Here is a 226,219-nt window from a genome sequence, read left to right as displayed (position 1 = left end):
TCTACGCGCTGGAAGGCTCGATCGCCGTCACGGGTTCCGCGGTGCAGTGGCTGCGCGACCAGCTCGGCATCATCAGCGGCGCGGCCCAGAGCGAGAGCCTGGCCCGCCAGGTCGAGGACAACGGCGGCGTCTACTTCGTCCCGGCGTTCTCCGGCCTGTTCGCGCCGTACTGGCGCTCCGACGCCCGCGGCGCGATCGTCGGCCTCACCCGCGCCACGACGAACGCCCACATCGCGCGGGCCACCCTCGAAGCGATCTGCTACCAGACCCGCGACGTCGTCGAGGCCATGCAGAACGACTCGGGCGTCACGCTCGACGTGTTGCGGGTGGACGGTGGCGTCACCGCCAACGAGCTGTGCATGCAGCTGCAGGCGGACATCCTCGGCGTGCCGGTGTCGAAGCCGGTCGTGGCCGAGACCACCGCGCTGGGCGCCGCGTACGCGGCCGGGCTGGCCGTCGGCTTCTGGAAGTCGACCGACGAGCTCGAGCAGAACTGGAACGAGGACAAGCGCTGGACGCCGTCGTGGAGCGACGAACAGCGCGCCGAGGGCTACGCGGGCTGGCAGAAGGCCGTGGGCCGCACGCTCGACTGGGTCGACGTGCAGTGACCATGAGGAGGAACACCGTGACCCCGCTTTCCCCGCAGTACCGCGCGGACACGCTGCGGAAGCTGGTCGACGAAGAGGTCGACGTGCTCGTCGTCGGCGGGGGAGTCACCGGGGCCGGCGTCGCGCTCGACGCCGCGTCCCGGGGGCTGTCGACCGCGCTGGTCGAGGCCCGCGACTTCGCCGCCGGCACGTCGAGCCGGTCGTCCAAGCTGATCCACGGCGGCCTGCGCTACCTGGAGCAGCTGGACTTCAAGCTGGTGCGCGAGGCCCTCAAGGAGCGCGGGCTGCTGCTGCAGACACTGGCCCCGCACCTGGTGCGGCCGGTCAGGTTCCTCGTCCCGCTGCAGCACCGGGTGTGGGAGCGCGGCTACATCGGCGCCGGCGTCACGCTGTACGACACCCTCGGCGGCGCCCGCGCGCTGCCGCGGCACCGGCACCTGTCCAAGAAGGGCGCCTTCAAGGCGGCCCCGGCGCTCGCGGACGACGCGCTGATCGGGGCGATCCAGTACTACGACGCCCAGGTCGACGACGCCCGCCACACGATGACGATCGCCCGGACGGCCGCCGAGCAAGGCGCTTCGGTGCTCACCCGGGCTCGCGTCACTTCGCTGCTTCGCGACGGCGAGCGCGTCGTCGGGGCGAAGGTCGTCGACCGCGAGAGCGGGATCGCATTCGAGATCCGCGCTCGCACGGTGGTCGCCGCGACCGGCGTGTGGAGCGACGACATGGCGGAGGCGGCCGGCATTCCGGCGCCGTTCACCGTCCGCGCGTCGAAGGGCATCCACCTGGTGGTGCCGCGGGAGAAGATCGACCTGGACACCGGGCTGATCCTGCGCACCGAGAAGAGCGTGCTGTTCGTCATCCCGTGGGGGCGCCACTGGATCGTGGGCACCACCGACACCGAGTGGGACCTCGACCGCGAGCACCCGGCGGCGAGCCGGGCGGACGTCGACTACGTGCTCGAGCACCTCAATGCCGTCCTGCGTACCCCCGTGACGCACGACGACATCGAGGGCGTGTACGCCGGGCTCCGCCCGCTGCTGGCGGCGAAGGCGGCCGCGACGACCAAGCTGTCGCGGGAGCACGCGGTGGCGCACCCGGTGCCGGGCCTGGTCATCGTGGCCGGCGGCAAGTACACGACGTACCGGGTGATGGCCGCCGACGCGGTCGACGTCGCGGTGGCGGAGGTGGGCCGCCCGGCCCCGCCGTCGTGGACCGACCGGCTCCCGATCGTCGGCGCCGAGGGCTACCACGAGCTGTGGGAGGACCGGTTCGCCGTGGCCGCGAAGGCGGGGCTGCCGCTGACCCGCGTCGAGCACCTGCTGCAGCGGTACGGGACGCGGATCTGGAACCTCCTCGAGCTGATCGAGGCGGATCCCGCGCTCCGGGAGCCGATCACGGAGAGCTCGGAGTACCTCCGCGTGGAGGCGGTGTACGCGGTCTCCCACGAGGGTGCGCTGCACCTCGAGGACGTCCTGACGCGGCGGACGCGCATCTCGATCGAGGAGCGCGACCGCGGCGTGGCCGCGGCGCCCGTCGTGGCCGCGCTGATGGCCCCGCTGCTGGGCTGGGATTCGCACCGCACGGACCGTGAGGTGGCGAACTACCTGGCCCGCGTCGAAGCGGAGCGCTCGGCACAGGAAGCCCCGGACGACGCGGCGGCGAACGCCACCCGCCTCGCGGCCCCGGCGCTGCTGCCGGGCTAAACCGGTCACCGCCGTCGCGCGTGGACACCCCGGAACCCACCCGAGGGGGAGGAGCAGGGATGTTCAGAGGTGTTCTCGCGACGGCGGTGGTGGCGGTGGTGCTCACCGCGGTCCCGGCCGGTGCGGACGAACCGGTCGCCCCGGTCGACCTGGGCACGCTGCCCGGAGGACTGAACAGCTACGGAAACGTGGTGTCGAACGACGGATCGGTGTTCGGGACGGCGGCCGACAAGGCGAACAACCCGCGCGGGGCCCGGTGGGACGCGGCCGGCCGGATCACCGAGCTGCCGCCGCAGCCGGGCTACCAAACGGTCGACCCGGTCGCGCTCACCGAGGACGGGGTGGCGATCGGGAACTCGATGAAGGCCGACGGGTCCGGCTGGCGGGCGACGCTCTGGGGCGCGTCCGGGGTGCCGGTGGACCTGCCGCCGGTGCCCGGCTACCCGTCTTCCCGGGTGGCCGCGATCAACGCCCACGGCATCGCTGTCGGGTACTCCTACGGCGCTTCGGACCCGGACACGGCGGTGAAGTGGGACACTACCCGGGGCACGGTCACGGCCCTCGGCCCCGGCCGCGGCTTCGCGATCAACGACGCGGGCGCGGTCCTCAGCGCGTACGAGGGCGAGTCGAAGTACTGGGACCCGGCGGGCAACCTCGTTCCGCTGGAAGGCGGCGGCACACCCGCCGACCTCGACAACGCGGGCACGGTCGTCGGCTCGAGCGGCTCCCACGCCGCGAAATGGGACGCGGCGGGACGCCTCACCGTCCTCGACACCACCTGGAAGTTCAGCGCGGCGGACGAGATCGGCGAGGACGGGACGATCTACGGCACCGTCGAGGCGGGGGACGGCACGACGCAACTGGCCCGCTGGAACCCGGCCGGGTGGCTGACCGTGCACCCGAACCCGGACGGCGTGTGGACCCGGTTCGTCACCGCGAACGACACGGGCAGCGCGCTCGTGGCCATCGGCTCCGGCCAGTTCTACGTCTGGGGGCCCGGCGGCGGGTTCACCGCGCTGGGGCGGCTGCCGGACAACCACTGGTGCGGCGCCGAGGACCTCAACGACCGCGGCGCGGTCACGGGTGCCTGCACGGTCCGAGGCCGGGACCTGCACGCCCAGCGGTGGGACCTGCCGGTCATCGGGAACGGGTGAGCACGCCCAGCTCGGCGAGCACGTACCGGGCGTTGGCCGAGATGACCGGGTTCGTGTGCCGGTAGTACGGCAGCTGGATCACGGCCATCGACAGCGCCCGGCCGCGGCCGCGGGCCCAGGTGGCGTCGTCGGTGGCCACGGCGTCGCGGAAGGCGGGCCTGGTGTCCGCGGTGAGCAGGTTCCACGCCGGAATCAGATCGATCGCCGGGTCGCCGAGGCCCGCGGTCGCCCAGTCGAGGACGCCGCTGAGGCGGCCGTCGCGCAGCAGGAGGTTGCTCGGCATCAGGTCGCCGTGCAGCCGGCACGGCGGGCCGGTCCACTGTGGAGCTTCGAGCGCCTCGGTCCAGGCGGCGAGGGCCGCCGTCGCGTCGAACGGCTCGTCGGTGCCGCTCAGCTCTTCGATCGCCTGGCGGGTGGCCGTGTCCACGTCCGACAGCGGCTTCCCGCGGCGGGTCACGCGACCTTCCGCCGGGTGCGCCCGCAGTGCCCGCACGAACTCCGCCAGGTCACGGGCCGGTGCGTCGCGGCCTTCGCGCGCCGGTGTGCCGTCCAGCCAGCCGTGCACCGCCCACGGCAACGGGTAGCCCTCGGCGGGCTCGCCGACCGCGACGACGGCCGGGACCGCGACCGGCAGCTCGCCGAGGATGCCGAGGGCCTGGCGTTCCTTCGCGATGTCGTCGGCGCCGCCCGCGGTCAGCGGGAGCCGGACGGTCAGTTCGTCACCGAGGCGGTACACGGCGTTGACCGTGCCCCCGGAGGCCAGGGGAGTAAGGGGTGCCCCGGCCCACCGGGGGAACTGCCCGTCGACGAGCCGCCGGACCAGGCCGGTGTCGATGGCGTGCTGGTCCGCGTGCATCGGCATGATCCCACCGAACCACGCTGGTCAACCGGGTTTCCGTGAGCCAGGGCACCCCGGATTGCACGACGATGCATAGCCGTGCATAATCATTCGCATGTCCAAGGTGCTCACTTCCCTGCCCGTCGGCGAGCGTGTCGGTATCGCCTTCTCCGGTGGCCTCGACACTTCCGTAGCGGTCGCGTGGATGCGCGACAAAGGCGCGGTCCCCTGCACCTACACCGCCGACATCGGCCAGTACGACGAGCCCGACATCGAGTCGGTGCCCGGGCGAGCCGGCCAGTACGGCGCCGAGATCGCCCGGCTCGTCGACTGCAAGGAAGCCCTGGTCGAAGAGGGGCTCGCGGCGCTGACGTGCGGCGCCTTCCACATCCGCTCCGGCGGCCGCAGCTACTTCAACACCACCCCGCTCGGCCGCGCGGTCACCGGCACGCTGCTGGTGCGCGCCATGCTCGAGGACGACGTCCAGATCTGGGGCGACGGCTCCACCTACAAGGGCAACGACATCGAGCGGTTCTACCGCTACGGCCTGCTGGCCAACCCCTCCCTGCGCGTCTACAAGCCGTGGCTCGACGCGGACTTCGTCACCGAGCTCGGCGGCCGCAAGGAGATGTCCGAGTGGCTGCTCGCGCACGACCTGCCCTACCGCGACAGCACCGAAAAGGCGTACTCGACCGACGCCAACATCTGGGGCGCCACGCACGAGGCGAAGTCCCTGGAACACCTGGACACCGGCATCGAGATCGTCAAGCCGATCATGGGCGTGGCGTTCTGGGACCCCGAGGTCGAGATCCCGGCCGAGGACGTCACGATCGGCTTCGAGCACGGCCGCCCGATGACGATCAACGGCAAGGAGTTCGCCTCCGCCGTCGACCTGGTCCTCGAAGCCAACGCCATCGGCGGCCGGCACGGCCTGGGTATGTCCGACCAGATCGAGAACCGGATCATCGAGGCCAAGAGCCGCGGCATCTACGAGGCGCCCGGCATGGCGCTGCTGCACGCCGCCTACGAACGGCTCGTCAACGCCATCCACAACGAGGACACCCTCGCCAGCTACCACAACGAGGGCCGCCGCCTCGGCCGCCTGATGTACGAGGGCCGCTGGCTGGACCCCCAGGCCATGATGCTGCGCGAGTCGCTGCAGCGCTGGGTCGGCACCGCGATCACCGGCGAGGTGACGCTGCGGCTGCGCCGGGGCGAGGACTACTCGATCCTCGACACGACCGGCCCGGCGTTCAGCTACCACCCGGACAAGCTGTCGATGGAGCGCACCGAGGACTCGGCGTTCGGCCCGGTCGACCGGATCGGCCAGCTGACCATGCGCAACCTCGACATCGCCGACTCGCGCGCGAAGCTGGAGCAGTACGCCAGCCTCGGCATGGTCGGCGGCGCGAACCCGAAGCTGATCGGCGCCGCCCAGGCCGCGTCGACCGGGCTCATCGGCGCGATGCCCGAAGGCGGCGCGGAGGCGATCGCCTCGCGCGGCAAGACCGACGACGTCGAGCTGCTCGACAGCGCCGCGATGGAGTTCGGCACGGACTGATCACCCCCGACCCGAAGGCCACCACGCCCGCCGTGGTGGCCTTCGGTGTGTTCCGGGCACGAGTACGAACAGTTTCAGCATCGCCGGGCGCGCCCGGCGCCCCTCTCCGACAGCGCGTGACCAGCCGGCCGATGCGGCTCGCCGGCCTGCCCGAGCGAGCCTTGGGTGAGCTTCCGCGGCGGCCTGGCGTGGCCGAAGCCGGAATCCGCCCGGCGGCCCCCGCCCCGTGCCGGAATCCGGCTTCCCGGAAAGCGCCGGGATCCGCCGGAATCGTTTCCGGGAAACGCAATCCTCCCTTGGTAGGTACCGGATCACCGTGCCGGGCGCGGAGTATTCCGTGCCACCACGTCGAATCGTCACCGGCTGGAGGAGCACTTCGTGAAAACCACCTCACGAGTCCTTTGTGGACTCGCCGCGCTCGCGGTCGCGGTCGTCGCGCTGCCGGCCCCGGCCGCCGCGGCGGCGGCGCGCACCGACCTCGGGATCACCATGCAGGCGCAACAGAAAGACCAGTGGTGCTGGGACGCCAGCGGCAACACCATCGCCGCGTTCTGGGGATACTCCCTGACCCAGAGCCGGTTCTGCCAGATCGCGCACAACGAGTCCGGCAGCGACTGCGCCGACAACCAGGGCTACCTGTCCGACCAGCAGCGCGTTTTCCGCTACCTCGGCTTCACGAACGTCGGCACGTACAACTCCGGCGGCCAGACGCTTTCCTTCACCGGCGTCAAAAGCCAGATCGACGCCGGAAAGCCGGTCGGCACCCGGATCGGCTGGCGCTCCGGCGGCGGGCACATGCACGTGCTCTACGGCTACGACAATTCCGGTGGCACCACCCGCGTCGAATACGGCGACCCGTGGCCGAACAACAGCCGCTACAACTCGATGAACTACGACACCTACCGCTCGAACAGCCAGTTCCAGTGGACCCACACGCTGTACGGGATCGAGGGATGAGCATGCTGCGGAAAGCGATGGGCGTGGCCGCGCTGGCCGGCGCCGCGATGCTCACCACGACCGGCGCCGCGAACGCGGCGGACGGACCCGCCGGCGCACCGACCGCCGCCGACACCGCCGCCATCGGAAAGATCACCGGCGGCCCCGGCACGCTCGGCCGCCTCGCCAGGACGAAGTTCCCCGGCAGCCACGCGGCGACGGCGGCCCGGCCGGCGGCCGATCCGAAGACCCAGGTCCCGGTCTACGAGCCGACGGCCGCGTTCGTCGCCGGGAAGTCGGACGTCGCGGCCGCGCTCGCCTACGTCGCGGTCCCGGCGCGGACCGGCGACGGCACCGCCGCGACCGTCTGGGCGGAGCGCCAAGGCCCGGCCTGGACCGTCGTCAACGTCGCCTCCGGTGACTACGAGCGGCGGTACGCCCAGGCCGCGGCCGGCGGCTACCTCCTGCACGAACCGCAGGTCAACGCCTGGTACGCGGTGCACGGCGACGCTGTGACGGTGCTGGACGGCTCGGTCACCGGCCTCGTCGCGGGCACGGAACTCTCCCTCGAGGACTACCGCGCGGCGCTGCACGAGCGGTACGCGGACAAGCTGCCCGGCTCGGCCTACGACCGCGACGGCGCGGGCGGCGGCTACGGCGGCCGGGAGCGCGCGGTGCCCGCCGCGGATCCCGGCGACGTCCCCGCGCTGCCGTTCGTGCTCGGCGGTGTGCTCGTGCTGGTGGCCGGGGCGGCCGCGGTGCCGCGGCTGCGGCGGCGGTAGGACGGCAAGGGGGCCGGCGGCGGCCCCCTTGGCAGCCGATCATGACCAGGCCACAATGCGCCATGCCCGTTTCGCCCGGTGCGCCGGAAGCGGCGCGCCCGGGGTTGAGCGCGTCCGACCTCGCGCTGGTGGAGGCGCTCCAGCGTGACCCGCGGGCGCCGTGGACGCGCATCGCCGCCGCGCTCGGCACCGATGCGACCACGGCGGCCCGCCGCTGGGAGCGGCTGCAGGCCGCCGGGCTGGCCTGGCTCACCGCCTATTCCACCCCGCCGACGACCACGGTCGGCTACGTCGACCTCGCCTGCCGCCCCGACGTGCTGAGCGCACTGACCCGCGAACTCTGCGGCTGGCCGTCGGTGTTCAGCGTGGAGCGCACGACCAGCCGGTTCGCGCTGTTCCTCGGCCTGGCCGCCCGCGACCTCGACGCGCTGGACGCGCTGGTCACCGGCCGCATCGGCACCCTGCCCGGGGTGCGGGAGGTCCGGTTCGCCGTCGCGACCCGCGTCTACCGGGAGGGCAGCGGCTGGCTGGTGGACGCGCTCGCCCCGGAGCAGCGGGCGGTGCTGGACGACACCGCCGTGCAGGCCCGGCTGGTCGTGCCGCGGCAGTGGGACGACCGGGACCTGCGCGCCCTCGTGGAGTCCCTCGGCGAGGACGGGCGGCGCAGTTACGCCGTGCTGGCGCGGGACTGCGGGATGAGCGAGTCGGCGGTGCGGCGCACCCTGGCGCGGATGCTGCGCAACCACGAACTCGACTTCCGCTGCGACCTCGCGCACGTCCCGGCCGGCTGGCCGGTGATCGCGGGCTACCGCCTCGACGTGCGCGCGGCGGACCTCGATCGCGCCGGCGCGGCGATCGCGCAGCTGCCGGAGACCCGGCTCTCGGCCGCGGTGGTCGGGGAGGGCAACCTCGTCGTGTCGGCGTGGCTGCGAGTGCCGGCCGACTGCACGGCCTACGAGACGCGGCTGGCGGAAGCCGCGCCCGGTGCGCGGGTCGTCGACCGCGCGATCACGCTGCGGATGCCGAAGCGGATGGGCCGGCTGCTCAGCCCGCACGGCCTCGCCGGCACCCATCAGGCGATCGTCCCGGCCCGCTGAACTAGGGTCGGGACGACCCCTGGGGAGGATCATGGACCTGCGCGAGACCCTGCACCGCTACGTCGACGACGGCACGCTGCCCGGCGCGGTGGCGATCGTGGACCGGGGCGGCACGCGGGAGGTCGTGGCCGTCGGCTCGGTCGACGTCGAGGGCAGCCGCGCGATGGCCGAGGACACGCTGTTCCGCTTCGCGTCCATCACCAAGCCGATCACCGCGGCCGCGGTTCTGGTGCTGGTGGACGACGGCACGCTCGCCCTCGACGACCCCATCGGCCGCTGGCTGCCGGAGCTGGCCGACCCGAAGGTGGTGCGCAGCCCGGCGAGCGCGCTCGACGACGTCGTCCCGGCGAAGCGGCCGATCACGGTGTTCGACGTGCTCACCGGCCAGGCCGGCTGGGGCTTCCCGTCGGACTTCACGCTCCCGGCGGTGCAGGCGCTGTTCCCCGTGCAGGGCGACGGCCGGGAGGTGCAGAGCTTCCCCGAACCGGACGTCTGGCTCGCGCGGCTCGCCGACGTGCCCCTGGCCTACCAGCCTGGCGAATCCTGGCTCTACGACACGTGTTCCACGATCCAGGGGCTGCTCGTCGCCCGCGCGTCCGGGCGGTCCTTCCCGGAGTTCCTCGCCGAACGGATCTTCGCCCCGCTGGGCATGACTGACACCGGCTTCGTGGCCGATCCCGGCCGGGCCACCGCCTTCTACAAGAAGACCAGCGGCGGGCTGGTGCTCGCCGATCCGCCGGACGGCCAGTGGCGCACGATGCCCGCGCTGCCGCTCGGCAACGGCGGCCTCGCCGGGACGGCGGGCGACTGGGTCGCTTTCGGCCGGATGCTGCTGGCCGGGGGCGCCGGCGTGCTCACGCCGGAGGCCGTCCGGCTGATGACCACCGACCACACCACCGCGGCGCACCGCGAGATCGGCGCGCTGTTCCTGGAGGGCCAGGGCTGGGGGATGGGTGGCTCGGTGGACATCGCCGCCATCGAGCCGTGGCACATTCCGGGCCGGTACGGGTGGGTCGGCGGGACCGGCACCACCGCGCACGTCGTGCCCGCCACCAGCACCGTGGCCGTCCTGCTCACCCAGGTGGGCGAGGACAGCCCGGTGCCGCCGAGCTGGATGCGGGACTTCTGGCGCGCCGCGGCCGCGTAGGGTCGTGAGTGGATCTCTCACGGCGGAAGGACACAGCGGGTGGGCGAGTCGAACTGGGCCGGGAACCTCACTTACGGCGCGGACGCGGTGACGACCCCGCGCACCGTCGCCGAGGTCCAGGAAGCCGTCGCCGGCGCGACGCACGTCAAAGCCCTCGGGAGCCGGCACTGCTTCAACACGATCGCGGACTCGCCGGGCGGGCTCCTGCTGGACCTGCGCGCCCTCGACGCCGGAGTCGAGATCGGCGAGGGCACCGTGACAGTCGGCGGATCGGCCCGCTACGGCGACTTCGCGCAGCAGCTGCACGACGCGGGCTTCGCGCTGCCGAACCTGGCGTCCCTGCCGCACATCACGGTGGCCGGCAGCGTGGCCACCGGCACCCACGGCTCCGGACGGCGGCAGCCGGGCCTCGCCGCGGCCGTCTCCGGCATCGAGCTGGTCACCGCCGACGGCTCGCTGCGCACCTACACCCGGGCCGACGCCGAGTTCCCCGGCCTGGTCGTCGGGCTCGGCGCGGTCGGCGTCGTCACCCGCCTGACCCTCGACGTGGTCCCGGCCTTCGACGTGCGGCAGGACGTGTTCGACGACCTGCCTTGGGAAGCCGCGTACGGGCAGTTCGACGAAATCGAAGACGCCGGCTACAGCGTCAGCATGTTCACGAACTGGGCGAACGACCGGATCGACCAGGTGTGGGTCAAGAGCCGCGTCGACGAGTTCACCGAGCGCGCCGGCCTGTTCGGTGCGGTCCCGGCCGACGGCCCGCGGCACCCGGCCCACGCCGCGGGCGTCCCGGCGGACAACTGCACGCCCCAGCTCGGCGTGCCGGGCCCGTGGCACGAGCGGCTCCCGCACTTCGCGCTGGCGTTCACCCCGAGCGTCGGGGACGAACTGCAGTCGGAGTACTTCGTGCCCTACCGCGACGCGGTGGCGGCGATCCGCGCGGTCCGCGAGATGGGCGACCGGGTGGCGCCGCTGCTGCTGGTGTCGGAGATCCGCGCGATCGCGGGCGACGACCTGTGGCTCAGCCCGTGCCACGGCGGCGACCGGGTGGCCCTGCACTTCACCTGGCAGCCGCGGCAGCCGGAGGTCGAGGCGGTGCTGCCGGTGCTCGAGGAGCGCCTGGCGCCGTTCGGTGCCCGCCCGCACTGGGGCAAGCTCTTCCACGGCGTGCCGGGGGAGTACCCGCGGCTGGCGGAGTTCCGGGCGCTGGCGGAGAAGCTGGACCCGCGGGGCAAGTTCCGCAACCCGTTCCTGCGCCGCAACGTCTTCGGGAGCTAACCCGGCGGCGGGGCCGTGGTGGCGCGGACGATCAGGTGGGTGTCCAGCACCTGGGTCGTGCGCTCGTCGGCCTCGCCGTCGAGCAGGCCCAGCAGGATCGTCACCGCCGCGCGGCCCGCCGCCTCCGTCGGCATCGCGATCGTCGTCAGCGGGGGCGCCGAGATCGCCGCGAAGACCAGGTCGTCGAAGCCCACCAGGCTGATCTCGTCCGGCACCGGCACCCCGCGCGCGTTCAGCCGCGCCAGCGCGCCGAAGGCGACCAGGTCGTTGTAGGCCACGATCGCCGTCACGTCCGCCGCCAAGGCCAGGTCCGCGCCCTGCAGGCCGCCCTCGAACACCGGCGGGAACGGGCCGAACTCGACCACGTCCGTGCCGTGCCTCCGCGCGGTCTCCGCCAGGCCCTGCCTGCGCGCGCGGTTCGCCCACGACGTGCGCGGCCCGCCGAGGTAGGCGCACCGGTGGTGGCCCAGCGCGGCCAGGTGCTCGATCGCCTGCCGCATCCCGTCCCCCGCGTCCAGCACGATCGACGGGATCCCGGGCACCTCCCGGTTGAGCAGCACCAGGGTCGTCTGCCCGGCGAGCGCCCGCAGCTGGTCGTCGGTCATGCTCGGGCTGCACAGCACCACGCCGTCGACCTGCTTGGCCATCCGGCGGACGAGGTTCTGCTCCGTCGCGGGGTCTTCGTCGCTGTTGGCGAACAGCACCGCGATGTCGTCCTGCCGCGCGCGGGCCTGGACGCCGTTGAGCACGCCGGTGAAGAACGGGTTGCCCAGGTCGGAGACCACGATCCCGATGTGCCCGGTGCGGACCGCCGGCCCCGGCTGCGGTGCGCCGGCCGCGCGGTAGCCCAGCTCGTGCGCGGCGGCCAGCACCCGGGTGCGGGTCTGCTGCCGGACCAGGTCCGGGGAGGTGAACGCCCGCGAGACGGTCGAGATCGACACGTTGGCCCGGCGGGCGACGTCGTGGATCGTGACGGTCACGGCTACTCCTCGGCAGGCTCTCCCGCACCATCATGGAAACGCCCGAGAACGTTGTCAACAAATCCTGCAAACCGGCGGTCATCGTTTGCAGGCCGAGCTGGTCTATTCCAGTAAGCGCTATCTGAAAAAAAGGCGCTGCCATTCGGCGTATTGCCCGATCGACGATTTCGAAGAGGTGTCCTGATCATTGACACGTTTGTCGCGCACGCCCTACGGTGGCGACCGGAAGTTTCTCCCAGAGCCTGACCCATTCGTCAGTCCCGCGCGGGCGCCCACCGGTCCCGCCGATCGGAGATCCATGTCGGGGAGCCGGAGCCGCACCGTGGCGGACCCGCCGAGGCTGGCGGTCGTCGGCACGTCCGGCTACGCGTTCAGCTACCTGCACCGCGCGCGGATCCTGCACGACGAAGGGCTGGTCCGGTTCGTGGGCATGGCCGACATCCGGCCGCCGTCGGCCGCCGCCGCGGCGCTGCTGCCGCCGGGCGGCACCGCGCACCCGAGCGTCGACGACCTGCTCCGCCGCTGCCGCCCGGACGTCACCGTGGTCGCGACCCCGCCGCACGCGCACGTCCAGGCCGGTGCCGCGGTGCTGCGGGCGGGCAGCGACCTGCTGCTGGAGACCCCGCCGGTGCTCGACCTCGACGGCTTCACCACGCTGTCGCGGCTGGCCGCGGAGACCGGGTCGGCCTGCCAGACCGGGTTCCAGAGCTTCGGCTCCCCGGTGCTGCCGGTTCTCCAGGCGGCGATCGCGGCCGGCCGGCTCGGGAAGGTGGTCGGCGTCGGCGCGGCCGGGGCGTGGATCCGCACGGACGCCTACTACCGCCGCAACCCGTGGGCCGGTCGCCGCTGGCTCGACGGCGAGGCCGTCGTCGACGGCGCCCTGACCAACCCGTTCTCCCACGCCGTGGCCACCGCGCTGCTGGTCGGCGGGGTCGCCGGGCGCGACCCGGCGGAGATCGCCCTCGAGCTCTACGGCACCCGCGACATCGAGGCCGACGACACCGCGTGCCTGCGGATCCGGTTCGGCGACGGGCCCGAAATCGTCGTGGCCGCCTCGCTGTGCGCCGAGCAGGACCACGAGCCCTACGTCGTGGTGCACGGCGAGCGGGCGCGCGCGAAGTTCTGGTACAAGAGCCACCGCCTCGAAATCGACGACGAGCGGTGCCACCTCGGCGCACCGGCCGACCTGCTGCGCAACCTGATCGCCCACCACCGCGACCCGGACGGCGTGCCGCTGCTCGCGCCGCTGTCCGGGACCCGGGCGTTCGCCTCGGTGGTCGAAGCGGTGCGGGACGCGCCCTCGCCGTCGAAGATCCCCGCGGGCTGGATCCGCAGCGTCGGCGAAGGGGCGAGCCGGCACCCGGTCGTGCGGGGGATCGGCGAAGAGGTCGCCGTGGCCGCGGACCGGCTGGCGCTGTTTTCGGAGATCGGCGTCCCGTGGGCGAGCGCCGCGCGACGGCGGCCGGGCTGACCCCCGGTCGCGCACGCGGATCTGGTAAGCGCTTTCTCGTGCTGCCCTGAAAACACTGAAAACGTTGCTGCACAAGGGCTATTGTGCTGATTCGGCCGTTGACAGCGTTGCGCCGCACTGCCTACCGTGAACGCGCTGACAGCGTTTTCAGAAAAGTGCTGACACGCTGAGGACGGAGAGTTCGATGGGGCGGACAACTGAGCGCAGGACCCAGCGGCGGGGTGTCGCCGCGCTGGCCGTGGTGGTCCCGCTGCTGCTGACCGGGGTGGCCGCCTGCGGCTCGGGCTCCGGTGGTGGCGGCGACGTGACGATCAACTTCGTGTGGTGGGGCAGCGAAGGCCGGGCCGGCCTGACGAAAAAGGCCGTCGAGCTCTTCCAGCAGAAGAACCCGAAGATCAAGGTGCAGACGTCGTTCTCGGCGTACGCGGCCTACTGGGAGAAGCTGGCGACGCAGACGGCCGGGGGCAAGCCGCCGGACGTGCTCAACGTCGACAGCCGCTACCTCGCCGAATACGGCGGCCGCAACGTCCTGGCCGACCTGAACTCCGGTGCCGGCAAGGCCATCTCGCTCGCCGACGTCAACCCGGAGCTGGCCGCCACCGGCGTCTACCAGGGCAAGCGGTACGCCGTGCCGTGGGCGCAGAACACGCCGGCGATGATCTACGACCCCGCCGCCTTCACGGCGGCCGGCGCCGACCCGGCCAAGGGGATGACCTGGGACCAGTACGCCGAGGCGGCCCAGAAGGTCGGCACGGCGGGCTCGGCACGCGGGGTGACCGACTTCGGCATCCTCGACACCACCCTGGAGATCTGGCTGCGTCAGCAGGGCAAGCAGTTCTACACCCCCGAGGGCAAGCTCGGCTTCACCGCCGACGACCTGCGCCGCTACTGGCAGCTGGCGAGCAAGTTCCGCGACACGAAGGCCGCTTCGCCCGCCGACGTCACCGCGTCCTACAACACTTCGCCCGAGCAGTCCCCGCTGGGCAAGAAGCTGACCAGCTCGGAGTTCGCCTACGACAACCTGCTGCCGGCGTACCAGAAGGCGAACGGCAAACCGCTCAACGTGGCGCCGTACCCGAGCGGCGCCAACGGCGACACCGGGCAGTACCGGCGGCCGGCGATGTTCCTGGCCGTGTCCGCGCGCAGCCAGCAGCAGGAGGCCGCGGCGAAGCTCGTGGACTTCCTGATCAACGACCCCGAGGTCGGCAGGATCGTCGGCGCCGATCGCGGCCTCGCCCCGAACCTGAAGGTCCGCGCCCAGCTGGCGGCCGAGGCGAAGGGCAACGACAAGACCCTCTACGACTACGAGGCCGCGCTCGAACCGAAGCTCGGGGCCGCGCCGCCGGTGCCGCCCAAGGGCGCGGGCGCGATCCAGAAGCTCCTCCAGCGCACGTACGAAGAGGTCGCGTTCGGCCGGATGAGCATCGACGACGCGGTCAGCCGGTTCATGACCGAAGCCCAGAAGGGACTGTCGTAGCCGATGACGACCCTGCGCACCCCGGACCCGCCGGTCGCGGGGGACACTCCGGTGCGCGTCCGGCACCGGCACCGCCCGGCCGGGCGCCGCCGCAAGAGCCAGCCGGAGGCGTTCGCCTTCCTGACGCCGTGGCTGCTCGGCGCGGTGGCGCTGACCGTCGGCCCGATGGTCGTCTCGCTGTACCTGTCGTTCACCGACTACGACATGTTCACCTCGCCGGAGTGGGTCGGCTTCGGCAACTTCGCGCACATGTTCACCGGCGACGACCGCTACCTGCAGTCGGTCAAGGTGACCCTGATCTACGTACTGGTCTCGGTGCCGCTGAAGCTGACGGTGTCGCTGCTGGTGGCGATGCTGCTCAACACCCGCCGCGGGGCCAACGGCTTCTACCGGGCGGCGTTCTACGCGCCTTCGCTGCTCGGCGCGAGCGTCGCCGCGGCGCTGGTGTGGCGGGCGCTGTTCATGGGCGGCGGCCCGGTGAACGAGGTCCTCGCCTTCTTCGGCTGGCACACGCCGAGCTGGGTCGACGACCCGCAGTTCAGCCTCGCCTCGATCGTGCTGCTGGGCGTCTGGCAGTTCGGCGCGCCGATGGTGATCTTCCTGGCGGGGCTGAAGCAGATCCCGGCGGAGCTGCACGAGGCCGCCGCGATCGACGGCGCGGGCGCGTTGCGCCGGTTCCGGCACATCACGCTGCCGATGCTCTCGCCGGTGATCTTCTTCAACCTGGTGATGGAGGCGATCCACGCTTTCCAGGCGTTCACCCCGGCGTTCGTCATCGGCGGTGGCCGCGGCGGCCCGGCCGACGCGGACCTGTTCTACACGCTGTACCTGTTCGAGGTCGGCTTCCAGGACTTCCGGATGGGGTACGCCTCGGCGATGGCCTGGGTGCTGCTGGTCGTCATCGCGATCGTGACGGCGATCGTGTTCCGCACCGCGAAGCTGTGGGTGTTCTACGACGATGCGGAGGATCGGAAGTGACGGTGCTCCCGCGCAGTGCTCGCTCGTTCGGCTGGCACGTGCTCTGTCTCGTCATCGTCGCCGTGGTGCTCTACCCGCTGGTGTGGCTGGCGTTCGCGTCGGTCAAGCCGCCGGACGAGATCCTGTCCCGGCTGGCGCTGCTGCCCACCCGGTTCGTCTTCGACGGTTACACGAAGGGCTGGGAAGGCGCGGCGGACGTCGGGTTCGGCCGCTTCTTCCTCAACTCGTTCCTGGTGGCCGGCCTGTCGGTGGCGGCGAACGTGCTGTCGTGCTCGCTGGCCGCGTTCGCCTTCGCGCGGCTGAAGTTCCGGTTCCGCGGCGCGCTGTTCGCGTTCATGATCACCACGCTGATGCTGCCCTACCACGTGACGCTGATCCCGCAGTACGTGATCTTCCAGCAGGCCGGGCTGGTCAACACGTTCGTGCCGCTGATCCTGCCGAAGCTGCTGGCCACCGAGGCGTTTTTCGTGTTCCTCATCGTCCAGTTCATGCGGGGCATCCCGCGCGAGCTCGACGAAGCGGCGATCATCGACGGCTGTTCGGTCTACCGCACGTTCTGGCACGTCGTGCTGCCGCTGTCGAAACCGGCGCTGGTGACGACGTCGATCTTCACGTTCATCTGGACGTGGAACGACTTCTTCACCCAGATGGTGTACCTCAACGACACGGAGAAGTTCACCGTGCCACTGGGCCTGCGGCTGTTCGTCGACACGAGCAGCGAGTCGAACTTCGGCGCGATGTTCGCGATGTCCGCGCTCGCGCTGGTCCCGATCGTACTGTTCTTCCTCGCCTTCCAGCGCCTGCTGGTCGAAGGCGTCAGCACCAGCGGCCTGAAGGGGTGATGTGATGCGTACCCAGTGGCGCACCGGGCTCGGCGACTTCTCGGACTGCCTGCTGGCGGGGCTGCTGGTGGCGCTGGCATCGGTGCCGGTGGTGACGGCGGCCCCGGCGTTCGTGGCGGGCTGCCGGGTCCTCGACCGCACCCGGCGGGACGTCGTCCGTCCACTGTGGACGACCTTCTGGTCGGACTTCCGCGAGGCCGCGCGCGGCGGCGTGGTGTTCGGGCTGGCGTGCCTGGCGGCGGTGGTGGTGTTCGCGGTCGACTTGGAGGTGGTGGCGTCGATGCCGGGCGCCGGGCTGTTGCGCCCGGTGTTGTGGGTGCTCGCGGTGACGGGGGTGGTGGTGGCGGTGCGGACGTGTGAAGTGGTGGCCACCGGCGGTCCGGCCTGGCGTCGGGCCATCGTCACCGCGGTGCGGGAAACCGCCGATCCCAAGAGCTGCCTGCTCCTCGCCGCTGCCGTCGGCGTCGCCGTCCTGCTCGTCCGGATGCTGCCGATCCTCGCCCTCGTGGTGGCCGGGCCGCTCGCCCTGGCCGCCGTCGCGACCGGCGTCCGCCGATGAGGCCCAAGGTGGTCGTCTTCGGCACGGCCGGCTACGCGGCCCAGCACCTGCGCCGCGCCCGCGCCCTGCACGACCGCGGCGAAATCCTCCTCGCCGGGGCGTGCGACATCCGCGAACCTCCCCGGGAAGCCCGCGCCCTGCTGCCCGAAGGCGGCGTGATCACCCGGGACGCGGCCGAACTCCTGGCCCGCGCCATCCCGGACATCGCCGTGGTGGCCACCCCGCCGCACACGCACCTGCCCCTGGCGAAGCTCGCGCTCGCCGCCGGCTGCCACCTGCTCGTCGAGAAGCCGCCGGTGCTCGACCTCGCCGCGTTCGGCGAACTCACCGAGCCGGCCCGCGGCCGCGCCTGCCAGACCGGGTTCCAGAGCTTCGGCTCGGCCGCGGTCCCGGTCGTGCGGGCCGCGATCGAGGCCGGCGAGATCGGCACGGTCACCGGGGTCGCCGCCGCCGGGGCGTGGATCCGGCGGGACCGGTACTTCGCCCGCGCCGAGTGGGCCGGCCGCCGCCGGGTCGGCGGGCAGCCGGTCGTGGACGGGTCGCTGACCAACCCCTTCGCCCACGCCGTCGCCACCGCCCTGCTCGTCAACGGCACCGCCGAAGACCTGCCCGAGCGCACCGCCGTCGAGCTGTACCGGGCGCGGGACATCGAATCCGACGACACCGCGTGCGCGCGCCTGAGCTTCGCCGGAGCGCCGGACGTCGTCGTCGCGGCCACGCTCGACGCCGAGGCCGACCACGAGCCGTACGTGCTGGTCCACGGCACGACCGGCCGGATCCGCTGGCACTACAAGACCGACCTGGTCACCGTCCACGACCGGCAGCTCGTGATCGGCCCGCCGCGCGACCTGCTGGCCAACCTCGTCGCGCACCTCCGCGACGGCGAGCCGCTGCTGGCCCCGCTGGCCGCCACCCGCGCGTTCACCGCGCTGGTGGAAGCGGTCCGCGACGCCCCCGAACCGCTGCCGCTGCCCGCCGAATGGGTCCGGGCCGTGGACACCGGGCCCGACCGGCACTTCGTCGTGCCGGGCGTCGACCGGGACGTCGACACCGCGGCCGAGCGGCTCGCGCTCTTCTCCGAACTCGCCCTGCCCTGGACCGGCGCGGCCTCGCGCGCCTGAACGAGAGAGGTGATGGCGGTGCGACGCCACGCGATCGTCGGCCTGGGCTCCCGGGCCCAGCTGTTCGCCCGGACCCTGGCCACGTCGCCGCGGGCCGAACTCGCGGCCTTCTGCGACCACAGCGAAACCCGCATGCGGGTGCACAACGGCTGGCTCGGCACGGAAATCCCCGGCTACCGGCCCGAAGACTTCACCACCATGTTGGCGAAGGAACGCATCGACGTCGTCGTCGTGTGCACCCCGGACCACACGCACGCGGACTACGTCGTCGCCGCGCTGGAGGCCGGCTGCGACGTCGTCACGGAGAAGCCGATGACGACCGACGTGGAGGGCGCGCGGCGGATCCTCGCGGCCCGGCACGAGACCGGCCGCTCGGTGCGGGTCGCCTTCAACTACCGGTACAACCCGGTGCACCGCCGGGTGCGGGAACTCCTGGCAGGCGGCGCGATCGGGGAGATCGGCTCGGTCGAGTTCAGCTGGCTGCTCGACACCGCGCACGGCGCCGACTACTTCCGCCGCTGGCACCGGGACAAGGCGAACTCCGGCGGACTGCTCGTGCACAAGTCCGGCCACCACTTCGACCTCGTCAACTGGTGGCTCGGCCGCGGCCCCGAGACGGTGTTCGCACTCGCCCGGCTGTTCTTCTACGGCGACAAAAGCGGCCACCGCACGGCCGGCGACCGGTTCGCGCTGGACCTCGAAGCTTCCCCGAAGCTGCGCGCGCTCTACCACGACGCCGAGCGGGAAGACGGCTACGTGCGGAACCAGGACGTGTTCGCGCCCGGCGTCACCATCGAAGACGACCTGTCGGTGCTCGTACGCCACCACGGCGGGGCGGTGCTGAACTACCACCTGCACGCGTACTCACCGCGGGAGGGCTACCGCGTCGCCTTCTCCGGCAGCGAAGGGCGGCTGGAGCTGGACGTCCGGGAGAACGAGTACGCGGCCGGCGCCGAGCCGGTGCCGAAGCGGGCGCGTGCCCGGCTGACCGTGCAACGGCACTGGGAACCGCCGGAAGCCGTGTTCGACGGGCTCCTCGGCGAGGGGCACGGCGGCGGCGACGAGCGGATGCTCGCCGAGCTCCTCGGTGACGCCGAGCCGGACGCCCTCGGCTGCGCGGCCGACCACGACGCCGGCCTGCAGGCCCTGCTCACCGGGCTGGCCGCGAACCGGTCGCTGGAGACCGGCCGGCCCGTGTCCGTCGAAGAGCTGCTGGGGGAGATCGGGGAACCGGCGTGAGCCGCGCGGCGGTGGGCACGCCGGAGGTGACCGAGGAGCCCGACGGCCGGGTGCGCGTGCGCCTCGGCGATCTCGTCCTGGCCGAGTACGTCGTCGAGCCGCCGACACCGGCCGGGGACTCGCCCAAGCCGTACCTGCACCCGCTGCGCACCACGGCGGGGGAGCTCGTGACCGCGGTCCGGCCGCACGACCACACCTGGCACAACGGCCTGCAGTTCGCGATGGCCCACCTCTCCGGCGAGAACTTCTGGGGCGGCCGCACCTACGTCCGCGGCCGCGGCTACACCCCGCTCGACAACAAGGGCACCATCGGCCACGTCCGCTGGGAGCGCATCGACGACGCCGGCGGGCACTGCGAGCTGCGCCACGAGCTGGCCTGGCGCACCGCGGCCGGCCGGCGCTGGCTCACCGAACACCGCACGCTGCACTTCGGCGACGTCTCGCCGCGCGGCGGCCACTGGACGCTCACCTGGTCCAGCCGGCTGCGCAACACCAGCGGCCACGAGCTGCGCTGGGGGAGCCCGGTCACCGAAGGACGCGACACCGCCGGCTACGGCGGGCTGTTCTGGCGCGGGCCGAGGTCGTTCGTCGGCGGCACGGTCCGGACGTCGGACGGGAAGTCCGCGGCCGAGGCGATGGGCCATCGGGCGCCCTGGCTCGCCTTCACCGGGCAGCACGACGAGAGCCTGCGCAGCTCGACGCTGCTGTTCGCCGACAGCCCGGAGAACGCCGCCCACCCGACGGCCTGGTACGTCCGCAACGAGCCGTTCCCGGTGGTCAGCTTCGCCGCCACCTACCACCGGCCGTGGCTGCTCGAGCCGGGCGAGGAGCTCACCCTGACCCACCACGTCGTCGTCATCGACGGCGCCCCGGAGCCCGCCCGGCTGTCCGAGCTGGCGGCCCGGGCGGCCGACCTGAGGAGCTGATATGCGCTGGAAGGCTTTCGCGGGGACCCTCGCCCTGCTCGGACTGACGCTCACCGCGGCACCCGCCCAAGCCCACGGCCGCGACCCCGGCCGGGTCGTCCTCGGCGCACGCGACGGCTGGGCCGCGGCGACCACCGGAACCACCGGAGGCGCGGCCGCCGCTCCCGGAGACGTCTTCACGGTGACCAAGCGCTCGGAGCTGGCGGCCGCGCTGGCGGCCCGCCCCGGCACCCCGAAGATCGTCTACGTCCGCGGCACCGTCGAGGGCAATGTGGACGCCGCCGACCGGCCCGCGAGCTGTGAAAGTTTCGCCGATCCGGCCTACAGCCTCCCGGCGTACCTGGCCGCGTACGACCCGGCGACGTGGGGGAGAGTGCCGCCGTCCGGGCCGCTGGAAGAAGCCCGGGAGCGTTCGCAGGCCAACCAGGCGCGGCAGGTCGTCCTCGACGTCGGCCCGAACACGACGATCGTCGGCCTCGGCGGGCACGCCGCACTGCACGGGCTGACCCTGCGCGTCACCGGGGACAACGTGATCGTGCGGAACCTGAACTTCTCCGACGCCCACGACTGCTTCCCGCAGTGGGACCCGCTCGACACCGCCGACGGCAACTGGAACTCCGAATACGACAACCTCGACCTGGTCGGCGCCACGCACGTCTGGGTGGACCACAACGAGTTCAGCGACGGCGGGAACGACGAGCAACCGACGTACTTCGGCCGCAAGTACGAGGTCCACGACGGGCTCCTCGACATCGTGAACGGCTCGGACCTGGTCACGGTGTCCTACAACCGGCTGCACGACCACGACAAGACCATGCTGATCGGCAACACCGACAAGCCCACCTACGACGTCGGCAAGCTGCGGGTCACCCTGCACCACAACCTGTTCTCCGAGATCGGCCAGCGCGCGCCGCGGGTCCGGTACGGCCAGGTGCACGTCTACGACAACCTGTACGTGGTCAAGGATCCGGCCGCCTACACGTATTCGCTCGGCGTCGGCGTCGAGTCGCGGATCTACGCGGAGAACAACTTCTTCCGGATCCCCGCCGGTCTGCCGCTGGGGCAGCTGGTGCACTACTGGAAGGGAACCGTGTTGCACGCGACCGGGACGCTGGTGGCCCAGGGCAACCAGCGGCCGCGTGCGGCCGACCTGCTGGCCGAATACAACGCGGCCAACGACCCCGATCTCGGGGCGGACGTCGGCTGGAAGCCCGCCCTCGTCGAACGCCTCGACCCTGCGTGGGCCGTGCCGGCGCTGGTGCTCGCCGGGGCCGGCCCCGGTCGCTGAAGCTCCGACAGTTTCGGTGTTTTCTGAAAACCGCTGCCGATGGCGACCATCCGGGCGACATGTCCGGCGCTGCGGCGAACGACATTGACACCACGAGGCCACAACCCGAAACTTCGGTACGAGAAAGCGCTTTCACAACCCGGTCGGACGTTTTCCATCAGCGCCGATTGAACGCACGAGACCAGGGAGTGACGAATGGTTCCCCCAGTGATGCCCCGGATCACCCGGGTAGTGGCGGTCGCCGCGCTCGCCGTTTCGGCCGCCGCCGGCACCGGCGCCACCGCGTCGGCCGCGTCGTGGCCGACCCCGAGCAGCAGCGTGCCGGTGGGCGCGACGATCAAGGTGACCAGCGGCACCTACGACGGCGGGCTCAAGCGGTTCTACGGCACCGGCGACCTTGGTTCCGGCGGCCAGGACGAGGGCCAGAGCCCGCTCTTCCAGCTGGCCAACGGCACCACCTTGAAGAACGTCGTCCTGGGCAGCCCCGCCGCCGACGGCGTGCACTGCCTCGGCACCTGCACGCTGCTCAACGTCTGGTGGGAGGACGTCGGCGAAGACGCCGCCACCTTCAAGGGCACCGCTGCCTCCCAGACGATGACCATCGACGGCGGCGGCGCCCGCAAGGCCTCGGACAAGGTGTTCCAGCACAACGGCCCCGGCACGATGTACATCCGCAATTTCCAGGTCAACGACTTCGGCAAGCTGTACCGCTCCTGCGGCAACTGCAAGACGCAGTACAAGCGCAACGTCGTCGTGGACAACGTCACCGCCACCGTGCCCGGAAAGGCGCTGGTCGGCATCAACACCAACTACGGCGACACCGCCAAGCTGACGAGGATCACCATCGTCGGCGACTCGAGCCGCAAGATCGAGCCCTGCCAGAAGTACCAGGGCGTCACCAGCGGCGAGCCGACGAAGACCGGCACCGGCCCGGACTCGACGAACTGCCTCTACACCGCCGCCAACATCACCTACAAATAGGGGCGTCATGTTCAAGACCCTGCTCGTCGCGTCGGTGCTCGCCGGGGCGTCGCTCGCCGCACCGGCGGCCGGCGCGGCGGCGGCGAACGTCGTCGTGGCCAAGGACGGATCCGGGAACTACACCACCGTGCAGGCCGGGATCAACGCGGTTTCGGCCGGTGGCACGATTTCGGTCAAACCCGGGGCCTACCGCGAAGTCGTCTCGGTGCCGTCGGGCAAGACCGGGATCACCCTGCGCGGCACCACCGGGAGAGCCGCCGACGTCGTCGTCGACTTCGACAACGCCAGTGGCACCAAGAAGCCCGACGGCTCGACGTACGGCACCTCGGGCAGCGCCACCGCGACGATCGCCGCGAACGGCTTCACCGCCACCGCGCTCACCTTCCGCAACTCCTTCGACCGCGCCGCCCACCCGGAGATCAAGGACACCCAGGCGGTCGCGGTCAAGACCACCGGCGACCGGATGGTGTTCGACAACGTCACCTTCCTCGGCCACCAGGACACCCTGTACGCCGACACCGCGGCCGTCGGCACGGTCGGCCGCCAGTACTACCGCAACTGCGCCATCAGCGGCGACGTCGACTTCATCTTCGGCCGCGCCACCGCGGTGTTCGACCGGTCGACGATCACCGCGCTCGACCGTGGATCGAGCGCCAACAATGGTTACCTGACCGCGGCGAGCACCCGGCGGTCGAACCCGTACGGCTTCCTGATCGTCGGCAGCAAGGTGGTCAGCTCGGCCGCCGACGCGAGCTTCTACCTGGGCCGCCCGTGGCACCCGGGTGGGGACGTCGACGCCATCGCCCAGGTCCTGATCCGCGAGACGTCCCTGCCGGCGGCGATCAAGCCGGCGCCCTGGACCGACATGTCGGGCTTCTCGTGGAAGGACGCGCGGTTCACCGAGTACCGCAACACCGGCCCGGGTGCGGGGACCGGAGCCGACCGGCCCCAGCTGCCCGCCGCGCAGGCCGGGAACTACACCGCCCAGAAGTACCTCGCGGGCGGCGACGGGTGGAACCCCGTGCACTGACGTCGCCGGGGGCCGGTGCGGGGAGACCCTCCGTCCGGCCCTTGACGCGCCGGACCGCCGCCGCCGACCATTGCTGCCGTCAGCTGTTGTTAGCGTTAACAGCGTCCTGGATCAGCGCCGACCCCGAGGACACCCATGAGCCTGCGCCGCCTCCCGGCCCTTGTCGCCGTCGCCGCCGCCCTGCTGAGCGCGCCCGCCGCGCAAGCCGCGACCTACCCGAACCCCGGTTACGTCACCGGGGACATCGAGGCCGTGCACGACCCGGCGATGATCCGGGCGGCCGACGGCAGCTACCTGCTCTACTCCACCGACCAGTACCTGCAGATCCGCCGCTCGACCGACCGCATCCACTTCACGAAGATCGGCTCGGTCTGGCCGAACGGCGCGCCGTGGACCGCGCCCTTCACCGACCCCGCCAAACCGGGGTACCTCTGGGCGCCGGACATCTCGTTCCACAACGGCAAGTACTACCTGTACTACGCCGCTTCCTCGCTCGGCTCCCGCAACTCGGCGATCTTCCTCGCCACCAGCAAGACCGGCCTGCCGGGCAGCTGGACCAACCAGGGCATCGTGATCCAGACCAGCACGAGCAACGACTACAACGCGATCGACCCGAACCTGTTCGTCGATTCCTCCGGCCGCTGGTGGCTGAGCTTCGGCTCGTGGTGGACCGGGATCAAGATGATCCGGCTCGACCCGGCCACCGGCAAGCGCAGCACGTCCGACACCGCACTGCGCGGCATCGCCCAGCGCACGGGCAGCACGTCGGCCGAGGAAGCGCCGTTCATCATCCAGCACGGCAGCTACTACTACCTGTTCGTCTCCTGGGATCTGTGCTGCCAGGGCACGAAGAGCACGTACCGCGTGATGGTCGGCCGCTCGACCTCGATCACCGGCCCGTACACCGATCGCAACGGCGTCCTGATGACCGCCGGTGGCGGAACCCAGATCCTGGCGAGCCACGACGCGGTCCGCGGCCCCGGCCACGTGGCCGTGGTCCACGACTCCGACGCCGACGTGCTCGTGTACCACTATTACTACTCCGACGCGACGCCGCTGACGGGCAAGCTCGGCATCAACCTCATCGGCTACGACAGCGCCGGCTGGCCCTACGTGTACTGATCTCGTATAACGACCTATACGGCGCCCGTCGAGAAGGTGACACCATGCAGCGGTTCCTGTCGTTCCTGCTCGCTCTGCTCGTGACAACCGGGCTGTGTGCGGCGCCGGCGGCGGCCGTTCCGGTCCGGCACCAGGTCACGTTCGACAAGTACTCGCTGATGCTGGACGGCCGCCGCCAGGTCGTCTGGTCCGGGGAGTTCCACCCGTTCCGGCTGCCGAGCCCGGACCTGTGGCGGGACGTGCTGCAGAAGCTGAAGGCGACCGGCTACACCGCGGTCTCGATCTACTTCGACTGGAACTACCATTCGCCCGCGCCCGGGGTGTACGACTTCACCGGCGTCCGCGACATGGACCGGGTGCTCGACCTGGCCGCCGAGGCGGGGCTGTACGTCATCGCCCGGCCGGGGCCGTACATCAACGCCGAGGTCACCGGTGGCGGCTTCCCGGCCTGGCTGAGCACCCAGGCCGGGAAGGCCCGCAGCGACGCGCCGGACTACCTCGCCGCGGCCGAGGAGTGGCTGACCGCGATCGATCGGATCATCGCCCGCCACCAGTACACCGACGGCCGCGGCCCGGTGATCCTCTACCAGATCGAGAACGAGCTCGCCGCCACCGGGACCGCGCAGAAGAACTACATCGCCCACCTCTACGACAAGGTGAAGGCCGACGGGATCACCGTCCCGGTCTTCCACAACGACAAGGGCCGCAACGGCATCTGGGTGCCACCGGGCTCCGGCGTGCCCGGGACCGTCGAGGGCAAGGTCGACCTCTACGCGTTCGACGGCTACCCCGGCGGCACCTGCCGGACCGACGCGACGCCGGGCAACCCGAACGCCGCCCCGGACTGGGGCACCTACGGCCCGGGCGGGGCGAAGGGCGGCGCGAGCGCGTCCCCGAACACGCCGGGGTTCGTCGCCGAGTTCGGCGGCGGCTGGTTCGACTACTGGGGCAGCAACGGCACCTACCCGTGCACCGCGGTGCGGCAGGGGCCGGGCTACGAGCGCGTCTTCTACGGCACGAACCTGGCGAACGGCCTGACCATCCAGAACTTCTACATGACCTTCGGCGGCACGTCGTGGGGCGGGCTGCCGGCGCCGGTGGTCTACAGCTCCTACGACTACGGCTCGGCGATCGACGAAGGCCGTCAGCTGCGGCCGAAGGCGCTGACGATGAAGGAGATCGGGTCTTTCCTGGCCACCGTCCCGGATCTGGCCAAGATGGACCGTGGGGCGCCGGTGACGCCGTCGTCGGCCGCGGTGAAGGTCTACCACAACGTCAACCCGGACACCGGCGTGCACTTCTACCTGCCGGTGCACTCGCCGTCGAACGCGACGACGGACGACCTCTTCACGTTCCCGGTGTCCACATCGGACGGTGAATACACCGTGCCGCTGCGGCTGGCGGGACAGGACGCCAAGTTCCTGGTCGCGAACTTCGACGTCGCGGGCCAGCACCTGGTGTACTCGACGTCGGAGCTGATGGCCCAGGCCGCCGGCACCGTGCTGCTGCACGGCCGGCCGGGGGAGGACGGCGAGACCGTGCTGCGGTACGCGACGCAGCCGCGCGTGGACGTCCTCGCCGGCGACGTCACGACGACCTGGGCCGGCAACGATCTCAAGCTGGACTACCGCCACGACGGGCTCGCCCGGGTCCGGATCAGCGGCGGCGGCCGCCCGGCCGTCACGCTGCTGCTCGCCGACGACGCCACCGCGGACACGTTCTGGCCGGTCGGCGGCCTGCTCGTGCGCGGACCGGACCTGGTGCGGACCGCCCGGGCGGGAATCGCGCTGACCGGCGACACGAAAGCACCGCGAGACCTCGAGGTGTGGGGTGCCCGCGGTCCGCTGCTGTGGTGGAACGGCGCCCCGGTGCCGGTGCGGCCCACGGCGTCGGGCAGCCTCCTGGCGCTGCGGCCACTGCCCGGACCGGCCGACCCGCGGCTGCCCGAGCTCACCGGCTGGCGCTCGGCACCCGGCTCTCCGGAAGCCGAACCGGGCTACGACGACTCGGGGTGGCCCTCGGCGGACCGGACCACGACGAACAGCACCACCCCGCCGCCGGCCGGGCAGCCGGTGCTCACCGCGGACGACTACGGCTTCGGCGTCGGCGACGTCTGGTACCGAGGCCGGTTCACCGGGACGCCGGGGGAGCAGATCAGCCTCCGCTACGGCGGCGGGGGCGCGGGCATGCTCCAGGCGTGGCTGGACGGGCAATACCTCGGCCAGCACGTCCTGCCGTCCGCGCTGGCCGCCCCGCCGACGACGGGCACCGCGGCCTTCACCGTGCCCGAAGGCCTGCGCGGCGACGGCCCGCACGTGCTGTCGGTGATGGTCCGCAACAACGGTCACAACGAGGACGGCGGCGTCAACGACGCCCACAAGGAAGGCCGGGGGCTGATCTCCTCGTCCCTGGCCGGGGTGGCGTGGAAGCTCCAGGGCGGCACGGCGGACCCGGTGCGCGGCCCGCTGAACAGCGGTGGCCTGGCCGGCGAACGCGCCGGCCGGCACCTGCCCGGCTTCCCGGACCGCGCGTGGGCACCGGCGGTCGTCCCCGCGCCGTCCGCCGACCCGGGGACGACGTGGTACCGCACGACGTTCTCGCTGCGGATCCCGCGCGACCAGGACACCTCGGTGGGCCTGACGATCGGCGACCCGGCCGAGCCCCGCTCCGGCGGGCGGTACCGGGTGCTGGTGTTCCTCAACGGCTGGAACGTCGGCCAGTACGTCGGGGACGTCGGCCCGCAGCACACGTTCGTGCTGCCGACCGGGATCCTCGACCCGCACGGCCGCAACACCCTGGCCCTGGCGGTGACCAGCGACGGCGGCCCGGGCAACGGCCTGGAGCGGGTCACGCTCACCGACCTGGGCACGGCCCGCGGCGGAGTGCCGGTCCGGCCGGTGTCCTCACCGGGGTGGCGGCGGTGAGAGGGCCTTGGTCCGGTGGACGATGTGGCCGGCCTTGACGACGAGGTCGCGCGGCGGGTGCGTCACCACGGCGTGGGCCGGGGTCTCGGCGTCGAGGACCACGAGGTCCGCGGGCGCGCCCACGCTGAGGCCGTAGCCGCTCAGGCCGAGGGCTTTCGCCCCACCGTAGGTGACGGCTTCGAGGGCGAGCTCGATGTCCTCGTCGCGACGGAAGGTGCTGCGGTAGGCCAGGTGCATCGCCCGGTCGAGGAGGTCGCCGCTGCCGTACGGGCTCCACAGGTCGCGGATGTCGTCGTGCCCGCAGGCCACGTTGACCCCGGCCGCGCGCAGCTTCTTCACCGGCGGCACCGGGAAGTCGAAGACGGCGGCCGTGGTGATCGTGATGCCCGCCTCCGCCAGCCCGGCGGCGAGCCGGTCCTGCGTCGCGGCGTCGGCCTGGCCGAGCGCGTAGGCGTGGCTGACCGTCACCCGCCCGGCGAGGCCGGTCGCCCGGGTCCGCTCGATGATCAGCTCCAGCTCGAACACCCCGAGCGAGCCGGGGTCGTGCAGGTGCAGGTCGATCCGCACGCCGTGGCGCTGCGCGAGGCCGAAGACGACGTCGAGGTGGCGGACCGGATCGCGGTCCAGGCCGGCCGGGTCGATGCCGCCGACCGCGTGCACCCCGAGCTTGATCGCCTCCTCCAGCAGCTCGGCGGTGCCGGGGCTGGTGAGGATGCCGCTCTGCGGGAAGGCGACCTGCTCGACGGTGATCCGCCCGGCCAGCCGCGCGGCGGCGTCGCGGACCACCTCGACCCCGTGCAGCCCGGTGCCCGCTGTGACATCCGGGGCTGCGCCCCGGGCCGGGGGCTTCGCCACCCGGACCCCCGGAAAGCCGGCGTAGACATCGGTGTGCGTCCGGACGTGGGTAGTGCCCGCGGCGGCCATGGTCTCGAGCAGCGCGCTGACGCGGGCCGGGTCGGGCAGCCCGAGTTCGGCCCGGCGGAGCCGTTCGTCGGCGATCCGGTCGGCCAGCGCGGGCCCGGCCGAGTGCGGCCGCCACGGCCCGCCGTAAAGCGTCTTGTCGAGGTGGCAGTGGGCTTCGACGAGACCGGGCAGGACGAGCCGGCCGCCGAGCTCGACCACCTCGGCGTCCCCGGCCTCGATGCCGGGCCCGACCTCGGCGAGGACGCCGTCCCGGACCAGGAGATCGGCCGGGCCGCCGGTTCCCCAGGGCCGTCCGTCGCGCAGCAGGAGTCCGGGCATCGTCGCTCCTCACGGTCGGTTTCCGAGCTTTTCAGCCGCGGCCGGTGATGGGAAGGGGTTTCCCGTCCACCGAGGCGGGGTAGAGGGTGATCACTCGTTGCCGACCTCGTGGAAGGACCTCTCGATGAGCGCCCTCGACCCGTCCGCCCTGTTGCTGACCGCGACGACCGCCGAGCCCCGCCCGGGAACGCTGCGGGTGACGGTGACGGGCGAGCTCGACATGGTGACGCAGCCGCGCCTGGACGCCGAACTCGACCGCGCGATCGCGGCCGCACCCCGGCGGCTGGTGGTCGACCTGGTCGGGGTGGGCTTCTGCGGCGTGACGGGCGTGGCCTCGCTGGGCCGCCTGCGGTCCCGCTGCGCGGAGGCGGGGATCGACCTGGTGGTGAAGCCCTCCGGCGTGGTGCGGCGCGCGCTGGACCTCGCCGCGGTCGCCCCGCTGTTCCGGATCGAGGGCCGCCAGGAGCTCATCGCCCAGTAGGGGGCGGTGCATCGAAGGGGTTCTTCGCCCCGCGCAGGCGGTCATCGCCCGGTGACCGGCGGCGGGCTGAAGGTCCGCGCCTCTTCGTCGGCCGCGGCCAGTTCGCGGTCCGCGGCCGCGGCATCGCCGGGCCCGCCGCGGCGGCGCAGGGCCTCGGCGTGGCGGCGTCGCGAGAACACCACCGCGGGCCAGTGCGCCAGGGCCAGGTTGTGCCGGACGGCGGCCCCCAGGTGCGTCACCGCCCGGTCCGGGTCACCGGCGGTCAGGGCCGTCGTGCCGAGCGGGTGGTGGACCGAGCCGAAGCACGCGATGCCCAAGCTCGCCATCGCGGGCAGCTGCGCGAACGGGGCCAGCAGCTCGTGGACCCGCGCCGCCGCGGCGGCGTCGCCCAGCAGGTAGGTCGTTTCCGCGGCGCCGGACAGCGAAGTCAGCCAGGTGCTCGACCGCGGCAGCGCCCCCAGGTCTTCACCGCACAGCCGGGCCAGCGCCCCCGCGGCCGTGCGGCGGTCGCCTGCCGACGCCGCCGCCACCGCGAGCGCCGCGTAGTAGGAGTTGTCGATCGGGCTGAGGGTCGGTGAGTGCATCAGCCCGTCCAGTACCGGCACGAGCTCCCCGAGCCGGCCCTGGAACCACCGGATCGCCACCAGCTGCGCGCCGTACCAGCCGAGCGCGTCGAAGTCGCCCGCGGCCTGGCCGACCTCGGCGCAGGCCTGCGCCCCCGCTTCGGCCTCGCGGAACCGGCCGGCGCGGATGGCCAGCATGACCTTGAGCGCGTCGGCCACGAACCCGGCCGCCAGGTGCTTGCGCTCGGCCAGCAGGTCGTCGAGTTCGCCGAGCCGCCGCTCGGCGTGCGGATCGCCGGCCAGGAACCGGTCGACGGTGTCCCACAGCACGCCCATCACCAGGTCGGTGCGCCGTCCCGACCGGCCGCTCACCCCGACCAGCTCGGTCGCGATGGCCTGCCGCAGCCGGGTGTGGCCGGGGCCGAGCAGGCAGTGGTGGGCCAGGCTCAGCGCCTCCGCGTGCGCCACCGGGTCGCCCGCCGCCCGCGTCCGCTCGACCGCCGCGAGCACCCGGTCGTGCGTGCCGGCCTCGTAGTCCAGCTCCGCCGCGAGCCGGGCCCGGAGGCGGTGGCCCAGCGTCGAGCCGGGGTCGACCCGCTCCAGCGCGTACCTCAGCCGCGTCAGCAGCGACGCCGCCGCGACGGCCGTCCGGTGCTCGTGCACCCACACCCCGCCCAGGCCGAGGGCCGCGCGGGCGAGAGCGGTGGCGTCCCCGGTCTTCTCGGCCCGGACGTAGGCGGTTTCGAAGTGCTCCCGGCTGGTCCGGAGATCGCCGTCCTCGAGCAGCGCGTGCTCGCCGGCGGCGAGGGCGTCGTCCGCCCCGGCCACCACGGCGGTGGCCGGAGTGGCGAGCAGGGCCGGGTGGTGGGCGAGCACCCGGCGGTGCACCTGCGCCAGCAGCGGTGACGGCTCCACCCCGGACGCGGTGATCAGCCCGTGCCTGGCCCGGCGGAACGCTTCCAGCGCGTCGCTCTGCCGCCCGGCGCGGTAGAGCGCCGTCATCAGCTGCGCCCACAGCCGTTCGTGGCCGGGGAACGCGGCGGTCAGCGCCTCCAGCTCGGCGATCAGCCCGGTGTCCTCGCCGGTCGCGAGGTCGGCATCGATCCGGTCCTGGACGGCGTTGTGGCGCAGCCGGTCGAGCCGGACCCCTTCCGCGGCCAGGGTTTCCACGTCACCGAACTCCTCGTAGGCCGCGTGGCCGCGCCACAGCGCCAAGGCGCCGGCCAGGTGCTTCCGGGCCGCGGCGGGTTCCCCGGCGGCCAGTACCCGGCGTCCTTCGGCGGCGAGCCGTTCGAACCGCGCGGCGTCGACGGCCTCCGGCGCCAAGTTCAGCAGGTACCCCGGCGGGCGGGTCAGGATCACCCCCGGCCCGAGCGTGCCGCGCAGCCGCGAGAGGTACGTGCGCACCGTGCGGTCGGCGTGCCCCGGCGCCTCCTCGCCCCACAGCGCCCGGCCCAGCGCGGCCACGCTGACCACCCGGCCCGCCTCCGCCGTCAGCACCGCCAGCATGGTCCGCAGGCGCGGCCCCCCGACGTCGCGCGGCTCGCCGTCCAGCCGCACTTCGAACGGTCCCAGCACCCCGAGGTCCACCCCACCCATACCAGCCCCTCCGCGACGCGGGTAACCCGCGCGCTCCCGCGTACAAGAGCGGGCCGGACGGCTCCGGATACGTCCGACGCCGGAGTAAACCTCCGTCGACGAACTGTCGATGGATTGTCGACGGGCGCTGCGAGGGTCGGCTGGCGCGGACGGGAGAGGTCCGCGGCCACCGGTTCTTCGGGAGGAAGTCCATGAAACGCATGATTCGGGGTCTGGCACCGGTTTTCGCCCTCGCGGCGACGGGAGCGGCGGTGCTGGCGGGCGCCCCGGCGGCGACCGCCGCGCCGGCGCAGGGGGCGGCCGTGCTCGAGGTGAAAAGTGCTACATGGGGCCAGCTGCACGTCGGCGACTGCCAGCAGGACAACGGCACCATCATCATCCGGTCGGACGGCACAGGCGACTGGAGCGCGACCACGCTGACCTACCAGACGCACTCCGGCGACGTCTGGCACTCCAGCTTCGACTTCAAGACCACGGCCGGGACGCAGCTGTTCCACGCGGGCACGTTCGACAGCCCCGTGATGGACGACGGCAACCCGCCGCCGCGCTACCCGTGGAGCAAGCACTTCACCTTCGACGCGTCGCTCTTCAGCGCGGTCAACATCTTCAAGACCATTCAGCACTCGAGCTGCTGACACCGGGGTGAGAACCGCCCTGGGTCACGGTGCGCCGGGGCCCAGGGCGGTGCCCGCGACCGCCCCGCCGGGGCGGGGTTCCTTCAGCTCCACGAACATCGCGTGCGTCGGCGTGCCGCCGACGTTCTCGCCCGCGTGCTCCTGGGCCGCGACCCAGCGCACCGCGCCGGCGGGCAGCTCCACGCCGACCTCGCGGCCGCCGGCGGAGACCCGGCGGCGGAACGCGCTCAGCGTGACCATCACCGTGTCGGGGTGCCGGTGCGGCGCGGTCCGGTCGCCCGGCGTGTCCTGGTACTCCAGGACGCGCACCCGCTCGTTCTCGAAAACCACCCGGTACAGCTCGGGATTCGTTTCGGCCGGGTCACCGGTCATGCCCGCCTCCTTCGTGGGACGTGAGTACCATGATGGCATGGAAGTCCCGTATGAGTCCACGGGCCGGAGCCGGCAGAAGGGCCGGACGCGCGCGGCACTGGTCGCGGCGGCCCACGAACTGCTCGCGAACGGCGGCTCGCCGACGGTCGAGGACGCCGCCGAAGCGGCCGGGATTTCCCGCACCACGGCCTACCGGTACTTCCCGAACCAGCGCGCCCTGCTGCTGGCGGCGTACCCGGAGATCTCCGGCGACGCGGGCCTGCTGCCCCCGGACGCGCCCGCCGACCCGGCCGCCCGCCTCGACCTGGTGCTGGCGGCGTTCATCGGGTTCACGCTGCGCTGGGAGCCTCAGCTGCGTGCGCAGCTGAGGCTGTCCCTGGAGCCCGGCGCCCCGCAGCCGGGGCTGCGGCGCGGCCGGGCGATCCGCTGGATCGAGGAGGCACTGGCCCCGCTCGCGGACACGCACGACACCCACGCCTTGGCCGTGGCCATCCGGTCGGCCACCGGCATCGAGGCGCTGGTCTGGCTGACCGACATCGGCGGCCTCGACCGCCCACAGGCGGCCGAGGTCCTGGCCGGGTCGGGCCGCGCGATCCTGCGCGCGGCCCTCGACCCGGCGGCTAGCTGATCGGCACCGTCGCGGTGCAGGACACCGTCCCGTTGTCGAACGTCGCCGCCGCCGTGCCCGCCGACGTGACCGGCACGGTGGTGGTGGTCGGCATCGAGAAGGTGGTGTTCCCGGTCGTCGGCAACGACTGCGAGTACACCGTGCGCGTCGTCGTTCCGGCGCGGTACGAGATCCGCAAGGAGACCTTGCCGGCGACGTCGCCGATGTACGGCCCCGACGTGGTGTACCCGCCGGTGATGCGGTAGTCGAAGCCGGCGTTCTCGTACCGGAGGGTGAACGTGCCGCCGTAGTCGCCCGCGCGGCAGACGGCCGTCCGCTGGATGATCGTCGTCGCCTGTGCCGGGGCCACCAGCAGCGTCGCGCCGGCCGCCAGCGCCCCCAGCGCCACGAGCCCGGCCTGTACCGCAGTCTTCATCTTCTTCCTCCCACTCGCATCACCGGTCATCCTGCCCGGTACCGCTTCCGTTCCGCTTCCCCTTTACGCGATGGTGCGGACCAGGTGGACGGGGCAGGCGGCGTGGTGCAGCAGGGCCTGCCCGGTCGAGCCGAGCAGCAGGCCGGGGAACCCGCCGCGGCCGCGGTCGCCGAGGACGACCAGCTGAGCCGCGCCGCTGCGCTCGACGAGCTCCTTCCGCGGGTGCGCGCGCACGACGACCTGCTCGACCTCGACGTCGCCGGTGTCGTGGGCCAGCACCCGCTCGCCGAGCAGCCGGCGGCCCGCGTCGGTGACGCACCGCGGGTCCCGGTGCGGCGGCGGGCTGTCCGCCCACGCGTGCAGCACGACCAGCGGCGCGCGGCGGGCACGGGCTTCGGCGAGCGCGGTCGCCAGCACCCGGGCCCCGGCTTCGCTGCCGTCGACGCCGGTGACGACCGGTCGCGCGGTGGCGCCGGGCTCGTCCCAGCTGTCCCCGCGGACGACGACGGTGTCGCAGTGCGCGTGCGTGCCGACGGCCGCGGCGACCGACCCGGCGAGCAGGCTGGTGAGCCTGCCGTGCCCGGCCGACCCGACGACGAGCAACGCGGCGGTCCGGGACGCGTCGACCAGTGCCTGCGCGGCCCGGTCGGGATCGAGCCGGGTGGCCGCACCGGGAACGCCCTGCGCCTCGGCGAGCTCCCGCGCGGTCCGCAGCGCACGCCGTCCCCGGGCCCGCAGGGCGTCGATCATCTCTTCGGGCGGCGGCACGACCCCTCCGGTGAGCAGGGCCGGAACGTCGAGGGCGTGCACGACCTCCAGCGGCGCCGCCCGCAGCCGGGCGGTCCGCGCGGCCCAGCGGACGGCGTCGAGCGACTCGGCCGACCCGTCCACCCCGGCGACGATCTTCGATCCGGCGGCGGTCATCCCCAAGACTGTAGGCCCGCCCACCCCCTCCCGGGACCCCACCGGGCCGACCCGCCGACCCTCCGGGGTACGCGTGTCGTCCGGTCGCGGGCGGGATCCGGGTCCGGCAAGATCTGCGGGTGGTCGGAAGGAGCCCGATGGCGGTGGTCGTGGCGGCGGCGGTGCTCGGCCTGCTCGTCGGGTCGTTCCTCAACGTCGTGATCCACCGGGTGCCGCGGGGCGAGTCGGTCGTCCGGCCGCCGTCGCGCTGCCCGGGCTGCGGGCAGACCATCAAGGCCCGGCACAACGTCCCCGTCTTCGGCTGGCTCGTCCTGCGCGGCCGGTGCGCGGGCTGCGGTGCCCGGATCAGCGTCCGCTACCCGCTGGTCGAGCTGGGCACCGCGGTGCTGTTCGCGCTGCTGGCCCTGCGGCTCGACCCGCCGGACCTGCCCGCGTTCCTGTACTTCGGCGCGATCGGGATCGCACTGGCCCTGATCGACCTCGACTGCCGCCGCCTCCCGGACGCGATCGTGCTCCCGTCGTACCCGGTCCTGGTCGTCCTGCTGACGGCGTCGGCCTGGTGGCGCGGCGACTGGTGGTCGCTCGCCCGCGCCGGCATCGGCGGTGCCGCCCTGTTCGCCTTCTACCTCCTCCTCGCGCTGGCGTACCCGGCGGGAATGGGCTTCGGTGACGTCAAGCTCGCGGGCATCCTCGGCGGGATCCTCGCCTACCTGTCCTGGCCGGCCCTGCTGATCGGCGCGTTCGGCGGGTTCCTGCTCGGCGCGGTCGCCGGCGTCGTGGTGCTGGCCACCGGCAAGGGCGGCCGCAAGACCGCCCTGCCGTTCGGGCCGTTCATGATCGCCGCCGCCCTGGTGGCGGTCTTCGCGGCCGGCCCGCTCGGCGACGCCTACCAGCGGCTGACCGGCCTGGCCTGAGCGGTCAGCGGTTCCCCGACCAGCTCAGCACCGACACCTGCCGCGCCCCCGGCACCGGGTTCGTCGGATCACCGTCCACGTAGGCCACCCGCGCCCGTGCCACCGGGGTGCCACCCGGGGCACAGGTGGACGAGCCCGGGCACACATACGCGGACAGGTAGACGCCGAAGACGAAGCCGGGGGAGTCGTCCGGCACCTCGATGACCGCCCCGGTGAACGTCACGCTCCCGGTTTCCTTCACCCACAACGACCGCGCGATCACGCCGAACCGGAAGATCGGCTCGGTCGCGTTGTTCAGCGTGACGTCCAGGACGGCCTTCGGCGCGTACGTCGTCCCCTGCACGTAGAACCGGTTGCCGGAGTTGTTCACCGCGGTCACCAGAGCGCACGCGGCGCTGCTGGTGTACAGCAGCTGGGTGCACCCGCTTTCCGCGCGCAGGGCGGGCGGGGTGTAGCCGAGCTCCAGCTGGAGCGCATCCACCAGCTCGGTGCCTTCGTGCTTGACGTTCACGCCGTAGCTCAGCTGGCCGCCGGCGAAGGTGCCGTCGTACACGGCCTGGGCCAGCTGGCCGGTGACGTCGGTGACGTCGGTGACGGTCGAGCCGTCATTGGGGTTGGTCAGGCTCAGCGAGATCGGCGAACCGCCCGCCGGGGTGAACTGGGCCGTGCGGTCGTCCTTGCTCGCGCCCTGGTCGTTGCGGTGCACCACCCGCACCTTCGCCGAGGTCAGGATCGTCCCGGCGGGCGGGGCCGTGGCGGGGGAGAAGCCGGTGGCGGTCAGGGTCGCGCTGCCGCCGCTCTTGCCGGGCGAGACCCACGTCGCCCCCGAGCTATCCACTTTGGACAGAGAGGCGGTGGTCCCGCCGGTGAAGTCGCCCGTCACCGAAGCGGGCGCGAGCGTCGTCGTCACCGGTGCGTCCGCGCCGGACGTCAGCCCGTAGACGGCGACCGGCGGCCGTTCCGCGCTGTAGGTCCCGCAGATCTCCACCTGGCCCGCCTTCACCGCCAGCCGGCTGTCGCCGCCGAACACGAACTGGACGCCGAGGGCCTTCGCGTCGTCGATCGGGTTGTCGCACGCCCCCGGGATCTGCGCCGGGACCGGCGGCTTCGCGATGACCCGCCCGCTGCCGTCCACCGGCGTGCCCGCGACCAGGTAGCCGTTGTCGACCGTCCACACGTCCTCGCCACCGGGCAGCGACGGCGGCCGGACCGCGGCGCTGTTGCGGAAGTCGAAGTAGTACGTCCCGGGGGTGAACCAGAACGTGCTGTCCTTGCACTTGCTGCTGCTGGACATCATCGCCGACAGCCCGGCCGCGTCGTCGTAGAACCCGGGCTGGAAGGTGACCAGCGAGCCGGCCTTGGTGCACGGCGGCAGCGCCCGGCGCGGCGGAACGGACGTGAGCGCCGGCGCGTAGCCGGGGTCCGCGCCGAGGCTCGACCCGCCGTAGCCGCACGACGCCGCCGGGGTGCTCCGGATCGTGCCCGCGCAGGCGCCGCGGGCGTACACCGCGGTGTTCGTGTCGAGCGCGCCGTTGACCACGCGGATGTTCGAGTTCGAGTACACGATGCCGTGCACCTTGAACGACGAGCCGGTCGGCTGCTGGATGTTGAGCCCGTCCTCGCCGCCGGTGCCGAGGGTGAGGATCGCGTTGCCCGGCCGGTTGCACACGCTCAGGGACGGGCACTGGATCTGCACCTTCGCCGGATCGGCGGTGCACGACACGGCGGCCGAGCCGGTGCCGCCGAAGTTCGGCAGGGTCAGCGTGTCGGACGCGCCGAAGCAGTGTTCACCGGCCGCGCCGGTGAACGTGCCGTTGCGGATCGCGTTGATCCCCGCCTGCAGCGCGCCGTCGGCCGTGTAGGCGGACGCGGCCTGGTCGCGCAGGTTCACCGTGGTGCGGACGCTGGTGTCGGCGAACGACAGCACCGCGCCGAGCACCACCGCGATCACCGTGACCAGGATCAGCACCAGCGGCAGCGCGGCCCCGGCGTCGTCCTTCCACCGGCGGTTCATGTCTGCCTCCGTTGCCCGAACAGGGTGATGGGGTAGGGGTCGGCGTTGCGCGCGACGGCGGTGAAGGTGAACTTCACCCACAGCGGCACGGCCTTGTCGGTGCACGCGCTGGAACACGTGATCGCGGGCGTGGCGGGGTCGACGTTGTGCGCGACGACCGAGTCGGACACCGGCGCGGAATCCAGGCAGCGCAGCCGGTGCAGCTCGGTCCCGGTCAGGTAGTAGGCGACGATCGCGGTGCGCCGGGTCGCCGCCGGCGTGCTGGTGTCCCAGTCGTCGGACAGCAGCCGCAGCACCGAAACCGGCGTGGTGGCGGTGCCGCACACCTGGCCTTCGCTGTCGTACGCGGCGCCGAGCTGGACCGACGGCGAGTACGGGACCTGGCCGTTCGCCACCGCTCCCGAGTAGTCGCGCAGGCCGACCGCGGCGACGTCCTGGGCGAAGAACGCGGCGCTCTGCTGGGCGTCGTGCGACACCGCCAGCCGGGCGGACGTGGCATCGGTGTTGCGGATCGAGACGATCACCGCGTTGGCGATCGGCGCGACGACCACCCCGAGGATGACGACGACGATCAGCAGCTCGATGAGCGTGAACCCGGCGTCGGACCGGCGGGTCAGCACAGCGCCTCCCCGAGCCCGCACCGCTTGCGCACCACGACTTCCAGGCGTTCGCTCGCCCGGCCGTCGCCGCTGGTGACCTGGAGGGTCACCTGCTGCAGCCCGCTGTCGGTGCCGCAGGTCGCCGACCACGCCGAGCCGGTCCAGTACTTCACCGACGTCACCGAGCTCGTGAACCCGGACGGCACGGTGAACCCGGCCGGCGCGGCGTACTTGGCGGGCGCCGCACACGCGAAGTAGCCGCCCGCCATCACCTGGTTCTCCACCGCCTCGCCGAAGTCGCGCACGCCGGCGCCGGCCGTCGCCTGCTTGCGGTGGATATCGGACATCAACACGCTCACGCCGATCCCCCCGACGATCGCCAGCACCGCGACGCCGAGGATCGCGACCGCGACCAGCAGTTCGAGGAGGCTCTCGCCCCGGTCGTCGGTCTCCATCAGACGTGCACCTGCCCGAAGATGCCGTACATCGCCGAGACGAGCGCGACCGCGACGAACCCGACGACCAGCCCCATCACGACGATCACGGCGGGTTCGAACAGCGCGGTGAGCTTCTTCAGCCGGTAGTCCAGCTCGCTCTCGTAGTACTGGGCGGTGACTTCGAGCTGGGTGTCGAGGGTGCCGGTGTCCTCGCCGACGCGGATCATCTGCGCGGCGGTCACCGGGAACAGGCCGGAGCCGGTCAGCGGGCGGGCCAGGCCCTCGCCGTTGAGCACCGCCTGCCCGACCCGGGCGAGTGCGCGCATGAAGACGCGGTTGCGCAGCGAGTCGGTCGCCACCCGCAGGGCTTCCGGGAGCGGCACCCCGGCGCTCACCATCGACGAGAGGATCCGGCAGAACCGCTCGACCAGCGCGTGCCGCACGGTCGGGCCGATCGCCGGGACGCCGAGCAGTGCGCGGTCGCGGGCGTACCGGCCGCCGGGGGTGCGCACGGCGAGGAGGTACAGCGCGATCGAGGCCAGCAGCCCGGCCAGCAGCGCCCACCACCACTGGCCCAGGAAGTCGGTGACGGCCAGCAGCATCCGGGTCGGCAGCGGCAGCTTCGCGTTGAGACTGGCGAAGAAGCTCTTGAACCGCGGCAGCACGAAGGTGGCGAGCACGACGACGGTGACGACCGACATCAGCGCGATCATCGCCGGGTAGATCAGCGCGGCCTTGATCTTGCGCCGCGCTTCGAGGTCGCGTTCGAGGTAGCCGGCCAGCTGGTCGAGGACCTTGTCGAGCTGCCCGGTGAGCTCCGCCGAGCGCAGGATCTCGCGGTAGAACTCCGGGAAGATCTTCGGGTGCCGGTCGACGCAGTCGGAAAGCCGGTCGCCGCCGCGCAGGCCCTGTTCGACGTCCCGCAGCATCCGGGCCACCGACGAGTTCGCGGCCTCCTCGCCCAGGATCCGGACGGCGTCGATCAGCGGCAGCCCGGCCCGGACGAACGCGCCGAGCTGGCGCGAGAGGTGCATGACGACCTCACGCTTGACCCGGGGTGCGGTCAGCTCCAGGCTCAGCACGCTCTTCTTCTCGGTGACCTCGATGTCGCGCAGTTCGCGCTCGTAGAGCGCGAGCACGGCGGAATCCGCGTCGGCGGCCTTCTGCACCCCGCGGGTGCGCTGCCCGTTCGGGCCGGTGGCGACGTAGGCGTACCGGTTCATCGCGCCCCTCCGGTGAGGTAGATCGACCGCAGCACCTCGGCCGGGGTGGTGACGCCCTCGGCGACCAGGCGCAGCGCCTCGTCCTGCAGCGTCCGCATGCCGTCCTTGCGGGCCAGTTCGTGCACCTCGCGGTGCGGCGCGCTGTCCAGCACCAGCGTGCGGATCCCTTCGCTGACCGGCATCAGCTCGTAGACGCCGGTGCGGTCCAGGAACCCGGTCTGCGCGCAGAAGTTGCAGCCGGCGCCGCGGACGAACCCGCCCGCCGGCTCGTCCGCGCCGAGGGAGTCCATGAAGGACAGTTCCTCGGCGGACGGCGCGTAGTACTCGCGGCAGCGCAGGCAGATCCGCCGCACGAGCCGCTGGGCGAGCACGGCGGTGACCGAGGACGCCACGAGGAAGTTCTCGATCCCCATGTCCAGCAGCCGGTGCAGCGCCGAAGCGGCGTCGGTGGCGTGCAGCGACGACAGCACGAAGTGCCCGGTGAGCGCGGACTGCACGGCGATGCGCGCGGTGTCGACGTCCCGGACCTCGCCGACGAGGATGACGTCCGGGTCCTGCCGCAGGATCGACTTGAGGCCGTCGGCGAAGGTGACGCCGGTCTGCTCGTTGATCTGGATCTGGTTGATCGAGGACATGGTGTACTCGACCGGGTCCTCGATGGTCATGATGTTGCGTTCGCTGCTGTCCAGCTCGCCCAGCGAGCCGTAGAGCGTCGTGGTCTTGCCGCTGCCGGTCGGCCCGGCGCAGATCACCATGCCGTAGGGCGACTGCAGCACGTTCGTGTACCGCGCGGCCATCTCCTCCGGCATGCCGAGCTGGCGCAGCCGGAACAGCGGGCGGCTCTTGTCGAGCAGCCGCAGCACGACCTTCTCGCCGCCGACGACCGGCGTGCTCGCCACCCGGATGTCCACCGGCCGGTCTTCGACGTCCATGCTGATCTGGCCGTCCTGTGGCCGCCGGCGCTCGACGATGTTCATCCCGGCGAGGATCTTGATCCGGCTGGTCACCGCCGGCCCCATCGAGCCGGGCAGGTCGAGGACGTCGTGCAGCACGCCGTCGATGCGGTAGCGGACGCGGATCCGCTCGGCCTGCGGCTCGACGTGGATGTCGGAGGCGCGGTCGCGCAGCGCCTGCTTGATCATCAGGGCGACGACGTGCACCACCGGCGCGTCGTCGTTCGCGGTGGCCGGCGCTTCGGCGCGGGCCGCGTCGCGCCGGACGGCGTCGCGGGCCTCGAACGCCTTGACCTGCTGGTCGACGCCGGTGAGCGCGCGGTAGGTGCGGCCGATGGTGGCCAGGATGTCCGCGCGTTCGGCGACGGCGACGGTCACCGGGCGGCCGAGCGCCTGCTGCAGCGCCGGGGCGGTGGCGGCGTCGGCCACCGCGACCAGCACGGTGTCCTCGCGGACGGTCAACGGGATCGCGCAGAGCTCGCGGGCCTTCGCCTCGCCGAGCAGGTCGGCCGCGGCGCGGTCCGGCGTCACCGTGCGGAGGTCGACGGTGCGGGGCTGGGTGCGGAGTCTCATGCCGGCACGCTCCGGGGCCGCGGCCGCGGGTCGATGTCCTGGGGGTGCAGGCTGCGCGCGGCGGCGTCGGCGGGGGTGACCAGTCCGGCGGCGACGAGCTGGGACAGCGACTGTTCCAGGGTCACCATGCCCTCGCGGCGTCCGGTCACCAGCGCGTTGCGCAGCTGGTGCGGCTTGCCCTCCTTGATGAGGTTCCGGACGGCGGTGTTGGCCACCAGGACCTCGAAGGCGGCGACGAGCCCGCCGCCGACGCGGGGGAGCAGCCGCTGGTAGACGATCCCGGTGAGCGCGGCGGCGAGCTGCACCCGCACCTGTTCCTGCTGCCCGGCCGGGAAGACGTCGATCATCCGCGCGAGGGACTGCGCGGTGTCGTTCGTGTGCAGGGTGGCGAAGACGAGGTGCCCGGTCTCGGCGATGGTGAGGGCGAAGCGGATCGACTCGAGGTCGCGCATTTCGCCGACCAGCAGCACGTCGGGGTCCTCCCGGAGCGCGCTGCGCAGCGCCGCGGGGAAGGACTCGGTGTCGGTGCCGACCTCGCGCTGGTTGACCGCGGACCGCCGGTGTTCGTGGACGTACTCGATCGGGTCCTCGACGGTGAGGATGTGGCAGGCGCGTTCGCTGTTGATCCGGTCGATGACGGCGGCGAGCGTCGTCGACTTCCCGGAGCCGGTCGGCCCGGTGACGAGCACGAGGCCCTGGTGGCGGCGGGCGAAGTCGGCCAGGACGGGCGGCAGGCCGAGGTCGGCCATGCCGGGGATCCGGCGCGGGATCATCCGCAGCGCGACGACGGTCTCGCCGCGCTGGGTGAAGGCGTTCCCGCGGACGCGGGCTTCGTCGCGCCAGCCGAAGGAGAAGTCGAATTCGCGGGCGGTGCGCCAGGCGAGGGCCTGGTCGTCGGTGAGGAGCTCGGCGAGCAGGGCGCGGGTGTCCTCACCGGTGAGGACGGGGTGGCCGGGGACCGCGGAGAGGTCACCGTGCACGCGCAGCTGGGGCGGCAGTCCGGCGGTGAGCAGCAGGTCGGTGCCACGCGCCTGCCACAGCGCCTCGAGCAGGCCGTCGACGCGGCTGCCGATCTGGGTGGGCATGGTTTTCCTCCGGGGCGAGGTGGTCCGTGGGGGTGGGTCGGCCCACCCCCACGGGACGGATCAGTGGGTGCAGGCGCCGGTGGCCGTGACGACCCCGGAAGCGATGCTGATCGTGTAGCCGTTGGCGGTCGACGGTTCGTCCTTCAGGTAGCCCTTGGTCTTGAGCTCCAGCGGGTTGGCGGCGTAGGCGCCGGTCTTGGCGTAGAGCGCCTCGTTGGCGGTCTCGACGGCCTTCCAGTCCGCGTTGCACGCGGCGGCCTTGCCGTCGCCGTTGAACGCCTGCACGGCGAACACGACGACCCCGGCGAGCACGCCGAGGATCACGACGACGATGAGCAGTTCGATGAGGGTGAAGCCATCCTCGTTGGCGCGGGCGGCGCGCAGGTTCTCCAGCATGGTTCTTTCCTTTGCTTTGCAGGGGTTTCAGGGGTGTTCCGGGGTCAATTGCAGATCGCCACCTCCCCGGAGCGGAGCCGCCAGGTCCCGGCGACCGATCGCACACTCAGGTAGGCGGTCTTGTTGTTGCCGGACAGGCCGAAGGTGGCCGACATCGCGGTGGTGGTGGTCGCGACGACGGTCGGGTTCGCGTTGTTCGCGGTGGGCGAGGAGAGCACCTCGAAACCGGGCGGCGGAGGCACGTTCGGGTAGGTCCAGCTGACCGTGACCGTCGGGTCGGTTCCGCCACTGTTGTTGCATTTCAGGTTGGAGGTGGTCGGGGTGTTCGGCGTCCGCAGCGGCAGGGCCGCGGCGTAACCGGTGCCGGGGCCGGACTTCAGCCAGGCCGCCTCGGCCTTCGCCGCGCCCACCGCGACCAGGCCACTGATCACCGTGGTCCACGCGGCCGCCACCAGCGCGGCAGCGAAGACCACCCGGGTCGTGCTCACTGGCTCACCACCGTGACCGTCACCGGGAGCGAATACACCGCGCCCTGGCAGCCGTCGGGAGCGGTCGAAGCCATCGAGACCGCGCCCGCCACCGTGATCGTCGTGGTGGCCCCCGCCGCCAAGACCGTGTTCGGCTGCTTCGCGTTCCACGTCACCGTGTTGCCCGCGCAGGTACCGCTGTTGCCTGAGACGGTGGCGGTGCCGCCGCCCACGATGTCGCTCACCTTGACGGAATACGGGTTGGGGTTGGTGATCCGGATCAGGGCATCGCCGCTGACCCCGGGGTAGAGCAGCCCCGTGGTCATCGCCGAGGTGTCCACCGTCCCGGTCGTTGGGGCGGCCGCCGTTCCCGCTTTCGCGCCGGCCGTGCCCGAACCGGAGCTCGTCCACGCCGCGACGGCGATCCCGCCGCCCAGCGTCGCGCCGACCACCGTGGTGACCACGAGCACGCGGCGCAGGGTCGGGTTCTTCATGGCTTGACCGCCGTTCCTGTGTACGTCAGGGGAAAGGTGACCGACCGGCACGCGTCGGGGGTGCCGGGCAGCATGTGGGTGGTGAGGGCGACGTCGGCGGTGCCGTTGCCGGGCACCGTCACCGGCCGGGCGAGCGCGTCGACCCGGACCGAGGCCGCCGGGCAGGCCGGGACGGCGCGGCCCCGGCTGTCGACGGGCTTGCCGACCGTGGCCGTCACGGTCTGGACGAGGATGGGGAAGTTTTCGGCGTTGGCCAGCCGGATCCACCGGTTCCCGGTCGCGCCGGGCGCCAGCGCGGTGGCCCGGCCGGGGACGTCGGCGATGCCGAACTGCTTGATGCCGTTGCCGTTCGCGGTGTTCGCCACCGGCGCGGGGCCGATCGCGAACCACGTGAGCACGACGGCCGCGAGCGCGCCGACCGGAACACCGATCCGCCACCTGGACATCGGGGTCCTTCCGGGGAAGGGCGGAGCGGCGGTTGGCGCGCCGCCCCGCCGCGGATCAGGAGGCGTTCGAGGAGAGGGCGGCGGTGAGCGGCAGGGTGAACGTCTTGCCCTGGCACGAGTTGTCGGGGTTGGCGATCATGTGCGCCTGGAGGGTGAAGGTCGTGGAGCCGTGGGCCGCGATGGTCCCGGCGTTCGGGGACGCGTCGCTCGTGACGGTTTCGGCGGCGCACGCGGTTTCGGCGATGGCGTTGGATTTCCCGGCGCTGATCGAGTCGACCTTCACGGGGTAGTCGTTCGGGTTGTCGATCGTGACCGTGAACGTGGTGCTGCCGCCCGGGTAGAGGCCGCCGCCCGTGCCCGGCTGGATCACCGAGTTGACCGACGTGGTCGAAGAGACCGAGCCGGTACCGGCGCCGGTGCTCGTCCAGGCCGCGTAGGCGACACCGGCGACGACCACCACACCGGCGGCACCGAGGACGACCGCGGACCGCTTGCTGATCTTGCGCATGAGGTTCTCCTGGAAGCTGTTTCATCGGGAAGGCCGGTGCCCGGTCGCGGTCCGGCTGGTCCGTGAGGACCGTCACGAAGAGTGTGCGAATTCCGAGGCGATCTTCTCCCCGGGCGACCGGCCCGACTGCGAAGGTCCGAGGTCCCTTGTCATCGGCCGTCCGGCGTGTTACGCGCGTGGGATCGAGCCACGACGCCGGTGTTTCACCCGGAAAAAGTTCCGATGCGGGACCGTGACCTGCGGCTTTTCCGACCCGTTCGGCCGAATGGCGGAGACCGTCCCGTGATCTTCCGTGGGGGTCTTCGGTGATCTTGGACCGGCTTCGTAGTGGTGGTGGGGCCGCGCGTTGTGCGATTACTTCTCGTGATAATTGAACGTGTTCAACTCGTGGGGTACGGTGGGATCGGGAGGACCGAGAAGGGGGTTTCATGTTCATGAAGATCGTGATTCCGGGCGGGACCGGGCACCTGGGCCGGGTGCTGAGCCGAGCGCTGGTCGGGCAGGGGCACGAAGTGGTGGTGCTGACCCGGCGGGAGGCGCGGCCGGAGCCGGGGGTGCGCCAGGTCCACTGGGACGGCCGCGGCCCGGGCTCGTGGACGGCGGAGATCGACGGCAGCGACGTCGTGCTCAACCTGGCCGGCCGGTCGGTGAACTGCCGGTACACCCCGGCGAACCTGCGCGAGATGATGAATTCCCGCGTCGACTCGGCCCGGGTGGTCGGCGGCGCGATCGCCCGCGCGGCCCGCCCGCCGAAGGTGTGGCTGCAGATGAGCACGGCGACGATCTACGCGCACACGTTCGACGCGCCGAACGACGAAACCACGGGCGTCCTCGGCGGCGATGAGCCGGACGTGCCGGCCTACTGGTCCTTCAGCGTCGACATCGCGAAGGCGTGGGAGCGCGAGCAGCGGCTGGCGGCCACCCCGGACACGCGCAAGGTGGCCTTGCGCACGGCGATGGTGATGAGCCCGGAGCCGGGCGGAGCGCTGGCGATGCTCCTGCGCCTGACCCGCCTGGGCCTGGGCGGCCCGGTCGCGGGCGGCCGCCAGTACATGTCGTGGATCCACGAGGACGACCTGATCCGCGCGATCGGCTTCCTCGTTTCGCGAGACGACCTGAGCGGGCCGGTGAACCTGGCGGCCCCGGAGCCGTTGCCGCACCGGGAGTTCCTCCGCACACTGCGAGCGGCGGCGGGGGTACCGGTGGGCCTGCCGGCGACGAAGTGGCTGGCCGAGATCGGCGCGTTCGTGCTCCGCAGCGACACGGAGCTGCTGTTGAAGAGCCGCCGCGTGGTGCCGGGAAAGCTGACCGAGGCGGGCTTCGAATTCGGCTACCCGAACTGGCCCACCGCAGCCGAAGACCTGGTGCGGCGATCACGGGAGTCGCTGAAGACGGTCAGCTGAGCGCGGTGTCTCCCCGCCGGTGGGACAGGCGCCGTGGGGGACTGGACCGCGCCGGGTCCGCTCGGGACGGGTCAGCTGAGCTCTGTGCCTCGCCGCCGGTGGCCGAGTGGCCGGGACAGGCGCCGTGGGGGACCGGGCCGCGCCGGGTCCGCTCGGGACGGTCAGCCGGGGTCGGCGTTGTCCCGCAGCCGGCGCAGGACCAGGGCCAGGTGGAGGCGGAACCGGCCCGCCGGTGAGTCCACTTCGAACCCCAGCACCGTCTCCGCGCGGGCGAGCCGGGCCGGCATCGTGCTGTGGTGGCGGTGCAGCGCCGCGGCCGCTTTGCGGGCCGAGCCCGTTGCGCACAGCGCGTCCAGCGCCGCCAACGTGTCCGCGCCGTGGGGCTCGGCCGCCAGGCCGTCGAGCGCCCGGACGTCGGCCAGCTCCGCGAGTTCCGCCGGCGCGAGCCTGTCCGCGAGCACGGCCAGGCCGCCCAGCCGGTCCCACCACACCACCGGCTCCGCCGCCGAGGTGAACCGCAGGGCCGTCCGGGCCGCCGCCCACGAACGGGCCACTTCGATCGCCGGGCCCTCGGGGCCGATGCCCGCGCGGGCGGTGCTCGGCAGCGAAGCCACCTCGCCCGGGAGCAGGACCGCGCGCACCCCGCCCAGCCGGGCCGAGCGGCCGGCGAGCGCGTCGACGCCGGTGCCCGCGAGCACGCGCAGCCGGGTCGCCGGGCCGAAGCCGAGCAGGTGCAGGGCCCGGGACCGCTCGGCCGTGCCGGCGTCCTCGGACAGCACCAGCTCGACCAGCGCCGGGTCCCCGAGTTCGGGCCGCGGCACGCCGGAGTGTTCCAGCAGGATGGCGGCGGCGATCGCGAACCGCTCGAGCAGCATGTCGTCGAGCGGGACGGGCGCGCCCGCCCGCGCCACCCACACGACGACGCCGCCTTCGAGCGTGCGGGTCGCGGCTCCCGCGGGCGCCGTGGCCGGGGTGACGACGCCGGCCCCCGGCTCGCCACGCAGCGACAGGCCCTGACCGGGAGCGTGCACGCCGACGGGGCAGCCGGCCAGTTCCGCGGTGCTGCGCACCAGAGCGTCCAGCCCGGCGCGGCCGGTGATCAGGCGGTCGAAGAACCCGATCACCCGCACGGCGTTCTCGGCGTCGGCGTCGAGTCCGGACAGCCGCAGCAGCAGCCCTTTCATCCCGCCACGATAGGCGCGCCCGCCACCGGATGGCGAGCTTCGGAGCGGCACGGCCCGCGGCGGGGTGGCGCGGATCGGCTCGGCGAACGCGTGTCGCCTGTTGGCGAGGTTGAGTTCGGCGAGGCTCGCCACGGAATGGCGCGGATCGGCTCGGCTGAAGCGTCGCCGGTTGGCGAGGGCCGGCTCGGCAAGGCCAGCCTGCCGGCAAGTCCCGCGAATCGGCAAAGGTGCCCCGCCGCGGGGCGGACGTCACCCCGCCGCGGAGCGGACGTCAGCGCCGCGATACCCGCCGCGTGGCGAGGGTCAGGGCCGCAACGCCCGCCGCGTGGCGGTGGCCCAGGTCACCGCTCACCGCCGATCATCGGAGCATGACCTACGCGATCGATCCCGAGCTGGTGCCCTGGCTGGACATGCTCCCGGCCGTGACCCTCACCGACCACGAATCCCTGCTGGCCGCGCGCGCGTCGATGGCGCAGCTCAGCGAAGTACTGCCCGCCTACGAACCCACGAACCCCGTCGACGTCCGGGACACCGCCGTCCCCGGTCCGTCCGACGCACCCGATGTCCCGGTGCGCGTCTACGCCCCGGCGAACCGTGCCACCGCGGTTCCCGGCCTCCTCTACATCCACGGCGGCGGGTTCGTCATGGGCGACCTCGACACCTTCGACGCGCACGTCCTCCGCCTGGTCGACGAACTCGGCATCGTGATCGTCTCGGTCGACTACCGCCTCGCCCCCGAACACCCGTTCCCCGCCCCGGTCGAGGACTGCTACGCCGCCCTGACCTGGGTGGCGGCCAAGGCCGACGAGCTCGGCATCGACGCCGCCCGGCTCGGCGTGGCCGGCGAAAGCGCCGGTGGCGGCCTCGCGGCCGCGGTGGCGCTGCTGGCCCGCGACCGCGGCGGCCCGCAGCTGTCCTTCCAGTACCTCGGCATCCCGGAACTCGACGACCGCCTGGACACCCCGTCGATGCGCGCCTACACCGACACGCCGATCTGGAACCGGCCCAACGCGGTGCACAGCTGGACGAGCTACCTCGGCGCGGAGCCGGGCGGCCCGGACGTCTCGCCCTACGCCGCCCCGGCGCGCGCCACCGACCTGGCCGGGTTGCCGCCCGCCTTCGTGACGACGTGCCAGTTCGACCCCCTCCGCGACGAAGGGATCGCCTACGCGCAGCGGCTCGCGCACGCGGGCGTGCCCGTCGACCTGCGTCTCTACCCGGGCACCTTCCACGGTTCGAGCCTGGTCGAGACGGCCGGGATCTCCCGCCGGATGTTCGCCGACGAGCTGGACGCGCTCCGGCGAGGGCTCGGCTGAGCGTCAGGCCACGACCTCGGTCACGGTGTCCTTGACGACCTGCCAGCGGCCGTGTTCGCGCACCAGCGTCAGGCTGATGGTGTAGTGGCGGTCGATGCCGTGCGACGGCTCGAGGTAGTGGGCGTCCAGGATCGCGAAGCCCATCTTGCAGTCCTCGACGACGGTGTGCGTCACCGTCCACGGCATCGAATATTCGTAGGGCACCTTGAACTGCTCCAGCACCGGGTTCACGTTCGCGTCGTAGCCGATGTAGAGGTTGCCCCGGCGGCCCACCGTCACCATGTCGCGGTGGATGATCGCGCGGTAGCGGGCGGCATCGCGCTTGTTGTAGCTGTCCATGTCCTCCCAGACGGCGTGGTCGAACGCCTGCCGGCAGTGCTGCTGCCCGCCACCGGCCGGGTCGCCGGCCGCCGCGGCCGGTGTCCCGAGCACGCCCGCCACCAACGCGGTACCCAACGCCGCGTAACCCCACTTGCGCATCTGCATTCCCTCCGCCGGCTCGTGATCGGAGCCCCGACCCTGCCGCGGCGGTGCATCACAGCTGCATCACTTCCGCACCGGCGCCGCCGCGCCGGTCGCTAACCTCGCCCACGGGGTGAGCGATGGAGTTCCGCGTCCTGGGTCCGGTGCGAGTGCTCGGCGGCGGGCGGCCGATCGGGCCGTCGGGGCCGCGCCAGGAACGCATCCTGGCGGCGCTGCTGCTCGGCGCCGGGCGGGTGGTGCCGGTGTCCCGGCTGGTCGACGTCGTGTGGGACGGCGAACCCCCGGCGACGGCGGTGCGGCAGGTCCGCAACCTCACCACGGCCCTGCGGCGCGCGCTCGTCGCGGCCGGCGCCGGCGAAGACGTCCTCGCCGCCGAAGGTCCCGGCTTCACGCTGCGGCCCGGCACCTTCGACCTCGACGCGTTCGAGGACCTGGCCGCCCGCGGCGAGTACCGGGCGGCCCTGGACTGCTGGCGGGGCCCCGCGCTCGCCGGCGTCGACAGCGCCGCGCTGCGCCCGGACGCCGAACGCCTCGAGGAGCGCCGGCTGGCCGTGCTGGAACAGTGCCTGGCCGCCGAGGTAGACGCCGGGGACAGTGACACCGTCGCCGAGCTGACCGCGCTGGTCGCCGAGCACCCGCTGCGGGAAGGCCTGGTCGGGCTGCTCATGCGGGCGCTGCACCGCGCGGGCCGCCAAGCCGACGCCATCGACGTCTACCAGCGCGCGAAGCGGCGCTTGGCCGACGAACTCGGGATCACGCCGGGCGCGTCGCTGCGGGCGTCCTACGAGCGGCTGCTACACGACGAGCCCGCGCCCGGCCGCTGTTTCCTGCCCTACGACGTCCCGGACTTCACCGGTCGCGCGGACGGCGTCGCCGCGGCCCTCGAGGCGCTGCGCTCCGGGCGGCCGGTGGTGGTCGACGGGATGGCCGGGGTCGGGAAGACCGCCTTCGCGGTCCGGGTCGCGCACCGGGCCGCCGGGGACTTCCCGGACGGGCAGCTGTTCGTGGACCTGCACGGCCACACGCCGGGCCGCGACCCGCTGCCGGCCGGAGCCGCGCTTTCCGCCCTGTTGATGCAGACCGGCGTGCCGGCGAGCCGCCAGCCGGACGGGCTCGACGAGCGTGCGGCGCTGTGGCGCTCGCGGGTGGCGGGGCGGCGGCTGCTCGTCGTGCTCGACAACGCCGGCTCGGCAAGCCAGGTGGTGCCGCTGCTGCCGGGCGGCGCCGGGGTGCTGGTGACCGGCCGGCGGCGGCTCGCCGCGGTGGACGGCGCGCTCGCGCTCTCCCTCGACGTCCTGCCGCCGCCGGAAGCCGAGACCCTGTTCGCGGCGGCGGCCGGGGGACGGCCCGGCGCGGCGGTCGCCCGGCTGTGCGGGTACCTGCCGCTGGCGCTGCGGATCGCCGCGGCCCGGCTGCACGCACGTCCACTGTGGACGGTGGACGACCTGGTGGCGCGGCTGGGTTCGGAACGGCTTCGGCTGGGGGAGCTGCGCGCGGGCGGCCGGGACGTCGCGGCGGCGTTCGCGCTGTCCTACCGCGATCTCACACCGTCTCGGCGGCGGATGTTCCGGGTGCTGGGCTGTCACCCGGGTGGCGACTTCGCGGCCGCGGCGGCGGCCGCGCTCTACGGCACGGACGTCACGGAGGCCGAGCGGCTGCTCGAGGACCTGCTCGACGCCCACCTGCTCCGGCAGCCGGCTCCGGACCGCTACGGGTTCCACGACCTGATCGCCGAGCACGCCCGGGCGGTGGCGGACCCGGCCGAGGCCGCCGCGGCGCTGACCCGGCTCCTGGACCACTACCGCGACGGCGAATTCTCCTTCGCCGCCGAGCGCGCCAACCTGGTCGCCGTCACCGCGCTCGAAGGTCACGACGAGCACGCCTGGCGCATCGCCGACCGCGCGGTGGCCGCCCTGCGGGAGCAGGGGCACCGCGACGAGCTGACGGCGCTGGCCCGCGCGGGCGTGGCGGCCGCGGACCGGCTGGGCGACCCGCACGCCCGGCAGCTCGGCCTGGCGAACCTCACGACGGCGCACTGGGAGACCGGGCGGCTGGCCGAGGCGGTCGAAACCACGGCGGAGCGGCTCCGGCTGGTCCGCGAGTCGGGCGACCGCGCGGCCGAGGCGGCGGCGCTCGCCCGGATGGGCGCGGTGCACGGCATGCTCGGCCGGTACGTGGACGCGGACGGCCTCTACCGGCAGGCGCTCGCGCTGGCCGGGGAAACGGGCAGCCACGCGGTGGCGTGCGTGGCCTGGGGCAACCTCAGCAACGCCCAGGAGGTGCTCGGCCGGTACGAGGACGCGCTGACGTCGGCAGCGCGCGCCCGTGCCATCCGCGAGGAACTCGGCGACTCGCGCGGCGCGATCCTGGCGAGTGCCCAGCTGGGCCTGGTGCTGGCCCGCCTCGGGCGCCTCCCGGAGGCCCGGGCGACGGCGGCGAAAGCGGTCCGGGCGGCGGTCGAGGCCGGCTACGGCTTCGGGGAGGCGTGGAGCCGCATCGACTTCGCGGAGGTCCTGCTGGCGGACGGCGCCCCCGCGGAGGCGCACGCGCACGCTGAGCGGGCCTGCGCGATCCTCGGCCGGTTGAACCACCCGCTCCTGCTGACGATGGCGGCGAACAGCCTCGGCGCGGCGGCCCGGGCACAGGGCGACCCGGCCGCGGCGGCCTCGGCCCACCGCCTGGCTCTGACGACGGCGCGCCGGATCGGCTACCGCGCTCAAGAGGCGCGGGCGCTGCTGGGGTTGGGGGCCGCCGAAGGGGCGCTGGGCCGGAACGCGGAGGCGGACCGCCATCTGCGGGCGGGCCGGGCGGTGCAGGAGGAAATCGGGCTGACGGAGGCCGCGTTGTCTTGAGCTGGTGCCCTGAGCGGCTTTCCTGTCCGGCGACAGGAAAGCCGCTCACGCCGGGCGGGGTCGCGCGGACGGGTTGGCTGGAGCAAGCCCGCAAGCGGCCCGATGTGGCCTTCGGGCGTGGGACGCGCCAAAGGCCGCCTTGGGGCGCAGGACGCACCGAAAGCCGCCTTCGGGCGTGGAACGCGCCGAAGGCGGCTTGGGGGCGCAAGACCCCAAGGCCGCCTTGGGGCGCATAGCCCGGCTGGAGCTCAGTCCGCCGGACCGACGTCGATCAGCACCTTCCCGGTGATCCCGTCCTCCGAAGCCGCGTGGGCCTTCGCCGTCTCCTCCAAGGGGAACCGGTGGATCGGCACCCCGCGGTCCTCGCCGACCCGCAACGCGCCGTCGGCCATCGCCGCCGTGATGTCCTCCGCGCCGGCCCGCAGCTTGTCCTCGCCCACCGTGTACAGGACCAGGAACTGGTACCGCGCGTTCAGCCACAGGTTCGGCCCGAAGTCGAGGCTCACCGTCCCGGTGCCCCGGTCGTCGCCGTACGTCGCGACCGTGCCTCGGGGGCGCAACACCTCCGTGTGCAGCTTCGCGTTGACCCCCATCGCGACCTCCACCACCAGATCCACCCCGTCCGGGGCGACCGAACGGATTCGCGTGCCCAGCGAGGGGTCCGGGTAGCGCAGCACGTGGTCGGCGCCGGCCGCCCGGGCGAGCGCCTCCTTCCCGGCACTGCTGACCGTCGCGATCACCGTCGCCCCGGCCCAGCGGGCGAGCTGGATCGCCGCGTTGCCGACCGCGCCCGCCCCGCCGCTGACCAGCACCGTGCGCCCGGCCAGCGCGCCGGGGGCGAGCCGCGACGGGCCGTCCTCGGCGACCGTGAGCGCCCGGTGCGCGGTCAGCGCCGGGATGCCGAGCCCGGCGCCCTCGTCGAAGCCGGCGCCGTCGGGCAGGCGCACCAGCTTCGACGCCGGCAGCACCGTGTACTCCTGTGCCGTGCCGGACGCGGGCCCGTACGCGCCGGCGATGATCAGCCACACGCGATCGCCGGGCGCGAAGCCGGTGACGTCCGGGCCGACCGCGTCGACCACGCCCGCGCCGTCCTGGTTGGGGACCGTTTCCGGGACTTCGGCCCCGGGTTCCGCGCGCAGGCCGCTGCGGGCCTTCCAGTCCGTGGGATTGACCGCGGAGACCACGACGCGGACCCGCACCTCGCCCGGTCCCGGGTCCGCGACGGCCCGCTCCGACAGCTCCAGCACCTCGGGTCCGCCGTGGCGGCGGTAGACGACTGCCTTCATGCCCGGTGCAATCCGCGGACCGGCCGGGATATTCCCGCCGTCCGCGGAAATGCGCGCCGGGAAATCGTTTTTCGACGTCGGGAAACCGCGAAAACAGGATCCCCCGGCCGGGCGATTTTCGGTGCTCGCGTCAGCGGAATCGGCGGCCGTCGCAGAAACTGGGCGCGTGGGAGAGGAAAAGGGTACTTCGGGGGACGAACGGCCGAAGCGCGACGACGGTGAGCCGACGCCGATCTTCGACGCCGTGTTCAACGCGGCGCGCGCGAAGGCGAACAATCCGAATCCGCCGCGTGAGCCCGACAAAGCCGGGCGGTGAGCGGACCACTGACGTGCAGCACCTCGGTCGACGTCCGCGACGGACGTGGAGCACCCCCGGTGCCCGGGCACCCGTGGCCGGCGTCGTCGACAGCATGATCGCCGCCGAGTACGCGGCGGGGGCGCCGATCTCCGAGCTCGCCGAGCGCTGGGGGATCGGCCCCCGGCAGGTCGTCGAGCGGATCTCGGCGGCCACCCGCGCCTGAGGCGGCTCAGATCGCGCGTTCCCCCTTGCCCAGCACCACGATGCCACCCTCGCTGACGTGGTAGTGGCCGCGGTCGCGGGCCAGGTCGACACCGATGTGCGCGCCCGCGGGCACCACGACGTTCTTGTCCAGGATCGCCCGCCGCACCACCGCGCCGCGGCCGACGCGGGCGCCGTCGAGCAGCACCGAGCCCTGCACGACCGCACCCTGCTCGACGATGACGTCGGGGGAGAGCACCGAGTCGACGACCTGGGCGCCGGAGATGATGCAGCCGTTGCTCACGATCGACTGGTTCGCCGAGCCGCCCTCGACGAACTTCGCCGCGGCCCGCTGGCCGGGGTGGGCGAGGATCGGCCACCGCCGGTTGTAGAGGTTGAAGATCGGGTGCGTCGAAATGAGGTCGACGTGCGCCTCGTAGTAGCTGTCGATGGTTCCGACGTCGCGCCAGTAACCGTGGTCGCGTTCGGTTTCGCCGGGCACCACATTCGTGTTGAAGTCGTAGACGGCGGCTTCGCCCGATTTGACCAGCGCCGGGATGATGTCCCGGCCCATGTCGTGGTGCGACGCCGCGTTTTCGGCGTCGGCGTACAGGGCCTCCAGCATCACCTTCGTCGTGAAGATGTAGTTGCCCATGGAGACGTACGCCTCGTCGGGCGAGTCCGGCAGGCCCGGCGGGTCGGCCGGCTTCTCCATGAAGGCGTCGATCAGCAGCCCGTCGGTGGTCCGGATGACGCCGAACGAGCTCGCCTCCTGCCGCGGGACCCGGATGCCGGCCACGGTGACGCCCGCGCCCGAGGCGATGTGCGCCTCCAGCATCTGCCGCGGGTCCATCCGGTAGATGTTGTCCGCGCCGAACACCGCGATGTACTCGGGGTTCTCGTCGTGGACGAGGTTGAGGCTCTGGTGGATCGCGTCGGCGCTGCCCTGGTACCAGCGCGGGCCCAGCCGCTGCTGCGCGGGCACCGGCGTGACGTACTCGCCGGTCAGCGACGACAGCCGCCAGGTCGTCGAGATGTGCCGGTCGAGCGAGTGGGACTTGTACTGCGTCAGCACGCACAGCCGCCGGATGCCGCCGTGCACGAGGTTGGAGAGCACGAAGTCGATCAGCCGGTGCGTGCCGCCGAACGGCACCGCCGGCTTCGCCCGGTCCGCCGTGAGCGGCATCAGGCGCTTGCCCTCCCCGCCCGCGAGCACGATGCCCAGGACATGGCATTCGCTGTTCACAGCGACCTCCCGCACGCCTCGTAGAGGGCGACCGTCCGCTCGGCGATCGCCTTCCAGCCGAACTCGCCGACCGCGCGCTCGCGGCCGGCGGTGCCCATCGCGGCGGCCCGCTCCGGCGAGCCCACCACCTCGTTCAGCGCGGCGGCCAGGGCCGCCTCGAACCCCTGCGGGTCCTGTTCGTCGTAGTGCACCAGCAGCCCGGTCCGGCCGTCGTCGACGACCTCGGGGATGCCGCCGACATCGCTGGCCACCACCGGCGTGCCGCACGCCATCGCCTCGAGGTTCACGATCCCGAGCGGCTCGTAGACCGACGGGCAGGCGAACACCGCGGCGTGGGTCAGCAGCTGCACGACCTCGTCGCGCGGCAGCATCTCCGGGATCCAGCGGACGCCGGTGCGGGTCTTCTCCAGCTCGGCGACCAGTCCGCGGAACTCGGCGTCCAGCTCGGGGGTGTCGGCGCCGCCGGCGCACAGCACCAGCTGGGTGCCGGGGTCGAGCGAAGCGCCGGCCCGGACGAGGTGCGGGACGCCCTTCTGCCGGGTGATCCGGCCGACGAACAGCACGTACGGCCGGTCCGGGTCGATGCCGTGCTTCGCCAGTGCCTCGGTGCCCGGGTCGGGCCGGTAGAGCGTGGTGTCGATGCCGTTGTGGATCACGTGCACGCGCTCGGGCGGCACCGCGGGGTAGGCGGCGAGCACGTCCCGGCGCATCCCGCCGCTGACGGCGACGATCGCGTCGGCGGCTTCGTAGGCTTCGCGCTCGATCCACGACGAGACGCGGTAGCCGCCGCCGAGCTGCTCGGCCTTCCACGGCCGCAGCGGCTCGAGCGAGTGCGCGGTGACGACGTGCGGGATGCCGTGGGTCAGCTTCGCCAGGTGCCCGGCGAGGTTCGCGTACCAGGTGTGGCTGTGCGCGAGGTCGTGGCCTTCGAGGGCGTTCGCCATGGAGACGGCGATGTCCATGGTCGTGAACGCGGGCTGCCGGTAGCCGTGCGGATCCGTGTGCCCGGTGGCGTCGGCGCGGTCCGCGCCCCAGCAGTGCACGTCGAGGTCGACCAGCGGTCGCAACTCCCGGGCGAGGAACTCCACGTGGACCCCGGCACCGCCGTAGACCTCCGGCGGGTATTCGCGGGTGAGCAGGCCGACCTTCATGATGCGAACCCTAGGGCCTGACGGGCCCGTGGCGCAGTCTGGCGGACCGGGGAATTCCGCGAGTTTTCCGTCACTGCCCGGGTGATCGCGCCGCCCGGGGGGACCGGGACCGCCGGAGAGCGGACCGGACCGCCCGCGCGGTCCGGTCCGCTCCGGCGGGGTCAGCGGCGGTAGGGGAGGGCCCAGTCCTGACCGCAGTACCAGCAGGTGCCGACGTCGACGTCGGCGGCGTCCTCCGCCGGGCGCCAGCCGTCGACGCGCACGCTGTACGGGCCGGCCGGAACGCTCGTGAACGCCACGTGGCCCTGCGCGTCCGACACCGTGGTGGCGGTGACCGAACCGTCGACCCGGTCGACCAGCTCGACCGTCGTCCCGGCGATCGGCTCGCCCGCGTCGACGGTGTAGTTGCCGTTGTCGTCGTGGTAGATCACGCCCGCGGTGTTGCCCGGCGGAGCCGGGACGTGGGCGAAGAGGTCGACCCTCGGCGCCCCGCCGCCCGGGCCGGAGGCGGGCCCGAAGTCGCAGGCGAGGTAGAACGAGCCGTAGGAGGTGGCGGCCTCGGGGACGGTGCCGGTTTCGGTGACCGTCCGCGTTTCGCCCGCGGCCAGGTCGAACGTGCCCGGGGCGACGATGTCGGTCCAGCCGGTCCAGCCGAGCAGGTGGTCGGCGGACCCGAAGCGGTCACAACCCCCGGTGATCCCGTGGACGTCGCCGGCACTGACGTTGGTCAGCGTGAACGTGACCTGGACGGGGTCGCCCACCTGGTACGTGCCGCGGTCGAACGAGCCGGTCGCGTGCACCTTCTCGGAGAACGGCCGGAGCGCGCGCAGCCGCACCGCGGGTCCGGGGTCGCTGCCGTCGACGTCGAGGTACTCCTGGGGGCCGCCCTCGTACGTCCAGCCGTCCGGCAGGTTCCGGGTGGAGATCCCGTAGCGCTGGGCCGGCACGCCGGTGAAGGTGAACCGCCCGTCCGCGTCGGTGGTCGCCTCGATCTGGTTGCCGGAACCCGTGCCGAACAGGTAGGCGACGGCCCCGGGCAGCGCTTCGCCCGGGTCGAGGGCGCCGTTCTCGTTGCGGTCGCCGTAGACGACACCGGAGGCCGGCCCGTGGGTCGTCGTCGGGTCGATCAACGGGATGACCAGGTCGCCGCCCTGGGCCCAGTCACCGCGGAACCGCTCGTGCGGGACGTCGGAGTTCCAGTTGTAGACGATGGCGGTGATCGTGAACGTCCGGGTGGCGCCCGCGTCGAGCGGCACGCCGGCCTGCGGGCTGCCGCCGAGGCCCGCCCAGTCCTGGATCGAGATCCACGAGCCGGAGAGGTGCTCGTCCCACACCGTGACCTTCGTCAGCGGCTGGTCGGTCGGGTTGGTGAGCGTCAGCGTGATCGGGAAGGGCTTGCCGACCAGCCGGGGCTCGGCGCCGACGGACGCCGTGATGAGCAGCGAAGGGTTGTCGGCGTGGGCGGCCGGCACGGTGAGCGCGCCGGTGGCGAGCACGGTGGCGAGCACGGCGAAGAGCCGTCTCACCCCGCGCAGGGGTGTTCTGGACACGGTGGGTCCCCCTGGAACGGCCGGGCGGGCGGCTCCCCGCGGCGCCGCCCGGCGATGGCGCAGAAAACTGCGATCACCGTCAAGCTAGCGAACGCGGAGGCCCCGGACCAGGGCCGACGGGGTGATCAACACCCACCCGCGACGGCCGCCCGGGCCGTGCCGGGCCCGGTGTGCAGGGGCAGCTGCCGGTCCAAGCCGAGGATCCGCAGCGGGCGGACGACCGCGCCGCGGCCGGCCGCGATGGCATAGGGCACGTTCCGCGTGGTGGCGACCCGGTAGGCTTCGACCAGCACGCTGAAGACGGTCGAGTCACAGAAGGTCGTCTCGGTCAGGTCCACGACGACGCCGCGGGCGCCGTCGTGGAGGGGATCCAGCAGGGCCTTCCGCAGTTCGTGCGCGTTCGCCAGGTCCAGTTCGCCCGCGCAGTGGACGGTCACGACGCCGGCCTCGGTCGTGCTGGCGAGGGCGGACGCGGGGTGGTGGTCGATCATCGGTTCGTTCCTCCCAGAGTGCAGTGCAGGTACCCGCGGCGGCGCAAGATCATTCGCCGGGCGGTGGCCGCGGCGCGGGCCGCGATGCAGAAGCGTTGCGAAGCGGGTGCGGCGCTGGGGGAGCCCCGCCGGGGCCTGCGTGTCTTCGCCGTCCGGCCGGCGCGGACGTCGCTAAACTTCGGCAGTTCACGGTCCGCGAGGCGAAGGGGCACGGTGGAACCCGACGACGACGCGCTTCCCATCGCCGGGGCCTGGGCGCCCGGCAAAGTGGCCGAGCTGCTCGGGGTCTCGCCGGTGACGCTGCGCAGCTGGAGCGCGCGCTACGGGATCGGCCCGCCCGCCGGTGCCGGGCGGCACCGCCGCTATTCCGACGCGGACGTCCGCCGCCTGCAGCACATGCAACGGCTGGTCGGGCGGGGGATGCCGGTCCGGGAGGCGGCGGAAGCGGCGTTCGGCCGCGCGCCGGCCGGGCTCGAGGTGCCGGCGTCCCGCCGCGCGCGCGAGCTCACGGACGCCGCGGACGAGCTCCGGTACGCCTCGGTGGCGGGGTTGCTGGACGAAACGCTCGGCACCCTGGGCCCGGCCGCGACCTGGACGGAGGTGCTGGCCCCGGTCCTGCGCGGCCTGGGCGACCGCTGGCAGCGCGGCGACGCGTGTTTCGCCTCGGAATGGGCGCTGACCTCGGAGATCTCCCTGGCGTTCGAGCGCTTCAGCCGCCGGTTCCCGGCGGCGGTGCCGGGCCGCCCGGTGCTGCTGGCGTGCTGCCCCGCGGAACGGCACTCGCTGCCGGTCGAGGCGCTGCGGGCGGTGCTGGCCGAGGCGGCGGTGCCGGTGGCGTACCTGGGGCAGCTGGTCCCGGCGGAAACGGTCGCGGACCTGGCGGCCCGCCTGGACCCGGTGCTGGTGATGCTGTGGTCGATGGCCCCGACGACGGCGGACGACCTCCTGGCGGCCCGGCTCCGCACGTCCGGGTGCGAAGTGGGCACGGCCGGGCCGGGCTGGGCCCACCTGGGCGATCGCGGCTTCCGGTGGGTGAACGACCTGGCCTCGGCCGTGGAGCTCGCGGTGGAGCACGCGGAGGACTGAGGCCCGGCGCCGGTCAGGTCAACGCGCCCAGTACCCGGCGCAGTTCCGGCACCACCTCGTCGCCGAGCCGCTCGAACTCGCGCTTCAGCAGCGGGCTCGCGAGCTTGGCCAAGCCGTGGAACACGATCGTCGCCCGGTACCGGACCCGCGTGCCGTCCGGGCCCGCCGAGAGCGTGAAGTCGTCGGTCGAGGTGGCCGTCTTGTTCTCGCCGACGAACGTCACCCGGCCTGCTTCGCGACGGGTCAGCCGGTAGTCCAGCTCCGTCTTCCGGCCGCGGAACTCCGACACGTTGTGCCACCGCGCACCGACCTCGATCGGGCCCGGATCGGTGCGGGTGCACGAAACCGTGCCCGGGTCCCAGTCCTCCGTGTGCGCGAAGTCGGCCAGGTACTCCGCCACCGCGCCGATCGGCGCGCCCACCGTGACCGTGCGTTCGACCTGGACCACTCGAGCCTCCGTAAATCGCTTCAACTTCGTTGCAAGCTTACCTCGTGCCGCTCGCCGAGGCCGGGTGAAGACATCGATGTCATCCCCCGGATTCTTGTCCTCCTTGTCTTCTTGACGGTGTCGACAGCCGCGGCGGAAGCTTCCTGGCAACGTTGTCAGCCCCACGGCGCCACACCCCGCCAGGTCCCCGGTTGCCGCCCGAAGAACGGAGCCCGCATGGCGGAGGAGAACAAGCGCGCGGAGGTGGCCGGGATGTCCCGCCGGCACGTCCTGACCGCGGGGACCGGCCTGCTGGCCGGGTTCGGCCTCGCGGCCGTCCTGCCCGGGGTCGCGTCGGCCGAGCCGGCCGCGCCGGAGAGCCGCGGGAGCGACCTCGCCCTGTTCCGGCCGGTCCAGGTCTCCTCGACCGGCTACGCCGCCACCCCGGCCGAGTTCGCCGTCGACGGGCTCGCGCAGGTCGGCGTCCGCGGCTCCGGCTGGCGTGCCGCACCGGGCGACGGCCAGTGGATCGTCGTCGACCTGCAGGCTTCGTGCGCTATCGAGTCCGTGGTCCTCACCTTCGAGGCCCGGCCCGGCGACCCGGCCTTCGACGCCGGCGCCTCGCGCTCCCGCACCAGCGGCTTCGAAATCCAGTCCAGCTACGCGACGGCGTTCGACCTCGACGTCTCCGGCGACGGCAAGGCCTGGCGCACCGTGCACCACACCGACGCGGGCACCGGCGGTGTGGTCACCATCCCGCTGGCCGTCACCGCGCGCTGGGTCCGCTTCACCGCGAGCCGGCGTTCGACGGCGAATCCCCTGGGCCTCAACGGTTTCCAGGTCTTCGGCACCAGCCGCGGAGCCCGGCCGGCGGTCCGCGGCTGGACGAGCTTCCCGGTGCGCCCGGACGACGACCCGCCCGCGCTCGCGGTGGCGGCCGACGGCACCGTGCCGCTCGAATCCGGCTGGGTGCTCACCATGGACGACTGGGCGCCCACCGGCGACGGCCGGGCCCTCTCGGCTTCCGCGGTGGACACCCGTGGCTGGCTCCCGGCGACCGTGCCCGGCACCGTGCTGGCCTCGCTCGTCGAGCAGGGGCAGCTGCCCGACCCGGTGTCCGGGATGAACAACCTGCACGTCCCGGAAGCGATTTCGCGCCACGCGTGGTGGTACCGGCGCCGCTTCGCCCTCCCGCGCGGCCTCGACACCTCGCCCGGCCGGCACGTCTGGCTCGAGTTCGACGGCGTCAACCACGAGGCCTCGATCTGGCTCAACGGCACCGAAATCGCCACGCAGAGCCACCCGTTCGGCCGCGGCGCGTACGACGTCACCGCGGCGCTGTGGCGCACCGGCGAGCAGGTACTGGCCGTGCGGATCTCGCCGATGCCGCGGCCCGGCAGCCCCGGCGACAAGGGGTCCGACGGCAGCTCCTGGGTCGACGCGGGCGGCACGATGTTCGACAACTCGCCGACCTACCTCGCCGTCTCCGGCTGGGACTGGATGCCCGCGGTGCGCGACCGCGCGGCCGGCCTCTGGGACCACGTGCGCCTGCGCTCCACCGGCGCCGCCGTGCTCGGCGACGTCCGCGTCGACACGAAAGTGCCGGACGCGAACACCGCCGAGGTGACGCTCACCGTCCCGGTGCGCAACGCCGCCGCGACCGCCCAGCGCGTCAAGGTCACCGCGGCCTTCGGCCCGGTGAACCTGGCGGCGACGGTCACGGTGCCGGCCGGGCAGGCCACCGACGTCGTGTTCCCGAAGCAGCGGGTCGAGAACGCGAAGCTATGGTGGCCCAACGGCTACGGCGACCCGTACCGGTACGACCTGAACCTGACCGCGGCGATCGGTGCCGCTACGAGCGACCGCCGGACGGTCAAGATCGGCCTGCGCGAGATCGGGTACGCCTACGACCTGCCGATCGTCATCTCGGACAGCCGGGCGACCCAGACCGTCGAGCTCGCGCCGCAGAACGCGCGGTTCGTCCGGATGCAGGGTCTCCAGCGGGCGACCAACTGGGGTTTTTCGCTCTGGACGATGTCCGTGCTGGACGGCTCGGGCCCCGACCTGGCCCAGGGCAAGCCGTCGGCGTCGCAGTCGGTGGCCGACGGCAACCCACCCGAGCGTGCCTTCGACGGCGACCCGAACACGCGCTGGACGTCGGAATACAGCGACAACCAGTGGCTTCAGGTCGACCTCGGCGCCGCGACGGCGTTCGACCGGGTCGTGCTGACCTGGGAAACCGCGTACGCGGCGACGTTCGAGATCCAGGTGTCGCAGGACGGCGACACCTGGACCGAAGCCGCGTCGGTGGACAACCGCCCGAAGCCGCTGACCTTTCTCGTCAACGGCGTGAAGATCTTCGCCCGCGGCGGCAGCTGGGGCTGGGACGAACTGCTGCGCCGGATGCCCGCCGAACGGGCCGACGCCGTCGTCGCCATGCACCGCGACATGAACTTCACCCTGATCCGCAACTGGGTCGGGTCGTCGTACCGGCCGGAGCTGTTCGACGCCTGCGACAAGTACGGCATCCTGCTGTGGAACGAGTTCTGGGACGGCTGGTCGACCGACCCGGCCAACCACGACATCTTCCTGGCGCAGGCGAAGGACACCGTGCTGCGCTACCGCCACCACGCCTGCGCGACCGTCTGGTTCGGCTGCAACGAGGGCACCCCGCCGCCGGTGATCGACAACGCGCTGCGCGACCTCGTCCACTCGCACACCGACCTGCTCTACCAGGGCAATTCGGCGGGCGGCGTGATCACCGGCGACGGCCCGTACTACTGGCAGGACCCGAAGCGGTACTTCACCGGCGAGGCGACCGGCGGCAAGGCCGGGTTCTGGAGCGAGATCGGCCTGCCGACGGTGTCGGTCGTCGAGAGCATGCGGAACCTGGTCGGGCCGGACGACCCGGGCTGGCCGATCGGCGCGCCGTGGTTCCTGCACGACTGGTCCACGAACGGGAACCAGTCGCCGCAGAGCTACCTGGCGGCGATCGACGCGCGGCTGGCGCCGTCGACGAGCCTCGCGGAGTTCTGCCGCAAGGCGCAGTTCGTCAACTACGAAAGCATGCGCGCGATCTTCGAGGCGTGGAACGCGAAGCTGTGGAACGACGCCACCGGTGTGCTGCTGTGGATGTCGCACCCGGCGTGGCACAGCACGGTCTGGCAGACCTACGACTACGACCTCGACGTCAACGGCAGTTATTACGGCGCGCGCAAGGGCTGCGAGGCCCGGCACGTCCAGGCCGACCTGACGACGTGGCAGGTGCGGGTGGTCAACCACACGCCGGGCGCGCTGGCCGGCGTGACCGCCACGGCGCGGCTGTACGGTCTCGACGGTGCTTCGCTCGGGCCGGTCCAGCAGCAGAAGCTCGACGTGGCCCCGGTTTCGGCCGCGGCGGCGTTCACCGTCCCGTTCGCCGACGGGCTGCCGGACCTGCACCTGCTCCGGTTGACGTTGACCGACGGCCGCGGCACGGTGCTGTCGGAGAACACGTACTGGCGCTACCGGACGGACGCGGCGATGCGCGCGCTGAACCAGCTCCCGGGCGCGCGCCTGACGACGTCGCTGCGGCCCGACGGCGACGCGTACACGGCGACGATCCGCAACGACGGGCGCACGGTGGCGGCGATGATCCGGCTGTCGCTGCGGGAGCGCAACGGCACCGACCGCGTGCTGCCGACCCGCTACGGCGACAACTACTTCTGGCTGCTGCCGGGGGAGAGCCGCACGGTCCGCGTCGAGCCCCGTCGGCGGGTGCCGAACGCGAGACTGCTGGTGGAGGCGTACAACGTCGCGGCGAAGCTGAACTAGCCGCGGTTTTGTCGGACCCCGCCGCTACGCTCGCGGGGCCTGCGAACAAGGAGTGCCGGTGCGTGGCTGTGGGTCGCGATCCGGAGCGAGTGGAGGGGTGCCGGGTGCACCTCCTCACCGTCCGCCGACGACCAGCCCGGAGCCGGTCCGGGTCTCGGTGCTCCTCGTTCGCGGGCCCGACGTGGGGGAGGGGCGGTCATCGAGGAGCTGTACCGGGTGGTCCTGGCCAGGGCGGCGTACCAGGACGCGTTCTTCGCGTGGCCACCGGCGGATCGGGAGAAGTACGTGTCGCTGCTGCGGGCGGCGGATCCGGCGTGGGCGCCGGGTTTCCTGCGCTGGCTCCGGGTGGCGACCCCGATGCGCTACCCGGCGCTGGTCGGGGCGGCGGCGTTCGTCGCCGGGCGGCTGGAGCGGGGCGGGCACGGGCTGTCCCGGCAGGTGATCGGGTCGGTGCTGCGCCGGGCGGACGACCCGGGGCACCTGCTGGCGTACTGGGCCGTGGCGTACGGAGGGTTGCCGAAGCCGGTGAAGCGAGGGGTGGCCGACGCGGTGACGCGCCTGTACGACGAGCCGGCTGTGCCGGCGTACGACGACGGAGGTCACCACTTCGAGCTGGGTTTCGTCCGCGCCGACCTCCCGCGGCACGGCGGGATCGGCACCCCACGGCCCCTGCGGTTCGGCGAGGTGATCAGGCTGGTGCACCCGCGAGCCCGAGATCGGGCGCAGGGAGATTTGTTCCGGCACGCGTTGGCCCGGCGGCACGGGAAGGTCCGGACGATTCCGGCGACGTTGCCGTTGGTGCGGAGCTGGGCCGGCCTGTCCGGCGCGGCGGACCCGCATGGGAGAGGCGACGACGCGGGACCGCCGCCCGCCGAGCCGGCGGCCGGGCATCAGCCGATCACCGGGCCACTGCAGCTCATCGCCGACCTCCGCACGGGCACCGGCGACCCGCCACCCGGGCAGCGGCTCGCCCAGCTCCGGCGCGCCGCCGAAGCCGAAACCGTCCTCGCGGCCCTGCCCCTGGCCGACCTGCTGGCCCAACCCGGCGGCCTCGCCCGCCTGGAACCCCTGATCCCGCACCTTCCCCTGTCCGCGCTCCTCGCCCACCTGCGCCGGCTCGACAAGGCCGGGATCGGCTTCGAGACCGCCATGGCCGTCGCCGCGCGGATCGCCGATCCCGCCGAAGTGCGCGCCTCCGGGCTCGGGCCGCTGCGGTTCGCCGCGGCCTGGCGCGGGGTGGACAGCCGCCGGTGGGAGACCGCGCTCGCCGCCGGGGCGCGGCACAGCCTCGATGCCGTTCCGCGGCTGCGCGGGCGCACCCTCGTCGTGATCGAACCGGGCAGCGACACCCGGATCGTCTTCGGGCTCGCCCTGGCGCAGCGGTGCGCCGAGGCCGACATCGTCCACCCCGGTGGCGGGCGGTTCCCGCTCGAGCCGGGGGAGTCGCCGCTGCACGCGCTGATCCGGTGGCACTCCACGGAATCCCGCGCCGCCGTCGCCGCGCGGCCCGATCGCGTCGTGCTCGTCACCGAGCAGTTCGACGAGGAGCAGGAGCCGGACGCGCCCGCCGGTGTCCCGCGCTACGTCTGGGAGACCAGGCGGCACAGCTCGCACGAACACGAGCCCGAATTCGCGGCCGGATCCCGGCGCGTCTTCTTCCGCGGTCTCGGCGACGTGTCCTTCCGGCTCATCCCCTGGTGGGAGGAGTTGGTCGCGGGCGACTGAATCGAGGGCTGATTTCGTCCGGCGCGACGAACTAGGCTGACAGCGTCGCGCCTAGCTTCGGGAGGTGCTCGTTTCCGTGAACCTGCGCCCGCACGCCGGCCTCGGCCGTGTCCTCGACGACCTGGGCGGCACGCTCCTGGACCTCGTCCTCGGCGACGGCGACCGCCCCGGCGGCATCGGCGGCGTCGCCATCCACGACCCGCTCGACGAACCCGCGCTGCCGCAGAACGCCCTGGTGCTGGGCGTCGGCCTCGCCGACCCGGACGAGGTCGTGCGGCAGCTGCGGACGCTGGCCCGCCACGACGCCGCCGGGCTCGTGCTGCGCGCCCCGGTCACGGTGACCGAGGCGATCTCGGCCGCCGTCGAGGAGACCGGCGTCGCCGTGCTGGGTCTCGCCCGGGGCGCCTCCTGGGCCCAGCTCGCCGCGATGCTGCGGTCGCTGCTGGCCGAGGGCGACGTCGGCGACGCCCAGCCGGAAACGCTCGCCGGGCTGCCGTCGGGTGACCTGTTCGCCGCGGCCAACGCGATCGCCGCGCTGATCGACGCGCCCGTCACCATCGAGGACCGGCGCTCCCGCGTCCTGGCGTTCTCCGGACGGCAGGACGAAGCCGACCCCTCGCGCGTCGAAACCATCCTGGGCCGGCAGGTGCCCGAGCGGTTCGCCCGCATGCTCGCCGAGCGCGGCGTGTTCCGTGACCTCTACCGCAGCGACGAGCCGGTGTACGTGCACCTGGCGCCGGACAACCCGGAAGGCATCTCGGTCCCGCGGGTGGCGGTCGCGGTCCGGGCCGGCGACGAAGTTCTCGGCTCGATCTGGGCCGCGGTGCGCGAACCGCTGACCCCCGACCGGACGCAGGCCCTGCGCGACGCCGCCCGCGTGGTGGCCCTGCACCTGCTGCGCGTCCGGGCGGGCGCCGACGTCGAACGGCGGCTGCGCGCGGACCTGCTGAGCACGGCCCTGGAAGGCGGGGCCGGCGCCCGCGAGGCGCTGAGCCGGCTCGGCCTGGCCGACCAGCCGGTCGTCGTGCTGGCGCTCGCGGTGCCGGGCGCCGGCGCCGCCGACGCCGAGCTCGCCGCCGATCGGCAGCGTCTCAGCGACGGGCTGGCGATGCACCTGAGCGCGGTCCACCCGCGGTGCGCCGCCGCGCTCGTCGGCGACACGGCGTACGGGCTGGTCCCAGTGACCCGCGACACCGACGCCGAGCGGCGCGCCCTGCGGATCGCCAAGGACTTCCTGGACCGCGTCGGCGACCGCGTCCGGGCGGTGGTGGGCATCGGCCCGGTGGCGCGCAGCGCGGCCGAGCTGCCGGAAGCCCGCGGCAGCGCGGACCGGGCGTTGCGCGTGCTCAGGTCGGGCAGCGGCGCCGGCCGCCGGGTCGCGCTGCTGGCGGACGTGCACGTCGAGGCCCTGCTCCTGGAGCTGCAGGACCTCGTGGCGGCGCGCGGCGACCGCCCGACCGGCGCGGTGGCCCGCCTCCTCGACTACGACGCGCAGCACCACGCCCACCTGGTGGAGACGCTCCGGGCCTGGCTGGACGCGTTCGGCGACGTGAACGCGGCCTCCGCGGCGGTCCACGTCCACGCGAACACCTTCCGCTACCGCCTGCGCCGCCTCACCGAAGTCGGCGGCTTCGACCTGACGGACCCGGAAGCGCGGTTCGCGGCCATGCTCCAGCTCCGCGTGGTGGCCCCGCCACCCTCCTGACACCGTGCAGAAGGGGTATCACGCGTGTCCGGAGGGGACATACGCGTGTCCGGAGGGGCATCAGCGAAATGTCTCGCCAGACACGCGTGATGCCCCTCCAATCACGGGTGATTCCCGCTCAATCACGGGTCATGCCCCTTCGCGCACACGGAAATTGCGTTGGCCGCGGAGCCGGGGGTCGCTAACCTTCTCCGGTAACTTGCCTGCCGCGTCGAACGAAGGGAGCCGGCTGTGCGTCACGCCGTTGCTTCCCGGTCGCGGTCCGAGGTGATCCTGGTGTCTTCGCGTCCCCGGTGCCTGCCGCGCGGCTCGCACCGGATTCCGTGACGCGCCGCTGAAGACCCGTCGCGGGGAAATCGCGCTGCCCCCACCACTTCGTCCACAAAGGACACGGCTGTGCGCATCCGACCCCTGACCACCGTCCGCAACCTGGGCGTCCTCGCCCACGTCGACGCGGGCAAGACCACCCTCACCGAACGGATCCTCCACCGCACCGGTGCCACCCACAAGACCGGCGAGGTCCACGACGGCACCACCGTCACCGACTTCGACCCGCAGGAACGCGACCGTGGCATCACGATCTTCGCCGCGGCCGTCAGCTGCACCTGGGCCGGCCACCGGCTCACCCTCATCGACACGCCCGGCCACGTCGACTTCACCGCCGAGGTCGAGCGCTCGCTGCGGGTGCTCGACGGCGCCGTCGTCGTGTTCGACGCCGTCGCCGGGGTCGAGCCGCAGAGCGAAACCGTGTGGCGGCAGGCCGACCGGCACGGCGTGCCGCGGATCGCGTTCGTCAACAAGCTCGACCGCGCGGGCGCCGACCTCGATGCGGCGGTCGCCTCGATCCGGGCGCGGCTGCACCCGGCGCCGCTGGTCGTGCAGCTGCCGATCGGGCGCGAGGACGGCTTCACCGGCGTCGTCGACCTGCTGCGCCTGCGGGACGTGCCGGACGACCTCGCCGCCGAGGCCCGCCGAAGGCGCCGGGTGCTGGAGGAGGCCGTCGCCGAGCTGCACCCGGTGGCCCTCGACGAGTTCTGCGCCACCGGCACGATCTCGGCGGAGACCCTGGAGAAGGCACTGCGAGAGCTGACCCTCAGCGGCGACGGGCTCGTCGTGCTGTGCGGCGCGGCCTACCGCGACCGCGGAATCGAGCCGCTGCTCGACGCCGTCGTCGCGTACCTGCCGTCGCCGGCCGACGTCCCGCCGGTGCGGCCCGACCGGCCCGCCGACCCGGCGGCGCCGCCGGCCGCGCTGGTGTTCAAGGTCGTCTCGACGGCCACGGGCCGGCTGACGTACCTGCGGGTGTACTCGGGAACGCTGCGGAAGGGAGACCAGGTGACGGTCGCGGGACGCACCGAGCGCATCGCCCGCGTCCTGCGCGTGCAGGCCGACCGGCAGTCCGAAGTGGACAGCGCGGTGGCCGGCGACATCGTCGCGGTGGCCGGGCCGAAGGCCGCGCGCGTCGGCGCCACCCTCTGCGCGCCCGGCGACCCGCTGCTGCTGGAGCCGCCGGTGGTGGCGGACCCGGTGGTGTCGGTGGCGGTCGAGGCCCGGCGCGACGGCGACCGGCTGACCTCGGCGCTGGCCTGGCTGGCCGAGGAGGACCCCTCGCTGGTCGTGCGCGTCGATCCGGAGACCGGGCAGACGGTGCTGGCCGGGATGGGCGAGCTGCACCTGGAGGTCGCGGTGGAGAAGCTGCGGCGCGAACGCGGCCTGCAGGTCGCGGTGGGCCGTCCTTCGGTGGCCCACCGGGAGACGGTGGCCGTCGGCGTGACGGGACTGGTGTACCGCCACGTCAAGCAGGACGGTGGGGCGGGCCAGTTCGCCCACGTGGTCCTGGACGTCGCTCCGGCGGACGAGGGCTTCGAGTTCGCCTCGGCGGTCGTCGGCGGCCGGGTGCCGCGTGAGTACGTCCGGGCGGTCGAGGCCGGCTGCCGGGACGCGCTGGCCGAGGGACCGCTGGGCGGGCACCCGGTGACGGGCCTGCGGGTGACGCTGACCGACGGGGCGACGCACCCGAACGATTCGTCGGACCTGGCGTTCCGCACCGCGGGCCGGCGCGGGCTGCGGGAAGCGCTGCGCGCGTGCGTGATGCGCCTGCTCGAGCCGGTGGCCGAGGTGGCGGTGACGGTCCCGCCCGACGCGGTCGGCGGCGTGCTCGGCGACCTCGCGGCCCGCCGGGGCCGGGTGGCCGGCTCGGCGGTCCGGCGGGGTTCGGCAGTGGTGACGGCGACGGTGCCGGTGGCCGAACTGTTCGGCTACTCGAACCGGTTGCGGAGCCGCACGCAGGGCCGTGGCACGTTCACCGCCCGCCCGGCGGGGTTCGCGCCGGCGCCGTGAGGCACGGGTGGCGGGCCGGAAGCGGATTCCGGCTCGCCACCCGCCCGGCAGCGCGCGGGGCAGGCCCTCCGAGCACGGCCGGGACCGAGCGATCGGCGCTCAGTCCCGCGGGAGCGACGCCACCCCGGCCAGCAGCCGGTCCACGTCGTCCTCGGTCGTGTACGGCGCGATGCCCGCCCGGACCGCTCCCGCGTCACCCAGGCCCAGGTGCCGCGAACATTCGATCGCGTAGAAACTCCCCGCCGGAGCGTTCACCCCCTGCGCGCCGAGGTGCTCGTACACCGCCTGCGACGCGGCCCCGGCCACCGAGAACAACACCGTCGGCGTGCGGTGCCGCTCCGGCGCCCCGTACCGGGTCACCCCGGGAAGCGCGGCCAGCCCGGCGTCGAGCCGGGCCAGCAACGCGTTCTCGTGCGCCTCCAACGCCGCCATCGATTCCGCCAGCCGCGACCGGCGCGAGCCCGTCGCCGGGACCAGCCCGGCGAGGAAGCCGATCGCCGCGGTCGTCCCCGCGAGCAGCTCGTAGGGCAGCGTGCCCAGCTCGAACCGCTCCGGCACCGCGTTCGTCGACGGCAGCAGCTTGTCCGGGTGCAGTGTCTCGAGCAACGCCGGCGCCGCCGCGACCACGCCGAGGTGCGGCCCGAGGAACTTGTACGGCGAGCACGCGTAGAAATCGGCCCCGAGCGCCGTGATGTCCACCAGCGCGTGCGGGGTCAGGTGGACGCCGTCGACGTACAGCAGCGCGCCCGCCCGGTGCACTTCCGCCGCGATCGCCGGGATGTCCGGGCGGGTGCCGAGCAGGTTCGACGCCGCCGTCACCGCGACCAGCCGCGTCCGGTCCGACAGCAGCCCGCCGATCGGCGCGAGCTCCCCGGTGCCCGGGTCGAAGTCCGCCCAGCGCACGGTGGCACCGGCCGCCGCGGCGGCCTGGACCCACGGGCGGATGTTGGCGTCGTGGTCGAGGCGGGTCACCACGACTTCGTCGCCGGGACCCCACTTCTGGGACAGCGTCCGGGAGAAGTCGTACGTCAGCTGGGTCATGCTGCGGCCGAAGACGACGCCCGCCGGGTCGGCGGCGAGCAGGTCGGCGACGGCGAGCCGGGCTTCGGCGACGACCTCGCTCGCCCGGCGCTCGGCCGCGGTGACGACACCGCGGTTGGCGATCGCCGCGCACAGCGTGCCGGCCACGGCTTCCCCGACGACGCCGGGGACCTGCGAGCCGCCGGGTCCGTCGAAGTGGGCGGCGCCGTCGCCGAGGGCGGGGAAGTGCGCTCGGATCGTCTGAACGTCGTAGGTCACGCCGCCAGCATGCCCAACCGCCGCCACCGGCCTCAAGATCCCCGCGGCGGACGGCGGCGGGCGGCGCCGAACGGCCGCGGGGTCAGCGGTTGCGGGGGTGCTGCCGCGCCCGGCGTTCGTTGCCGTGCTTGTAGTTGCCCGTCACCCGGGCCATCAGCAGCTGCTGGTCGTCACCCCGCCCCACCGCGGCCAGGAACCGGGCGGCGACCGCCCCGCGCAGCGTCCCCGCCGGACGGCCGTGGTGGGTGATCGTCACGGTGCCGTGCTCGTCGCGGTAGGCGAAGCCCTGCGGTGTCCCCATGCGCCCAGGGTGGCACGGACGGCAACCGGTTTTCCCGGGGTCGGTTCGGGGGTTTCCCGGATGGTGCCCGGGCCGGGACCCGACAGAATGCCAGGATGACCGGAGGGGGAGCAGGGGTGCGGGCCAGGCCGGGGACCAAGTACGTGCTGCTCGGCACGCAGCTGGTGGTGCTGGTCGCGCTGCTCGTGTCGTACAACGGCGGCCGGTGGCGGTTCCCGGCCTACCGGGTCGACCTCGACGTCTACCGGCTCGGTTCGACGGCGCTGCTGCACGGACAGGCGCTGTACGGCACCCTGCCGCCGACCGGTGACGGCCAGTTCCTGCTCTTCACCTACCCGCCGTTCGCGGCGATCGTGCTGGCCCCGCTGGCCGTCCTGCCGTACTGGGCGGCCTGCCTCGCCCTCACCCTGCTGACGCTGGGCGTGCTGACGGTGGTCCTGGTGACCGTGCTGCGGGCCCTCGGCGCGCGTTGCGACTGGCGGCGGGTGGCCACGCTGCTGCTGGCCGCCGAGGTGCTGGAGCCCGTGCTGCGCACGCTGTACGCCGGGCAGATCGACCTGCTGCTGCTCGCGCTGGTCGTGCTGGACGTCCTGGTGGACCACCCCCGCCTGCCGCGCGGCCTGCTGATCGGCCTCGCGGCCGCGGTCAAGCTGACCCCAGCGGTGTTCCTGCTGTACTTCCTGCTCCGCCGCGACACCCGGGCCGCGGTGACCGCCGTGGTGACGTTCGTGGCCGCGACGGCGCTGGGCTTCCTGCTCGCCGGCGCCGACTCGGTGCGGTACTGGACGGGCGCGCTGTGGGACACCGGCCGCGTCGGCGAGCCGACCTACGCCGGCGACCAGTCGCTGCTCGGGCTGCTGGCCAGGGCCGGTGTGCCGCCGGAGGCGCGGACGGCGTGGTGGCTGCCCCTGGTGGCGGTGGTGCTCGTGCTGACGGCGTGGGGCGTGCGGCGCGCGCTGGCCGCGGGGGAGCCGGTCATCGCGCTGGGCCTCAACGCGATCGGCGGGCTCCTGGTTTCGCCGATCTCCTGGACCCACCACTGGGTGTGGGCCGTGGTCGTCCTGCTCGGCTGGGCGGAGCTGGCGCGCCGGACGCGGCGGCGCGGGTTCGCGATGCTGGCCGGCACCGGCGCGGTGCTCTTCGTCGCGGGACCGCAGTGGTGGTGGCCGCGGGGCGGGGAAGTGGAACGGCACTGGAACTTCGTCCAGCAGCTGACCGGCAACGGCTATGTCATTTTCGGACTCGCGGTGCTGCTCGCGGCGGTGCTGGTGCGGTTCCCGCGGCGGGACGGCCTCGTCAGCGTCGCCGGGCCGGTCCCCGCCGGAGCCAGCCCGCTCCCAGGATGAGCATCGCCGTGCCGAGCGCCAAATCGAGGCAGATGCCCGCGGTGTTGAGCGGCAGCGCTTCGGTGATCACGGACGGCAGCGGGAGCAGCCCGGCGAAGCCGACCACGACGTAACAGACACCGGCGGCGACCAGGAACCGCGCGGCCCAGCCCGAGGAACGGGTGCAGAACACCGCGGTGGCGCCGGTCAGCAGGTGCACCAGCGTCCACACCCCGGACACGGCGAGCACGCCGAACAGCACGCGCGGGCCGCCCCCGGCCGGGACCCCGGCCATCAGCTCCAGCGCGGCGAGGACGAGGAACAGCAGGCCGATCAGCATGCCAAGGCCCTGCACGGGAGCAGGGCCCCGGCGGGGCGCCCGGGCCTCGGGTTCGGTGGCCGTCATGCCTCCGGAGTTCCCCGCCCGGAGCCTTTTAATGCACCGCATCAGGGGTATCCGGGGGCGAACCGGACGCCGAGGAGGATCCACGATGACCGAGTACCGCCACAGCGTGACCGCCGACATCCCCGCGGACGAGCTGTTCGCGTTCCTGAGCCACCCGGAGAACCTGCCCCGGTACTTCCCGGAGATGAAGGTCGCCGAGCCCAAGGGCGGCGATAACGTCCACGTCGAGGCCGAGGTGCACGGCGAGCGCGTCGCCGGCGAGGCGTGGCTGCACACCGACGCGGCGACCCGGTCTCTGACCTGGGGCGCGGAGGGCCCCGACGACTACCACGGCGAACTGCGCATCCGCGAGGACGGCCCGGCGTCCTCGGAGATCACCGTGACGCTGCACAGCGTCCGCGAAGCCGACGGGGACGAGGTCCAGCAGGGCCTCGAGCGCACGGTCGCGGCGATGACCCACGCGGCGTCCGCCGACGCCGACGTCGAGGCGGCCGAAGGCCAGGGCGGCTGGACCTCCTACGACGACAAGAGGGACACGTCGGGCTGAGACGGGAACGACAGCAGCGCGCATTCGGTGCGGTGAGGACGTCGGCGACCGTGGTGGTCGACCGCCCGGAGGCGCCGATCACGTCCGCTGCGGCCCGCGCCGAGGTCAGGGCCGCGCTGCGGAGCCGCCGGAAGCGGGTTAGCGTTTCGCGCATGCGAGACGAGCCCGCGCTGTGGCTGTTCGCCGACCAGCTCGGGCCTCACTTCCACGACACGCCCGAGCACCGTGGGCGCGACGTGCTGCTGATCCGGTCGGCCGCGGCCTTCGCCGCCAAGCCGTTCCACCGGCAGAAGCTGCACCTGGTCCAGGCGGCGCTGTACCGGCTGGCCGCCGACCTCGGCGACCGCGTCACGATGATCGACGCCCCCGACTACCGCACCGGGCTGCGGCGCTTCGGGCGGCCGGTCGTGGTGCACGAGCCGACGTCGCACGCGGCCGACGCCTTCGTCCGGCGGCTGCGCGACGAAGGCGTCGTGACGGAAATCCGGCCGACGCCCGGGTTCATCCTGTCCAAAGAGGACTTCGCCGGGTGGGCGGCCGGCCGGACCCGGTTCGTCATGGCGGACTTCTACCGCGACCAGCGCCGGAAGTTCGGCGTGCTGCTCGAAGCCGACGGCGAGCCCGAAGGCGGGCACTGGAACTACGACCACGACAACCGGCAGCCGCCGCCGAAGACCACCCGGCTCGGCGTCCCGGCGCCGTGGCACCCGCGGGAGAACGACCTCGACGAGCGGGTTCGCGCGGAGCTCGACGCGGCCGAGCGCGCCGGGAAGATCCGCCCGGTCGGCGTGGACGGGCCGCGGCAGTTCGCCGTCGGCCACGACGAGGCGAACCGGGCGCTGCGCCGGTTCCTCGACCACCGGCTGCCCTCGTTCGGCCTGCACCAGGATGCGATGCTGACCCACGACTGGGCGATGGCGCACGCGCTCCTGTCGGTGCCCTTGAACCTCGGGCTGCTCGACCCGCGCGACGTCGTGCGGCAGGCCGAGCAGCGGTACCGGGCCGGCCGGGCGCCGCTGAGCAGCGTCGAAGGGTTCGTCCGGCAGGTGCTGGGCTGGCGGGAATGGGTGTGGCACCTGTACTGGCACCAAGGGCCGGGCTACCTGCGCCGCAACGCCTTGCAGGCCCGCCGGGAGCTGCCGGAGTGGTGGCGCTCGCTCGACGCCGACGCGGTCGAGGCGGCGTGCCTGCGCACCGCGCTGGCCGGCGTCCGCGACCGCGGCTACGCCCACCACATCGAACGCCTCATGGTGCTCGGCAACCACGGGCTGCAGCGCGGGTACGACCCGGCCGCGCTGACCCGCTGGTTCGCCACGGCCTTCGTCGACGGGTTCCCCTGGGTGATGCCGGCGAACGTGATCGGCATGAGCCAGTACGCCGACGGCGGGCTCGTCGCGACCAAGCCGTACGCCGCCGGCGGTGCCTACCTCGACCGGATGAGCGACCACTGCGGCGGCTGCGTCTTCGACCCGAAGAAGCGGACGGGGCCGCAGGCGTGCCCGTTCACCGCGGGGTACTGGGCGTTCCTGGACCGCAACGCCGAGCGGCTGCGCGGCAACCACCGGATGCGGCAGCCCCTGAGCGGCCTCGACCGGCTCGCGGATCGCGCCGAGGTGGTCGCCCAAGAAGCCGAGCGTGAGCACTTCTGAGCGTATAACGACCTATACGGCGGCCCTTTTGAAGAGCGCGAGAACGCTGGCGACGCCGAACCGCGCCGACCGGCCGGCGCGTCAGGCAAAGAACGCCGTCAGGAGGCCCGCGCCGATGATCACGACGCAGGCCGCGATCGTCGTCCGGCGGTAGTGGAGGATCAGGGCCGCGAACTCGCGCAGCAGGGCGCTCGGCAGGAAGTACCGGGCCGTCGGCGCGCCCGTGGCGTGGAACGGCAGGCCGAGCCGACGGCACTCCACCGCGGCCCGGAACACGTGGTAGTTGCTGGTCACCGCGACCACCCGCCGCGCGCCGGCGGGGAGCAGCGCGGCCGAGAACCGGAGGTTCTCCTCGGTCGTGCGCGCCCGGTCCTCGCGCCGGATGTGCTCGTCGGGGACGCCGCGGTCGCGCAGGTAGGCGTGCATCGCCGCGGCTTCGGTGACCGTCTCGCCGGGACCCCGCCCGCCGGAGACGACCAGCAGCGGCGGCGTCGCTTCCCGGGCGTGGAGCCGGATCGCGCGTTCGAGCCGCCCGGCGAGCAGGGGCGGCACGCGCTCGCCGTCGAGGCCGCAGCCGAGCACGATGATCGCGTCGAACCCGCTGCGGCGGCCGATCCGGCTGTACACCACGGAATACACCAGCAGCGACAGGAAGAGGAACCCGAAGTAGCCGGCCAGCACGGCCGCGACGGCCACCAGCGCCGAACCCCACCGCCCGAGCGGGGCGAAGGCCAGCGCCTCCAGGGTGACCAGCCCGGCGCCGAGGCCGAGTGACAGCAGGTTCCCCGCGCTGCGCCCCTCCCGCCGCCACATCCGGACGCCGTTGGCGATCAGCGCGGCCGGCAGCACCAGGGCGACGAGCACCGCCACGACGCCGAGCAACCCCATCAGCACCGGTGTCAGCCACTCCAGGTGCAGCGCGGCGCGCAGCAGCCACAACGAGGTCAGCAGCAACGCGACGCCGAGCCAGACCGCGTTCCCCAGCCGCCGCGGTTCGCGCGCCAGCCGGACGGCGAACACGACGAGCGCCACCCCGGCGGCGACCGGCAGCACCGCCCCGGCGACGTTCACCCGGGCGAGCCTAGCCGGACTCGCCCGGGCGGGTGATCTGGCATGGTGAACGCCGTGAACGATCGGCGACCGGCGTTCGTGCTGCACGAGCACTTCCGCCCGCGGCACCACTTCGACCTGCGGCTGGAGGAGAACGGCGTGCTGCGGTCATGGGCGGTCCCGCGCGGCCTCCCGCCGGACTCCGGCAGCGACCGGCTCGCCGTCGCCGTGCCCGACCACGCCCTCGACCACCTCGCCTACGAGGACGACACGAAGAAGATCGCCGACACGGGCTGGTGGGAGGAACACGACCGGACGGCCAAGCGCATCCTGTTCACCCTGCACGGCCAGGCAGGATCGGTGCGCTACGCCCTGATCGACACGGCCCGCGACTGGCTCCTGCACCGCACCCGCGACCAGCCGGACGCCGACGCACACTCGCCGGAACCCGCGTGATCAGAACCGGAAGTGGCGTGATTGAAGCCGGAACTGGCGTGATGGGAGCCGGAACTCGCGAGTTCCGGCTTGGCTCACGCGAGTTCCGGCTCCAATCACGCGGGACACGGCCCGGATCACGCGGGTTACGGCTTCCGGCGGGCCTTCCTCAGGCCGGCGACACCTGAGAACGGGGCCGGAACCGGACCCCGGTCGGCATCGCGCGGTGCGCCCAGTACCCCAAGACGCCGAGCAGCGCGATCTCCAGCAGCATCATCAACCGCTCCACCAGGCCGGTCGCCACCGTCGGGAGGTGGCCGCCGAGGATGACGTTCACCGCGAACGGGACGATGAACGGCAGGTAGAACGGGATCGCCGCGAGTGCCAGCCGCCGGGACCACGTCGCGAACCGCCGCCAGCGCGGGTCGTCGCGGTGACGGCGGCCCATCGCCCAGCCGACGACCGGCAGGCTCAGGCACGTCACCGCCGACGCGTACAGGTGGATCTTGCCCGTGGCGGTGATCGCGCCACCCTGCGGATCCTTCGCGAACACCACCACCGCCAGCAGGCTCACGCACCACAACGCCTTCGCCGCCACCAGCGCCGGGTTGGCCAGCAGGCCACGGCGGTAGAGCGCGACCAGCAGCAGGGCCGACCCGGTGCTCGTGAGCAGCAACGCGCTGTCCCACAGCCACCGGCCCGGGCTCAACGCGTAGTCGCTGAGCATGGTGCTGACCGGGTCGAGCGGGGCGAGGCGGCGATCGACGTGCAACACGGCGAGCAGGACGACGGCGCCGGCGAAGGCGGCGAGGGCCCCGGGTACGAGCAGGCGGGCGCGCAGGCGGGGACGGACAGGTGCGGGACACAGCATGTGGGGAAACACTCCGGGACGGTTCGGCTGGTTCAGGCGCAGCCGCGGACGCTACCCGTGACCTTTCCGTGACCATTGCTGACGCGCCCGCGCTGTGACGCAGGACACCGTCAGTGGTCGCCGTCCTGGGGGATTTCGGCCGAGTCCGTGAGCCGCAGCTTGCGGCGTGCCCGCTGGTAGAACGTCGTCATGCCGAGCCGCACCACGCGTGCCGCGCTCGGCCGGGCGCGCAGGTCGAGCCGCTCGCCGGGGGAGACGTACCCCTCGACCTGGCCGTCGACTTCCACCGCCAGCCGGCCGCTGGTCGGCAGCAGCTCCAGGGTGACCTCGTCGTGCACCGAGAGCACCACGCCCCGGCTGTACGCCGAATGCGGTGCGGCGGGTGTCACCAGCAGCGCCTCCACCGACGGGCTGGTGATCGGGCCGCCCGCCGAGAAGCTGTACGCCGTCGAGCCGGTCGGTGTCGCCACCACCACCGCGTCGGCCGAGTAGCTCACGAACGGCTGGCCGCCGACGCGGACCGCGACCACCGCGCTGCCGTCGCCGGGCACCCGCACCACCGCGATGTCGTTGAACGCCGTGATCCGGCGCCCCTGCAGCACCGCGTCCACGGCCAGCCGCGGCTCCACCGTGAACTGGTGGTCGTCGATGGCCGAGAGCGCGCCGGGCAGGTCGGGGACGTCGACCTCGGCCAGGAAGCCGAGCTTGCCGAGGTTCACCCCGAGCACCGGCGCGCGCTGCCCGTCGGCCAGCCGCATGGCCCGCAGCATCGTGCCGTCGCCGCCCAGGCTGACCAGGAGGTCGGCCCGGCGCCCGAGCTCCTCGGCCGGCACCCCCTCCGCGGCGCAGTTCAGCCGGACGATCTCGTCGGCGATGCCGAGGATCTCGATGTTCCGGTTGCCCGCCCAGCCGAGCACGGCTTCGACGGCGGCCGCGGAGTCGCGGCGGGGGTGCAGCACGAGTCCCGCGGAGTGCATGTCAGCGGCCCCGGGCGGGCGAAGGGAGCGTCATGCGCTCAGTCTGCCCCCTCGCGCCGCCGGTCGCCGCGAGAAGCGCAGCGCGCCGTCGTCGATCCTGCCGTGGCGGAGCTTGACGACGTCGTGCGCGTAGCTCATGCCCAGCTGCCACGGCGCCCGCGAACCGGCCTTCGGGAACTCGTCGACCGACCGCAGGACGTACCCGGCGTCGAAGTCCAGCAGCGGCCGCTCGGTGACCGCCGGGTCGTCGTTGACCGGCACGCACTGGTCGTGGCCGTGCCGGTCGAGGTGGCGCAGCAGCCGGACGACGTACTCGGCGACCAGGTCGGCCTTGAGCGTCCACGACGCGTTCGTGTAGCCGATGGTGAAGACGAAGTTCGGCACGCCGCTGAGCATCATGCCCTTGTAGGCCATGGTTTCCGGCAGTTTCACCGGCTCGCCGTCCACCGAGAGCTCGATCCCGCCGAACGCCAGCAGCCGCAGCCCGGTCGCGGTGACGACGACGTCCGCCTCGAGCTCGCCGCCCGATTCGAGGCGGATGCCGGTTTTCGTGAAGGAGGCGATCCGGTCGGTGACGATCGAGGCGTCGCCGCGCTTGATGGACCGGAACAGGTCGCCGTCCGGGACCAGGCACAGCCGCTGGTCCCAGGGCTGGTACCGCGGCTTGAAGTGGGTGTCGACGGCGAATCCGGGCGGGAGCTGCTTCACGGTGGCCTTGCGGATCATGGTCTTGACCACGCCGGGGTGGCGCCGGCTGAGCCGGTAGATCAGCGTGCTCACGGCGACGTTCTTCCAGCGGGCGATCGGGTACGCCAGCTTCGGGCCGAGCAGCCCGCGCAGCCGGTTGGCCAGCGCGTCCTCCGACGGCAGCGACAGGATGTAGGTGGGGGAGCGCTGCAGCATCGTCACGTGCGCGGCGCGGTCGGTCATCGCCGGGACGAGGGTCACCGCGGTCGCGCCGCTGCCGATCACGACGACCTTCTTGCCGGTGTAGTCCAGGTCCTCGGGCCAGTGCTGCGGGTGCACGACGGTGCCGCCGAAGTTCTCCAGGCCGGGGAACTCCGGCGTGTGCCCGGCCGCGTAGTCGTAGTACCCGCTGCACAGGTGGAGGAACTTCGCGGTGAACCGGACGGATCGGCCGCCGTGCTCGGCCTCGACCGTCCACCGTGCGTCCTCGGTGGACCACGCGGCGCGGACCACCTTGTGCCCGAACCGGATGAACCGGTCGATCCCCGCCTCGGCCGCGGTGTCGCGGACGTACTTCAGGATCGACGGTCCGTCCGCGATGGCCTTCGCGTCGGTCCACGGCCGGAACCGGTAGCCGAGGGTCTGCATGTCCGAATCGGACCGCACGCCCGGGTAGCGGAACAGGTCCCAGGTGCCGCCGATCGCCTCGCGGGCTTCGAGGATCGCGTACGTCTTCCGCGGGAACGCCGTGCGCAGGTGGTGCGCCGCACCGACACCGGACAGCCCGGCGCCGACGATCAGCACGTCGAGGTCTTCGCCGTGCTCGGCTGCGGACCGTCCCGGCCCGCTGTCGGCGCTACGAGGCCGTGACATCGCTGCTCCTCGCGTGCTGGTCGATGAGGTCGAGGATCGTGGGCCAGGCGCCTTCGGGCAGGTCGTGGCCCATGCCGCGGACGGTTTCGAGCCGGGCGCCGCGGATGGCCCGCGCGGTGGCGGCGCCGCCGGTCGGGTGGACCATCCGGTCGCGGTCGCCGTGGATCACCAGCGTCGGCGCGGTGATCTCGCGCAGCAGCGGCGTCCGGTTGCCGGACTTCACGATCGCGGCGAGCTGACGGCCGACACCACCCGCCGTCGGGTCGCGGTCCCAGCCCGTCCCGGCCAGCTCGCGCACCCAGGCCTCGTCGAAGGGGAAGCCGTGCGAGCCGATGTGGCGGAACATCCGGACGGCGCTTTCGACCGCCTCTTCGCGGGACTTCGGCGGCTTCGCGCCCATCATCCGCAACGTCGAGAGCGCGGGCCGGCCGAGCAGGCGCGACCCGGTCGTCGACATGATGGACGTCAGGGTGCGGATCCGGTCCGGGTACCGCGCGGCGGTGGTCTGGGAGATCATGCCGCCCATGGAGACGCCCGCGATGTGGGCGCTCTCGAGGTCCAGCGCGTCGAACAGGCCGGCGGTGTCGGCGGCCATGTCCGTGAGGTCGTACTGCTGCGCGGGGAACCGGCCCGCGAGCATGCCGAGCAGGCTCGGCGGCCGGAAGCGCGGGTGTGTCGAGCGCCCGGCGTCGCGGTTGTCGAACCGGATGACCTCGTATCCGCGGCCGGCGAGCCGCGCGCAGAAGGCGTCGGGCCAGCTGTGGAGCTGCTGGCCGAGGCCGGCGACGAGGACCAGCGGCTCGGCCCCGGTGTCTCCGATCCGTTCGTACGCCAGGGAAATCCCGCGCCCGACCGCGGCGATCTGCTCGGTCAAGAAACACCTCCGATGGTGGTCCGGCGGCGCACGACCGCGCGGCCGCCCTTGGCGGGGGCGTAGGCCACGCCCCGCGAGTGCCAGCGTTCGCCGGGCTCCTGCGTCGGTACCAGCGTGAAGTCCCGCAGCAGGGTCCGCAGCACGACGGTCATCTCCATGGTCGCGAAGGCGGCGCCGAGGCAGCGGCGGGTGCCCCCGCCGAACGGGATCCACTGGTAAAGATCCGGGCGCGCGCCGGCGAAGCGGTGCGGGTCGAACGTCGCCGCGCACGGGAAGACGGCGTCGTCGTCGTGGATCAGCGCGATGCTGACGAGGACCGCGTACCCCTTCGGCAGCGTCCACCGGCCCAGCCTGAAGCCGTCCTGCTTGACCTGCCGGGCGGTGACGTCGATGACCGGGCGGGTGCGCTGGACCTCGAGGATGGTGGCGTCGAGCAGCTTCCCGTCGCCTCCCCGCAGTTCTTCGAGGAGGGCGGGGTGGCGGCGGAGGCGTTCGACCGCCCAGGCGAGCGTGGTCGCCGTGGTTTCGTGCCCGGCGGTGAGCAGGGTGAGGAGCTGGTCGGAGATGTCTTCGCGGCTCAGCCCGGACCCGTCGTCGTAGCGGGTCTGCAGCATCATCGACAGGACGTCGTCTTTTTCCCCGGTGCGCGCCTTGGCGATGAGCCGGTCGACGATCGCGTCGTACTCGCGGCGCATCCGTTCGAAGCGGCGCCACGGGTTGAAGCGGCCCTTCTTGGGGATGGGCAGCACGGCGAGCCGGGAGCCGAGGCTGACGAACGGCGGGAGGAGTTCGCGCAGCTCGGCGAACTCGGCCCCTTCGGCGCCGAAGACCGCGCGGAGGATGGCGTTGAGGGTGATCCGCATCATCGACGGCAGCGTGGCGAACGCCGTGCCCTCGGGCCAGGTCGCCAGCTCGCGGACGGTCTCCTCTTCGACGATCCGCTCGTACGCGGCGAGGCGGCGGCCGTGGAACGGCGGGACCAGGAGCTTGCGCTGCCGCTTGTGGTCCTCGCCGGACAGCGCGAACATCGACCGCGGCCCGAGCAGGCGCCCGAGGTTGACCTCGAGGTTGTCGACGAGCTCGGGGCCGGAAGTGAACAGCTGCTTGATCTCGGCGGGGCTGCTGATCACCACGGCGTTGCCGAAGATCGGCACGTTCACGGTGAAGGCGTCGCCGTAGCGTTCCTTGAGCCGCCGCATGCCCCGCAGCGGCCGGGTCAGGGCGTGGACGCCCTGCACGGCCCGCGGCGCGGTGGGCCCCGGCGGCAGCGTCGCGGGGCGTGTCATGGTCGTCATCGACCCTCCCGGAAAGGTGGTACGCGAACGTACCGTCGGTACGGTACGCCGGTGTACCACCCGGTTTCAAGGGGAGGGGTATAGCGTGGATTCCGTGGATGTCGACACCCGCCCGCACCGGCAGCGCCTCCTGGACGGGCTGGCCGGGTCGATCATCGAGACGGGCTTCCGCGACACGACGGTGGCCGAAATCGTCCGCCGCGCCCGCACGTCCCGCCGGACGTTCTACGAGCACTTTTCCAGCCGTGAAGAGTGCCTGCTCGCGCTCCTGGCGGACGCGAACCGGGTGATGATCCAGCGGATCTCCGAGGCAGTGGACCCCGGCGCGCCGTGGCAGGTCCAGGTGCGCCAGGCGATCGAGACGTGGATCGCCTGCGCGGAGGCGGAACCGGCGATCACGCTGAGCTGGATCCGCGACGCACCCGCGTTGGGCGCCCCGGCCCGCGACCTGCAGCGTGACGCGATGGAGGGGTTCATCGCGATGACCCACCGGCTGACCGACACCCCGGCATTGCGCGCGGCGGGGATCAGCCCGCCCTCCCGCCAGACGGCGATCATCCTGCTGGGCGGCCTGCGTGAGCTGATCGCCACGACGGTCGAGGACGGCGGCCGGGCCGGCGACGTCACCGAGGTCGCGGTGCGCGCCTCGATCGCGCTGCTCGGCCCGGCCTGACGCCACTCCGGTCAGAGCGCGGGCTTGAGCACCTCCCGGCACCAGGTCCGGAAGCTCGTCGGCGCGATCGCCGCCTTCGCCCAGTCGGCGTCGTAGATGCCCTCGTCCTGGGCGGCGAACATCTCGACCGCGTCCGCGACGACCGGTTCGCTCGCGCCCTGGGACCGGCGCATGGCGGCGAAATCGGCCGCCGTGATGCGCTGGTAGGCGACCGGCCGGCCGAGTTCCTCGCTCAGCACCTCGGCCATGCCGTCGGGGGTGAGCCGGTCGGGGCCGAACAGGGGAACGTCCGCCTGTCCGGTCCAGGAGCGGTCCGTGAGCAGGCCGGCGGCGGTGGCGGCGACGTCGCGGGTGGCGATCGTGGCGAGCGGCCGGTCTCCGGCGCAGGTCAGGGCGAACGTGCCCTGATCGCGGATCGCGGGGAGCTGCCCGAGCAGGTTCTCCATGTAGAAGGGCGGGGACACCGCGCGGTAGGCCGCGCCCGACCTCCGCAGCTCGGCGTCCATGGCGAAGGCCGCGGAGAGGACCCCGGCCGGCTTGGCCCAGCCGTGCCCGGCGCTGCTGACGGCGACGACGTGGCCGACACCGTGGCGGCGGACGGCGGCGCCGCCGGCGCGGGCGAAGGCGAGGTAGTGCTCTTCCGCGCCGGCCGCGGCGGGATTCGGCGGCACCAGCCAGAACAGCGCCTCGGCGCCGGACAGCGCCGCATCGAGCACGGCCGGGTCGTCGTGGGTCCCCTCGACCACGTCGACCTGCGCGCGGACGTCGGCGTCGAGGCGGGTGGCGTCCCGTGCGACGACCTTGACCTTGCTGTTCCCGGCGCTGTCCCCGTCGAGCAGGTGCCGGACGAGCCGGCGGCCGATCTGCCCGGTCGGGGTGGTCACGACGATCATGGCGGCTCCTGAAGGTGAAGGTGAATTCCGCTTCCGAATATAGCCCGGGAGTCCCCCGCGTCAAGTACGCTGAGGCGACCATGACCGCTTCCCGACGTGTGCTGCGCGCCGACGCCCGGCGCAACCGCGACGCCATCCTCGACGCCGCCGGCGAGCTGTTCGCCCAGCGCGGGGACGCCGTCCAGATGGAGGAGATCGCCGAGCGCGCCGGGCTGGGCGTCGGCACCCTGTACCGGCACTTCGCGGACAAGCAGGCGCTGCGCGCGGCCATCATCGGCCGCCGGTTCGAGGAGATGACCTTCCTCGCGCAAGCCGCCGAAGAGGCGCCGGACCCGTGGGTGGCGTTCGAGTCGCTGCTCTACGGCTACCTGGAGGCGGTGGAGCCCGACGCCGCGTTCCGGTTCGCCCTGCTCGGTCCGGAGGAACCGAGCTGGGCCGACATCGAAGAGCAGAAGGCCGCGTTCTCGGCGATCGTGGGACGCATCGTGCGGCGCGCCGTCGAAGCCGGCCGGCTGCGCACCGACTTCGGCCCCGGGGACTTCATCCTCGTCACCCGCGCGGCCATGGCCAACATGACCGGCGACGGCCGGTGGCGACGGCTGATCGACCTCCAGCTCGAGGGAATCCGCCCCTGAACGCGGCGAGGGCGCGGCACCCGCGTGCCGCGCCCTCGTCCGGTGTCCATCGGTCAGGCGTCGAGGTCCTGGGCGATCAGTTCGGCCAGTGCGTCGACCGACGCCTGGGCGTGGTCACCCTCGGCGGACAGCTCCACCTCGTCCCCGAAACCCGCGCCCAGCGTCATCAACCCGAGGACGCTGGCCGCGTCGACCGGGTCGCCCGGCACGCCGCCGGTGATCTTGGCGATCCGCACCTTCGCGGGCTGGCCGGCGGCCGTCTTCGCGACCAGGCCCGCGGGGCGGGCGTGGAGCCCGACGCTGCTGGCGACGAGCGTACGGCGTTGGTACACAGTGGACTCCTTCACGCGTTGACGGGCTGACCGGAAACGGCGGCGGACCGCTCGACGGCACGGAAGCGCACCTGCTTCAGCGCGATCACCGACGCCGCCGCGACGAGCGTCCCGGCGATCAGCGCCACGAGGAACGACAACGGGCTGCCGATCAGCGGCAGGACGAAGATCCCGCCGTGCGGGGCGCGCAGGGTCGCGCCGAAGGCCATCGACAGCGAGCCGGTGACCGCCGAGCCGAGCATGATCGACGGGATCACCCGGAACGGGTCGGCCGCGGCGAACGGGATCGCGCCCTCGGTGATGAACGACGCCCCGAGCAGCCAGGCCGCCCGGCCGTTTTCCCGTTCGGCCTCGGTGAACAGCTTCTTGCGGACCGTCGACGCCAGCGCGAGCGCCAGCGGCGGCACCATCCCGGCCGCCATCACCGCGGCCATGATCTGCAGCGACGCCGTCGCGCCGGTCGTCAGGCCGCCGACCGCGAACGCGTACGCCGCCTTGTTGACCGGGCCACCCATGTCGAACGCCATCATCAGGCCGAGCAGCGCGCCCAGCAGCAGCGCGCTGACGCCGCTGAGGCTGTTCAGCCAGCCGGTCAGACCCGTGGTGGCCGCGGCGATCGGCTTGCCGACCACCACGTACATCAGCACACCGACCACAATGGACCCGAGCAGCGGGTAGACGACCACGGGCATGATGCCCCGCACCGCCTTCGGCACCTGGATCTTCTTGAGTGCCATGACGACCCCGCCGGCCAGGAGGCCGGCGACCAGGCCACCGAGGAAGCCCGCACCCACGGTGACGGCGATCGCGCCACCCACGAAACCGGGGGCGATCGCCGGGCGGTCGGCCATCGCGAACGCGATGAACCCGGCCAGCACCGGCACCAGGAAGTTGAACGCCGCGCTGCCGATCTGGAACATCAGCGCGGCCCAGCCGGTCACCGAACCCGCGTCGAAGTGCTCGGTGACCTTGGGCGCGTCGACGATCTGGTAGCCGCCCAAAGCGAAACTCAGCGCGATGAGCAGCCCGCCCGCGGCGACGAACGGGATGAGGTAGCTGACGCCGGTCATCAGCCACTGGCGGATCTTGGTGCCGGTCTTGTCGTTGGCGCCGACCTTCGACGTCAGTTCCGGGGCGGCCGGCGTGGCGGGGGCGGGCTCGGCGGCCGCGGCCTTGGCGCGTTCGAACAGCCCGGCCGCGTCGTTGATCGCGGCCTTGACCGGCGCCTCGACGATCGGCTTGCCGGCGAACCGGTCCCGGCCCTGCACCGCGAGGTCCGCGGCGAAGATGACGGCGTCCGCGCTCGCGATGTCCTCGGCGGACAGCGGCTCGGAGCCGGCCGAACCCTGGGTCTCGACGACGATCTCGTCGCCGTTGGCCTTGGCGGTCTGTTCCAGCGACTCGGCCGCCATGTACGTGTGGGCGATCCCGGTGGGGCAGGCGGTGATGGCGACGAACTTCATGAGGGGGACACCTCCTGGCGGATGTACTCGGCGACGGCGGCGGGGTCGGCGGCTTCCAGCAGGTGCTGCTTGAACTCCGCGCGGACGAGCCGCCGGGCGAGGGCGGCGAGGACCTTGAGGTGGTCGCTGCCGCCGCCTTCGGGTGCGGCGATGAGGAAGATCAGCTTCGCCGGGCCGTCCGGCGCGCCGAAGTCGATGCCCGCCTCGCTGCGGCCGAACGCCAGCGTCGGCGCGGTCACCGCGGCCGAGCGGCAGTGCGGGATGCCGATGCCGCCTTCGAGCCCGGTGGCCATCTGCTCCTCGCGGGCGGCGACGTCCTTCAGGAACAGGTCGAGGTCGGTCACCCGCCCGGCGTCGACGAGCCGCTGCGCGAGACCGCGGACGGCGGACTGCTTGTCGGCGGCGCCGAGGCCGAGGTCGACCAGGTCGGCGGTGATCAGGTCTGGGGTGGTCATGCGGCGGCTCCGCTGAGGGGGAAGGAAGGGTCGACGTCCAGCACGCGCACCTGGTCGGGGTGCACGTCCTGCGGGGTGGGCATGCGGCTGCCCTCCTGCGTGACCGCGGCGGTGCCGTAGGCGACCGCGGTCCGCAGGGCTTCGGGGCCGGTTCCTCCCGCGTGGAGGAACCCGGCGAGTGCGGCGTCTCCGGCGCCGACGGTGCTGCGCACGGCCACGAGCGGGCCGAGCGCGTGGTGCGTTTCGGTCTCCTCGACGAGCACCGCGCCGCGCGCGCCCAGGCTGACCAGCACGCGGCCGACGCCGCCGGAGATCAGTTCGCGGCAGAACGCGACGACGTCGCCGAGCAGCGGGAGCGGCCGGCCGGCGAGCTCGGTCAGCTCGTCGAGGTTCGGTTTCAGCAGGTCCGGGCCGTCGGCGCAGGCGGCGGCGAGCGGCGCGCCGGAGGAGTCGACGGCGACCCTCGCCCCGGCGTCGCGGGCGAGCTTCGTCAGCCGCGCGTAGAAGTCGTCGGGCACGCCGGCGGGCAGACTTCCGCAGCACACCAGCCATTCCCCGCGCGCGGCCAGTTCGACCGCCCGGCGTTCGAGGGTGGCGAGCTCGGCGGGCGAGATCTCGGGCCCCGGCTCGTTGATCTTCGTGGTGGTCCCGTCGGCCTCGACGAGCGTGATGTTGCTGCGGGTCGACCCGGTGATCGGCACGGCGACGACGGGCACGCCTTCGGGGGCGAGCAGGTCGGACAGCCGCTCGCCGACCGGGCCGCCGGCGGGCAGCAGCGCGACGGTCGGGGTGCCGGCGGCGGCCAGCGCGCGGGCGACGTTCACGCCCTTGCCGCCCGGGTCGAGCCGGACGGCGTCGGCCCGGTTGACTTCGCCGCGCCTCAGCTCGGCCAGCCGCAGCGTCCGGTCGAGGCTGGGGTTGGGGGTCACGGTGACGATCACGCCAGCACCACCTCCGGGCCCGCTTCTTCGAGTTCGGCCACCGCGCCCGCGTCGAGGCCGCTGTCGGTGACCAGGACGTCGATCTCCGCCAGCCGCGCGAACCGGCTGAGCTGGTCGGTGCCGTACTTGCTGTGGTCGGCCAGCAGCACCCGCCTGCGGGCCGCGGCCACCACGGCGGCCTTCACGGCGGACTCGGCCATGTCCGGTGTCGTGCAGCCGTGCTCGGCCGAAAAGCCGTTGGCGCCGAGGAAGGCGACGTCGACGAGCAGGCCTTCGAGCGCGCGCAGCGTCCAGGCTTCGACCGCGGCGAGCGTCGTCCCGCGGACCCGGCCGCCGAGGATGTGCAGCGTGATGCCCGGGCGGGTGGCGAGGATCGAGGCGACCGGGATGGAGTTGGTGATCACCGTCAGCTCGCGCTCGGCCGGCAGCAGCGTCGCGAGCCTGCTGGTGGTGGTGCCCGCGTCGAGCAGGATCGAGCCGCGCTCGGGCACCAGGTCCAGCGCGGCCCGGGCGATCGCGTCCTTCTCGGCGGCGTTGGTCTGGTCCCGCTGCGCGACCTCGGGTTCGAAGTCGAGCCGCTCGACCGCGACCGCGCCGCCGTAGACGCGGCGGACCACGCCCTGGCGTTCGAGGACGCCGAGGTCGCGGCGGATGGTCTCGGGGGCGACACCGAGTTCGGCGGCGACGTCACCGACGTCGACGCGGCCGTCACGTCGTGCGCGTTGCGCCAGGAGCTGATGCCGTTCGGCGGCGTACATGCCCGTTCCTCTCCGATGTTTGCCCGTTGCCGTTTGATTGTGCCCGTTGTTACCGTACTGTCAATCCCCAGTTACGAGATCCTTTGTTCTCGGAGGTCCTGAAATGCAGCTGTCCGGAGTCGGTGTCAGCCCTGGCCGGGTCGACGGCCCGCGTGTCCTCGTGGCCGCTGACCTGCCCGAACCCGCTTCCACGCCCGCTCCGGCGGACCTCGAAGCCGAAGCGGGCAAGATCGGGCAGGCGGCGGCTGTGGTGGCGGCCGTGTTGTCCGATCGTGCCCGTTCCGTGTCCGGTGATGCCCGGTCGGTGCTGGAGACGACCGCCGCGATGGCGTCCGATCCGGCGTTGACCGCGTCGGCGGAGAAGCTCGTCCTGACGCGTTCGCTCCCGGCGCCGCGAGCGGTGTGGGAAGCGGCGGGGGAGTTCATGGCGGCGCTGCAGGCGGCCGGCGGGTACCTGGCCGAACGCGCCCGGGACGTCGCCGACGTCCGCGACCGGATCGTCGCGGACCTGCTGGGCGTGGCCCCGCCGGGCGTGCCGGACCTGACGTCGCCGAGCGTGCTGGTGGCGCGCGACCTCGCCCCGGCCGACACCGCGGGGCTCGATCCGGACCTGGTCCTCGCACTGGTGACGGCGGAAGGCGGCCCGACGAGCCACACCGCGATCCTGGCGCGGGCGCTGGGGATTCCGGCCGTGGTGGCGTGCGCCGGCGTGCTGGAGCTGGACAGCCCGGGACTCGCGGTCGACGGTTCCGCGGGCACGGTGGCGCCGTCCGACGGCACGGTGCGGGCACCGGCTCGCACCTCCCGCCCGACGTGGGACGGTGTCGGCCGCCTCGCCGACGGCCACCGCGTGAAGCTGCTGGCCAACGTCGGCTCGGCGGCGGACGCGGTGGCGGCCGCGGCGGCCGGCGCCGAGGGCGTCGGCCTGTTCCGCACCGAGTTCTGCTACCTCTCGGCGGCTTCGGAGCCGACGGAGGCCGAGCAGCGGGCGGCCTACGCGGCCGTGCTGTCCCCGTTCGCGGGCAAGCCGGTCGTCGTCCGGACGCTGGACGCGGGTTCGGACAAGCCCCTGGCGTTCCTGCCGATGGGCGAAGAACCCAACCCGGCGCTGGGTGTCCGCGGCCTCCGCGTGGCGTTCGACCGCCCGGAGCTGCTGGACCGCCAGCTGTCGGCGATCGCGGCGGCGGCCGCGGACACCGGCGCCGAGCTGTCGGTGATGGCCCCGATGGTGGCGACGGCGGAGGAAGCGGCCTGGTTCGCCGCACGCGCCCGCGCGGCGGGGATCGCGCGGGTGGGCGTGATGATCGAGATCCCGGCGGCGGCCCTGTGCGCCGCCGGGATCCTCGAAGTCGTCGATTTCGTTTCGCTGGGCACGAACGACCTGGCCCAGTACGTGTTCGCGGCGGACCGCCAGCTGGGCGCGGTGGCGGCGTTGAACGCCCCGGACCAGCCCGCCCTGCTGCGGCTGGTGGCCATGGTGGCGGAAGCCGGTGCGGCGGCGGGAAAGCCGGTCGGCGTGTGCGGCGAGGCGGCAGCGGACCCGGCGCTGGCGCCGGTGCTGGTGGGACTGGGTGTGACGTCGTTGTCGATGAACGCGGTCGCCTTGGCGGGCGTGGGCGCGGCACTGCGCGAAGTGGACCTCGAGACGTGCCGCGCCGGATGAGTGATGGGTAAGCCGGTCCCGGCCCACCGCGAAGTCACCCGTCACCCGATCGCTGACCGCCTACGACCACTGACCGGGTTGCGCATTGCCCGGCTAGGCCGCGGCGCGCTCGGCGAGCGGGCGGCGGCGCAGGTCCGGGTCGTGCACCGCCGGGGGCTGGTAGTTCTGGTCGAGTGCGCCGATGTTGGTGCCGGGCTGCACGATTTCGTCGATGCGGTCGAGGACGTCGTCGGTGAGCCGGACCTCGAGGCCGGCCAGCAGGTCGTCGAGCTGGGGCATGGTCCGGGGACCGAGCAGCGCGCTGGTGACGCCGGGGTGGGCGATGACGAAGGCCATCGCGAGGTGGGTCATCGGCAGGCCCGCTTCGGCGGCCAGCGGGAGGAGCTGCTCGACGACGTCGAGCCGGCGTTCGTCGGTGAGGTGCTTGAGCAGGCGGGCCCGGCGCAGGTCGTTCCGCCCGCCCTTGCGGACGCGCCCGGTGAGCAGGCCCTGGCCGAGCGGGCCCCAGATCAGCGTGCCCATGCCGAAGCGCTGGGCCAGCGGCAGCACTTCGCGTTCGACGCCGCGGTTGAGCAGGGAGTAGGCCGTCTGCTCGGCGCGGAACCGCGCTAGGCCGCGCCGTTCGGCGACCCACTGGGCCTCGACGATGTCGGACGCGAGGCTCTGGGACGTGCCGATGGCGCGGATCTTGCCGGCGCGGAGCAGGTCGGTCAGCGCGGAAAGCGTTTCCTCGACGTCCGTCGTGGGGTCGGTGCGGTGCACCTGGTAGAGGTCGATGTGGTCGACCCGCAGGCGCCGCAGCGAGTTTTCGACGGCGGTGACGATCCAGCGCCGGGACGCGCCCTGGTGGTGCGGATCGTCGCCGACCTGGCGGCCGAACTTGGTGGCGAGCACGACGTCGTCGCGGCGGCCCCGCAACGCCCGGCCGACGACCTCTTCGGAGTCGCCGTACGCGTCGGCGGTGTCGACGAAGTTGATGCCCGCGTCCAGTGCCTTGTGGATCATGCGGGCGGAGTCGTCCGGGTCGGGATTGCCGAAGGACGTCGCGAACATCATCGCGCCGAGCGCGTACGGGCTGACCTTGATCCCGGTCCGGCCGAGGGTGCGGTACTGCATGGGTTCTCTCCCGTCGAGGTGCCGGCCGGCGCGGATGCCGTACGCTGGCCGTAAGCGGAAACCTATTCCGGAACTATACGGAAAGGCTTTCCGGTTACGCAACCGAGAGGGGCGAAATGACCCAGGAGACCCGACGGCGGCGCGCCGACGCCCAGCGCAACGTCGAGGCCCTGATCGAGGCGGCGCGGACGGTCTTCGACACCTCCGGCCTGGACGCCCCGGCCAAGGAGATCACCGACCTCGCCGGAGTCGGCGTCGGCACGCTGTACCGGCACTTCCCGCAGCGCGCGGACCTGGTCAAGGCCGTCGTGCGGACCGGGATCGACGCCGTCGCCGACGCCGGCCCCGAGCTGAGCGCCGCCCACCCGCCGGCGCGGGCGCTCGCGCTCTGGATCGGCCGGTTCGTCGAACTCCTCGAGACCAAGCGCGGGCTCGCCTCGGCCCTGCACTCGGGCGATCCGGCGTTCGAAGGGCTGCCCGGCTACTTCATGGAGCGGCTGGGCCCCACACTCACCGCCCTGCTCGACGCGGCGGCCGCCGACGGTGCGATCCGCGGCGACTTCGGCGCCGAGGACCTCCTGTACGCGATCGCCCTGTTGTGTCAGCCCGTACCCGGCCGCGGGCCGGAGCACGGCAGGCGCATGGTCGGCGTCCTCGTCGACGGCCTCCGCTACGGCGCCGGCTGAAGGGTGGCGGCGAGGCGGGCGACCGGCTACTTCACGGTCGGATCGCCCAGCGCGAGTTCGGGTGGCCGGACGTTCCGCGGGGTGACGACGAACGCCGCGGACCGCAGCGGTGACGCCGGTGCGCCCGGCCGGGACATCTCCAGCCGCAACACGCGGGCGCCGGTCACGTCCAGGTCGATGACGGCCGGTTTCCCGGCCGAGACGTCGTGTTCGGAGCGCGGGGTCCCGTCGAGCACCACGCGGACCCGGCCGACCTGGAACGCGTCCACGGCGTCGTCGGGGACCCCGGCGACGGTGGTGAACCGCCGGTAGCTGCCGCCCAGTTCCAGTTCGACGAACCCCGGGCCGGTGACCGAGGGCGAAGCCGGCCGCAGGACGATGCTCCGCTCGTAGCTCCGGCCGTCGATCGACGCTGCCGCGCGCTTCACGCCGTTGCTGGCGCACACCCAGGGCAGTTCCCCCGCGGGGACAAGCCGTTCCTCGCGCGCCCCGCCGAGCCAGGTCCCGCGGCGGGGCATCGGGTACTGGCCCTGTCCGGTGATCGCGGCGAGCAGGTCGGCCACGCCGGCCGGGGTGAACTCGTCGACGTGGTAGCGCGTCGTCGAATGCGCGTTGAGGAAGACCGGGATCTCGTCGACCGACCGGCCCGGCAGGACGACGGGCAGCACGCGTTCGGTTTCCCGGCGCAGGTCCCGGGTGAGGTTGTCCCGGATGATCGCCGCCTCGAACTGGGCGCCGCGCCCTTCGTGCGGCATGGCGGTGCCGCCGGCGCGGCGTTTGTACTCGGGGGAGGCGATGACCAGGATGAAGTCCGCCTTCTCCAGGTTTTCGGTGGCCCACAAGGACCAGTCCCGGCGCAGGTTGTCGTACCACGCGTCGAGGTGCACGTCCAAGCCGATCTCGGCGCGGAGGAAAGCCGCGAAGCGGTGCACGAGTTCCTTGTGTTCCGGGGTGTCGTGGGAGTAGGTGACGAACACCCGGGGCGCGGCACGGTCGGGCATCGGTGCCCCTCCCCGTCGAGTCGGTGACGCACCGGTCCGGCCGGTCGGTGCGCGGAAAAAGAATAGTGCGCGCCGGGCGCGCTGCCCTGTCATTTATCCGCCGTTTCCGCATTTGTCAAGACTTTCCGGCTGGACAGCGAGATTGCTGTTCGCTGGCCAGATACTGGCATGTTTCTGTCCGGTTTTCCGCCTTCTCCCGTCGTGCGGGCCCGGCCTAGGATGGGCCGTTGCCTGGCGGGGAGCGGCGAAGGAGCGAATGCACGCGTGTACGAGTACGACGTGTTCATCAGCTACCAACGCGCCGGCCGGGACATTTCAGCGTGGGTGAAAAACCATTTCCGTCCGCGGCTGGCCGAGGTGCTCGACAACAACTTCTACCGGGACGTCCGGATTTTTTGCGACGACCAGGTCCGCACCGGCGCGAGCTGGGCGGGGGAGGTGCGCACCGCGTTGCTGCGCACCCGGGTGCTGGTGCCGGTGTGCTCGCCGAAGTACTTCCGGGACGAGTGGTGCCTCGCGGAGTGGCATTCGATGGCCAAGCGGGAGGCGCTGACCACGGGCACCCGGCCGTTGATCTACCCGGTGATCTACTGCGACTCCCGGCACTTCCCCGACTGGGCACACGCGCGGAGCCCCCGTGACCTGCACCGGTGGAACCACCCCTTCGAGCACTTCCAGGCCGCGCCGGCCTACCTGGAGTTCAACCACAAGATCGCGGAGATCGCCAAGGAACTCGAGGAACTCATCGAACGAGCGCCGGACTGGCGGGCGGACTGGCCGGTGCACACGCCGGATCCCGAGCCGCCGGCCGCGGTGCGGATACCGAGGTTCTGACCGATGCCGGGGTCGGTGTTCACCTTCTACTCCTACAAGGGCGGGGTCGGCCGCAGTTTCACGCTGGCCAACGTCGCCGTGCTGCTCGCCCGCTGGGGCCACCGGGTGCTCTGCCTGGACTGGGACCTCGAAGCGCCCGGCCTCGGCGACTACTTCCGGCCGCGGCTGCCGGGCAGGCCCAGCGGCGGCGTGGTGGACCTCGTCACCGGCTTCCGGGAAGGCCGGTTCGCCCCGGACGCCCACGTGCTGCGGCTGCGGAGGGCCGGCGCGCTCGACTTCATCGCCGCCGGGCGGGAGGAGGACGGCTACGTCGGGCAGGTTCAGGCGATCGACTGGGAAGGCCTGTACGAGGAGGGGTTCGGCGACTACCTCGAGAAGTGCCGCGAGCAGTGGACGGACGACTACGACTTCGTGCTCATCGACAGCCGCACCGGCATCTCCGACATCGGCGGCATCTGCACCGCGCACCTGCCGGACCACCTCGTCCTGCTGTTCACCGCGAACCGGCAGAGCATCCTCGGCGCGGTGGACGCCGCCCGCCGCGCCGACGCGGCGCGCAACCGCCTGCCGTTCGACCGTCCGCGGCTGACCGTGTTGCCGGTCCTGTCGCGCTTCGACAGCCGGGAGGAGTACGGCCGGTCGGAGGAGTGGCGCAAGACCGTCGTCGCGGAGACGGCCGAGCTGTACGGGGCGTGGCTCGACCAGGGCGTCGCGCCGGAGACGATGTCCCGCCACCTCACGCTGCCGTACGTGTCGTACTGGAGTTTCGGCGAGCAGCTGCCCGTCCTGTCGGAGAAGACGCCGAGCGCGGACCAGATCGGCTTCGCCCTCGAGACGGTCGCCGCGGTGATCGCGTACCGCCTCGACCGCACGGACCTGCTGGCGGAGAACCGCGATGCCTACGTGGCGGCGGTGCGGGCGAGCCATCGGAAGTTCAAGCACGAACTGCGGGTCAGCATCCCGCGGGCGGCCGTCCAGGCCGGCGGCGAGCTGATCGCGGCACTGGGGCAGCTGGGCGTCCGGGCGGTGAAGTCGCTCTCGGGTGACCAGTCGCTGCTGGAGCGGACCGAGGACGACGCCCGCCACCTGTGCCTGATCGTCGACGGCAAGGTGAGCCGCTGGCAGCAGGCCGAAGTCGAGCGCTTCCTGCAGCGGTCGTTCGGCCAGGACCGCCGGGTGATCCCGATCCTGACGCCGGGCACCGAGGCGGCCGGGCTCCCGGGGTACGTCGGCAATCTCCGCTACCTGCGCTGGGGCGCCCGCGGCCCGGCCGGCGTCGCCCAGGACCTGGTTGCCCAGCTCCGAGGCGGGATCCCGCCGGCCGAGGACGATTCCCACCTCCCGTCGCTCCTTGCCCAGGTCCGGGAAGCACGGCTGAGCCCATCCCGCTGGCTCCTGGTCGAGGACCTGGTGACGGACCTGCAGGTGACGGCGGAAGCGGGCGACGAAGTCCACCTGAACGAGCTGGCCGCGGATCTGGCGGCCGCGGCCAAACCGCGCTACCCGCGCGGCGTCCGGACCCCGATCCTCGCAGACACCCGCCGGTCGATCGACCAGCTGCTGCGAACGCTCGCCCAGACCGCGACGCAGGCGAACCACCGGAAGGAAGTCGGATGACCGACCGCTTGGGACACAAGCAGACCGCGGCGATGTTCACGTTGATGGTGCTGGGCCGTGAAGTGCCCAACCAGGAGCTGGCGGAGCTGGTGGGCTTCACCCTCACCGGCACCGAACGCACGGGGCTGAACAAGCTCGGCTACGTCGACAGCGAGCGGACCGGGCCGAAGCGGAGCTACGTCCACGTGCTGAGTGACAGCGGCTGGGCTTGGTGCGAGAAGGAGCTCGGGGAGGGCGGACCGCCACCGCAACGCGGGCAGAGCCCGCTGGCGACGGCGCTGTACGTGATCCTCGGTGGCCTGGGGGAGTACCTGCGGCGCGAGCACAAGCGGCTCTTCGAAATCTTCGGTCCGGCGCCGAGTGCGAACGGAGGGGCGCCGGCCGGCCTGGAGGAACGCATCCGGGTCGCCTACCGCGAACTCGTGAAGGAGCCGCGTGGCTGGGTCGGGCTGGTGGACCTGCGGCCGAAGCTCGGCGCGCCGGCCGCGGACGTCGACGCGGTGCTCAAGGAACTGAGCCGTGCCGGGAAGATCCACCTCGTTCCCGAGGACAACCGCAAGGCCCTCACCGCCGCCGATCACGAGGCGGCGATCCGCATCGGCGGCGAAGACAACCACTTCGTTTCGTTCGAGGCGTGATGATGGACGAGCTCAAAGCACTCGCGACGCTGAGCTTCGACTGGGCGGACACCCCCGACCACGTCTGGCGCGACTCGCCCTACCACGTGGACGGTCTGCACGCCGAGTCGCTCGCCGCTCTCGACACGGGCATCCGCGATGCCGTGGCCAGCGACGGTCCGAGCCCGATCGGGCTCGTCATGCGCGGGCAGAAGGGGGTCGGCAAGACCCATCTGCTCGGGCTCGTCCGGCGCCGGGTCCACCGCGCGCGCGGCTACTTCTTCCTCGACGACGTGACCGCGGCCGAGGCGTTCTGGGAGAACACGGCCGAGGCGCTGCGCCGCGGCCTGGCCCGCCCGGACGACTCGGGCGAGTCGCAACTGCGGAGATTCCTGCTCCGCGTGTGCCTGCGGGCGCACGTCGATGCCGAGGTCGAGGCGCGGATCCGGCGCGGCCGCGGGCTGACTCCCGCCGACGTGGAGGCCTTCGTCGACGGGATCGGGTCGCTCAGCGAAGTGGCCGCCGACGAGTGCGGGGACACCGCGCGGGCGCTCGTGCTCATCGCGAGCCGGGACCGGGGCACCAGGTACATCGGCGAGGACTACCTGGACGGCGACACCGAGCTGACCGCCGAAGCCCGCCAGTGGAACATCTACTCGCGGCCGAAACCGTCGCGGGTCCTGGTGCAGGAGATCACCCGGCTGCTCGCCCTCACCGGGCCGGTCGTGATCGCCGTCGACCAGCTCGACACCCTCGTCGCGCGGTCCAAGCAGGGCATGGGTGAAGACATCGGGGAGGATCTCCTCGTGGCGCAGATCGCCGACGGTCTGATGGGCTTGCGCGAAGTCACCCACAAGACCCTCACCGTGCTGGCCTGCCTGCCGTCCACCTGGGAGCAGATCAAGTCCAAGGCGGCGGGCACGGTGCCCGACCGCTTCCGGGAAACGGTGACACTGGGCCGGATCACCGATGCCGCGCTCGGCCGGGCGCTGGTGGAGAAGCGGCTCGGGGTGGCCTACGCATCGATGGGCTTCACCCCGCCGCACCCGGCCTGGCCCGTGGCGCCGGTGGCGTTCGAGGGCCCCTGGGAACAATGGACCCCGCGCGAACTGCTCAAGCGCATCGGCGCCCACATCGACGGGTGCCTGCGCGCGGGCCAGGCCAGGGAACTCATCTCCTTCGACGAGAAGGCACCGGTGCCGGTCGCGCCCGTGCGCACCGAGGTCGAGAACGACCGGTTCGCCGAGCTCGACGCCGAGTTCGAGAAGCTGCGGGCGGAAGTCGATCCCGGGAAGCTGCTCGCCGAGTCGATCGTGGACCGGGTGATGCCCGGGCTGCTCTCGGCCGCCCTGCGGTGCTGGGTGACCGAGGTCGGCGACGACGACCTGGAGTGGTCGTGCGAGCGGCAGACCGGGCTGAGCGAGGTGCACGCCTGGCTGACCCGGACCCTCGACGAAACCGCGGATCTCCAGGAGCACTGGGTGTTCCGGGCGATCGCGGCCCGCGATCCGCGGGCGGCGCTGAGCCGGTTCCGCAAGGCGCGGTCCGCGGCGGGACAGCGCCAGGGCGTGGACAACCGGCACCTCGTCATCCTCCGGGACGCCTGGGGCCGCGGGGCCAAGACCCGGGAAGAGGTCGAGAAGTTCACGGCCGCCGGTGGCCGGACGATCCGGCTGTCCGATGCCGACACGCGGACTTTCTGGGCGTTGCAGAAGATGCTCGGCAACGGCGGCCGCGAGCTGCACGAGTGGCTGATCGACCGGCGGCCCGCGAGCCGGTCGGAACTGCTGTCCGCCGTCCTTCCCGAGAAGCCGGGCGAGAAGCAGCCCGGTGCCGCCACCCACCCGCCGCCCGCCGAAGGGGAGATCACGCTCGGGACCGTCGTCGGCTCGGGGGAGCCCGTGCGGATCGGGCTCTCGGCGCTGCGCAAGCACGCCGCCGTGTTCGCCGGGTCCGGGTCCGGGAAGACCGTGCTGCTGCGGCGGATCATCGAGGAGTGCGCGCTGCTGGGCGTCTCCGCGATCGTCCTCGATCCCAACAACGATCTCGCCCGGCTCGGGGACGCCTGGCCGGAACCGCCGGACGGCTGGCGGGACGGGGATGCCGGGCTCGCCAAGCAGTACCTCGCCGACACCGACGTCGTCGTCTGGACGCCCGGGCGGGCCGCCGGGCGGCCGCTGGCCTTCCGGCCGCTGCCCGACTTCGGCGGGGTTCTCGACGACGCCGACGAATTCACCGCCGCCGTCGAGGTGGCCGTCGCGACGGTGGCGCCGCAGGCCCGGCTGACCGGGAGCACCGCGAAAGCGAACATCGGGCTGGCCGTGCTCCGGCAGGCCGTCGTCCACCACGCGCGGACCGGTTCGCGCAGCCTGCCGGAGCTGGTCGAGCTCATGGCGGACCTGCCGGAAGACGTCAGCAACCTCAACGACGCCCAGCGCATCGCCGCCGATCTGGCCGAGGTGCTCAAGGCCGCGATGGTCAACGACCCGCTCTTCGCCGGCGGCGGCGATCCGGTCGATCCCGGCACGCTGCTCACGCCGGCCGCCGGCAAACGGGCCCGCGTGTCCGTGATCAGCTTCGTCGGGCTGCCGTCCGAAGCGCAGCGGCAGAACTTCGTCAACCAGCTGCAGATGGAGCTGTTCGCCTGGATCAAACGCCACCCCGCGGGCGACCGGCCGCTGGGCGCGCTGTTCGTCATGGACGAGGCCCAGACGCTGGCGTCGTCCGGGAGCCTGACGGCGAGCACGCGCAGCACGATCGTGCTCGCTTCCCAGGCCCGCAAGTACGGCCTGGGCCTGTTGTTCGCCACGCAGGCCCCCAAGGGGCTGCACAACCAGGTGGTCGGCAACGCGATGACGCAGTTCTTCGGCCGGCTCAACAGCCCGGCCCAGATCGCCGCCGCCAACGAACTGGCGCGCGCGAAGGGCAGCCCGGTCGCGGACATCTCGCGCCTGGAACGGGCGCAGTTCTACGTGGCGGGGGAGGAGTTCGGCTTCCGCCGGGTGGCGACGCCGCTGTGCCTGTCCCACCACCCGGCCGGTCCACTGCGGCTGGAAGAGGTGCTCGCCAGGGCACGAGCCGGGCGGTGACCGGGGTGGCTCCGGCGCCCGGCCGGAGCCACCGTCACGTCAGCCGTGGCGGAAGCACAGCGTGCCCCACTGGAAGCCCGCGCCGATCGACGACACCACGTACGTGTCGCCCGGGCGCACCGCTCCTGAGCCGAACCGGGCGTGCAGGGCCGTGAACACCCCCGCCGATCCGGTGTTGCCCAGGCGGTCCACCGTGATCGGGGCTCGCGAAGGGGGAATCGCCAGCTTCTCCAGTGCGGCGTTGAGGATGTTCAGGTTCGCCTGGTGCAGGAAGACGTGCGTGACGTCCTCCACCGGCACTTCCGCGTCGTCCGCCGCGCGCAGGATGCTGTCCGGCAGGCAGCGCGTCGCGGTGTGCCACACCGAACGGCCGTTCATCTTCAGGTACGCGCCCGGCGCCGGGATTTCGACGTCGTACGACAGCTCCGTGCCGAAGTCCCAGCCCAGCAGGCCGGCTCCCGGGGCGGCGGCCCGCGAGAGCACGGCCGCGCCCGCCGCGTCGCCGAAGAACACCCGCGTCGTGCGGTCCGCCGGGTCCGTCACGCGCGACGCGCAGTCGGCGGCCAGCACCAGGACCGTGCGGGCCGCCGGCGTCTGCAGCAGGTGGGCCGCCAGGAACAGCGCCTGGACGCCGTTGGCGCACGCCGCCTGCGTGATGTCGAGGGTCAGGGCCCGGTCCGCGCCCAGCAGTTCCTTGACGATCAGCGCCGTGGACGGCAACGGCTGGTCGTACGTGTACGTCCCGACGATGATCGCGTCGACGTCGCGGGGACCGATCCCGGCCGCCGCCAGCGCGGGACGGGCCGCCGCCGCGCACATGTCCGAGGTCGCGCGGTCCGGCGCCAGGCGGCGGCGCGTCCGGATCCCGGTCCGGTCGACGATCCACTCGTCCGAGGTGTCGAGCGTCGAGGCCAGCTCCGCGTTGGTGACGACGTCCGGCGGCAGGTGCACCCCGGTGCCCGTGATCGCCACCGGAACGGCCAGCGCGCTCACGCCGGACCTCCGGCGTAGACGTTGCGCGACGGGTGCAGCTGCCGCTCGAGGTCGGTGTAGAACCGGCCGGACTCGCACGGCCTGCCGAGCAGGATGCGGCGGGCCGCCTCCCCGCACAGCGCGCCGCCGAGGGCCACCCCCGAGGCCAGCTGCGGCCAGCTGCTCAGCGTGCGGCCCAGTTCGCCGAACGACGCCGCCAGCTCCGGGCTGATCCGGCCCGCGTCCACCATGGCCAGGATGAGCTCGGTCCGCGCCTGCGCGGTCAGGTCGAGGACGTCGATCGACTTCACGTCGCCGAGCAGCCCGTGCAGCAGCGGCCGGTCGGGTTCGCGGTCGAAGCGCTCGACGTCGAGCATGCCGCGGTCGTTGCAGTCCATCACGACCGGGATGCCGAGGTCGCGCGCGTACTCGCGGGCCGCGATCTTGACCCACGGCGTGTCGCACTCCTCGACGAGCAGGTCGAGACCACCGGCGAAGAAGCGCTCGATGGTCTCCGGGGTCAGCCCGGCCGGCTCGATCCGGATGTCGAGGTACGGGTCGATCTCGTACATCTGCCGCGCCGACAGCACCGCCTTGTTGGTGCCGAGGTCGTGCAGGCCACCGCGCAGCCGGTTCAGGTTGGACAGCCCGAAAGCGTCGAAGTCGGCCAGCCGGAACGCGCCGCCGATGCCTTCGAGCGCGAACGTCAGTGCCGCGCTGTTGCCCACCGACAGGCCGATCACGCCGATCCGCTTGCCGAACAGCCGCCGCTGGTCGGGCCGCTCGATCCGGCCCCGGTTGCGGTCGGTGCGGACCAGCCGGAACTCCTCGCGCGGCAGCACGTGGACCAGCCGCCCCGACCACGGGTACCAGGCCCACGTGCCGTACTCCCACGGCTGCGCGCCCGCCAGCTGTTCCTGCTTCCGGCGCTCGATTTCGACCCGGTCGCGGCACGCCGGCTCGCGGCTGCGGACCAGTTCGGTGAGCTGCTCGTCGATCGTGTCGTGCACTTCGCGGACGTTCCCGGACGCGAGCAGCGCGGCCAAGCCGTCGGCGGAATGGAGCTCCGGCTGCCAGCTCTCGCGGTCCGGCGAGGGGATCTCGTCCAGCGTCACCCGGGCGGTCCGGGGCGCCGGCGGTACCGGGAGCAGCGGCGCCGTGCCCGTCGCCGCGATGACGGGGAACTCGTCCCGCAGCCGCGTGACCAGGTCGTGGTGCCTGCCGCCGCCGTCGGCCACGCGGTGCAGCATGATCACGACGTCCTCGGTGTACTGCGCGACGTACCGGCGGGTGCCGCGGACCGGCCGGAACCCGAACCGCTCGTGGAACCGGTCCTGGCCGTCCTTCGTGCCGGACGTGCCGATCATCGCCCGCGCGCCGAGGTGGTGGGCCGCGCCGATCGCGAGGGCGTTCAGGTGCAGCCCGAGCCCGAGCTTCCGGGCGCGGTGCTCGACGACCAGCCTGCTGTGTTCGAATACCTCGCCGTGGCCGAAGCCCTCGGCCGCCAGGAGCTCCTCGTAGGGCTCGTCGCCGAGGAAGTCGCGGGACTGGAACAGCGCGCCCGTGTCCGGTGTGGACAGCCGGATGTACCCCAGTGGCGGGCCGCCGGGGCTGCGCCGCGCGATGAAGTGCCAGGCACCGAAGTCGAGGTCCTGGTCGTCGGCGTGGGTGCCGTCCGCGCGGAGGAAGGCCGGGCGGCGGCCGTGGTCGAACAGGATGCGGGCGCGCAGGGCCCGTACGGCCTCGAGCAGCGGGCCGCCGTCCTCGCCGGGCCGCGGTCCGAGGAACGCGGTGACGTGCCAGTCCGGGATTTCCGGCGCGGGTGCGCCGGGGTGGTTCAGGGGTGTCAAGTGTCGCCTTTGCTCCGGAAGTGCCGGACGGCAACGGAAAGCCGTCCGGGAGAGGGCCCCGGCCGGTGGGTGCGTGTGTGGTCGGCGACCAGGGCGGCGGAACGGTAACAGGGCACCGGGGCACCGGACCGATGACGGCGACGAGGCCGGGAAAACCTTTACCAGGGGCGGAAGATCGACATCGGGTGACGCCGGCCTCCGCTCGTGGTGAAGATCGACCTGAGTGATCCACTCGAAGGGGTGGCGGATGATCTCCGAACGCGACGAGTGCCGGCGGGAGGCCGCGACGGCCGCGGGTGGCGCCTCGGGACGCTTCACCCCGGCGGGGGAGAGTTCGGCGGCCGGCCGGGAACGGTGCCCGGTCCCGCGTCCGGGACCGGGACCGGGCACCGCGGATCAGTCCGCTTCGGGGAAGTGGATGTCGGTGACGTGGACGTCGACGACCTCGACGTCGAGGCCGAGGTACTGCTCGACGGCGTCGATCACCGCGACGCGGATCTGCTCGCCGACCGCCTTGACCGCGTGACCGAACTCGACCACCACGGGAATGGTGACCCACGCGACCTCGTCGGCGAGCTCGACCGTGATGGCGTCGGCGGCGACGCTGTGCACACCCTCGCTCTGGGCGGCGATCCGCGTGACGATCTTGCCGACCACCCCGTCGGCCACCGTGGTGCTGCCGCGGCTGCCCGCGGCGGGGCGGGCCGCGGCCGCGTCGGCTTCGGCTTCGGCTTCGGGCTCGGCCTCGGCGACCGGTGCGGCTTCGGCGACGACCGGCTCCGTGTCCGCGGCTTCGGCAACGGGCTCGGCTTCGGTTTCGGTTTCGGTTTCGGCAGCGTCGTCGGTCTCGTTCGCGTCCGCGGCCGCGTCTTCGGTCTCGTCCTCATCCACGGCGGCGACTTCGGCCGCGTCCGTGTCGTCCTCTTCGGTGTCCTCGGTGGCCGCCTCCTCGTCGGTCCCGGTGACGCCCTCGTCGCCTTCCTCGGCCGAGCCTTCGTCGCTGTCGACCGCTTCCTCCGCCGCGGTTTCCGCCGCGGCTTCGGCCTCAGGCGCGGAATCCGTCTCCTCGACGACACCCGCCTCATCGGTCTCGGGAGCGCTTTCGGCGGGCGCCTCGGCGACCTCCGGCGCGGGCTCGACGGTGCCGTAGGCGTACCCGCCCGAACCGGCGGTTTCGTTCTTGGCGCGGCCGAAGATGCTGTTCATGACGTCGGACATGGGTTCCCTTTCCGGGAGCGACGAACACCTGTGGGGACAGCAGACGGCGACATGCTAGGGGACGGCCCGTGACGCGCGTCACGGACCCCCCGCCTTCGAGACTCGCTTGTGTCCCAACAGATATCCGCCCGATCACCGTCCGTCAGGCCGCGTTCGGCGGTCGGTGATCGGGCGGTGGGGAATCACGTCGTGGAATTGTCTTCTTTCCGGCGCGGAATCATTTCCGGTCGTCGTTCCGGAAAAGGACGGCGGGAACGCTCGAGCCGAGCGCCCGGTAGCCCGCCGGGTTGAGGTGCAGGTGGTCGCCGACGTCGTAGGCGGGCAGCAGCCGCGCCGGGGCCGCCGGGTCGCGGGTCACCTTGTCGAAGTCGAGCAGCGCGTCGAAGTGGCCGGGCTGCCGGATCCACGCGTTCACCTGCTGCCGGGCCTCTTCCCGGGCCGGGTCGTCGTAGGCGGTGTTGCCGCCGAACGGCGTGATGGTCGCGCCGTAGACCCGGATGTCCTGGGCGTGCGCCCGGGTGATGATCTGGTCGTAGGCGTCGATCAGGTCGGCGGCCGTCTGGGAGACGGCGGCCGGGGTGGCCGTGCCGATGTCGTTCACGCCCTCGAACACGATCGCCCACGAAACCCCGCTCGTGGACAGCAGATCGCGGTCCAGACGGGCCAGCACGTTGGGGCCGAGGCCGTCCTGCAGGACGCGGTTGCCGCCCGCGGCCTGGTTGACCACGGACACCCCGGGCAGACGTGCGGCCAGCACGTTCGGCCAGCGGTCGTTGCCGTTGGTCGTCGAGCCGCGGCCGTCGGAGATGGAGTCGCCGATCACCGCGACCGCGGACGCCGGCGACAGCACCTCGATGCCGGACAGGAAGTACCAGTGGTCGACCGGGGTCGCACCCGGCAGTTCGAGGTCGGCAACGTGGTTGCCGGAGAGGAGGTACGACGTCGTGCGCGAGCCCGGGTGCGAGGTGATCGACGTCGAAGCCTGGCCGTGCGCCAGGTACGCGGTCACCGCGATGTTCTCCAGCGACCGCACCGGGAACGGCAGCGGGTCCGAGACCACCTGGGCGCCCTGCGGGACCGTCGTCGACGGCTTGCCGTGGAACGTCACCGGGAGAACGCTGCCCGGAACCACGGAGGAGACGCCGGCCGCGCCGGCGACCGGGCGCGCCACCGACACCGCGGTCAGCGGCAGCGGCGCCCCGCCGAAGGCGTTGGAGAACCGCAGCCGGATCCGCGGGCCGCCCACCGTCACCTGCGCGGTCTCGCGCAGCGACGCGTTGTCGAGCACGCGGTCGGTTCCGGTGAAGGGCGCCGGCGGCATGTTGCCCGGTTCGGTGAGCTGGGGCATCGACGTCCACGTCGCCACCCAGTGCGATGGTGCGGGACGGGCGGACGCACCGACGAAGAGCACGGTCAGCACGGCCAGGAAGGCGATCACCAGAGGACGTCTCACAATGAGAACTCCGGGGTCAGGACCCGGTCGACGCCGACGACGCGGCGCGGCCCGGTCAGCGTGCAGTGCAGGGTCGTGACGATCTCTTCACTCGAGGTGCCCACCCGCAGCTCGACGTCGCCGGGATCGACCTGGCGCTGCCGCGCGCGGCCGGTGTAGGACGTCAGGTCGGCGTGCAGGGCGATCTCCAGGACGCAGGTTTCGCCCGGGGGCACGGAAACCCGGCGGGCCGCGATGAGCTGGCGCTCCGGCCGCGCCACCTCGGCCACCGGGTCGTGCAGGTAGACCTGGACCACTTCCGACGCTTCGCGCGCGTGGTCGTTGCGCAGCGTCACCCGCACCCGGCAGACGCCGTCGGTCGGCCAGAGCGAGCCCGTCGCGCTGACGTCCAGCCAGGTCGCCGGCGCGTAGGACAGCCCGTGCCCGAACGGGAACAGCGGCGAAGGATCCACTGTGGACACTTCGCTGCGCCGGCCGAGCGGTGCGGCGAGGTAGGTCGACGGCTGGCTCGCTCCGGCCGCCGGGAAGCTGACCGGCAGCCGGCCGGCCGGGTTGATCCGTCCACTGAGGACGCCGGCCAGCGCCCCGGCCCCTTCTTCGCCGGGGTAGAACCCGCAGACCACCGCGGCCAGCCGCGGGAGCTGCCGGGACAGCTCGTACGGCCGCCCCGAAAGCAGGATCAGCACCACGGGCTTGCCCGTGTCCAGCAGCGCGTCCAGGAGTTCCTCCTGGCGGCCCGGCAACCGCAGGTCGGCCGCGTCGCAGCCTTCGCCGGACGTCCCGCCGCCGAACAGCCCGGCCCGGTCGCCCAGCACGGCCACGCACACCGACGCGTCCGCGCAGGCCGCCACGGCCTGGGCGATCCCCTCGTCGTCGCCGCCCGTCACCGGGCAGCCGAGGGCGTAGGTCACGTCGTAGTCCGAGCCCAGCGCCTCGAGCACGGTCGGCACCGAGATGCCGAACGGGACGTCGGGGTGGTGGACGCCGACGTGCAGCGGGAAGGAGTAGCAGCCGAGCATCGCGCCGGGGGTGTCCGCGCGCGGCCCCACCACGGCGACGCGGGTGCCCGGGGCGAGCGGCAGCGTGCCGTCGTTGTGCAGCAGCACGATCGACCGTTCGGCCACCTCGCGGGCCAGCGCCCGCGATTCGGCGTCGTCGAGGTCGATCTCCTCGGGGACCTCCGGCGTCCAGCCGGCGTCGAGCAGGCCGAGTTCGCACTTCTGGCGCAGGACCCGTTCGAGGGCGCGGTCGACGGCGGCGACATCGACCGCGCCCCCTTCCACCGCGGCGAGCAGCGGCTCGCCGTAGCAGTCCATGGTCGGCAGTTCGACGTCGACGCCCGCGGTGAGCGCCTGCCGGGCGGCGTCGGCGCGGTCGGCCGCGACACCGTGCAACCGGTGCAGGAACGCCACGGAGAAGTAGTCGGCCACCACCGTGCCGGTGAAGCCGTAGGTGTCCCGCAGCAGCTCGGTCAGCAGCGCCGGGTCGGCCGCCCCCGGCACGCCGTCGACGTCGGTGTAGGTGTTCATCACCGACCGGGCACCGGCGCGCAGGGCGTGTTCGAACGGCGGGAGCAGGACGTCGGCGATCTCGCGCGGGCCTGCCGAAACCGGCGCCAGGTTGCGCCCGGCGCGGGAGGCGGAGTACCCGACGAAGTGCTTGAGCGTGGCGACCACGCCGGCCGACTCGAGCCCGGCGACGTACGCGCCGCCGATCGTCCCGACCAGGTAGGGATCCTCGCCGATGGTCTCCTCGACCCGCCCCCAGCGCAGGTCGCGGGCCACGTCGAGGACCGGCGCGAGACCCTGGTGCACCCCGATCCCGCGCATGGTCCGGCCGATCTTCGCCGCCATCCGGCGCACGAGGTCCGGGTCGAAGGTCGCGCCCCACGACAGCGGCGCCGGGTAGATCGTCGCCTGCCACGCGGCCAGCCCGGTCAGGCATTCTTCGTGCACCACCGCGGGAATCCCGAACCGGCTGCTGGTGACGATCTGCCGCTGGGTGCGGGCGAGGCTGTGCGCCCCGATCACCGGGTCGACCGGCCGGGTGCCGAAGGCGCGGGTCAGCTGCCCGATGCCGTGGCGGACCAGGTCGTCGAGGTCGACCGCGGCGTCGACGAAGTCGTGCTGGTGCGGCGCCATCTCGCCGCCGGTGTCGATGCCGACCCAGACCCCGTAGAGCTGGGCGAGCTTCTCGCGCAGGGTCATCCGGGCCATCAGGGCCCGGACGCGTTCGCCCGGGTCGGCCGCGGGGTCGCGCCACGGCTCTCCGGCCGTGGTGGGCTGCGTGGTCAAGGCTGGTCCGCCCTTCGTCTGGGGAGGAGTGAGGAGGAGGAACCGGTTCAGCGGAGGGCGCGCGTGGAGTGCCGCACCACCAGGCCGGTGTCGAGCGTGACGTGGGTCCGCTCGACCTCGTCGCCGTTGATCAGCGCGATGAGCATCCGGATGGCCCGGTGCCCCATCTCGCGGATCGGCTGGTCCACAGTGGTCAGTGGCGGGCTGCAGAGCGCCGATTCGGGCACGTTGTCGAAGCCCACCACGGAAAGGTCGTCGGGCACGGCCAGCCCGAGCTCGCGGGCCGCGCCCACGGTCGCGATGGCCGAGATGTCGTTCGCGGCGAACACGGCGGTCGGCCGGTCCGGCCCGGTCAGCAGGGCGTGCGCGGAGGCCGCGGAGATCTCCGGGTCGTAGGCGCCGATCCGGATCAGGTCCTCGTCCGGGGTGATGCCCGCGGCGGTCAGCGCCCGCAAGTAGCCCGCCTTCCGCAGCTCGGCCGACTCCAGGTCGGGCCGGCCGGAGAGGAACGCGATCCGCCGGTGCCCCAGGTCGAGGAGATGCTCGGTGGCCAGCTGCGCGCCGCGCAGGTTGTCGGAGTCGATCGTCGGCAGGTGCGACGGCCCGGTGTGCGGGTCGACGGCGACGACCGGCGTGCCGGGCACGGCTTCCAGCGACACGGCCGGGGTGACCAGCACGGCGCCGTCGACGAGGGTGCCGCTCAGCCGGGAGAGGTAGCGCTTTTCCCAGCCCGCGGGGTCGCCGGTGCGCCCGCCCGCGGAGTAGACGACGAGTTCGAAACCACTGCCGCGGATGGCGTCCGCCGCACCCTTGAGCAGCTCGGTCGAGAACGGTTCCAGGTCGGCGACCAGGATGCCGATGACGTTCGTCCGGTGGTTTCTCAGGCTTTGCGCCACCAGGCTCGCTTCGTAGCCGAGCTCTTCGATCACGGCGCGGACTCGGGCGAGCGTCGCGGCGGAGACGCCGTAGCGCTCGTTGATCACCTTCGAAACCGTGGCCACCGAGACGCCGGCCCGGGCGGCGACGTCACGGATGGTCACCCTGGAACTGGGCTGCATCGGCTCAGCCTAGCCATAGAAAACGTTATCGACAACGATTGACACGGCATTTGTCCCGGGAGCAGACTCTTCGCCAACCCGGGCGCCGAGCCGCCCCGTCCAACTCGGCCGAAGTCGTCAGGAGTGGACCCACGATGTTTGTGAAACGCCGGATCACCGTTCTCGCCGCCTTGGCTGCGGTCGCCCCGCTCGCGCTGGCCGCGTGCAGCGGGAGCAGCGACACCCCCGCGCAGCCGACCGGCCCGGTCACCTTGACCTGGTGGCACAACGGCACCACCGATCCGATCAAGACGGTCTGGGAGAAGGTCGTCGCCGACTACCAGAAGGCGCACCCCGACGTCACGATCAAGGCCCAGCCGCTGCAGAACGAGGACTTCAGCACCAAGGTCCCGCTCGCCCTGCAGTCGGCCGAGCCGCCGGACATCTACCAGTCCTGGGGCGCCGGCGACCTGGCCGGGCAGATCACCTCGGGCAAGGTCGCCGACATCACCGCGGACACCAAGTCGTGGATCGACGCGGCCACCGGCAAGTTCGGCGAGAAGTGGCAGGTCGACGGCAAGCAGTACGGCGTGCCGTTCACGCAGCACTTCGTCGGCTTCTGGTACCGCAAGGACCTGTTCCAGCAGGCGGGGATCACCACCCCGCCGAAGACCATGGACGAGCTGAACGCCGCCGTCACGGCGCTGAAGGCCAAGGGCATCGCGCCGATCTCGGTCGGCGGCAAGGACCGCTGGCCGGATGCCTTCTACTTCAACTACTTCGCCATCCGCGAGTGCTCGACCGCGGTGCTCCAGCAGTCGGTGAAGGCGGTCAAGCTCGAGGACCCGTGCTGGACGAAGGCCGGGCAGGACCTCAAGAACTTCCTGGCCACGGAACCGTTCCAGACCGGGTTCGCCGGCACGCCCGCCCAGCAGGGCGCGGGCAGCTCCGCCGGCCTCGTCGCCAACGGCAAGGCCGCGATGGAGCTGCAGGGCGACTGGGAGCCCGGCACGATGTCCTCGCTGACCGAGGACAAGGACCTGGAGTCGAAGACCGGCTGGTTCCCGTTCCCGACCGTGGCGGGCGGCCAGGGCGACCCGGCGGCCGCGCTCGGCGGTGGTGACGGTTTCGCCTGCACCACCCGCGCGTACAAGGCGTGCACGGCCTTCCTGCAGTACCTGGTCAGCGAGCCGGTGCAGACCGAGCTCGCCGCGAAGGGGACCGGCCTGCCGGTGAACGCCGTGGCCGCGAAGTCGCTGAAGACCGACGTGCTCCGGCAGGTCAACGACTACGGCACGAAGGCGCCGTACGTGCAGATGTACTTCGACCGGGCGTTCCCGACCGCGGTCGGTGCCGCGCTGAACGACGCGGTGGCCAACATGTTCGCCGGCCAGGGCACCCCCGAAGGCATCGTGACCGCCGTCAACCAGGCCGCGGCGGGCAACAAGTGACCACGGCGACGACCCCGGTGCGGACGGCGGCGCGGCCGTCCGCACCGGCGGTCACCGCCCGCAAGCACCGGCCCGGCCTGCGCCGGCGGCTCGAGCTGACGCTGCTCCTCGGCCCGGCGCTGCTGCTGTTCGCCGGGTTCGTCCTGGTGCCGATCGGGATCGCCGCGTTCTACAGCCTGTTCAAGTGGAACGGCTTCGGGCCGCTGGACGACTTCATCGGCTTCGACAACTACGCCGACGCCTTCTCCGGCAAGGTGTTCCAGGGCGCGATCGTGCACAACCTGATCATCGCCGGGCTGTCGATCGCGGTGCAGCTGCCGCTGTCGATCGGGCTGGCGATGCTGCTCAACCGCAAGCTGCGCGGCCGCGCGGTGCTGCGCGCCCTGGTGTTCGCGCCGTACGTGCTCTCCGAGGCGATCACCGCGGTGATCTGGGCGCTCATGCTGCAGCCGAACGGGTTCGCCGACCAGACCCTCCGCGCGGTCGGGCTCGGCGGGCTGGTCCACCAGTGGCTGGCCGACCCCGGCATCGTGCTCTACACGCTGTTCGCGGTGATCACCTGGAAGTACGTCGGCTTCGGCATCATCCTGCTGCTCGCCGGCCTGCAGGGCGTGCCGGCCGAACTGCGGGAAGCCGCGGCGCTCGACGGCGCTTCGGCGTGGCAGACCACCTGGCACGTCGTCCTGCCGCTGCTCGGGCCGACCATCCGGATCTGGATCTTCCTGTCCGTGATCGGCTCGCTCCAGCTGTTCGACGTCGTCTGGATCATGACGCAGGGCGGCCCGGCGAACGCGTCGACGACGATGGCGACCTACCTGATCGACCACGGCTTCAAACGTTACGAGTTCGGCTTCGGCTCCGCGGTGGCGGTGATCCTGTTCGTCATCTGCTTCGTGTTCGCCCTGCTGTACCAGCGGTTCGCGCTCCGCCGCGACACCCAGGGAGCCCTGACCAGGATGGTGGGCTGATGCGCTCCGGCAAGTTCGGCCTGTCGATGGGCTACCTCGCGGCGATCGTGGTGGTCGGGGTGACCGTCGTCCCGCTGCTGTTCGTGGCGCTCGGCGGGTTCCGCACCAACGCGCAGATCAACTCCGACCCGGCCGGGCTGCCGGGGCCGTGGGTGTTCGACAACTACGCCTCGGTGCTCGGTTCCAGCGCGTTCTGGACGTTCCTCGGCAACAGCGCGCTGATCGCCGTGATCGCCACGGCGCTCGCCGTCGGGTTCGGCTCGATGGCGGGTTACGCGCTTTCGCGGTACCAGTTCAAGGGCCGGGAGGCGTTCTACACGTTGTTCACCCTCGGTCTGCTGTTCCCGGTCGGCGTGGCCACGCTGCCTCTGTACCTGTGGCTGCGTCAGCTGGGCCTGCTGGAAAGCTTCTGGGGCGTGGCGATCCCGGAGGCGGCGTTCTCGCTGCCGGTGACGATCGTGATCCTGCGCCCGTTCATGCACGCGATCCCGGGCGAGATCGAGGACGCGGCCGTGCTCGACGGCGCCACCCGGCTCGGGTTCTTCTGGCGCATCCTGCTGCCGCTCTCCACACCGGCGCTGACCACGGTCGCCGTGCTCGCCTTCGTCACCAGCTGGAACACCTACCTGCTGCCTCTGCTGGTGTTCAACGACTCCGGGCACTTCACGCTCCCGCTCGGCGTCGCGCTGTTCCAGTCCGCGTACTCCCAGGACACCGCCCGGGTGCTGGCGTTCACCGCGTTGTCGGCCATCCCCGCGCTCGCGTTCTTCGTGCTCGCCGAACGGCGCATCGTCGGCGGGCTGACCGGATCCGTGAAGGGCTGACTCAGGAGGTCTCCCGTGCCGTCCGAGGTACATCGCCGTACCTTCCTGCAACTACTCGCTGTGGCCGGTGCGGCGGGGTCCGTAGCCGTGCCGGGCCTCGCCGAGGCCGGGACCGGCTTCCCGCTGGTGTCGCGGGGAAGGGCCGCGACGATCGTGGTCGGCTCGGGTGACCTCCCCGGCGTGCGGCGGGTCGTGGGCGACCTGGCCGCCGACGTCGAGCGCGTCACGGGCGTGCGGCCCGCGGTGTCGTTCGACGTCGTGCCCGAGCAGGGCCCGGTCGTGGTGGTCGGGACCCTGGGCCACAGCCGGTTGGTCGACGACCTGGTCGCGGCCGGCAAGCTCGACGTCACCGGGATCGCCGGCCGGTGGGAGACGTCGCTGAGCCAGGTCGTCGACGGCCGGCTGGTGCTCACCGGCAGCGACCAGCGCGGCGTCATCTACGGCGTCTACGAGGTCTCGCGGCGCATCGGCGTCTCGCCCTGGTACTGGTGGGCGGACGTGCCGCCGCGGCGGCAGGCGGAACTGCACCTGCCGCGCGAGCGGTTCAGCCTCGGCACCCCGCACGTGAAGTACCGCGGCTTCTTCATCAACGACGAGAACCCGGCGCTGGGCACCTGGGCCCCGGCCTACTTCGGGCCGGGCCAGGCGCCCGGTTTCCCCAACGGCTTCAACCACCTCTTCTTCGCCAAGGTCTTCGAGACCATGCTCCGGCTGCGGGCCAACTACCTCTGGCCGGCGGTGTGGGGGCGGGCGTTCGCCGAGGACGACCCGCTCAACCACGCCACGGCCAAGGAGTACGGCATCGTCATGGGCACCTCGCACGAGGCGCCGATGATGCGCGGCATCGAGGAGTGGAACCGGCACGCGGTGCCCGCGGTCCGCGACGCGGCCGGGAACATCACCACGCCGGGTCACGACCCGTACGGCGGCACGGGGGAGTGGAGCTTCCGCCGCAACGGCGAGGCGATCAAGGCCTACTGGACCGACGGGATCCGCCGGATGGTCCGCGAGGACTTCGAGGGTGTCGTCACGCTCGGCATGCGCGGCAACGGCGACGTCGGCCTGCCCGACGGCGACGGCATCGAGCTGATGCGCGAGATCATCGCCACCGAACGGGAGATCCTGGCCCGCGAGACCGGCCGCGACCTCACCACCGTGCCGCAGGTGTGGACGCTGTACAAGGAGGTCCAGCGGTACTGGGCCAAGGGCCTGCGCCCGCCGGACGACGTCATCGTCGTGTTCACCGACGACAACTGGGGCAACATCCGCAAGATGCCCGACCTGTCCCTGCCACCGCACCCGGGCGGGTACGGGTTGTACTACCACTTCGACTACGTCGGCGGCGGCCGCAACTACAAGTGGGTCGACACCGCGCTGCTCGCGAACACGTGGGAGCAGCTGCACCAGGCGTACGCCTACGGCAACGACCGGCTGTGGGTGGCCAACGTCGGGGACATGAAGGGCAACGAGCTGCCGCTGCAGTTCTTCCTCGACTACGCCTGGGATCCCGCGGCGTTGCCGATGGAGCGGTTGTCCACATGGGAGCGTCAGTTCGCTTCGGAGAACTTCGGCGCGGCGCCGGCGGCGGAGATCGCCGGGGTGCTGCACGACTACGGGCGGCTGCAGTCCCGCCGCAAGCCGGAGCTGCTGAACCGGCGGATCACCGTGGACGCCGCCGGGACGATCACCTACGACGACCAGATGACGCCGTTCAGCCTGGTCAACTACCGCGAGCTGGACCGGGTCACGCAGGAGTGGCAGGACCTGTCCACCCGGGCCGAAAAGCTCTCCGCGCGGCTGCCCGCGGCCTACCGTGACGCCTTCTACGAGCTGGTGCTGTATGCGACGAAGGCGACGGCGAACCTGTACGCGTTGCGGCGCGCCGAGTTCACCAACCTGCTGTACGCGGCACAGGGCCGGGCGTCGGCGAACGCCTTGGCCGCGGTGACCGAAGCCAGGTTCGCCGACGACCTGGCGCTGGCGGAGAAGTACAACACCGGCATCGCCGGCGGGAAGTGGAAGGGGTTCCAGACCCAGCCGCACATCGACTACGGCGACGTCGCCCGGTACGGCCCGAACGCGCCCTGGCAGCAGCCGGAGAAGGACAATGTGGCGCTGCCGGACGTGATCTTCCCGGCGGTGAAACGCATCGAGCTGCCCGCCGCGGCGTCGCTGGGGCTGGCGGTCGACGGCTCGACGGACGCGTGGCCCGGCGCCGCGGGACGGCCGGTGCTGCCGGAGTTCAGCCCGTACCAGAGCGCGCCACCGCAGTACATCGACGTCTTCAACCGCGGCCGGACGCCGTTCCGCTGCACCGTGACGACGGGCGCGCCGTGGGTGCTGGTCGAGCCGCGGGGCGGCCGCGTGGAGGAGGAGCTGCGCATGACCGTGCGGATCGACTGGGCTCGGGTGCCCCGCGGCACCACGACCGTGCCGATCACGGTGTCGGGTGCGGGGAACTCGGTCGAGGTGGACGCCGTGGTGCGCAATCCGGTGGGGCCGGCCCGCGGGTTCGTGGAGGCCGGTGGGTACGTGTCGATCGAGGCGGAACACTGCAGCGCCACCGTCGGGACGGCCGACGCCGCCTGGCGGCGGATCCCGGACATCGGGCGAACGGGCGCGGGGATGACCCCGTTCCCGGTGACGGCGGGGAGCCGCGCACCGGGAACGGGGCCGCGCCTGGAGTACCGGACGACGCTGTTCACGGCCGGGCCGGTGACGGTGTGGGCGTACCTGTCCCCGCGCAGCAACGTGCTGTCCGGCGACGGGCTGAGGTACGCGGTCTCGTTCGACGACGCGGAGCCGCAGGTCGTGAACATCACGAAGGCGACGGGCGCGGACGACACGGCCATGAACCGCCAGTGGGAACGGACCACTTCGGACAATGTGAACCTGACGTCGACGCGGCACGTGATCGCGGCGCCGGGACCGCACGTGCTCAAGTTCTGGATGGTCGACCCGGCGGTGATCGTGCAGAAGCTGGTGATCGACACCGGCGGGCTGCGCGCGAGTTACCTGGGGCCGCCGGAGAGCATGCGATGGCCGTGGTGAGCGACGTGCAGGAACGCGGCCCTGGTGCAGGCCGGCGGGAAGGGCTGCCGAACACCCACTCGCCGGGGGCGCCCCCCGGTTTGCACTCTACCGCCGGGCACCGACGGTTCCGGTGCCCGGAGGGCGCTGAACGACAGCCGGCGCCGCGCCCGCCGGCCGTGGATCAGCTCCGCGTCCTAGCTCACGCCGCCGGTGAGCACCCGGTAACCCCGGTGCGCCGGCGCCGCCGTGCTGTGCCGGACGACCAGGCTGGTCGCCAGCTCGAGGCGGTGGCTCTCCGGGTCCACGCCGCGGGCCAGCGAAATCGCCAGCCGGGCGCCGGCCGCCGCCATCTCCTGCAGGGGCTGGCGGACCGTGGTCAGCTCCGGGGTCAGCCAGCGGGCGATCGGCAGGTCGTCGAAGCCCACCACGGAGAGGTCGTCCGGGATGCGCAGGCCCGCGTCGCGCGCCGCCTCGTACACGCCGAGCGCCTGCAGGTCGCTGCCGGCGAACACCGCCGTCGGCCGGTCCGGGAGGGTGAGCAGTGAAGCCAGTTCCCGGTAGCCGGCCCGGACGTGGAAGTCGCCGCGGCGCACCAGCGCCGGGTCGAACGCCAGCCCGGCCGTCTCCAGCGCCGTGCGGTACCCGTCGATCCGGGCCCGGCTGCACAGGACGCCTTCCGGCCCGCCGATCATCGCGATCCGGCGGTGGCCCAGCTCGATCAGGTGCCGGGTGGCCGTCAGCCCGCCCTGCCAGTTCGTGGCCCCGATCGAGGGCGTCTCCGGTCCGGGCGCGCCGGCCGGGTCGACCACGACCAGCGGGATGTCTCTTGCGCGGAGCTTCGCCAGCTGCCCGCCGGTGAAGTCCGAGCACACCGAAACGATGCCGACCGGCCGCCGGGCGAGGACGCTCTCCAGCCAGCTCTGCCCGGGTGTGTGCCGGCCCGACGATTCGGCGAGCACCACCGCCATTCCGTTTTCGCGGGCAACGCACTCCACCCCGCGGATGATTTCGAGTGCCCACGTGCTTTCGAGTTCGTGGAACATCAGCTCCAGTAGCCGGGAACGGCGGGAACGTTCGTCGGCGCGGCGCCGGTACCCGTATTTTCCGATGACGGCTTCGACGCGGGCGCGGGTGCTTTCGGCGACGTCGGGACGCCCGTTCAACACTTTCGAAACTGTCGGGACGGAGACACCGGTCTCGGCGGCGATCCGGGCGATGGTCACCCGGGTCTCGGTCGGCTCGAGCTCGTCAGACTTCGTTGTCATGACGGAGATTCTAGGTCATCGAAACCTGATTTGAAACGGTTGGAAAGTTTCGGAACACCATTGTCTCACGGAGGGTGAAGATGCTGGGAAGAATTCCTAAGAAACGCGTCCTGCTGGCCGTCGCGGCCACGCTGGGTATTGCGGTGTGGCAGGCGCCTGCGGCATCGGCGCACACGCCACTGCAATACACCACGAACCGTTACGTCGGCAGCGCGGTGGCCGCGGCGTACCTCGCCGCGGAAACCGATTACCGGGCGGTGCTCACCCGGGAATTCGACAACGTGACGCCGGAAAACGAGATGAAGTGGGGCACGGTCGAAGCCGTGCGGGGCCAGTACGACTGGTCGGGCGCGGACGCGATCGTCGAGTACGCGCGGACGCACCACAAGACCGTCCGCGGCCACACGCTGGTCTGGCACTCCCAGCTCCCGGACTGGGTCGGCGCACTGCCCGCGGACGAGCTCCGCCGGGTCCTGCGCGACCACATCACCACGGAAGTCAAGCGGTACAAGGGAAAGATCCGCGCCTGGGACGTCGTCAACGAGATCTTCAACGAGGACGGCACCCGGCGTGACACGGTCTTCCGGCAGAAGCTCGGCGACGGTTTCGTCGCCGACGTCTTCCGCTGGGCGCACGCGGCCGACCCGCACGCCAAGCTGTACATCAACGACTACAACATCGAAGGGATCAACCCGAAGAGCGACGCGGTGTACGACCTGGTGAAGACGCTGCGGCGGCAGGGCGTGCCCATCGACGGCGTCGGCATCCAGGGACACCTGTCGATCCAGTACGGCTTCCCCGGGCAGTATCGCGAGAACCTGGCCCGGTTCGCCAAGATCGGTGTGGAGACGGCGGTCACCGAGGCCGACGTCCGGATCCCGACCCCGCCCGACGCGGCGAAGCTCGCCACCCAGGCGAGCTACTTCGGTCAGCTGTGGGACGGCTGCCACGCCGTCCGCAAGTGCGTCGAGTTCACCACGTGGGGCTTCACGGACCGGCACTCGTGGGTTCCGGATGTCTTCCCGGGGGAGGGGGCGGCTTGCCTCTTCGACGAGAACCTGCGGCCGAAGCCGGCGTACTTCGCCCTCAACCCCTGACCGGACCGGGACGCAGCCCGCGCTCGGTGAGCGCGGCGAGGATGCGGGGAACCGCGTCGACGGTGGCCGGGCGGCCTTCGTGCATCAGCACGACGCCGCCCGGCTGCACGTCCCCGGCCGCGGTGACGATCTCGTCGGCGGTGCAGCCGGCCCAGTCGCGGGTGTCGACGCTCCACAGCACCTCGGTGAGCCCGTGGACCGCGATCGTCGACGCCACCGCGGCGTCGGTGTCGCCGTAGGGCGGCCGGAAGAGGGCCGGCCGGAGCCCGGTCAGCCGGGTCAGCAGGTCCTGCGTGCGCCGCACCTCCTGGTCTCGCTCGGCCGCGGGCAGCGTGGTCAGCTGCGGGTGGGTCCACGTGTGGTTGCCGATGGCGTGCCCGGCCGCGGCGATCGCCCGGACCAGGTCCGGGTGGGCGGCGGCGTGTTCGCCCCACAGGAAGAACGTCGCCCGCGTGCCGCCGAGCGCGGCCAGCAGCGCGGGGGTCGTCTCGGGGTACGGGCCGTCGTCGAAGGTCAGCGCGACCGTGTCCATCACTCCAAGATCACGCGGCCCCGCCGTGGTGGGCAAGGACTTTCGCCCGGCTTTCGCTCCTCAGCGGGCCAGCGAGGCCAGCCGCTTCGCCGTCGGCCAGCGGACGTTCCACGCCCAGCCCAGCTTCTCGAACACCCAGATCACCCGGGCCGAGACGTCGAGCTGGCCGCGCAGCACGCCGTGGCGGGCCGAGGTCGGGTCCGCGTGGTGGGTGTTGTGCCAGGACTCGCCCATCGACAGGATGGCCAGCGGCCAGAAGTTCGCCGACCGGTCGCGGCTGGCGAACGGGCGCTCCCCGATCATGTGGCAGATCGAGTTCACCGACCACGTCACGTGGTGCTGGAAGGAGATCCGCGCCAGGCCCGCCCATAGGAACGCGGTCAGCGCGCCCCACCACGAAAGGGTGATCAGCCCGCCGAGCAGCGGCGGGAGCAGCAGGCTCGCCACCACCCACAGCGGGAACAGCCGGTCGACGACACGCAGGTCGCGGTCGGCGGCCAGGTCCGGGGCGAACCGGTCGACGTTGGTCTTGTCGCGGCCGAAGAGCCAGCCCATGTGCGCGTGCCAGAAGCCGCGGGCCAGCGCCACCGGGGACGTCCCGAACAGCCACGGCGAGTGCGGGTCGCCCTCGCGGTCGGAGAAGGCGTGGTGGCGCCGGTGGTCGGCGACCCAGACGAGCACCGGACCCTGCGCGGCGAGCCCGCCGGCGATGGCCAGTGCGATCCGCAGGGCGCGCTTCGCCCGGAAGGAGCCGTGGGTGAAGTAGCGGTGGTAGCCGACGGTGATCCCGAGCGTCGAGACCACGAAGAACGCGCCGGCGATGGCGAGGTCGAGCCAGCTGATGCCCCAGCCCCAGAACACCGGGACGGCGACGGCCAGTGCCACGAACGGGACCAGCAGGAACGTGCGGATGGTGATGAGCTCGGGGATCGTCTGCTTGCCGGAGAGCACGGGTTTCGGGGCCGGCCGGGCCTTCACGGAGGCGGTCATGCACTACTCGTTTCGAGGTCTACGCCGCGCCGGTCGGGGCCGTGCGCGGAAGGGCCGGGGGCGGGAACACCCGGCGGTCAGCGGTCGGGAGGTGACCGGGCGGGTCGCCGCTCCTGCCGGCGATCGGCCTCGATGCCACGGTGCGAGAGTGAGGCCGACCGGACGTCGGCATACGGGGTGCTCTCGACGCCCCCCACGTTACCTGATCGTTGTGAATCCGCAGTGTGGCCGAGAACGAGTAAGGCCCTCGCCCCGGAGCGGGGCGAGGGCCTTAGGGTGCCTCGTGGCTCAGATGACGCTCACGCGCTGGGCCTGCGGGCCCTTCTGGCCCTGGCCGATTTCGAACTCCACGCGCTGACCCTCGTCGAGCGACTTGAAGCCGCTGCCCTGGATCTCGGAGTAGTGGACGAACACGTCCGGACCCCCGCCGTCCTGCGCGATGAAGCCGAAGCCCTTTTCGCCGTTGAACCACTTGACACTGCCCTGAGCCATACCAATACCTACTCTTTGTAGTGAGCCTGGGCGTCCCGTTCGGACACCCGGTCTCACGCCCCATCCTTCCATTGCGCGTCCGCAGTGGCCACCCCCGGTGGTCAAACTCCCCAATCGGGTCGCAGCGGCATGCCCATGCCGCCCTCTCTGTCGGTCCGGACGCCGAGGATGTGGTGCAGTTCGATCTCCCGGCGTTCGAAGGCCAGCCGGCAGGCCGCGAGGTAGAGCGCCCACACCCGGCTGCGCCCGGTCCCGGCCTCGGCGACCGCCTCGTCCCAGTGCTCGTCGAGGTTGGCGCACCACCCGGCCAGCGTGGTCGCGTAGTGCTCGCGCAGGTTCTCCGAGTGCCGCACCTCCAGCCCGGCGTCGTGCATGGCGGTCATCAGCTCGCCGGGTGCCTCCAGTTCGCCGTCCGGGAAGACGTAGCGGTCGATGAAGCCCCGCGACCGGTGGGCGACGCTGGTGTCCGGGTTGGTGATGCAGTGGTTGAGCAGCCGTCCGTGCGGCTTGAGCTTGCCGGCGAGGAAGCGGAAGTAGCCCGGCACGTTGCGCGCGCCGATGTGCTCGGTCAGGCCGATCGAGGAGATCGCGTCGAACCCGGTCTCGGTGACGTCCCGGTAGTCGAGGTGGCGGATCTCGGCGCGGTCGGCGATCCCGAGCGCGACGACGTTCTTCTGCGCCCACTGGGCTTGTTCACGCGAAAGTGTGACGCCGATCGCCTCGACGCCGTAGTGCCGGACGGCGTGCGCGACCATGCCGCCCCAGCCGCAGCCGACGTCGAGCAGCTTCATCCCCGGCTGGAGGCCGAGCTTCCGGCAGATCAGGTCGAACTTGTTCGCCTGCGCCTCCTCGAGCGTGGCGCCTTCGTGCGGGAAGACCGCGCAGGTGTAGGCCATCGACGGGCCGAGGACCAGCTCGTAGAACCGGTTGGACACGTCGTAGTGGCTGGCGATGGCCTCGCTGTCGCGCTCCTTCGAGTGCCGCAGCGCGGTCAGCCCGCGGCGGAACCGGCTCGGGTGCTCCTCGGCCGGCGGCTTGACCAGCCGCAGGTGGCGGGGGCCGAGCTTGCGCAGCAGCCACAGCCGGTCGGCCGGGGTGAGCTGGTCGACCTGGGTCGCCAGCGCGCGCAACGCCGTGTAGAGGTCGCCGTGGACCTCCAGCGCGCCGGCGACGTACGCACGGGCGAGGCCGAGGTCGCCGGGGGAGGACATCAGGTAGTCCAGCGCGAGCGGCGAGCGCACCTCGATGCTCACCGGCGCGTCGGCCGGGCCGCTGCGGCTGCCGTCGTAGGCGGTGATCGACACTTCGGCGCGGGGGCCGAGCAGCCGTTCGAAGACCGCGCCGACGGTGATGTTGTCCTGGGTCACGTTCGTTCCTTTCACCGGCGGCGGACGCATTTTTCGTAGAGGCCGAGCAGCCGCTCGCGCGGGTCGTAGGCGCGCTTCAGCTCCCGGTAGGCGTCGCCGTTGTAGAGCCGCCAGAACTCGTCCTCGGTGTAGAAGCTGTCCGAGTAGAGCGACTTGTGCCCGCCGAGGCGGGTGACCTCGGCTTCGATCATCCGGTTGTGCGTGCCGTCGCGCTCACCGGGGTCGAGCGGCACGGACGACCAGAACCCGAAGTTGACGTACAGCTCTTCGGGGTCCAGTTCGTACAGCGGCCAGCGGACGCCGCCGGGCCGCTGGCGCAGCGGGCAGACCCAGACCGGGCTGATCGGGATCTCCCGTTCGAAGAACTCGAGGAACTCCGCGGCGCGGCCGACCGGGACCTCGATGTCCTGCACGATCGTCTCTTCTGGCGGCAGCCGCCGGAGCTTCAGCAGCCGTTCGGCGATCCGGAACCGCCGGTCGAGCGCGACGGCCTTCCAGTACACCGAGGACCGCAGGAACCGGCGGCCGAGCAGCAGCCGCGGCAGCCGGTGCTGGACGCCGAACGCGCGCGAGCACCAGAACCAGTCGGTGTCCCAGCGCCAGAGGTAGTCCCGGACGGTCAGGTGGTCGGTCTCGCGACGCTGGATCGAGCGGTAGTAGATGTCCAGCCAGGTGTAGTCGCTCGTCGCGGGCGCGGTGCCGGTGAACGTCCCGAGCGTCAGGTAGAGCTCGTCCGGGCCGAAGACCGTGCCGTCGACGAAATCGACGTGCTCGCCGTCGTACTCGCTCTTCGCGCAGATCTCGCCGAGCGCCTCGAAGAACTTCCCGCGGTCGTGGTGGCGGACGTGCCGCACCTTCACGAACGGCTGCACCGGTTCCAGCAGGATCTTCAGCCGCAGCGCGTAGCCGAGGGTGCCGTAGGAGTTGGGGAAGCCGTGGAACAGGTCGCGGTGCTCGTTGTCCGGCGTGGCGACGACGATCCGGCCGTCGCCGGTCAGGATCTCCAGCTCCAGGACCGACTCGTGCGGCATGCCGTTGCGGAAGGACGACGACTCGATGCCGAGCCCGGTCACCGCGCCGCCGAGGGTGATCGTCTTCAGCTGCGGCACCACCAGCGGCATCAGGCCGTGCGGCAGGGTGGCGTCCACGAGCTGCTCGTAGGTGACCATCCCTTCGACGTCGGCGGTGCGGGTCCCGGGGTCGACGTGCAGCACGTGGGTGAACCCGGAGACGTCCAGCCCGGGGTGCTTCGCGGCGGCCCGGGAGCGGAAGAGGTTGGAGGTCCGTTTCGCGAGCCGGACGGTCGCTTCACCGTCGATCGCGGTGAGCTGCCGTCTCAGTGCGTCGACGCGGGCTTCGTGCTCGGGGAAAGCCGGGCCCGGACGGGCTTCGGGCACCCCGGCCTGATCGGTGGTCACGCCTTGATCCTGCCTCACCGGGGGCCCCGGTGGCGCGCCGGACTTCGTGAAAAGACTCATTCACGCAAGTGGTTCACGACGCCGCGGCGGCTCACGCGACCGCGCGGAGCGGAGTTTGCTCCTCGAGGACCGATTCGGCCTCGGCGAGGAAGGCGTCGAGCCGCCGCAGCCGGTCGGCGGTGCGCCGCTCGATCTCGGCGAGGCGGTCGGCGCGGCGCCGGGCGTCGTCGACGATCCGGTAGGCCCGCGCGCGGGCGTCGGCGGCGCGCCGGTCCGCGGCCTCCTCGGCGTCCCGGACGATCGCGGCGGCCTGTTCCCGTGCCGTCGCGACGATCCCGCCGGCTTCCGCGTGCGCCAGTTCGAGCAGGTGCCGGACGCGGTCGCCGACGGCGGCCGGGTCGGCGGGCGTCCGGCACAGCCGGTCGGCGCGGGCGCTCAGCTCGGCGTGGTCGGCGCGGGCCCGCTCGAGCTGCCGTGCGAGGTGCTCGGCCTCCGCGACGGCCGCGTCGCGATCGGTGGTGAGCAGGCGGATTTCGGCGAGCAGCTCGTCGATCCGCTCGTCGACCTGGGCGCGGTCGTAGCCGCGGAACGTCAGCGCGAAGCTTTCCGGCAGGGGCAGCGGCGCCGTCATCGGGCCACGGCCGGCCGGCGCCGCAGCAGCGCGGCCAGTTCGACGGCGTCGCCCGCGGTCCGGAGTTCCACCGGGTCGGGCCGTCCGACGGTGTGGTCGTCCTCGTGCAGGGCTCGGACGAACCGCGCGACCCGGCGTGGCGCCGGGGCGACCGACGGTCCGCCGAGGTAGCGCAGGACGATCAGGTCCTCGCCGGAGTGTGTCTCGATCGCCGCCGCCCACCCGCGTTCTTCGTCCCACAGCAGGGCCACGTCGCGGTCGGGGTAGTGCGGCAGCCGGGTGTCGAGGGCGACGTAGGCCGAGACCGGGCTGTCGTGGTCGAGGGTGCAGGACTCGAGGCCGATCCCGAGCTCGGCGGTGACGTCGCGGAGGTACTCGAGCAGCGCGGGGACGGCGGGGTGCTGGTAACCGGTCGGGAGTTCGATCGATGCGGTCACGGGGGTGCTTCGCCTTTCTCTCGGGTACTGCCGTTCTAACATGTCATCGAAAGGATGACAAGTGAGATGTCGCCGGATGGACGACATTTGCTGTCCGGTTCGCCGGGATTGAGCGGTGGGCGGCCGGGGTACCCGATCGGGCGACCGCGGAGGATCCCGCGGCGCGACGGGGAAAGCGAGGCGGCGTTGAGCATTCTGATCGACTTCGGGCGCGACACGGAGTTCTCGTTCGAGCGGCGGTTGCGCGGCTACGTGGGGGCGGTGGCGCGGGCCGTGGGGGTGGGCATGGAGTCCTGCACGCTCGACGCGGGCACGCCCGCCGCGGCCTACATCGCCCTCGACTGGCGCCTGTCCCGGTTCCCGGGCCACGACCTGGCCCTGGTCTGGGACGAAGCGCACGGCTGGGCGGCGGCGATCGAAGACGCCACGGGCGCGACGGTCCTGACCTATCTCGGTGGTGAGGTCTTCCCGGAACCCCGTGCGGTGGTCCGCTTCCTGGCGGCGGTCCGCGCGGACGACCCGGACGCGGGCACGCCGGAGGCCCCGGTCCTGCGCGAAGCCGGCGACCACGATCGGCTGCTGACGATCTTGCCGGGTGATGCCAGACTGGGGGCATGGGGGAGCTGACGGCGGAGGCCGTGGTCGACCGGATGGTGCCGAGCACGCCGCGGGTGTCGCCGGACGGCCGGTGGGTCGTGTTCGTGAGTGCGCCGGTGGGGCGTCCCGGAGAACATCCGGTGAGCGGGCTGTGGCTCGCGCCCGCGGACGGGAGCGAGCCGCCTCGGGAGTTCGCCGCCGCCGAGGCGGAGGACCGGGCGCCGCGGTGGTCGGCCGACTCCGCGTGGGTGTACTTCCTCTCGGACCGGGCCGAGCGCGGGACGGCGCAGCTTTACCGGGCCGGTCTGGAGAGCGAGCCGGAGCGGTTGACGGACCGGCGCACCGGCGTCGGTGACTACGTGCTGCTGCCGGACGACGGTGCGGTGGTGCTCGTCGCGCCGGAGGAGAAGGAAGCGACGGCCGATCCCCGGGTGCGCGTGGTGCGGCCGGGTGCGATCACCGAGGCACGCACCTGGGACACCGCCGACCCGCCCGACCGGCTCTGGTTGCTCGACCTGTCGACCCGCGCGGTCCGCTCTCTCGGCGACTTCGGCTCACGGCACGTCGTCGAAGCCGCCGCCCGGCCGGATGGCCGCACCATCGCCGTGCTCACCTGGTCCGTCGCCGATCGGGAGCCCGGGCTCTACGAGGCCGGCCTCCACCTCGTCGATCCCGCCACCGGTGCCCGGCAGGAGCTCGGCGTCCCGGCGCCGGAGGCCGAGGCACTGACCTGGTGGCGCGACGACGCCGGCTGGCGCCTGGCCTACCTCGGCATCACCCCGCCCGGCCTGATCGCCGGCCGCGCGATCTTCGACGCCGGTGACCACCGGAACCTCACCGCCGGGATGAGCGTCTGCCCGCTCGAACTCGCCAGGGCCGGCGACGGCCGGCTGCTGGCCCTGTTCGCCGAAGGTCTGGACACGACGATCCGGCGCGTCGACCCCGCCGCCGGCACCTGCACCGAGCTCGGCCGCGCGACCGGCAGCCTGCTGGACCTGAGTGCGAGCGGAGACGGCATCGCCGTCGTCGGGAGCAGCACCACCGAACCCGAGGCCGTCCACTGTGGACCGCCCGGCGGTCCGCTCACCCGGCTCGGCGAACCACCGGGGCGCGGGATCCGGTGGGGCACCCAGGAACGCCTGTCCTACCGCGCCGAAGACGGCCTGGAACTCGACGGCCTCCTCGTCCTCCCACCCGGCCGGACCCGCGCCGACGGGCCCTTCCCGCTCGTCACCCTGGTCCACGGCGGCCCGTACGACCGCTTCGCCGACCGGTTCCAGCTCGGCTGGTTCCGCAACGGCCAGTGGCTGGCCGCGGCCGGGTTCGCCGTGTTCCTCCCGAATCCCCGCGGCGGCCTCGGCCACGGTCACACCTTCGCGGCGAGCGTTGCCGGCGACGCCGGGGGCGCGGAGTTCACCGATCTCCTCACCGGGATCGACCTCCTCGTGCGGGAAGGCGTCGCCGACGAAGACCGGCTCGGGATCGGCGGCGGGAGCCACGGCGGGTTCATGGCCGCCTGGGCCGTCACGCAGACGAATCGCTTCAAGGCGGCGTTCGTCTACGCCGGCGTCATCGACTGGCCGTTGCTCGCCGCGACCGGGGAGTGCGGCCGGTACGACCTCGCCCTCGGTGGCAAGGAGAACAGCCCGATCACCTACGCGGACCGGATCGCGACCCCGGTCCTCATCGTGCACGGCGAAGACGACACGAACGTCCCGCTCTCGCAGGCGCAACTCCTGCACCACGCCCTCGGCGACCGCGAGCACGAGTTCGTGGTCTACCCCCGGGAGGGCCACTCGCTCCGCGAACGCGGCCACCAGCTCGACTTCCTGCACCGCACCCGCGCCTGGTTTTCGGATCGCCTCGGCTAGCTTGAACCCCGCCTTCCGGGGTCGACGGAGAACCCGTCGGCGCCGACGGTGCGGGCTGTCGGGCGAAAGGGGAATCCCGTGGACTCATCGGGCAGGGTCGTCGCGATCACCGGCGGCGGCACCGGCATCGGCGCCGCGGTCGCCCGCCGGTACGCGGGCGAGGGCGCCCGCGTGGCGGTGCTGGGACGGCGGCGCGAGCCCCTCGCGCAGGTGGCCGCGGAAACCGGGGCGCACGTCATCGCCTGCGACGCGAGCGTCCGGGAGGACGCCGAAGCCGCGATCGCGGAGATCACCGGCGAGTACGGGCGGCTGGACGTCGTCGTCGCCAACGCCGGCGGGCACGGCCTGGCGTCGGTCGCCGACACCGGCGACGACGAGTGGGAACTGGCGCTGCGCTCGAACCTCTCGAGCGCGTTCGTGTTCTGCCGGGCCGCGCTGCCCGCCCTGGTCGAGACCGGCGGGCAGGTCGTCGTGGTGTCGTCGCTGGCCAGGCTGTTCGCCGGGCCGAACGTCGCCGGCTACACCGTCGCCAAGCACGCGCTGATCGGCCTGACCCGCTCGATCGCGCGCGACTTCGGGCCGCGCGGGGTGCGGGCGAACGCGGTCTGCCCGGGCTGGGTCCGCACGCCGATGGCGGACGGCGAGATGGACCAGTTCGCCGCGGCGGCGGGCTTCACCGGCGGCCGCGAAGAGGGCTACCGCCGCGTGACGGCCGAGGTCCCGCTGCGGCGGCCGGCCGAGCCCGAGGAGATCGCGGCGATCGTGCGGTTCCTGGGGTCGGCGGAGTCGTCGTACATCACGGGCGCGGTCATCGTCGCCGACGGCGGCGCGCACGCGGTGGACCTGCCGACGCTGGCTTTCGAACGCGCGGGGGTGTGAAGCCGGGGCCGATCGGGCACCCCGCCGGTATGACCAGGACTCGCGTTTATCGCGACGGTGTGCTGCAAAAGGAAGACTTCCCCGTCGAGGACGTCTCGGAGTTCCTGGCCGAACCCGGCACCACGGTCTGGGTCGACCTCTGCGCGCCGACCGAGGCCGATCTGGCCCGGCTCGCCGGCGAACTGGGCCTGCACCGGCTCGCCGTCGAGGACGCGGTGGCCGAACACCAGCGGCCCAAGCTCGACCGCTACGAGGGCCACGCCTTCCTGGCCGCCTACGCGGTGCGGTTCGACGCCCGCACCGGCGTGCTCACGACCGCCGAGCTCGGCGCCTTCGTCACGCCGCGGGCGCTGGTCACCGTGCGCAAGGACGACGGCTTCGACATCGAACCGGTCGTGCGGGCCTGGGACCAGGCACCGGAGCTGGCGAAGTCCGGCGTGCCCTTCCTGGTGCACGGCCTGCTCGACCACGTCGTCGACGGGCAGTACGAGGCCGTGCAGGCGCTCGACGACGAGGTCGAAGCCCTGGAGGACCTGGTCTTCGCCGACCGGCCCGACTCCTCCGAACTGCAGCGCCGCTCGTTCCGGCTACGCAAGAGCCTCACCGCGCTGCGCCGGGTCGTGCTGCCCATGCGCGAGGTCATCAGCTCCCTGATGCGCCCGGACCTGCGGCTGGCCGACGAGCTGACCCGGCCGTACTTCGAGGACGTCCACGACCACGCCCGCCAGGCCGCCGAGCAGACCGAGGCCCTCCGTGAGCTGATCGCGACGGTCCGGGAGACCCAGCTGAACCTGCAGGGCAACCGGCTGAACCTGATCATGAAGAAGGTCACCGGCTGGGCCGCGGTGATCGCGGTGCCGACCGCGGTGACCGGGTTCTACGGCCAGAACGTGCCGTACCCGGGCAACGGCGCGCCGAGCGGCTTCTGGGCGTCGACAGTCGTGATCCTGGTGCTGTCGCTCGGGCTCTACGGGGTGTTCAAGAAAAAGGACTGGCTCTGACCGCCCGTTCCACAATGGAGTGTCCACACCGGACGCCGAAGCCGGGCACGGCGGAGCGCGGCGACCGCGGCTGGGCGCGGGTCACCGTCACCCGTGGCGGCGTTCAGCCGAACGGGTCAATGCGGCCGGATGGCCTGGGAGAGAAGGAAAGGCTTTCGAGCACCGCCTGGGGAGCGCGCGTGGACACGGGCGCGGCTGGTTGCTCAACCGTTGCCGTTCAGCATAGTGCAGCTGCACTATGCTGAGCCACCCGGTGTGCACGCAGCGGGACGGTGCCCAGGTGCCGGCCAACGAAGAAATGGGTGGCGAATGGGTGGGGCAATGGTCGAAGGGACGCGCCCGGGTGCCGGAGTCGCCGTCGCAGGCGTGGGCGAGGCGGGGGAGCAGGAGCTGCGCCGCCTGCTGGCCGGCCTGACCGCCGTCCGCGACGGCGACTTCGGCATCCGGCTGCCCGGCGGGGCCGACGGCCTGCTCGGCGAGATCGCCACCGTGTTCAACGGCATGGCCGACCAGCTCTCGCTGTTCACCTCCGAGGTCACCCGCGTCGCCCGCGAGGTCGGCAGCGAGGGCCAGCTCGGCGGGCAGGCGAAGGTCCCCGGCGTGTCCGGCACCTGGAAGGACCTCACCGACTCGGTGAACGCCATGGCGGGCAACCTGACCACCCAGGTGCGCGACATCGCCCAGGTGGCGACCGCGGTGGCGAAGGGCGACCTGTCGCAGAAGATCGACGTCGACGCCCGCGGTGAGATCCTCGAGCTGAAGGACACCGTCAACACGATGGTGGACCAGCTGTCGTCGTTCGCGGACGAGGTCACCCGGGTGGCGCGCGAGGTGGGCAGCGAAGGCCGCCTCGGCGGCCAGGCCCAGGTCCCCGGCGTCGGCGGCGTGTGGCGCGACCTCACCGATTCGGTGAACTTCATGGCCGGGAACCTCACCGACCAGGTCCGCAACATCGCCCAGGTGACGACGGCGGTCGCGAAGGGCGACCTGTCCCAGAAGATCACCGTCGACGCCCGCGGCGAGATCTTGGAGCTCAAGAACACCATCAACACGATGGTGGACCAGCTGTCGTCGTTCGCCGACGAGGTCACCCGCGTCGCGCGAGAAGTCGGCACCGAAGGCCGGCTGGGCGGCCAGGCGGACGTCAAGGGCGTCTCGGGCACCTGGCGCGACCTCACCGACTCGGTGAACTTCATGGCCGGCAACCTCACCGACCAGGTCCGCAACATCGCCCAGGTCGCCACCGCGGTGGCGAGCGGCGACCTCTCGCAGAAGATCAACGTCACCGCCCGCGGCGAGGTCCTGGAGCTCAAGGACACGCTGAACACGATGGTGGATCAGCTGTCCGCGTTCGCGGACGAGGTCACCCGGGTGGCGCGCGAGGTGGGCACCGAGGGCCGCCTCGGCGGGCAGGCGGACGTCAAGGGCGTCTCCGGCACCTGGAAGGACCTCACCGAGTCGGTCAACGTCATGGCGGACAACCTCACCGCGCAGGTCCGCTCGATCGCCCAGGTCACCACCGCGGTCGCCCGCGGCGACCTGTCCCAGAAGATCCGCGTCGACGCCCGCGGCGAGATCCTCGAGCTGAAGGACACCATCAACACGATGGTGGATCAGCTGTCCGCGTTCGCGGACGAGGTCACCCGAGTGGCGCGCGAGGTCGGCACCGAGGGCAACCTCGGCGGCCAGGCGACCGTCCGCGGCGTGTCCGGGACCTGGAAGAACCTCACCGACAACGTCAACGTGATGGCGTCCAACCTGACCGGCCAGGTCCGCTCGATCGCGCAGGTCGCCACGGCCGTCGCGCGCGGCGACCTCTCGGGCAAGATCACCGTCGAGGCCAAGGGCGAGGTCGCGGCCCTGGCCGACGTCATCAACACGATGGTCGACACGCTCTCGGCGTTCGCGGACGAGGTCACCCGCGTGGCCCGCGAGGTGGGCACCGAAGGCATGCTCGGCGGCCAGGCGCGGGTGCCGAACGTGGCCGGCACGTGGAAGGACCTCACCGACAACGTCAACTCGATGGCGAACAACCTCACCGGGCAGGTCCGCAACATCGCCCAGGTGACGACCGCCGTCGCCCAGGGCGACCTGACCCGCAAGATCGACGTCGACGCCCGCGGCGAGATCCTCGAGCTCAAGACCACGATCAACACGATGGTCGACCAGCTCTCGGCGTTCGCCGCGGAGGTCACGCGCGTGGCGCGCGAGGTCGGCAGCGAGGGCCGGCTCGGCGGCCAGGCCGAGGTCGAAGGCGTGTCGGGCACCTGGAAGCGGCTGACGGAGAACGTCAACGAACTGGCCGGGAACCTCACCCGGCAGGTCCGCGCGATCGCCGAGGTGACCAGCGCGGTCGCCGAGGGCGACCTGACCCGCTCGATCACCGTCGACGCCTCCGGCGAGGTCGCCGAGCTGAAGGACAACATCAACTCGATGGTGGAATCGCTGCGCGAAACCACGCGGGCGAACCAGGAGCAGGACTGGCTGAAGTCCAACCTGGCCACGATCACCGGGCTGATGCAGGGCCGGCGCGACCTCGCGGTCGTCGCGGCCGCGGTGATGGACGAGCTCGTCCCGCTGGTCAACGCCCAGTACGGCGCGTTCTACCTGGCCGACGACACCGCCGAGGTGCCCGAGCTGCGGCTGGTCGGCGCGTACGGCCACCCGGACGACGGGGACGGCCCGGCGGTGCGGTTCCGGGTCGGGCAGTCGCTGGTCGGGCAGGCCGCCCGCAGCCGCCGCGCGATCGCGGTCGACGACGTCCCGCCCGGCTACGCGACGATCTCCTCCGGGCTCGGCAGCACCGCGCCGGCCAGTCTGATCGTGCTGCCGATCGTGGTCGAGGACCAGGTGCTCGGCGTCATCGAGCTGGCTTCGGTGCACGGCTTCACGACGGTGCACCGCGCGTTCCTCGAGCTGCTGATGGAGCAGATCGGCGTCAACGTCAACAGCATCGTCGCCAACGCCCGCACCGACGAGCTGCTCGGCGAGTCGCAGCGGCTGACCGCGGAACTGCAGGCCCGCTCGGAGGAACTCCAGGCGCGGCAGGAGGAACTCCAGTCCTCCAACGCCGAACTGGAGGAGAAGGCGGCGCTGCTGGTCACGCAGAACCGCGACATCGAGACGAAGAACCTCGAGATCGAGCAGGCCCGCCAGGAGCTGGAGGCCCGCGCCCAGCAGCTGACGCTGGCGTCGAAGTACAAGTCGGAGTTCCTGGCCAACATGAGCCACGAGCTGCGGACCCCGCTCAACAGCCTGCTGATCCTCGCCCAGCTGCTCGCGCAGAACCCGACCCGCAACCTGACCGCCAAGCAGGTCGAGTACGCGGGCATCATCCACTCCGCGGGCTCGGACCTGCTGCAGCTGATCAACGACATCCTCGACCTGTCGAAGGTCGAGGCCGGGAAGATGGACGTCACCCCGGAGCAGGTGTCGCTGCGCCAGCTCATCGACTACGTCGAAGCGACGTTCCGGCCGATGACCTCCCAACGCAACCTGGACTTCCGGATCACCGTCGCGCCCGGCTCGCCGTCCGAGCTGCTCACCGACGACTCGCGGCTGCGGCAGGTGCTGCGCAACCTGCTGTCCAACGCGGTCAAGTTCACCGAGGTCGGCGGGATCGAGCTGCACATCGAGCCGGTGGACCCCGAGCGGCTGCCGCGGCCGCTGCGGGTGCACGGTCCGGCCGTCGCGTTCCGGGTCACCGACACCGGCATCGGGATCGCCGAGCACCAGCTCGAATCGATCTTCGGCGCGTTCCAGCAGGCCGACGGCACGACCAGCCGCAAGTACGGCGGCACCGGGCTCGGCCTGTCCATCAGCCGTGAGATCGCGCAGCTGCTCGGGGGCGTGATCACCGCCGAAAGCACGTTGGGCGAGGGCAGCACCTTCACCTTCGCGCTGCCGGTCGCGCGCCCGGACTTCGTGCCGCTGCCCGCCGGCGAGCACCCCGGCACCGCCGTTGTGACGACCCAGCCCGGTGCGCCCGTCCCGGCGTCGGGCCCGCGGGCCTACCGGCGGCTGCTGGTCGTCGAGGAACGCCAGCACGGGCTGCTGACGCTCGTCGCCGAAAGCGCGGCGGCGGACCTGGCCGACAGCCGGGACATCGGCCTGTCGCCCGCGGACGTCGAAGTCGTGACGGCGGTCGGCACCCAGGAGGCGGCCGCCGCGCTCGCCACCGACGCCTACCACTGCGTGGTGCTCGACCTGGACCTGCCGGACCGGGCCGCGTTCACCTTCCTCGACGCGATGCAGGGCGACAGCGCGCTGCGGCTGGTCCCGGTGCTCGCCCACAACAGCAGGCGGCTCGACGGCGAGCTCGAGCAGCTGGTGCAGTCCCGCGCGGACGTGCCGTCCCTGGAGGTGCTGTCCGGGCTCGACGAGCTGCGCGAGCGGATCGCGCTGCACCTGTCGGCCGAAGAGCCCGGCGCGGTGCTGCCGCTGGTGCGCCCGGACGAGCCGGCCGCGCCGGTGCGGGCCGCCGACGTCGACACCACGCTGGCCGGGCGCACGGTGCTGATCGTCGACGACGATCCGCGCAACGTCTACGCGTTGACCGGGATCCTGGAGCTGCACGGCATGCAGGTGCTGCACGCCGAGGACGGCCGCAAGGGCGTCGAGACGGTCGCGGCGCACCCCGGCATCGACCTGATCCTGATGGACGTGATGATGCCGGAGATGGACGGCTACACCGCGACCGCCAAGATCCGCGCGATGCCGGAACACGCGGACATCCCGATCGTGGCGGTCACGGCGAAGGCGATGCCGGGCGACCGGGAGAAGAGCCTCGCCTCGGGCGCGACCGACTACGTCACGAAACCGGTGGATGCGGACGACCTGATCACCCGCATCAAGCGGCACGTGACCGCGTGATCGGCGACGACCGGTTGCCCGCCGAAGACCAGACCGTACTGCCCTCGCCGGCCGAGGTGTCGGCCAACCTCGCCCGGCTCGCCGACACCGTGGCCCGCCTGCGCGGCGAGGTCGACCACGCGCACGCCGTCGCCGACGGCCGCGGGCTGATCGAGCTGGCCAAGGGCGTCCTGATGGAACGTCTGCACTGCACGCCGTCGGACGCCGCGAAGCAGCTGGAGAGCCTCGCCGAGCGCTCCGGGATGACGCCGCTGGAGTTCGCCGCGGACGTCGTCGGCGAGGCGGCCGAGGACCGCATCAGCGAGGTGACGCAGGAATTCCTGGCCCGGGCCGAGGGCGAGGAGTCGGTCGCGGTGCGGCTGCGGACGGCCGAGAGCGGCGTGCTCGCGGCGGGGGACACCCAGCGCGTCGCGGAGTCCATTTTGGAGCACGCGCTGCGGCCGCTCGGCGCCACCGCCGTCGCGGTGTGGCTCGCCGGGCCGGACGGATCGCTGACCCTGGCCGGTTCGGCCGGGTTCTCCGCCGAAGAGGCGGCGCGCTGGTGCTATGTCCCGCCGGGGGTGGCCACGCCCGCCCGCAGCGCGCTGATCGAGCGCGACACCGCCTGGTTCCCGACGCTCGCCGGCGGCGGCCTGCCGTCGATCGGGCAGCACACGCTATCCGGCGGTGGCCGGGTGACGGTGCCGACCGGCACCGGCGGGCGGATCGTCGGCGTCGTCGAGATGTGCTGGCCGGAGCCGCTGCCCGCCGAACCCGGGCGCCAGCGCCGTCAGCTGGAGGCGCTGGCCGAGCTGTGCGCGCACACCCTCGACACGTGGGACGGCGTGGTCGCGCCGGTGGCCGGCGGCGACTTCCTCGGCGAGCTGGTCGACTTCATCGACGGCCTGCACGACCCGGCCGTGCTGCTCTCGCCGTGCGTCGACGGCGGCGACCGGCTCAGCGACTTCCGCATCCACCACGCCAACGTCCGGTTCGCCGACCCGGGCGGGCGGCCGCGCAGCCGGATCGTCGGCACCCGGCTGCTGGAGTCGTACCCGCTCGCCGCCGAAGAGAGCGGGCTGCTCGACAAGATCCAGCGCGTCTACGCCACCGGGGAGCCGTTCCGCGCCGAGAGCATGGCGGTGACGACGCTGGTGGACCAGGTGCCGCTGACCGTGCTCGCCGACGTCAGCGTCACCCGCTTCGCCGGGAACGTGCTGCTGATCCTGCGCATCCAGGACGACGCGGCGAAGCTCGCCGTGCTGCTGCAGCACGCCCAGCGGCTCGGGCGCATCGGCGGCTTCGAGGAGAACGTCGTCACGGGGGCGATCACCTGGAACATCGAGCTGTTCTCGTTGTACGGCCTGCCACCCAACGCCGCGCCGCTTTCGCTGCACGAGCTGGCCGCGCACGCGCACTCCGACGACGCGCCGGCGATCGGCCGGTTCCTGCGGGCGGTGCTGCACCACAAGCGGCCGTCGTCGACGGCGTTCCGGTTGCAGCGCTCCGACGGCGTGGCCCGGCACATCCGGGTGGTCGCCGAGCCGGTCGTCGACGGCCGTGGCGAGCTGGTCGCGGTCCGCGGCGCCTACCAGGACGTGTCGTCGCAGCACTGGACCGAGGTGGCACTGGCCGCGACGCGGGACAGGCTGGCCGAGACCGAGCAGCAGGCGATGGAACGCAACCGGCTGGCGCTGCAGCTGCAGCACGCGATCATGCCGCCGGCCAAGGGCCCGATCGACATGCCGGGCCTCCGGGCGGCGGTCCGGTACCGGCCGGCGGAGAAGGAGCACCTGGTCGGCGGCGACTGGTACGACGCGGTCGCGTTGCCGACGGGCGAGGTCCTGCTGTGCGTCGGCGACGTCGCCGGCCACGGCATCGACGCGGCGACCGGGATGGTGAGCCTCCGCAACGCCCTGCGCGGCCTCGCGGCGACCGGCGCCGGGCCGGCCCAGCTGCTGACGTGGCTGAACCTGGTGGCCTACCACCTGACCGACCACGTCACGGCGACGGCGGTGACGGCGGTCTACGACCCGGCGCACCGCAAGCTGCGCTGGGCCCGGGCGGGCCACCTGCCCCCGATCGTCCGCCACCGCGACGGCACGGCGACGACGTTGCCCCTGATCCGCGGCTCCCTGCTGGGCGCGGTCCGCGACGTGACGTACGAGGAGGACGAGCTCCAGCTGGCGGAGGGCGACATCCTGCTGATCTACACGGACGGCCTGATCGAGCGCCGCGACCGCCCGGTCCAGGATTCGGTGTCCCGCCTGGTCACCCTGGTCGACGGCCACGACGGCGGCCTCGAACACCAGCTGGACACCCTCCTCACCTACAGCACGGCGGACACGGACGACGACACCTGCGTGGTCGGCATCGAGGTCACCACCGCCTGACCCGTGTCGCCCCTCCCAACACACGTGATGCCCCTCCAGTCACGCGTGATGCCCCGCTGATCACGGGTGATGCCCCTTCCCGTCACGGGCAAGGCTCCTCGCCCGGCGGCGGCCGGTGGACCGAGACGGGCTTCGGCCGTGCTCTGCGGGGCATCACGCGTGATCGAGCGGGCATCTCGCGTGACTGGGAGGGCATCACGTGTGATGGGGAAGATGACCCGGCGGGCCGTCAGGGGTTGATGGCGAGGACGAGGAAGCCGGCCAGCAGGACCAGGTGCACGCCGCCCTGGAGGCGGGTCGCGCGGCCCGGGACCACCGTCAGGACGCTGACCACCACCGTCAGCGCGAGCAGGACGATCTGCGTCGAACCCAGGCCGAGCAGGAGCTGGCCCGGCAGCCACACCGACGCCAGCGCGATCGCCGGGATCGTCAGGCCGATGCTCGCGATCGCCGAGCCGTACGCCAGGTTGAGGCTGATCTGCATCCGGTCGCGCTGGGCCGCGCGGACCGCCGCCAGGGTTTCCGGCAGCAGCACCAGCAGCGCGATCACCACGCCCACGAACGACTGCGGGAACCCGGCCGCCCGCACCCCGGCTTCGATCGCCGGCGACTCGACCTTCGCCAGCCCGACCACCGCGACCAGCGCCACGAGCAGCAACGCGAGACTGCCCAGCGCCGCGCGGTTCGACGGCGGCTCGGCGTGGTCGTCCTCCTTGACCGCGCCGTCGGCCGCCACCGGGAGGAAGAAGTCGCGGTGGCGCACCGTCTGCGTCAGCACGAACGTCCCGTACAGCACGAGGGACGCCAGCGCGGCGAACGTCAGCTGGGTGGGGGAGAAGGCCGGCCCGGGCGTGCTCGAAGTGAACGCCGGCAGCACCAGGCTCAGCGTGGCCAGGGTCGCGACCGTCGCCAGCGCGGCCCCGCTGCCTTCGGAGTTGAACAGCGTCGAGCCGTAGCGGCGGGCGCCGACGAGCAGCGAGATGCCGACGATGCCGTTCGTCGTGATCATGACGGCGGCGAACACCGTGTCCCGCGCGAGCGATCCGGCCTCCGGGCCGCCGGACACCATCATCGTGACGATCAGCGCGACCTCGATGACCGTGACGGCCACCGCGAGCACCAGCGAGCCGAACGGTTCCCCCACCCGGTGGGCGACGACCTCCGCGTGGTGCACCGCGGCCAGCACGGTCGCCCCCAGCGCGACGGCGACGACGGCCACGAAGACCGGGCCGAGGTCACGGCCCCAGGTGAGCGCCAGCACGAGCACACCGAGCACCGGGGTGACGGAGGTCCAGGACAGCAGGAAGGATCTCAGCGCGGCGACCATGCCTCCACCCTGGCACACCACCGGTCACGGCGCGTGCTCATGCCGGTATTCTCACATTTCCGGCACAGTCCGATGTGGACGGTCGAACGCGGCGGGCACGGTGGCGAGGACGTGCCGGCGGAAGGTTTCGCTGGGAGGCGGGAGGTTCCGCCCGGCCGTCCAGGCGAGACCGATGTCGCGGGCAGCGTCCACATCGGTCAGTTCCAGGTGGGGCGCCGGAAACGCCGCCGTGTGCGGCAACGGCAGCACGGACACGCCGAGCCCGGCGGTGACGAGCCCGCGCAGCGTCTCGACTTCGTCCCCTTCGAACCCCACCTGCGGGACGAACCCGGCTTCGCCGCACAGCCGCTCGGTCGTTTCGCGCAGCGCGTAACCGGGCCGCAGGAGGATGAACGTCTCGTCCGCGACGTCGGCGAGGCGGACCCGCCGTCGCCCGGCGAGCCGGTGGGCCGGCGGCACGGCCAGCCGCAGCGGCTCGACGAGCAGGCGGGACCAGCGCAGCTGGGGGTGCCGGGGGTCGCCGCTGGTGATCACGAGGTCCGCGGTGCCGTCGAGGAGTTCCGCCTCGAGCCCGGCCTCGCCGTGCTGGCGCAGTTCGAACCGGGTGCCGGGGTGCTCGCGCAGGAAGCCGGTGAGCACGGCGGGCACCAGCCAGGTGCCGAACGTGTGCAGGAACGCCAGCGGGACGACCCCGGTGTCCGGCGCGACGAGCTCACCGACTTCGCGCAGGCCCTGGTCGAGCTGGTCGAGGACGAGGTCGACGTGCCGCTTGAACGCGTGCCCGGCCGGCGTCAGCCGCAGCACGCGCCCGGACCGGCGGAACAGTTCGGCCCCGGTGTCGTGCTCGAGCCGCCGGAGGGCTCGCGACAGCGCGGGCTGGGTGAGGTGCGCCCGCGCGGCGGTCTCCGTGACGGTGGCGCCGGCCGCGACCTCGCGGAACAGCCGGAGCGTCTGGACGTCCATGCCTCCAGTGTATGGATTTTCAGCCAATCAGGCATTGGACGCATCGATCATCGCGGTTCACGCTGGAGGTATGGCTACCGTGGCAGAACAACTGGTCAGGACCCTGCGCGACGCCGGGGTCGAGCGCATCTACGGCATCGTCGGGGACAGCCTGAACCCCATCGTCGACGCGGTCCGCCGCACCGACGGCATCGAGTGGGTGCACGTCCGCCACGAGGAGACCGCCGCTTTCGCCGCGGCGGCCGAGGCGCAGGTCACCGGCAAGCTCGCCGTCTGCGCGGGCAGCTGCGGGCCGGGCAACCTGCACCTGATCAACGGCCTGTTCGACGCCCATCGCTCGGGTGCGCCGGTGCTGGCGATCGCCTCGCACATCCCTTCGAACCAGATCGGCACCGGCTTCTTCCAGGAGACGCACCCGGACCGGCTCTTCGCGGAGTGCAGCCACTTCAGCGAGGTCGTGGCGGACCCGGCGCAGCTCCCGCGCCTGCTGCGGATCGCGACGCAGGCCGCCGTCGGCAAGGGCGGCGTCGCGGTGCTGACGATCCCGGGCGACCTCGCCGACCGCAAGGCCACCGGCCCGCTCACCGAACGGCTTCCGCTGGTGCCGCCGTCGCCCGCCGTGCCTTCGACGGAAGTCGTGCAGGAGCTGGCGGACCTGCTGAACTCCGGCGAGAAGGTGATGCTGTTCGCCGGCGCGGGCGTCCGCGGCGCGCACGACGAGGTCATGGCGCTGGCGGAGAAGCTCGCCGCGCCGGTCGGGCACTCGCTCGGCGGCAAGGAGTGGATCCAGTACGACAACCCGTTCGACGTCGGCATGAGCGGCCTGCTCGGTTACGGCGCCTGCTACGACGCGATGCACGAGGCCGACCGGATCGTGTTGCTGGGCACGGATTTCCCGTACGACAACTTCCTCCCGCAGGCGCGCACGATCCAGGTGGACCACGACGCTTCGCGCCTCGGCCGCCGCACGCCGCTGGACCTGGCCGTGCACGGCGACGTGCGCGAGACACTGCGCGCCCTGCTGCCGCTGCTGCGGCCCCGCACCGATCGCGCGTTCCTGGACCGGATGCTGCGCGAGCACGTGCGGAAGCTGGAGAAGGTCGTCGGCGCGTACACGACGAAGATCGAGCACCGCCGCCCGATCCACCCGGAGTACGTCGCTTCGGTGCTCGACGAGGTGGCCGCCGACGACGCGGTGTTCACCGTCGACACCGGCATGGGCAACGTCTGGGCCGCGCGCTACCTGACGCCGAACGGCCGCCGCCGGGTGCTGGGTTCGTTCCGGCACGGCAGCATGGCGAACGCGCTGCCGCACGCGATCGGCGCCCAGCTGTCCCAGCCGGGCCGCCAGGTGGTGTCGCTCTCGGGCGACGGCGGGCTCGCGATGCTGATGGGCGACCTGCTGACACTGCCGGCGTACGACGTGCCGGTGAAGGTCGTGGTGTTCAACAACGCCACGCTGGGCATGGTGAAGCTGGAGATGCTGGTCGACGGCCTCCCGGACTTCGGCACCGACCACGCCCCGGTGAACTTCGCGGCGATCGCCGCGGCCTGCGGGGTGTTTTCCGAGCGCGTCGAGGACCCGGACGACGTGCGCGGCGCGCTGGAGAAGGCGTTCGCGCACCCCGGCCCGGCGGTGGTCGAGGTGGTGACGGACCCGAACGCGCTGTCGATCCCGCCGCGCATCACCGGTGAGATGGTGCGCGGGTTCGCGCTGGGGGCGACGAAGACGGTGCTCAACGGCGGCGTCGGCAAGATGGTCGACCTGGCGCGGGCCAACCTGCGCAACACCCCACGGCCGTAGCCTGCGGTTTCCGGACGGGCGGGTGCGGTCCATTGTGGACCGCGCCCGCCTTGTTCGTAGGGTTCGGCTACGCACGGTGGTGATCGACCACTCGTTCGGCTGCTGGGGGAGGGGTGGGGTCGCCTCTTACCTTCGAGTGAGTGCTCGCCGTAGGCGTCGTGGGAGGTGTGACCGGCGTGCTCGTGGCCCTCCAGCGAACCGGCGAAGACCGGCCGCTCCCACCGGCGGCGGTGCATCTGGTGGGGGTGCTGCGATCGTGGGGCCCGGGCCCGCAGCACCTCACGGGGCTGGCGCTCGCGGGCATCACGCTGCAGAGCCGGCTGGGGCCGCGGCGGGTGGACGCGCTGGTGTTCACGCGCACGGGCGTGGTGGTGATCGCGGCCCACGAGCCCGGCCCGGCGGAGTGGCCGGGCCCGGGCGACCGGACCGGCGCCGCGGTGGCGGCGGCGAGGGGAGCACTGGCCGGCCACGAAGGCGGCCGGCACGTGACGGGCCTGGTCGCGGTGGTCCCACCGGCGCAATCGCGGGGGAACGGCAGTCCCGCGGCCGAGCCGGGGCTGCGGTTGGGCGAGTGGGCGGCGGTCCGGCAGGCGAGTGAGCCGGAAGCGGCCGGGCCGGTGCCGGGCTCGGGGGTGATGGAGCCGGGCGCGGCCGAATCCGCGCCCGGCCCGCGGGCGGGTGAGCCGGGGGCCGCCCGGCGTGAGGCGGGACCCAAGCCGGGTTCCTGGGCGGGTGAGCCGGGGGCGGTCCGGCACGAGGCCGAATCCGCGCCGGGACCCCGGGCAAACGGGGCGAAGAGCGAGCCCGGCCGCGAGATGGCCTCGCCGGCCGGCCAAGCCGCGGCGCAGCAACCCGGCCCACCGGCCCTCCACTGGCCCGACCCGCACCCGGTGCCCGGCGTCGCCGTCGTTCTCGCCGATTCGCGTGGCCTGCGGCGGATCATCGCCCAGCACAACCGGTGGCGGACCGTCTGGTCGGCCGACGACGTCCTCGACGCCTGCTACGCCCTCTCCCTCGCGCACCTCGCCCCGCCCCGGGCCGCCCTCATCGCCGAGGGGTTCCCGGCGCGGCTTCCGGTGCTCGACCGGCTGCCCGAACTGCCCGCCGTCATCCCGCTGGTCCCGGAACCGGCGCCGCCGGTGGCCGAAGACGAGCCCGTTGCGTGGACTCCGTCGGCGCGCGGGGCCGTCTTCCCGCGGCAGCGGCCGATCCGGCAGATCCCCTGGGTCCTGCTCTTCGTGCTCACCCTGCTCGTCGCGGCCGGGGTGGTGGCCGCCGTGTTCGTCGGGCAGGTCTTCCACGGCTCTTGACCCGTTCGGTTCGCTTCAACTAGGCCATCTGCACCGTTTCCCGCCCGCGTTCGCTGGGCACCTCCCGGTCGACGTGAAAGGGGTTCACGATGCCGCGCACCCGAGCGCTTGTCCTTCTCGCCGTTCTCGCCGGTTCCTCCCTCACCGGGTGCAAGCTCGCCGACGAGCTGGCGTCCGGTGCCGGGGCCGGACCCGTGACCCAGGCACCCGGAACCGTCGCCGCCCCGCCGATCGCGCCCGCGGAGGCGCGGACCGAGCTCGCGGCCCTGCAGATCGCCGTGCGCGGCACCATGGACGGCTACAGCCGCGACGAATTCCCGCACTGGGACAAGGTCGACGCGAACTGCGACGTCCGCGAAGAGGTGCTCAAGCGCGACGGCAAGGACGTCCAGACCGACGACCGGTGCGCCGCCAAGTCCGGCACCTGGGTCAGCCCCTACGACGGCGAAACCTGGCACAAGGCCTCCGACCTGGACATCGACCACGTGGTCCCGCTCGGACAGGCCTGGATCAGCGGCGCGAAGAGCTGGACGCGGGAACGGCGTGAGCAGTTCGCGAACGACCTCGTCCGCCCGCAGCTGAAGGCCGTCACCGACAACCTCAACGAGCAGAAGAGCGACAAGGCCCCGGACGCGTGGAAGCCGCCGCTCGTGTCGTACTGGTGCGTCTACGCCACCGACTGGATCGTCGTGAAGCACGACTACGGCCTGACGATCACCGTCCCGGAGAAGAGCGCGCTGGAGACCATGCTGGACCACTGCTAGAACGAGCGGGCCCCGCCACCGCCTGGTCCGCATAGGACCGTCCGAACAGGACGGTGTGCACCAGCAGCGGGAACAGCTGGTGCAGCCCGATCCGGTCGCGCCAGCCCTCCGCCAGCGGCGCCGCCTCGTCGTAGGCGGCGACGACGCGGTCGAGGTGCGGGCAGCCGAACAGGTGCAGCATGGCCAGGTCCGTCTCGCGGTGCCCGCCGTGGGCGGCCGGGTCGATCAGCCACACTTCGTGCCCGTCCCACAGGACGTTGCCGTTCCACAGGTCGCCGTGCAGCCGCGCGGGCGGTTCGGCCGACGCCGGGATCCGGGCGCAGGCCCGCTCGAACAACGCCGCTTCGGACGGGCCGAACGTCCCGGCGTCCACCGCCAGCCGGACGTAGGGCAGCACGCGGTCGGCCGCGTACCAGGACGCCCAGTCGTCCGCCGGGACGTTGGCCATCGGCGCCCGGCCGATCCACGCGTCCGCAGGTCCCTCCGGCGGCGGTGCGCCGAACGCCGGCGCGCCCGCGGCGTGCACCCCGGCCAGCCCGCGGCCGAAGCGTTCCGCCGCCGCGGCCGAGGGGCGTCCGGTGGGGACACGGTCGATGACCAGCCGGTCCCGGTCGTGGCTGCGGACGGCCGGCACCCGGACCGTGCCCGCCGCGGCCAGCCAGCGCAGCCCCGCCACTTCGGCCGCCGTCGCGCCGGGAGCGTGGCCGCGCTTGACCACCACCTCGCGGCCGTCTCCGGACTGGGTCATGTCCGGCACGGTACCGGCGCGCTACGGTGGTCGCCGGAGACAGGGGGACACGACGGTGGCGGTGCAGGTCAAGAAGTTCGAACAGCTGCTCGGGACGCTGGCGGAGGTCCAGCGTTCGGAAGCGCGCGAGTACTCGTCGTTCAGCGTGCGCGGCAAGCGGTTCGGCTACTTCTGGCCGCGGACCCGGACGGTCGGGCTCAAGCAGACCGTCTCCGAACAGCTGGCGCTGGTCTCGGAACGCCCGGACGTGTTCGAGGTGCAGTTCACCGCGGGCGGGTTCGGCTGGGTCGTCGTCTACCTCGACGGCATCGACGCCGACGAACTCGCCGAGCTCCTCTACGAGGCGTGGCGGCTCTCCGCCCCGGAGGACCTGGTCGCGGAGGTGCCCTTCACCAGGATCGCCCGCGCGTAGAGCAGGTCGAACCCTTGCCGCTGCGCGTTCTGGTGCGACTTCGACCCCGGCTGCGTGGTGACGACGGCGAGGTCGCACCCGGCCTCGGCGGCCGCCGCGAGCCGGGCCCGCAGCAGTGCGGTCTGGACGCCCCGGCGCCGATGGGCGGGCAGCGTCGCCGCGCCGCTGAACTGCGCGATCCCGTCGGTGACCCGGAAGCTCGCGCCGCCGGCGAACTCACCGTCGCGCGTCGCCAGGTACCGCCGGACCCCGGCCATGTCCCGCAAGGCGTTCACGAGCAGGTCGCGGGGGAAGTCCTCGTGCGAGGGCAGGCCCTGCTCGTCGGCCACGGCGGACGCTTCGGCCACCGCGGACAGCCAGGTCTCCAGCTCCTCGTCCCGGCAGACGCGGACGCCGGCCGGGAACTCGCCGTCACCGACCCGCCGGCCGAGCACGTTTTCGTACGACTCGAGCCGGTAGCCACGCGCGGTCAGGAACGCCCCCACCGCCGAGTCGGCGAGCTGCGAAAGCTCGACCTGCACCGGCGCGCCCAGTTCGGCGAAGGCTTCTTCGACCTCCTCGAGGCCTTCGGGCAAGCCCGCGAAGCCCAGACCGGCGATCTTGTTGAACGGCGAGCCCGCCTCGGCGAAGGTAGCGACACCGCCGGCAAGCGGGCGGGTGAAGCCGGTCCCGAGCCGCGCCCGGGCCGCACGGCAGCAGTCGGCGAGGAACTGCACCTCCGCGCGTTCGATGCGCTCGGCCAACCCGACGTCGCAAAACAGCCGTTCCCCGTCCACGCCCCCACACTGGCGGACGCGGACGGGGAACTCCAACCGGTTTTCAGCCCTCCACGCGGTGCGAGGCCCAGAACGACGTCAGGTCGGTCGACCCGGCGGCCGCCTGCGCCGCGGCCTTGAACTCGGCCGTGGTCGACACGCCGTACCAGTGCGACTGCGCGTACGACTTCAGCAGGTTCGCCATCGCCGTGTCGCCGATCAGCCGCCGCAGGTCGTGCAGGGTGCACTTGCCGTAGTTGTAGACCACCGTCGAGTACCGCGACGAATGCGCGTCCCAATAGGCCATCGAGTTGGTCAGCTTCTCCGCGCTCGACTGCCAGGTGATGCCGCAGCCGCTGCCGGTGATGCCGCGGTAGAGGTCCGTGGCGTAGTCGGTGAAGCTCTCGTCCAGCCAGGGGGAGGTGTACTCGTCGTCACCGACGATCCCGTAGAACCACTGGTGGGCGATCTCGTGCGGCAGCGCCACGTTCGACACGAGGTCGAGCACGAAGCCGGGGTACTCCATGCCGCCGAACCAGAAGTTGTTGTCCAGCACCACGTCCAGCTCGCCGTACGGGTAGTCGCCGAACCGCCCGGCGTGCACGTCGACGGAGTCGGCGCCCAGCGTCAGCATCGAGTTCGCGCTGCTGGTGGAGATCCCGCTGACCGAGTACACGTTGACCCGCACGCCCTTGCCGGACGTCGTGCTGATCTTCGCGAACGGCCCCGCGGCCCACGCGAAGTCGCGCACCTTGGCAGCCACGGCGTGCGTGGTGGTCGTGCTGCCGCTGGTCGTCTCGGTCGAGGTGCCGGTGGCCGGCGTGAGCAGCGACGCCGGGTGCACCAGCGTGACGTCGAAGTCGCTGATCACCGTGTAGAACGACTCGCCGTTGTTGGTGTACGGGTCGAGGTGCCAGCCCGCGCCGTCGCGGACGGCCAGCACCGGCAGCGCATTGCCGATCATGTTGTACGCGCCGTCGTGGCCGAACCGGTCGGCGCCGCTGGGCACGACGATCTTCAGGTCGAACCCGACGGTCGCCGACTGGCCCTGTGCCAGGGGCGCGGGCAGCGTGATCTTCAGTGCCGTGCAGTCGACGCTCAGCGCGGACGGCGTGCCGCCGGTGACGTTGGTGACCGTGATCGGCGTCGTGGGGCAGGAACCGTGGTAGTTGTCCCAGAGCCGCAGGTACACCTCGGGCAGCGCGGTCGCCGAGCCGTTGGTGAAGCTGACGCTCTGGTGCCCGGTCCAGGTGTCGCCCGCGGTGTTCGAGGTCAGGTTCACCGTGTAGGCGGGGTTGACCGGCGTGCGCGTGGAGTCCGAAGGGGCGGCCGAGATCGTCCACGTGAAGGTGGCGCTGCCGCGGTTGCCGCCCGGGTCCTGCGCCGTCACGGTCACCGAGGACGTGCCCGCGGTGGTCGGCGTGCCGGTGATCTTGCCCGTGCCCGCGCCGATCGTGAGACCGGCGGGCAGGCCGGCGGCGCTGTAGGTGAGCGCGTCGCCCTGCGGGTCGCTCGCCTGGATCTGCAGCGACACGGCCTGGCCGACGGCACCGGTCTGGGCACCCGGCGAGGTGACGACCGGCGACTGCGCGGTCCCGGCGGTGGTCAGCGAGAAGTCGTCGAGCACGAAGTTGGTGGCCAGGCTGGAATCCTCGGTGCCGGTGATCTTCAGCGTCACCGTCTGGCCGAGGTAGCGGGAGACGTCCACGGTGCGCTGGGCGTAGCCGGTGTTCTTGTCGAGGTTGGAGTAGCTGGCCAGCGTGTCCGAACCGGCCTGGACCACCAGCTTGTCGTACTTCGTGCTGGTGGTCGTCTCCTTGGTGTCGATGTGCTGCCACCACGAGAGCGTCGCCGACGCGCAGCCGGCGGGGAGCGTCAGCGACTGGGAGAGGGTGTCGGTGTGCGTGCCGCCGGTGCCGTCGAGCCGGGCGAGCATCGTCCCGCCGTGCGCGGGCTGCGCCGTGGTGGCGGCGGTGATGACGCCGGTGGTCTGGGTCCACGGCGTGGTGCCGATTTCGAACCCGCCGTTGCCGACGATCTGGTCACCGCAGGCCGCGGCGGCCTGGGCCGGTGCGGCGACGGCGACGGTGCCCAGCAGGCCGATGGCCACGCCGAGCACGGCAGGAAGCACCCTCGATCTCATGGAGGTCGTCCTTTCCCGGCTCCGCCCGTGGGAGCCAGGAGAAGCGTCCCCTTCGGTCCGGATGGGCGGAACCCGCCAAGAGTCGGGTTCCGGCGGGCCGGTGCGCCCCTTTCGTCGTGTATGCGCGGCAACGTCCGGGTGTACGGATCTTGTACACCGCCTTGCGAGCTTGGGGGCATCCGACAGGGAGGAAGACATGGCCCCCAGATTCAAGGCGCTCACCGTGGCCCTCGGCGCGCTGCTCGCGCTGGCCGGCAGCGGCGTCGCGCACGCCGCGGTGACCGCCGACGCCCCCGGGATGGAAGCGATCTTCAACAACCCGCCCGAGAACGGCGACCGCGACCACTCGATCGAAACGCGGCTGGTCGAGCTGACCAACGGCACCCCGGCCGGTGCGGAGATCCACATCTCGCTCTTCAGCTGGACCCGGCCGGTGCTCGCCGAGGCGGTCAAGGCGGCGCAGGCCCGCGGCGTCAAGGTGCGGATCGCGCTCGACGGCGCGGCGGACGACGACCCCGCCAACACCGCGATGCCGATCCTCAAGTCCGCGGGGCTCACCCAGCTGGTCTTCTGCGGCACCGGCGGCGACAACACCGGGTGCATCGCCCACGACGGCAGCCCGCACTCGATCAACCACGACAAGCTGTGGATGTTCTCCGAGACCGAGGGCAAGAAGGACGTCGTCGTCATCGGCTCGTACAACCTGACCACCGTGCAGGGCAACATGTTCAACAACGCCCTGCTCACCCACGGCGACCCCGACCTGTACGCCTTCTACCTCGGGCACATGCAGAAGATGCTGGCGCAGAAGAAGAACAACGACTACTTCGACACCGCCGGCTACCACAAGACGCTGACCACCATGGTCACCAGCTACCTCTCGCCGCGCGCCGACTCCCGCGGCGGCACGTCCGAGGAGTTCGCCACCGACACGTGGGCGCAGCTGCTGAAGTACATCACCAAGTACGAAGCCGGTTGCTCGCTCAACGTCGTGCAGGCCAACATCGCCGACTCGCGCACCCCGGTCGTCGACGAGCTGGCCCGGATCGCGAAGCTGGGCTGCAAGGTCCGGATCGTCTACGACGACATGGGCACCGCGGCGCTGGCCGCGCTCAAGGGCAAGGCGAACATCACGCTCAAGAAGTTCAGCACCACCGTGAACGACCGCGAGATCACCGTGCACTCGAAGTACATGCTCTACACGGGCAACTACAGCGAGAAGGCCGGCCGTCAGCTCGTCTTCACCGGCTCGCACAACATCTCCGGCGCGGCCCTGCGCGACAACGACGAAATCCTGATCAAGGTGGAGAACGCGGCGATCAGCGCGGCTTACCAGGACAACTTCAGCACCATCCTGGCCCGCGCCAAGTGCTCGGCCCCGGCCACCTGCTGAGTGGTCTCCCGCGGCCGGTCGTGAGTGGTAATTCGGGTTCTAACCCGAATTACCACTCACGACGGCCGCGGCAGACCGCTTACTTGCCCTGGAACTCCGGCTTGCGCTTGCCGACGAAGGCCTCGACGGCCTCGGTGTGGTCGGCGGTCGCGCCGAGCGCGGTCTGGGCGGCGTCTTCGGCGTCGAGGGCTTCCTCGAACGTCGACTGCGCGGCCAGGTTGAGCACGCCCTTGATCTTCGTGTAGGCGACCGTCGGGCCGGCCGCGAGCTTCGCCGCCACCTGCTGGGCGCGGGCGGCGAGCTCCTCGTCGGGCACGACCTCGCCGACCAGGCCGAGCCGCAGCGCCTCGGCGGCGTCGACGGTCCGGGCCAGCAGCATCAGCTCGGCGGCGCGGCCGTAGCCGACCAGCCGCTGCAGCGTCCAGGACGCGCCCGAGTCCGGGCCGAGCCCGACGTTGGCGAAGGCCATCAGGAACGACGACGACTCGGCGGCGATCCGCAGGTCGCTGGCGTAGGCGAAGGCGGCCCCGGCCCCGGCGGCGGTGCCGTTGACCGCCGCGATCACCGGCTTCTCCATCGACACGATCGCCTTGACGATCGGGTTGTAGTGCTCCTTCACCGTGTGTAGCGGGGCGGGGTCACCCGCTTGCAGCAGCCCCACGTGTTCCTTCAGGTCCTGCCCGGCGCAGAACGCCTTGCCCGAACCGGTCAGCACGACCGCGCGGACTCCCTCGTCGCCCGCTGCCTCGCGCAGCGCCGCGAGCAGTGCTTCCTTCAGCTCCACGGTCAGCGAGTTGTACGCCTGCGGCCGGTTGAGGGTGAGGGTGCGCACCCCGTCGGCGTCGGCGGTCAACAGGACGTCGGATGTGGTCACGTCTTCTCCTTGCGCGGAAAACTTCGGTCGGCCGAGAGTCTTTCACCTCGCGCGGGCCGCATACCAGCACCGATACGGCGGCAAAAGATCGGTCCGCTGATGCGCCCGGCCGCTGATGAGGGACAATGGACAGCAGACCCGGCTGGCTTTCACGCGAGCGCGACCCGGGCGCGCCGGTTGAGACGGAGGGAGCACGCTATGGCGGCCATGAAGCCCCGGACCGGAGATGGTCCCCTCGAAGTGACTAAGGAGGGGCGGGGCCTCGTGATGCGCGTACCGCTCGAGGGTGGTGGGCGACTCGTCGTCGAACTCTCCGCGGAAGAAGCGAAGGACCTCGGCGCCGCTTTGGCGGAGGTCACCGGCTGAGCCGTCCTTCCCGATCCGTCCTTCCGTCGCACCCCGGTCTCCCTTCGGAGGCCGGGGTCGCGGTTCCTCTGCGCCCGAAGGTTGCTCACTGTGCGTAATCCGCTACCGCCCGTTCCGGCTACTCTGCTCGACATCGAGGTCGCGGGGGAGCTCCGCCGCGGCGTCCCGACGGCCCGGCTGGTGGCCGCGCCCGACAGTGATCCCAGCAACGATGACGTCGAGCCCCTGGAGATCGAGGGCGTCCGGATCAGCGGCAAGGCGGGCGACGTGCAGACGGTGCCCGGCGACGGGCCCCGCTGGATCGCGGGACTGGGCGGCGGCGAGCCGAAGGAGTACCGCAAGACCGGCGCGGCGCTGATCCGCGCGGTGAACGCGGCGCTGGCCGAGGACGTCCGGAACGGCGGCAAGGCGTTCCGCTCGGTGCAGCTGGAGCTGCCCGAAGAGGCGTCGGCCGAGCACGTCACCGACCTCGCACTGGGCTTGCTGCTGGGCGGCTACCGGTACAAGGTGACCGGCGAGGACCCGTCGCCGTCCGTGCGGACGCTGCGGCTCGTGGGGGACGTCTCCGCACTGTCTTCGTCGGTCGAGAGGGCTTCCGCGCTGGCGGCGGCGACGGCGCTGACGCGCGACCTCGCGAACACGCCGTCCAACGTGAAGACCCCGGCGTGGCTGGCCGACACCGCGGCCCGCGTGGCGGGCCCCCGCGTCGAGGTGACGGTGCGGGACGAGAAGTGGCTCGCGGCGGAGGGCTTCGGCGGCGTCCTGGCCGTCGGCGGCGGTTCCGCCCGGCCGCCGCGGCTGATCGAGATGGCGTACAAGCCGTCGGGGGCCTCGACACACCTGCTCCTGGTGGGCAAGGGCATCACGTTCGACACGGGCGGCCTGTCGATCAAGCCGGCCGACGGGATGCACCTGATGCGCACGGACATGGCGGGCGGCGCAGCGGTGATCGCGGCGATCCGCGCCGTCGCGGCCCTGGGGCTGCCGGTGCGGGTGACGGCGCTGGTCCCGTGCGCGGAGAACCACGTGTCGGGGTCGTCGTACCGCCCGGGCGACATCGTCCGGCACTACGGCGGCAAGACGACCGAGGTGGGCAACACGGACGCGGAGGGCCGGATGGTCCTGGCGGACGCGCTGGTCTACGGCATCAAGCGGTTCACCCCGGACTACGTGGTCGACGCGGCGACGCTGACGGGCGCGATGAAGGTCTCGCTGGGCCTGCGCACGGGCGGGCTGTTCGCCTCGGACGACTCGCTGGCTTCGCGGGTGTCCGAAGCGGGCGCGCGGGTGGGCGAGGCGTGGTGGCGGATGCCGTTGGTGGAGGACTACGCGGACAACGTCCGAGGCGAGTTCGGCGACGTACGGCAGACGCCGGGCGGCCCGGGCGGGATCACGGCGGCGTTGTTCTTGCGGGAGTTCACCTCGGGCCTGCCGTGGGCGCACCTGGACATCGCGGGGCCGGCCCGGTCGGAGAAGAACTACGACGAGGTGGTGGCGGGGGCGACGGGGTTCGCGGCGCGGACGCTGGTCGAGCTCGCGGCTTCACTGGCCTGACGGCTCGCGAGGACGTGGTCGCGGAACCCCGTGACCGCCGGCGTCATCGGCTCCTCCGCCCGCCACACGAGCCCGATCGTCCGGAACGGCGGCGGGGACAGCGGCACTTCCGCCACCCCCGCCGGCGTGCCCGGCCCGAACCGCGGCAGCAGCGCCACGCCCAGCCCCGCCGCCACCAGGCCGCGCACGGTGTCCGACTCCTGGCCCTCGAACGCGATCCGCGGCGTGAACCCGGCCGCCGCGCAGAGCTCGTCCGTCAGCGTCCGGACGCCGTAGCCCTGCTCGAGCAGCACGAACTCCTCGTCGGCCAGCTCCGCCACCCGCACTTCGCGGCGCCCCGCCAGCCGGTGGCCCGCCGGCACCGAAAGCAGGATCTCTTCGTCCACCAGGCCCGCGCAGGCCAGCGCCGGGACGTCCGGCAGCGGTGCCACCAGCGCCAGGTCCAGCTCGCCGCCCGCCAGCCGGTCGACCATGTCCTGCCGCGAGCCCTGCACCAGCGTGAACCGCACGCCCGGGTGGCGCGCCCGGTACCCACGCAGCAGCGAAGGCACCAGCGACCGCCCGAGCAGGTGCAGGAACCCCAGCACGACGTGCCCGGACTCCGGCGACACCTCCTCGCGCGCCAGCCGGGCGCCGGTGTCGAGCGCCGCCAGCCCGCGTTCGGCCGCCTCGGCCAGCAGTTCCGCCGCGCGGGTCAGCCGGATGCCGCGGCCGTCCGGGACCGTCAGCGGCGCGCCCAGCGCGTCCGCCAGCGCCGCGAGCCGCCGGCTCACGGTCGGCTGCGGCACGCCCAGCAGCTCGGCCGCGCGTGTGACGTTCCTCGTGTCCCGGAGGGCGACGAGCAACGGCAGGTGGGGCGCGACCTGCGCGGACAGCGAGTCATACGTCACCGCATCGATTCTGCCAGCTGGCTGCATTGGACGTATTGATTAGGGCTGCTTACTTTCAGGACGTGACTTCCACCCGCCGAGTCAAGACGGCCGTCGCCGCGGCCGGGATCTCCTCGTTCGCGCTGCTCTACGCGCCACAGCCGGTGCTGCCGCAACTGGCGGCGCAGTACCACCTCGACCCCGGCGGCGCGGCACTCGCGGTCAGCGTCGCGACCGGCGCGCTCGCGATCGCGGTGCTGCCGATCGCGGCGTTGTCCGAAGTGGTCGGCCGCCGCCCGGTGATCCTGACGTCGGTCATCGCGTCGGTGGTGTTCGGCCTGCTGCTGCCGCTGATGCCGACGTACCCGGCGCTGCTGGTCCTGCGCGCGCTGCAGGGCGTCGCGATCGCCGGATTCCCCGGCGTGGCGGCCGCGTACCTGGCCGAACGCCTCGGCCGAGCGGGCGTCGCGGCGGCGGTCGGCGCGATGATCGCGGGCAACACGATCGGCGGCATGCTCGGCAGGCTGGCGAGTGGCTTCACGGCGGGTCCCCTGGGCTGGCGCGGCGCGCTGCTGGTGGTGGCCTGCGTGGGAGCGGTGTGTTCGGCGGTGACCGTGGTGGCATTGCCGCCGGGCACGCGGCGTCCGGGGCGCGCACGGCTGTGGGACGGGCTGGTCACGGCGCTGAGCAAGCCGGTGCTGCTGGCCCAGTACGGCGTGGCGCTGCTCGCGATGGGCTCGTTCGTGGCGCTCTACAACGCGGCCGGGTTCCGGTTGACCGGTTCGCCGCTGGACCTGTCACCGGCGATCGCGTCCCTGGTCTTCCTGGCGTACGCGACGGGCTCGGTGTCGTCGGCGGCGGCCGGACGGCTGGTGGCCAGGGTGGGGCGCCGCCGAGCGCTGATCGGAGCGCTGATCTTGACGGCGGCCGGTGCGGCGCTGACGCTGCCGGATTCGTTGCCGCTGGTGATCGCGGGGTTTTTGGTGCTGACGTGCGCATTCTTCGCGGCCCACGCGGTGGCGAACGGCTGGGCGGCGGCGGACGCCCCGGAGACCGCCCGCGGCCAGGTGGGCGGCACGTACACGGCGACGTACTACCTGGGCAGCAGCGTGGGCGGCGCGGCGGGCGCTTGGGTGTACGGGCACGCGGGGTGGTCGTGGCTGATCGCGGTGGTGGCGGTGTGGCTGCTGCTGGCGGTGGCCGCGGTGCTCGCCGGGACGCGGGTCCGGGCTGAGCGGCTCGAGCTGGTGAATGCGGGCTGAGCCAGGCCCCTCCCCGACCCCAGAATCGCGGCGGAGCCGACGGGCGATCTGCGGGCTCCACCGCGCATCCAGCCCAACACCGGATCCGCGGTGAGCTCACGCCTTGGGCCGGGCTCGCCAGGCCGTGGCCCGTTCGTGCGCTGCGTGCGGCCGATAGGTGCCGCGGGTTGCTGTTGGCGGTGCCGTCCGTGGCTGATCGTCGACACCGGGCGGCCGCGATCACCCGCAACGAGCCCCGGGTTCGCGGACCCGGGCAGCGATCCGGATCCGCGCGTCCAAGCTCAAGAACCGCAACGACACCTCGACCAGCGCCGCCGGTGTCGTCCCCGCCCTCTCCGGGCAGGGTTCGCGCAAAGTCGGAGGGCCCTTTCAAGTGGCTCACCGACTTGAGCGGCAGGCTGCCACCCAGACCTCCCGCAACCCCGATCCGAAGCCCCAACACGGCCGGCGGTGCCGGGTCAAGGCACGCTTTCCCGCCTTGACGCGGTACTGCCGGCCGTAGTCACAATCCCGGCTTCGGGGTGGCGGGCACCAAACAGCCCATCCGCCGAAGAGACCCGGGCCAGCCACCTGCGGTCGGGAGATGCACCAACCGGCGCGCATACGATTTTTGCCGCGGACCAGGCCCCCAGGAGACCCAGACATCCCCCGCCCTCCTCGGGGGGCGTCCCCAAGTCCAGTCTACCGGCCCCCACCCACGAACCCGCCCGTGAACAGCCAGTTGTCCACAGGTGAGCGTTCTTGTGGACAGGCGCTCAGGTAGCCGCACCGACCAGCAGGCCGCCACCCACCGGCAGCAGGGCCGGCACCAGGCGTTCGTCCTCCCGGAACGCCCGCGCCACCTCGCGCAACGCCAGCGTCTCCGGGTCCCGGTGCGCCGGGTCGATCACCCGACCGCCGGCCAGCACGTTGTGGAACGCGATGATCCCGCCGCGCCGCAGCAGCCCCACGCCCAGCTCGTAGCACCCCGGGTACTCGATGTGCGCGGAGTCGACGAACACCAGGTCGTAGCCACCCGGGGTGAGCCGTTGCAGCACGTCCAGCGCGCGCCCGATGATCAGGCGGGTGCGGCCCGGCGCGAAACCGGCCTCGCGGAACGTCGCCCGCGCTGCCCGCTGGTACTCCGGCTCGACGTCGATCGAGGTCAGCACGCCGTCGGGAGCCATGCCGCGCAGCAGGCTGAGCCCGCTCACGCCCGCGCCCGTGCCGACCTCGACGACGGCCTTCGCGCACAGGGTCGCGGCCAGGAAGCGCAGCGTCGCGCCCGCACCCGCGCTGAGCGGGGTGCAGCCCAGGTCTTCGGCCCGTGCCCGCGCCGAAGACAGCACCTCGTCGTCGGGCAGGTACCCGTCGACGAACCCGGAATCGGCCGGTGCGGCCGCAGGGGTGGGCGTGTTCACGCACGGAGGTTAGCGTTGGTTGTCGATAAATCCGCGCAGGCTCCCTGGTAAGCACCCGGGAAGAAGTTCTCAGCCTGCTCTCAGTCCAGTCTCACTAGAACCATAAGGAACCCGGAGAGACTGAAATCCGAACACACGGGAACACCGTGCCGAGGGCCCGCGTTGGGTGGAGCAGACAGGAGAAACGCTGATGGAGGTGCCTGCTCCCGCGATGCAGAACGCCGTTGCCGACGCCGGGGCCCAGCCCGTGACCCTGGACGAAGCGGCCTGGACGCCGCCGTCCTGGGACGAGGTCGTGCGCGAACACGGCGACCGGGTCTACCGGCTCGCCTACCGCCTGACCGGTAACACCCACGACGCCGAGGACCTCACGCAGGAGACCTTTATCCGGGTCTTCCGCTCGCTGGCGTCCTACAAGCCCGGCACGTTCGAAGGCTGGCTGCACCGGATCACCACCAACCTGTTCCTGGACATGGCCCGCCGCCGCTCGCGCGTGCGGATGGAAGGCCTGCCCGAAGACACCGACCGCATCGTGGGCGACGACCCGAGCCCCGAGCAGGTCTACTCGGACACCCACCTGGACCCGGACCTGCAGGCGGCGCTCGACGAGCTGCCCCCGGAGTTCCGCGCCGCCGTCGTGCTGTGTGACGTCGAAGGGCTGTCGTACGAGGAGATCGGCGCGACGCTGAATGTGAAGCTGGGCACGGTCCGCAGCCGGATCCACCGCGGGCGTCAGGCGCTGCGCGCGTCGCTCGAGCGCCGTCGCGCTCACGCACCGCAGTCTGCGAAGGTGACGGTATGACCGCACCGCGAGGCTGGGCACTTCCCGAGTCGCACCTGCTGCCGGACGTCGTGGTGGCGTTCGTCGATGGCGAGCTGTCCCACGGCGCGCGCGATCGCGCGGCCTCGCACATCACCCGCTGCACGGCGTGCGCGGCGGAGGTGCGCGCGCAGCGCCAGACGGTCGAGGCCATCCGGCGCGCGGGAGCGCCGTCGATGTCGGCCGGGTTCCTCGCGAGCCTCCAGTCGATCCCGCAGCACACGGAGCTGCCGAGCACCCCGGACAACCTGGCGATCACGGCCGACGGCCAGCTGGTCGCGGTCCAGCGGCCCGACCGGGTCGCCGGCCTGCGCGATGCGGGCGTCCTGGGTGGTGTGGCGCCGTTGGGATCATCGGCCCCGCTGGGCCAGTCGCCGAACGTCCTCGGCGCCGGCCGCTTCAAGCGCCGCGCGGCGCAGGGGGCGGGCGTGGTGGTGTCGGGGCTGGTGCTGAGCGCGCTGGCCCTGGTGGGGACGTCGGCGGACGGGGACGGATCCCCCGAAACGGGCGGCGGGGTGCCGCAGCCGGCGAACCTGCTGCCGGCCCAGATGGCGGTGCCTCAGCAACCGGCCCCGGTCTCGACACCGGCGACCACGACACCGGCGGCGGTGCCGGCGGGCATCCGCTGAGTCGACTTTGAAGGCCGCTGCGAACTCGCTTCGCGGCGGCCTTCGGTGTGTCCGGGGTACGCGGGTGCCGCTGCGACGAGCCGACGGTCGAAATCTTCGTTGGCGGGCCGAGCCGGCGGGCGAGCGGGTCGGCGGCGTTAGCTGGGTGCCGGGATCGGCTTGGCCCCAGCGCGGCCCCCGCCTTCCCAAGGCAGGGTTCCGGCGAAGTCGTTGTGCCGGTCAAGTGGGGGGTTCGGAGGCCGCCGGGCGGCCAAAGGTGCCTCGGGCCTTCTCGGCCGACGGGCAAGGTCGGTGCCCACCACCCCGAAGCCGGGATTGTGACTACGGCCGGCAGTACCGCGTCAAGGCGGGAAAGCGTGCCTTGACCCGGCACTGCCGGCCGTGTTGGGGCTTCGGATCGGGGTTGCGGGGAGGTCTGGGTGGCAGCCTGCCGCTCACAACGGTCAGCCAGCCGCTCACGGCGGTGAGCCAGCCACTCAGGCCGGTCAGCCTGCCGCTCACGCCGGTGAGCCACCTAAAAGGTCCTTCCGACTTTGCCGGAACCCCCGCCCTCCCTGGAGGGCGTCCCCAAGTCCAGCCTATCGCCACCCCCGGACGAAAACCGCCGATCGCAGGCCTGCGCAGCCGTTTTGTCCACATCGCCCTCACCCTGTGGACAAGCGGCTCAAGAAACAGCCACTTCACCCTCGGACCGGCAGACTCGGAGCACTGGGCTTGGGTATCGTCACGCCCAGCCACCTGATCTTCTGCACCGGGGAATGATGACCGAGCCGAACGTGAATCCCGAGCAGCCCGGCGCGCGCGAAGCCGACCGGCTGGGCCCGCGGCCGCTCGCGCGGCCGGCCGTCGATCCGGCGCAGGCCGCCGTGTTCGGCAGGCCGCAGGGGGTCGACGGGGCGTTCGACAAGCTCTACTCCCCGCAGAAGACCAACGGCGTCAACCTCGCCCCGCCCGCGCCCGAGTCGCTCGCCGAGGCCTTCCGGCGGCCGCCCGGGGCCGAGGGCGTGCTGCTCGAACGGCCGCGGGAAGCCACCGGTGACGCGCCGGACGTCGAACCGCCCCTGTGGACCGGCACCCGCGACCCGTGGCGTGATCCCGGGGCCGCCGCGGTGCTCGCCGGGCCCGCCGTGCCCGCCGAGGACGAGGCGAAACCTGCCCAGCGGCCCTCGGGCGCCCTGCTCAGCCTGCCCGAGGTGCTCTTCGGACGGCGCGTGCAGCCGAAGGCGCTCGTCCTGCTCGGGGTCGTCGCGCTGCTCGTCGGCGCCGCCGGCGGCTTCGTCGGCTGGTGGGTCGGCGACACCGGCACCGAACTCACCGGCTCCGCCACGATCGCCGAAGCCGAGGCCGGCAAGGAACGCCCCGCCGGGTCGGTCGCCGAGATCGCCAAGCGCGTCGCGCCCGCCGTCGTCTCGCTCGAGGTGTTCAAGCCCGGCGCCGAATCCGGTGAGCAGGGCTCCGGCGTCATGATCGACCCGCAGGGCTACATCCTCACCAACGAACACGTCATCGCCTCCGCCGCCGCGGACCCAAGCGTCAAGGTGACGGCCGTCTTCATCGACGGCACCCGCACCGAGGCCAAGCTCGTCGGCGCCGACCAGAAGACCGACCTCGCCGTCGTGAAGGTCAACGTCACCAACCCGACCGTGCTGCAGGTCGGCAAGTCCGCGGACCTGCAGGTCGGTGACACCGTGATGGCGATCGGCTCGCCGCTGGCGCTGCAGAACTCCGTGACCGCCGGCATCGTCAGCGCGCTGAACCGGCCGATCACCGCGGGCGGCGACAACGGCGCCCCGCCGGTCACCTACGAGGCCATCCAGACCGACGCCGCGATCAACCACGGCAACTCGGGCGGCGCGCTCGTCGACTCCACCGGCGCGCTGATCGGCATCAACTCGTCGATCCGCTCCGCGGGCGCCGACGGCGGCAGCATAGGCATCGGCTTCGCCATCCCGAGCGACTACGCGATCAAGATCGCGAAGGCGCTGATCAAGGACGGCAAGGTCCAGCACGCCGACATCGGCATCAACGCGTCGTCGACGGTCGCCGGCTCGTCCACGATGGGCGCCCAGGTGAAGAACGTCGCGCCCGGCGGCCCCGCCGCGAACGCGGGCATCAAGGAAGGCGACGTCATCACGAAGGTCGGCAACCGGCTCGTCCGCGACTCCGCGGAGCTGACGGTCGCGGTCCGCGCGCACGACGTCGGCGAAGTGGTCCCGGTGTCGCTGGCGCGCGACGGCGCCAGCTTCGTCGTGGACGTAACCCTGGCTTCCGACTGAGTTCCCGCGTTCGGCCTGCCGGAGCAAGGCGGGCGGCGGGTACCCTGGGCGGGTAGGTTCCGAGTGGAGGTAGACGGGTGTTCGAGAGTGTCGGATGGGGAGAAATCCTCGTCCTCATCATCGCCGGTCTGTTCATCCTCGGCCCCGAACGGCTGCCCGAGGCGGCGTCGTGGCTCGCGAAGAGCGTGCGCAAGGTCCGCGAATTCGCGACCGGCGCGAAGGAGCAGCTCCGCGAGGAGATGGGCCCGGAGTTCGACCAGCTGCGCAAGCCGCTGGAAGACCTCCGCGGACTGCGGAACTTCGACCCGAAGCGGGTGGTGACGCAGCACCTGTTCGACGGCGACGCCGACCCGCTCGGCCTGAAGGGCATCACGAACGGCAGCAGCACGCCGACAAACGGGACCAACGGCTCGAACGGCTACCTGGCCCAGTCCGCGCCGGAGCCGCTCAAGCCGGGCGAGCGCCCGCCGGTCGACCCGGACGCGACATAGTCACCATCGGTTTCCTCACCGAGTCCGACCGCGCCCGCTGGGAAGTCCTGATCCGCGGCAAGGACGCGTACTTCGACGTCTCACGCGACGACGACGCCTACGACCGAACCTGGCGGCGCCTGTTCGACGACGACCGGATCCGCGGGATCGCGGCGTGGCTCGACGGCGAGCTGGTGGGGTCGCGGGTGGCTCACCGGCGTGAGCGGCAGGCTGCCACCCAGACCTCCCGCAACCCCGATCCGAAGCCGTAGTCACAATCCCGGCTTCGGGGTGGCGGGGCACCGGAGTTCCAGGGAGCTGGTAGCGCTGCTCAGCGGCCCGCCGGGGTCACGTTCAGCATCATCCCGGCCAGCCCGCGCGCCCGGACCGAAAGCTTCTTCGCCACGTCGCTCAACACCACCGAAGCCGGTGCCTCGGGCTCGGACAGCACGATCGGCGTGCCCGCGTCGCCCTGGGCGACCACCTTCGGGTCCATCGGAACCTGCCCCAGCAGCGGCACCTCCGACCCGATCGACTTCGTCAGCGACTCAGCCACCGTCGCGCCGCCACCAGAGCCGAAGATCTCCATGCGCTCCCCGGACGGCGTCTCCAGCCAGGACATGTTCTCGATGACCCCTGCCACGCGCTGGCGCGTCTGCAACGCGATCGCTCCCGCGCGCTCCGCCACCTCGGCCGCCGCCTGCTGGGGGGTGGTCACCACCAGGATCTCCGCGTTCGGGATCAGCTGGGCCACCGAAATCGCGATGTCGCCCGTGCCCGGGGGCAGGTCCAGCAGGAGGATGTCCAGGTCGCCCCAGAACACGTCCGCCAGGAACTGCTGCAGCGCCCGGTGCAGCATCGGGCCGCGCCACACCACCGGGGTGTTGCCCGGGGTGAACATGCCGATCGAGATCACCTTCACGCCGTGGGACTGCGGCGGCATGATCATCGTGTCGACCTTGGTCGGCTTCTCGCGCGCGCCCAGCATGCGGGGGATCGAGTGGCCGTAGATGTCCGCGTCCACGACACCCACCGACAGGCCGCGCGCCGCCATCGCCGCCGCCAGGTTGACCGTCACCGACGACTTGCCCACGCCGCCCTTGCCCGAGGCCACGCAGTACACCCGGGTCATCGAGCCCGGCTGCGCGAACGGGATCACCGGTTCCGCCGCGTCGCCGCGCAGGGACTTCCGCAGCTCCGTGCGCTGCTCGTCGCTCATCACGTCCAGCTCGACACGCACGTCCACGACGCCCGGCAGCTTCGAAACCGCCGTCTTCGTGTCGTTGGTCAGCGTCGCCTTCAGCGGGCAGCCGGCCACCGTCAGGTAGATCCCGACGGTGACGACACCGTCGGAAGCGACCGAAACGTCCTTGACCATCCCCAGGTCCGTGATGGGTTTCCGGATCTCGGGGTCTTGCACGCTCTTCAGCGCGCTGCGGACGTCGTCGACGCTGGGGAGCTGCTGGGTGCTGGTCACCCACCCCATGTTACGAGCCGGTAGGAGTGCGGGCCTTCCTGGGCTTGACGTCCAGGTCCTCCCGCAGCCGGTCCAGCTCGCTGCGCAGGTAGTCGCGCGTCGCCACTTCGCCGATCGCCAGCCGCAGCGCCGCCAGCTCCCTGGCCAGGTACTCCGTGTCCGCCTTCGTCTGGGCCGCGCGGTTGCGGTCCTCCTCCAGGGAGACGCGGTCGCGGTCGTCCTGGCGGTTCTGCGCGAGCAGGATCAACGGCGCCGCGTACGCCGCCTGCGTCGAAAACGCCAGGTTGAGCAGGATGAACGGGTACGGGTCCCACTGCAGCGACACCGCGGTGATGTTCAGCACGATCCACACCACGACGATCAGCGTCTGCCAGAACAGGTACTTCCCGGTGCCCAGGAACCGCGCGATCCGCTCGGTGAACCGCCCGAACGAATCCGGGTCGATGTTCAGCCGGAACCGGTTCTGGCCGCGGGGCTGGTCGAGCCGCCGTCCCGGAGTCGGTTCAGGCACGGTCTTCCTCCAAGGTGTCGTGCAGCCCGGTCTCGCGCCAGTCCTCGGGCAGCAGGTGGTCGAGGACGTCGTCGACGGTCACCGCGCCGATCAGGTGGTCTTCGGTGTCGACGACCGGCCCGCAGGTCAGGTTGTAGGCCGCGAAGTACCGCGTGACCTCGGCCAGCGACGCGCCCGGCTTCAGCGGCGGCAGCCCGGTGTCCACGGCGCTGGCGACCAGCTCCGCCGGCGGCTCCCGCAGGAGCCGCTGGAAGTGGACGACGCCGACGTAGCGCCCGGTCGGCGTCGCCGTCGGCGGGCGGCAGACGAACACCATGCTGGCCAGCGCCGGCGGCAGCTCGGCGTTGCGGATGTGGGCCAGCGCCTCGGCGATCGTCGTGTCCGGGGTCAGCACCACCGGCTCCGGCGTCATCAGGCCGCCCGCGGTGTCCGACGAGTACTCCAGCAGCCGCTTCACCGGCGCGGACTCCTCCGGCTCCATCAGCTCCAGCAGCCGGCTCTGGTCGGCCGGGGCCAGCTCGGCCAGCAGGTCGGCCGCGTCGTCGGGGTTCATCGCCTCCAGGACGTCGGCCGCGCGCTCCTCGGCCAGGTAGGCCAGCAGTTCCTTCTGGTCGTCGTCCGGCAGTTCCTCGATGACGTCGGCGAGCCGCTCGTCGTCCATCGCGTCGGCGACTTCGTGGCGCCGCTTGAGCGGCAGGTCGCGCACGGTCGCGGCGATGTCGGCCGGGCGCATCGTGTCGAACAGCATGAGCAGCTGGCCGGCGCCCTGGGGCTGGCCGGTCAGGTCGGTCAGGCCGAGCCCGGCCACCTCCGACCACGGCAGCACCTGCATCGGCGCGCGGCGGCGGCCCAGCCCGAGCCGCCGCTCCCGGATGGCGAGCTTGGCCAGCACCCAGTCGCGGGTGCGGGTCGGTTCCATCCCGGCGTCGACGACGGTGATCCGCGTCTCCGACCCGGCCAGCGTGGCGTGCGCGTCGAGCAGCTGGCCGAGCACCAGGACCTCGTTGGGCCGCTGGTTGAACTGGCGCATGTTGACCGAGCCGGTGGCGAGCGTGACGGCGGCCGGCTCGATCGAGGTGACCCGCAGCATCGGGACGAAGACGCGCCGCCGGGTGCTCAGCTCGACGACCAGGCCGAGGATCCGCGGCGGCTGCGCGTCCAGGCGCAGGCCGGCGACCAGGTCGCGGACGCGGCCGATCGACTCGCCGTCCGGCCCGAAAACCGGCAACCCGGACAGCTGAGCTGCGAAAACCCTGTTGACCGCGGCCATACCGGTGACACTATCGGCTGGCTGCCCAGGGAGCGATTTCCGCCACTGTGACGAAGGCCGGGTCGTCGCTGTCTTCGCCGGTCTCTTCGTACTCTTCGAGCATCCAGATCCAGTTCTGGACGGCTCGCACGAGCGTCCAGGCCCGCGCCTTCTCGGCGTCCAGCTCGTGCGACGCGACGATCAGCGCGAACCGTTCGTCCAGTGTGGACTCGGTGAAGCGGTTCCAGAACAGCGGGATGACACCCCACTCGAGGTCGCCGGCCAGTGGTTTGGGGTCGATGACGAGCCACGGCTCGCGGGTGCCCGCCAGCACGTTCTCGAAGTGCAGGTCCTCGTTCACCAGCAGTTCACCCGCCGACGGCCCGAGCTCGCGGCAGATCGCGACGGCGTCGTCGACCAGCCGCTTCTCGAACGGCTCGCCGAGTTCGGCCCAGCGGCGGGGGAGTTCCTCGGTCAGCCGCGCCGCCTCGGTGCGCAGGTGCCGGGTCAGGGACGCCGGTGCGGGGACGGCCAGCCGCCGCGCCAGCTCGCCGATGAGCGGGATCGCCGAGCGCAGCGGGAGGTCGTCGAGGGTGCGCCCGGCGTCGAGCCGTTCGAGCAGCAGGACGCCGTCGTCCGGCGCGGAATCCAGCAGCAGCACCGCACCCCGGCCGGCCCATGTGGACAGTGCGAGCGGCTCGTCGGCGGATTCGGCGTCCCGCCAGCCCAGCTTCAGCACCACCGGCGTGCCGTCGGGCAGGCGCGCGGGCTGCACCACGCCGACGTAGCCGTGCATGGCCGCGCCCTCGAACGTCAGGTCCCACTTCCGGGCGTACTCCGCGGCGAGCCCTGGCAGGGCGGCCAGCCAGGGGACGGCCTCGGGGCCGAGCACCTTCGGCGCGCGGGCGGCGAACAGCGGCGGGATGCGAAGATCGGTCACCATCCCAGCCTGGCAGCCGCGTCCAACGCGTTTCGTCAGCTGTCAGGCGGGCGTACGCTGGGCTTTCAGGGGGAAACGCCAACCCCGGGAGCAGCCATGGTGGTGGAGATCATCGGCGCCGTCGTCCTCGCGGGCGGAGTGTGGCTCGCGTCCAGCGTGCGCGTCGTGCGGCAGTACGAACGCGGCCTGATCTACCGGTTCGGCCGGGTGCGGTCGCGGGTCCGCGAACCCGGGCTGGCGGTGCTCGTGCCGTTCGCGGACCGGCTCCAGAAGGTCAACATGCAGATCGTGACCATGCCGATCCCCGCCCAGGACGGCATCACCCGCGACAACGTCACCGTCCGGGTCGACGCCGTCGTCTACTTCAAGGTCATCGACCCGGTCGTCGCGGCGGTCAACGTGCAGGACTACCGGTCGGCGGTCGGCCAGGTCGCGCAGACGTCGCTGCGCTCGATCATCGGCAAGAGCGAGCTCGACGACCTGCTCTCCAACCGCGAGCGCCTCAACGAGGGCCTGGAGCTGATGATCGACAGCCCGGCGCTCGACTGGGGCATCCACATCGACCGCGTCGAGATCAAGGACGTCGCGCTGCCGGAGGCGATGAAGCGCTCGATGTCGCGGCAGGCCGAGGCGGAGCGGGAACGGCGCGCACGCGTCATCTCCGCCGACGGTGAGCTGCAGGCGTCCCACAAGCTCGCGCAGGCCGCGGCGACGATGGCCGACACCCCTTCGGCGCTGCAGCTGCGGCTGCTGGAGACCGTGGTGCAGGTGTCGTCGGAGAAGAATTCGACGCTGGTGCTGCCGTTCCCGGTGGAACTGCTGCGGTTCCTCGACGCGCAGACGCCGAAGCCGGCCGCTCCGGCGGCCGAGCCGAAGCCGGAGCCGGCCGAGCCGAAGCCGGAGGTGAACGGCCACTCGACGCCCTCGCCGCGCAGCCCCGGCGACGCGGTGCTGCCGTCGGCGGACTAGTCCAGGTAGCCGTTCGTGCCCAGGATGATCAGGGTGGTGAAGAACCCGGCCCACAGCGCGATCACGACGTAGCCGACGATCACCGCGGCCGTGGCCAGCCCGCGGCCGCCCGCTTCGCCGCGGTTGGTCTTGCTCAGGGCGATGTGGCCCATGACGAGCCCGGCCAGCGCGGTGACGCCGGAGCAGAAGCCCAGGATCGAGCAGACGAGGGCGCCGATCGCCAGCGCGTTGTCCTGTGCGCGCGGCTGGCCGGGATTCGGTTGCCCGAACGGCGCGGGCGGGCCGTAGGGCCCCGCGTACGGCTGACCGTAGGCCGGCGGATACGGCTGCTGCTGGTAGGCCTGGGGGACCGGCTGCCCCGGGGGCACGTACGGCGTTCCCGGGATGTAGGCCGCCGGGGTTTCGAACGCCCCGGGCGGCAGCTGGCCGGGCTGCTCCGCGGCGGCGGTCGTCGGGTCCGCGGCGGCCGGGACGTCGGCGGCGGCGGTCGCCGGGTCCGCGGCGGCGGGGACGTCGGCGGCCGTGGTCGCTGTGGTGTCCGCCGGAGGCGCGTCGCCGATCGTCGCGTCGGGTGACGGCGCGTCGTAGTTCTCCGGCTCGTACGGCGCGGGGTCCGCCGGTGCCGGCGGGTCGTACGCCGCCGCGGTCGGGTCGGCGGCCGGGCGGTCCTTGTCCCCGGACGGGTCGGTCATGACGGATCCCCTCGGTGCGGGTGGGAGGCCGACGGTGCGGCGGAATTGTCGGTGGTCGCCGATAGCGTGGAAACGGGGGGCGCCCCGGCGGCCCGGTCAGCCGGGATCGCCGAAATGGCCCAGGTAGCCGAGGCCGAGCGCGAAGGCGAAGCCTCCGATCTGCAGCACGATCGAGGCGTAGCCGATGATGATCCCCGCCAGTGCGAGGCCCTGCCCGTCCGCCGCCCCGCGCTTGGCCTTGCCGTAGGCGATGTGCCCCATGACGACGCCCGCGATGCCGATGAGGAAGCACACGACCAGGCCGATGACCGAGCAGACCAGCGAGCCGACGGCGAGCCCCGGGCCTTCCGCCTGCGGCATCCCGGGATAGCCGGGGTACTGCGAGTACTGCGGGTAGCCGCCGGGCGGGTACTGCTGGCCGTAACCGGGCTGCTGGTAGCCGCCCGAAGGCGGCGGCTGCCGGCCGTACGGGTTGTTCGGGTCCTGCGGATAAGTCATGATCTCTCCCCTCTTCCCGAACTTTACGGGCCCGGAGCCGCTGAGCGTGAGCGCCCTCATAGCAGGGTCGGGGCTTTCGGGTCATACTCACCGGTAACCCAGCGCCGGGAGCGGCGTCGTACTCCGGAAAGGGAGCCGTGATGGCCCGTCTCGCCCAGACCGCCGGCCTGACCGACGTGCAGTCGGAGATCCTCGCGACCGTCCGCCAGTTCGTGGACAAGGAGGTCATCCCGCACGCGCAGGAGCTCGAGCACGCCGACACCTACCCCGCCGACATCGTCGAGGGCATGAAGGAAATGGGCCTGTTCGGGATCACCATCCCGGAGGAGTACGGCGGGCTCGGCGAGTCGCTGCTGACCTACGCGCTGGTCGTCGAGGAGATCGCGCGGGGCTGGATGAGCGTGTCCGGCGTGATCAACACGCACTTCATCGTGGCGCACATGATCTCCCGCCACGGCACCGAGGCGCAGAAGCGGCACTTCCTGCCGCGGATGGCCACCGGCGAGGTCCGCGGGTCGTTCTCCATGTCGGAGCCCGACCTCGGCTCGGACGTCGCCGCCATCAAGACGAAGGCGAAGAGGACCGACGACGGCTACGTCATCGACGGCTCGAAGATGTGGCTGACCAACGGCGGGTCGTCCAACCTGATCGCGCTGCTGGTCCGCACGGACGAAGGCGCCGAGAAGCCCCACCAGAACCTGACGACGTTCCTGGTCGAGAAGCCGGAGGGCTTCGGCGAGGTGGCGCCGGGCCTGACCATCCCCGGCAAGATCGACAAGATGGGCTACAAGGGCGTCGACACGACCGAGGCGGTCTTCGACGGCTTCAAGATCGGCGCCGACATGGTGCTCGGCGAGGCGCCGGGCAAGGGCTTCGCGTACATGATGGACGGTGTCGAGGTCGGCCGCGTGAACGTCGCGGCGCGCGCCTGCGGCATCTCGATCCGGGCGTTCGAGCTGGCGGTGGAGTACGCCCAGCAGCGCAAGACGTTCGGCAAGGCGATCGCCGAGCACCAGGCCGTGGCGTTCAAGCTGGCCGAGATGGCGACCAAGGTCGAGGCGGCGCACCTGATGATGGTCAACGCGGCCCGGCTCAAGGACTCCGGCGCGCGCAACGACGTCGAGGCCGGGATGGCGAAGCTGATCGCGTCCGAGTACTGCGCGGAGGTCACGCAGGACGCCTTCCGGATCCACGGCGGCTACGGGTACTCCAAGGAGTACGAGATCGAGCGCCTGATGCGCGAGGCGCCGTTCCTGCTCATCGGCGAGGGCACCAGCGAGATCCAGAAGACCATCATCAGCCGCGGCCTGCTGCGGGAGTACAAATCGCGGTCCTGACGCGCTTTGTCGCTCTGTCGACAAATCGTGCCCGGCCTTTCGGGGTAAGCGGCTCGCACCGTCCGGGCGTTCTTGACAAGATGGACGCCCGGACCCACGAGTGCGCAGGTGATGATGGTGAGTAGTCCCTTTGGCGGGGGGCGGGCGCCCGGTGGCCTGCCGCGGCTGCCGACGCCGCCGACCGGCTGGCCGATCGGGTCGTACGCGACCTACGGCGAGGCACAGCAGGCGGTCGACTTCCTCGCCGAAAGCGAGTTCGCCGTCGGCGACGTCACGATCGTCGGGGTCGACCTGATGCTCGTCGAGCGCGTGATCGGCCGGCTGTCCTGGGGCCGGGTGCTCGGCACCGGCGCGGTGTCCGGGGCCTGGTTCGGCCTGTTCGCGGGCCTGCTGCTGGGGTTGTTCGTCAACCAGGGCTTCGCGTTGCAGGTGCTGACCGGGGTCGTGCTCGGGGTGCTGTCCGGGCTGATGTTCGCCGCGATCGGGTACAGCATGTCGCGGGGTCACCGCCGGGACTTCTCCTCGGCGAGCCAGCTCGTCGCCGGCCGCTACGACGTCCTGTGCCAGCCGCGCTCGGCCGAACGGGGCCGGGAACTGCTGGCCAAACTGGCGCTGAAACCGCCGTCGGTGAACCCCTGAAAAACTCCGGTTTCACCGGCGGAGAATCACGGTTCGGCGCGCGGTGCGCTGGATCGTTACCGATACTGCTTGCGGGGTGTGATCGCCCGGCATAAGTTGGCCGACACCAGTCGGGCGGCCTCGCCCCACAGCGCGGCGGCCCGAGCACTAGCACGTCGGGGTGCTGGCGCGGTTTCGCCTCATCGCGTCGCGGTGCCCATCGTCGGGTACCGCGGTAACCGGCGTGCACGCGGGTGAGGAGGCCTTATGGGGAAGAGGATCGGCGCGGGCAAACGAGGACGGTCGCCCGGCCGCACCGCCGTCCTGCTGGGGGCAGGGGCACTGGTGACCGGCATGCTCGCCGGTTGCGCGACGAGTTCCGGGCTCAAGATCAACATCTACATGTCGCCCGAGGACAACTTCCAGAAGGTGGTCGACGGCTGCAACCAGAAGGCGGCCGGCAAGTACGAAATCGTCTACAACAAGCTCCCGCGCGGAGCGGACGACCAGCGGCTGCAGATGGCCCGCCGGCTGGCGGCGGGTGACACCGCCATGGACATCCTGGGCCTCGACGTCACGTGGGTCTCGGAGTTCGCCGAAGCCGGCTGGGCCGAGGAATGGACCGGCCGGAACAAGGCGGAGGCGTCGGCGGGCGTCCTGCAGGGCCCGCTCGACACCGCCACCCACAACGGGAAGCTGTACGCGGCCACGAAGAACACCAACGTCCAGCTGCTCTGGTACGACGACCGGGTGACGCCGAAGCCGCCGGCGACCTGGGACGAGATGATGCAGAAGGCCCAGGAGCTCAAGGGCCAGGGCAAGCCCTACGAGATCGTGTTCACCGGCGCGCAGTACGAAGGCCTGGTCGTCTTCTACAACACGCTGGTCGCCTCGATGGGCGGGCACATCCTGTCCGACGACGGCAAGTCCGTGGTCATGGACGAAGGCGCGGTGCAGGCGCTGGAGCTGCTCAAGAAGGTCTCGACCTCCGGGCTCACCGACCCGTCGCTGAGCAACATGAAGGAAGACGACATCCGGCAGGCGTTCCAGCGCGGCCAGGCCGGGTTCCAGCTCAACTGGCCGTACGTCTACGCCGCCTACGCCAAGGACAAGAAGGCGGACCTCCCGCACTTCAAGTGGGCGGTCTACCCGGAGGCCAAGGCCGGGCTGCCCGCCCGGACCACGATCGGCGGGTTCGACCTGGCGGTCAGCACGTACTCGCAGCACAAGCCGGAGGCCTTCGAGGCGGCGCTGTGCCTGCGCAGCCCGGAAAGCCAGAAGATCTCGGCGATCAACGACGGCGTGCCGCCGAGCATCGAATCGGTGTACCACAACGACGTCCCGCTCGACCCGGGCAAGCCGGCTTCGGCCGACAACCCGAACATGGCGATCCAGTACCCGATGCGCGACGCGATCCTCGCCGCGCTGAAGACGGCGGCGGTGCGCCCGCTGACCCCGGCGTACCAGAACGCCTCGACGGTCATCTCGAAGATCCTTTCGCCGCCGTCGGACATCGACCCGCAGGCCACCGCGGCCAAGTTGCGCGAGCAGCTCGGTGACGCGCTCCAGTCGAAGGGAGTGATCCCGTGACCGTCCAGGACTCGACACCGGCAGACACCGCCGGGGCCACCGTCGCCGGGGAGGCGACGTCGCACAAGAAGGGCAAGCCCGTCCTTTCCGAAGGGAAGAAGGCCGAGCGGCGGCTCGGGCTGTGGCTGTGCGCGCCCGCGTTCATCGTGATGATCGCGGTCACCGGCTACCCGATCCTCTACTCGATCTGGCTGTCGCTGCAGCGGTACGACCTGCGCTTCCCGGCGCAGCAGGAGTTCGTCGGCTTCGACAACTACGGCGCCGTGCTGTCCAGTTCGTACTGGTGGACGGCCTTCGGCACCACGATGTTCCTCACCGTCGTGTCGGTGGCGATCGAGTTCGTGCTCGGCATGGCGCTGGCGCTGATCATGCACCGGACGCTCGTCGGCCGCGGCCTGGTCCGCACCGTCGCGCTGATCCCGTACGGCATCGTCACGGTCGTCGCGGCGTTCTCGTGGTACTACGCCTGGACGCCGAAGACCGGCTACCTGGCGAACTTCCTCGCCTCCGACGCGGCCCCGCTCACCGAGCAGTGGCCGTCGCTGTTCATCATCATCGGCGCCGAGGTGTGGAAGACCACGCCGTTCATGGCGCTGCTGCTGATGGCCGGCCTGGCGCTGGTGCCGGACGACCTGCTCAAGGCGGCGGCGATGGACGGCGCGAGCGCGTGGCAGCGGTTCACCAAGGTGATGCTGCCGGTGATGAAACCGGCGATCCTGGTGGCGCTGCTGTTCCGCACGCTCGACGCGTTCCGCATCTTCGACAACATCTACGTGCTCACCAACGGCGCGCAGGACACCGGCTCGGTGTCGATGCAGACCTACGACAACCTGGTCAAGGGCCTCAACCTCGGCATCGGGTCGACGATGGCGGTGCTGATCTTCATCACGGTGGCGATCATCGCCTTCATCTTCATCAAGGTGTTCGGCACGGCCGCACCCGGATCGGACACAGGGGGTAAGCGCTGATGACGATGGGAACCGTCACGACCGGCCGCAAGGTCAGGTGGGGCCTGGTCGACATCCTCGTGCTGGTGTTCGCGCTGGTGCCGGTGCTCTGGGTGGTTTCGCTGTCGTTCAAGACCAAGGACACGCTGACCGACGGGGCGTTCATCCCGCAGTCGTGGACCTGGCAGAACTACGCGGACATCTTCCAGACGTCGGAGTTCCTGCTGGCGCTGGTGAACTCGATCGGCATCGCGATCATCTCGACCGTGATCGCGGTGGTGCTGGGCACGATGGCCGCGTACGCGATCGCGCGGCTGGACTTCCCCGGCAAGCAGCTGCTCGTCGGGCTGTCGCTGCTGATCGCGATGTTCCCGCAGGTGTCGCTGGTGACGCCGCTGTTCAACATCGAGCGGAACCTCGGGCTGTTCGACACGTGGCCGGGGCTGATCCTGCCCTACATCACGTTCGCGCTGCCGCTGTCGATCTACACGCTGTCGGCGTTCTTCCGGGAAATCCCGTGGGAGCTGGAAAAGGCGGCGAAGATGGACGGCGCGACGCCGGCACAGGCGTTCCGCCGGGTGATCGCGCCGCTGGCCGCGCCGGGCGTGTTCACCACGGCGATCCTGGTGTTCATCTTCTGCTGGAACGACTTCCTGTTCGCCATCTCGCTGACGTCCACCACGGCGTCGCGCACGGTGCCGGCGGCGCTGTCGTTCTTCACCGGGTCTTCGCAGTTCGAGGACCCGACCGGGCAGGTGTGCGCGGCCGCGGTCGTGATCACCATCCCGATCATTGTGTTCGTGTTGTTCTTCCAGCGTCGCATCGTGGCGGGGCTGACCTCCGGTGCGGTGAAGGGGTAGCGCTATGGCAGAGATCGTGCTCGACAAGGTGTCGAAGAAGTACCCCGACGGCGCCCTCGCCGTGTCCGAAGTGGACATCACCATCGCCGACGGCGAGTTCATCATCCTGGTCGGCCCGTCCGGCTGCGGGAAGTCGACGACGCTGAACATGGTGGCCGGCCTGGAGGACATCTCCTCCGGCGAGCTGCGGATCGACGGACAGCGCGTCAACGAGAAGGCCCCGAAGGACCGGGACATCGCGATGGTGTTCCAGTCCTACGCGCTCTACCCGCACATGAGCGTGCGGGAGAACATGGCCTTCCCGCTGCGGCTGGCCAAGGTCGACGACAAGACGGTGCGGGCGAAGGTCGAAGAGGCGGCGAAGATCCTCGACCTGACCGCGCACCTCGACCGCAAGCCGGCCAACCTCTCCGGTGGCCAGCGCCAGCGCGTCGCGATGGGCCGGGCGATCGTCCGCAGCCCGAAGGCGTTCCTGATGGACGAGCCGCTGTCCAACCTGGACGCCAAGCTGCGCGGCCAGATGCGGACGTCGGTGTCGAAGATCCAGAAGCAGCTCGGCACGACGACGCTGTACGTGACGCACGACCAGACCGAGGCCATGACCCTGGGCGACCGGGTCGTGGTGCTGCGGGCCGGGTACGTGCAGCAGATCGGCTCGCCGCAGTTCCTCTACGACAACCCGGCGAACCTGTTCGTGGCCGGGTTCATCGGCTCGCCGTCGATGAACTTCATCCCGGCGACGCTGGAGAACAACGAGCTGCGGAGTGCGCTGGGCACGACGCCGCTCACCGACCGCGTCCGGCAGCTGGTGGAGAAGGCGAACGCGCCCCGCGACGTCATCGTCGGCATCCGGCCGGAGCACTTCGAGGACGCGGCGCTCGTCGAAGCCGGCCAGAAGGCCGGCGGCGGCACGTTCACCGCGCACATCGACGTGCTCGAGTCCATGGGCTCGGAGAAGTTCGCCCACTTCACCCTGGAAGGCGAGACGGCGACGTCCGAGGAGCTGGCGGAGCTGGCCGCGGACAGCGGTTCGTCCGACGTCCCGGGCGCGGAGTCCCAGATCGTGGCGCGGCTGTCGGCGGAGTCGTCGGCAGCGGAGAACGCCGACCTCGAGGTCTGGTACGACGCGGACAAGATCAAGCTGTTCGACCCCTCGAACGGCAAGAACCTCACCTACGAGGACTAGGTCTGCCGCAGCCAGTCGTGAGTGGTAATTCGGGTTCTAACCCGAATTACCACTCACGAGGTGTCAGGGCGTGGGGAGGCGGGGGAAGATCGAGCCGGCCGCGGCGCGGGCGAGGGCGCACGTGCCGTCGCCCGCGGTGCCGGCCGTCTCCACCACGCTGATCTCGGCCAGTTCGCGCCGGCCCGGCAGGCCCGGGGCCGGCTGGGTCGTGTCGACCAGGCAGAACGCGCCGGCCACGCGCACGCGGGCGTCGCGGCCGCCGAGCTGTTCGGCCGGGCCGTCCGGCTCGGTCGTCTCCACCGTCAGCTTGAAGCTCACCTTGCCGCGGATGCAGCTGTGCCCCGACAGGCCGATCGTCGGCTGGGTGCCGGGGCCGGCCGCGGCGTCGAGGTCGCGGTTGCCGAGCGGGACGCACGGCGCCACCCGGCCCCACGAGCGCTCCGGGAACGTCAGCCGGCCGACCTTGCGCGCGGTGATCGCGGTCAGTGCCGAGCCGACGACGGCGTCCGCGACGCCGCAGCGGTCGGCCTGGTCGCCGGCGTCGTCGGTGACCGACAGGTCGAGCCGGGTGCCGTCGGCGAAGGTGATGGCGCGGGTGCACGCGCTGCGGTCGTTGAACATCGACTGCTGGACCGCGACGCCGTCGGGGACCGGTCCGAGGTAGGCGTAGGGCTTGATGTTCGGGTCCGAATCGAATGCCAGCGGCCCGACGAGGATCGTGCGCGCTCCGGCGGTGACGTGGCAGTCCTCGAACGTCGGCAGGGCGACCGCGCCGGGCGCCACCTCGGGCACGTTCAGCAGGCTGCAGTAGTCGATGCTGCCGAAGTCGCCGAGCGCGGCGGCGGCGGTCAGCGGTGTCGGCCCGGAATCCCGCTCGGGCGCGGCCTGGGTGGTGGCGCAGCCACCGGTGAGGAGGGCGCAGAGCATCGCGACGGCCAAGCTTTTCGGACGCGGGTACACGGGGTGCAAGTATCACCGGATCGCGCCGAAAAACCAGCCCTGACGGGGACATCTCTCAATCTTTTTCCGGCCGTTCGCGACAACTGCCCTGCTCAGGTGGTTTTCGGTGCGCGCACGGCGGTTTCGCCGGTCATCTGAACGATTTTCGGTTTTGCCGTCCCCTAAGGGAGCGATCCATCCCGCGAGCGATGCGGAAGCGGGTACTCCGGTGGTGAAGTGGAGGTATCGGAACTTCGAGGAAAGGGAAAAGACGATGAGCGCACCGGTCACCCGCAGGCTGTCCCGTCCGCGTCACGGCCGCATGATCGGCGGCGTCTGCGCGGGTCTCGCCCAGCGCTACGGCATGAAGCCCGGCACCGTGCGGCTGCTCGCCGTGCTGTCCTGCCTGCTGCCCGGGCCGCAGTTCGTGGCCTACCTGATCCTGTGGGCGGTCATCCCGTCCGAGTGATGAGTTCCGCCCTGCGCCGGTGATCCTGCGATCACCGGCGCTGCTGTGTGTCAGGGGCGCCAGCAGGACATCGCCTCGTCGACCTCGCGCTCGCTGAGCGGTGGGTGGGGCAGCGCCGACGGCTTGCCGGGCTGGGCGCGGAGCCCGTCCAGCAGCATGGCGAGGGAACGCCGCCAGAGGTCCGGGTCCACCGCGCACGTGAACTCCACCACCGAACCGACCATCATGTGCACCATCGCCATGTCCGAAGGGGCGAAGTCCGGCCGCAGGCCGCCGGCCGCCTGGGCCCGCTCGATGAGTTTTGTGATCAACGGCACCATGCGGGCTTTCTTTTCGGCGACGTGGTCGTGGCCGAACTGGTTGGACAGCATGATCTCGCGCAGCCCGCGGTCGGTGGAGTGCAGCTCGGCCGCCTGCCACGTGAAGTCGACGAACGCTTGCCACGCGTCCTCGGCCTTCAGCGCCGCCACGGCGAGGTCGCCGATCTCCGCCATCCGCTCGGCGAACATGGCCTCCACCAGGTGTTCCTTGCTGGGGAAGCGGCGGTAGACGGTGCCGACGCCGAGGCCGGCGTGGTGGGCGATGTCGTCCAGCGTGGCTTCGAGCCCGCGCCGGCCGAACACCTCGCGGGCCGACGCGAGGATGCGACGGCGGTTGAGTTCAGCGTCACGCCGCAGCGGCCGCGCCGGTGCGGCGGGACCAGCGTCCCGTGCCATGCCGTCCAGTCTAACGCGTCAAGTAGAGGCGCCCTCTCCGCTTCTTGTGTACCTTGGGGCGAGTAAGGGGAGATACCTACTCCACATAGTCTTCCGATCACGTTCTGTGAGGATCCTTCATGTCCGAGTCCACACTCGCTGCCGCGCCGTCGGGGGACACGCGCGTCAGCGAAGACCCTGAGAACCCGCACCACACCAGACGCTGGCTGATCCTGGTGATGATCGGCATCGCGCAGCTGATGGTCGTGCTGGACGCGACCGTCGTGAACATCGCGCTGCCGTCGGCCCAGGTCGACCTGGGCTTCTCCAACGACGCCCGGCAGTGGGTCGTCACGGCCTACGCGCTCGCGTTCGGCAGCCTGCTGCTGCTCGGCGGGCGGCTCGCGGACCTCTTCGGCCGCAAGAACGCCCTCCTCGTCGGCCTGGCCGGCTTCGCCGCGGTGTCCGCGCTCGGGGGTGCGGCGACCAACATCGAGATGCTGCTGGTCGCCCGGGCGGCACAGGGCGTGTTCGGCGCGCTGCTCGCGCCCGCCACGCTTTCGCTGCTGACCACGACGTTCACCGACCCGAAGGAGCGCGGCCGCGCGTTCGGCGTGTTCGGCGCCATCGGCGGTGGCGGCGCGGCGGTCGGGCTGCTGCTCGGCGGCGTGCTCACCGAGTACCTCGACTGGCGCTGGTGCATGTTCGTCAACATCATCTTCGCGGTCATCGCGTTCGCGGGCAGCTCGGTCCTGCTGCGCAACCAGAAGGACGAAGGCCCGCGGCCGAAGCTCGACCTGCCGGGCACGGTGACGGCGTCGGCCGGTCTGTTCGCGCTGGTCTACGGCTTCGCGAACGCCGAGTCGGACTCCTGGTCGTCGGTGTCGGTCTGGGGCTTCCTGGCCGCCGGCGTGGTGCTGCTGGGCGTGTTCGTGTGGCTGCAGCAGCGCGTCGAGCACCCGCTGCTGCCGCTGCGCGTACTGCTCGACCGGGACCGCGGCGGCTCCTACCTGGCGATGTTCCTGCTCGCCATCGGGATGTTCGCGATCTTCCTGTTCCTGACCTTCTACGTGCAGCAGAACCTGCAGTTCACGCCGATCCAGAGCGGCGTCGGGTTCCTGCCGATGGTGGCGACGCTGATGCTGTCGGCCACCACGGCGACCGCGGTGCTGCTGCCGCGGTTCGGCCCCCGGCCCCTGGTGCCCACCGGCATGGCGATCGCGGCCGCCGGCCTGTTCTGGCTGAGCGGCATCGGTCTCGACAGCACGTACGCCTCCGGCGTCCTCGGCCCGCTCCTGGTGATGGGCTTCGGCATCGGGCTGGCCATGGCGCCGGCGATGAGCGTCGCGACCTTCGGCGTCGAGGCGCACGACTCGGGTGTCGCGTCCGCGGCGGTGAACACGATGCAGCAGGTCGGCGGATCGATCGGCACGGCGCTGCTTTCGACGCTGGCGGGCAACGCGGCCGCGGCCTTCATCGAGGGCAAGACCCCGACGCCGCAGCTGGCGGCCGAGGCGGCCATCGAGAGCTACACCACGGCGTTCACCTGGGCCGCGGTGATCTACGTGGCCGGCGCGGTGCTCAGCGGCCTGCTGCTGCGCCCGGGCGTCCCGAAGGGCGAAGCGGCGCCGGGCGCCGTGCACATGTAGCGGTTCCTGGTGACGTGACCGGGCTCCCGGTCACGTCACCAGGCCGTGCCGGTAGGCGTAGACGACCGCCTGGACGCGGTCGCGCAGGTCCAGTTTGGTCAGGATGCGCGAGACGAACGTCTTCACCGTTTCCTGGCTGATGAAGAGCCGTTCCGCGATTTCGCTGTTGGACAGGCCGTCCGCGAGGAGGCGGAGGACCTCCAGCTCCCGCGGGGTCAGCGGGACTTCCGGTGCGGCGTCGTCGGCGGGCCGGATCCGGGCGCCGTACCGGCCCACCAGCCGGCGCGTCACCTCGGGGTCGAGCAGGGCCGCGCCGGTGGCCACCGTCCGGATCCCGTGCAGCAGCCGGTCCGGTGGCGCGTCCTTCAGCAGGAAGCCGCTGGCGCCCGCGCGCAGCGCCTCGTAGACGTACTCGTCGAGGTTGAACGTCGTCAGCACGAGCACCTTGACCGGGTGCGGCACGCCGGCCCCGGCCAGCAGGCGGGTGGCCTCGATGCCGTCGAGCACCGGCATGCGCACGTCCATCACGACGACGTCCGGGTGCAGCCGGGCGGCCAGGTCCACCGCGGCGCGGCCGTCGCCGCACTCGCCGACCACCTCGAAGCCGGGCTGGGCGCCGATGATCGTCACCAGCCCGGTGCGGATGAGCATCTGGTCGTCGCAGACGAGGACCCGGATCGGCGCGCTCACGACGGGTTCCCGGTGGGGATCCGGGCGCGGACGACAAAGCCGCCGCCGTCGTCGTGGCCGGCGCTGAAGTCGCCGCCCAGCACGCCGACCCGCTCCCGGAGCCCGGCGAGCCCGCGGCCGCTGCCGCCGGGTGACACGCTCGCGGTCCCGTTCGTGCTGACCGCCACCGCGATTTCCCGGTCGCCGTGGTGCACTTCGACGGCGGTCCGGCTGCCGCGCGCGTGCTTGAGGGCGTTCGTCAGTGCCTCCTGGACCACCCGGTAGGCCACCAGGTCGGCGCTGCCCGCCGACTCCGCGGGCGTGCCCTCCTCGGTGAACTCCACCGGCTGCCCGGCCTGGCGGGCCTGCTCGACGAGCGAGCCGAGCCCGCCCGGCGACGGCCGGCTGTGACCTCCGGGGCTTCGCCCCGAGCCGGGGGCTCCGCCACCCGGAACCCCCGAAAAGCCGCTGTGACCTCCGGGGCTTCGCCCCGAGCCGGGGGCTCCGCCACCCGGAACCCCCGAAAAGCCGCTGTGATATCCGGGGCTTCGCCCCGAGCCGGGGGCTCCGCCACCCGGACCCCCCGAAAAGCCGTTGACCTCGGTCCCGTGGTCGGGGTTGAGCAGGTCCAGCAGGTGCCGCAGGTCGGTGATGGCCCGGCGGCCGGTGTCGGTGATCGCGGTCAAGGTCTGGTCGAGCCGCTCCGGTGCCGCGGTCAGGTACCGGGCCGCCTCGGCCTGCACGACCATCGCCGTCACGTGGTGGGTGACGACGTCGTGCAGCTCGCGGGCGATGGTGGTGCGTTCGGCGGCCCGGGTGTCCTCGGCGACGCGGCGGCGGTGCCGGGCTTCGGCGGCGCGGGTCCGGCGCAGCCAGGCCCCGATGCCCCACGCGAACGCCAGCAGCAGGTAGAACGTCACGAACTCCGAGACCGGCTCCGAACCGAGCCGGGAGAGCGTGATCGCCAGCGCCACGTACGCCACCGAGAGCACGGCCGCGGTGGTGCGCCGGCGCCGCTCGAGGTGGGCGCCGGCGCTCACCAGCGCGAAGCCGAGCGCGGCGGCGGCGACCGTGTGGTACCCGAGGAGCTGGTCGACGGCGAAGCCGAGCGCCACCAGCGTCAGGCTCACCGCGGGCCACCGCCGTCGCACGGCGAGCGGCAGGCTTTCGAGGGCGATCACCACGACGGCCAGCGCGTCGAAGGGGCGGTCCGGCACGCCGCCGACCTGCGTCCCGTGGCCTTGGAGCACGGGCAGGAACGACCCGGCCAGTAACAGCAGCCCGACGGGCAGATCACGGATCACGACGTCCAGCCGGCGCCACCGCGCCAGTGCCGCCCGGTGCTCGATCACGCGGGAAGTGTAGTGACGTCGCCGGTCCGCTCGGCGCGGCGGCGGGGCACCAGGCGGCCGCGCCGGTGGGCCAGCCACAGGAACACGCACGTCGCCAGGACGCAGAACAGCACCGAATAGAGAGAGCCCTCGGGCCCGAAGTCGCCACCGGTGAGGATCGACGGCCCGGAGGTGGCCGCGTCCAGCAGCCCCTGCGAAGCGCCCTGGCCGGAGACCACCGTGCCGAACAGCCCCGCCCCGGCGAAGTTCCAGCCGAAGTGCAGGCCGATCGGCAGCCACAGCTTGCGCGTCGCGATGTACGCCGAAGTCAGCAGGCCGCCGCCTTCGATGGCGATGGCGATGGCGCCCCACAGGCTCGCGTGCTCGTTGAACAGGTGCATCAGGCCGAACACCAGCCCGCTCAGCACGAGGGCGAGCCAGGTGCCGGTCCACTTCTCGACGAACCGGAACAGGATGCCGCGGAACAGCAGTTCCTCCGTCACCGCGGCCGCGGCCATGAAACCGACGAGCCCGAGCGCCCCCGGCACGGTGCCCCAGCCGCGGATCTCGTAGTCCCCGAGGAGGGCGATGTTCGCGATGACGGCCGCGAACAGGGCGATCCCGACCAGCGTCCCCCGGCCGAGCGCGCGCCGGGCCCCCGGCCCGGCCAGCTCGGTGACGGGGCGGTGCTCGGTCTTCCGCACCACCCAGCGGTAGGCGAGGGCCGCGAGCACGGCGGTCAGGCCGCCGAAGAACAGGGTGAGCCACGGGTTTCCGTCCACCGCGGCAACACACAGCTGCCCGGCGAACGCCACCGCCGCCACCGTCAGCAGCTGCCAAACGATCCTCATGAGAACCCCTTCGCCTCGTCCGCGGCCTGTTCCGCGGCTGTGTCGAACGCTAGGGATGCGGCGGCCGGGAATCGTCACCATCGAGCGGACACCCGCGGGTAGCTCGCACGGGGGACGCTTGAACCTTTCCGGGGCTCCACGCACTAATAAGGGGGTGTCGAGAGACGTCGATTTCAGCGAGTACTTCGCCGCGCGGGTCCAGCGGTTCCGCCGGGTGGCGTTCGCGCTCAGCGGGGACTGGCATGCGGCCGAAGACCTGGTCCAGGCCATGTTCGTCCAGCTGTACCGGCGCTGGCGCCGGGTCCGGCCGGACACAGTGGACGCCTACGCGCGCCGCATCCTGCTGAACCTGTTCCTGGCCGGGCGGCGGGTCTCCGGGCGCGAGTACGTGACGTCTTCGGTGCCGGAGCGCGAGTCACCACCGGGCCGGGACGCGTTGTTGCGCCTCGACGTCGAGCGCGCGCTGGGCGGGTTGACGCCGCGGCAGCGCGCGATGGTGGTGTTGCGGTTCCTCGAAGACCTCCCGGTCGGCGAAGTCGCGGCGCTGCTCGGGGTGGCGGAAGGAACGGTCAAGTCCCAGACCTCCCGCGGGGTCGAGGCGTTGCGCGCGGCCCTGCCGGCGCCGACGACGGAGGAGTCGTGATGGAGGACATCCGGTCGGTCCTGACGACGTACGTGACGGAAGGCGAGCCGCCGATCGGCCTGTCCGGCGAGGAAGTGCTCTCGGCGGCCCGCCTTTCCCGGCGCCGCCACCTCCTCACCGGCGCGGTGGCGGTGGGCGTCGTCGTGCTGGCCCTCGGGCTGGCGGTGGTGGTGCTGCCGCGGCGGGCCGAGGTCGCGGACCCGCCCTGCCCGGCGACGTCGAACACCCGCACCGCGATCACCGACCGGCTGAGCTGCGTGCTGGAACACGCGCTGCGGCCCCTGCTGCCGCCGGACGCGCGGATCTCGCGCTTCGGCGACGACGGACCGGCCGACCCGTTCGCCTTCGAGGCTGACCCGATCGGCGAGGCCCCGCGGGAGGCGACCTTCCGGGCCGGCGTCCGGGTGACCGACGCGCGGGGGACGGGTTCGGTGTCGGTGATCCTCTACTCGACGCCGAATTCGGTGACGCCGAGCTGTTCGCCGGACGACGACCTGATCTCCTGTTCGGTGGAGCACCTGCCGGAGGGAACGCTGCAGCTGACGACCGACCAGGCCACCGGGGCGCTGACCCACCGGGCGGCGTTGTCGGCGCCGTGGGGGTACGTGGGGGTGTCGTCCAACGACACCGGGGAGCCGGAGCGGAAGGACCTGCAGACGCCGTCCCAGCGCCCGGAGCCGACACTGACCCTCGACCAGGTGCGGCGAGTGGCGTTGACCCCGGGGCTGGCCTTCTAGGGGACGAGGGCGACGAACCCGAGGCCGGTCGTGCGCTCCGCCAGCGCGAGGGCGGCCGCCGGGTCGTCGAGGCCGACCGGGTGCAGCCCGATCGCCGCAAGGTCCAGCACGCCGGACCGGACCAGCTGCCACACCGTCGTCACCGTCCGCTCGTCGCTCATCCAGGAGCCGCGCAGGGTGAGCCGCCGGTGCATCAGGTCGCCGTACGGGATGGGCAGGTCGTGGCGCACGCCGCCGACGAGCACCAGGGTGCCGCGGACGCGCAGGCTGTCGTAGGCGGCCATGGTCGCGGCCGCCGACGGCGTGGCGCCGAGCGTGTCGACGGCGAGGTCGACCGGGCCGATCCCGGCCGCGTCCAGCGTGCGGTCGCCGGTCAGCCGGTGGGTGCGGACGCGCGGATCGAGCGCGGCCAGCCGGCCGAGTGCCTCCTCGTTGCGGCCCACCGCCGTCACCGTCGCCGCGCCTTCCGCCAGCGCCGTCAGCACCGCCGCGCCGCCCAGCTGCCCGGTCGCGCCGATCACCGCGGTGTCCCGGCCGGCGAGCGGGCCGCCCGCGTGCAGGCCCGTGGCGGCGATGCAGAGCCACGGCAGGAACGCCAGGCGGGCGGGGTCGGGGTAGGCCTCCGCGCCGGGCAGCTTCACGAGGGTTTCCTTGGCGCACAGGGCTTTCTCCGCGAAGACGCCGTCGCGCCACACCTTGCGCATGCGTTCCGTGCGGTCGCTGCCGGCACCGGAGCCGCCCAGGCCGACCCAGCCCACCAGGACCTCGTCGCCGCCGCCCGCGTCGAGCAGCGCCGTGTCCAGCACGATGTCGCCCGGCTCGACGTGGAACACGTCCGGCGCGACGGCGAGCACCCGCCCGACGCAGGACGGTCCCAGGACCAAGGGGACCGGCAGACCGCCCCGGCCGCCCCGCACCACCGCTCTCGTGTACGCCGGGACGTGCGCGGCGAGCACCTCCACCAGCACGCCACCGCCCTTGAGCGTGGGCTCCGGCACGTCGGAGAGGCAGACGTCCTGTTCGTTCGCGATCCAAGCTTGCATGGGTCGAGTCTCGGCGAGCGTTAAGCTGGTATCCAGAATCCCTTTATTCTGGTACTGGAGGTTCCAGGGTGGGCACCGAACTGGGCGCGTTCCTGCGCAGCCGCCGCGAGCGGCTGGCCCCGGCCGACGCCGGCTTGCCCGCCACCGGCCGCCGCCGGACCCCCGGGCTGCGCCGCGAGGAACTCGCCCTGCTCGCGGGCATCAGCGCCACCTGGCTCACCTACCTCGAGCAGGGCCGCGACGTGCGCCCCTCCGGCCAGGTGCTCGACGCCTTGGCCCGGGCCCTGCGGCTGACCGGCGCCGAGCAGGAGCACCTGCACCGCCTCGCCGGCGGCGCGGCGGCGCCCGGGGAAAGCGTGGGCGAAGAAGCCGCGCCCGAGGTCGCGGGCGTCCCGGCACTGCTGGGCGAGAACCCCGCGTACGTCACCGGCATCTGCTACGACGTCCTCGCGCTCAACGACGCCGCCGAGGAACTCTTCCGGGGCATCGGGCGCGGGGGCAACGTCGTACGCTGGCTGTTCACCGAGGCGGCCGCGCGCGAGGTGGTGGTCGACTGGGAGCAGGAAGCGCGCGCGGTGCTGGCCCGGCTGCGGGCGATCGCCGGGCGGCACCCGGGCCACCCGCGCGTCACCCGGCTCGTGGCCGAGCTGACCGAAGCCAGCCCCGAGGTGCGCGAGTGGTGGCCGCACTACGACATCCAGTTCAGCCACGCCGGCCACAAGCGCCTCCGGCACCCCCGGCTGGGCCCGATCACCGTGCCGCACGCCGCGTTCCACGTCGCCGAGCGGCCCGAACAGACCCTGGTGGTCTACCACCTAGTGACGTCGTGACCGCAGCGTCTCGATGACGTCGTCGTCCCAGCGGTGGGTGCGGATCAGCCGGTACCGCTCCGCCGCCACCCACATGTACGCCTCGGCGTCCGTCCGGTCGCCGATCAGCCCCGCCTGCCGGAGCATCCCCACCACCGGGACGAACTCCTCGTCGAACCAGCGCTGCGCCACGCTCGCGCGGTCGCAGAACCTGCCTTCGTCCTGCATCAACCGGAAGCCCCACGCCTCGACGTGCTCGCCCAGCTTCGCGTAGTCCCACGGGTCCGACACGATCACCGACGCGCGCGCGTGGCCGGTCAGCGGGACGCGCTCCAGGAACAGCCGCCGGTAGTCCTTGACGATCAGGTCGCCGCGGTGGCGGATGCCGCTCGGGTCCAGTTTGGTGCGGACCACCGTCACCATGGCCTCTATTGTGGACAGTCCCTGGGCGAGCGCCACCGAGACGCGGTGGTGGCCGTCGATGATGAAGTGCAGCTCGCCGACCCGGTAGACCTCGATCGGCGGGATCTCCTCGCCGCGGCGGGCGGCGAGGGCCAGGCGCTCCCAGCGTTCGCGGACCCGCGCCGACGTCGGGCGGAAGCGGCGGTCGAAGTCGCGGCTGCGGTCGACCGTGCCGACGATCGACTCCAGCTTGATCACCCGCAGCCCGATCCGGTGCTCGCCGAGGTAGCCGAGCGCCTCCACCACCTCGTGGAACGGCAGCATGATGTTGACGTCGTCGGGTTCGCGGCGCAGCCACGTCGAAAGCCGCGAGAGCACCTGGGCCCGGCGGGCGCGGAGGAAGTCGTTCTCCGCGTCGGCGCGGGGGAAGCCGGTCTCTTTCATCAGAACTCCATGATCCGGTGGCCCACCACGTTGCGGATCCGGGTCGTGCCGACCACCCGGTCCGGTACCGGCTCGCCGTGGGGGTGGATGTGCCCGTGCAGCAGCCACTTCGGGCGGAGCGCTTCGATCGTCCGGTGCAGGCACGCGAACCCGCGGTGCGGCGGGTCGTCGCGGTCGCCCAGGTGCAGCGGCGGCGAATGCGTCAGCAGGACGTCGACGTCGCGCCCGTCGCGCCACCGCCGGAAGCGGGCGCGCCGGACCAGCCCGCGGGCCCGCCGGGCCTGCTGGCGCTGCGTCCACTGGTTCGGCCCGTCGTTGTAGCGGATCGAGCCGCCGAGCCCGGCGAACCGCAGGCCGGCGACGTCGACGAGCCGGCCGTCGGCGTTGATGCCGCCGGCCGGGCCGGGCCAGACCGTGGGGAAACCGTCCTTCATGGACAGCCCGCCGTAGCGCGTGTAGCCGCTCAGGTCCGGGTCGTGGTTGCCGGGCACGAACACGCACGGCACGTCGAGCGCGCTCGCCAGGAACGCGAGGTAGTCGTAGGGCAGGTCACCGGCGCCGATGACCAGGTCGACGGAGACGGCGCGGACCGCGTCGGTCCACAACCGCTCGTCGACCTCGTCGGAGACGACCAGCGCTTTCGGCATGCGCCCAGGATAGGACGCTCCGCCGTTATTTCATCCCGTGCGCGAACCCGGGGTCGGCGACGATGACGAAGGTGATCACGACGATCCACAGCACACTGAGCGCGAGCGCCCAGAACTTGAGGTTGGACAGCATGCGAGGCATCACGAACTCTCCGAATACGGTGGGGAAGAAAAGGGGACCTAGAGCCAGCCGTTCTTCCGGAATATTCGGTACAGCAACAGGCAGATCGCCAGGATCACGCTGATCACCAGCGGGTACCCGAACTTCCAGTGCAGTTCGGGCAGGTAGTCGAAGTTCATCCCGTAGATGCCCGCGATCATCGTCGGCACGGTGATGATCGCCGCCCACGACGTGATCTTGCGCATATCGGTGTTCTGCTGCAGGGAAATCTTCGCGACGGTCGCGTCGACCAGGGTGGACAGCAGTTCGTCGAACGCCGCCACCCGTTCGGACACCGTCGTGAGGTGGTCGGCGACGTCGCGGAAGTACGAGCGGACGTCGTCGGGCACCAGCCGCGTGTAGCCCTCGGCCAGGCGCTGGATCGGCGTGGCCAGCGGCATCACCGCGCGCCGCAGCTCGAGGACTTCCCGCTTCATCAGGTAGATCTGCTCGGCGCTGACCTGCGAGCGGGGCGCGAAGACCTGCGCCTCCATGACGTCGATGTCATTCTCGATCCGGCCCGTGACGTCGAGGTAGTGGTCGACGACGTGGTCGGCGATCGCGTGCACGACCGCGGACGGGCCCAGCTGCAGCCGCTCCGGGTCGTCGTCCAGCTCGCGGCGCAGCCGGGCCAGCCCCGAGTGGTTCCCGTGCCGGACCGTGATCACGAAGTCGCGGCCGAGGAACACCATCAGCTCGCCGGTCTCGACGATCTCGTTCGCCGTGGTGGGGGACTCGTGTTCGACGTACCGGACGGTTTTGACCACCAGGAACAGCGTGTCGTCGTAGCGCTCCAGCTTCGGCCGCTGGTGCGCTTCGAGCGCGTCCTCGACCGCCAGCTCGTGCAGCCCGAACGTGTCCGCGACGCCCTGGATCTGCTGGGCGTCCGGCTCGTGCAGGCCGATCCAGACGAACCCCTCGTGCCGCTTCCGGACCTCCTTGATGGCCTCGGAGTGGGTCCAGCGGCCGGGCAGGCGTTCACCGGCGACGTAGACCGCGCAGTCGACGACGTACGCGGACAGCGGCACCGGGACCGGGCGCACGGGAACGGTGCCCTTGTTGCCGCGGCCGCGCAGGCCGCCGAGCGAGGGAATGGCAGGCATGGGATCTCCTGGTGTCGTGCGTGGTCGTGCGAGACGACGGACCAGGGGCGGAAAGGCGTCCGCCCGGCGACACACCAGCGTTCCCGGGGAGAGAAGGCCTACCAGGAGATGAGCCGGCCGGCCGGTGAGGTGGGAACGCTGGGACTACTAGGGAGCGGACTATCGCCACTACTCATCGAGTTCCTCACCTCCTTCGGGCCGGGGGCAACAGTGGCGGGGCTCGCGTTGACGCGCGAACACCGATGGTTGAGGGTACTCCTCACTACGGATGCGTGTCGTACCAGCCTCACGCGGTGTTACGCGACAGGAGATGACGAGTGCAGTTCGGTCGGTACTACGAGGAGTTCGAGGTCGGTGCGGTCTACAAGCACTGGCCGGGCAAAACGGTCACCGAATACGACGACCACCTGTTCTGCCTGCTCACCATGAACCACCACCCGCTGCACCTGGACGCGCACTACGCCGAGGAGACCACCGACTTCGGCAAGAACGTCGTGGTCGGGAACTACGTCTACTCGCTGCTGCTGGGCATGTCGGTGCCGGACGTCTCCGGCAAGGCGATCGCGAACCTCGAGGTGGAATCGCTCAAGCACGTGAAGCCGACCTTCCACGGCGACACGATCTACGGCGAGACCGAGGTGCTCGACAAGACGCCGTCGAAGTCCAAGGACGACCGCGGCGTGGTGTACGTCGAGACGCGCGGCTACAAGCAGGACGGCCTGATCGTGTGCACCTTCCGGCGGAAGGTGATGGTGCCGAAGCGCTCGTACGGGGAGACTCGGGGCGGGGAGCAGCCGGGCCGGCCGGTGCCGCACGAATGAGGCTTTGATGGACCTGGACGGGATCAAGGGGATACTCCGCACGTTCGCGGAAGTCGAGGCCCGCGGGGTCTCGCCGCTGTACGAGCACCTGGCGCTGCAGGCGGCCGCGGACGACGACGTCGCCGGCCTGCTGGCGTCGGCCCGCGACGGCGAGGTGCGCGGCACGCTGCTGATGGCGGTCGCGCACCGGCTCGTGCAGGCCGACCCGATCCACCCGCTTTCGCGCTACTACCCGTCCCTGGGCGGCTTCGACGGGGTGGACTCCGACACGTGGCCGTTGTTCCGGTCGTTCCTGCTGGAGCGCGCTTCGAAGGCGCGGGAGCTGATCGCTTCGCGGTACACGCAGACGAACGAGGTCCGGCGGGCGGCGCTGCTGTACCCGGGTGTGGCGCGGGCGGCTCGCGAGGCGGGCGGGAAGGTCTCGCTGCTGGAGGTCGGCTGCAGCGCGGGGCTGCTGCTGGGGCTGGACCGCTTCGGCTACCGCTACCAGTGCGACGGCGGCGACCAGCTGACGGCGGGCCCGGCGAAGGCCGCGGTCGGGCTGCACTGCGCGCTGGACCTGGCGCCGGGGGCGGTGGTGCCGAAGCTGCCGAAGAAGCTCACGCTGCTGGATCGCGCGGGCCTGGACCGGGCCCCGGTGGACCTGTCGGACGAGGACGAGCTGGCCTGGCTGGAGGCGTGCGTCTGGGCGGACCAGCCGGACCGCATCAGGCTGCTCCGCACGGCGGCGGCCGAGCAGGCCAAGCACCGCCCGCGGCTGATCACCGGCGACGGCGTCGACGACCTGGCCTCGGCGGCGGGGTCGCTGGACGGGCCGTTGGTGGTGCTGACGAGCCACGTCCTGGGGTACTTCTCGGCTGCTCGGCGGTCCGCGTTCGTTGCCGAGCTCGCTTCGCTGGCCGCTTCGCGGCCGGTGTGGTGGGTTTCGGAGGAGTTCTACGGGGCGGGGCTCGAGGAGGTGCTGCCGGGCCGCGACGACCTTTCGGGCGCCGACGGGCTCGCGACGCTGGGCGTCGTGCGGTGGGAGGACGGGAAGGCCGAGGCGCACGCTTTGGCGCGGACCGCGCCGCACGGACAGCGGATGACGTGGTTGCCGCTGTAGTCAGGCCCTCGGCAGGGCGTTCCAGTCACGCAACGTCACGTAAAGGAGGTCCACCAGCGCTCCGGCGGCCTCCAACCCGGTAAGGTCTGCCGCATCGGACCAACGCACCTCCGACGCATCATCACCAGCCGTGAGTTTTCCGCCCTCGACCTCGCAGGCGTAGTCGAAGATCTCGTACCGCCCCCGCCGGACCGAACCCACCAGTGTGCCGGGAATCACGTCGAGCCCGGTCTCCTCGAAAAGCTCCCGGATCACGGCTTCTTTGTCCGTTTCGCCCGGTTCGACTCGGCCACCCGGCAGCGACCATTGCCCCGAACCGGGGTCGTTCCGGCGCCGGATGAGCAGCAAACGGCCGTACGGGTCGAACGCGATCCCGCCGACACAGCGGACTGTGGTGCCGGTCAAGCCCTCCATGTCCCGAAGGGTAGACGTAACCGAGTTGAAAACGGATGTCCTGTACACGGAGAGTAGCCGTACGGTACACTTCGGACCGCGTGCTGACCCAAGCGCGGGACTTTCCTCCCGCGTGCCTGTTCAGTGCGGTACAACGTAAAAACTGCTGTTGTCCGGTGTCACCGTAAGAGACGGGATTTGATCGCGGTGAACGTGAAGAAGATTGCGGGCCTCGCCGGTATCGCGTTGGTGCTGTTCTTCGTCATCGCCCAGCCTGGGCAGGCCGCCGGCCTCGTCGGCAACATCATCGACTTCCTCCGTAGCTCGGCCGAATCGGTGATCACCTTCGTCAGCAACGTGTTCAAGGGCTGATCGCGGGGTTACCCTCGAACCATGTTCGCGCCACGCGACCCCGACGAGTACCTCCTCGACACCGAGCGGCGGGTCATCCGGATCCGCCGCCACTGGGCGGTGCTCCTGTGGGACACCTTCGAGGCGGCCGCGCTGCTGGCCGTCTGCGTGCTGGTGTCCTACCTGCTGCCGCCGGCGCTGTACATCGGCCAGAACATCCTCTGGTACGTCGCGCTGCTCGTCGTCCTGCGGTTCGCCTACGTGGTGATGGAGTGGTGGGTCGAGCGCCTGGTGGTCACCGACAAGCGGTTCGTCATGACCACCGGGGTGTTCACCACCAAGGTGCTGATGATGCCGATCAGCAAGGTCACCGACCTCAGCTACGTCCGCACGGCCACCGGCCGCATGATGGGCTACGGCACGATGGTGGTCGAGTCCGCCGGTCAGATCCAGGCGCTGAACAAGATCGACTTCCTGCCGCGGCCCGAAGAGTTCTACGACACGATCTCGGAGCTGGTCTTCGGCGACAAGCAGAAGCAGGCCGAACGCTTCTCGATGATCAAGGCCCAGCGGGCCGCGCGGGGCAAGAAGCCGGTCGGCTGAGAGTCCCGCTTCGCGTGTGACCCAGCGCATCGTCGAGAATGGACACGATGCGCATCGACCTGCACGCCCACTCCACCGCTTCCGACGGCACCGACACGCCGGCCGGGCTCGTCGCCGCCGCCGCGAAAGCCGGGCTCGACGTCGTCGCGATCACCGACCACGACACCACCGCGGGCTGGGCGCCCGCCTCAGAAGCGGTGTCACCAGGCCTGACGCTCGTGCCCGGCGCCGAGCTCTCCACGGTGTCTATCGACCCGGAGACGGGCCGGCAGATCAGCGTCCACCTGCTCGCCTACCTCTTCGACCCGACGTCCGAGCCGATCGTCACCGAGCAGACCCGGCTGCGGCTCGAGCGCCGCACCCGGCTGCGGCGGATGGCCGAGCGGATGGCCGCCGACGGCCTCCCGATCGACGCCGACGAGATCTTCGGCCTGCTGCCCGAGGACTCCCCGCCGGGGCGGCCCCACCTCGCCCAGGCGCTGGTCCGGGCCGGGCTGGTCAAGTCCGTCGACGAGGCCTTCGCCGACTACCTCAGCCCTCGCCGCGGCTACTACGTCGCCCGGCGCGACACGCCGGTCGAGGAAGCCATCGACATGATCGCCGCGGCCGGCGGCGTCACGGTCGTCGCGCACCCCTTCGCCTTCAGCCGCGGCGCCACGATCAGCGAGGAGACCCTCGCCGGGCTGGCCGCGCGCGGGCTCACCGGCGTCGAGGCCGACCACCCCAACCACGACGCGCCGACGCGGGCCCGCACCCGCGAGCTGGCCGGCGAGCTCGGCCTGCTCGTCACCGGATCCAGCGACTACCACGGCACGAACAAGACGATCAAACTCGGCGAGTGCACCACCGATCCCGGGCAGTTCGAGGAACTCGCTTCGCGCGCCACGGGGTTCCAGGTCGTGAAGGGCTGACATGGCGCTCGCCGACGTCTTCGACGCGAAGCTCTTCATGAGTGCGACGATCACCTTGATCGTCATCATGGACCCGCCCGGCACCGTGCCGGTGTTCCTCAGCCTCGTCGGCCGCAAGCCGATGGCGACCCGGGCGCGCGCCGCCCGGCAGGCCGTCCTGGTGTCGCTGCTGGTCATCAGCCTGTTCGCGATCGCGGGCCAGGCGATCCTGGCCTACCTCGGCATCGGCATCCCGGCGCTGCAGGGCGCGGGCGGGCTGCTGCTCCTGCTGATCGCGCTGCAGCTGCTCACCAGCAACGGCCACGAAACCGAGACGGCGGTCGAGGACGTCAACGTCGCCCTCGTGCCCCTCGGCACGCCGCTGCTGGCCGGGCCTGGCGCGATCGCCGCGACCATCGTGTTCGTCCGGCAGGCCGAAGGGCGCGTCGGCGCGTACATCGCCCTGGCGCTGGCCATCGTCACCGTGCACTTCGTGATCTACCTCTGCATGCGCTACTCCGGCCTGGTCATCCGGCTGATCAAGGAAAGCGGCATCACGCTGCTGGCCAAGGTGGCCGGCCTGCTGCTCGCGGCCATCGCCGTCGAGCTCGTCGCGAACTCGGTCCGCGGGTTCATCTCCGGCGCCGGCTGAACCGGCCACCCGGGTTGTCCTGCCGGACAGGATCCGCCCCGGTCGTTGACATCGTTGGCACCGCTCCCGCAGCCTGAAGCTCAGCTCAGCGTTTGAAACGATTCAACGCCATGCGGGAGGCCTCGATGAAGTGGCTCAGAGCAGTCCTGCCGGTCACGGTGCTGATGGCGAGCGGTGTGGTCGCCGCGCCCGCCGGCGCCGCGCCGGGCTGGCAGCAGTACGTCGTCGCACCGGCGAGCCGGGACGTCCGGCCGGTGAAGGTGCTGTCGACCACCGGAGACGTCACGAACCCGAACGGCCTGCTCGGGCGCGGCGTGGCGACGTTCAAGCGGCAGGCGCCGCCGCCGAAGCCGGTGTGGCCCGCGGGCACCACCGCGGCCGCGTCGTCGTTCCACGCGCCGAACAACGGCGGGAACGGCCAGCCCCGGACCTACGACCCCGGCAACGCCGTCGACGGCAACCCCGAGACGTTCTGGAACGACGACACGATCGGCGCGTATCCCGACGTCCTGACGATCACCGCCGCCGCGCCGGTGGCGCTGCCCGGTGTCACCGTGCTGTCCAATGTGGACGGCGTACCGCAGGACTTCACGGTCGAGGTGCTGGACGCGGGCACGTGGCGGGTGGCCGCCACGGTCGGCGGCAACACGGCCGTGCAGCGCGCGGTCACCTTCGACCGGCCGGTGACCACCGCGCAGGTCCGGATCACCGTGACCAAGGACCAGAACACCCCGTCGGGCGAGTTCAGCCGGGTCGCCGAGGTGTGGCCCGGCGTGGTCGCCGACCCGCCGGTGCCGACCGCCGTCGTCGACTTCGGCAAGGTCGTCGCCGGGTACCCGAAGATCGCCTTCGCGGGCGCGTCGGCGAACCGGCCGGGTGTCCGGCTCTCGTTCTCGGAGACCCGGCAGTACCTGGGCGAACGCTCCGACTTCACCCGCTCGGACTTCTCCGGCGGGCCGGGCACCGACCAGTACGCCGTGCCCGCGACGCCGACGGTGTGGCGCGACACGAAGGGCTGCGCGTCGGGCACGCAGTTGTGTGCGGACGGGCTGCACGGCTTCCGCTACCTGCGGATCAGCCTCGACGCGCTGGCGTCGGACGCGCCGCTCGCCCAGCCGTCCGGTGAGGTGCGCATCAGCGGCGTCTCGCTCGACTTCACGCCGTTCCTCGGCACGCCGTCGACCTACCGCGGCTGGTTCGAGTCGTCCGACGAAGAGCTGAATCGCTACTGGTACGCGGCGTCCTACACGAACGAGCTGGGCATGGACACCTTCCGCGAGTCCGATGTGGACCCGCGCGGCGCGTTCTCGCCGTCGCTGGACGGGAAGCTGGTGCTGCACGACGGCGCGAAGCGCGACCGTGACCCGTACGTCGGCGACGTCGCGGTCTCCGGCCTGACGCAGTACCTGACGCACCAGGACGGCACGGCGGCTCGGAACGTCCTCGCCGATCTGGCCGACCACCAGCGCGCGGACGGCTGGATCCCGCCCGCGTCGATCAACAACTACACGCTGCCGCTGTTCGACTATCCGCTCTGGTGGGTGACGTCGAGCTGGGACTACGTGCTCTACACGGGCGACACCGCGTACGCGGCTTCGTACTACTCGCACCTCGTGAAGACGCTCGACAACTGGTATCCGTCGGTGACCGATTCGCGCGGGTTGCTCGCGAAGGGGCTCAACGGCACGGGCGGCTACGGCGACTACGCGTTCCTGCCGCGTACGGGCGAAGTGACGTACTACAACGCGTTGTACGTCCGGGCGCTTCAGGGCGCCGCAGGCTTGGCGCGGGCGACGGGGCACCCGGCCGACGCGGGCCGGTGGCTTTCGCGCGCCTCGACCGTCTCCGCCGCAGTGAATGCCTATTTGTGGGATCCGGCGGCGGGCGCGTACCTCGACTCGGCGACGGGCGCGGTGCGGCACGGCCAGGACGGCAACAGCCAGGCCGTTCTGGCGGGCATCGCGTCTCCCGCCCAGGCCACTTCGGCGCTGGTGCGGCTCGCGGCGGGCGCGTTGCCGTACGGGAACCCGTTCATGGACAACGACACTCTCGTCTCGGATGGCACGAAGCGCGTGTACGCGTTCACGTCGTTCCCGGAGCTGCAGGCGCGGTTCCGGACCGGGCAGACGGCGTCCGCGATCGACCAGATCAAGCGGATGTACGGCTGGATGGCCACGCACGACCCGGGTATCACGGCGTGGGAGGGCATCGGCGAGGGCGGCTCGCACTACGAGCAGGGCTACACCTCGGCGGCGCACGGCTGGTCGACCGGGGTCGTACCGGCGCTGACGAACGAGCTGCTGGGCGTCTCGCCGACGTCGCCGGGCTTCGCGACCTGGACGGTTTCGCCGCACCCGGGCTCGGTTTCCTGGGCGCGAGGAGCGGTGCCGACACCGAAGGGCGAGTTGTCGGCTTCGTGGTCTCAGCAGGGTTCGGTGTTCTCGCTGACGGTTTCGGCGCCTCGGGGGACTTCGGGGTCGCTGGTGGTGCCTTCGGGGCGTTTGGTGTTGCTGGACGGGCGTGCGGTGCGAGGCGGCTCGTTGACCGTTTCCGGGGGCACGCACACGGTCCTCGTCGTGCGCTGACCGGGCTTTCCGCGCGGGGCGGCCTCGTCCCGCGCGGAAAGTGGCTGTGACATCCGGGGCTTCGCCCCGGGTCGGGGGCTCCGCCACCCGAACCCCCGGAAAAATTGTCGGTGGTAGTGCGTAGCGTGGGCAAGGTGAAGGAGCAGATGGGCTTCGACTTCGGCGTCGCGCAACCGGTTCGGCTCACGAAGGTCTCGCCGGCGCGGCTGGCGACCTTCGACGACTGCCCGCGCCGGTACCGCCTCGCGTACCTCGAACGGCCGACCCCGCAGCGCACCGGGCCGTGGGCGCACAGCACGCTCGGGGCGGTGGTGCACAACGCGCTGCGGGCGTTGTTCGACCTGCCGGTGCTCAAGCGGGTGCCGCAGCGGGCGGTCGCGCTGGTGGCCGAGTTCTGGAAGGACGCGGGCTTCGAAAGCGAGGAGCAGGCGGCGCGGTACCGGGCGCGCGCCAAGGGGTGGGTGGCGGAGTACGTTGAGGACAACGACGTCTCGCATGACCCGGTGGGGCTGGAGCGCTGGGTGTCGGCGCCGGTCGCCGGCACGCCGGGGGAGCGGCCGTCGATGATCATCGAGGGCCGCGCGGACCGGATCGACGCGCGGGACGGCGAGCTGGTGATCGTCGACTACAAGACGGGCCGCCGTCCGCCGGACGAGTACGAGGCCCGGGCGTCGCAAGCGCTGGCGCTGTACGCGGTGGCGGCGGCGCGGACGTTGCGGATGCCGTGCACCACGGTGGAGCTGCACCACCTGCCGACGGGCACGATCGCGGCGGCGGAGCACACACCGGAGAGCCTGCAGCGCCATCTGCAACGCGCGGAAGAGACCGCCGGAGACCTGCGCCTGGCCACGGATACCCTGGACGCGGGCGGCGACGGGGACGTGCTGTTCCCGGCCCGCCCGGACCGGCGGTGCGCCTGGTGCGACTTCAGGCCGAGCTGCGCGGCGGGCCAGGAGGCGGCCCCGCAGGCGCAGCCGTGGGACCTGCTCGCGCCCTGAACGGGAGGGAACGTGGCTTCACCGGACACCGACGAACTGGCGACCGTCCCGCTGCCCACCGGTGCCCCGGAGGACGCAACGGCGCAGACCGCGCCGCAGCAGCGCGTCGACCCTGAGCGGATCGAGCCTGCGGAGGTCTCTCCGGACCCCGAGACGGTCGCCCCGGCCGAGCCTGCCCGGCAGGGCGGGCGCTGGTGGCGCGGGCTCACCGGCTCGCTGGCGGCCGGGCTCACCGTGCTCGCGGTCGGGGTGCTGGTGGTGGCGGGCGGCTGCCTGTTCACCGGCGCGCCCGGCCCCGGCGTGACCCTGCTGGTCGGTCACCCCGTCGCGGCGGCGCTGGCCCTGGTGGCCCAGCGGGTCGCCGACCGCCGCAACGGTCCCGCGGCCGTGGGCGCGGGCGTGGCGGTGGTGCTGTTCACGGTCTCCGCGCTGACCATGTTCTGGCTCGCCTGATCGTCCGACCGGAACCCCGATCTCGCCTGATCGAAGCCGGAACTCGCGGGAGCCGAGCCGGCTACTTCAGGGCGGTGAGGGTGGGGCCGCGCTGTTCCAGCAGCACCGGGCCGGCCACGCCCAGCCGGATCGGCCCCGGGTAGCCGCGGCGCTCGACTCCCACCGTGCGGATCGTTGATCCGTCGTTCTCGTTCAGCACCGCCAGGCCGCCCTTGATCGGGACCACCAGTTGCTGGGCGAACGTGACTCCCGGGCCCAGTGCGCTGCTCAACGTCCAGCGCGGCGAAAGGTCGTCGCGGGACAGGGCCAGCACCTTCGACCCGCTGAACCAGTACACGTTCGCCGCCGTCTGGGTGGTCGCCTCGGCGCCCGACGGCGGGTCGGCCGCCAGATCGCCCGCCGGGACGTCCAGCGGGTACGCCGCTCGCTGGGTGCCGTCGCCGTTGTACGTCACCAGGAGCTTCTGGTCCGGGAGGACCACCGCCGTCAGGTCGCCCGACATCGCGATCACGCGGGCTCGCTTGCCCGCCAGCACCGAACTGAAGCTGACCTGCGGCTCGTCGTCCTTCTCCGGCGCCGCCTTGTACACCGTCAGCCGGTCGGCCGGGTCGCCCGGGCAGCGCTCGATCACGCCGATCTTGCCCGACGCCGCCGCGACCGTGCCGTACGTGCAGCCGGTGCGGGGCTGCTTGCCCGCGTTGACCAGCGCCGGGACCTGGCCGTACTCGGCGCTCTGCACCAGGTCGTCGCGCCAGGTCGTGAGGAGCGTCTTGCCCGTCGCCGTGACGTGGGAGCCGTCGTCGACCAGCTGGGTGCCCAGCTCCGCGTTGCCGTTGCGCTGCGCGGTGATCCGGCCCGTGCCCGGGTCCAGCTGCGTGACCTCGCTGCAGTTGCGGCTCTTGTGGTAGACGGCGTTCAACCGCCCCCACACCGTGTCCAGCGTGCACAACGGCAGGTCACGCGTGTAGTGCCAGCGGATCTGCCCGGTCAGCGGGTCACGCGCGGCGACCTCGCCGCCGTTCGCGGTGGCCACCGAATCGCCGGCCACGACCGGGACCGGCGTCGCGCCGCTGGGGGCGCTCCAGATCTCGGAGAGGGATCCCGGCACCTTGTCCGGGGGCGCGGGCAACGCCGGGGGCGCCGCGGCCTCGGTCCGGTCCGTGGCCGCGCTGTCGCTCGTCGTGCCGATGACCAGCGCCACGGCGACCACCGCCACCGCGATCAGTGCGGCGATCGCCCGGTCCCGCCCGCGGTTCCACGGCGACCGCCGTGCCTTGACCCGCGGGGCGGCCGGGGCGGGAGCGACGTCCTCCAGGACGTCTTCGGAGCCGTACTCGGGGGCCGGTGCGGCCGCGGGCGTGACCTCTTCAGGCGCGCTTTCGGGCGCCTTCTCGTCTTCGCTCACTTACCCGACCCCCGTGCGTAGGCCTCAGTCTGCCGACGCAGGTGTATCAGACGTCGCGGCCGGGCGGCGACGGCGGCGCCGTCGAGCCGGGCGCTCGGCGTTCTCGCCCGCCTCCTTTTCGACGGCCGGGCCGGTCGTCTCGGGGGCGTTGCCGCTGCGGGTGCGGCGGCGGCTGCGGGTGCGGCCCTCCGACGAAGCAGGAGCCTCTTCCGAAGAAGCCGCGGCGGCGGCGTTGTCGGCGGCCTCGATCGCCTCGGCCGCCCGCGAGCCACCGCGGGTGCGCTTGCGCGGGGCCCGGGTGCGCTTGCGCGGCGCGTCGTCCTCCGAAGCGGCCTCGCCGGCCCGGCCACGGCCACGGCCGCGCTTCTTGCCGCCCAGGTCCTCTTCCTCCTCGGCGGCCAGGCCCGCGCGGGTGCGGTTGGCCAGCGGCAGCCGGCCCTTCGTGCCCTCGGGGATGCCCAGGTCCTCGAACAGGTGCGGCGACGACGAGTACGTCTCCACCGGCTCCGGCTTGTCGAGGCCCAGGGTGTCCGAAATCAGCTTCCAGCGCGGCTCTTCGTCCCAGTCGACGAGGGTGACAGCGACGCCGGTCCGGCCCGCGCGGCCGGTGCGGCCGATGCGGTGGACGTAGGTCTTCTCGTCGTCCGGGCACTGGTAGTTGATCACGTGCGTGACGTCGTCGATGTCGATGCCGCGGGCGGCGACGTCGGTGGCGACCAGCACGTCGACCTTGCCCGAGCGGAACGCGCGCAGCGCCTGCTCGCGGGCGCCCTGGCCCAGGTCGCCGTGCACGGCGGCGGCCGCGAAGCCGCGCTCGACCAGGTCGTCGGCCACCTTCTGCGCGGTGCGCTTGGTGCGGCTGAAGATCATCGTCAGGCCGCGGCCTTCGGCCTGCAGCACGCGGGCGATGACCTCGGGCTTGTCCATCGAGTGCGCCCGGTAGACGAACTGGGTGGTGCGCTCGTGGATCGCGCTCGCGTCGTTCTCTTCGGCGCGGATATGCGTGGGCTGGCGCAGGAACGTGCGGGCCAGCGTGATGATCGGGCCGGGCATGGTGGCCGAGAACAGCATCGTCTGCCGCTCGTCCGGCACCATCCGGAGGATGCGCTCGATGTCGGGCAGGAAGCCCAGGTCGAGCATCTCGTCGGCCTCGTCGAGCACCAGCCCGCGGACCTTGCCCAGCACCAGGTGCTGCTGCTCGGCCAGGTCGAGCAGGCGGCCGGGGGTGCCGATCACGACGTCGACGCCCTTGCGGAGCGCCTCGATCTGCGGCTCGTACGGGCGGCCGCCGTATATGGCCAGCGTCCGGATGCCCAGGTGCTTGCCGGCGCCCTTGAGGTCGTTCGCGACCTGGATGCACAGCTCACGGGTCGGCACCACGACCAGTACCTGCGGGGTGCCGTCGCCGGGCACCTGCACGCGGTGCAGCAGCGGGACGCCGAAGCCGAGGGTCTTGCCCATGCCGGTGCGGGCCTGGCCGATGAGGTCGTCGCCGGCCATGGCCAGCGGGAGCGTCAGCGCCTGGATGGCGAACGTGCGCTCGATGCCGGCCTCGCCGAGGGCCTTGACGATCTCCGGCTTGACGCCGAAGGACGCGAAGGTCGGGGCCTCGGGCTCGACCTCGACGCCCGCCTGCAGCGGGTGCGACGTGTCGAGCGCGGCCGGGCCGGTCTCGCTGTGTTCCAGCGCGACGGCGGGGGTCTGTTCGGTTGTGGGAATTTCTGCGGTCAGGGTGATCGCCTCTCTCGTGACCAGCGCGCACAGCCGTGGGTCCGCTCGACACTCGACCGGGAGTAAACCCTGGTCCCTGGCGCTGCTGAGGAGCGCGGAACCGGTCCGCCCCGGGAATGCCGGAAGAGGCGTGCACGCACATTGCAGTACGTCGGCAGGCCACGTGACCCGCCTGTTTCCCGACGCCGGTATGGCGTACGGAAGCTCGATATCGTGTGCCAGTGTACCTGGTCAGCAGTTTTTCGACAGTACCCGGCGCGCCGGAACCAGTGGGATCGGTCTCGTCCCGGCACGCCCGGGGGCTTCGGCGATACCCTGCCCCCGTGACCGAGCCGAAAGAGATCTCCGAAGGCGTAGTCGACCTTCTGGGTGTGATCGCCTACCTCGAACTGTCCGCGTTCGACCGGCTGGCGGAGGACGCGCGCAGCGCGCCCACGCTGACCGGGCGCGCCGCGCTGGCGACCATGGCGGCCGCCGAGATCGGTCACTACGGCCTGCTCGCCCAGCACCTGGCCGCCCAGGACGTCAAGGTCGAAGACGCCATGGCGCCGTTCGTCGCCCAGGTCGACGCCTGGCACGCTTCGACGCCCCCGAAGTCGTACCTGGAGTCGCTGGTCAAGGCCTACGTCGGCGACGGCCTGGCCGCGGACCTCTACCGGGAGATCGCCAGCTGGCTCGACCCGGAGACCAAGGACCTGGTGCTGACCGTGCTGGCCGACACCGGCCACTCGGCCTTCGCCGAACGCGAGGTCGCGGCCGGCATCGAGGCCGACCCGAAGACCCGCGACAAGCTCGCCCTGTGGGGCCGCCGCCTGCTCGGCGAGGCCCTGACCCAGGCCCAGTACGTCGTCGCCGAGCGCGACGGGCTGGCCGAGCTCATCATCAACGGCTCGGGCGACCTCTCCGGAATCGCGGCGCTGTTCCGGCGGTTGCAACAGGGGCACACGAAGCGCATGCAGGCGCTCGGCCTGGGCTGAACCCGATGGAGTACCCGGAAGTGACGACGCGGTCGGGCGCGGACATGCGCCACCGGAACGAGCCGGTTCGGTTAGCCTTGGCCGGCACATCCCTTACGAATTTCCAGCGGAGGTCCCACGTGGAGGTCAAGATCGGCATCAAGGACACGCCGCGCGAGCTGGTGGTGTCCAGTGGCCAGTCTCCCGAAGAGGTGGAGAAGCTGGTCGCCGAGGCCCTGACGGCCGGTGACGGGCTCTTCCGCATCAACGACGAAAAGGGACGCAAGTACATCGTCCCGTCCGACCGCATCGCGTACGTCGAGATCGCCCCCTCGGACGTCCGCAAGGTCGGCTTCGGCGTCGGCGACTGACTCGGTCCCAGCGGGAAGGCCGCCCTCCGGGGTGGCCTTCCCGGTTTCACCGGATTGTGGCGTTTTCCTTGGAGTGTCGCTTTTCCGCCGCCTAGCTTCGCCCGGTGACCACTCTCGAACCGGCCGCCGTCGCGGATCTCGTGCGGAACACTCTCGCCGCGCACAAGTCGTTGTTCCTCGCCACCTCGGGCAGCACCGGGCCGTGGGTCGGCGGAGTCTACTTCGCCGAGACCGGCGAATTCACCCTCAACCTCGTCCTCGAAGACCGCGGCCGCACGCTGGCCGCCGTCCGGGAGAACCCGGTGGTCTCGGTCGTGGTTTCGACCGGCTCGCCGATGCAGCCGTTCCTGCAGGCCCAGGCGTCGGCCGAGGTTCTCGGCGGTGCCGAAGACGCGCGGGTGCGCGAACTGCTCGTCGCCAAGGTGCCCGAGGCCGCGCCCTTCCTGGCCGCGCCGGTCACGGCCGTGCGGCTGACCGTGGGGAAGTGGCGGGCCACGGACATCGCGAACGGCGTCCTGCCCGGTGTCGAACTGCCGGGGCCCCGCCTGTCCTAGGCGTTCAGCTCTTCGAGGGTCGTGGGCACGTGGAACGGTGGCGTGCTCGTGCCCGTGATCCGGTACCGGCCCCACGGGTCCGGATCCGAAAGCTCCCCGGTGGCCGAATGCGAGCCCGCCCGGATGGTGACGGCCTGCTTCTTGCCGCCTGCCAGGCGGGTCAGCTCTTCGTTCACCGACACCCGGCCGTACCAGCGGTAATAGCCGTCGATCGGCTGGAAGTAGCCGCGCAGTTCGACCGTCACGGGCAGCGATACGCCGTCGACCACCAGGGTCGCCTCGCCGCGGTAGCCGTCTTCGTCGTGCTCGTGCTCGCTCATGAGGTTTCCTCCAGCGACTCCGGGGCGCGGCCCAGCTGGACCACCTTGTTGGCTTCCAGGGGCTGGTTCGGGTCGATGACCACGCCGTTCTGGCGGGTCAGCCCGTCGATCGCCGCCCAGATGATCTGCGTCAGGTACTCGACGACCGCGTCGCGGCTCATCGAGCGGCGGTCCAGCCACCACTCGCCGGTGTTCTGGACCATGCCGACGATGCCGTGCGCCCACGGCTCGGCCGCGCCGGAGTCCATGTTGAACATCCGCATGTAGTCGCCGAGCAGTGCGGTCAGCGCCGTCGCGATGAGCTCCTTGTCCTCGGCGACGACGTCCGACGACACCGGCTTCTCCGGCCGCCCGTGCGCCAGCAGCCGGTACAGGTTCGGGTGCTCCTCGATCACGGTGAAGAACGCGTCGAGGGCCATCCGGATCCGCGGGACCGGCGCCAGTTCGGCGTTGATCGCCGGGATCAGCCGCTCGAAGAGGATTTCCGTGCCGCGCTGGCCGAGGGCCACGTACAGGTCGGCCTTGTCGTCGAAGTGCCGGTACAGCACCGGTTTCGTGACGCCGGCCTCCGCGGCGACGTCCTCCATGCCGAGGTCCGGGCCGTGCGTGTCGAGCGCCCGCAGCGCGGCCTCGACGAACTCCTTGCGCCGGGCGATCCGGTGCTTGCGCCAGCGGTCGCGCCGGGCGTCGCCGGTCGCTTCGTCGTCGCGGGAGGACTTGCCGGCCTGCTTGCCTGAGCGCTTGACACGTTCGATCACGGGGGTCATGCTACGCACAGGTAACTGTTACCTCAAGTTACACGTCGCGGAAGGGGTGTCGGCAATGACGCGGACGCTGAAGGAACCGGATCGCGAGAAGACCGCGGACCGCCTGCTGAAGTCGTCGGCGAACAAGTTCTACGACCCCGACGTCGACATCGACTGGACCGCGCCGCTGGTCGAGGGCAAGCGGTTCATCCTCGAAGAGCGCTCCTCGCTCTACGGCACCGAACTCTGGGAGAAGCTGACTCCCGAGCAGCGCATCGAGCTGGGCAAACACGAGGTCGCGAGCGTCGCCACGACCGGTTTGTGGTTCGAAATCCTCCTGATGCAGATGCTGCTCAAGGAGGTCTACGAAGAGGACCCGACGTCCGCGCACGCCCAGTTCGCGCTCACCGAAATCGCCGACGAATGCCGGCACTCGACGATGTTCGCGCGGATGGCCGCGCGGATCGGCTGCCCGGCTTACGGCCCGGTGCCGTGGCTGCGGCGCCTGGCGAAGCTCATGCCGACCATCTCCTACGGCCCCGCGCGCTACGGCGCGATCCTGGTCGCCGAGGAGGTCCTGGACCGGCTGCAGCGCGAGCAGATGAACGACGAAGGCGTCCAGCCGCTGGTCCGGATGGTCAACCGGATCCACGTCCTCGAAGAAGCCCGGCACGTCACCTTCGCGCGCGAAGAGGTCACGCGCGGGATGGCGAAGCTGTCGAAGGCCGAGATCGCCTACCAGCAGTTCATCATCGCGGTGATTTCCTACTTCGTGACGCGGGCGTTCATCAACCCGGACGTCTACAAGGCGGTCGGCATCCGGCCGCGCGACGGCGTCGAGGCGGCGCTGACCAACCCGCACTGGCAGGGCACGATCGCGTGGGCGGGGGAGAAGATCATGCCGTTCCTCGAGGAGTCGGGCCTGGTCGGGCTGCCCGGGAAGTACTTCTGGCGCAAGTCGTTCCTGCTCCCGGCGGGCCGATGACCGCCGTCCTCTCGCCCGGGCCGCGGTTCGTGGCGAGTGACGGCGCCGCGCTCAACATCGTGCCGTCGGGGCCGGCCGATTCCGCGGTCACGCTGGTTCTCGTGCACGGCTGGACACAGGACCACCGGACGTGGGACTTCGTCCTGCCGCACCTCGACCCCGGCGTGCGCGTCCTGCGCTACGACCTGCGCGGCCACGGCGGCTCGGCGCCCGCCCGGCCCGGCGGGGCCACGATCGCCCGGCTGGCCGACGACCTCGCCGAGCTGATCGCCGACCGGGTGCCGGAAGGGCCGCTGGTCCTGGCCGGGCATTCGATGGGCGGCATGACGCTGATGGTGCTCGCCGAACGGCACCCGGAGCTGGTGGCCGACCGGCTGGCGGGCGCGGCGTTCGTGGCGACGTCGTCCGGCGACATGGACAAGCTGACCCTCGGCTTCCCCGGGCTGGTGGGCCGGAGCGTGACGCGCTTCGAGCCGCGGGTGGCGAAGGTGCTGGCCGGACTCAGGAGTGACACGCTGCGGCTGCGGCCGGGAATGGTCCGCTCGGGCGCCCGGCGGCTGGTGTTCGGCGTCCGTCCGGGGCGCGAGCAGGTGGACAGCGTCGTCGAGCAGCTGCTGTGCGCGCACCCGGCGAGTGCGGGGATGTTCCTGGACGCGATCGCGGCCCACCGGGGCGTCGGCGGGCTCGGCGCGCTGTGCGACGTCCCGTCGGTGGTACTGGCCGGGGAAAAGGACCGGCTTTGCCCGCTGGCGCACGCGAAGGTGATCGCGGACGAGCTGCCGCACGCGGAGTTCGTCCGGTTCCCGGGCGCCGGGCACATGCTCCCGCAGGAACGCCCCTATGAGGTCGCCCGCCGGATTTCGGCGCTGGTACGGGTAGCCGCCTCGCGTTGAGCTATGGACTGACTGGTGAGTTCAGGTTGAACTCACCAGTTAGTACATCGCCTCTGTGAACTATCTGGTTAGTCCGCAGGACTAACCAGATAGTTCACCACCCGCGAGCCCCGGGCCGGCCGCTCAGGAGTCCTTGAGCGGGAAGCCGCCGCCGATGCCGCGCCAGGCGAGGTTGGCCGTCAGGGCCACCGCTTCCTCGCGGCTCATCGACTGGTGGTGCGCCAGCCAGAACCGGGCGCTGACCTGGCTCATCCCGACCAGCCCGACGGCCAGCAGCCGCGCCTTGTCCTCGTCGAGGCCGGCGTCCGCGGTGATCGTCTCGGTGATCGCGTCCACGCTCGCCGACGTCGCCCGGTCGACCGCTTCCTGCACCGCCGGCTCGCCACGCAGGTCGGACTCGAACACCATCCGGAACGCGCCCGCGTCGTTGCTGACGAAGTCGAAGAACGCGCCGACCGTCGCCGGGACGCGCTGCTTGTTCTCCGTCGTCGAGTCCAGGGCGTTCTGCACGCGCTTGACCAGCTCGTCGACGTGGCTCTCCAGCAGCGCGATGTACAGATCGAGCTTGCCGGGGAAGTGCTGGTACAGCACGGGCTTCGAGACGCCCGCGACCTCGGCGATCTCGTCCATCGCGGCGGCGTGGTAACCGTTCTCGGCGAAGACCCGCTGCGCCGCGGCGAGGAGCTGAGCCCGGCGCTCGGTCCGGGGCAGCCGCACCCCACGTTGCTGCAGCCGCGTCATCTCCGTCATGCTCATCCTCCCGTCATCGCTTCTTCGACGGGCGGGGTCGCCACCGCGTGAAGTCGCCCTGAAGATTACTCGCCGGTACGTGTGCCGCGCCAAGGGTCGGGCATTCTGGACCCGTGGACACCCCCGTGCAGGCCCGGTCGCCGCTGACCCACGTGCCGCTCTCGACCAGGGCCTTGCCGTCGCTCGACCCGGTCCCGCCACCCTGGCCGGCGGCGTTCGAAGAGGTCGGCACCGCGCGCCTGCACGTCCGCCGCACCCCCGGTCCGGACGGCGTGCCTGCGGTCTACGTGCACGGCCTCGGCGGCTCGTCGACGAACTGGACCGATCTGGCCGCGCTGCTCGCGCCGGTCGCCGGGGGCACCGCGATCGACCTGCCCGGGTTCGGCTACTCCGAGCCGGAAGAGGGCTTCGACTTCACGCTCCAGGCGCACGCGGACGTCGTCGTCAGGCACATCGAGGCCATCGGCGGGCCGGTGCACCTGTTCGGCAACTCCATGGGCGGCGCCATCGCGCTGCTGGTCGCGGCGCAGAAACCCGAACTCGTGCAGACGCTCACGCTCATCTCGCCGGCCGTGCCGGACCTGCGGCTCGACCCGCGGCGGCTCTCGGACCCGCGGATGGCGTTCGCCTACCTGCCGCTGGTCGGCGCGCGGGTGCGGGCCCAGCTGGCCGCGCTCGGGCCGCGGGAACGCGCCGCGCAGGTCATCAAGCTGTGCTTCGCCGACCCGTCGCGGTTCCCCGAGAGCCGCCTCGACGAGCTGACCGAGGAGCACGGCGCCCGCGCCGGGTTCGCCTGGGCCGCGCCCGCGATGGCGCGCAGCACGTTCGCCATCTTCCGGGCCTGGTCGACGCTCGGGAAGGCGTCGCTGTGGTCGGTGGCCCCGCTCGTCAAGGCGCCGACCCTGGTCGTCTGGGGGCGGGAAGACCGCGTCATCTCGGTGAAACGCGCGGTGCGGACCGCCCGGGCGATCCCGCGGGCCCGGCTGCTCGTGCTCCCGCGCACCGGGCACGTGGCCCAGATGGAGCGCCCGGTGGTCGTCGCGAAGGCCGTGCTGGGCATGTGGGAGCACGTTGAAGCGGGCACCTGGTAGCCCGATCGGGTGCCGTCGAGTTCACTCGATGATCCGCCAGTCGCCGATAACGGTTCGGTGGCGCTGTGGCACCCTGGTGCGGTGGACCGGGTGAAGCACGACGCGCGAGGCGAAGATCGGCGGGCGCCCCACCGCGCGTCGGTTCGCCGGACGCCGGACGCCGAGGACCACCCGCGCACCGGGCAGTACCGCCCGTCGAAGGCGCCGGCCCAGCGCGTCGAGGAGGATCGCTACCGCCCGGGCGGCCGTCGGACCAGTGCCGAGCCGCTGAGCGCCTCCTGGAAGCCGGACGTGCCGGTCGCGCGGGAGAAGGAGAACCCGCCGCCGAAGTCCGGGGTGGCGAAGCTCACCAAGACCTACGGCTGGCGCGTCTACGCCCTGCCGATCCTGGTGGTGCTGACCGTGCTCGTCGTGGTCAACACCGCCAACAGCCCGGCCCAGCCGATCGCCGAGCAGGGCCCGGGTGCCACCCGGCCCGGCGTCGAGTCGGCGGGCGGGGACTCCTCCGGCGGCGCGATCGACGGCAACGGCGAGCAGCCCATCCCGGAGAACCCGGCCACCCCGGTCGACCTCAAGGTGCCGACCGCGGACCTGCCCGACGGCGGCCCGTTCACCCAGGCGGGCGCCGGCCAGTGGCACGTCGTCCCGGGCAGCGGCCCGCAGATCGGCACCGGGAAGCTGTACACCTACACCATCGAGGTCGAGGACGGGATCGACCCGTCGAGCTACGCCGGTGACGACGCCTTCGCCGCGGCCGTCCAGGGCACGCTGTCGGACCCGAAGAAGGGGTGGACCTGGGACGGCAAGATCGCGTTCCAGCGGGTGGACGGCACCTTCCCGAACCCGTCGTTCAGGGTGAGCCTCACCACGCCGGAGACCACCCACCGGCCGGACGCCTGCGGCTTCCAGATCAAGTTCGAGGCGTCCTGCTACCGCAAGAGCCTCGGCCGGGTGCTGATCAACCTGGCCCGCTGGGTGCGGGGTGCCAAGGCCTACGGGCCCGACATGACCGGGTACCGGCAGTACGCCATCAACCACGAGGTCGGGCACGCCCTGGGCAACCAGCACGTCGGCTGCGGCGGCAACGACCAGCCGGCGCCGGTGATGATGCAGCAGTCCTTCGGCGTCAACGACGACTACGTGGCGATGCTCAACGACATCCCCGGCGGCGACAAGGGCAAGGTGGCCAAGGACGGCCGCATCTGCAAGACCAACTCCTGGCCCAACCCCACCCCGCAGTGACGTCCGGGGCGCCGCCACCCGGACCCCGGAAAAGGCTGCGTCCCACCAGCTGGACGCGGGAAGGCATATTTGCCCGCGGGCGTTGTGCATAGTGGGATGGACGCGATACGCGCGCGAGATGGAGGACCCATGTCTGCACTGCCGCCGCTCGTCGAGCCGGCTGCCGAGCTCACCAAGGAAGAGGTGGCCCGGTACAGCCGTCACCTGATCATCCCGGACGTCGGGGTGAACGGGCAGAAGCGGCTGAAGAACGCCAAGGTCCTGGTGATCGGGGCCGGCGGCCTCGGCAGCCCCGCGCTGCTGTACCTGGCCGCCGCCGGGGTCGGCACGCTCGGCATCGTCGACTTCGACGTCGTGGACGAGTCGAACCTGCAGCGCCAGGTCATCCACGGCCAGTCCGACGTCGGCAAGCTCAAGGCCGCGTCCGCGCAGGAGTCGATCGCGGAGATCAACCCGCTGGTCAAGGTGCACCTGCACACCGACCGGCTCGACTCCTCGAACGCGCTGGAGATCTTCGAGCAGTACGACCTGATCGTCGACGGCACCGACAACTTCGCCACGCGCTACCTGGTCAACGACGCCGCGGTGCTGCTGGGCAAGCCGTACGTCTGGGGCTCCATCTTCCGGTTCGAGGGCCAGGTCAGCGTGTTCTGGGAGGACGCGCCGAACGGCAAGGGCCTCAACTACCGCGACCTCTACCCGGAGCCGCCGCCCCCGGGCATGGTCCCCTCCTGCGCCGAGGGTGGCGTGCTGGGCGTGCTGTGCGCGTCCATCGGCTCGATCATGGTGACCGAGGCGATCAAGCTCATCACCGGCATCGGCGAGCCGCTGCTCGGCCGCCTGATCAGCTACGACGCGCTGGAGATGAAGTACCGCGAGGTCAAGATCCGCAAGGACCCGGACACCCCGAAGATCACCGAGCTGATCGACTACGAGGCGTTCTGCGGTGTCGTTTCGGACGAGGCGGCTTCGGCGGCGTCGGGCAGCACGATCACCCCGGCCGAGCTCAAGGCCAAGTTCGACAGCGGCGAGAACTTCGCGCTGATCGACGTCCGCGAGCCGCACGAGTACGAGATCGTCAACATCAAGGGCGCGACGCTGATCCCGAAGGACCGGATCCTCTCCGGTGAGGCGCTGGCCGAGCTGCCGCAGGACAAGCCGATCGTGCTGCACTGCAAGTCGGGTGCCCGGTCCGCCGAGGCGCTGGCCGCCCTGCACGCGGCCGGCTTCAAGGACGCGACGCACCTCGGCGGCGGCGTGCTCGCCTGGGCCAAGCAGATCGACCCGAGCCTGCCGACCTACTGACAGTGGGTGTTTTACCCGGCCGGGAAACCGTGTGTGAGCAGCGCGTCTTCTCATTCGTGGAACACCCGGCCGGGTAACGTCACGCCCGTGCGGTCAACCCTCGAACGTCCCCCGGCGCACGTCTGCGCGGCCTTCGGCGGCCCCGCCGAAGGCGGCGAACGCCTGCCGGACTCGACGGCGTGGCGCTGCGGCGACCTCGTGCTCAAGCCGGTCACCGACAAGGCCAGGACGTTGTGGACAGCGCACGCGCTCGACTACGTCCGCGAGCCGGGGCTGAGGGTGGGGAAGCCGGTCCGTTCGACGGACGGCCGCTGGATCGTCGGCGGCTGGACGGCGTCGCGGTTCGTCCCCGGCACACCGGAACACCGCGGCGACGCATCGGTGCTGGCGGCGGTGAAGCTGCACCGGGCCACGATCGGCCTGCCGCGGCCGGACTTCCTCGACGCCCGCACCGACGTCGACGCGGTGGCCGACCGAGTCGCCTGGGAGGAACTCGAGGTCCCCCTGGAGGAGACGAAGGGCGGCCGCTGGTTCGAGGTCCTCGCCCCCGCCCGCCGCCCGATCCGGCTTCCGTCGCAGGTGGCCCACGGCGAGCTGCTGGCGGGCTTGCTCTTCGACGGCGATGCCGGCCCCGGCCTGGTCGACTTCGTGCCGTACTACCGCCCGGGCGAGTACGGGGCGGCAATCGTCGCGGTGGACGCGCTCGCCTGGGGCGGCGCGGGCCGCGACCTGCTGGAGCGCTGGGCCCACCTGCCGGAGTGGCCCCAGCTCCTGCTCCGCGCGGTGTTGTTCCGGCTGGCATCGAACGCACTGAACCCGAGGTCGACGCAGGCTTCTTTGGACGGCCTGCGCGCGGCAGCCCGCGAGGTCTCGGGCGTCTTGTAGTCGGCACGGGCAGCAACGAGCAGCGGCTGTTCCGAACCACTTGTGACCCAAGTCCCAAGATCGGGCTTCACGTCCGGTTTGCCCCCGCTGACCTCCGGACTCCCGTCCCGTGGACGCGGATCTCACCGGCCGGGCGCCGGAAACATCGCCGCAATGTCAACTGCCTGAAACATTCGGTCGAATCCGGTTAACACGGCCTCCTTAGCGTCAGGGCAAGCCCGAACCGCCGAGGAGGTGCCCGATGCCGCAGGTCGACACCCACTGCCCGTACTGCGCCCTGCAGTGCGGGATGAGCCTCGAAGGCACCCGCGTGACGCCGCGGGACTTCCCGGTCAACGCCGGTGGCCTGTGCCAGAAGGGCTGGACCTCCGGCTCCCTGCTCACCAGCCCGAAGCGGCTGACCACCCCGATGCTCCGCGTGAACGGCGCGCTCGAGCCGGTCAGCTGGGACTTCGCCCTCGACCACGTCGCCCGGAAACTGCGCGAGACGCGGGAAACCCACGGCCCGGACGGCGTCGCGATCTTCGGCGGCGGCGGGCTGACCAACGAAAAGGCCTACCTGCTGGGCAAGTTCGCCCGCGTCGCGCTCGGCACCTCGCAGATCGACTACAACGGCCGGTGGTGCATGTCCTCGGCCGCCGCCGCGGGGATCAAGGCCTTCGGGGCCGACCGCGGGATGCCGTTCCCCGTCACGGATCTGAAGAACGCCGACGTCGTGCTGCTCGCCGGGGCGAACCCGGCCGAGACCATGCCGCCGTTCACCCAGCACCTGCGCGGGAGCGACCTGATCGTCGTCGACCCGCGGCGCACCCCGACCGCCGAGCTGGCGAGCCTGCACCTCGCGCCCGCGCCCGGCACCGATCTCGCGCTGGCACTGGGCATCCTGCACGCCGTCGTCGAAGGCGGGCACCTCGAACAGTCCTATGTGGACGACCGGACCAGCGGGTTCGCCGAGATGTGGCGGATCGCGGCGAGCTGGTGGCCGGAGCGCGCCGAACGCGTCACCGGTGTCTCGGCCGCCGACATGCGCTTCGCCGCGGAAAAGCTCGCCAACGCCCGCAACGCCTACGTCCTCACCGCGCGTGGCACCGAGCAGCACGCCACCGGTACCGCGACCGTCGGCGCCTGGATCAACCTGGCGCTGAGCCTCGGCCTGCCCGGCCGGGAGGGCTCCGGGTACGGCTGCCTCACCGGTCAGGGCAACGGCCAAGGCGGCCGCGAACACGGCCAGAAGGCCGACCAGCTGCCCGGCTACCGCAAGCTCGACGACCCGGCCGCGCGCGCGTACGTCGCCGGCGTCTGGGGTGTCGACCCCGGAAGCCTGCCCGGCCCCGGCCGCTCGGCCACCGAACTGCTCGAAGCGCTCGGCCAGGAGAACGGCCCGAAGGCGCTGATGGTGTTCGGCAGCAACGTCGTCGTCTCCGCGCCGCGCTCGCAGCGCGTACAGGACCGGCTGGCCGCACTGGACTTCCTGGTCGTCGCCGACTTCGTGCTGTCGGAGACCGCGGCGCTCGCCGACGTCGTCCTGCCGGTCACCCAGTGGGCCGAAGAGGACGGGACGCTCACCAACCTCGAAGGCCGGATCCTGCTGCGGCGCAAGGCGTTGACCCCGCCGCCGGGTGTCCGCTCGGACCTCGACGTCCTCAATGGGCTCGCCGAGCGCCTCGGCCAGCCCGGCGGCCGGTTCCCTGCCGACGCCGAAACCGTGTTCGAAGAGCTGCGGATCGCGTCCAAGGGCGGGATCGCCGACTACTCCGGCGTCAGCTACGACCGGCTGCGCGCGGGCGAGGCCCTGCACTGGCCGGTCCCCGGGACCGGCCACCCCGGCACCCCGCGAATGTTCCTCGACGCCTTCGCCCACCCGGACGGCCGCGCGCGGTTCGTGCCGGTCGAGCACACCGGCCCGGCCGAGCTGCCGGACGACGAGTTTCCCTTGCAGGCCACCACCGGCCGCGTCCTGCAGCACTACCAGTCGGGCGCGCAGACCCGGCTCGTGCAAGAGCTCAACGACGTCGTCCCGGAAGCGTTCGTCGAGGTCCACCCGGACACCGCCAAGCGGGCCGGGCTGGAGGAAGGCGACCGGGCGCTGGTCCGGTCGCGGCGCGGCGAGACGATCGCCAAGGTCCGGTTCGCCCAGAGCCTCAAGCCCGACCTCGTCTTCCTGCCGTTCCACTTCCCCGGTGAGCAGCGCGCCAACTTGTTCACCAATCCGGCGCTCGACCCGGTCTCCCGGATGCCGGAGTTCAAGGTGTGTGCCGTTTCCCTGACTACCGTGGATGGTGCCGCATGAGTCCCCGCGAAGTCGTCATCGTCGGCTACGGCATGGCCGGCGCCCGCCTGGCCGACGAGATCCGCCGTCGCGACCCGATCGCCGAGCGGGTCCGGCTGACCGTGCTCGGCGCCGAGAAGCACGCCGCCTACAACCGGGTGCTGCTGTCCGCCGTCGTCGCCGGGGGCATGAGTGCCGAGAGCGTCCGCCTGCATGACGACGAATGGGCCCAGCGGCACAACATCGACCTGCGGCTCGGCGTCGACGTCGAACGCATCGACCGCGAGAAGCGCTGCGTCGAACTCGCCGACGGCTCCACTGTGGACTACGACGCCCTGGTGCTCGCCACCGGCGCGAACCCGTGGATCCCACCGGTCGAAGGCCTGGAAGCCGGGCCGGGTGTGGTCGCCTTCCGCAGCCTCGACGACTGCGCCAAGATCCTCGACGCCGCCCGCTTCGGCGCGCCGGTCGCGGTGCTCGGCGGCGGCCTGCTCGGCCTCGAAGCCGCCCGCGGCCTGGCCGGGCGCGGCAACCAGGTGACCGTCGTGCACCCGCTGGGCCACGTCATGGAACGCCAGCTCGACGCCGGGGCGGGGCACGTGCTGGCCCGCCGGCTCACCGACATGGGCGTGACGTTCAAGTTCGGCGCCACCGCCGCCCGCTACCTGCCCGGTGACGGGCTCAAGCTCGACGACGGCAGCCTCGTCCCGGCCGACCTGGTCGTCGTCGCCGCCGGCGTCCGCGCCGAAACGCGCCTGGCCACCGAAGCCGGCCTCGACGTCGACATGGGGATCCTCGTGGACGACGTGCTGCGCACCAGCGACGGCCGTATCCACGCCCTCGGTGACTGCGCCCGCCACCCGGGCGCTCCCGCCGGCCTGATCCAGCCCGCCTGGGAGCAGGCCGCGGTCCTCGCCGACGTCCTCACCGGGACGAACGCGGCGGCCCGCTACCGCGGCACCACGGCCGTCACCCGGCTCAAGGCCCGCGGCATCGACCTCGCCGCGCTCGGCGAGACCCAGCTCGAAGCATCCGACAACGGCGCCGAGGTGCTCACCTTCAACGACCCGACCGGCGGCCGGTACGGCAAGCTCGTCGTCCGCGAAAACCGCGTCACCGGGGCGATCCTGCTCGGCCTGCCCGACGCGGCCGCGACCATCACCCAGTTCCACGACCGCGGGACGCTGCTGCCGGACGACCGGCTCGCCGTCCTGCTCGGCCGGGCGCTGCCCAGCGGCAGCACCCCGGCGGCCAGCCCCGCCGACCTGCCCGCGGCCGCGGTGATCTGCCGCTGCAACAACGTCACCAAGGGCCGGCTGATCGAAGCCTGGAAGGCCGGGGCCACCGACACCCCCGCACTGGCGCGGGCCACGCGAGCCACCACGGGATGCGGCGGGTGCACCGACACCGTCGGCGGCATCGCGAACTGGCTCGCCGCGCAGTGATCGACCCCCACTGAACGTCACGAACCGCCGCACTAAGGAGCACGCCGTGGCCCACCAAGGAAAACACTGGATCGAACACTGGGAACCCGAGAACGAGGAGTTCTGGGAGTCCACGGGCAAGAAGATCGCCCGCCGCAACCTCTGGTTCTCGGTCTTCGCCGAGCACATCGGCTTCTCGATCTGGACCCTCTGGTCGGTCATCGTGCTGTTCATGGGCAAGGACTACGGCTTCTCCGCCGCCGACAAGTTCCTCCTGGTTTCGACGCCGACGCTGATCGGCGGCCTGATGCGGCTGCCCTACACCTTCGCCGTGGCGAAGTTCGGCGGCCGCAACTGGACGGTCGTGTCCGCCGTGCTGCTGCTGATCCCGGCCGTGCTGGCCGCGATCGTGCTGCACCCCGGCACGTCACTCGGCACCTTCCTGCTCGTTGCCGCCCTCGGCGGGGTGGGCGGCGGCAACTTCGCGTCGTCGATGACCAACATCAACGCCTTCTACCCCGAGAAGCACAAGGGCTGGGCACTCGGCCTCAACGCCGGCGGCGGCAACCTCGGCGTCGCGGCGATCCAGCTGGTCGGCCTGCTGGTGATCGGCACGGCGGGCGCGACCGCGCCGCGGCTGGTGCTCTACGTCTACATCCCGCTGATCGTGATCGCCGCCGTGCTCGCGTACTTCTACATGGACAACCTCGCCAGCATGAAGGGCGACACCAAGGCGATGCGCGAGGTCGTCAAGGAGCCGCACACCTGGGTGATGTCGTTCCTCTACATCGGCACGTTCGGCTCGTTCATCGGCTACAGCTTCGCCTTCGGCCTGGTGCTGCAGAACCAGTTCGGCCGCACCCCGCTGCAGGCGGCCGCGGTGACGTTCCTCGGCCCGCTGCTCGGCTCGCTCTCCCGGCCGGCGGGCGGCTGGCTGTCCGACCGCGTCGGCGGCGGCAAGATCACCTTCGCCACCTTCATCGGGATGGCGGCGGCCACGGTCGTGCTGATCCTGGCCTCGACCTCGAAGTCGCTGGTGTTGTTCACGGTCGCGTTCGTGGTGCTGTTCGTGCTGGCCGGCATCGGCAACGGCTCGACGTACAAGATGATCCCGGCGATCTTCCGCGCCAAGGCCAAGATCGCCATCGCGAACGGCGCCGAGGAAGCGGCCGAGCTGCTCAGGGCCCGGCGGCTGTCCGGCGCGCTGATCGGCCTGGCCGGCGCGATCGGCGCCGAAGGCGGCCTGCTGATCAACCTCGCCTTCCGGCAGTCGTTCGCCGACACGAAGAGCGGCGTGCCCGCCTTCGTCGGATTCCTGATCTTCTACGGGCTCTGCTTCGCCGTCACCTGGGCGGTCTACCTGCGGAAGCCCGCCGAACAGCCCACGAGTGAGCGCGGTCTGGCGCTCGCGGGAGCGGAGGTCTGAGATGCCCACCCTGGTCGTCGCCGGACACGGCATGGTCGCCCATCGGCTCGTGGAGGCGGTGCGCGCGGAAGACCCTTCTGGAACCTGGCACATCGTCGTCCTGTCCGAGGAGCCGCGCCCGGCGTACGACCGGGTGGCGCTGACCTCCTATGTGGACACCTGGGACCCGGCTTCGCTGGCGCTTCCGGGCTCGGACTACGCGGGCGACCCGCACGTCGACCTCCGGCTCGGTGAGCTGGCGGTTTCGGTGGACCGGGACGCTCGCACGGTCACCACGGCCTCCGGCGACGTCGTTTCCTACGACGCACTGGTGCTGGCCACCGGCTCGCGGCCGTTCGTGCCGCCGGTGCCCGGGCACGACCTGGACGGCTGCTTCGTCTACCGGACCATCGAGGACCTCGACGCGATCCGCGCGGCGGCGGTCGAAAAGCCGGGCCGCGGCCGCCGGTCGGCCGTCGTCATCGGCGGTGGCCTGCTCGGTCTGGAGGCCGCGAAGGCGCTGCGGGACATGGGCCTGTCCCCGCACGTCGTCGAGATGGCGCCGCGGCTGATGCCGCTGCAGGTCGACGAGGGCGGCGGCTCGCTCCTGCGGCGGCTGATCACCAACCTGGACGTCACCGTCCACACGGGAACGTCCACCGACGCCATCGAGGCCGACGGCTCCCGGCTGCTGGCCAAGCTGGGCAACGGCACCGAGCTCGACGTCGACCTCGTCGTGTTCTCCGCCGGTGTCCGGCCGCGGGACGACCTCGCCCGGCAGTCCGGCCTGGAGCTGGGCCCGCGCGGCGGTGTCCTCACCGACGCGTCCTGCCGCACCAGCGACCCGGCGATCTACGCGATCGGCGAGTGCGCCGCGGTCGAGGGGCGCGTGTACGGCATCGTGGCGCCCGGGTACGCGATGGCGGAGATCGTCGCCGCCCAGCTCACCGGCGGGGCCGGGACGTTCCCGGAGCCGGACACGTCCACGAAGCTCAAGCTGATGGGCGTCGACGTCGCTTCCTTCGGTGACGCCCACGCCACGACCGAGGGCGCCCTGGAAGTCGCCGTCAACGACGCGGTCGCCGGGACGTACAAGAAGCTCGTGGTCACCGACGACGGCAAGACGCTGCTCGGCGGGGTGCTCGTCGGCGACGCCACCGAGTACAACACGCTGCGCGCGCTGGTCGGCCGTCCGCTGCCGGCCGAGCCGGGCGCGATCCTCGCCCCGGCGGGCGGTGGCGCCGCGGTCGGCGTCGACGCGCTGCCCGACGCGGCGCAGATCTGCTCGTGCAACGCCGTGTCCAAGGGCGCGATCACCCAGGCCATCCACGAGGACGGCTGCGACACCGTCCCCAAGCTGAAGGCGTGCACCCGCGCGGGCACCGCCTGCGGGTCGTGCGTCCCGCTGCTGTCCAAGCTGCTCAGCGCGGCCGGGGTCGAGCAGTCGAAGGCCGTCTGCGAGCACTTCCCGCAGTCGCGCGCGGAGCTGTTCGAGATCGTCCAGGCCACCCGGATCGGCACGTTCAGCGAGCTGATCGCCCGCTACGGCTCGGGCAGCGGCTGCGCGATCTGCAAGCCGGCCGTGGCGTCCATCCTCGCCACCCTCGGCAACGGGCACGTGCTCGGCGGCGAGCAGATGACCCTGCAGGACACCAACGACCGGTACCTGGCGAACCTGCAGCGCAACGGCACCTACTCGGTGGTCCCGCGGATCCCCGGCGGCGAGATCACCCCGGACAAGCTGATCGTGATCGGCGAGGTGGCCCGCGACTTCGGGCTGTACACCAAGATCACCGGCGGCCAGCGGATCGACCTGTTCGGGGCGACGGTGGACCAGCTGCCGCTGATCTGGCGGCGGCTCGTCGACGCCGGGTTCGAGTCCGGGCACGCCTACGGCAAGGCGCTGCGCACGGTGAAGTCGTGCGTCGGGTCGACGTGGTGCCGCTACGGCGTGCAGGACAGCGTCGGGCTGGCGATCGAGCTGGAGCTGCGCTACCGCGGCCTGCGCTCGCCGCACAAGCTCAAGTCGGCGGTGTCCGGCTGTGCCCGGGAGTGCGCCGAGGCGCGGAGCAAGGACTTCGGCATCATCGCCACGGAGAACGGCTGGAACCTCTACGTCGGCGGCAACGGCGGCACCACCCCGCGGCACGCCGAGCTCCTCGTGTCCGATGTGGACACGGAGACGCTGATCCGGACGATCGACCGGTTCCTCATGTTCTACGTGCGCACCGCCGACCGGCTGCAGCGGACCGCGCCGTGGATCGAGGAGATGGAGGGCGGCCTCGACCACCTGCGCGCGGTGATCGTCGACGACTCCCTCGGCATCTGCGAAGACCTCGACGCGGCGATGGCCAAGCACGTCGACAACTACGCCGACGAGTGGAAGGGCGTTCTCGAGGACCCGGAGAAGCTGGCCCGGTTCACCTCGTTCGTCAACGCGCCGGGGACGCCCGACCCGGCGATCTCGTTCCGCGAGGAGCGGCAGCAGAAAGTGCCCGTCATGCTGGGAGTTCCGGGGTTTTCGAACAGCGAGGTGCGGCGATGACGACGTCGATCGAACGGACCTGGACGGCGATCTGCCCGGCCGCTCGGGTCGCCGAGTACTCGGGTGTCGCCGCGCTGCTCGACGGCGGTGTCCAGGTGGCGATCTTCCGGCTGCCCGGCGACCGGTTCCACGCGCTGTCCAACTGGGACCCGTGCAGCGGCGCGGCGGTGCTCTCGCGCGGCATCGTCGGCGACGCGGACGGCGTCCCGGTGGTCGCTTCGCCGGTCTACAAGGAGCGGTTCGTCCTCGAGACCGGCCAGTGCCTGGACGCCGCGGACGTTTCGGTGCCGGTGTACGAGGTGCGCGTGCGGGAAGGCGTCGTCGAAGTGGAGAGCCCGTGAGCGATGTGCTCCCACTGGCCGGTTTCGTGATCGGCATCACCGCGGCGCGCCGGGCTGACGAGCTCGGCGCGCTCCTGGTGCGCAAGGGGGCGAGCGTCCGGTACGGCCCGGCGATCCGGATCGTGCCGCTGACGGACGACACCGAGCTCCACGCGGCGACCACCGCGTTGCTGTCCTCGCCGGTGGACGCGGTCGTCGCGACCACCGGCATCGGCTTCCGCGGCTGGCTCGAAGCGGCCGAAGGCTGGGGGCTGGGGGATACGCTGCTGGACCGGCTGTCTTCGGCGTCGCTGCTGGCCCGCGGGCCGAAGGTGACCGGCGCGCTGCGGGCGGCCGGGCTGTCGGAGTCGTACTCACCGGCGTCGGAGAGCAATGCGGAACTGCTGCAGCACCTGCTGTCGTCCGGGGTCGACGGGCTGCGGATCGCGGTCCAGCTGCACGGGGAGCCGTTGCCGTACTTCGTGGACACGCTGCGCGCGGCCGGCGCCGAGGTGATCGAGATCCCGGTGTACCGCTGGGTCGGCCCGGTCGACCCGGGCCCGGTGGACCGGCTGCTGGACGGCGTCCTGGACGGCTCGATCCACGCGTTGCCGTTCACCAGCGCGCCGGCGGCGGCGTCGCTCATCGCACTGGCCCGGCGCACGGGCCGGCTGCCGGGGCTGGTCACGGCGCTGTCCGGCCCGGTGGTGGCGGCCTGCGTCGGCCCCATCACGGCCGGCCCGTTGGCCGCTTTGGGGGTGCCGACGGTCCAGCCCCACCGCGCGCGGATCGGCGCACTGGCCCGCACGGTGGCGGAGACCCTGGTGGCCCGCTCCCCCCGGCTGCGCGCGGGTGGGCGGTCGATCGAGCTGCGCGGCCAGGCGGCCATCGTGGACGGCGAGTGGTGCGAAGTGGCCCCGGCGCCGATGGCGTTGTTGCGCGCGTTGGCGGCCTCGCCCGGGCGGGTGGTGTCGCGGCGCGAGCTGATCTCGGCGCTGCCGGGGGGCGGCGAGGAGCACGCGGTGGAGACGGCGATCGGGCGGCTGCGGACGTCACTGGGCGGCGGGAAGGTGGTCCAGACGGTGGTGAAGCGGGGATATCGGCTGGCCGTCGACGCCTGACGGCGGTGTCAGGGGCCGTGTCAGTGCGGTGGCCTTCCGGTGTCAGCGGGCCCGGCGAAAGTGGTTCTCACACCGAGAAACCCACTTCGTCAAGGAGAATCCGATGCAGAACTTCGCCACCCCCGCCCCGATCGCCACCGTTCTCGAGATCCCCGCCGGCCGCGTCCGGTTCGCCGCTTCGCACCGCTCGGACACCGTCGTGGAGGTCCTGCCCGCCGACCCGGCGAAGAGCCGCGACGTGAAGGCCGCCTCGGAGGCCTCCGTGACCTTCGGCGACGGGGTCCTGCGGATTTCGCTCGAGGCTCGCAACCAGTACTTCGGCCCGTCCGGAGCCGTCGACGTGACGGTTTCGCTGCCTGAGGGCTCGTCGGTCGAGGCCAAGGCGGCGAGCGTTTCGCTGCGGGGCGTCGGACGCCTCGGTGACGTCACCGTGTCGGGCGCCCACGGCGAGGTGGTCTTCGACGAGGCCGCGAGCCTGCGCTTGACAGCCCACGCGGGTGACGTCTCGGTCGGCAGGCTGACGGGCCCGGCCCAGATCACCACGGGCAAGGGCGACATCCGCATCGCCGAGGCGTCGAGCGGCAACCTGGTGTTGAGCACCCAGGCGGGCGACATCACGGTCGGCGCGGCGGCCGGCGTCTCGGCGTCGCTGGACGCGGGCACGACGTACGGCCGGATCCGCAACGCGCTGAAGAACGAGGGAACGGCGGGGTTGACCATCCAGGCGACCACGTCCTACGGCGACATCGACGCCCACAGCCTGTGAAGGCGGGAAGTGCCCCGATGTGGTGTTCGCGTCCGCGGCAACCACATTGGGGCACTTGGGATCGACCGAAACTGTCGGTGCCTGCCGGTAAAGTGGAAAACGGGGGGCGCCCCCGCGGGCCGGGGTGTGGCACACCTTTCGGCGAGCGGAATTGTCGGTGCCCGCTGGTAGCGTGGAATTCGGGGGGCGCCCCCGCGGGCGTGGTCGGACGCGTTGCGTCTGCTCTGGCCGTTATGGTTGGCCGGTCCTGCGGCTGCGTTGGTGGGTGTGGTCGGCCGACCTTGCGGCAGCGCCGGCGGGCGTGGCCGGGCAGCCCTGCGGCTGCGCTGCCGGGCGCGCCCAGGGCGACGTCAGCCGGCCCACGTGATCGCGTGCTTCTCGAAGCCCCGTGCCGCCGCCAGGCGGGCCGCCTCGGCCTCGGCCTCCTCGCGGGCCGCCGGGCGCAGCGGGTCGAAGGGCGTCAGCGTCACCGTCAGCTTCGCGCCGCTGCTCTTCGCGCGCCACGTTCCCGCGATGTCGCCGTCGGCCAGCAGGACCCCCGGGTTGCCCAGCATCTTCCAGACTTCCTTGCGCCGCAACGGGTCCGGCACCAGCAGGGCCTTGTCGCGTGCCTGGATGAACGGGTCCAGCGGGGGCAGCAGGCGCACCACGTCCGGCTCCGGCGGGTTCTCCAAAGCCGGGAGCCGGTCCGCCGGCAGGTGACGGGTCTTGCCCTCGACGTCCACCGCCACCAGGTCCGCGGGCCACGTCCGGTCGACCACCGCCCGGGCCGTGCCCGCGAACTCCGCCGCGTCGCCCGGGGAGGCCGGGCCGTTGAGCCGCAGGTACCGCTCGATCACCGCCGTCGCCGCCGCCGGATCCGGGGTCTTCCGCAGCCGGCCGCGGCCCTCCAGCGGGGCCAGCGTCGCCGGGGAGACGCCGGCCACCAGGCGGACGCCGCCGAGCGGGGCCGCGATGCGCATCAGCTGCTCCTGGATGTGCGTCGCGTTGCACCCCCGGCACCACCGCGAGAACGACGGCGGCAGCGCCTTCGTGACCGCCGTCGAGACCGCGCCCTTCGTCATCGGTTTCGTCACGACCTTCCGCAGCGCCGCGGCCGCGGTGAACACCACCTCGGTCGCGGCCAGCCCGGTCGCCGCCATTTCCTTGCGCTGCCACAACATCCGGGCCAGCGCGTCGGCGTCGTCCAGCGGCACCAGCGCCCGGATCGCCTCCGGCAGGTCCGGACGCAGGTGGTAGTGCGGCGCGCCCCGCAGCGTCCAGGCCAGGACGAGCCGATCGTCCTCCAGGGAAACCGGGCCGTCGAGCCGGGCCACGAGCGCGAGCAACGCCGTGTCGCGCATGCTGTCCTGCAGCCCGGCCCGGACGACGGCGAGGTCGGCGACGTCCCGCGCCGAGCGGTGCAGGCCGTGCTCGGCGATGCGGTAGGCGAGTACCTGACGGCGGTCCACGTGCGGCTCCTAGAACGTGTACTCGAAGGTGTAGCCCACCTTGTCTTCGCCCAGCGCACCGCCGGCGGTGCCGCGGCCCGTGAGCCCGGCCAGCTCTCCGGTGCCCGAGCCGGGGACGACGGTGAACGTCGAGGCGATGCCCTTGGCGTCGAACGTGTACTCGTGGCGCACGATGAACGTCCCTTCGCGACCGTCGACCTTGCCTTCGAAGCGTTCGAAGCACGGCGACGTCGTCTCGCCGCTGTCGTACCCTTCGCCCGCGTAGTACAGCAGAAGGTCGCAGATCGACTCACCCTCGATGACGCCTTCGTACGCGAAGGTGGCGTGCGCGTAGGCCACCCGCGGGCCGCTGCCCTCGGTGCCGCTGACGATCTTCTCTTCCCAGTTCTTCGTGGTGAATGCGTTCATGGGAACCACCCTGCCGGGCATACCTGTCAGCTTGTGTCAGGTATTTCTGTCAAACTGGAGGCCATGCGCGCCGCCCGCCTCCTGTCCGTCCTCCTGCTGCTGCAGAACCGCGGCCGGATGACGGCCGAGGAGCTGGCCGAAGAGCTCGAGGTTTCGGTGCGGACGGTCTACCGCGACATCGACGCGCTCTCGGCGTCCGGCGTCCCGGTGTACGCCGATCGCGGCCGCACCGGCGGCTACCGGCTGGTCGACGGCTACCGCACCCGGCTCACCGGGATGACCGAGGAAGAGGCGCAGTCGCTGTCGCTGGCCGGCCTGCCGGTGGCGGCCGCCGAGCTCGGGCTCGGCACGGTGCTGGCGGCGGCGCAGCTCAAGCTGTACGCGGCGCTGCCGGCCGAGCTGCGCGATCGGGCCGGCCGCGTCGCCGAGCGTTTCTACCTGGACGTTCCCGGCTGGCACCGGGGCATCGAAAGCCTGCCGACGCTCTCGGCGGTCGCCGACGCCGTGTGGTCGTCGCGCCGGATCCGGATCCGCTACGAACGCTGGGGGCAGCGGGTCGTCGAGCGGGAGCTGGAACCGCTGGGCCTGATCCTCAAGGCCGGCAACTGGTACCTCGCCGGGCGCTGCGACGGCACCGACCGGACGTACCGGATTTCGCGGGTGCTGGAGCTCACCGACCTCGGCGAGGTGTTCGAGCGGCCGGCCGGCTTCGACCTCGCGCGGTACTGGCAGGAGTGGTCCGAGCAGTTCGAACGCCGGATGTACCCGCGCGTCGCGGTGGTGCGCCTTTCGCCACGGGCGCAGGCTCTCGTACCGTTCTACGCAGGTTCCGTCGGCGCCCGCGCCCTGCGCGACTGCCGCAACGAGCCCGACGCGGACGGCTGGCTCACCGTGGAGCTGCCGGTGGAGCCGGGCGAACCGGCCATCGGCGAGCTGCTCCGCTTCGGGCCGCACCTGGAGGTCCTGGCACCGGCGGACCTCCGGGCGGAGCTGGCCGAAGCGATCGAGAAGATGGGCACGTTCTATGGGTGAGCTGAGCGGCATCGCCATCGGGGTCACGGCCGAACGGCGAGCCGGCGAATTCATCGGGGCGCTCGAGCGCTACGGCGCCGAGGTCCGGCACGCGCCGACGATCACCATCGTGCCCCTGGACAGCGATCCCGAGCTGCGTGCGGGCACCGAAGCCGTGCTGGCGGCCCCGATCGGGTTCACGGTCGTCACGACGGGCGCGGGCTTCCGCGGCTGGCTCGGCGCGGCCGAAGGCTGGAACCTGCGTGACCGGCTCGTGGCGGCGCTGGGGGAGTCCCGGATCTACGCCCGCGGCCCCAAGGCGGTCGGCGCGGTCCGCGGGGCCGGTCTGCGTGAGTCCTTTTCGGCTGCCTCGGAGTCGAACGCCGAGCTGTTCGGGGCGCTGGCCGCGGCCGGGATCGACGGCGAGCGGGTGGCCGTCCAGCTGCACGGAACGAGGCTGCCGGAGCTCACGGACCCGCTGGTGCGGGCCGGCGCTTCCCTGGTGGAGCTGCAGCCGTACCGCTGGCATTCGCCGCCGGACGTGACGCCGGTCCACGACCTGATCGACGCGGCCGTGGCGGGCGAGCTGCACGCACTCGCCTTCACGAGCGCCCCGGCGGCGGCGAACTTCCTGGCGCTGGCCCGCACGTCCGGCCACTACGACGAGCTGCTGGCGGCCCTGCGCGGCCCGCTGGCGGTGGCCTGCGTCGGCCCGGTGACGGCCGCCCCGCTGGAGGCGGCGGGCATCGAGACGCTGCAGCCGGATCGCCAGCGCCTGGGCGCGCTGGTGAAGCTGCTGGTCACACGGCTCGGGACGGCCTAGTCGCCGGCCCGCGCCTCGCCCGCCTCCGCGGCCCGGACCGCCTCGCGGGCGGCCGCTTCCTCGCTCATCCCCTGCCGCCAGTAGCCCGTGAAGCAGATCAGCCGCTTGTCCACCTCGCGCTCGCGCACCAGGTGGCGCCGCGCCGACTTCACCACGCCCGCCTCGCCGGACACCCACGCGTACGGCGTCCCGCCCGGGAACGCCGCCCCACGCAGCGCCTCCAGCAACGCCTCGCCCGGCGGCCGCGCACCGCGCACGATCCAGTGGATCTCCACCGCGCCGCGCGTTTCGAACGCCTGCCGGTCCGCGCGGTCCGCCAGCTCGACGTACACCGAAGCCCGCGCGCCCGGCGGGAGTTGCTCGATGATCGCGCCGATCGCCGGCAGCGCCGTCTCGTCGCCCACCAGCAGCTGCCAGTCGCAGCCGGCGGGCAGTGCGTACAGCCCGTACGGCCCGGTGAACACCACCCGATCGCCCGGTGCCACCCGCGACGCCCACGCCGAGGCCGGCCCGTCGTCACCGTGGAGGACGAACTCCACGTCGAGCTCCGCGGCCTCCGGGCGGTGGGCCCGGACCGTGTACGTGCGCATCGGCGGGCGGACGGCGTCCGGCATCGCCAGGTACGTCCGGTACCAGGACATGACGTCGGAGCCGGTCTCCGGCAGCACCGGCGCTTCCTGTCCGCGCAGCGGGAAGAACACCTTGACGTACTGGTCGGGCGCCCCGGCCGGGACGTCGCGGAAGCTTTCCGCGGCGAACGTCACGCGCACCAGGTGCGGCGTGACCGGCCGGACGGCGGTGACCCGCGCCCGGTGGTACGTCAGGGCAGGGCGGTCCAGCTGGGTCGTCATTAGGGCAGGCTAACCTAATGGCAGCGGTTCAGAACAGTCCTTCCGGCCCGTTGTCCTCCTCTCCGTCCGGCTTCCACCGGTACTTCCGCAGGTCGACGCGCTGGCCGTCGGCCAGGACGCCCTCCGCGCGCAGTCGCTCGAGCTGGTCGTGCGCCAGGTGCGGCGCCGGGGTGCCGTTCGCGCGCAGGATCCGGTGCCACGGCAGGTCGTGCCCGTCCTCGGCCAGGATGGCGCCGACCAGCCGCGGCGACGGCGCCCCCGAGAGGGCCGCGATGTCGCCGTACGTCGCCACCATGCCGGCCGGCACCGACTCGATGATCTCCCGCACGCGCTCGTGCAGAACGTCGTCCATGGTTCCTACTGTGCCGGACACCACCGACATTTTTGAGGCCGTCCGCCGCACCGTCGGGCGCCTTCGCCGAACGGACCCCCGCTAAGCCGTGCCGGTGCGCCACCCGGGGGACCCGGCGTGGTTCCATCGCGGGGTGAACGGAAGGCGAACGGCGCAGGCGGACGCGCGGCTGGTGCGCACGCCGATCACCGCCACACCCTCGTTCACCTGGGACGAAGGCGCCCGGCGCGTGCTCTCCGCACCCAGCGGATTCCGCCGCGTGCTCGGCGGCCCCGGCACCGGCAAGACGGCGCTGCTGGCCTCGGCCGCCACCCGCCGCATCGCCGAGGGCGCCGACCCGGAGAGCGTGCTCGTGCTCACCACGTCCCGCCGGTCCGCCGACGCGCTGCGCGCCGACATCACGCGCCGCCTCACCGCCGACCCCGACCTGGCGCGGCCGCTGCCCCGGACGGTCCGCGAGCCGCTCGTCCGCACGGTGCACTCCTACGCCTACTCGCTGCTGCGGCTGGAGGCGATGGCCGAAGAGCTCCCGCCGCCTCGCCTGCTCGCCGGCGCCGAGCAGGACGTCGTGGTCCGCGAACTCCTGGCCGGCGACCTCGACGAAGGGGCCGAATACTGGCCCGAACAGCTGCGGCCCGCCCTGGTGGTCCCCGGCTTCGCCGAAGAGCTGCGCGACCTGCTGATGCGCGCGGCCGAGCGCGGTCTCGGCCCCGAGGACCTCGCCGAGCTGGGCCGCCGCCGCGGGCGCGAGGAGTGGATCGCCGCCGGGCAGTTCTGGGCGCAGTACGAAGAAGTCACGCAGCTGCAGGGCGCGGGCGGCAACGCACTCGGCGTGGCGAGCGCGCCCGCGCTGGACGCCGCCGAGCTGGTCACCTCCGCGCTGCTCGCCCTGGAGGACGACGACGAGCTGCGGATGCGCGAGCGCACCCGGGTGCGGCACCTGTTCGTCGACGACGCCCACCACCTCGACCCGCTGCAGACCAGCCTGGTCCGGGTGATCGGGCACACCGCGGCCGAGTTCGTCGTGGCCGGCGACCCCGACCAGAACGTGTTCTCCTTCCGCGGCGCCGACGCGAGCCTGTTCGCCGACGCCGACCCGGACGGCAGCCGGACCGTCACGCTCACCACGGCGCACCGGCTCGCCCCGGCCGTCCGGCTCGCGGTGGCGAAGATCGGCGCGACGCTGCCGGGCGCGTCGCCACACCGGAAGATCCTGCCCCCCAAGGGGGCCACCGGCGGGAACGTCCGCGTCCGGGTGATGCCGACCCCGGCCGCCGAAGCGAGCTGGATCGCCGACCAGCTCCGCCGCGCGCACCTCGTCGACGGCGTGCCGTGGTCGGAGATCGCGGTGCTCGTCCGGTCGCCCGCGCGGACTTTCCTGGTACTGCAGCGAGCTTTGCGCGCGGCCGGCGTCCCGATCGGCTCGGCGACCGAGGAGCTGCCGCTGGCCAAGCAGCCCGCCGTGCGGCCGCTGCTGGCTGTGCTGAAGCTCGCGCCGTCGCCCGAACTCCTCGACGTCGACCTCGCGGAAATGCTGCTTTCGTCGGCGCTCGGCGGCGCGGATCCCCTGGCGCTGCGACGGTTGCGGCGCGGCCTGCGCCGGCTGGAGCTGGCCGGCGGCGGGCAGCGGTCGAGCGACGAGCTGCTCGTGGAAGCGTTGCGCGGCGGCGACATCCTGGCCGGGCTCGCCGACGCCGAAGCCGAGCCGGTGCGGCGCGTCGGCGGGCTGCTGCGCGTGACGCACCAGGCGGTGGCGCGCGGCGAGGGCGTCGAGCAGGTGCTGTGGCAGCTGTGGCGGGAAAGCGGGCTGCAGGACAAGCTGCTGAAGCAGGTCGAGCGCGGCGGGTCGCTGGGAGCACAGGCGGATCGCGACCTCGACGCCGTCGTGGCGCTGTTCGACGCCGCGGGCCGGTACGTCGACCGCCTGCCACGGGCGAGTGTCGCTTCCTTCGCGGATTACCTTGGTGCGCAGCGGATCGCGGGCGACACCCTGGCACCCGCCGCCGTCCCCTCCGACGGCGTCTCACTGCTGACCGCGCACGCCGCCGCCGGTCGCGAATGGACGGTCGTCGCCGTCGCCGGTGTGCAGGAGGGCGCGTGGCCGGACCTGCGGCTGCGGGGGTCCGTGCTCGGCGTGGAGCGGCTCAAGGACCTGATGGCCGGGGTCGACGACGACGCCGTCTCCCAGACCGCGCCGATCCTCGCCGAGGAGCGGCGCCTGTTCTACCTCGCGATGAGCCGGGCGAAGCAGACGTTGCTGGTCACGGCGGTGTCGGGGGAGGACGAGCAGCCGTCCCGCTTCCTCGACGACCTGGAGGAGAACGGCGCCGACGACGGCGGGCTCGACTCGCGGATGAAGCCGCCGGGCCGGTCGCTGGTGCTCGCCGAGCTGGTGGGGGAGCTGCGCGAGGTCGTGTGCGACGACAAGGCCGAGCCCGCGCGGCGGCGCCGGGCGGCGAAGCAGCTGGCCCGGCTGGCCGACGCTCGCGTGCCCGGCGCGCACCCTTCGACGTGGTACGGCCTGCTGCCGGCGTCGAGCGACGAGCCGGTGCACCCGCCGGGCGACCTGATCCGGATCTCACCGTCCACAGTGGAAATCCTGGCGAAGTGCCCGCTGCGCTGGATGATCGAGCGCCACGGCGGCAGCGACCCGGCCCAGCTGGCGGCGGTGACCGGGACGCTGGTGCACGGGCTCGCCCAGGCGGTCGCGTCCGGCAGCACCGACGCCGAGCTGCAGGCGGCGTTGGACGAAGCTTGGGTGCGCGTCGACGCGGGGGCGCCGTGGTTCTCCCGGCGCGAGCGGCGGCGGGTCGAGCAGATGCTGCGGAACTTCACGACGTGGCTGGAGCGCAGCCGGGCGGAGCTGAAGGAAGCCGGGGTCGAGCAGGACATCGAGGTCGAGCTGCCGGCCGGGGGTGCGGACGAGGTCCGGGTGCTGCTGCGCGGGCGGGTCGACCGGGTGGAGCTCGATTCCGAGGGACGGCCGGTGATCGTCGACATCAAGACGGGCAAGGTCCCGGTGTCGGGAGCGGAGGCCGAGGCGCACCCGCAGTTAGCGGCGTACCAGCTGGCGGTGCTGCTGGGGGCGATCGAAGGCCGCACCGAGGCCGGCGGCGCGCGGCTGGTGTACGTGGCGAAGGCGAACAACAAGACGGGGGCGACGGAACGGTCGCAGCCGCCACTCGACGAGGTGGGCGGCAAGCAGTGGCTGGAGCTGGTCCAGAAGGCGGCGGCCTCGGCGGCGGGACCGGACTACCAGGCCCAGGAGAACCCGGACTGCGACCGCTGCCCGGCGCGGGGGTGCTGCCCGCTCCGGCCCGAGGGACGGCAGGTGCCAGGGCCGTGAACTATCTGGTGAGTTCGCTCGGGTGGCAGCGGAGTCGGTCCGGGTGCGGCCGATGAACTATCTGGTGAGTTCACGCCCGGCAATGGACTACCCGGTGAGTTCGTTGACCGGGCGAGGCCGGGCAGGCGCGAACCTTGTGAACTATCTGGTGAGTTCAGCGGCAGTGGCCGGGCCCGGCGGCGGCGAGGGGCGCCCGTGAGCCCGCTCCTCGTCGCCAACCCCGTCGAGCCCGCCGAACTCGCCGATGCGCTCGGGCTGCACCGGCCCACCCCCGAACAGGCGACCGTCATCGCCGCGCCCGTCGAACCTTCGCTCGTCGTCGCCGGGGCCGGGGCCGGGAAGACCGAAACCATGGCCGCGCGGGTCGTCTGGCTCGTCGCCAACGGGATCGTCAGCCCCGACCGCGTCCTCGGCCTCACCTTCACCCGCAAAGCCGCGCGCCAGCTCGGCGAACGCGTCCGCGCCCGGCTCCGCCGCCTCGCCGGGTCCGGCCTGCTCGACCGCCTGGACCCGACCGGCGGCCTGCGCTCCACCGTCGTCGCCGGCGAGCCCACCGTCCTGACCTACCACGCCTACGCCGGGCGCCTGCTGTCCGAACACGGTCTCCGCCTCCCGGTCCAGCCCGGCGTCCGGCTCCTCTCCGAAACCTCGTCGTGGCAGATCGCCCACCGGGTAGTGTCCACTTGGGACAAAGAGCTCGACACCGACCGCGTCCCCCCGACCGTCACCGCCGACCTGCTCGCCTTGGCCGGTGAGCTGGGCGAGCACCTCGTCTCGACCGAGCAGCTCGCCGAGTACACCACCTGGCTGTGCAAAGTCATCGAAAACGCCCCGCGCGCCAAGGGACAGCGGGTCGCGCTGCCGCAGAAGCTCACCGAAATCATGGCGGCGCAACACTTCCGGCTCGCGCTGTTGCCGCTCGTCGACGACTATCACCGCCGCAAGCGCAACGAAGGCGCGCTCGACTTCGCCGACCAGATGTCCCTCGCGGCCCAGCTGGCCGGCGGTTATCCATCCGTCGTGCGCGGCGAGCGTGAGCGCTACGGCGCCGTCCTGCTCGACGAATACCAGGACACCGGACACGCCCAGCGCGTCCTGCTGCGCGCGCTGTTCGGCGGCGTCGAGAACCCGCCGATGCCGGTCACCGCCGTCGGCGACCCCGCGCAGGCCATCTACGGCTGGCGCGGCGCCAGCGCGGCCAACCTGCCCCGGTTCACCACGGACTTCCCGCGCTTCGACGGCGAACGGCTCGTCCCCGCGCACGAATTCGGGCTGCTCACCAGTTTCCGCAACCCGCCGGAGATCCTGGAGCTCGCGAACGCGATCGCCGAACCGCTGCGCGCCCGCGGTCTCGGCGTCGAACGGCTGCGGGCGCGCGAAGGCGCCGGGCCCGCGGACATCGCGTGCGCGCTGCTGCCGGACATCCGCGCCGAGCGCGCGTGGGTCGCCGACGCACTGGCCCGGCGCTGGTACGCCCACCAGGAGCAGGCCGGGAAGCCGCCGACCGCCGCGGTGCTGGTGCGGCGCCGCGCCGACATGGCCCCGATCGCCGCCGAGCTGCGGGCGCGCGGGCTGCCCGTCGAGGTGGTCGGGCTCGGGGGCCTGCTGGACGAGCCCGAGGTCGCGGACCTCGTGTCGACGCTGAAGGTGCTCGCCGACCCGCTGTCCGGGAGTGCGGCGGCCCGGCTGCTGACCGGCGCCCGCTGGCGGCTCTCGGCCGCCGACGTCGCGGCGCTGTGGCGGCGGGCCGGCGAGCTGTCCAGCCCCGAAAAGCCCGACACGCCGGAGCTGGTCGTCGAGCGGGTCGAGCAGGCCGGGCTGATCGACGCGATCGACGAACCCGGCGACCCGGAGCGGTATTCCGCGGAGGGCTTCAAGCGGATCCGGCGGATCGGCTGGGAGCTGGCGGCGCTGCGGCGGCGGCTGGACCAGTCGCTGCCGGAGCTGGTCGCCGACGTCGAACGCACGATGCTCCTGGACGTCGAATCCCTGGCCCGGCCGGGCTCGGCGGGCCGGGCGCACCTGGACGCGTTCGCCGAAGTCGTCACCGACTACGCCGAGACGGCGCCGACGGCCACCCTGCTGTCCTTTGTGGACTACCTGAACACCGCCGCGCACGCCGAGGACGGGCTCACCCCGGGCGAGGTGGAGGTCGTCCCGGACCGCGTGCAGGTGCTGACCGTGCACTCGGCGAAGGGCCTCGAGTGGGAAGTCGTCGCCGTGCCGCACCTGGTGCGCGAGGTGTTCCCCGGACGGCGGCGGTCGTCGTCGTGGCTGCGGACCGCGACGTCGCTGCCGGCGAAGTTGCGCGGTGACGCCGAGGACCTGCCCACGCTGGACATCGCCGAAGGGTGCGACCGGAAGGAAGTCCAAGAAGGACTGGAGCTGCACGAAGCCGGGTTCGTCGAGCGGGAGCAGGCGGAGGAACGGCGGCTCTGCTACGTCGCGCTCACGCGGTCCGAGCACGCGCTGATCGTCTCCGGGCACTGGTGGAACGAAAGCAGCAGCCGGGCGAAGGGGCCGTCGGAGTTCCTCACCGAAATCGCCGACGTCGTGCGCGAGACCGGCGCCGGGCAGCTCGCCGAGTGGGCGCCGGAACCGGTCGAGGACGACGAGAACCCGCTGGTGTCGGACTCGCGGGCGGCGCGCTGGCCGGTCGACCCGCTGGGCGACCGGCGCACCGGCGTGCAGACCGGCGTGGAACTGGTGTCCGAGGCGCTGGCTGCGCCGGCTGCCGACGAGGAAGAGGAAGCCGACGATCCCGACGGCTGGGTGACCGACACCGACGTCCTGCTGGAGGAGTGGGCGCGCAAGGACGACCACGTGCACCGGGTGCCGTTGCCGTCGCGGCTTTCGGTGAGCCAGCTGGTCGCCCTGGCCGACGACGCCGCCCGGCTGGCCGCCGACCTGCGCCGGCCGCTCCCGGTGGAGCCCAACAGCTTCGCCCGCCGCGGCACGGAGTTCCACGGCTGGCTCGAACGCCGGTTCGCCGGCGACCAGCTCATCGAGATCGACGACCTCCCGGGCGCGGCCGACTTCGGCGAGGCCCCCGACACGGACTTCGAGGAACTCCAGACGGAGTTCGAGAAGAGCGAGTGGGCCGCGCGGGTTCCGGTGGCGGTGGAGGTGACGTTCTCGGCGGACGTCGAAGGCATCACCCTGCGCGGCCGCATGGACGCGGTCTTCGCCGACCCCGACGGCGGCTGGACGGTGGTCGACTGGAAGACGGGAGCGGTCCCGCCGGAGTCCCGGATCCCGGCCCTGTCGGTCCAGCTGGCGGCCTACCGGATGGCCTGGGCGGCGCTGAAGAACGTCCCGGTGGAGCAGGTCCGCGCGGCGTTCCACTACGTCCGCGCGAACCGCACGATCCGCCCGGCGGACCTCCTGACCCCAGATGCCCTTCGCGGCTTGCTCCGCGACCTCCCCGAGGCGTGACCCGCGAGGCATCACGTGTGATTGGAAGGGCATCTCGCGTGATCAGGCGGGCATCGCGGTGATGCCCGCTCAGACACGCGTGATGCCCCTCCAGACACGCGAGATGCCGATTTGCGCTCAGGCGTTGTCGCGGACTTTCAGAGCCCAGGCGATCAGGGGCCACTGCAGCGGCAGCCGCGCCCAGGCCATCGCGCGCTGGGGGGCCGGTGCTCGACGAGCGTCGACTGCCATCTTGACGTTGCCTGGGAAGACGCCCAGGAAGAGGAGGGCGGCCGCCAGGGCGCCGAGGCGGCGGGTGCGGGGCGCCGCAACGGCGGCCGCGACTGCCAGCTCGGCCACGCCCGAGCCGTACGTCCAGGCGCGCCGGGAACCCGGCAGCGAAGCCGGGATCAGGCCGTCGAACGGCTTGGGGACGGCGAAGTGCAGCACGCCCATCGTGCCCAGCACGCCGGCGAGGAAGTGCGCGGGCCGTTGCGAGGTTGCCATGAACTCATCGTTTCACGCGGCGGCGCGGTGTCCGGTTCGGTTATCCTCCGGGCGTGAGTGACGCTCGACACGAGCCAGCATGAAGGCCCTCAAACGGTTGCCGCTGGGCAGTCTCACCGATCGGCCTGACCACGAGCTCGTCGGCGTCCTGCGGATGCCGGAACTGGCGGTCAGCCCGCTCCGCTCGATCGTCAAGCGGATCATCGGTGCCCTGCTCGCGCTGCTCGCCACGGTGGTCATCGTCTACGTCGACCGCGACGGCTACCGCGACGCGAACGGCGACGGCCTGTCCCTGCTGGACAGCCTGTACTACGCCACCGTCTCGCTGTCGACGACCGGCTACGGCGACATCGCGCCCGCCACGTCGTCCGCGCGGCTGGTGAACGTCCTGGTGATCACCCCGCTGCGGGTGCTCTTCCTCATCGTCCTGGTCGGGACCACCCTCGAAGTGCTCACCGAGCGCTCCCGCCAGGCGTTCAAGATCCAGAAGTGGAGGACGAAGGTGCGCGACCACACGGTCGTCGTCGGGTTCGGCACCAAGGGCCGCTCCGCCGTCAACGCGCTGCTCGGCGACGAGAACATCGCCCCGGGGCAGATCGTCGTCGTCGACACCGACCAGCAGGCCCTCGACGCGGCGAGCGCGCTCGGCCTGGTCGCCGTGCACGGC

At 72.2% G+C, this 226,219-nt stretch carries 204 protein-coding genes (2 of these 204 only partly in view); 113 read left to right on the top strand and 91 right to left on the bottom strand.

Annotated elements, in window-relative coordinates; genetic code table 11:
- The 3 genes in view from glpK to ACWED2_RS03850 are tightly spaced (at most 59 nt apart) and all read left to right on the top strand, a layout consistent with a single transcriptional unit that may run on beyond the window.
- Positions 1 to 608, top strand: the final stretch of a protein-coding gene (gene glpK, locus ACWED2_RS03860; RefSeq protein ID WP_449688915.1) for a glycerol kinase GlpK. Its footprint begins 907 nt before the window's first position; only the last 608 of its 1,515 coding nucleotides appear in the window; its start codon lies off the left edge, out of view; the stop codon is at positions 606 to 608.
- 2 nt (positions 609 to 610) lie between these two features.
- Positions 611 to 2,314 carry a glycerol-3-phosphate dehydrogenase/oxidase gene (locus ACWED2_RS03855; RefSeq protein ID WP_449688914.1) on the top strand — a complete coding sequence of 568 codons (1,704 nt, stop codon included), beginning with the start codon at positions 611 to 613 and terminating at the stop codon, positions 2,312 to 2,314.
- 59 nt (positions 2,315 to 2,373) lie between these two features.
- A complete protein-coding gene (locus tag ACWED2_RS03850; protein WP_449688913.1) occupies positions 2,374 to 3,468 on the top strand; it encodes a hypothetical protein in 1,095 nt (364 codons plus the stop codon).
- Here the strand turns inward: ACWED2_RS03850 and ACWED2_RS03845 are convergent.
- Positions 3,452 to 4,330, bottom strand: coding sequence for an aminoglycoside phosphotransferase family protein (locus tag ACWED2_RS03845; RefSeq protein ID WP_449688912.1), 879 nt, complete (start codon positions 4,328 to 4,330; stop codon positions 3,452 to 3,454). The genes ACWED2_RS03850 and ACWED2_RS03845 overlap by 17 nt on opposite strands.
- Before the next feature lie 91 nt (positions 4,331 to 4,421).
- Between ACWED2_RS03845 and argG the strand changes: the two genes are divergently transcribed.
- From argG to ACWED2_RS03815, 6 genes are all read left to right on the top strand, one after another.
- A complete protein-coding gene (gene argG / locus ACWED2_RS03840) occupies positions 4,422 to 5,867 on the top strand; it encodes an argininosuccinate synthase (protein ID WP_449688911.1) in 1,446 nt (481 codons plus the stop codon).
- Between the two features lie 378 nt (positions 5,868 to 6,245).
- Entirely contained in the window at positions 6,246 to 6,824 is a 579-nt protein-coding gene (locus tag ACWED2_RS03835; RefSeq protein ID WP_449688910.1) for a papain-like cysteine protease family protein, read from the top strand.
- On the top strand, positions 6,821 to 7,585 hold the full coding sequence (locus tag ACWED2_RS03830) for a hypothetical protein (RefSeq protein ID WP_449688909.1): 765 nt from the start codon (positions 6,821 to 6,823) through the stop codon (positions 7,583 to 7,585). Before ACWED2_RS03835 ends, ACWED2_RS03830 begins: the two co-directional genes overlap by 4 nt.
- 62 nt (positions 7,586 to 7,647) lie before the next feature.
- Positions 7,648 to 8,682, top strand: a complete 1,035-nt coding sequence (locus ACWED2_RS03825) for an Lrp/AsnC family transcriptional regulator (protein WP_449688908.1) — start codon at positions 7,648 to 7,650, stop codon at positions 8,680 to 8,682.
- A gap of 31 nt (positions 8,683 to 8,713) precedes the next feature.
- Complete coding sequence (locus ACWED2_RS03820) at positions 8,714 to 9,829, top strand: serine hydrolase domain-containing protein (RefSeq protein ID WP_449688907.1); 1,116 nt, start codon at positions 8,714 to 8,716, stop codon at positions 9,827 to 9,829.
- A 39-nt stretch (positions 9,830 to 9,868) separates the two neighbouring features.
- Entirely contained in the window at positions 9,869 to 11,107 is a 1,239-nt protein-coding gene (locus ACWED2_RS03815; protein WP_449688906.1) for an FAD-binding protein, read from the top strand.
- On the opposite strand, the gene ACWED2_RS03810 is transcribed toward ACWED2_RS03815, so the two are convergent.
- The gene (locus tag ACWED2_RS03810; protein ID WP_449688905.1) at positions 11,104 to 12,087 is read right to left on the bottom strand and encodes a LacI family DNA-binding transcriptional regulator; all 984 of its coding nucleotides are present in this window, start codon (positions 12,085 to 12,087) and stop codon (positions 11,104 to 11,106) included. The two genes, ACWED2_RS03815 and ACWED2_RS03810, sit on opposite strands and share 4 nt — an antisense overlap.
- A gap of 298 nt (positions 12,088 to 12,385) precedes the next feature.
- Here ACWED2_RS03810 and ACWED2_RS03805 point away from each other — a divergent pair, with 298 nt between their 5' ends.
- The 13 genes from ACWED2_RS03805 to ACWED2_RS03745 all read left to right on the top strand — a co-directional run bounded on the left by ACWED2_RS03805 (position 12,386) and on the right by ACWED2_RS03745 (position 28,045).
- Positions 12,386 to 13,558, top strand: a complete 1,173-nt coding sequence (locus tag ACWED2_RS03805) for a Gfo/Idh/MocA family protein (RefSeq protein WP_449688904.1) — start codon at positions 12,386 to 12,388, stop codon at positions 13,556 to 13,558.
- A gap of 184 nt (positions 13,559 to 13,742) precedes the next feature.
- A complete protein-coding gene (locus ACWED2_RS03800; protein ID WP_449688903.1) occupies positions 13,743 to 15,035 on the top strand; it encodes an ABC transporter substrate-binding protein in 1,293 nt (430 codons plus the stop codon).
- A 3-nt stretch (positions 15,036 to 15,038) separates the two neighbouring features.
- Complete coding sequence (locus tag ACWED2_RS03795) at positions 15,039 to 16,013, top strand: carbohydrate ABC transporter permease (protein WP_449688902.1); 975 nt, start codon at positions 15,039 to 15,041, stop codon at positions 16,011 to 16,013.
- Positions 16,010 to 16,855, top strand: coding sequence for a carbohydrate ABC transporter permease (locus ACWED2_RS03790; protein ID WP_410615390.1), 846 nt, complete (start codon positions 16,010 to 16,012; stop codon positions 16,853 to 16,855). The genes ACWED2_RS03795 and ACWED2_RS03790 overlap by 4 nt, the downstream gene beginning before the upstream one ends.
- 4 nt (positions 16,856 to 16,859) lie before the next feature.
- Positions 16,860 to 17,414 carry a DUF624 domain-containing protein gene (locus ACWED2_RS03785; protein WP_449688901.1) on the top strand — a complete coding sequence of 185 codons (555 nt, stop codon included), beginning with the start codon at positions 16,860 to 16,862 and terminating at the stop codon, positions 17,412 to 17,414.
- The gene (locus ACWED2_RS03780) at positions 17,411 to 18,535 is read left to right on the top strand and encodes a Gfo/Idh/MocA family protein (protein WP_449688900.1); all 1,125 of its coding nucleotides are present in this window, start codon (positions 17,411 to 17,413) and stop codon (positions 18,533 to 18,535) included. The genes ACWED2_RS03785 and ACWED2_RS03780 overlap by 4 nt, the downstream gene beginning before the upstream one ends.
- A gap of 12 nt (positions 18,536 to 18,547) precedes the next feature.
- A complete protein-coding gene (locus tag ACWED2_RS03775; RefSeq protein ID WP_449688899.1) occupies positions 18,548 to 19,774 on the top strand; it encodes a Gfo/Idh/MocA family protein in 1,227 nt (408 codons plus the stop codon).
- A complete protein-coding gene (locus tag ACWED2_RS03770; RefSeq protein ID WP_449688898.1) occupies positions 19,771 to 20,700 on the top strand; it encodes a DUF6807 domain-containing protein in 930 nt (309 codons plus the stop codon). The genes ACWED2_RS03775 and ACWED2_RS03770 overlap by 4 nt, the downstream gene beginning before the upstream one ends.
- A gap of 1 nt (position 20,701) precedes the next feature.
- The gene (locus ACWED2_RS03765; RefSeq protein ID WP_449688897.1) at positions 20,702 to 21,988 is read left to right on the top strand and encodes a pectate lyase family protein; all 1,287 of its coding nucleotides are present in this window, start codon (positions 20,702 to 20,704) and stop codon (positions 21,986 to 21,988) included.
- Positions 21,989 to 22,198: 210 nt separating this feature from the next.
- The gene (locus ACWED2_RS03760) at positions 22,199 to 22,969 is read left to right on the top strand and encodes a pectate lyase (protein ID WP_449688999.1); all 771 of its coding nucleotides are present in this window, start codon (positions 22,199 to 22,201) and stop codon (positions 22,967 to 22,969) included.
- A 7-nt stretch (positions 22,970 to 22,976) separates the two neighbouring features.
- Complete coding sequence (locus ACWED2_RS03755) at positions 22,977 to 23,999, top strand: pectinesterase family protein (RefSeq protein WP_449688896.1); 1,023 nt, start codon at positions 22,977 to 22,979, stop codon at positions 23,997 to 23,999.
- Positions 24,000 to 24,134: 135 nt separating this feature from the next.
- Positions 24,135 to 25,121 (top strand): arabinan endo-1,5-alpha-L-arabinosidase, encoded by a 987-nt coding sequence (locus ACWED2_RS03750; RefSeq protein WP_449688895.1) that lies wholly within the window; start codon positions 24,135 to 24,137, stop codon positions 25,119 to 25,121.
- A gap of 44 nt (positions 25,122 to 25,165) precedes the next feature.
- Positions 25,166 to 28,045 (top strand): beta-galactosidase, encoded by a 2,880-nt coding sequence (locus tag ACWED2_RS03745; protein WP_449688894.1) that lies wholly within the window; start codon positions 25,166 to 25,168, stop codon positions 28,043 to 28,045.
- Here ACWED2_RS03745 and ACWED2_RS03740 read toward each other — a convergent pair.
- Complete coding sequence (locus tag ACWED2_RS03740) at positions 28,025 to 29,287, bottom strand: amidohydrolase family protein (RefSeq protein ID WP_449688893.1); 1,263 nt, start codon at positions 29,285 to 29,287, stop codon at positions 28,025 to 28,027. The two genes, ACWED2_RS03745 and ACWED2_RS03740, sit on opposite strands and share 21 nt — an antisense overlap.
- Before the next feature lie 124 nt (positions 29,288 to 29,411).
- Here ACWED2_RS03740 and ACWED2_RS03735 point away from each other — a divergent pair, with 124 nt between their 5' ends.
- Entirely contained in the window at positions 29,412 to 29,768 is a 357-nt protein-coding gene (locus tag ACWED2_RS03735; RefSeq protein WP_449688892.1) for an STAS domain-containing protein, read from the top strand.
- A gap of 41 nt (positions 29,769 to 29,809) precedes the next feature.
- On the opposite strand, the gene ACWED2_RS03730 is transcribed toward ACWED2_RS03735, so the two are convergent.
- Positions 29,810 to 31,930: a BTAD domain-containing putative transcriptional regulator gene (locus ACWED2_RS03730; RefSeq protein ID WP_449688891.1), complete on the bottom strand. Its 2,121-nt coding sequence runs from the start codon at positions 31,928 to 31,930 to the stop codon at positions 29,810 to 29,812.
- Between the two features lie 191 nt (positions 31,931 to 32,121).
- Between ACWED2_RS03730 and ACWED2_RS03725 the strand changes: the two genes are divergently transcribed.
- Positions 32,122 to 32,565 (top strand): DUF6294 family protein, encoded by a 444-nt coding sequence (locus ACWED2_RS03725; protein WP_449688890.1) that lies wholly within the window; start codon positions 32,122 to 32,124, stop codon positions 32,563 to 32,565.
- Positions 32,566 to 32,589: 24 nt separating this feature from the next.
- On the opposite strand, the gene ACWED2_RS03720 is transcribed toward ACWED2_RS03725, so the two are convergent.
- Complete coding sequence (locus ACWED2_RS03720) at positions 32,590 to 32,937, bottom strand: cytoplasmic protein (protein ID WP_449688889.1); 348 nt, start codon at positions 32,935 to 32,937, stop codon at positions 32,590 to 32,592.
- A 37-nt stretch (positions 32,938 to 32,974) separates the two neighbouring features.
- On the opposite strand from ACWED2_RS03720, the gene ACWED2_RS03715 reads away from it, so the two are divergent.
- A complete protein-coding gene (locus tag ACWED2_RS03715) occupies positions 32,975 to 33,565 on the top strand; it encodes a TetR/AcrR family transcriptional regulator (RefSeq protein ID WP_449688888.1) in 591 nt (196 codons plus the stop codon).
- Here the strand turns inward: ACWED2_RS03715 and ACWED2_RS03710 are convergent.
- The gene (locus ACWED2_RS03710; RefSeq protein ID WP_449688887.1) at positions 33,558 to 33,980 is read right to left on the bottom strand and encodes a hypothetical protein; all 423 of its coding nucleotides are present in this window, start codon (positions 33,978 to 33,980) and stop codon (positions 33,558 to 33,560) included. The genes ACWED2_RS03715 and ACWED2_RS03710 overlap by 8 nt on opposite strands.
- 63 nt (positions 33,981 to 34,043) lie before the next feature.
- Positions 34,044 to 34,904: a universal stress protein gene (locus ACWED2_RS03705; RefSeq protein ID WP_449688886.1), complete on the bottom strand. Its 861-nt coding sequence runs from the start codon at positions 34,902 to 34,904 to the stop codon at positions 34,044 to 34,046.
- A gap of 137 nt (positions 34,905 to 35,041) precedes the next feature.
- On the opposite strand from ACWED2_RS03705, the gene ACWED2_RS03700 reads away from it, so the two are divergent.
- Complete coding sequence (locus tag ACWED2_RS03700) at positions 35,042 to 35,818, top strand: prepilin peptidase (RefSeq protein ID WP_449688885.1); 777 nt, start codon at positions 35,042 to 35,044, stop codon at positions 35,816 to 35,818.
- Between the two features lie 4 nt (positions 35,819 to 35,822).
- Here ACWED2_RS03700 and ACWED2_RS03695 read toward each other — a convergent pair whose 3' ends face one another.
- The 11 genes from ACWED2_RS03695 to ACWED2_RS03645 are packed head-to-tail and all read right to left on the bottom strand — an operon-like array spanning position 35,823 to position 45,013.
- Positions 35,823 to 37,832 (bottom strand): hypothetical protein, encoded by a 2,010-nt coding sequence (locus ACWED2_RS03695; protein ID WP_449688884.1) that lies wholly within the window; start codon positions 37,830 to 37,832, stop codon positions 35,823 to 35,825.
- Positions 37,829 to 38,452, bottom strand: coding sequence for a prepilin-type N-terminal cleavage/methylation domain-containing protein (locus ACWED2_RS03690; protein WP_449688883.1), 624 nt, complete (start codon positions 38,450 to 38,452; stop codon positions 37,829 to 37,831). Before ACWED2_RS03690 ends, ACWED2_RS03695 begins: the two co-directional genes overlap by 4 nt.
- Entirely contained in the window at positions 38,446 to 38,886 is a 441-nt protein-coding gene (locus tag ACWED2_RS03685) for a type IV pilus modification PilV family protein (RefSeq protein WP_449688882.1), read from the bottom strand. The genes ACWED2_RS03690 and ACWED2_RS03685 overlap by 7 nt, the downstream gene beginning before the upstream one ends.
- Positions 38,886 to 40,091: a type II secretion system F family protein gene (locus tag ACWED2_RS03680; protein WP_449688881.1), complete on the bottom strand. Its 1,206-nt coding sequence runs from the start codon at positions 40,089 to 40,091 to the stop codon at positions 38,886 to 38,888. Before ACWED2_RS03680 ends, ACWED2_RS03685 begins: the two co-directional genes overlap by 1 nt.
- The gene (locus tag ACWED2_RS03675) at positions 40,088 to 41,617 is read right to left on the bottom strand and encodes a GspE/PulE family protein (protein ID WP_449688880.1); all 1,530 of its coding nucleotides are present in this window, start codon (positions 41,615 to 41,617) and stop codon (positions 40,088 to 40,090) included. The genes ACWED2_RS03680 and ACWED2_RS03675 overlap by 4 nt, the downstream gene beginning before the upstream one ends.
- The gene (locus ACWED2_RS03670; RefSeq protein WP_449688879.1) at positions 41,614 to 42,702 is read right to left on the bottom strand and encodes a type IV pilus twitching motility protein PilT; all 1,089 of its coding nucleotides are present in this window, start codon (positions 42,700 to 42,702) and stop codon (positions 41,614 to 41,616) included. Before ACWED2_RS03670 ends, ACWED2_RS03675 begins: the two co-directional genes overlap by 4 nt.
- A 60-nt stretch (positions 42,703 to 42,762) precedes the next feature.
- Positions 42,763 to 43,098 carry a competence type IV pilus major pilin ComGC gene (locus tag ACWED2_RS03665; protein WP_449688878.1) on the bottom strand — a complete coding sequence of 112 codons (336 nt, stop codon included), beginning with the start codon at positions 43,096 to 43,098 and terminating at the stop codon, positions 42,763 to 42,765.
- Positions 43,099 to 43,142: 44 nt separating this feature from the next.
- A complete protein-coding gene (locus ACWED2_RS03660) occupies positions 43,143 to 43,586 on the bottom strand; it encodes a hypothetical protein (RefSeq protein ID WP_449688877.1) in 444 nt (147 codons plus the stop codon).
- Complete coding sequence (locus tag ACWED2_RS03655; protein WP_449688876.1) at positions 43,583 to 44,059, bottom strand: hypothetical protein; 477 nt, start codon at positions 44,057 to 44,059, stop codon at positions 43,583 to 43,585. The genes ACWED2_RS03660 and ACWED2_RS03655 overlap by 4 nt, the downstream gene beginning before the upstream one ends.
- Positions 44,056 to 44,505 (bottom strand): hypothetical protein, encoded by a 450-nt coding sequence (locus ACWED2_RS03650; RefSeq protein ID WP_449688875.1) that lies wholly within the window; start codon positions 44,503 to 44,505, stop codon positions 44,056 to 44,058. The genes ACWED2_RS03655 and ACWED2_RS03650 overlap by 4 nt, the downstream gene beginning before the upstream one ends.
- Before the next feature lie 55 nt (positions 44,506 to 44,560).
- Positions 44,561 to 45,013: an NDR1/HIN1-like protein gene (locus ACWED2_RS03645; RefSeq protein ID WP_449688874.1), complete on the bottom strand. Its 453-nt coding sequence runs from the start codon at positions 45,011 to 45,013 to the stop codon at positions 44,561 to 44,563.
- 434 nt (positions 45,014 to 45,447) lie between these two features.
- On the opposite strand from ACWED2_RS03645, the gene ACWED2_RS03640 reads away from it, so the two are divergent.
- Positions 45,448 to 46,416: a TIGR01777 family oxidoreductase gene (locus tag ACWED2_RS03640; RefSeq protein WP_449688873.1), complete on the top strand. Its 969-nt coding sequence runs from the start codon at positions 45,448 to 45,450 to the stop codon at positions 46,414 to 46,416.
- A 161-nt stretch (positions 46,417 to 46,577) separates the two neighbouring features.
- On the opposite strand, the gene ACWED2_RS03635 is transcribed toward ACWED2_RS03640, so the two are convergent.
- Entirely contained in the window at positions 46,578 to 47,600 is a 1,023-nt protein-coding gene (locus ACWED2_RS03635; RefSeq protein WP_449688872.1) for a helix-turn-helix domain-containing protein, read from the bottom strand.
- Between the two features lie 368 nt (positions 47,601 to 47,968).
- On the opposite strand from ACWED2_RS03635, the gene ACWED2_RS03630 reads away from it, so the two are divergent.
- Entirely contained in the window at positions 47,969 to 48,916 is a 948-nt protein-coding gene (locus tag ACWED2_RS03630; RefSeq protein ID WP_449688871.1) for an alpha/beta hydrolase, read from the top strand.
- Between the two features lie 3 nt (positions 48,917 to 48,919).
- Here ACWED2_RS03630 and ACWED2_RS03625 read toward each other — a convergent pair whose 3' ends face one another.
- Positions 48,920 to 49,396 carry a hypothetical protein gene (locus ACWED2_RS03625; RefSeq protein WP_449688870.1) on the bottom strand — a complete coding sequence of 159 codons (477 nt, stop codon included), beginning with the start codon at positions 49,394 to 49,396 and terminating at the stop codon, positions 48,920 to 48,922.
- A gap of 122 nt (positions 49,397 to 49,518) precedes the next feature.
- Here ACWED2_RS03625 and ACWED2_RS03620 point away from each other — a divergent pair, with 122 nt between their 5' ends.
- Entirely contained in the window at positions 49,519 to 52,251 is a 2,733-nt protein-coding gene (locus ACWED2_RS03620) for a BTAD domain-containing putative transcriptional regulator (RefSeq protein WP_449688869.1), read from the top strand.
- A 248-nt stretch (positions 52,252 to 52,499) separates the two neighbouring features.
- On the opposite strand, the gene ACWED2_RS03615 is transcribed toward ACWED2_RS03620, so the two are convergent.
- Positions 52,500 to 53,537: an NADPH:quinone reductase gene (locus tag ACWED2_RS03615; RefSeq protein ID WP_449688868.1), complete on the bottom strand. Its 1,038-nt coding sequence runs from the start codon at positions 53,535 to 53,537 to the stop codon at positions 52,500 to 52,502.
- Here ACWED2_RS03615 and ACWED2_RS03610 point away from each other — a divergent pair.
- Both ACWED2_RS03610 and ACWED2_RS03605 read left to right on the top strand, forming a co-directional pair.
- Positions 53,536 to 53,853: a hypothetical protein gene (locus tag ACWED2_RS03610; RefSeq protein ID WP_449688867.1), complete on the top strand. Its 318-nt coding sequence runs from the start codon at positions 53,536 to 53,538 to the stop codon at positions 53,851 to 53,853. The genes ACWED2_RS03615 and ACWED2_RS03610 overlap by 2 nt on opposite strands.
- Positions 53,854 to 53,926: 73 nt before the next feature.
- On the top strand, positions 53,927 to 54,058 hold the full coding sequence (locus ACWED2_RS03605) for a hypothetical protein (RefSeq protein WP_449688866.1): 132 nt from the start codon (positions 53,927 to 53,929) through the stop codon (positions 54,056 to 54,058).
- A 6-nt stretch (positions 54,059 to 54,064) separates the two neighbouring features.
- Here the strand turns inward: ACWED2_RS03605 and glgC are convergent, their stop codons facing one another.
- The 4 genes from glgC to ACWED2_RS03585 form a co-directional block, all read right to left on the bottom strand.
- A complete protein-coding gene (gene glgC / locus ACWED2_RS03600; RefSeq protein ID WP_449688865.1) occupies positions 54,065 to 55,282 on the bottom strand; it encodes a glucose-1-phosphate adenylyltransferase in 1,218 nt (405 codons plus the stop codon).
- Entirely contained in the window at positions 55,279 to 56,433 is a 1,155-nt protein-coding gene (glgA, locus tag ACWED2_RS03595; RefSeq protein WP_449688864.1) for a glycogen synthase, read from the bottom strand. The genes glgC and glgA overlap by 4 nt, the downstream gene beginning before the upstream one ends.
- A gap of 161 nt (positions 56,434 to 56,594) precedes the next feature.
- Entirely contained in the window at positions 56,595 to 57,983 is a 1,389-nt protein-coding gene (locus ACWED2_RS03590; protein WP_449688863.1) for a carboxypeptidase regulatory-like domain-containing protein, read from the bottom strand.
- 125 nt (positions 57,984 to 58,108) lie between these two features.
- Positions 58,109 to 58,474 (bottom strand): STAS domain-containing protein, encoded by a 366-nt coding sequence (locus ACWED2_RS03585; protein ID WP_449688862.1) that lies wholly within the window; start codon positions 58,472 to 58,474, stop codon positions 58,109 to 58,111.
- Positions 58,475 to 58,687: 213 nt separating this feature from the next.
- On the opposite strand from ACWED2_RS03585, the gene ACWED2_RS03580 reads away from it, so the two are divergent.
- On the top strand, positions 58,688 to 59,560 hold the full coding sequence (locus tag ACWED2_RS03580; protein WP_449688861.1) for a MerR family transcriptional regulator: 873 nt from the start codon (positions 58,688 to 58,690) through the stop codon (positions 59,558 to 59,560).
- Between the two features lie 13 nt (positions 59,561 to 59,573).
- Here the strand turns inward: ACWED2_RS03580 and ACWED2_RS03575 are convergent, their stop codons facing one another.
- The gene (locus ACWED2_RS03575; RefSeq protein ID WP_449688860.1) at positions 59,574 to 60,008 is read right to left on the bottom strand and encodes an SRPBCC family protein; all 435 of its coding nucleotides are present in this window, start codon (positions 60,006 to 60,008) and stop codon (positions 59,574 to 59,576) included.
- A gap of 216 nt (positions 60,009 to 60,224) precedes the next feature.
- Between ACWED2_RS03575 and ACWED2_RS03570 the strand changes: the two genes are divergently transcribed.
- From ACWED2_RS03570 to fusA, 4 genes are all read left to right on the top strand, one after another.
- Positions 60,225 to 63,800, top strand: coding sequence for a discoidin domain-containing protein (locus ACWED2_RS03570; RefSeq protein WP_449688859.1), 3,576 nt, complete (start codon positions 60,225 to 60,227; stop codon positions 63,798 to 63,800).
- A gap of 216 nt (positions 63,801 to 64,016) precedes the next feature.
- Complete coding sequence (locus ACWED2_RS03565) at positions 64,017 to 65,525, top strand: hypothetical protein (RefSeq protein ID WP_449688858.1); 1,509 nt, start codon at positions 64,017 to 64,019, stop codon at positions 65,523 to 65,525.
- 64 nt (positions 65,526 to 65,589) lie between these two features.
- A complete protein-coding gene (locus tag ACWED2_RS03560) occupies positions 65,590 to 67,230 on the top strand; it encodes a PucR family transcriptional regulator (RefSeq protein WP_449688857.1) in 1,641 nt (546 codons plus the stop codon).
- Positions 67,231 to 67,626: 396 nt separating this feature from the next.
- On the top strand, positions 67,627 to 69,570 hold the full coding sequence (fusA, locus tag ACWED2_RS03555; RefSeq protein WP_449688856.1) for an elongation factor G: 1,944 nt from the start codon (positions 67,627 to 67,629) through the stop codon (positions 69,568 to 69,570).
- 99 nt (positions 69,571 to 69,669) lie between these two features.
- On the opposite strand, the gene ACWED2_RS03550 is transcribed toward fusA, so the two are convergent.
- Positions 69,670 to 70,869 (bottom strand): cysteine desulfurase-like protein, encoded by a 1,200-nt coding sequence (locus ACWED2_RS03550; protein WP_449688855.1) that lies wholly within the window; start codon positions 70,867 to 70,869, stop codon positions 69,670 to 69,672.
- Positions 70,870 to 70,951: 82 nt separating this feature from the next.
- Positions 70,952 to 71,170 (bottom strand): hypothetical protein, encoded by a 219-nt coding sequence (locus ACWED2_RS03545; protein WP_449688854.1) that lies wholly within the window; start codon positions 71,168 to 71,170, stop codon positions 70,952 to 70,954.
- 95 nt (positions 71,171 to 71,265) lie between these two features.
- Here ACWED2_RS03545 and ACWED2_RS03540 point away from each other — a divergent pair, with 95 nt between their 5' ends.
- Positions 71,266 to 72,516 carry a glycosyltransferase 87 family protein gene (locus tag ACWED2_RS03540; RefSeq protein ID WP_449688853.1) on the top strand — a complete coding sequence of 417 codons (1,251 nt, stop codon included), beginning with the start codon at positions 71,266 to 71,268 and terminating at the stop codon, positions 72,514 to 72,516.
- Here the strand turns inward: ACWED2_RS03540 and ACWED2_RS03535 are convergent.
- Positions 72,467 to 72,901, bottom strand: coding sequence for a DUF4383 domain-containing protein (locus tag ACWED2_RS03535; protein ID WP_449688852.1), 435 nt, complete (start codon positions 72,899 to 72,901; stop codon positions 72,467 to 72,469). The two genes, ACWED2_RS03540 and ACWED2_RS03535, sit on opposite strands and share 50 nt — an antisense overlap.
- A gap of 85 nt (positions 72,902 to 72,986) precedes the next feature.
- Here ACWED2_RS03535 and ACWED2_RS03530 point away from each other — a divergent pair, with 85 nt between their 5' ends.
- On the top strand, positions 72,987 to 73,448 hold the full coding sequence (locus tag ACWED2_RS03530) for an SRPBCC family protein (RefSeq protein ID WP_449688851.1): 462 nt from the start codon (positions 72,987 to 72,989) through the stop codon (positions 73,446 to 73,448).
- Between the two features lie 152 nt (positions 73,449 to 73,600).
- Positions 73,601 to 75,097: a cryptochrome/photolyase family protein gene (locus ACWED2_RS03525; RefSeq protein ID WP_449688850.1), complete on the top strand. Its 1,497-nt coding sequence runs from the start codon at positions 73,601 to 73,603 to the stop codon at positions 75,095 to 75,097.
- An 81-nt stretch (positions 75,098 to 75,178) separates the two neighbouring features.
- Here the strand turns inward: ACWED2_RS03525 and ACWED2_RS03520 are convergent, their stop codons facing one another.
- Entirely contained in the window at positions 75,179 to 76,168 is a 990-nt protein-coding gene (locus tag ACWED2_RS03520; RefSeq protein WP_449688849.1) for a YdcF family protein, read from the bottom strand.
- A gap of 54 nt (positions 76,169 to 76,222) precedes the next feature.
- Between ACWED2_RS03520 and ACWED2_RS03515 the strand changes: the two genes are divergently transcribed.
- A complete protein-coding gene (locus tag ACWED2_RS03515; protein ID WP_449688848.1) occupies positions 76,223 to 76,603 on the top strand; it encodes a DNA polymerase ligase N-terminal domain-containing protein in 381 nt (126 codons plus the stop codon).
- A 148-nt stretch (positions 76,604 to 76,751) separates the two neighbouring features.
- On the opposite strand, the gene ACWED2_RS03510 is transcribed toward ACWED2_RS03515, so the two are convergent.
- The 5 genes from ACWED2_RS03510 to ACWED2_RS03490 form a co-directional block, all read right to left on the bottom strand.
- Positions 76,752 to 77,453, bottom strand: coding sequence for a DUF998 domain-containing protein (locus tag ACWED2_RS03510; RefSeq protein WP_449688847.1), 702 nt, complete (start codon positions 77,451 to 77,453; stop codon positions 76,752 to 76,754).
- A gap of 110 nt (positions 77,454 to 77,563) precedes the next feature.
- Positions 77,564 to 78,430, bottom strand: coding sequence for an NAD(+)/NADH kinase (locus ACWED2_RS03505; RefSeq protein WP_449688846.1), 867 nt, complete (start codon positions 78,428 to 78,430; stop codon positions 77,564 to 77,566).
- A gap of 30 nt (positions 78,431 to 78,460) precedes the next feature.
- On the bottom strand, positions 78,461 to 79,990 hold the full coding sequence (locus ACWED2_RS03500) for a flavin-containing monooxygenase (RefSeq protein WP_449688845.1): 1,530 nt from the start codon (positions 79,988 to 79,990) through the stop codon (positions 78,461 to 78,463).
- A complete protein-coding gene (locus ACWED2_RS03495) occupies positions 79,974 to 80,864 on the bottom strand; it encodes an alpha/beta fold hydrolase (protein ID WP_449688844.1) in 891 nt (296 codons plus the stop codon). Before ACWED2_RS03495 ends, ACWED2_RS03500 begins: the two co-directional genes overlap by 17 nt.
- Complete coding sequence (locus tag ACWED2_RS03490; protein WP_449688843.1) at positions 80,861 to 82,159, bottom strand: cytochrome P450; 1,299 nt, start codon at positions 82,157 to 82,159, stop codon at positions 80,861 to 80,863. Before ACWED2_RS03490 ends, ACWED2_RS03495 begins: the two co-directional genes overlap by 4 nt.
- Before the next feature lie 85 nt (positions 82,160 to 82,244).
- Here ACWED2_RS03490 and ACWED2_RS03485 point away from each other — a divergent pair, with 85 nt between their 5' ends.
- A complete protein-coding gene (locus ACWED2_RS03485) occupies positions 82,245 to 82,832 on the top strand; it encodes a TetR/AcrR family transcriptional regulator (RefSeq protein ID WP_449688842.1) in 588 nt (195 codons plus the stop codon).
- Positions 82,833 to 82,843: 11 nt separating this feature from the next.
- Here ACWED2_RS03485 and ACWED2_RS03480 read toward each other — a convergent pair whose 3' ends face one another.
- Positions 82,844 to 83,725 carry an NAD(P)H-binding protein gene (locus ACWED2_RS03480; protein ID WP_449688841.1) on the bottom strand — a complete coding sequence of 294 codons (882 nt, stop codon included), beginning with the start codon at positions 83,723 to 83,725 and terminating at the stop codon, positions 82,844 to 82,846.
- An 80-nt stretch (positions 83,726 to 83,805) separates the two neighbouring features.
- On the opposite strand from ACWED2_RS03480, the gene ACWED2_RS03475 reads away from it, so the two are divergent.
- Positions 83,806 to 84,360: a TetR/AcrR family transcriptional regulator gene (locus ACWED2_RS03475; protein WP_449688840.1), complete on the top strand. Its 555-nt coding sequence runs from the start codon at positions 83,806 to 83,808 to the stop codon at positions 84,358 to 84,360.
- Between the two features lie 53 nt (positions 84,361 to 84,413).
- On the opposite strand, the gene ACWED2_RS03470 is transcribed toward ACWED2_RS03475, so the two are convergent.
- The 5 genes from ACWED2_RS03470 to ACWED2_RS03450 are packed head-to-tail and all read right to left on the bottom strand — an operon-like array spanning position 84,414 to position 88,309.
- Positions 84,414 to 84,692 (bottom strand): HPr family phosphocarrier protein, encoded by a 279-nt coding sequence (locus ACWED2_RS03470; RefSeq protein ID WP_449688839.1) that lies wholly within the window; start codon positions 84,690 to 84,692, stop codon positions 84,414 to 84,416.
- Between the two features lie 11 nt (positions 84,693 to 84,703).
- On the bottom strand, positions 84,704 to 86,155 hold the full coding sequence (locus ACWED2_RS03465) for a PTS fructose transporter subunit IIC (RefSeq protein WP_449688838.1): 1,452 nt from the start codon (positions 86,153 to 86,155) through the stop codon (positions 84,704 to 84,706).
- Positions 86,152 to 86,610 carry a PTS sugar transporter subunit IIA gene (locus ACWED2_RS03460; protein WP_449688837.1) on the bottom strand — a complete coding sequence of 153 codons (459 nt, stop codon included), beginning with the start codon at positions 86,608 to 86,610 and terminating at the stop codon, positions 86,152 to 86,154. The genes ACWED2_RS03465 and ACWED2_RS03460 overlap by 4 nt, the downstream gene beginning before the upstream one ends.
- Positions 86,607 to 87,551, bottom strand: coding sequence for a 1-phosphofructokinase (gene pfkB, locus ACWED2_RS03455; RefSeq protein WP_449688836.1), 945 nt, complete (start codon positions 87,549 to 87,551; stop codon positions 86,607 to 86,609). The genes ACWED2_RS03460 and pfkB overlap by 4 nt, the downstream gene beginning before the upstream one ends.
- On the bottom strand, positions 87,548 to 88,309 hold the full coding sequence (locus tag ACWED2_RS03450) for a DeoR/GlpR family DNA-binding transcription regulator (protein ID WP_449688835.1): 762 nt from the start codon (positions 88,307 to 88,309) through the stop codon (positions 87,548 to 87,550). The genes pfkB and ACWED2_RS03450 overlap by 4 nt, the downstream gene beginning before the upstream one ends.
- Before the next feature lie 103 nt (positions 88,310 to 88,412).
- On the opposite strand from ACWED2_RS03450, the gene ACWED2_RS03445 reads away from it, so the two are divergent.
- A complete protein-coding gene (locus ACWED2_RS03445; protein WP_449688834.1) occupies positions 88,413 to 89,972 on the top strand; it encodes a putative PEP-binding protein in 1,560 nt (519 codons plus the stop codon).
- A 93-nt stretch (positions 89,973 to 90,065) separates the two neighbouring features.
- On the opposite strand, the gene ACWED2_RS03440 is transcribed toward ACWED2_RS03445, so the two are convergent.
- Positions 90,066 to 91,088 carry an aldo/keto reductase gene (locus ACWED2_RS03440; protein ID WP_449688833.1) on the bottom strand — a complete coding sequence of 341 codons (1,023 nt, stop codon included), beginning with the start codon at positions 91,086 to 91,088 and terminating at the stop codon, positions 90,066 to 90,068.
- 116 nt (positions 91,089 to 91,204) lie between these two features.
- Here ACWED2_RS03440 and ACWED2_RS03435 point away from each other — a divergent pair, with 116 nt between their 5' ends.
- Positions 91,205 to 91,774, top strand: a complete 570-nt coding sequence (locus ACWED2_RS03435; protein WP_449688832.1) for a TetR/AcrR family transcriptional regulator — start codon at positions 91,205 to 91,207, stop codon at positions 91,772 to 91,774.
- 26 nt (positions 91,775 to 91,800) lie between these two features.
- Here the strand turns inward: ACWED2_RS03435 and ACWED2_RS03430 are convergent, their stop codons facing one another.
- Positions 91,801 to 92,775, bottom strand: a complete 975-nt coding sequence (locus tag ACWED2_RS03430; protein WP_449688831.1) for an SEFIR domain-containing protein — start codon at positions 92,773 to 92,775, stop codon at positions 91,801 to 91,803.
- A 264-nt stretch (positions 92,776 to 93,039) separates the two neighbouring features.
- Here ACWED2_RS03430 and ACWED2_RS03425 point away from each other — a divergent pair, with 264 nt between their 5' ends.
- Genes ACWED2_RS03425 through ACWED2_RS03410 form a run of 4 tightly spaced genes read left to right on the top strand, consistent with a single transcriptional unit; the run spans position 93,040 to position 98,932 of the window.
- Positions 93,040 to 93,609 (top strand): TIR domain-containing protein, encoded by a 570-nt coding sequence (locus ACWED2_RS03425; protein ID WP_449688830.1) that lies wholly within the window; start codon positions 93,040 to 93,042, stop codon positions 93,607 to 93,609.
- Positions 93,610 to 93,612: 3 nt separating this feature from the next.
- Complete coding sequence (locus ACWED2_RS03420; protein ID WP_449688829.1) at positions 93,613 to 95,226, top strand: tyrosine-protein kinase family protein; 1,614 nt, start codon at positions 93,613 to 93,615, stop codon at positions 95,224 to 95,226.
- Positions 95,223 to 95,864, top strand: a complete 642-nt coding sequence (locus tag ACWED2_RS03415) for a hypothetical protein (protein ID WP_449688828.1) — start codon at positions 95,223 to 95,225, stop codon at positions 95,862 to 95,864. The genes ACWED2_RS03420 and ACWED2_RS03415 overlap by 4 nt, the downstream gene beginning before the upstream one ends.
- 2 nt (positions 95,865 to 95,866) lie before the next feature.
- Entirely contained in the window at positions 95,867 to 98,932 is a 3,066-nt protein-coding gene (locus ACWED2_RS03410; protein ID WP_449688827.1) for a helicase HerA domain-containing protein, read from the top strand.
- Positions 98,933 to 98,971: 39 nt separating this feature from the next.
- Here the strand turns inward: ACWED2_RS03410 and ACWED2_RS03405 are convergent, their stop codons facing one another.
- From ACWED2_RS03405 to ACWED2_RS03380, 6 genes are all read right to left on the bottom strand, one after another.
- Positions 98,972 to 99,925 carry a 3-oxoacyl-ACP synthase III family protein gene (locus tag ACWED2_RS03405; RefSeq protein ID WP_449688826.1) on the bottom strand — a complete coding sequence of 318 codons (954 nt, stop codon included), beginning with the start codon at positions 99,923 to 99,925 and terminating at the stop codon, positions 98,972 to 98,974.
- Positions 99,922 to 101,754 (bottom strand): ThiF family adenylyltransferase, encoded by a 1,833-nt coding sequence (locus tag ACWED2_RS03400; protein WP_449688825.1) that lies wholly within the window; start codon positions 101,752 to 101,754, stop codon positions 99,922 to 99,924. The genes ACWED2_RS03405 and ACWED2_RS03400 overlap by 4 nt, the downstream gene beginning before the upstream one ends.
- 396 nt (positions 101,755 to 102,150) lie before the next feature.
- The gene (locus ACWED2_RS03395) at positions 102,151 to 102,972 is read right to left on the bottom strand and encodes an Asp23/Gls24 family envelope stress response protein (RefSeq protein WP_449688824.1); all 822 of its coding nucleotides are present in this window, start codon (positions 102,970 to 102,972) and stop codon (positions 102,151 to 102,153) included.
- 217 nt (positions 102,973 to 103,189) lie between these two features.
- Complete coding sequence (locus ACWED2_RS03390; RefSeq protein ID WP_449688823.1) at positions 103,190 to 104,425, bottom strand: SGNH/GDSL hydrolase family protein; 1,236 nt, start codon at positions 104,423 to 104,425, stop codon at positions 103,190 to 103,192.
- Entirely contained in the window at positions 104,422 to 106,719 is a 2,298-nt protein-coding gene (locus ACWED2_RS03385) for a beta-xylosidase/alpha-l-arabinosidase (RefSeq protein WP_449688822.1), read from the bottom strand. The genes ACWED2_RS03390 and ACWED2_RS03385 overlap by 4 nt, the downstream gene beginning before the upstream one ends.
- 47 nt (positions 106,720 to 106,766) lie before the next feature.
- Positions 106,767 to 107,777 (bottom strand): LacI family DNA-binding transcriptional regulator, encoded by a 1,011-nt coding sequence (locus tag ACWED2_RS03380; protein WP_449688821.1) that lies wholly within the window; start codon positions 107,775 to 107,777, stop codon positions 106,767 to 106,769.
- Between the two features lie 134 nt (positions 107,778 to 107,911).
- Between ACWED2_RS03380 and ACWED2_RS03375 the strand changes: the two genes are divergently transcribed.
- The 4 genes from ACWED2_RS03375 (at position 107,912) to ACWED2_RS03360 (ending at position 114,050) form a co-directional block, all read left to right on the top strand.
- Positions 107,912 to 109,207: an extracellular solute-binding protein gene (locus ACWED2_RS03375; protein ID WP_449688820.1), complete on the top strand. Its 1,296-nt coding sequence runs from the start codon at positions 107,912 to 107,914 to the stop codon at positions 109,205 to 109,207.
- Positions 109,204 to 110,175 carry a carbohydrate ABC transporter permease gene (locus ACWED2_RS03370; protein ID WP_449688819.1) on the top strand — a complete coding sequence of 324 codons (972 nt, stop codon included), beginning with the start codon at positions 109,204 to 109,206 and terminating at the stop codon, positions 110,173 to 110,175. Before ACWED2_RS03375 ends, ACWED2_RS03370 begins: the two co-directional genes overlap by 4 nt.
- Positions 110,175 to 110,999, top strand: a complete 825-nt coding sequence (locus ACWED2_RS03365) for a carbohydrate ABC transporter permease (protein ID WP_449688818.1) — start codon at positions 110,175 to 110,177, stop codon at positions 110,997 to 110,999. Before ACWED2_RS03370 ends, ACWED2_RS03365 begins: the two co-directional genes overlap by 1 nt.
- Positions 111,000 to 111,086: 87 nt before the next feature.
- Positions 111,087 to 114,050 carry a glycosyl hydrolase 115 family protein gene (locus ACWED2_RS03360; RefSeq protein ID WP_449688817.1) on the top strand — a complete coding sequence of 988 codons (2,964 nt, stop codon included), beginning with the start codon at positions 111,087 to 111,089 and terminating at the stop codon, positions 114,048 to 114,050.
- A 176-nt stretch (positions 114,051 to 114,226) separates the two neighbouring features.
- On the opposite strand, the gene ACWED2_RS03355 is transcribed toward ACWED2_RS03360, so the two are convergent.
- The gene (locus ACWED2_RS03355; RefSeq protein WP_449688816.1) at positions 114,227 to 115,297 is read right to left on the bottom strand and encodes a LacI family DNA-binding transcriptional regulator; all 1,071 of its coding nucleotides are present in this window, start codon (positions 115,295 to 115,297) and stop codon (positions 114,227 to 114,229) included.
- Between the two features lie 80 nt (positions 115,298 to 115,377).
- Between ACWED2_RS03355 and ACWED2_RS03350 the strand changes: the two genes are divergently transcribed.
- Positions 115,378 to 116,394 (top strand): endo-1,4-beta-xylanase, encoded by a 1,017-nt coding sequence (locus tag ACWED2_RS03350; RefSeq protein ID WP_449688815.1) that lies wholly within the window; start codon positions 115,378 to 115,380, stop codon positions 116,392 to 116,394.
- On the opposite strand, the gene ACWED2_RS03345 is transcribed toward ACWED2_RS03350, so the two are convergent.
- From ACWED2_RS03345 to ACWED2_RS03315, 7 genes are all read right to left on the bottom strand, one after another.
- Positions 116,384 to 116,926 (bottom strand): polysaccharide deacetylase family protein, encoded by a 543-nt coding sequence (locus ACWED2_RS03345; RefSeq protein WP_449688814.1) that lies wholly within the window; start codon positions 116,924 to 116,926, stop codon positions 116,384 to 116,386. The two genes, ACWED2_RS03350 and ACWED2_RS03345, sit on opposite strands and share 11 nt — an antisense overlap.
- 60 nt (positions 116,927 to 116,986) lie before the next feature.
- Positions 116,987 to 117,916, bottom strand: a complete 930-nt coding sequence (locus ACWED2_RS03340; protein WP_449688813.1) for an acyl-CoA desaturase — start codon at positions 117,914 to 117,916, stop codon at positions 116,987 to 116,989.
- A gap of 288 nt (positions 117,917 to 118,204) precedes the next feature.
- A complete protein-coding gene (locus ACWED2_RS03335) occupies positions 118,205 to 118,408 on the bottom strand; it encodes a cold-shock protein (protein WP_004558414.1) in 204 nt (67 codons plus the stop codon).
- A gap of 101 nt (positions 118,409 to 118,509) precedes the next feature.
- Complete coding sequence (locus tag ACWED2_RS03330; RefSeq protein ID WP_449688812.1) at positions 118,510 to 119,805, bottom strand: class I SAM-dependent methyltransferase; 1,296 nt, start codon at positions 119,803 to 119,805, stop codon at positions 118,510 to 118,512.
- The gene (locus tag ACWED2_RS03325) at positions 119,787 to 121,193 is read right to left on the bottom strand and encodes an FAD-binding oxidoreductase (RefSeq protein WP_449688811.1); all 1,407 of its coding nucleotides are present in this window, start codon (positions 121,191 to 121,193) and stop codon (positions 119,787 to 119,789) included. The genes ACWED2_RS03330 and ACWED2_RS03325 overlap by 19 nt, the downstream gene beginning before the upstream one ends.
- A gap of 91 nt (positions 121,194 to 121,284) precedes the next feature.
- Complete coding sequence (locus tag ACWED2_RS03320; RefSeq protein WP_449688810.1) at positions 121,285 to 121,824, bottom strand: hypothetical protein; 540 nt, start codon at positions 121,822 to 121,824, stop codon at positions 121,285 to 121,287.
- The gene (locus ACWED2_RS03315) at positions 121,821 to 122,261 is read right to left on the bottom strand and encodes a DUF6292 family protein (protein WP_449688809.1); all 441 of its coding nucleotides are present in this window, start codon (positions 122,259 to 122,261) and stop codon (positions 121,821 to 121,823) included. Before ACWED2_RS03315 ends, ACWED2_RS03320 begins: the two co-directional genes overlap by 4 nt.
- A gap of 186 nt (positions 122,262 to 122,447) precedes the next feature.
- On the opposite strand from ACWED2_RS03315, the gene ACWED2_RS03310 reads away from it, so the two are divergent.
- From ACWED2_RS03310 to ACWED2_RS03285, 6 genes are all read left to right on the top strand, one after another.
- Entirely contained in the window at positions 122,448 to 122,888 is a 441-nt protein-coding gene (locus ACWED2_RS03310; RefSeq protein ID WP_449688808.1) for a DUF6292 family protein, read from the top strand.
- Entirely contained in the window at positions 122,876 to 124,729 is a 1,854-nt protein-coding gene (locus ACWED2_RS03305) for a S9 family peptidase (RefSeq protein ID WP_449688807.1), read from the top strand. The genes ACWED2_RS03310 and ACWED2_RS03305 overlap by 13 nt, the downstream gene beginning before the upstream one ends.
- A gap of 78 nt (positions 124,730 to 124,807) precedes the next feature.
- Entirely contained in the window at positions 124,808 to 125,608 is an 801-nt protein-coding gene (locus ACWED2_RS03300; RefSeq protein WP_449688806.1) for an SDR family NAD(P)-dependent oxidoreductase, read from the top strand.
- A 29-nt stretch (positions 125,609 to 125,637) separates the two neighbouring features.
- Positions 125,638 to 126,609 (top strand): magnesium transporter CorA family protein, encoded by a 972-nt coding sequence (locus ACWED2_RS03295; protein ID WP_449688805.1) that lies wholly within the window; start codon positions 125,638 to 125,640, stop codon positions 126,607 to 126,609.
- A gap of 321 nt (positions 126,610 to 126,930) precedes the next feature.
- Positions 126,931 to 131,481, top strand: coding sequence for a HAMP domain-containing protein (locus ACWED2_RS03290; protein ID WP_449688804.1), 4,551 nt, complete (start codon positions 126,931 to 126,933; stop codon positions 131,479 to 131,481).
- On the top strand, positions 131,478 to 133,853 hold the full coding sequence (locus ACWED2_RS03285) for a SpoIIE family protein phosphatase (protein ID WP_449688803.1): 2,376 nt from the start codon (positions 131,478 to 131,480) through the stop codon (positions 133,851 to 133,853). Before ACWED2_RS03290 ends, ACWED2_RS03285 begins: the two co-directional genes overlap by 4 nt.
- Before the next feature lie 229 nt (positions 133,854 to 134,082).
- On the opposite strand, the gene ACWED2_RS03280 is transcribed toward ACWED2_RS03285, so the two are convergent.
- A complete protein-coding gene (locus ACWED2_RS03280; protein ID WP_449688802.1) occupies positions 134,083 to 135,180 on the bottom strand; it encodes a calcium:proton antiporter in 1,098 nt (365 codons plus the stop codon).
- A 51-nt stretch (positions 135,181 to 135,231) separates the two neighbouring features.
- Positions 135,232 to 136,143 carry a LysR family transcriptional regulator gene (locus ACWED2_RS03275; RefSeq protein WP_449688801.1) on the bottom strand — a complete coding sequence of 304 codons (912 nt, stop codon included), beginning with the start codon at positions 136,141 to 136,143 and terminating at the stop codon, positions 135,232 to 135,234.
- A gap of 70 nt (positions 136,144 to 136,213) precedes the next feature.
- Between ACWED2_RS03275 and ACWED2_RS03270 the strand changes: the two genes are divergently transcribed.
- The 3 genes from ACWED2_RS03270 to ACWED2_RS03260 all read left to right on the top strand — a co-directional run bounded on the left by ACWED2_RS03270 (position 136,214) and on the right by ACWED2_RS03260 (position 140,021).
- The gene (locus ACWED2_RS03270) at positions 136,214 to 137,947 is read left to right on the top strand and encodes a pyruvate dehydrogenase (RefSeq protein ID WP_449688800.1); all 1,734 of its coding nucleotides are present in this window, start codon (positions 136,214 to 136,216) and stop codon (positions 137,945 to 137,947) included.
- A 140-nt stretch (positions 137,948 to 138,087) separates the two neighbouring features.
- Positions 138,088 to 139,257, top strand: coding sequence for a hypothetical protein (locus ACWED2_RS03265; RefSeq protein WP_449688799.1), 1,170 nt, complete (start codon positions 138,088 to 138,090; stop codon positions 139,255 to 139,257).
- An 89-nt stretch (positions 139,258 to 139,346) separates the two neighbouring features.
- Positions 139,347 to 140,021 (top strand): HNH endonuclease family protein, encoded by a 675-nt coding sequence (locus tag ACWED2_RS03260; protein WP_449688798.1) that lies wholly within the window; start codon positions 139,347 to 139,349, stop codon positions 140,019 to 140,021.
- Here the strand turns inward: ACWED2_RS03260 and ACWED2_RS03255 are convergent.
- Positions 139,972 to 140,769: a fructosamine kinase family protein gene (locus ACWED2_RS03255; RefSeq protein WP_449688797.1), complete on the bottom strand. Its 798-nt coding sequence runs from the start codon at positions 140,767 to 140,769 to the stop codon at positions 139,972 to 139,974. The genes ACWED2_RS03260 and ACWED2_RS03255 overlap by 50 nt on opposite strands.
- Here ACWED2_RS03255 and ACWED2_RS03250 point away from each other — a divergent pair.
- A complete protein-coding gene (locus tag ACWED2_RS03250; protein WP_449688796.1) occupies positions 140,768 to 141,181 on the top strand; it encodes an MmcQ/YjbR family DNA-binding protein in 414 nt (137 codons plus the stop codon). The two genes, ACWED2_RS03255 and ACWED2_RS03250, sit on opposite strands and share 2 nt — an antisense overlap.
- Here the strand turns inward: ACWED2_RS03250 and ACWED2_RS03245 are convergent.
- On the bottom strand, positions 141,106 to 141,957 hold the full coding sequence (locus tag ACWED2_RS03245; RefSeq protein ID WP_449688795.1) for a GNAT family N-acetyltransferase: 852 nt from the start codon (positions 141,955 to 141,957) through the stop codon (positions 141,106 to 141,108). The two genes, ACWED2_RS03250 and ACWED2_RS03245, sit on opposite strands and share 76 nt — an antisense overlap.
- Before the next feature lie 43 nt (positions 141,958 to 142,000).
- Positions 142,001 to 144,067, bottom strand: a complete 2,067-nt coding sequence (locus ACWED2_RS03240) for a putative Ig domain-containing protein (RefSeq protein ID WP_449688998.1) — start codon at positions 144,065 to 144,067, stop codon at positions 142,001 to 142,003.
- A 208-nt stretch (positions 144,068 to 144,275) separates the two neighbouring features.
- Between ACWED2_RS03240 and ACWED2_RS03235 the strand changes: the two genes are divergently transcribed.
- A complete protein-coding gene (locus ACWED2_RS03235) occupies positions 144,276 to 145,472 on the top strand; it encodes a phospholipase D-like domain-containing protein (protein ID WP_449688794.1) in 1,197 nt (398 codons plus the stop codon).
- Positions 145,473 to 145,551: 79 nt separating this feature from the next.
- Here ACWED2_RS03235 and ACWED2_RS03230 read toward each other — a convergent pair whose 3' ends face one another.
- On the bottom strand, positions 145,552 to 146,346 hold the full coding sequence (locus ACWED2_RS03230) for an enoyl-CoA hydratase-related protein (RefSeq protein ID WP_449688793.1): 795 nt from the start codon (positions 146,344 to 146,346) through the stop codon (positions 145,552 to 145,554).
- 198 nt (positions 146,347 to 146,544) lie between these two features.
- Between ACWED2_RS03230 and ACWED2_RS03225 the strand changes: the two genes are divergently transcribed.
- Complete coding sequence (locus ACWED2_RS03225; RefSeq protein WP_013222969.1) at positions 146,545 to 146,712, top strand: DUF3117 domain-containing protein; 168 nt, start codon at positions 146,545 to 146,547, stop codon at positions 146,710 to 146,712.
- Positions 146,713 to 146,802: 90 nt separating this feature from the next.
- Entirely contained in the window at positions 146,803 to 148,266 is a 1,464-nt protein-coding gene (locus ACWED2_RS03220) for a leucyl aminopeptidase family protein (RefSeq protein WP_449688792.1), read from the top strand.
- Here ACWED2_RS03220 and ACWED2_RS03215 read toward each other — a convergent pair.
- On the bottom strand, positions 148,191 to 149,156 hold the full coding sequence (locus ACWED2_RS03215) for a LysR family transcriptional regulator (protein WP_449688791.1): 966 nt from the start codon (positions 149,154 to 149,156) through the stop codon (positions 148,191 to 148,193). The two genes, ACWED2_RS03220 and ACWED2_RS03215, sit on opposite strands and share 76 nt — an antisense overlap.
- A 62-nt stretch (positions 149,157 to 149,218) precedes the next feature.
- Between ACWED2_RS03215 and ACWED2_RS03210 the strand changes: the two genes are divergently transcribed.
- Entirely contained in the window at positions 149,219 to 150,397 is a 1,179-nt protein-coding gene (locus tag ACWED2_RS03210) for an MFS transporter (RefSeq protein ID WP_449688790.1), read from the top strand.
- A 755-nt stretch (positions 150,398 to 151,152) separates the two neighbouring features.
- Here the strand turns inward: ACWED2_RS03210 and ACWED2_RS03205 are convergent.
- Positions 151,153 to 151,797: an O-methyltransferase gene (locus ACWED2_RS03205; RefSeq protein ID WP_449688789.1), complete on the bottom strand. Its 645-nt coding sequence runs from the start codon at positions 151,795 to 151,797 to the stop codon at positions 151,153 to 151,155.
- A gap of 190 nt (positions 151,798 to 151,987) precedes the next feature.
- On the opposite strand from ACWED2_RS03205, the gene sigE reads away from it, so the two are divergent.
- The 4 genes from sigE (at position 151,988) to tatB (ending at position 156,013) form a co-directional block, all read left to right on the top strand.
- Positions 151,988 to 152,599, top strand: a complete 612-nt coding sequence (gene sigE, locus ACWED2_RS03200) for an RNA polymerase sigma factor SigE (RefSeq protein WP_449688788.1) — start codon at positions 151,988 to 151,990, stop codon at positions 152,597 to 152,599.
- Positions 152,596 to 153,246 carry an anti-sigma factor family protein gene (locus ACWED2_RS03195; protein WP_449688787.1) on the top strand — a complete coding sequence of 217 codons (651 nt, stop codon included), beginning with the start codon at positions 152,596 to 152,598 and terminating at the stop codon, positions 153,244 to 153,246. The genes sigE and ACWED2_RS03195 overlap by 4 nt, the downstream gene beginning before the upstream one ends.
- 758 nt (positions 153,247 to 154,004) lie before the next feature.
- Entirely contained in the window at positions 154,005 to 155,522 is a 1,518-nt protein-coding gene (locus tag ACWED2_RS03190) for a S1C family serine protease (RefSeq protein WP_449688786.1), read from the top strand.
- Between the two features lie 77 nt (positions 155,523 to 155,599).
- The gene (gene tatB, locus ACWED2_RS03185; protein ID WP_449688785.1) at positions 155,600 to 156,013 is read left to right on the top strand and encodes a Sec-independent protein translocase protein TatB; all 414 of its coding nucleotides are present in this window, start codon (positions 155,600 to 155,602) and stop codon (positions 156,011 to 156,013) included.
- A gap of 310 nt (positions 156,014 to 156,323) precedes the next feature.
- Here tatB and ACWED2_RS03180 read toward each other — a convergent pair whose 3' ends face one another.
- From ACWED2_RS03180 to ACWED2_RS03165, 4 genes are read right to left on the bottom strand one after another with little or no spacing between them, the layout of a single operon-like run.
- Positions 156,324 to 157,469 (bottom strand): Mrp/NBP35 family ATP-binding protein, encoded by a 1,146-nt coding sequence (locus tag ACWED2_RS03180; protein WP_449688784.1) that lies wholly within the window; start codon positions 157,467 to 157,469, stop codon positions 156,324 to 156,326.
- Between the two features lie 10 nt (positions 157,470 to 157,479).
- A complete protein-coding gene (locus ACWED2_RS03175) occupies positions 157,480 to 157,980 on the bottom strand; it encodes a DUF1003 domain-containing protein (RefSeq protein ID WP_449688783.1) in 501 nt (166 codons plus the stop codon).
- A complete protein-coding gene (locus tag ACWED2_RS03170) occupies positions 157,973 to 159,250 on the bottom strand; it encodes a magnesium transporter MgtE N-terminal domain-containing protein (protein ID WP_449688782.1) in 1,278 nt (425 codons plus the stop codon). Before ACWED2_RS03170 ends, ACWED2_RS03175 begins: the two co-directional genes overlap by 8 nt.
- Positions 159,251 to 159,260: 10 nt before the next feature.
- Positions 159,261 to 160,172, bottom strand: coding sequence for an aminoglycoside phosphotransferase family protein (locus ACWED2_RS03165; RefSeq protein ID WP_449688781.1), 912 nt, complete (start codon positions 160,170 to 160,172; stop codon positions 159,261 to 159,263).
- 93 nt (positions 160,173 to 160,265) lie between these two features.
- On the opposite strand from ACWED2_RS03165, the gene ACWED2_RS03160 reads away from it, so the two are divergent.
- The gene (locus tag ACWED2_RS03160; protein WP_449688780.1) at positions 160,266 to 161,138 is read left to right on the top strand and encodes a slipin family protein; all 873 of its coding nucleotides are present in this window, start codon (positions 160,266 to 160,268) and stop codon (positions 161,136 to 161,138) included.
- Here ACWED2_RS03160 and ACWED2_RS03155 read toward each other — a convergent pair.
- Positions 161,135 to 161,830, bottom strand: coding sequence for a DUF4190 domain-containing protein (locus tag ACWED2_RS03155; protein WP_449688779.1), 696 nt, complete (start codon positions 161,828 to 161,830; stop codon positions 161,135 to 161,137). The two genes, ACWED2_RS03160 and ACWED2_RS03155, sit on opposite strands and share 4 nt — an antisense overlap.
- 96 nt (positions 161,831 to 161,926) lie before the next feature.
- Positions 161,927 to 162,328, bottom strand: coding sequence for a DUF4190 domain-containing protein (locus tag ACWED2_RS03150; RefSeq protein WP_449688778.1), 402 nt, complete (start codon positions 162,326 to 162,328; stop codon positions 161,927 to 161,929).
- A gap of 140 nt (positions 162,329 to 162,468) precedes the next feature.
- On the opposite strand from ACWED2_RS03150, the gene ACWED2_RS03145 reads away from it, so the two are divergent.
- The 6 genes from ACWED2_RS03145 (at position 162,469) to ACWED2_RS03120 (ending at position 168,866) form a co-directional block, all read left to right on the top strand.
- On the top strand, positions 162,469 to 163,665 hold the full coding sequence (locus ACWED2_RS03145) for an acyl-CoA dehydrogenase family protein (protein WP_449688777.1): 1,197 nt from the start codon (positions 162,469 to 162,471) through the stop codon (positions 163,663 to 163,665).
- Positions 163,666 to 163,776: 111 nt separating this feature from the next.
- Positions 163,777 to 164,304, top strand: a complete 528-nt coding sequence (locus ACWED2_RS03140; RefSeq protein ID WP_449688997.1) for a general stress protein — start codon at positions 163,777 to 163,779, stop codon at positions 164,302 to 164,304.
- A 246-nt stretch (positions 164,305 to 164,550) separates the two neighbouring features.
- A complete protein-coding gene (locus tag ACWED2_RS03135; RefSeq protein ID WP_449688776.1) occupies positions 164,551 to 165,873 on the top strand; it encodes an ABC transporter substrate-binding protein in 1,323 nt (440 codons plus the stop codon).
- Positions 165,870 to 166,841, top strand: a complete 972-nt coding sequence (locus ACWED2_RS03130; RefSeq protein WP_449688775.1) for a carbohydrate ABC transporter permease — start codon at positions 165,870 to 165,872, stop codon at positions 166,839 to 166,841. The genes ACWED2_RS03135 and ACWED2_RS03130 overlap by 4 nt, the downstream gene beginning before the upstream one ends.
- Positions 166,841 to 167,680, top strand: a complete 840-nt coding sequence (locus ACWED2_RS03125; RefSeq protein ID WP_449688774.1) for a carbohydrate ABC transporter permease — start codon at positions 166,841 to 166,843, stop codon at positions 167,678 to 167,680. The genes ACWED2_RS03130 and ACWED2_RS03125 overlap by 1 nt, the downstream gene beginning before the upstream one ends.
- Before the next feature lie 4 nt (positions 167,681 to 167,684).
- Positions 167,685 to 168,866: an ABC transporter ATP-binding protein gene (locus ACWED2_RS03120; protein ID WP_449688773.1), complete on the top strand. Its 1,182-nt coding sequence runs from the start codon at positions 167,685 to 167,687 to the stop codon at positions 168,864 to 168,866.
- Positions 168,867 to 168,929: 63 nt separating this feature from the next.
- Here the strand turns inward: ACWED2_RS03120 and ACWED2_RS03115 are convergent, their stop codons facing one another.
- The gene (locus ACWED2_RS03115) at positions 168,930 to 169,826 is read right to left on the bottom strand and encodes a hypothetical protein (protein WP_449688772.1); all 897 of its coding nucleotides are present in this window, start codon (positions 169,824 to 169,826) and stop codon (positions 168,930 to 168,932) included.
- A gap of 253 nt (positions 169,827 to 170,079) precedes the next feature.
- On the opposite strand from ACWED2_RS03115, the gene ACWED2_RS03110 reads away from it, so the two are divergent.
- Positions 170,080 to 170,274 carry a PspC domain-containing protein gene (locus ACWED2_RS03110; protein ID WP_176172951.1) on the top strand — a complete coding sequence of 65 codons (195 nt, stop codon included), beginning with the start codon at positions 170,080 to 170,082 and terminating at the stop codon, positions 170,272 to 170,274.
- Positions 170,275 to 170,324: 50 nt separating this feature from the next.
- Here ACWED2_RS03110 and ACWED2_RS03105 read toward each other — a convergent pair whose 3' ends face one another.
- Positions 170,325 to 170,990: a TetR/AcrR family transcriptional regulator gene (locus tag ACWED2_RS03105; RefSeq protein ID WP_449688771.1), complete on the bottom strand. Its 666-nt coding sequence runs from the start codon at positions 170,988 to 170,990 to the stop codon at positions 170,325 to 170,327.
- Between the two features lie 119 nt (positions 170,991 to 171,109).
- On the opposite strand from ACWED2_RS03105, the gene ACWED2_RS03100 reads away from it, so the two are divergent.
- Positions 171,110 to 172,618, top strand: a complete 1,509-nt coding sequence (locus ACWED2_RS03100) for an MFS transporter (RefSeq protein WP_449688770.1) — start codon at positions 171,110 to 171,112, stop codon at positions 172,616 to 172,618.
- A gap of 30 nt (positions 172,619 to 172,648) precedes the next feature.
- Here the strand turns inward: ACWED2_RS03100 and ACWED2_RS03095 are convergent, their stop codons facing one another.
- Genes ACWED2_RS03095 through ACWED2_RS03085 form a run of 3 tightly spaced genes read right to left on the bottom strand, consistent with a single transcriptional unit; the run spans position 172,649 to position 175,469 of the window.
- Positions 172,649 to 173,308 (bottom strand): response regulator, encoded by a 660-nt coding sequence (locus tag ACWED2_RS03095; protein WP_449688769.1) that lies wholly within the window; start codon positions 173,306 to 173,308, stop codon positions 172,649 to 172,651.
- Positions 173,305 to 174,639 (bottom strand): histidine kinase, encoded by a 1,335-nt coding sequence (locus tag ACWED2_RS03090; protein WP_449688768.1) that lies wholly within the window; start codon positions 174,637 to 174,639, stop codon positions 173,305 to 173,307. The genes ACWED2_RS03095 and ACWED2_RS03090 overlap by 4 nt, the downstream gene beginning before the upstream one ends.
- Complete coding sequence (locus ACWED2_RS03085; protein WP_449688767.1) at positions 174,636 to 175,469, bottom strand: CPBP family intramembrane glutamic endopeptidase; 834 nt, start codon at positions 175,467 to 175,469, stop codon at positions 174,636 to 174,638. The genes ACWED2_RS03090 and ACWED2_RS03085 overlap by 4 nt, the downstream gene beginning before the upstream one ends.
- 154 nt (positions 175,470 to 175,623) lie before the next feature.
- Here ACWED2_RS03085 and ACWED2_RS03080 point away from each other — a divergent pair, with 154 nt between their 5' ends.
- On the top strand, positions 175,624 to 176,112 hold the full coding sequence (locus tag ACWED2_RS03080) for a SigE family RNA polymerase sigma factor (protein ID WP_449688766.1): 489 nt from the start codon (positions 175,624 to 175,626) through the stop codon (positions 176,110 to 176,112).
- Positions 176,112 to 176,849, top strand: coding sequence for a hypothetical protein (locus tag ACWED2_RS03075; RefSeq protein WP_449688765.1), 738 nt, complete (start codon positions 176,112 to 176,114; stop codon positions 176,847 to 176,849). Before ACWED2_RS03080 ends, ACWED2_RS03075 begins: the two co-directional genes overlap by 1 nt.
- Here the strand turns inward: ACWED2_RS03075 and ACWED2_RS03070 are convergent.
- On the bottom strand, positions 176,846 to 177,892 hold the full coding sequence (locus ACWED2_RS03070) for a zinc-binding dehydrogenase (protein WP_449688764.1): 1,047 nt from the start codon (positions 177,890 to 177,892) through the stop codon (positions 176,846 to 176,848). The two genes, ACWED2_RS03075 and ACWED2_RS03070, sit on opposite strands and share 4 nt — an antisense overlap.
- A gap of 68 nt (positions 177,893 to 177,960) precedes the next feature.
- On the opposite strand from ACWED2_RS03070, the gene ACWED2_RS03065 reads away from it, so the two are divergent.
- Positions 177,961 to 178,722, top strand: a complete 762-nt coding sequence (locus tag ACWED2_RS03065) for a helix-turn-helix transcriptional regulator (protein WP_449688763.1) — start codon at positions 177,961 to 177,963, stop codon at positions 178,720 to 178,722.
- On the opposite strand, the gene ACWED2_RS03060 is transcribed toward ACWED2_RS03065, so the two are convergent.
- The 3 genes from ACWED2_RS03060 to corA all read right to left on the bottom strand — a co-directional run bounded on the left by ACWED2_RS03060 (position 178,708) and on the right by corA (position 181,457).
- Entirely contained in the window at positions 178,708 to 179,547 is an 840-nt protein-coding gene (locus ACWED2_RS03060; RefSeq protein ID WP_449688762.1) for a chromosome partitioning protein ParB, read from the bottom strand. The two genes, ACWED2_RS03065 and ACWED2_RS03060, sit on opposite strands and share 15 nt — an antisense overlap.
- Positions 179,547 to 180,194, bottom strand: coding sequence for a metallophosphoesterase family protein (locus tag ACWED2_RS03055; protein WP_449688761.1), 648 nt, complete (start codon positions 180,192 to 180,194; stop codon positions 179,547 to 179,549). The genes ACWED2_RS03060 and ACWED2_RS03055 overlap by 1 nt, the downstream gene beginning before the upstream one ends.
- A 180-nt stretch (positions 180,195 to 180,374) precedes the next feature.
- Entirely contained in the window at positions 180,375 to 181,457 is a 1,083-nt protein-coding gene (gene corA / locus ACWED2_RS03050) for a magnesium/cobalt transporter CorA (RefSeq protein ID WP_449688760.1), read from the bottom strand.
- Between the two features lie 317 nt (positions 181,458 to 181,774).
- Between corA and ACWED2_RS03045 the strand changes: the two genes are divergently transcribed.
- Together ACWED2_RS03045 and ACWED2_RS03040 are read left to right on the top strand one after the other, a co-directional pair.
- Positions 181,775 to 182,278: a MaoC family dehydratase gene (locus ACWED2_RS03045; protein ID WP_449688759.1), complete on the top strand. Its 504-nt coding sequence runs from the start codon at positions 181,775 to 181,777 to the stop codon at positions 182,276 to 182,278.
- A gap of 7 nt (positions 182,279 to 182,285) precedes the next feature.
- Complete coding sequence (locus tag ACWED2_RS03040) at positions 182,286 to 183,380, top strand: DUF2332 domain-containing protein (RefSeq protein ID WP_449688758.1); 1,095 nt, start codon at positions 182,286 to 182,288, stop codon at positions 183,378 to 183,380.
- Here the strand turns inward: ACWED2_RS03040 and ACWED2_RS03035 are convergent, their stop codons facing one another.
- Positions 183,381 to 183,794, bottom strand: coding sequence for an NUDIX hydrolase (locus tag ACWED2_RS03035; protein WP_449688757.1), 414 nt, complete (start codon positions 183,792 to 183,794; stop codon positions 183,381 to 183,383). It abuts the gene before it with no gap.
- A gap of 186 nt (positions 183,795 to 183,980) precedes the next feature.
- On the opposite strand from ACWED2_RS03035, the gene ACWED2_RS03030 reads away from it, so the two are divergent.
- From ACWED2_RS03030 to ACWED2_RS03000, 7 genes are all read left to right on the top strand, one after another.
- A complete protein-coding gene (locus ACWED2_RS03030) occupies positions 183,981 to 184,145 on the top strand; it encodes a hypothetical protein (RefSeq protein WP_162146229.1) in 165 nt (54 codons plus the stop codon).
- 21 nt (positions 184,146 to 184,166) lie between these two features.
- Positions 184,167 to 184,727, top strand: coding sequence for a PH domain-containing protein (locus tag ACWED2_RS03025; protein ID WP_003095467.1), 561 nt, complete (start codon positions 184,167 to 184,169; stop codon positions 184,725 to 184,727).
- Between the two features lie 47 nt (positions 184,728 to 184,774).
- Entirely contained in the window at positions 184,775 to 185,638 is an 864-nt protein-coding gene (locus ACWED2_RS03020; protein WP_449688756.1) for a PHP domain-containing protein, read from the top strand.
- A gap of 1 nt (position 185,639) precedes the next feature.
- Positions 185,640 to 186,269 carry a MarC family protein gene (locus ACWED2_RS03015; protein ID WP_449688755.1) on the top strand — a complete coding sequence of 210 codons (630 nt, stop codon included), beginning with the start codon at positions 185,640 to 185,642 and terminating at the stop codon, positions 186,267 to 186,269.
- A 125-nt stretch (positions 186,270 to 186,394) separates the two neighbouring features.
- A complete protein-coding gene (locus ACWED2_RS03010) occupies positions 186,395 to 188,854 on the top strand; it encodes an alpha-L-rhamnosidase-related protein (RefSeq protein WP_449688754.1) in 2,460 nt (819 codons plus the stop codon).
- Between the two features lie 146 nt (positions 188,855 to 189,000).
- On the top strand, positions 189,001 to 189,852 hold the full coding sequence (locus ACWED2_RS03005; protein WP_449688996.1) for a RecB family exonuclease: 852 nt from the start codon (positions 189,001 to 189,003) through the stop codon (positions 189,850 to 189,852).
- Between the two features lie 12 nt (positions 189,853 to 189,864).
- Positions 189,865 to 190,305 carry a hypothetical protein gene (locus tag ACWED2_RS03000; RefSeq protein ID WP_449688753.1) on the top strand — a complete coding sequence of 147 codons (441 nt, stop codon included), beginning with the start codon at positions 189,865 to 189,867 and terminating at the stop codon, positions 190,303 to 190,305.
- A 61-nt stretch (positions 190,306 to 190,366) separates the two neighbouring features.
- Here ACWED2_RS03000 and ACWED2_RS02995 read toward each other — a convergent pair whose 3' ends face one another.
- Both ACWED2_RS02995 and ACWED2_RS02990 read right to left on the bottom strand, forming a co-directional pair.
- Complete coding sequence (locus tag ACWED2_RS02995) at positions 190,367 to 191,710, bottom strand: Rv3212 family protein (RefSeq protein WP_449688752.1); 1,344 nt, start codon at positions 191,708 to 191,710, stop codon at positions 190,367 to 190,369.
- 24 nt (positions 191,711 to 191,734) lie between these two features.
- A complete protein-coding gene (locus ACWED2_RS02990) occupies positions 191,735 to 193,210 on the bottom strand; it encodes a DEAD/DEAH box helicase (RefSeq protein WP_449688751.1) in 1,476 nt (491 codons plus the stop codon).
- A 554-nt stretch (positions 193,211 to 193,764) separates the two neighbouring features.
- Here ACWED2_RS02990 and ACWED2_RS02985 point away from each other — a divergent pair.
- From ACWED2_RS02985 to ACWED2_RS02975, 3 genes are all read left to right on the top strand, one after another.
- Entirely contained in the window at positions 193,765 to 194,418 is a 654-nt protein-coding gene (locus ACWED2_RS02985; RefSeq protein WP_449688750.1) for a ferritin-like fold-containing protein, read from the top strand.
- Between the two features lie 119 nt (positions 194,419 to 194,537).
- The gene (locus tag ACWED2_RS02980) at positions 194,538 to 194,768 is read left to right on the top strand and encodes a DUF3107 domain-containing protein (protein ID WP_013223016.1); all 231 of its coding nucleotides are present in this window, start codon (positions 194,538 to 194,540) and stop codon (positions 194,766 to 194,768) included.
- Between the two features lie 104 nt (positions 194,769 to 194,872).
- Positions 194,873 to 195,322 (top strand): pyridoxamine 5'-phosphate oxidase family protein, encoded by a 450-nt coding sequence (locus tag ACWED2_RS02975; RefSeq protein WP_449688749.1) that lies wholly within the window; start codon positions 194,873 to 194,875, stop codon positions 195,320 to 195,322.
- Here ACWED2_RS02975 and ACWED2_RS02970 read toward each other — a convergent pair.
- Positions 195,319 to 195,642 carry a DUF4873 domain-containing protein gene (locus ACWED2_RS02970; RefSeq protein ID WP_449688748.1) on the bottom strand — a complete coding sequence of 108 codons (324 nt, stop codon included), beginning with the start codon at positions 195,640 to 195,642 and terminating at the stop codon, positions 195,319 to 195,321. The genes ACWED2_RS02975 and ACWED2_RS02970 overlap by 4 nt on opposite strands.
- Positions 195,639 to 196,409, bottom strand: a complete 771-nt coding sequence (locus ACWED2_RS02965) for a TetR/AcrR family transcriptional regulator (RefSeq protein ID WP_449688747.1) — start codon at positions 196,407 to 196,409, stop codon at positions 195,639 to 195,641. Before ACWED2_RS02965 ends, ACWED2_RS02970 begins: the two co-directional genes overlap by 4 nt.
- 55 nt (positions 196,410 to 196,464) lie before the next feature.
- Between ACWED2_RS02965 and ACWED2_RS02960 the strand changes: the two genes are divergently transcribed.
- Positions 196,465 to 197,373, top strand: coding sequence for an AurF N-oxygenase family protein (locus ACWED2_RS02960; RefSeq protein WP_449688746.1), 909 nt, complete (start codon positions 196,465 to 196,467; stop codon positions 197,371 to 197,373).
- Positions 197,370 to 198,266, top strand: coding sequence for an alpha/beta fold hydrolase (locus ACWED2_RS02955; RefSeq protein ID WP_449688745.1), 897 nt, complete (start codon positions 197,370 to 197,372; stop codon positions 198,264 to 198,266). Before ACWED2_RS02960 ends, ACWED2_RS02955 begins: the two co-directional genes overlap by 4 nt.
- Positions 198,267 to 198,389: 123 nt before the next feature.
- Here the strand turns inward: ACWED2_RS02955 and ACWED2_RS02950 are convergent, their stop codons facing one another.
- Complete coding sequence (locus ACWED2_RS02950; RefSeq protein ID WP_003095505.1) at positions 198,390 to 199,016, bottom strand: TetR/AcrR family transcriptional regulator; 627 nt, start codon at positions 199,014 to 199,016, stop codon at positions 198,390 to 198,392.
- Between the two features lie 113 nt (positions 199,017 to 199,129).
- Between ACWED2_RS02950 and ACWED2_RS02945 the strand changes: the two genes are divergently transcribed.
- The 11 genes from ACWED2_RS02945 (at position 199,130) to ACWED2_RS02895 (ending at position 213,389) form a co-directional block, all read left to right on the top strand.
- Positions 199,130 to 200,107 carry an alpha/beta fold hydrolase gene (locus ACWED2_RS02945; protein WP_449688744.1) on the top strand — a complete coding sequence of 326 codons (978 nt, stop codon included), beginning with the start codon at positions 199,130 to 199,132 and terminating at the stop codon, positions 200,105 to 200,107.
- Positions 200,108 to 200,188: 81 nt separating this feature from the next.
- Positions 200,189 to 201,349: a DUF3152 domain-containing protein gene (locus ACWED2_RS02940; protein ID WP_449688743.1), complete on the top strand. Its 1,161-nt coding sequence runs from the start codon at positions 200,189 to 200,191 to the stop codon at positions 201,347 to 201,349.
- Positions 201,350 to 201,478: 129 nt separating this feature from the next.
- Positions 201,479 to 202,654: an adenylyltransferase/sulfurtransferase MoeZ gene (gene moeZ / locus ACWED2_RS02935; RefSeq protein WP_206795548.1), complete on the top strand. Its 1,176-nt coding sequence runs from the start codon at positions 201,479 to 201,481 to the stop codon at positions 202,652 to 202,654.
- A gap of 87 nt (positions 202,655 to 202,741) precedes the next feature.
- Positions 202,742 to 203,539, top strand: a complete 798-nt coding sequence (locus tag ACWED2_RS02930; protein ID WP_449688742.1) for a TIGR02569 family protein — start codon at positions 202,742 to 202,744, stop codon at positions 203,537 to 203,539.
- Between the two features lie 241 nt (positions 203,540 to 203,780).
- Entirely contained in the window at positions 203,781 to 205,829 is a 2,049-nt protein-coding gene (locus ACWED2_RS02925; protein ID WP_449688741.1) for a molybdopterin oxidoreductase family protein, read from the top strand.
- Positions 205,826 to 207,253, top strand: coding sequence for an FAD-dependent oxidoreductase (locus tag ACWED2_RS02920; protein ID WP_449688740.1), 1,428 nt, complete (start codon positions 205,826 to 205,828; stop codon positions 207,251 to 207,253). Before ACWED2_RS02925 ends, ACWED2_RS02920 begins: the two co-directional genes overlap by 4 nt.
- Positions 207,254 to 207,299: 46 nt before the next feature.
- A complete protein-coding gene (locus ACWED2_RS02915) occupies positions 207,300 to 208,658 on the top strand; it encodes a nitrate/nitrite transporter (protein ID WP_449688739.1) in 1,359 nt (452 codons plus the stop codon).
- A 1-nt stretch (position 208,659) separates the two neighbouring features.
- Positions 208,660 to 211,182, top strand: coding sequence for a nitrite reductase large subunit NirB (nirB, locus tag ACWED2_RS02910; RefSeq protein WP_449688738.1), 2,523 nt, complete (start codon positions 208,660 to 208,662; stop codon positions 211,180 to 211,182).
- Positions 211,179 to 211,523 carry a nitrite reductase small subunit NirD gene (nirD, locus tag ACWED2_RS02905; protein WP_449688737.1) on the top strand — a complete coding sequence of 115 codons (345 nt, stop codon included), beginning with the start codon at positions 211,179 to 211,181 and terminating at the stop codon, positions 211,521 to 211,523. Before nirB ends, nirD begins: the two co-directional genes overlap by 4 nt.
- Entirely contained in the window at positions 211,520 to 212,623 is a 1,104-nt protein-coding gene (locus ACWED2_RS02900; protein ID WP_449688736.1) for a uroporphyrinogen-III synthase, read from the top strand. Before nirD ends, ACWED2_RS02900 begins: the two co-directional genes overlap by 4 nt.
- 103 nt (positions 212,624 to 212,726) lie before the next feature.
- Complete coding sequence (locus tag ACWED2_RS02895; protein ID WP_449688735.1) at positions 212,727 to 213,389, top strand: DUF4097 family beta strand repeat-containing protein; 663 nt, start codon at positions 212,727 to 212,729, stop codon at positions 213,387 to 213,389.
- Positions 213,390 to 213,739: 350 nt separating this feature from the next.
- On the opposite strand, the gene ACWED2_RS02890 is transcribed toward ACWED2_RS02895, so the two are convergent.
- Positions 213,740 to 214,840 (bottom strand): DNA glycosylase AlkZ-like family protein, encoded by a 1,101-nt coding sequence (locus ACWED2_RS02890; RefSeq protein ID WP_449688734.1) that lies wholly within the window; start codon positions 214,838 to 214,840, stop codon positions 213,740 to 213,742.
- Positions 214,841 to 214,849: 9 nt separating this feature from the next.
- Positions 214,850 to 215,248 carry a DUF3224 domain-containing protein gene (locus ACWED2_RS02885; RefSeq protein ID WP_449688733.1) on the bottom strand — a complete coding sequence of 133 codons (399 nt, stop codon included), beginning with the start codon at positions 215,246 to 215,248 and terminating at the stop codon, positions 214,850 to 214,852.
- Between the two features lie 63 nt (positions 215,249 to 215,311).
- Here ACWED2_RS02885 and ACWED2_RS02880 point away from each other — a divergent pair, with 63 nt between their 5' ends.
- Together ACWED2_RS02880 and ACWED2_RS02875 are read left to right on the top strand one after the other, a co-directional pair.
- On the top strand, positions 215,312 to 216,280 hold the full coding sequence (locus ACWED2_RS02880; protein ID WP_449688732.1) for a helix-turn-helix transcriptional regulator: 969 nt from the start codon (positions 215,312 to 215,314) through the stop codon (positions 216,278 to 216,280).
- Positions 216,273 to 217,082: a uroporphyrinogen-III synthase gene (locus tag ACWED2_RS02875; RefSeq protein ID WP_449688731.1), complete on the top strand. Its 810-nt coding sequence runs from the start codon at positions 216,273 to 216,275 to the stop codon at positions 217,080 to 217,082. The genes ACWED2_RS02880 and ACWED2_RS02875 overlap by 8 nt, the downstream gene beginning before the upstream one ends.
- Here the strand turns inward: ACWED2_RS02875 and ACWED2_RS02870 are convergent.
- Positions 217,079 to 217,933 (bottom strand): siderophore-interacting protein, encoded by an 855-nt coding sequence (locus tag ACWED2_RS02870; RefSeq protein WP_449688730.1) that lies wholly within the window; start codon positions 217,931 to 217,933, stop codon positions 217,079 to 217,081. The genes ACWED2_RS02875 and ACWED2_RS02870 overlap by 4 nt on opposite strands.
- A gap of 28 nt (positions 217,934 to 217,961) precedes the next feature.
- Entirely contained in the window at positions 217,962 to 218,285 is a 324-nt protein-coding gene (locus ACWED2_RS02865; RefSeq protein ID WP_449688729.1) for an MGMT family protein, read from the bottom strand.
- Between the two features lie 172 nt (positions 218,286 to 218,457).
- Between ACWED2_RS02865 and ACWED2_RS02860 the strand changes: the two genes are divergently transcribed.
- Together ACWED2_RS02860 and ACWED2_RS02855 are read left to right on the top strand one after the other, a co-directional pair.
- On the top strand, positions 218,458 to 221,631 hold the full coding sequence (locus ACWED2_RS02860; protein ID WP_449688995.1) for an ATP-dependent helicase: 3,174 nt from the start codon (positions 218,458 to 218,460) through the stop codon (positions 221,629 to 221,631).
- A gap of 195 nt (positions 221,632 to 221,826) precedes the next feature.
- Positions 221,827 to 225,066, top strand: coding sequence for an ATP-dependent helicase (locus ACWED2_RS02855; RefSeq protein ID WP_449688728.1), 3,240 nt, complete (start codon positions 221,827 to 221,829; stop codon positions 225,064 to 225,066).
- Positions 225,067 to 225,183: 117 nt separating this feature from the next.
- On the opposite strand, the gene ACWED2_RS02850 is transcribed toward ACWED2_RS02855, so the two are convergent.
- A complete protein-coding gene (locus ACWED2_RS02850; RefSeq protein ID WP_449688727.1) occupies positions 225,184 to 225,552 on the bottom strand; it encodes a DoxX family protein in 369 nt (122 codons plus the stop codon).
- Between the two features lie 79 nt (positions 225,553 to 225,631).
- Between ACWED2_RS02850 and ACWED2_RS02845 the strand changes: the two genes are divergently transcribed.
- Positions 225,632 to 226,219, top strand: partial view of a potassium channel family protein gene (locus ACWED2_RS02845; RefSeq protein ID WP_449688726.1) — the 5' portion only. The gene runs 492 nt beyond the window's last position; only the first 588 of its 1,080 coding nucleotides appear in the window; it begins with the start codon at positions 225,632 to 225,634; the stop codon falls past the right edge of the window.

The organism is Amycolatopsis sp. NPDC005003, from assembly GCF_053600695.1.
Note: the sequence above shows the minus strand (reverse complement) of the source record. Positions and strands in the feature narration are given on the sequence as shown.

What these genes read in the sequence shown, in the direction of transcription:
- ACWED2_RS03825 (WP_449688908.1), top strand. Translation starts at nt 7,648, where the DNA reads ATGCCCGTTTCGCCCGGTGCGCCGGAAGCGGCGCGCCCGGGGTTGAGC.
- ACWED2_RS03340 (WP_449688813.1), bottom strand. Translation starts at nt 117,916, where the DNA reads ATGACCGCCTCCGTGAAGGCCCGGCCGGCCCCGAAACCCGTGCTCTCC.
- moeZ (WP_206795548.1), top strand. Translation starts at nt 201,479, where the DNA reads ATGTCTGCACTGCCGCCGCTCGTCGAGCCGGCTGCCGAGCTCACCAAG.
- ACWED2_RS03155 (WP_449688779.1), bottom strand. Translation starts at nt 161,830, where the DNA reads ATGACCGACCCGTCCGGGGACAAGGACCGCCCGGCCGCCGACCCGACC.
- ACWED2_RS03645 (WP_449688874.1), bottom strand. Translation starts at nt 45,013, where the DNA reads ATGCGCAAGATCAGCAAGCGGTCCGCGGTCGTCCTCGGTGCCGCCGGT.
- ACWED2_RS02885 (WP_449688733.1), bottom strand. Translation starts at nt 215,248, where the DNA reads ATGAACGCATTCACCACGAAGAACTGGGAAGAGAAGATCGTCAGCGGC.
- ACWED2_RS03620 (WP_449688869.1), top strand. Translation starts at nt 49,519, where the DNA reads ATGGAGTTCCGCGTCCTGGGTCCGGTGCGAGTGCTCGGCGGCGGGCGG.
- ACWED2_RS02895 (WP_449688735.1), top strand. Translation starts at nt 212,727, where the DNA reads ATGCAGAACTTCGCCACCCCCGCCCCGATCGCCACCGTTCTCGAGATC.
- ACWED2_RS03410 (WP_449688827.1), top strand. Translation starts at nt 95,867, where the DNA reads ATGGACGAGCTCAAAGCACTCGCGACGCTGAGCTTCGACTGGGCGGAC.
- ACWED2_RS02950 (WP_003095505.1), bottom strand. Translation starts at nt 199,016, where the DNA reads ATGACGGAGATGACGCGGCTGCAGCAACGTGGGGTGCGGCTGCCCCGG.
- ACWED2_RS03650 (WP_449688875.1), bottom strand. Translation starts at nt 44,505, where the DNA reads ATGTCCAGGTGGCGGATCGGTGTTCCGGTCGGCGCGCTCGCGGCCGTC.
- ACWED2_RS03160 (WP_449688780.1), top strand. Translation starts at nt 160,266, where the DNA reads ATGGTGGTGGAGATCATCGGCGCCGTCGTCCTCGCGGGCGGAGTGTGG.
- ACWED2_RS03685 (WP_449688882.1), bottom strand. Translation starts at nt 38,886, where the DNA reads ATGGAGACCGACGACCGGGGCGAGAGCCTCCTCGAACTGCTGGTCGCG.
- ACWED2_RS03440 (WP_449688833.1), bottom strand. Translation starts at nt 91,088, where the DNA reads ATGCAGTACCGCACCCTCGGCCGGACCGGGATCAAGGTCAGCCCGTAC.
- ACWED2_RS03235 (WP_449688794.1), top strand. Translation starts at nt 144,276, where the DNA reads ATGGCCCCCAGATTCAAGGCGCTCACCGTGGCCCTCGGCGCGCTGCTC.
- ACWED2_RS03345 (WP_449688814.1), bottom strand. Translation starts at nt 116,926, where the DNA reads ATGGACACGGTCGCGCTGACCTTCGACGACGGCCCGTACCCCGAGACG.
- ACWED2_RS03765 (WP_449688897.1), top strand. Translation starts at nt 20,702, where the DNA reads ATGCGCTGGAAGGCTTTCGCGGGGACCCTCGCCCTGCTCGGACTGACG.
- ACWED2_RS03545 (WP_449688854.1), bottom strand. Translation starts at nt 71,170, where the DNA reads ATGGGGACACCGCAGGGCTTCGCCTACCGCGACGAGCACGGCACCGTG.
- ACWED2_RS03715 (WP_449688888.1), top strand. Translation starts at nt 32,975, where the DNA reads ATGGAAGTCCCGTATGAGTCCACGGGCCGGAGCCGGCAGAAGGGCCGG.
- ACWED2_RS03800 (WP_449688903.1), top strand. Translation starts at nt 13,743, where the DNA reads ATGGGGCGGACAACTGAGCGCAGGACCCAGCGGCGGGGTGTCGCCGCG.
- ACWED2_RS02925 (WP_449688741.1), top strand. Translation starts at nt 203,781, where the DNA reads ATGCCGCAGGTCGACACCCACTGCCCGTACTGCGCCCTGCAGTGCGGG.
- ACWED2_RS03305 (WP_449688807.1), top strand. Translation starts at nt 122,876, where the DNA reads ATGGGGGAGCTGACGGCGGAGGCCGTGGTCGACCGGATGGTGCCGAGC.
- ACWED2_RS03805 (WP_449688904.1), top strand. Translation starts at nt 12,386, where the DNA reads ATGTCGGGGAGCCGGAGCCGCACCGTGGCGGACCCGCCGAGGCTGGCG.
- ACWED2_RS03450 (WP_449688835.1), bottom strand. Translation starts at nt 88,309, where the DNA reads ATGTACGCCGCCGAACGGCATCAGCTCCTGGCGCAACGCGCACGACGT.
- ACWED2_RS03845 (WP_449688912.1), bottom strand. Translation starts at nt 4,330, where the DNA reads ATGCCGATGCACGCGGACCAGCACGCCATCGACACCGGCCTGGTCCGG.
- ACWED2_RS03745 (WP_449688894.1), top strand. Translation starts at nt 25,166, where the DNA reads ATGCAGCGGTTCCTGTCGTTCCTGCTCGCTCTGCTCGTGACAACCGGG.
- ACWED2_RS03120 (WP_449688773.1), top strand. Translation starts at nt 167,685, where the DNA reads ATGGCAGAGATCGTGCTCGACAAGGTGTCGAAGAAGTACCCCGACGGC.
- ACWED2_RS02865 (WP_449688729.1), bottom strand. Translation starts at nt 218,285, where the DNA reads ATGGACGACGTTCTGCACGAGCGCGTGCGGGAGATCATCGAGTCGGTG.
- ACWED2_RS03490 (WP_449688843.1), bottom strand. Translation starts at nt 82,159, where the DNA reads ATGACGACCATGACACGCCCCGCGACGCTGCCGCCGGGGCCCACCGCG.
- ACWED2_RS03100 (WP_449688770.1), top strand. Translation starts at nt 171,110, where the DNA reads ATGTCCGAGTCCACACTCGCTGCCGCGCCGTCGGGGGACACGCGCGTC.
- ACWED2_RS03075 (WP_449688765.1), top strand. Translation starts at nt 176,112, where the DNA reads ATGGAGGACATCCGGTCGGTCCTGACGACGTACGTGACGGAAGGCGAG.
- ACWED2_RS03540 (WP_449688853.1), top strand. Translation starts at nt 71,266, where the DNA reads ATGACCGGAGGGGGAGCAGGGGTGCGGGCCAGGCCGGGGACCAAGTAC.
- glgA (WP_449688864.1), bottom strand. Translation starts at nt 56,433, where the DNA reads ATGAAGGTCGGCCTGCTCACCCGCGAATACCCGCCGGAGGTCTACGGC.
- ACWED2_RS03630 (WP_449688871.1), top strand. Translation starts at nt 47,969, where the DNA reads ATGACCTACGCGATCGATCCCGAGCTGGTGCCCTGGCTGGACATGCTC.
- ACWED2_RS03270 (WP_449688800.1), top strand. Translation starts at nt 136,214, where the DNA reads ATGGCTACCGTGGCAGAACAACTGGTCAGGACCCTGCGCGACGCCGGG.
- ACWED2_RS03055 (WP_449688761.1), bottom strand. Translation starts at nt 180,194, where the DNA reads ATGCCGAAAGCGCTGGTCGTCTCCGACGAGGTCGACGAGCGGTTGTGG.
- ACWED2_RS03830 (WP_449688909.1), top strand. Translation starts at nt 6,821, where the DNA reads ATGAGCATGCTGCGGAAAGCGATGGGCGTGGCCGCGCTGGCCGGCGCC.
- nirD (WP_449688737.1), top strand. Translation starts at nt 211,179, where the DNA reads ATGACGACGTCGATCGAACGGACCTGGACGGCGATCTGCCCGGCCGCT.
- ACWED2_RS03700 (WP_449688885.1), top strand. Translation starts at nt 35,042, where the DNA reads ATGGCGGTGGTCGTGGCGGCGGCGGTGCTCGGCCTGCTCGTCGGGTCG.
- ACWED2_RS03775 (WP_449688899.1), top strand. Translation starts at nt 18,548, where the DNA reads ATGGCGGTGCGACGCCACGCGATCGTCGGCCTGGGCTCCCGGGCCCAG.
- ACWED2_RS03585 (WP_449688862.1), bottom strand. Translation starts at nt 58,474, where the DNA reads ATGATCGACCACCACCCCGCGTCCGCCCTCGCCAGCACGACCGAGGCC.
- ACWED2_RS03780 (WP_449688900.1), top strand. Translation starts at nt 17,411, where the DNA reads ATGAGGCCCAAGGTGGTCGTCTTCGGCACGGCCGGCTACGCGGCCCAG.
- ACWED2_RS03040 (WP_449688758.1), top strand. Translation starts at nt 182,286, where the DNA reads ATGGACCTGGACGGGATCAAGGGGATACTCCGCACGTTCGCGGAAGTC.
- ACWED2_RS03535 (WP_449688852.1), bottom strand. Translation starts at nt 72,901, where the DNA reads ATGACGGCCACCGAACCCGAGGCCCGGGCGCCCCGCCGGGGCCCTGCT.
- nirB (WP_449688738.1), top strand. Translation starts at nt 208,660, where the DNA reads ATGCCCACCCTGGTCGTCGCCGGACACGGCATGGTCGCCCATCGGCTC.
- ACWED2_RS03635 (WP_449688872.1), bottom strand. Translation starts at nt 47,600, where the DNA reads ATGAAAGGGCTGCTGCTGCGGCTGTCCGGACTCGACGCCGACGCCGAG.
- ACWED2_RS03260 (WP_449688798.1), top strand. Translation starts at nt 139,347, where the DNA reads ATGCCGCGCACCCGAGCGCTTGTCCTTCTCGCCGTTCTCGCCGGTTCC.
- ACWED2_RS03420 (WP_449688829.1), top strand. Translation starts at nt 93,613, where the DNA reads ATGCCGGGGTCGGTGTTCACCTTCTACTCCTACAAGGGCGGGGTCGGC.
- ACWED2_RS03290 (WP_449688804.1), top strand. Translation starts at nt 126,931, where the DNA reads ATGGTCGAAGGGACGCGCCCGGGTGCCGGAGTCGCCGTCGCAGGCGTG.
- ACWED2_RS03025 (WP_003095467.1), top strand. Translation starts at nt 184,167, where the DNA reads ATGTTCGCGCCACGCGACCCCGACGAGTACCTCCTCGACACCGAGCGG.
- ACWED2_RS03785 (WP_449688901.1), top strand. Translation starts at nt 16,860, where the DNA reads ATGCGTACCCAGTGGCGCACCGGGCTCGGCGACTTCTCGGACTGCCTG.
- ACWED2_RS03375 (WP_449688820.1), top strand. Translation starts at nt 107,912, where the DNA reads ATGTTTGTGAAACGCCGGATCACCGTTCTCGCCGCCTTGGCTGCGGTC.
- ACWED2_RS03735 (WP_449688892.1), top strand. Translation starts at nt 29,412, where the DNA reads ATGAGCGCCCTCGACCCGTCCGCCCTGTTGCTGACCGCGACGACCGCC.
- ACWED2_RS03625 (WP_449688870.1), bottom strand. Translation starts at nt 49,396, where the DNA reads ATGCGCAAGTGGGGTTACGCGGCGTTGGGTACCGCGTTGGTGGCGGGC.
- ACWED2_RS03195 (WP_449688787.1), top strand. Translation starts at nt 152,596, where the DNA reads ATGACCGCACCGCGAGGCTGGGCACTTCCCGAGTCGCACCTGCTGCCG.
- ACWED2_RS03530 (WP_449688851.1), top strand. Translation starts at nt 72,987, where the DNA reads ATGACCGAGTACCGCCACAGCGTGACCGCCGACATCCCCGCGGACGAG.
- ACWED2_RS03480 (WP_449688841.1), bottom strand. Translation starts at nt 83,725, where the DNA reads ATGATCGTCGTGACCACCCCGACCGGGCAGATCGGCCGCCGGCTCGTC.
- ACWED2_RS03280 (WP_449688802.1), bottom strand. Translation starts at nt 135,180, where the DNA reads ATGGTCGCCGCGCTGAGATCCTTCCTGCTGTCCTGGACCTCCGTCACC.
- ACWED2_RS03430 (WP_449688831.1), bottom strand. Translation starts at nt 92,775, where the DNA reads ATGCCCGACCGTGCCGCGCCCCGGGTGTTCGTCACCTACTCCCACGAC.
- ACWED2_RS03615 (WP_449688868.1), bottom strand. Translation starts at nt 53,537, where the DNA reads ATGAAGGCAGTCGTCTACCGCCGCCACGGCGGACCCGAGGTGCTGGAG.
- ACWED2_RS03850 (WP_449688913.1), top strand. Translation starts at nt 2,374, where the DNA reads ATGTTCAGAGGTGTTCTCGCGACGGCGGTGGTGGCGGTGGTGCTCACC.
- ACWED2_RS02870 (WP_449688730.1), bottom strand. Translation starts at nt 217,933, where the DNA reads ATGACGACCCAGCTGGACCGCCCTGCCCTGACGTACCACCGGGCGCGG.
- ACWED2_RS03250 (WP_449688796.1), top strand. Translation starts at nt 140,768, where the DNA reads ATGTCCGGCACGGTACCGGCGCGCTACGGTGGTCGCCGGAGACAGGGG.
- ACWED2_RS03820 (WP_449688907.1), top strand. Translation starts at nt 8,714, where the DNA reads ATGGACCTGCGCGAGACCCTGCACCGCTACGTCGACGACGGCACGCTG.
- ACWED2_RS03465 (WP_449688838.1), bottom strand. Translation starts at nt 86,155, where the DNA reads ATGAAGTTCGTCGCCATCACCGCCTGCCCCACCGGGATCGCCCACACG.
- ACWED2_RS02960 (WP_449688746.1), top strand. Translation starts at nt 196,465, where the DNA reads ATGACGCGGACGCTGAAGGAACCGGATCGCGAGAAGACCGCGGACCGC.
- ACWED2_RS03330 (WP_449688812.1), bottom strand. Translation starts at nt 119,805, where the DNA reads ATGCGTCCGCCGCCGGTGAAAGGAACGAACGTGACCCAGGACAACATC.
- ACWED2_RS03135 (WP_449688776.1), top strand. Translation starts at nt 164,551, where the DNA reads ATGGGGAAGAGGATCGGCGCGGGCAAACGAGGACGGTCGCCCGGCCGC.
- ACWED2_RS03395 (WP_449688824.1), bottom strand. Translation starts at nt 102,972, where the DNA reads ATGTCCGACGTCATGAACAGCATCTTCGGCCGCGCCAAGAACGAAACC.
- ACWED2_RS03190 (WP_449688786.1), top strand. Translation starts at nt 154,005, where the DNA reads ATGATGACCGAGCCGAACGTGAATCCCGAGCAGCCCGGCGCGCGCGAA.
- ACWED2_RS03675 (WP_449688880.1), bottom strand. Translation starts at nt 41,617, where the DNA reads ATGAGACTCCGCACCCAGCCCCGCACCGTCGACCTCCGCACGGTGACG.
- ACWED2_RS02880 (WP_449688732.1), top strand. Translation starts at nt 215,312, where the DNA reads ATGCGCGCCGCCCGCCTCCTGTCCGTCCTCCTGCTGCTGCAGAACCGC.
- ACWED2_RS02970 (WP_449688748.1), bottom strand. Translation starts at nt 195,642, where the DNA reads ATGAGCGAGCACGAGCACGACGAAGACGGCTACCGCGGCGAGGCGACC.
- ACWED2_RS03010 (WP_449688754.1), top strand. Translation starts at nt 186,395, where the DNA reads ATGAAGTGGCTCAGAGCAGTCCTGCCGGTCACGGTGCTGATGGCGAGC.
- ACWED2_RS03710 (WP_449688887.1), bottom strand. Translation starts at nt 33,980, where the DNA reads ATGAAGACTGCGGTACAGGCCGGGCTCGTGGCGCTGGGGGCGCTGGCG.
- ACWED2_RS03255 (WP_449688797.1), bottom strand. Translation starts at nt 140,769, where the DNA reads ATGACCCAGTCCGGAGACGGCCGCGAGGTGGTGGTCAAGCGCGGCCAC.
- ACWED2_RS03680 (WP_449688881.1), bottom strand. Translation starts at nt 40,091, where the DNA reads ATGAACCGGTACGCCTACGTCGCCACCGGCCCGAACGGGCAGCGCACC.
- ACWED2_RS02965 (WP_449688747.1), bottom strand. Translation starts at nt 196,409, where the DNA reads ATGACCCCCGTGATCGAACGTGTCAAGCGCTCAGGCAAGCAGGCCGGC.
- ACWED2_RS03225 (WP_013222969.1), top strand. Translation starts at nt 146,545, where the DNA reads ATGGCGGCCATGAAGCCCCGGACCGGAGATGGTCCCCTCGAAGTGACT.
- ACWED2_RS03755 (WP_449688896.1), top strand. Translation starts at nt 22,977, where the DNA reads ATGTTCAAGACCCTGCTCGTCGCGTCGGTGCTCGCCGGGGCGTCGCTC.
- ACWED2_RS03730 (WP_449688891.1), bottom strand. Translation starts at nt 31,930, where the DNA reads ATGGGTGGGGTGGACCTCGGGGTGCTGGGACCGTTCGAAGTGCGGCTG.
- ACWED2_RS03060 (WP_449688762.1), bottom strand. Translation starts at nt 179,547, where the DNA reads ATGAAAGAGACCGGCTTCCCCCGCGCCGACGCGGAGAACGACTTCCTC.
- ACWED2_RS02850 (WP_449688727.1), bottom strand. Translation starts at nt 225,552, where the DNA reads ATGGCAACCTCGCAACGGCCCGCGCACTTCCTCGCCGGCGTGCTGGGC.
- ACWED2_RS03320 (WP_449688810.1), bottom strand. Translation starts at nt 121,824, where the DNA reads ATGACGGCGCCGCTGCCCCTGCCGGAAAGCTTCGCGCTGACGTTCCGC.
- ACWED2_RS03525 (WP_449688850.1), top strand. Translation starts at nt 73,601, where the DNA reads ATGCGAGACGAGCCCGCGCTGTGGCTGTTCGCCGACCAGCTCGGGCCT.
- ACWED2_RS03170 (WP_449688782.1), bottom strand. Translation starts at nt 159,250, where the DNA reads ATGGCCGCGGTCAACAGGGTTTTCGCAGCTCAGCTGTCCGGGTTGCCG.
- ACWED2_RS03070 (WP_449688764.1), bottom strand. Translation starts at nt 177,892, where the DNA reads ATGCAAGCTTGGATCGCGAACGAACAGGACGTCTGCCTCTCCGACGTG.
- ACWED2_RS03165 (WP_449688781.1), bottom strand. Translation starts at nt 160,172, where the DNA reads ATGGTGACCGATCTTCGCATCCCGCCGCTGTTCGCCGCCCGCGCGCCG.
- ACWED2_RS03380 (WP_449688821.1), bottom strand. Translation starts at nt 107,777, where the DNA reads ATGCAGCCCAGTTCCAGGGTGACCATCCGTGACGTCGCCGCCCGGGCC.
- ACWED2_RS03035 (WP_449688757.1), bottom strand. Translation starts at nt 183,794, where the DNA reads ATGGAGGGCTTGACCGGCACCACAGTCCGCTGTGTCGGCGGGATCGCG.
- ACWED2_RS03435 (WP_449688832.1), top strand. Translation starts at nt 91,205, where the DNA reads ATGACCCAGGAGACCCGACGGCGGCGCGCCGACGCCCAGCGCAACGTC.
- ACWED2_RS02955 (WP_449688745.1), top strand. Translation starts at nt 197,370, where the DNA reads ATGACCGCCGTCCTCTCGCCCGGGCCGCGGTTCGTGGCGAGTGACGGC.
- corA (WP_449688760.1), bottom strand. Translation starts at nt 181,457, where the DNA reads ATGCCTGCCATTCCCTCGCTCGGCGGCCTGCGCGGCCGCGGCAACAAG.
- sigE (WP_449688788.1), top strand. Translation starts at nt 151,988, where the DNA reads ATGGAGGTGCCTGCTCCCGCGATGCAGAACGCCGTTGCCGACGCCGGG.
- ACWED2_RS03750 (WP_449688895.1), top strand. Translation starts at nt 24,135, where the DNA reads ATGAGCCTGCGCCGCCTCCCGGCCCTTGTCGCCGTCGCCGCCGCCCTG.
- ACWED2_RS03275 (WP_449688801.1), bottom strand. Translation starts at nt 136,143, where the DNA reads ATGGACGTCCAGACGCTCCGGCTGTTCCGCGAGGTCGCGGCCGGCGCC.
- ACWED2_RS03795 (WP_449688902.1), top strand. Translation starts at nt 15,039, where the DNA reads ATGACGACCCTGCGCACCCCGGACCCGCCGGTCGCGGGGGACACTCCG.
- ACWED2_RS03655 (WP_449688876.1), bottom strand. Translation starts at nt 44,059, where the DNA reads ATGAAGAACCCGACCCTGCGCCGCGTGCTCGTGGTCACCACGGTGGTC.
- ACWED2_RS03640 (WP_449688873.1), top strand. Translation starts at nt 45,448, where the DNA reads ATGAAGATCGTGATTCCGGGCGGGACCGGGCACCTGGGCCGGGTGCTG.
- ACWED2_RS03150 (WP_449688778.1), bottom strand. Translation starts at nt 162,328, where the DNA reads ATGACTTATCCGCAGGACCCGAACAACCCGTACGGCCGGCAGCCGCCG.
- ACWED2_RS03610 (WP_449688867.1), top strand. Translation starts at nt 53,536, where the DNA reads ATGCCCGGTGCAATCCGCGGACCGGCCGGGATATTCCCGCCGTCCGCG.
- ACWED2_RS03445 (WP_449688834.1), top strand. Translation starts at nt 88,413, where the DNA reads ATGCAGCTGTCCGGAGTCGGTGTCAGCCCTGGCCGGGTCGACGGCCCG.
- ACWED2_RS03695 (WP_449688884.1), bottom strand. Translation starts at nt 37,832, where the DNA reads ATGAACCGCCGGTGGAAGGACGACGCCGGGGCCGCGCTGCCGCTGGTG.
- ACWED2_RS03145 (WP_449688777.1), top strand. Translation starts at nt 162,469, where the DNA reads ATGGCCCGTCTCGCCCAGACCGCCGGCCTGACCGACGTGCAGTCGGAG.
- ACWED2_RS03295 (WP_449688805.1), top strand. Translation starts at nt 125,638, where the DNA reads ATGACCAGGACTCGCGTTTATCGCGACGGTGTGCTGCAAAAGGAAGAC.
- ACWED2_RS02990 (WP_449688751.1), bottom strand. Translation starts at nt 193,210, where the DNA reads ATGGCCGGCGACGACCTCATCGGCCAGGCCCGCACCGGCATGGGCAAG.
- ACWED2_RS03335 (WP_004558414.1), bottom strand. Translation starts at nt 118,408, where the DNA reads ATGGCTCAGGGCAGTGTCAAGTGGTTCAACGGCGAAAAGGGCTTCGGC.
- ACWED2_RS03855 (WP_449688914.1), top strand. Translation starts at nt 611, where the DNA reads ATGAGGAGGAACACCGTGACCCCGCTTTCCCCGCAGTACCGCGCGGAC.
- ACWED2_RS03570 (WP_449688859.1), top strand. Translation starts at nt 60,225, where the DNA reads ATGGCGGAGGAGAACAAGCGCGCGGAGGTGGCCGGGATGTCCCGCCGG.
- ACWED2_RS03005 (WP_449688996.1), top strand. Translation starts at nt 189,001, where the DNA reads ATGGGCTTCGACTTCGGCGTCGCGCAACCGGTTCGGCTCACGAAGGTC.
- ACWED2_RS03475 (WP_449688840.1), top strand. Translation starts at nt 83,806, where the DNA reads ATGACCGCTTCCCGACGTGTGCTGCGCGCCGACGCCCGGCGCAACCGC.
- ACWED2_RS03500 (WP_449688845.1), bottom strand. Translation starts at nt 79,990, where the DNA reads ATGTCACGGCCTCGTAGCGCCGACAGCGGGCCGGGACGGTCCGCAGCC.
- ACWED2_RS03085 (WP_449688767.1), bottom strand. Translation starts at nt 175,469, where the DNA reads ATGAGGATCGTTTGGCAGCTGCTGACGGTGGCGGCGGTGGCGTTCGCC.
- ACWED2_RS03670 (WP_449688879.1), bottom strand. Translation starts at nt 42,702, where the DNA reads ATGCCCACCCAGATCGGCAGCCGCGTCGACGGCCTGCTCGAGGCGCTG.
- ACWED2_RS03505 (WP_449688846.1), bottom strand. Translation starts at nt 78,430, where the DNA reads ATGCACTCCGCGGGACTCGTGCTGCACCCCCGCCGCGACTCCGCGGCC.
- ACWED2_RS03015 (WP_449688755.1), top strand. Translation starts at nt 185,640, where the DNA reads ATGGCGCTCGCCGACGTCTTCGACGCGAAGCTCTTCATGAGTGCGACG.
- ACWED2_RS03020 (WP_449688756.1), top strand. Translation starts at nt 184,775, where the DNA reads ATGCGCATCGACCTGCACGCCCACTCCACCGCTTCCGACGGCACCGAC.
- ACWED2_RS03350 (WP_449688815.1), top strand. Translation starts at nt 115,378, where the DNA reads ATGCTGGGAAGAATTCCTAAGAAACGCGTCCTGCTGGCCGTCGCGGCC.
- ACWED2_RS03665 (WP_449688878.1), bottom strand. Translation starts at nt 43,098, where the DNA reads ATGCTGGAGAACCTGCGCGCCGCCCGCGCCAACGAGGATGGCTTCACC.
- ACWED2_RS03720 (WP_449688889.1), bottom strand. Translation starts at nt 32,937, where the DNA reads ATGACCGGTGACCCGGCCGAAACGAATCCCGAGCTGTACCGGGTGGTT.
- ACWED2_RS02875 (WP_449688731.1), top strand. Translation starts at nt 216,273, where the DNA reads ATGGGTGAGCTGAGCGGCATCGCCATCGGGGTCACGGCCGAACGGCGA.
- ACWED2_RS03760 (WP_449688999.1), top strand. Translation starts at nt 22,199, where the DNA reads ATGCCCCGGATCACCCGGGTAGTGGCGGTCGCCGCGCTCGCCGTTTCG.
- ACWED2_RS03705 (WP_449688886.1), bottom strand. Translation starts at nt 34,904, where the DNA reads ATGACCGCCGCCGGATCGAAGATCGTCGCCGGGGTGGACGGGTCGGCC.
- ACWED2_RS02920 (WP_449688740.1), top strand. Translation starts at nt 205,826, where the DNA reads ATGAGTCCCCGCGAAGTCGTCATCGTCGGCTACGGCATGGCCGGCGCC.
- ACWED2_RS03740 (WP_449688893.1), bottom strand. Translation starts at nt 29,287, where the DNA reads ATGCCCGGACTCCTGCTGCGCGACGGACGGCCCTGGGGAACCGGCGGC.
- ACWED2_RS03110 (WP_176172951.1), top strand. Translation starts at nt 170,080, where the DNA reads ATGAGCGCACCGGTCACCCGCAGGCTGTCCCGTCCGCGTCACGGCCGC.
- ACWED2_RS03125 (WP_449688774.1), top strand. Translation starts at nt 166,841, where the DNA reads ATGACGATGGGAACCGTCACGACCGGCCGCAAGGTCAGGTGGGGCCTG.
- ACWED2_RS03415 (WP_449688828.1), top strand. Translation starts at nt 95,223, where the DNA reads ATGACCGACCGCTTGGGACACAAGCAGACCGCGGCGATGTTCACGTTG.
- ACWED2_RS03510 (WP_449688847.1), bottom strand. Translation starts at nt 77,453, where the DNA reads ATGCTGTGTCCCGCACCTGTCCGTCCCCGCCTGCGCGCCCGCCTGCTC.
- ACWED2_RS03105 (WP_449688771.1), bottom strand. Translation starts at nt 170,990, where the DNA reads ATGGCACGGGACGCTGGTCCCGCCGCACCGGCGCGGCCGCTGCGGCGT.
- ACWED2_RS03365 (WP_449688818.1), top strand. Translation starts at nt 110,175, where the DNA reads ATGCGCTCCGGCAAGTTCGGCCTGTCGATGGGCTACCTCGCGGCGATC.
- ACWED2_RS03725 (WP_449688890.1), top strand. Translation starts at nt 32,122, where the DNA reads ATGAAACGCATGATTCGGGGTCTGGCACCGGTTTTCGCCCTCGCGGCG.
- ACWED2_RS03460 (WP_449688837.1), bottom strand. Translation starts at nt 86,610, where the DNA reads ATGACCACCCCAGACCTGATCACCGCCGACCTGGTCGACCTCGGCCTC.
- argG (WP_449688911.1), top strand. Translation starts at nt 4,422, where the DNA reads ATGTCCAAGGTGCTCACTTCCCTGCCCGTCGGCGAGCGTGTCGGTATC.
- ACWED2_RS03355 (WP_449688816.1), bottom strand. Translation starts at nt 115,297, where the DNA reads ATGACAACGAAGTCTGACGAGCTCGAGCCGACCGAGACCCGGGTGACC.
- ACWED2_RS03140 (WP_449688997.1), top strand. Translation starts at nt 163,777, where the DNA reads ATGATGGTGAGTAGTCCCTTTGGCGGGGGGCGGGCGCCCGGTGGCCTG.